Below are 174,114 nucleotides of genomic sequence, written 5' to 3'. Positions count from 1 at the left end.
TTCGAGAAAACCATCGCTTCCTCTGAAGCCTGGATCTACATCGCAAATATCCGCTTCCTAACGAGAAGGATTGCAAGAGCCTGATATCGTTACGTTCATTATGATTCAGGCTCTAAATTTTGAATATGGACATCGTATTCGTAAATGTGAGACATGATTATTTTAAAAAATTACAGTAAAGAGAAACGATGCGCCTATATCGCCTTGATCCGTTCACCGGAAGCAAACAGTATCTAGCTATGCAAAATGGCTATTATGTGCTTAGTGATCCCAAAAACGGCAACCAAAAGCATCATGCAAAAAATAAGGTTCTAGTTCGCGACGAACAAAAAATGATCGATTTGATCCTGCTCGGCCATTCAACTCGCTTGGACGAGCTCAAGCTAATGATCCGGATGAAAAGTTTGTAATACGCTTCCAAGAGCCGGATATTAAATCTCTGCTAGTAATATTTAAACTCATTAAAGCGAAATACGGCTTAGGACTCGACCCATTAATTTGCGGGATAGAGATAAGCGTCGATTTCTATGCCAAAACACTGGGAGAGTATGAACGCGCAAAGATGGTGCGCGTATTGGCCAATCATATTCTGTTTAAGCGGGACGTAATAACCGATCACCGTGATAGACCGAGATCAGTGTGGGGGACCGGTCGAGGCCACTATCAACGGTTATTAGCCGGAAATCCAAACTTCAGTGAAGGCGCAAACAGACGGTTGCTGATTGAGACAGAATGGGATCATGCGCCCTATTCAGATGCTACAATTAATATCGGCGACATAAAAGCCGACGTCCGCTGGCGTATTATGGATAAAACGATAGATACGCAAAACCGAGATACCGGGACATTCAAGGCACTGGCTGAGAAAGACAAACGTGCACGCGTAGAAGTCACACTTACCGGAGATGCATTATCGGAAATATGCCCCATGTATTTTCAGGAACTTACTGAATTGAACTTCACGCGCCTTCAAGCACGATACTTTGATTTTGTTCTTCCAACAGTATCCGGAAAAGTGGTTCATAAAACAAGGTGGCGACAAGCAGTTGCAGTCGCTAGAGACAGGCAGAGGATAGCTAAGTTTCGAAAGACAGGTGGCATCGGGTTAAAGGCAATGGACGATGCTGTAACGGAAACGCAAAAAATCATTCGAAAGCAATCTTTGCCGGATATGCATAATAGAGGTTTGAAGTTACCGGCGAAGAAGAGAATAGCTATGGGAGTAAGTCAGACGTTTGTGGCCTATGAAGACCTGAATGAACGCGTGCTGACAGCTTTGAGGAGTTTGGGCGAGCGCGTGCGTAAGGGATTTCTGAAATAGGCAGCGCGAACTTTTTTGAGGCGTCTCTTCTAGATGCTGCTCTGCCTACGTTTTGTAATAGTTCTCAACATAGGCAATCCGCTTATAATAGACATGTTATATAAGTTATTAGGCTGAAAATCAGCGGATTTCTCGAAATCCAAGCATTGCAGTGGCTATAGACATGCGAAAACCAGCTCGTTGATCAAAAATGACTCAGAAAAACTTGCAAAAAGTATTTGGGTGAAAAGCGAAACGGTTTCGCATTTAAGATAATTCTGTCGGCGTGCTGGTTCTGATCTAGGTCTGATTTGTTTCGTTGCTTCACGAATGTGAATGTCAGAAGAAACTCGCCAAAACCAAAAATACGCTCAGATCTGTCATCTTGACGGAAAGTTAGCGGAAACAATTCTCGTAGGAATCTTAGGAAGATCGAACACTCGGTAGATGCAAAATATTGCGCTCGAAAGCCTTAAATCGCTTATTAGCCGGTCATTTCTTGTCACAATGTAATGCAACCACAGTTAGGATAGGCGGTTACACTTCCGGATCACGGCGGCACCAGAACGCATCCCCTTGAATAGAAGAGGGTTTTTCTAGGACTTCACTGTTCCCGACACGCTGGCGTTGCTGTCCGGTAGGTTCGTCTACCCTAGGCGATCAACCAAGTCGGTTGCCCGCAAATGGCTGTAACGCTGCAACATGCGCAATTCTTTATGACCGCTTATGGTAGCTGCTTCGATCACGTTCAACCCCTTCTCTAAAAGCCGTGAGATTGCCTCGTGACGCAGATCGTGAAACCGGAAGTCAGTCATGCCAGCGCGTTCACGCAAATGCTCCCACGCCTGTCCTACGGCTGATTTCGTAAGCGGAAAAACACGTTGATCGATGGTGTTTGTCTTAAGTTCCATGAGTGTCCGTAATGCAAGCTGCGATAACGGAATATCTCTGCTTTCACCGTTCTTCGACATTTCAAGATATGCGATCCGGCGGTTGAAATCGATATCTGTCCATTGTAGCGAAAGGATTTCACCTTGGCGCATAGCGGTTTCAAGTGCGATAATTACCAAAGAGCGCATATAAGGGTTACGAGCGCTGTCGGCAGCGTCGAATAGCTTTTGCTCTTCACCGTCTTCTAAACGGCGTTCTCTTCCTCGTGATGGTGAGGGGCGCCGTATCATCCGGCAAGGGTTTTGAATCAGATGCACACCCCATTCTTTCCGACCAATATCGATAGCATGAGCTAAGGTGTTCAATTCCTTGAGAACGGTAGACGGCATGACAACCTTCAATCGCTCGTCACGATACATAGCAAGATCACTGGGACTAAGCATAGAAAGGGTTCGATAAGCAATTTCGTGCTTCATAAGCACGCGCACTCGGTAGACTTCAGTCTGAGCACTTCGCTTCTGCAGCGTAATTTCTGTCACGTAACGCTCAAGCAACTCCCGGAGCGTCATCTTCTCTGCGAGGCGCGTATCGATGAAGCCGCCACCTCGATCAAGTTCTGTTTCGAGATTACGCGCCCACTTTTCAGCATCAGCCTTTGTGTCAAAGCTCTTTGCACGCGGCTTAATACCCTTGCGGCGAACCTGTGCCTGCCAGCGGCCTCGTAATTTGCGAATTGTAGCCATAGAAACTCCATTCGGTATTTCTAAGGTCTGTAGGATGCCCCTATAAGGGTGCCAAGGATAATCCCTAGCGATAGTCTTGACGGCTTTGTCTGGCATTGCATCATTGTAAGCAGCTGAAAACGAGGGAGCTATGAATAGTGGCGGGGTTGTGCCGATTGACCCGCTTTACGTCTGGAAAATAAAGCCGGACATCGAGGAAATAAGGGATTTGGTGATGCCTTCGTCCGTATTTCTAGGGCAGCTCTTTCTCAGGCATCGGGCGCTCAGACATGCCTGCAACGCGTTAAATGGAAAGATGGCGGGAATGCGCCGCATCACTCATAGTGACGCGAGAGAACTACATGCTACGACTTTAACCACTTGATATAAAATAGATATTTATGGGGTAAAGTTCCACTTCGGGGCTCTTCGGAGGGCAGCACTCTATCCAGCTGAGCTACGGGTGCATCACCGGGAGGCATTAAAGCCTCAATTACGGCGTTTCTAGCTGAACCACGGCCCAGCTTCAATGCTCTATTTGGACAAGATACAGCTATTTAGCAAAATAACCGTGAAAATTCCTAAATTACTCTAAGAGGAAAATAGAACCAGAGAGAAGATTGTTCCATTCCCGCTCAACGCGGGAATGAAACCATATCCCCATAGAGTTCGCGAAGCTTTGCTTTAACGGCTGGAGAGTTCCGGTATATTTCAATAAACTTTTTGAGGCGGACATCATCACGCAGTTCAGGGCGTGTCACAAACTGAAATGCATAAATTGGTTCATTCTCAAAAATCAATCCTGATGACGCCTCCAAACCTGCAAGCTTTGCAAATGTCGGATAAGTTGCGGCAGCATCGACATCATCCAGCGACCGTGCAATTTGCGGACCATCCAGCAACACAATTTTCAGTGGCTTTTTCCATGTCACAACATCTTCAAGGCTGGCACGTTGATCTGTGCCAGGCTTAAGTTCAAGAAAACCTGCCTGCTGTAATAACAGCAAAGAACGCCCGGTATTAATGACATCTCCCGAAAACGCGATTCTAGCGTTATCTGGCAGTTCATCAAGTTTGGCATATTTTTTTGAGTAAAGACCAAAAGGCGTACTGAAAGCAGGCGCTACCGGTACGAGACCATTGCCGGTATTGGCATTTGTGTAGTTCAAGTAAGGAATATGCTGGAAAAGATTGGCGTCGACAGTCTTGTCAGCGACTGCTGTGTTGGGTGTATTCCAGTCACTGAACTCGACCAGTTCGACATCAAGCCCCTGTTCTTTCGCTTCCTTAGCTGCCACTTCCGCAGCCTGATTGGATATGCTTGTAGCCAAGGCAATGCGCAGCACTGGTTTGTCATCAGCACGCACTGACAGGGGGGGCATTGAAAGAGAGATAAGCGCTAAAGCTGTCAAAGCAAGAAAGCGGCGGCGGTGAAATAGATTCAAACCTTTAGAGCTGAATGTTTTTGGTGAGATTTTCATAAAACACCTAAAAAGATGACACATTGAGTCCAGTATATAGATTGATGCTGAATTTAAGAAGCCAAATCTATAGCTTATGGGCAATCATCGGAAAGTTGATCACGATCAATGAACTTAATGTCAACGGCTTCTAATTTTCTTCAAAATGTCATCGGACAGTACGAAGCTAAATAGGCGGCTGCCAATGGCTATTAAGAAGTTTCCCGCTTGAAAGCAGAAAAGGATAAATCATGTCAAATACAGCTAAGGTTGCCTTGGTGACGGGTGCAGCACAGGGCATTGGTCGTGGTATTGCATTACGCCTTGCAAAGGATGGTTTTGATATCGCACTGGTTGATCTGAAAGCAGACAAGCTTGAAGCCGTGAAAAAGGAAGTCGAAACGCTTGGCCGCAAGGCATCAACTTTTTCCGCCGATATCAGCAAGCGCGATGATGTTTATGCTGCAATTGATCACGCTGAAAAAGAGCTTGGCGGTTTTGATGTAATCGTCAACAATGCCGGCATTGCGCAGGTTCAGCCTATTTCTGATGTCAAGCCGGAAGAAGTTGATCGCATCCTGAAGATCAATGTTGAAGGTGTATTGTGGGGCATTCAGGCCGCAGCAGCCAAATTTAAAGCTCGCGAACACAAAGGCAAGATCATCAATGCTTCCTCCATTGCCGGCCATGATGGTTTTGCAATGCTTGGTGTTTATTCGGCAACGAAATTTGCCGTACGGGCACTCACACAGGCCGCAGCCAAGGAATATGCAAGCGCAGGTATTACAGTCAATGCCTACTGCCCTGGCATTGTCGGTACCGATATGTGGGTCGAGATTGATGAGCGCTTCTCAGAAATCACTGGCGCACCGAAGGGTGAGACCTATAAGAAATATGTTGAAGGTATTGCGCTTGGTCGTGCTCAGACACCTGACGATGTTGCCTCGCTGGTATCCTTCCTTGCCAGCCCGGATTCAGATTACATCACCGGACAGGCTATCCTGACCGATGGCGGCATTGTTTACCGCTAAGCATAGCGCAAAATAAAGGCGGGAAATTCCCGCCTTTATCTTATCCAACATGCAAACCCGGCGCTTCCTGTCCAGTGCTTTCAACATATTCGGTATAACCGCCACCATATTGCTGAATGCCATCCGGTGTGAGTTCGAGCACACGATTGGACAGTGCCGACAAAAAGCGCCGGTCATGCGATACAAAAAGCATTGTGCCCTCATAGGCTGACAGCGCCTTGATCAGCATTTCCTTGGTATCAAGATCCAAATGGTTCGTCGGCTCATCAAGCACAAGGAAATTTGGCGGATCAAACAGCATGGCCGCCATAACCAGACGAGCTTTTTCCCCACCCGAAAGCACGCGGCATTTCTTTTCAATATCGTCACCTGAAAAGCCAAAACAACCGGAAAGTGCACGCAAAGGCGACTGCCCGGCCTTTGGAAAACGCTGCTCCAGCCATTCAAGAATTGTGCTGTCGCCATCAAGTATATCCATGGCATGCTGTGCGAAATAGCCGAGCTTTGCGCTGGCGCCAAGATTGACAATACCCTGATCGGGCTCAGTCGTTCCGGTAACGAGCTTAAGAAGCGTTGACTTGCCAGCACCATTGACGCCCAAGATGCACCAACGCTCACGCCGGCGGACCATAAAGTCCAATCCATTGTAAATCGTGCGGCTGCCATAAGACTTGTTCACCCCCTTTAGGCTGACCACATCTTCGCCTGATCGTGGCGCAGGCAGAAAATCAAAGGCGACTGTCTGGCGGCGGCGCGGAGGCTCAACGCGATCAATCTTTTCAAGCTTTTTCACGCGGCTCTGCACCTGTGATGCGTGCGATGCGCGTGCTTTAAAGCGTTCAATAAACTTGATTTCCTTGGCAAGCATTGCCTGCTGGCGTTCAAACTGCGCCTGCTGCTGCTTTTCATTAAGCGCCCGCTGGCCCTCATAAAATGCATAATCGCCGGAATAGCTTGTGAGCGAGCCGCCGTCGATTTCGATGATTTTAGTCACGATGCGGTTCATGAACTCGCGGTCGTGCGAGGTCATCAGCAAGGCACCGTCATAGTTTTTAAGAAAGGATTCCAGCCAGATCAGGCTTTCGAGATCAAGATGGTTGCTTGGTTCGTCGAGAAGCATAACGTCAGGACGCATCAGAAGAATACGGGCAAGCGCCACGCGCATTTTCCATCCGCCGGACAATTTGCCGACATCACCATCCATCATTTCCTGACTGAAACTAAGACCTGCAAGCACTTCACGCGCACGACCGTCCAGACCATAGCCATCAAGCTCTTCGTAACGCGCCTGCACTTCACCATAGCGTTCGATAATGGCGTCCATCTCATCAAGACGATCAGGGTCGCACATGGCGCTTTCGAGTTCGCGCAGTTCGGCTGCAACAATACTGACCGGCCCTGCCCCGTCCATGACTTCGGCAACTGCCGAGCGTCCACCCATTTCACCAACATTCTGGTTGAAATAGCCGATCGTCACGCCTTTTTCGACATTGACCTGTCCTTCATCGGGCAATTCTTCGCCAGTAATCATGCGAAAAAGCATGGTTTTACCCGCACCGTTTGGTCCGACAAGGCCGATCTTCTCGCCGCGATTCAATGCGGCAGAAGATTCGATAAAAAGAATGCGATGGCTGTTAGACTTGCTGATATTATCAATGCGGATCATATGTGGAAGGCCTTGTGAAAACGTGGCCTCCCTATGGCATGGCTTGTCCGCGCTGTCACGGACACAATGTTAATTGCGTCCATTATGGAATATGATGCAGCCATTCTCTGGTTGCGAATTTTTCTTCAACGAGCTGTTCAGCAGCTGCAAATTCTTCAGGCGTAATCGCTCCGCTTACACCGCCATTGAGCGACACGAACATGTCCTTCATGCGGTCAATGACTTCACGGCGCGGCAATCCTGTCTGGCTGCGAACAGGATCAACACGCTTGGCAGCACTGGCTGTCCCCTTATCTGAAAGCTTTTCGCGGCCAATGCGCAGCACCTTGAGCATCTTTTCCGCATCCATATCATAAGCCATTGTGACATGATGCAGGACAGTTCCGCCTGAATAACGCTTTTGTGCCGCGCCACCAATCTTGCCTTTTGAGCTGGAAATATCATTGAGCGGTTTATAAAAGGCATCAATGCCCAATGAATTGAGCGACTTCAGCACCCATTCATCGAGAAATGCATAAGAGTCGGCAAAGCTCATATCGCGAACCAGCTCACCCGGTGCATAAAGCGAATAGGTGATAGAATTTCCCGGCTCTACAAACATGGCGCCGCCGCCCGTAACACGGCGTACTGTCTCGACACCCATTTCTTTTGTCGCTTCCATGTCCACTTCATTACGCAGCGACTGAAAAGCACCAATGATAATTGACGGGCGTTCCCATTCCCAGAAACGTAAGGTGGGCGCACGGCGTCCGGCAGCAACTTCGCGCGCCAGAACTTCATCAAGAGCCAGATGCATTGTGGGCGCCAGCGGCGGAATATCAATGATCTGCCATTCATAGTCACGCCATGTCCGCGCAACGCCAAGCGCACGACGAACTGCAATTGCAACCGCTTCCGGGCTGAAACCGATCATAAACGCATCCGGGCGCAATCCTTTACGCACCGCATCAGCTATTTCTTCGGCTGAGGCGGTTGCAGGCAAACCATTCAAAGCATTGCGAATATCATCAAGGGCTTCTGCGGGTTCCAGAAAAAAGTCGCCTGCGACCTGAACTTCACTGAGTTTGTTATCCTGAACGTCCAGATCGATAACAACCAGCTTTCCACCGTGGACCTTGTATTCACCATGCATATTCAAAAGACCTTGCTAAGGGGAGATTTTCAGGCGTAATTATTTTCGATCGATCAGCCTTCAGAGTGCGGCCAATCGTGCCTCTGCTGTTTTATCAAAGGCCTTTTGCATACCAGAGTCGCGATCATAAACATCACTGTAAAAACGCATATTGCCGTTGCTGTCAGGCCATGCTGTGAAATAAGCGATATAGACCGGAACCGGTTCGGCAACCTTGATACCGCGCTCATTCTTGCCAAAATACCTGCTCAACTCTTCAACAGGTTTTCCAAGAACTGCGGCAGCCATATCACGCGGACGCTCAAGCCGAATGCAACCATGGCTGAGCGCACGCATATCACGGCTGAAATATGATTTTGCCGGCGTGTCATGCATATAAATATCATGCGCGTTCGGGAATAAAATCTTCAATTCACCCAATGCATTATCGAGACTTGGTTTCTGTCGGATACCGACATGCGCCTTGCCTGCGGCAACGGCATTCCAGTTCACAGCACTTGCTGAAACCTTCTTGCCTCCGACATAGACCTCATAGCCATTGCGGTCGAGATAGCTGCTATCTCGCATGACTTTTGGCAGCATTTCATTGAGTATGATCGAACGTGGCACGCCCCATGATGGATTGAAAACAACTGTCTGGACTTTGTTATAGAAAAAATAGGTCTGATGTTTTGGCGAACCGATGACCACATTCATAGCCAGTTTTTCTTTACCATCCTCAAAATATTGAGCACGATAAGATGGCTGATTGACCATCACATAACGCGAACCGAAATCATGCGGCAGCCAGCGCAAGCGCTCCATCGAATAAAGAATGCGATCCCGCTTCACTGAATTCTGCTCACCCTGAAGGGCTGCAATCGTATTTCTGCCGATGATGCCATCAGGCGTGCTACCTGATAATTTTTGATAATCCTTGATAGCGGCCACAAGTTCGGGATCATAAATGCTTGCATCTGCATGTGCCTGCAACACATCGCGATGCTGTTCCATATAGGATGCGGGTGCATGGCGTGTGATGAGAGCTACGACCCTGGCAAGCTGATCACTGGTATCACCGGGACGAATAGCCTTATCGAGCGAGATGCGGATTGGTTCTCTGGACGGTACTTGTGTGTTTGCCAGTTCACGCTTTAACGTGGCATAAGCCTCGTTATTCGGCTGGAATCCTTTAAGATAATCGACCGGATCATTTTTTGCAGCAAGCGTCTCAAGAACGGCTTTCGGATCAACACGGTTGCGTGGCAAATCGTAAAATCCGCTCAGCCTGTCGGCAACAATACGCCCTTCTCCTGCGTCAATGGCATAACGCAAAGCACGCGCAGACATACGAATTTCAAACTCAGCCAGTTTTTGCAGATGTTCAGCAAGCTGCGCCTCGTCATAATGATCACCGGGAATAGTAACCGCATATTCTAACGGGTTGAGACCATCTTCATCGGATTGTGCAAAAAAAGCCGCAAGATTTCGGGCTTTATCAAGCGCCTTTTTATCAGCTGACCAGATAAAGCTGCGTTTTTGCGAGTAAAAACTGACAATCGCTTCTGCGATCTGTTTCTCGGCCTGAACATTCGTGGTTTTTAAATAATCAGCGGCTGCATCAAAAGCCAGTTCACCCTGCGATATCTTATCAGATATCTTCATCAAACCTACCGGCGACATGCCGGATGTGAGTGGATCGACCGATGAAGGCTCAACGGCAGCCGTCACCTGCATATCCAGACCACCAAAATCAATTTTGATCAAAGCATCTGGCTTATAATTATATATTTGCGGTCCCTTGACTATCACACGCTGTGTTGGCGGCGTAGCGGCACGAGGCACCGAGGCGGGTTTTGCGGCACGCGGTGCAGGATTGGCCTTTAGAGGCGGTTGAACTGGCTGCGCCTGTTGCTGACGACGCTGCTGAAACAATTCCAGCAAAGAATTTGCGGCTTGCGCGTGAGCTGGCAAAAAAAGTGTCGAAGCGGTCAATGCAAGCGCCAGAGCGCTGCGGACATAAGGCCCGCTTTTGCGATGATCATTCATGTCACGATACAACTGTCTGGAGAACTGCATTCTAACCGCCAATTCAGTGCGACCGCCATTGAGCAAAGCCGCGTCAATCTTTGCCCATAGAATTGATGAATCTCGTATAGAATCGTTTAACGTTAATGCATCTTCCTGTTTTTTAGTGCCTGACTCTATCATTTTTTATTGAAAAACGTTTTTGCAGATAGAGTGGTGCCTTTGCTTACTCTCATATTGCGCAAAGTGCCGCAGTGGATTCCATCTCGCATCGCGCTAAAAGCCCGACAGTTTATATGCTGGCAAGCAAGCGAGGTACCAAAATGGCAGAAGCAAGCGCCGCCGATCTTTTTCCAATGGGCGAAGACAAGACCCCTTATCGCAAACTGACCTCCGATTATGTTTCAGTTGAAACATTCAAAGGGCAGGAAATTTTGAGTGTCGACACCGAAGGTTTGCGCATTCTGTCGGAAGCTGCTTTTGCTGACATCAACCACCTGTTGCGCCCCGGCCATCTGCAACAGCTTGCAAACATTATGAAAGACCCGGAATCAACCGATAATGATCGTTTCGTGGCCTATGACCTCCTGAAAAACGCCAATATCGCCGCAGGCGGCGTGCTGCCAATGTGTCAGGATACCGGCACGGCTATCATCATGGGAAAAAAGGGCCGGAGGGTCTGGACCGAAGGCGGCGATGCAGACGCACTGGGCGCTGGCGTTCTTGATGCCTATAACAAGAAGAACCTGCGTTATTCTCAGCTTGCTCCGCTGTCGATGTTCGATGAGAGAAACACCAAAAACAATTTGCCGGCACAGATCGATATCTATGCAGAAGGCGAAGACGCCTATAAATTTCTGTTTGTTGCCAAGGGTGGCGGCTCTGCCAACAAGACATTCCTGTTTCAGGGAACGCCTTCGCTGCTCACCCATGACCGGCTGATTGAATTTCTCAAAGACAAGATTCTCAGCCTTGGCACTGCTGCCTGCCCGCCTTATCATCTGGCAATCGTTATTGGCGGCACATCTGCTGAAATGAACCTGAAAACCGTGAAGCTCGCTTCCACGCGCTATCTTGATGAACTTCCTACTGAAGGTTCAGAAACGGGTCATGCTTTCCGTGATCTTGAAATGGAAGCTGAAATTCACAAGCTGACGCAATCGCTTGGGGTTGGTGCACAGTTTGGTGGCAAATATTTCTGCCACGACGTGCGTGTTATCCGCCTGCCGCGTCACGGTGCATCTTTGCCAATCGGTCTTGGCGTATCCTGTTCGGCAGATCGCCAAGCGAAAGGAAAAATCACCAAAGACGGTATTTTTCTTGAGCAGCTTGAAACCAACCCGGCACAATATATGCCGGAGATCGATGAAGAAAAACTCTCATCGCATGTGGTTAAAATCGACCTCAATCAGCCAATGGCAGATATTTTGAAGGAATTATCGAGACATCCCGTCAAAACGCAGCTTTCGCTGACAGGCTCGATCATCGTTGCACGCGATCTGGCCCATGCAAAAATCCGTGAACGTCTGGAAAATGGCGAATCCATGCCGGATTATTTCAAAAATCATCCGGTTTACTATGCAGGCCCGGCCAAAACACCGACCGGCTATGCATCCGGTTCATTTGGTCCAACGACCGCGGGACGTATGGATTCTTATGTCGATCAATTCCAGTCATTTGGTGGATCCATGATAATGCTGGCTAAGGGCAATCGCTCGCGGCAGGTACGCGAAGCCTGCGGCAGGCATGGCGGCTTTTATCTCGGCTCCATTGGCGGCCCCGCCGCGCGTCTTGCGCAGGATTGCATCAAAAAGGTTGAGGTTGTCGAATATCCAGAACTCGGCATGGAAGCCATCTGGCGTATTGAAGTGGTCGATTTTCCGGCCTTTATTGTCATTGACGATAAGGGTAACGACTTCTTCAAGGAACTCAATCTGGGTTGAATAAAGGCGGGAAACCGCCTTTTTCTTTATGCTGGTTTCTTTATGCCGGGTCGCGTTTCAAAGCTTTTTGATCAAGCTCATCCAGATAGGTCTGCCAGAGTGTTTCTTTCTCTGTGCCAAGCTTATGGAGATAAGTCCACGAAAACAGACCTGTATCATGCATATCGTCAAAGGTGATGCGAACGGCATAATTACCCACCGGGTCCATACGCATGATTTCAACATTGCGTTTGCCGCCTACAGTCACACGCTGTTCCGGCGAATGTCCCTGTACTTCTGCAGAGGGTGATAATACACGCAATAATTCTGCTGGCAGCTCAAAACGCGCACTATCTTCAAAAGCGACCGTCAAAAGCTTGCGATCCTTTGAGACGCGCAGTTCGGTAGGCCAGAAATCACTCATCACTCTTCTCCGTCGCTTCAACAGCATATATTTCTCATTAAACATACCGCCTGCTAACGTCTATTTTAATTCGTCCTGCTCCTGCTCGCTTTTTGTTGAAGCTGGTATAAACGGCGTCGAACTGGACAAAGTGGCAGCGTAAAACTATCTCTTGATATAGAGAGCGAGCAAATATCGCGACAAATGGAAACAATGGCACATATTACACAACGTCTTCAAACACTGCCTGATGTTTCACCGAACGGACAGATGATCGATCCATTCGGGCGTGCTGTCACCTATTTGCGTGTGTCTGTCACAGATCGTTGCGATTTCCGCTGCACTTATTGCATGGCAGAGCATATGACTTTCCTGCCTAAAAAAGATTTGCTTACTCTCGAAGAACTCGACCGCATTTGCAGTGCCTTTATTGAAAAGGGTGTCAGAAAATTGCGCCTGACTGGTGGCGAGCCTCTTATGCGTAAAAACATAATGCACCTCATTCGTGGTCTTTCCCGACATTTGCAAAGTGGCGCACTCGATGAGCTGACACTTACCACCAACGGCTCACAGCTCACACGCTATGCGGATGAACTGGCTGATTGCGGTGTGAAACGCATCAATGTTTCCATCGATACACTCGATCCTGACAAATTTCGTATGATCACCCGCTGGGGCGATGTTAATCGGGTTCTGGAAGGGATCAGCGCTGCACAAAAGGCTGGTATCCGCGTCAAGATCAATGCAGTGGCGCTTAAAGATTTCAATGAGTTTGAAATTCCAGAGCTGATCCGCTGGGCACATGGCCGCGATATGGATATGACGCTGATTGAAACAATGCCTATGGGAGAAATTGAATTTGATCGTACAGATCAATATCTCCCGCTCTCACGGCTCCGTGCTGCTCTCAGCCAGCAATTCACGCTCTCTGATATTCCATATCGTACCGGTGGCCCTGCCCGCTATGTAACAATTGCTGAAACCGGAGGACGACTCGGCTTCATCACTCCGCTTACGCATAATTTTTGCGAGAGCTGCAATCGTGTACGCCTCACCTGCACAGGTATGCTTTATATGTGTCTTGGCCAGAATGATGAGGCAGATCTGCGGGCGCCAGTGCGTGCAAGCGAAAGCGATGATATACTCAATAATGCAATTGATGAAGCCATATCACGCAAGCCCAAAGGCCATGATTTCATCATTGACCGTGACCACAATCGGCCAGCCGTTGCCCGCCATATGAGCCTCACAGGTGGATAAAGAATTTAGATGGATCGGTAACAAGTATCAATTGGACTGAATCCAAACGATGAGCTAGCGATATATAACCTTAATCGAGATTTTATATCGTGCCGCAAACAGCGAATTTCCGTGCCAGTATTTTTATGCTCCTCGCAATGGGAACCTTTACCATTGGCGACACCATTACAAAATACCTTCTCGAGCAGATGAACAGCGGACAATATATGTTCATTCGCGGAATATTTGCGACAATCGTCATTGGCTTGCTGGCATGGCGCAACGGCGCCTTGCGCAATCTATCGATGGATAGAATGACGCTGCTACGTGTTTTGGGCGAAGTATTGGCAACGATCACTTATATTTATTCGCTCGGCCATCTTTCGCAAGCATTCTGTTCCGCAGTTTTTCAGGCTACACCGCTTGTCGTGACATTGGGCGCTGTGCTTTTTCTAAATGAAAAAGTTGGCTGGCGACGCTGGCTTTGTATCTCGGTGGGGCTGATCGGTGTTATAATTATCATTCGTCCCGGTGCTGACAGTTCAACCAGTTTTGCCGCTGTTGGTGTGCTTCTTTCCAGTGTCTGCTTTGCAGCCCTACGCGATATTGCAACACGTCGCGTGCCTGCGCATGTCTCGACACTCTACCTCTCGACCCTGACAGCCGGGGCAATCACTCTGACAGGCGGCGCACTGACTGTTCCCATGGGCGGCTGGCAACCCGTTGGAATTGAGCCAATAGTTTTCATGGCCTTAGCGGCAGGGCTTCTGCTCGTTGGTTATCATTTTATCATTCTGGCTATGCGGGAAGGCGAAATCTCGTTTGTGTCACCATTTCGCTATTCAAGCCTGCTCTGGGCTATATTGCTAAGCACGATTGTTTTCAGTGAAGCACCCGATTCCTATACAATCGCCGGATCGGTTCTCGTGGTTGGTAGCGGTATTTACATGGTCTATCGCGAAAACAGCCGTAAAAAGCGCAATAGGAACAGGCAGGAAGCCTTATAATGCCAAACATAAAGCGCATAGCCGGAGTAATCATAGCCGGAGGGAAATCCAGCCGAATGCAGGCGGATGGTATTGCGGGTGACAAGTTTCTGCAATTGCTTGGCGCTCAAACAGTTCTGGAACAGGTCGCCGCACGAATTTCACCACAAGTCGATCATCTGTTTATCAATACAAATACAGATCATCACAATTTGCCTGACCTTAGCGTATCAGTCATTGCCGATACCCATTGCAACCATGGTGGGCCGCTTGTCGGTCTCAAAACGGCATTTGAATATGCGCGAGATTTTCCGTTTGTGCTTAGCGTTACCGCTGACTGCCCCTTTATTCCGCAAGACCTTATGTCCCGGCTCTATGAGCGCCAGCAGAAGACCAATGCACCTATTGTCATTGCAAGTTCCAATGGTCAGCTTCACCCGATTTTTGGCCTTTGGAAGACAGATTTGTTGCAACCATTGAATACATGGCTGGAGCACACTGATAAAGCCAGCGTGCTGGCCTTCGCGCGAAGCATTGGATTTGAGGTGGTTGATTTTCCATTTCAACCATTGCCAAAAACAACCGGAATCTATGATCCATTTTTCAACATCAACAAGGCCGAAGACCTTATAAACGCAAGAAAGCTTCATGAGGCGCTGCAATGACAAAGGAAAAAATGGGGACACAGAAAATATTTGGCATCACGGGCTGGAAAAACTCAGGCAAAACCACCCTGACTGAAAAACTTGTGCAGGAGCTCACAAAGCGCGGCTACAAAATATCAACCGTAAAACACGCGCACCATAACTTCGACATCGATCATGTTGGTACAGATTCATGGCGTCATAGAAATGCCGGAGCCTCGGAAGTCGCAATCGTCTCATCAGCCCGATATGCGATCATGCATGAAAATATGGGAGAAGAAGAGCCACCGCTTGAGAAAATTGTCAGCATGCTTGCTCCCTGTGATCTTGTTCTTGTTGAAGGATACAAGAGCGAATCTCACTACAAAATCGAGTTGAGGCGAACAGATGGACATGAAGGTCCGGCGCTCGCGCAAAGTGATCCCTCTATCGTTGCCATTGCCAGCGATTATATCAAAGGAGATGAAAAATTACCCGTATTTGATCTGGATGGAATCGCAGCTATTACAGACTTTGTAGAGCAATTGATGGATCTGTGAGGAATTCACTTATAATCCCCTTTTAAGCCGTGAAAAAACAGGATTAAGTGCCATAAATCGCAAAAAAACCTTTTAAACACCGACTTCAGATGAATAATTAAATTACGTTGAGCGTCTTGCAATCCAACCGGAAATGGTGGGATTATCAGCTGTCGGGTAAGATGGTTGGGCATATCGGAGAAAAAATATTGCGCGTTGTTATGTCCTGTATCTATTGGTAACAAATAAAGGATAACAGACGAGTTTTGTTCAACACATTTTATCGAGCCAGCATCCCAAATCGGCTGAACCAAAAAACAATCAGGGAACCAGCCAAAACAAAACGAGAGGATCAGGAATGCGCGTTATTCAGCGTATCACAGCAGTAACAACCGTTGCAGTTCTTGCAATGACATTCGGCAGCATGACCACAAATATTGCCAATGCTCAGGAACCACTGAAGCTCAAAATAGGCACGGAAGGTGCTTACCCTCCTTTCAACTTCATCAAGCCCGATGGCACACTATCCGGTTTTGACGTTGATATCGCCAAGGCACTTTGCGATGAAATGAAGGCCGAATGTGAATTCGTTACCCAGGAATGGGACGGCGCAATCCCTGCCCTTCAGTCAGGCAAGTTCGATGCGTTCATCGCCTCCATGTCGATCACGGACGAACGCAAGAAGCAGGTTGACTTCTCAAACAAGTATTACAACACACCTCCCGGCATTGCAGCGCCTAAAGACACCGATATCAAGGGTGTAACCAAAGAAGACCTCGCAGGCAAAACAATTGGCGTACAGGGGTCGACAACGCATTCCAATTATTCAGAAAAAACCTTTACCGACAGCACAGTCAAGGCTTATCCGACAGCGGAAGAATATCGCCTTGATCTTGCGAACGGACGACTTGATGCAGTGAATGACGATAGCGTGACCCTGGCTGAGTGGCTCAACTCGCCGGATGGTGCATGTTGTAAAATGGTCGGCACCTTCCCGCCTGTCATTGAAATTCATGGCCCAGGCGCTGGCGTTGCCTTCAAGAAAGGACGCCCTGAACTGATCGAAAAGTTCAATGAGGCGATCAAGGCAATTCGTACAAATGGAAAATATAAAGAAATCAATGATAAATACTTTGATTTCGACGCCTACGGCGCAGAAAACTAATATAATTTAACTTTTATGCGCCGGTTTACTTCCAGGTAAGCCGGCGCGACTATTTGGGCTGTGCGAATTTTTCAAGACCTGTAAAAGATGCACCAGCGACTTTAAAACAGGCATCAAACAGATCCAAAGAAAGAGATCAGGCGCATGGAACATTACGCCACCTTATTAAGCTTTGGTCCGCAAGGATGGGGACGCAGTATCGCCTGGGGACTTCTTGTCACCATTTCTCTTGCTCTTGCAACGTTACCACTAGGATTAATTCTGGGTTTTCTGGTTGCGCTCGGGAAGCAGTCGGCTGAACCTTCGATGCGCCTTGCCAGTAATATTTATACGACAATTTTTCGCGGGCTGCCTGAGCTTCTGACACTATTTCTTGTCTATTTTGGCGCCTCATTGCTGCTTCAAAATGCACTCACATTTTTTGAAATCAGTGCCAAGATCGAAATTAATGCTTTTGTCGCCGGTATGATTGCACTGGGCTTTGTTTTTTCATCCTATTCCAGTGAAGTATTTCTTTCGGCTTTCCGTGCAATCCCTCAAGGACAGTATGAAGGCGGTTATGCGGTCGGCCTTTCATATTGGCAGACAATGCGAAAAGTCATCCTGCCGCAGCTTATCAAGATTGCCTTGCCGGGCCTCGCCAATCTTTGGCTTGTATTGCTCAAAGACACATCTCTTGTCTCTGTCATCACACTCTCGGATATTTTGCGCCAGACCTCGATTGCAGCCCGGGTAACAAAGGAACCTTTCCTTTTCTTTGGCGTCGCCTGTCTACTTTATCTGTTTCTTGCAATCATTTCATCATATTTCATCAACCGTATCGGTCGTTGGGCAGATGCTGGCAGCAATGCGTCGCGAGGAGCCTGATCATGAGTGAAACCTTCTCAGATGTTATTGCTCCGCCGCCTTTAGAACGAAAGTGGACACGCGTTAGAATTGCAGGTCATATTATCGTTGCCATATGGGCGCTGCTCTTTGCGGGCCTTGCGATTTATCTCTACAACACATGGCGCATCGACCTGTTTGAGACCTACGGACCGCGTTATTGGTCCGGTCTTCTCGTCACATTACAACTGGTTGCTATTTCCATCATCATTGGCGCGATTTTATCACTGCCAATCACTGCCGCACGCATGTCAAAAAACCGCTTGTTGCGCAGCCTGGCATTCGGTTACGTCTATTTCTTTCGTGGCACTCCGCTTCTCGCACAAACCTTCCTGATCTATTATGGTTTTGGAACTTTCCGTCCCTTTCTTGAATCTATCGGGCTATGGATATTTTTCCGCGATGCGTGGAATTGTGCAATTCTCGCCTTCTCACTCAACACAGCCGCTTATCAGGCGGAAATCCTGCGTGGTGCTATTCAAAGTGTTGCGCCCGGACAATGGGAAGGCGCTGCAGCCCTTGGTATTTCAAAGCGTGTGACCTTCTGGAAAGTTATTCTGCCACAAGCGCTGATTGTTGCGCTTCGGCCTTACGGCAATGAAATCATTCTGATGATCAAGGGATCGGCAATCGTTGCAATCATCACGGTTCTTGATCTTATGGGTGAAACACGTCGTGCCTATTCACGCACATTCGACTTCCAGACTTACATATGGGCAGCCGTTATTTATCTGCTCATTGTCGAATGCCTGCGGCATATATGGGATTTTCTGGAAAGACGGCTAACAAAACATCTGGTCCGATAAACTCAGCTATAAAAGAATAATATTCGCCCCCGGCAGCCTTGCAGCAACCGGAGGCGATCTGCTTTATATGCATGCCTGATCTAAAGCGTCATGAACGCAATTCCACGGCTTCTATGCATTCAAGAATTCCCCGGAGGTATCAGATAATGACAGCAAATAAAGTGGCCTTTCTCGGCCTCGGCGTGATGGGCTATCCAATGGCTGGCCATTTGAAAGTAAAAGGTGGCTATGATGTCACCGTCTTCAATCGCACAGCTGCGAAAGCTATCAAATGGACTGAACAGTTCGGTGGCAATCATGCAACCAGTCCCGCTGAAGCTGCGCGTGATGCTGATTTTATCTTCTGCTGTGTGGGCAATGATGATGATCTGCGACAAGTGACAACGGGAGCAGATGGTGCTTTCTCAACTATGAAGAAAGATGCCATATTCATTGATAATACGACTGCTTCAGCCGAAGTCGCGCGTGAACTTGATGCGGAAGCGAAAACACGTGGTTTTCATTTCATCGATGCTCCGGTATCTGGCGGTCAGGCCGGAGCTGAAAACGGCGTCCTCACCGTCATGGTAGGCGCATCGCAAGACGTGTTCGAACGCGCCCAACCAATTATTGAAGCTTACGCTCGCTCGGTTGGCCTGATGGGACCCGTTGGCTCTGGTCAACTTGCTAAAATGGTTAATCAGATTTGTATTGCCGGCCTCGTTCAGGGGCTTGCCGAGGGGATTCATTTTGGCAAAAAAGCCGGTCTTGATATCGAAAAACTGATTGGCGTGATTTCCAAAGGTGCCGCAGGTTCATGGCAGATGGAAAATCGCTACAGTACGATGAACCAAGGCAAATATGATTTTGGTTTCGCGGTTGACTGGATGCGCAAGGATCTGGGTATCTGCCTTCAGGAAGCAAATCATAATGGTGCATCACTTCCTGTGACCGCACTGGTAGATCAATTTTACAAAGAAATTCAAAAGATTGGTGGTGGCCGCTGGGACACCTCATCTTTGCTGGCGCGTCTTGAGCAGTAGCCTATTTTTTAAATGAAAGAAGCCCGGACTTTTTTCGGCGCGCATATTGTCCGAAAACCGTTTCACACTTTTCGGGATGCGCTATGTCCGGGCTTTTATTATGATCCATTGATCAGAATTTTACTTTGGCAGTCAGTGACAGAGCGCCGACAAAATCATTGCCAAATTCGCCTCTGGAACCGGCTCCATTGGGAGTACCATCATTATTTTTAGTATCATCTAGCACGCCTGATGTAAGCCAGCCTGCTGCACCAGCAAGACGAACTTCAAAATTATCGGTTGCCTTATAATTCGTACCCAGACCGAACAGCCAAATATCTGTCTGCGAGGTAAGACCAGTGGTTGTACCACGATCCCATGTCACAGTAGCCGCTGCTGACCATTGGTCATTGAACTGATGTCCAACACCGCCGCTGACAGTCCATCCATCTTTATAATAAAGATTGAGACCAGTGACGCGGACACCTTGCGGAACAACCTGATTGGCTTTTGCAAGAAAGTTAACGTCTGTCACGACCGACCAATCGGTCCATTTAATCGAACCAAATGCAAGCCAGCCTGGAGCGATACCGGACTGTAGCTTCAATTCGACGGATTGCGGCGTAGTCACATCGCCTTCGACAGAAATGGGTATACTGCTATTCGTCAGTGGATTGAGGGCCAGATTATCAATTGTACCGTCAAGGGTATATTTTACCTCTGACTGATAAACGACACTGGCGCGGATGGCATATTCAGGAATTTCATAAGCAGCACCCAGGCGCCAGCCCACAGAGCTGTCTTCAACATTCAACGAAGCAACGCGCCAGTTGCCTCCGAAAGGCTGACCAAAAGGAGGAATTGCCTTGGTCTGTTCACCCTTCAATTCCTGATAGCTCACGCCACCAAGGATACGGAAAAACCCTTTTTCGCCAGCAGCAAATCGATAGGAACAGTTCAGACCATAATCATGTGATGAAATTTTCTGCTCGATCGCTGTAAACATGCGAACGGTATCAAGGCCTACATCCGTCTCAATGCCCCAAGGCTGACGATATTGCGCAGCACAGGCCAAGTCATCTGTCAGATCAAATTTGGCAGAAAATTTTGGAACCCAGTAGCTCTTCGCTTCTTCTACATCCGTGGCGTATGCTCGACCAGTAAATGGATTTAATCCTTGGGTAGCAGCGCCAATCGCTGAACCCCGGATATTCTTCAACTTACGCTGCGGAGCAACAAAAGTACCTGTGGTATCAACCACATTGCCCTTTTCAAACAGAATATCAAAATCCTGCGAACTGCGCTCCAGACCACCAGCATATGCGCCAACCGCGCTGCCAAACAAAACTGTGGTGATACCGATCACTTTCAGGCTGCGAACCTTCATAAAATGTCCTCCCAAACAAAATGTAGTGAACCCGATATTTTTACGTTGACGCAAACGTAAATCAGGAACCTTTCAACCTGCAAGATGCTTAAATTTATAAATATCTGCCTATCCAAAACCATAATGAGCGAAAACCACAAAAAGATAGGTGCAATTTCTAAAACCACTAAATTTTGAAGCTGACTTCACAGGATTAAAGCCATTTTTCGCCATTTTTTTGCCTGTTTAAAGCCTTGTTGCCAAAGGGCAACATTATTAAAAAACAATCGAAACTGCGGTTCGATCTGTTTTCTTGCTGCATAAAATGCTTTTTCAATGACTTTAATGAATAAAGTATCCGCCAGTAAAAACCGGCGGATGCTGATGATTCGTATTGAACAAAGACTGCCTGAAATTATCCAGCTTCGCGAATACGCGCTTCTGCTGTAGCAACCCGTAAAGCTGCCTCTTTCAACTCAGCCAGTCGTTCGCGATCCGCCTGAACAACCTCTTCCTTTGCATTTGCTACGAATTTTTCATTCGAAAGCTTCTTTTCGATTTTTTCGATTTCAGCAGCGATCTTGCCTGCTTCCTTGGCCATACGAGCAGCTTCGGCCTTGAGGTCAATCAAACTGCCCAGAGGCAGGCAGATTGTGGCCTCGCCATGCACCAGCTGTGCCGAGCCTTTAGGTGCTTCCTGCGCAAAAGAAATGGTCTCAACACGTGCCAGACGCTTGATTGCAGCATCGTGACGCGCAAAGCGGTCCAATGTTGCAGCATTTGCTTCAAGAACCACAATCGGAGCCACGGCACCGGCGGGAACATTCATTTCCGAACGCACCGAACGAATGCCCATTACGAGATCGACCAGCCAGTTGATATCGGTCGCAGATTCTTCATCTTCAAACGACAATTCCGGCCATTCTGCCAAGGCAAGAACCGTATCGCGTTTTGCACCCTCACCTGCGGTCAAGGTCCAGAGTTCTTCGGTCATGAACGGCATGAAGGGATGCAGAACCTTATAAATCTCATCCAGACAATAAGCAGCAGTTGCCTGTGCCTCTGCCTTTGCCACTTCGTCATCGCCCATAAAGATCGGCTTGAGAAGTTCAAGATACCAGTCACAAAACTGGTTCCAGACAAAACGATAGGCAGCACTTGCCGCTTCATTGAAACGGTAATTCGCAATACCATCCGTCACAGCACGGGTCGCCTTGGTCAGCTCTGTCAAAATCCAGCGATTAACAGCAAGCTTCGCGTCGTCAGGCTTGAATTGTGGATTGAGCTTTACGCCATTCATCTGGGCAAAGCGCGTTGCATTCCATAGCTTGGTTCCGAAGTTGCGATAGCCAGCAATACGCGCCGGATCGAGCTTCACATCACGCCCCTGAGCGGCCATGATCGCCAGAGTAAAGCGCAAGGCATCGGCGCCATATTCATCCATCAGTTCAAGCGGGTCGATAACATTGCCTTTGGATTTCGACATTTTCGCACCATGCTTGTCGCGCACGAGTGCGTGGAGATAGACCGTATGAAACGGAATCTCTTCCATAAAATGCATGCCCATCATCATCATGCGGGCAACCCAGAAGAACAGGATATCAAAACCCGTTACCAGAACACTGGTTGGATAATAGGTTGCAAGTTCCGGTGTTTTGTCAGGCCAGCCAAGAGTCGAGAAAGGCCACAGGCCCGACGAGAACCATGTATCGAGAACATCGCTATCGCGTTCCAGAACAACCTCTTTGCCATAATGTGCAAGAGCAGCAGCTTTGGCTTCTTCTTCACTTTTTTCAACAAACCAGTGCCCATCCGGTCCGTACCATGCCGGAATCTGATGCCCCCACCAAAGCTGACGCGAAACGCACCATGGCTGGATGTTTTCCATCCAGTCGAAATATGTCTTTTCCCAGTTTTTGGGCACGATCTGCGTGCGGCCATCGCGAACCGCGGCCATAGCCGGCTTTGCAAGTTCGCTGGCATTCACATACCATTGATCGGTCAGATATGGTTCAATCGGTACGCCACCGCGATCACCATGCGGAACTGCATGGGTATGATCCTCGATTTTTTCCAGATAGCCCTGTTCTTCAAGCTTTTCGATAAGGCGCTTGCGTGCTGCAAAACGATCAAGGCCTTCAAACTCATTGATAAGCGCATTCAGTTCGGGCGTAACTTCCAGACCTTCCAGAAAATCAACATTATCTTTTAATGTGATTGCCGCGGAAGGTGTGAGAATGTTGATCACCCGAAGGTCGGTGCGCTTTCCAACTTCAAAGTCATTAAAGTCATGGGCAGGTGTGATCTTGACTGCGCCTGAACCGGCTTCAGGGTCTGCATAATCATCGGCAACAATCGGGATACGCCGGCCAACGAGCGGCAGCACAACATTGTTCCCTATAGAAGCATGGTAACGCTCATCCTTTGGATTGACCGCAACGCCTGTATCGCCCAGCATCGTTTCAGGGCGTGTTGTTGCAACAACAATAAAACTATGCGGGTTCTCGGGATCAAACGGGATATTTTCCAGCGGATAACGCAGATGCCACAGATGACCCTTGATCTCACGGGATTCGACCTCGATGTCGGAAATCGCAGTGAGCAACTTCGGATCCCAATTGACCAGACGCTTGTCACGATAAATCAAACCCTGCTTGTAAAGCGAGACAAACACCTCGCGAACCGCACGTGAGAGACCTTCGTCCATCGTGAAACGTTCACGCGACCAGTCGCATGATGCGCCTAGACGACGAAGCTGATTGGAGATCAGGCCGCCTGATTCCGATTTCCACTGCCAGATACGTTCAATGAATTTTTCGCGCCCCATAGCGTGGCGGTTTGGCTCCTTGCGTTCGGCAAGCTGGCGCTCGACAACCATCTGCGTTGCAATACCCGCATGGTCCATTCCCGGCTGCCATAAAACATTCTTGCCACGCATCCGCTCAAAACGGACCATGATGTCCTGAATTGTATTGTTGAGCGCGTGCCCCATATGCAGCGATCCCGTCACATTTGGCGGCGGGATGACAATGGCAAATGGATCTGCGCCAGGCTTTGCACCTGCGCCCGCTTTAAATGCGCCAGCCTCTTCCCAGCGTTCAGCGATTTTTGGCTCAACAGCCGCGGCGTCATAAGTCTTTTCAAGCATGGAACTATCCGGTCTGAATACGGAATGAATTGATTGAGCGCTGAATAGCAACTAACAACCAACAAATCATCCTAAAAGTGAAAACCCGCCTGCGAGACAGACGGGTTATATGGTCCAATCTGGCGCGGTTTATCAGCGTTCGCCACGCACCACACGTTCGATTTCTTCGCGAACAAGCCGTTCGACGAGAGGCGGTAAATTAGTATCAAGCCAGTTTTGCAACATCGGGCGAAGAATATCAGAAGCAATCTCATCGAAAGATCGGCGCGGTTCCGAATGAACAGCGTGATTCAAATCCTGAAATGCTGCAGAGACCTTACGCTCTGTATCCTCAGACAAAATATGTTCTGTGCTATCGGGTTTCAAGTTGACAGGCTCGCTCTTCGAAATGCCCGGAGTTTCTGTTTTCAAATTAGAAGCCTGCTCAGTTTGCGCGATATTCAAATCACTGGCAATCTGCGTTTCTGGTTCCGGTACTGGAACTGGAGCACTGGGCATTTCAGAAACAGGCTGAGAAGCTTCGATGAAATTATCATCATTTTGAGCATTCAGAACGAAAAAATCATCATCATCTGCGTCTGTATCTTCGCCTGTAACAGGTGAAGCCAAAGCCTCTTCAGCAATAGGTCCACGCAGAACCGGTTCTTGCGTAAACACAACAGGCTTCAAAGAGGGCCCCTTCCCCCCCTTGTTTCCGACATTCGTAATAGGCAACGGTGTCCGAAATCTGGCCACATCGTCGCGTGCAGTAAAAGCCGACGATTCTGGCATTGGATGGCGTGAAACATCGCTGTCTTCGATAATTCGGCGAATGGAAGCAAGAATTTCTTCCATTGACGGTTCGCGTGCTGCGCTGGATGGTTGTGCCATAGCTGTTGTCCGTCTTTCCCTTATTGCCAAGAGGCAGAGAATCATTGGCTCAAGGGTATCGAACATGCAGCGCTTTGAGAATCCCTGCACAGACAAGTGCATTCCAAACTCACAGCTTTATCACTTTATTAAGAAATAACAGCATTGGCCGAATCAAAAAACGGCGCCAATGGCGCCGTTTTCAAATATTCATGTCAATAAATTAGGACCATCCGGAAATCAGCGACCATCCGGCGTGCGCAGGCCAAACCACTTATCCTTGACGGCATTATAATGTTCTTCAGGCTTATACTGGGCCACCTGCAAATTCATATCCTGTGCAGTCATGCGTCCACTTGCATTAAGCAATGCATAGCTGGCAACCACCGAGTCATGTTCAGCCTGAACAAGAGCAATTTGCACTGCCACAAGTTCATTCTGTGCGTTCAACACATCAAGCGTCGTACGCTGGCCAACCTTACGTTCTTCAATAACCCCATCCAAAGCCAATTGGGCTGCAGCAATAGCATCACGGTTTGCTTTAACGGAAGCACGTGCAGCTTCAAGCTGTGACCATGCTGAGCTGATAGCCTGACGAACTTTGTCCTGAACAATATCAACTTCAATACGTGCCTGACCCAATTGTTCCTTGGCCTGACGTATCTGCGCCGATGTGCGCCCACCCGTATAAATCGGAATGCTCACACCAACTCCAACCGAAGTAGTGTTACCATCACCAATATTAGTGCCTGCATAAGTATCAAGATGGCTTGCACTAGCAGTCAAGCCGACAGTTGGCAGCAATGCACCTTCCTTGGCCTTGACGTTAAAGCCCTGTGCATTGACTGCATATTGCGTTGCAAGGATACCTGGATGAATTTGAGTAGCATTCGCATAAGCAGCATCAGGTGAACGCGGAAGATTTTTTGCAGAAGGAGCGGGAGACAGACGATCAGGCTGAGCACCGATCACCTGCATATAAGTGGCCTCTGCCGACTTAACATCAGCACGCGCCGCATTAAGCTGTGCAACAGCCGTAGAGCGCTGCGATTCTGACTGTGCAACGTCTGTGCGTGTACCTTCACCAACATCGAGGCGAGCACGCGAAGCACGAACCTGCTCATTCATGGCAGCAAGATTTTTTTCACGCAGTGCTGCAATCTGGCGTAGCTGATAAACATTCATATAGGCCTGGACAGCCTCAAGAAGTGTATTCTGCTCTGTGTTGCGAAGATTTTCGCGCTGCGCAAATACTGTAGTTTCTGCCGCCGCAACATTATTCCTCGTCTGAAAACCATCAAACAGCATCTGGTTCAACTCGATGCCATATGTGCCTGTCGTACGATAATCGGATCCTGGCGATTTACTGCGGCTAGTCCTATAACTGCCTGTAACCTGCGGACGGTAATTCGATTTCGCAATCGCAACATTTTCGTCCTGAATCCGCACCCCTGCACGGGTCGAATTAAGATTAGAGTTGTTCTTATAGGCCTTGATGAGCGCACCGTTCAGCGTTTCTGACAAAGCAGCCTGACCCGATAAAACGGTGCCAGACAGGAGTATTGCTGCCGCCATAAGTCCTTTGCACGCTTTGAACACCGTATACCTCATATAAGAACAAACGAATCTACAATCGAACCAATCAGTTCGGAAAAACTTAATAACGTGTAAATTCCGTTATTTCCATCTTTCCGCAGCGGCTTTCACAAACAATTTTCCTGTGGTTGCAGAATTGCCCCACGCGTTTGATCAGAACTCGAACTGCTCGACCTTTTCAAAACCTGGCAATGGCCGAACTGCTGTATTGAAAACACTGCGCCCTGAAGCCGTGCCATTCTCTTTCACGTAAAGCCGCGCAACTCCGGCGTTTCCATGCCCTTCAACGACGACAAGACGCCCACCTTCCTTCAGTTGATTGAAAAGCACTTCCGGTACAAAATCAACTGCACCTTCAATGAAAATTACATCGTAAGGTGCTTCAGAGGGATAACCGGCATTCAGATCGCCTGATACGATCACAACATTGTCATAACCAAGTTCCTGCAAACAAGAGGTTGCTATGGCTGCTAATGCGGAATCACTTTCAAGCCCGATGACAGAACCAGCCAGCTCCGAAAAGATTGCTGACGAATAGCCGGTCGCGCAACCAATATCGAGAACCACATCATTCTTGTTAACTTTTGCAAGCTGTACCAGCTTGGCAAAAGGCGATGGTTCCATGAGGTAACGCGGTTCAGAACCTTCGCCTTCAAGCAGTTGATCTTCATCGATATAGGCGAGCACCTGACGGTTTGCCGGAACAAAAACTTCGCGTGGAACGCTCAGAAAAGCATCAATTACGTTGAGGTCCGTTACGTCCGTCGTACGGATCTGATTGTCGACCATCTTTGTGCGAAGATCTTGATAATCGGCTGACATAGCCATGCCCTACATCCTTCTATATCGCTCGTATGCGATGATTATGCTTCCGGCATCCTGGCAAACAAGAACAATGATTATGCGACAAAACCGTAACAATCGCAGTTCATTGCCGTTTTCAGGCACCATAAACGAGATTTGCCGTTGATGTGACAAAAATCGACGTTCCAGTCAATCAGACACAAGCGTTGCAAACCAAACTGCAACACTTGGTCGCCACTGCCCCGCCATGTAACGCCATGTCATGGCATTTAATTTGGATATAAAAATGCCGGGCGCAATCATTGCCCGGCAATTAAAGCTTTAACAAATTTCTTGCAAGACAAGGGTCGCCCAAAGGCACAACAGCCCGTTCACATTATTGCACGATCGTTGCAGGATAGCCGGCGGCCACAAGAGCCTTGAGGGCATCTTCTTGCGGAACGCCACTTTCAAATCTGACCTGTTTTTTATCTAGATCGATATCGACCGCTGCGGCTTCGTCAATCTTGTGCAGTGCATTCGTCACACTCTGCACACAACCATTGCACTTCATTTTCGGAACTAAGAACGTAACCATCTAACCAACTCCTTGCTTTAACACTCTTGTCAGAGTGCAGCCTCCCATCGTGGTAAGGTCAAGCAGGATTTTCTATTATGGTGCATCGCAGCTTTCCGGTACACTTTTTTCAATATCGAGAGGCGATTTGGTAAGTGATCCGGTCATGATCTCTATTGGCTTATAAGGCGGCGTTTCCTGCATGGCGGGATTGGTAAGCCTCAATGTGTAGCAGCCTGTATAGACCTGCTTTTTGCCATCATTCCCCTCGGATTCAATTGCAATCGGCAAACTCCAATATATCTGACCAGCACCGGGATCCGGGTCTGTCTTGCGCACTGCAACTTTCACGCTCTTTGTACCCTCATATCCCTTGGCAAAGGTCTTGAAATCAGGCTCTCGCCCCTCTTCCGAATAATAGCCATAAGCGCGGGCATATTCCTTGCGATTAATCGCATTGTAATAAGATTCAATCAGCGCCTGCGGGGTCGATCGATCATCACGATAATCGGGAACAATCACACCATCTGCCGCATCTTGCGTCTGTTCAGATGGTTTTGTCTCTTCTGGAGTTACAATCTTCCTGGATGCATCCTGCGCAGCTACGGCAGACATCAAAATCATCGTACTGAATAAACCGGCAATGCCTGCTTGTAACAAAGGCTTCATGCGCTCAATCAACATTCGCATCTCCTCTTCCAGCAATTCTTTTTTGCAGACATCGAAATCCGCACAAATGTTGTCGCTGCGCTCTCGATTTGGTGTCTTGCAGTAATGATGTTACAACACTAACTATAGTAAAAACGTGGCAATTTCGCAGAAAAGCGCATTGCTTTGAGCAAATTGAACCTTGAGCAGACTGAATGATTCTTCAGTCGCTGACCAGCATAACACCGGAAGAGATGAAAATGGGCCGTTTCTCTGTCTTGACGCTTACCGATGCAGCCGCAGCGCGTGTGAGCGAAATCATGGCGTCTCGTGAAGATGCGCTTGGCATTCGCATTGGTGTGAAAAAAGGTGGTTGCGCGGGAATGGAATATACCATTGATCTCGTAACCGAGCCTAAAGCGGGTGATGATTGCGTCGAAAAAGAAGGCGCTAAAGTTTATATAGCGCCTGAAGCAGTTTTATTTCTGCTGGGCACGCAAATGGACTTTGAAGTGACCACATTGCGCACTGGTTTTGTCTTTAACAATCCCAACCAGACATCAGCTTGCGGCTGTGGTGAGTCAGTTGAACTCACACCTGCTTCACCTGAAAGCCTGCGCCAGATGCAGGACGCCGTTTAACCGGATAGCATTTGGCCGTGGATGACGAAAGCTTACGAGAGTTTTTTGCAGGCTTAGGTGCAATAAGCATTCGCCGAATGTTTGGTGGTAAAGGCATCTACCATCAAGGCCTGATTATAGCACTGGTTGTTAATGACGAGCTGCTTCTAAAAGCTGATGCACAAACTATGCCTGCTTTTATCAATGCTGGATCAAGACAATGGTCTTATATCAGCACAAAAAGCGGCAAGACGGTTGCCATGCCCTATTGGAGCGTACCGGAAGATGCATTTGATGATGCCGAAATAATGACAAACTGGGCCAGAATTGCATTTGCAGCCAGTCTTCGCTCAGGCACCAAAATGAAAAAGCCGACCTGATATATTCTGGTCGGCTTTTGTTTTTATGCCGGCACCCCGGTCGGAATGAGCATGAATGCGGGGATATCATTGCCAAAACCGACTGGCACTGGACCATCATCATCATCGCGATCACGGCGACGCTTGTGGTGGTCATGCTGCGGCTTGCCGCGACGCTCATCATTAGCGGTGCGGATCGTATCACGACGCTCTCTGATTTCGTGAATGACTGGCTGCGGTTCATCTGCCTGAATGATCACAGGTGCTTCGACCTTCTGTTTATCTCTTGGTTTGCCCTTGGCGTCTCTGGTCTTGCCACGGGTATTTTTTCCCTTGCGTGACGTATCTTCAGTTTCCTCAACAACTGGCAAGGTTGAAAGATCACCGTCATGCCATTCAATCTTTTCACCAATCATGGATTCAATCGCAGTCAGATATTTCGTGTCTGCAGTTGTCACCAGTGTGAATGCTTTCCCAGAACGGCCTGCGCGACCAGTACGGCCAATGCGGTGCACATAATCTTCCGAATGGATCGGAATATCATAATTGAAAACATGGCTGACGTCAGGAATATCCAGACCGCGAGCAGCAACATCAGAAGCGACGAGAAGCTGCAATTTGCCTTCCTTGAAGTTCGAAAGCATCATCATGCGTGCACGCTGATCCATATCACCATGCAAAGCGCCTGCGTTAAACTCATGACGGGTCAGCGAGCGGAAAAGCTCCGAAACATCTTTTTTGCGATTGCAGAAGATAATCGCATTCTTGATTGCATCACCTTCCGAGCGAATAAGATCGCGCAGAGCTGCACGCTTGTCCCAATCCTTACGGCCTGATTTGACCAGACGTTGAGTAACGGTCTTTGCAGTGGAAGACGCCTTAGCTACTTCGATGCGGGTTGGCGAATGCAGAAACTGCTCCGTCAGTTTGGTGATTTCCGGTGGCATGGTAGCTGAGAAAAACAGCGTCTGACGCGTGAATGGAATCAGTTTGCAGATACGCTCAATATCAGGAATGAAGCCCATATCAAGCATGCGATCAGCTTCATCGATAACCAGAATTTCAACGCCAGTCAGCAGCAGCTTTCCACGCTCAAAATGATCAAGAAGACGGCCTGGTGTCGCGATCAGAACATCGGCGCCGCGCTCAAGCTTTCGCTCCTGTTCATCAAACGAAACTCCGCCGATCAGCAAGGCCACATTGAGACGCTGATTGACGCCATATTTTACAAAATTTTCTTCAACCTGAGCTGCAAGCTCGCGTGTTGGTTCAAGGATCAGGGTGCGCGGCATACGTGCACGCGCACGCCCCTTTTCCAGAAGATGCAACATCGGCAAAACGAAAGATGCAGTCTTACCCGTGCCTGTCTGGGCGATACCAAGTACGTCCTTGCGCTCCAACGCAGGAGGAATAGCGCCTGCCTGGATAGGTGTTGGTGCTGTGTAACCCGCAGCTTCAACGGCGGCGAGCACTTTCGGAGAAAGACCGAGTTCGGCAAATGTTGTCAATGGAGGCGCAGCTCTCTGTTGGGAAATGAATTCCACCCTTCCTGTCATTGCAGCCGCGTCATTATCCGGCGCAGGAACCAAGGCAGAAAAGGCGTCTGCAACGCAAAAAAGCGTTTTCTTGCAGCATCGCCTACGTCTATGAGGAGAAAAAGTCAACTAAAATACCATTACAGGATATAAAAATGCCTATTTATTTGTATTTTATTGTCTTTCAATCGCCCATTACAAAAGGTTTTACTAAAACTAAAACCAACTAATGTCTGAATTGTTCTGTCAAAATCCTTTCATCCCATGAATGATTTTGATCAAACAGGATCGCAACCTGACTGTCGGCCGCTTCCCTCACTGTCACCGAGAGAACAGATTTTACTTCATTATTGTCTGCAACTGCGTTTACAGGGCGCTTTTCTGTTTCAAGCAAGTCCATACGAACGGTGACATGTTTAGGCAAAAGCGCCCCACCCCAGCGCCTTGGGCGGAACGGGCTGACGGGCGTCAAAGCAAGCAAAGGCGCCTCCAGGGGCAAAATAGGGCCTTGGGCGGAGAGATTATAAGCTGTCGACCCGGCAGGCGTCGCAACCATCAAACCATCACACACCAATTCTTCAAGCCGTATTTTTCCATCAATAGTGATGCGAACTTTTACTGCTTGATAGGATTGCCTGAAAAGCGAAACTTCGTTGATCGCAAGAGCAGTAAACGGCGACATATGCTCTGTTTGAGCGACCATCTCCAAAGGACGGATAACCTCCTTCTGCGCAGCACGAATTCTCACTGGTAAATCATCAAGGCTAAATTCATTCATTAGAAAACCAACGGATCCCCGGTTCATTCCATAAACCGGCACACCGCTATTCATGAAATCCCGCAGTGCCTGCAGCATCGTTCCATCGCCGCCCAGCGCAACGACGACATCTGCATCTTCAGCTGCCACATGGCCATAACGCTTCACCAGCTCTTTCTGAGCCGTAAGTGATTCCTCTGTTCCAGAGGAAAGGAAGTGGATCGCCAAGGAGTTATCACTCATATTATACTATTCCAATGCGCCAGCCAGTGCAGTTTCCACAGGCAAAGTGGCCGCCTTATGCCAAACTTGGCTATCATTGCCGTTGAATGTGAATTTTCGCTTTACAAGGCATGAAAATATGCTAATTCCACGCTTGTGATGCCCTTATAGCTCAGTTGGTAGAGCACCTGATTTGTAATCAGGGGGTCGGGAGTTCGAGTCTCTCTGGGGGCACCACTATTTTAATCTGATATTTATCAGAAAAAATTTTCTAAACATCATCAGAACTATTAGAAAATTTTGATATTCTAATAATATTCAAGATTTACATCTGTCTCTTCCATAACTGTTGTTTTCATAATTATTATACATTAGAATTGTACAATAATTCAGATGGGATTTTCTGGCGCTTTTAAACATGTCACAACGACGAATTTGTATTTCTGTTGTTACACGCAACAGACCCAAAATGCTCTGCAGCTTATTTTCGTCGCTTGCGTCGATTACAAGACCAGCTACTGCTGTTGTTTCCTTCCTTGTTGTTGAGAATAATTCATCTCCAACATTGGAGAAAACAATCGATGACTTTCAAAAGCAGATGCCGAATGATGCTATCGACTATATCATAGAAGGTGTTCTTGGCATATCGGCAGCACGTAATCGTGCGCTTAATCACGCAATTGAACATGGCTTTGATTATCTTGTCTATGTCGATGATGACGAGTTCGTAGAACCCGATTGGCTTGTTAATCTATTGGCTGAACGCGATCGTCTTGATCTGGATATTGTTGGTTCACCGGTCAGACCAAAGCCATTTGATGAAAACCTGACAACCCTGCAAAAGCTCGTATGGTCAGGTATTGAGCGCAGTGGTTATAAATCAGAAAAAAAATGTCGGCGTAAATGCGAAACTGGTCGTGGAGATTCCATTAAGGTTCATACTGGCAGCTGGATGGGGCGTCTCGACTTTTTCCGCAATACGGGCTTGCGGTTTGATTCCCATTTTGGACTGACGGGTGGGGAAGACTGGAATCTTTGGGCGAAAGCAAAATCGCTTGGCGCCAAAACTGGATGGGCTTGTGATGCTATTGTTTATGAAACCGTGCCCCCGTCACGCCTCACGCTAAGCTATCATTATCGCCGCAACCGTGATCACAACATTACAGAATTTGGTGCCCGTTATCGGGAAAATCCAGGCAAAACTCTAAAAAAGCTTCCCGTAAAAATCGCAGGCCGTGCACTTAAATTTATCGGCACCATTCTTTCAATTCCATTCCGTGGTGGGCAGGGTCTGGTTTCCTCTGCGACGGCACTGGGCGGACTGGTAGGGCTTTTACAAGGATGCCTTGGTAAAGGCTCACTGCATTACGCAGACACAACCGGTTATTGATAGAATATCCTTCTAAAAGGATGATATTTAACGAGGCAACACCAATAAATCCTATTAAAAAACCCCACAATGTGGGGTTTTTTAGGTTTAATACCAGCCGACAGCGACCTGTGCTTCTTCCGACATCCGGTCAGCAGACCACGGCGGATCAAATGTCATCGTCACTTCAACCATCGAAACGCCTTCAACAGCACCAACCGCATTTTCAACCCAGCCCGGCATTTCACCTGCAACGGGGCAACCTGGCGCAGTCAGTGTCATTTCAATTTTAACAGTGCGGTCATCTTCAATATCGATCTTGTAAATCAAACCAAGCTCGTAAATATCCGCCGGGATTTCAGGGTCATAGACCGTTTTCAGTGCGCTGATAATATCGTCTGTCAGACGCAACAACTCTTCCTGAGGAATAGCAGAGGCAGAAAAAGGTGACTTCCCTTCCGCAGATGCAGCTGCATCATTGGTGGTGGTTTCAACCTGATCCTGGGTTTTCTGTTCGATCTCGCTCATCCGAAAAACTTCCTAGCCTTTTCCAAGGCTTCTGCCAGCGCGTCGATTTCTTCACGGGTATTATACATCCCAAACGATGCACGGCATGTAGAGGTGACGCCAAAACGTTTCAAGAGTGGCTGTGCGCAATGTGTGCCTGCACGCACTGCGACCCCTGCCCGGTCAATAACCGTTGAAACATCATGCGCGTGGATGCCTTCAAGCGCAAAAGAAATAATCGCCCCCTTATCGGGTGCATTGCCGTAAATGCGAAGTGAATTGATCTTGCCAAGTTGCTCATGCGCATAGTCGCGCAGGTCCTCCTCATGGGCAAGAATCGCATGACGTCCAATTTTTTCCATATACTCAAGAGCGGCCCCAAGCCCGATCGCCTGAACAATTGGCGGAGTACCGGCTTCAAAGCGGTGCGGAGGATGATTATAAGTGACGCCTTCTTCACTCACATCCTCGATCATTTCGCCGCCGCCATGAAACGGACGCATTTTTTCGAGCATTTCTGCACGACCGTAAAGAACTCCGATACCTGAAGGCCCATAGGTTTTGTGCCCGGTAAAGACATACCAGTCGCAACCCAGATCCTGCACATCGACTGGCAGATGAACAGCACCCTGACTACCATCAACCAATACCGGAATCCCACGTTCATGGGCCAGTTCGACGATCTTTTTGATCGGTGTCACGGTCCCAAGGGCATTGGACATATGGGTAATGGCCACAAGTCTGGTGCGCTCGGTCAAGCGCTTTTCAAATTCCTCAATATGGAACACACCTTCGTCATCGACCGGTGTGAAGACGAGCTTCGCGCCCTGTCGTTCGCGTATAAAATGCCATGGAACGATATTGGAATGGTGCTCCAGAATCGATACGACTATCTCATCGCCCTCGCCGATATTTGGCATGCCATAGCCATAGGCGACCGTGTTGATCGCTTCGGTCGCATTTTTTGTGAAGACAATTTCGTCTACAGAACCGGCATTGAGAAAGCGACGGACTGTTTCGCGCGATTTTTCATAAGCATCCGTTGCAGCATTGGAAAGAAAATGCAGACCACGATGCACATTCGCATATTCATTTGTATATGCATGCGTAATTGCATCAATAACGCTTTGCGGTTTTTGCGCAGACGCACCATTATCCAGATAAACAAGCGGCTTGCCATGAACCTGACGTGACAGGATGGGGAAATCATTGCGGATCGCTCTAACATCATAGTGCGCTGTAAGCGTATTCTTCTGATCCATGATCGTTCCTTCTACCGTTGAGGCAGAAAAACGGAGTAAATATTACTCCGTCTTGTTTGCTCAAGCGTGAGCTGAAAGCCAGTTTGAGAGCACGTCTTCAAGTGCCTCGACCAATGCTTCATTTTCGAGCTCTTCAATGATCTCGGCTATGAAAGCCTTGATCAGCAGTCCACGGGCTTCGTTTTCAGGAATACCGCGTGCCATCAGATAGAAAAGATAGTCTTTGGAAAGCTCTGTAACCGTTGCACCGTGACCGCAAGCCACGTCATCAGCAAAGATTTCCAACTCAGGCTTTGCATCAAACTCACCGTCGTCAGACAGCAGCAATGTGTTGCAAGCCATGCGTGCGTCAGTTTTCTGAGCGATCTGCGCTACACGGATCATGCCCTGAAAAACGCCGCGTGCGCGGTCTTTGACCACATTGCGGATGATCTGGGTCGAGCGCGTATTCTCAACCTGATGCGCCACAGTCATCGTAATGTCTGTGTGGGAATCATCTGCCAACAGATTGAGGCCACGCAGTTCAAAATCGGAATCTTCACCCGTTACGTTCAGATGAACTTCCTGACGCACCAGCTTGCCACCGGCATTGACGATGTAAAGTGTGAGCTTTGAGCCAGCGCCAATCGTTGCATTGAACTGCGCAAGCTGTGTTGAATGCGCAAAATCACGCAGGATAACCCAGATAACATCGGCACCATCCCCCACACTCACATGGCTGACAGAGGTCGAAAAAGCATCGCCCTCATCGCCACCAGTCTGACGCTCGATGATCGTTGCCTTGGAATTTGATCCAATTTCAACCGGAAAGCGCATATGGCTCTGCCCGGACTTCTGGATGTTCTGAATTTCAAGCGGTGCAGCAAGTTCGATATTATCAGCAACCGAAACAGCCCAGCCATCGCTAACATAGGCAGCGTTGATTTGCCCAATTGTATCGTCAAAGCCACGCATATTAAGCTGTGAAACAAGCGATCCTGAAGCCAGTGCATCATGCACGCTCGTCAGCGTCACGCCTTCCGGGGCCTTGGCTGCAAGTGCCGCACCATTGCTGGCAGCCAGAATAGTCGAACCTGCAAGCAGTGGGACAAGTGCCTTGCTTCCGGCTGCCGGATTGAAATCCGGTACAGTTTTCAGCAACGTGCGGAAATCCGTATAATGCCAGCTTTCAATACGGCGCGAAGGAAGACCATGAGTTTTCAACTCTTCCAGCGCATTGTCGCGTGCAACCACAACATCGCCATTGCCCGGCAATTCACCCATGCGGGTTGCGAAGCTGTCGATCAACACACTCTCAGCAGGTGTCCGTGGCTTTGCATTCGGAGAGGTCTGGATATTCATAATCCCCTCCTCAAGCTACTTCGCCGATGATGTCAGCATAGCCATTTTCTTCAAGGTGATTTGCGAGTGTTTTATCACCCGATTTGATGACCTGTCCCTTATAAAGAACATGCACACTGTCAGGCACAATATAATCAAGCAAACGCTGATAGTGGGTGATCACAATGACAGCGCGGTCCGGTGAACGCAGCGCATTCACACCATCTGAAACGATCTTCAGCGCATCAATATCAAGGCCGGAATCTGTTTCGTCGAGAACGCAAAGACTTGGTTCAAGAAGCTGCATCTGAAGAATTTCTGCACGCTTTTTCTCGCCGCCCGAAAAGCCGACATTCAGCGGACGCTTAAGCATAGCCATATCGATGTTGAGGCCACCGGCAACGTCTTTAACGCGCTTTATAAATTCAGGAATCTTCAGTTCTGCTTCGCCACGCGCCTTGCGCTGGCTGTTCATTGCAACCTTTAAAAATTCCATCGTGGCAACGCCGGGAATTTCCATCGGATACTGGAACGCAAGAAAGATGCCCTTTGCAGCACGCTCGGCAGGATCCAGTTCAAGGATCGACTCGCCATTGTAAAGAATATCACCTTCGGTCACTTCGTAATCGTCGCGACCTGCAAGAATATAGGACAGGGTCGACTTGCCGGAGCCGTTCGGCCCCATAATGGCAGCAACTTCGCCCTTGTTTACGGTCAGATTAAGACCACGGATAATCTCGGTATCCGTGTCAGCGATCTTTGCATGAAGGTTCTTGATCTCAAGCATGGGTATAAACCTTGTTCTTGTACCAGGAAAAGGCTGGTCAGAAAAATTGGAGAAAGGCAGTCACAAGCGCGTCGGATTATCCGACGCTGCCTTCAAGCGAAATGCCGATGAGCTTCTGTGCCTCGACAGCAAATTCCATTGGCAGTTCCTGAATGACTTCCTTCACAAAACCATTGACGATGAGCGCGATTGCCTCTTCTTCCGGTATGCCGCGCTGCATGACGTAAAACAGCTGATCTTCCGAAATCTTGGAAGTGGTTGCCTCATGTTCAAACTGCGCTGTGGCATTCTTTGCCTCGATATAGGGCACAGTATGCGCACCGCAATCATTGCCGATCAAAAGACTGTCGCATTGGGTGAAGTTACGGGCATTCTCGGCCTTGCGATGGGCCGAAACCTGTCCGCGGTAGGTATTGCTGGAATTTCCTGCCGAAATACCCTTGGAAATGATACGGCTCGATGTGTTCTTGCCAAGATGGATCATCTTGGTACCACTATCGATCTGCTGATAACCATTGGATACGGCAATCGAATAGAACTCGCCGCGCGAATTGTCACCACGCAAAATGCATGATGGATATTTCCACGTTACCGCCGAGCCGGTTTCAACCTGCGTCCACGAAATCTTGGAATTATCGCCACGGCAATCGCCACGCTTGGTCACGAAATTATAGATACCGCCCTTGCCGCTGCTGTCGCCCGGATACCAGTTCTGCACGGTCGAATATTTGATCTCGGCATTATCGAGCGCAATCAGTTCAACAACTGCTGCATGAAGCTGGTTTTCATCGCGTTGCGGTGCAGTGCAGCCTTCAAGATAAGAGACGTAAGCGCCCTCTTCAGCAATGATCAGCGTGCGTTCAAACTGGCCCGTATTTTTTTCATTGATACGGAAATAGGTTGAAAGCTCCATCGGGCAGCGAACGCCCTTCGGCACATAGACAAATGAACCATCTGTGAAGACAGCACAGTTGAGTGTCGCATAATAATTGTCCGAAACAGGAACAACGGAAGCGAGATATTTCTGAACCAGTTCAGGATGCTCGCGAATGGCTTCCGAGATCGAGCAGAAGATCACGCCAGCCTTGGCAAGCTCTTCCTTAAAGGTTGTAACAACGGACACACTGTCAAAAACTGCATCAACGGCCACACGGCCCGATGCATAGACATTATCCGATGGGTTTTCATCAATCTCGCTTGGATCGCCCTGCTTGCGCACACCAGCAAGAATTTCCTGCTCGCGCAAAGGAATACCAAGCTTTTCATAAGTGCGAAGCAGTTCCGGGTCGACTTCATCCAGCGATTTAGGACCGGTCTGATTTTTCGGCGCTGCATAATAATATGCATCCTGAAAATCGATCTTTGGATAATCGACACGTGCCCATGCAGGCTCTTCCATGGTGAGCCAGCGTTCATAGGCTTTCAGACGCCACTCCAGCATCCATTCCGGCTCGTCTTTCTTGGCGGAAATGAAGCGAATGATGTCTTCATTAAGCCCCTTCGGGGCCTTTTCGGATTCGATGGTTGTCTCAAACCCGTATTTATACTGGTCCACGTCCAAACCGCGAACCTGATCAATGGTCTCCTGCACTGCAGGCATTGGCGTTCTCCATCCTCGTCGAATTCAAGGTCCGACAGTTGCAAACGTCAGGGCAATGATAGTTGCTATCCTCGCCACAATATAGTGTGCGTGAAGCTTCTTTAAAACCCTTCTAAACTTAATTTCAAGCCCGGCTTTAAATTTGCCCGTAAAATTCAAGATTATTTTACTCAGTTACCACTGTTTGCGTGTCTAACCAGCCTTTGAGCGCACATGACGGGCGACAATCTTGCGCAAAACATCAAGAAACTGATCGACAGATTCTATTGAAACATCCGGTTCCAGCGAAACGCGGATCGCACCGGGACCATCTTCATGCCCCATGGCCGCCAATACATGACTTGGTCCGACCTTACCCGAGGAACAGGCAGATCCTGCCGAGAGAGCTATTCCACCAAGATCGAATGCGATCTGAACGGTTTCAGCCTTCTGGCCTTTGAGCGAGAAAAAGGTGGTGTTCGGAAGCCGCGCCACAGCCTTGCCATGGATTGTCGCATCAGGGGCGATTTCCAGCAGCCCTGCTTCCAGCCGGTCACGCGCTTGCACAGACCAGCCATTGCCGTTCAGTCGTTGGGCTGCAATATCTGCCGCCTTGCCAAAACCCGCAATGAGCGGCAGCGCCTCTGTACCTGCGCGATGTCCCTTTTCCTGACCGCCCCCCCGGACCAGCGCCTTAGGCATCATGAGATCAGAAATCGCGATCACGGCCCCAACGCCCTTTGGTCCGCCAATCTTGTGCGATGAGATTATTAAATAATCTCCGCAATTATCTGTAATATCTAATTTAATACGACCTGCGGCCTGTACTGCATCAACAACGAAAACACCGCCCGAAGCTTTGACAATTGCAGCAATCTCACGGATTGGCTGGATCACACCGGTCTCATTATTGGCAGCCTGCACTGCGACAAGCGGAAGCCCTGCACTTTTATCATGATCGATAAGGGCTTGTTTCAAAGCATCAAGCCGCAGGACACCATTTTCATCGACAGGAAGGATGGTGATATTTTCCAGCGCAAATTGCCCGCCAGCCAGCATACAGGGATGCTCGGTCGCGCTCACATAAAGATGGGACAGACGCACCGGAGAGCGCCCCATCATATAGACTGGTGTCAAAAGCGTGGATGCTGCTTCGGTCGCGCCTGATGTGAAAAAGACGTGATCGGCTTTGGCATTCACAAGCGCTGCCACACTGCGGCGGGCTGATTCGACCAATCCACGTGCCGCTCGCCCCTCACTGTGAACTGATGACGGGTTGCCGGTCATGCCTAATGCCTCGATGACCGCATTGCGTGCTTCATCGAGCAATGGCGCACTGGCATTATAATCCAGATAGAGCCTCTTGCCGGTTCCGTTCACCGATACTATCTCCTAAGCGAAGCCTTTAAATGGCGATAAGCGCAATTTTCTTGAATTTTCAATCAGGAAAAGCCTATTAAGCCAGATAAGGCACTGAACATCGGTTCAGTCTAACGAAATTTCAATTCGGTTCTAGAAGCGGCGCACAGCCACGTCAAGTTCATCACGTCAAGTTCGCCACCCGTGAACCGACCTTCCGATTACCAGCGGAGTAAACATGCCAGAAGTCATTTTCAACGGTCCAGCCGGTCGCCTCGAAGGACGCTACCAGCCTTCACGGGAAAAGAACGCGCCGATTGCACTTATCCTGCATCCGCATCCGCAATTTGGTGGAACGATGAACAACAAGATCGTCTATGATCTTTTCTACATGTTTCAGCAACGTGGTTTTACAACGCTTCGCTTCAACTTCCGTGGCATTGGTCGCAGTCAGGGTGAGTTTGATCATGGCGCGGGTGAATTATCAGATGCCGCAAGCGCACTCGACTGGGTGCAGGCGCTTCATCCTGATTCCAAGAATTGCTGGGTTGCCGGTTATTCCTTCGGCTCGTGGATTGGCATGCAGCTTCTGATGCGCCGCCCGGAAATCGAAGGCTTTATTTCGGTTGCCCCGCAGCCCAACACCTATGATTTTGCATTTCTCGCGCCATGCCCTTCATCCGGTCTGATCATTCATGGCGATCAGGACAAGGTTGCACCTCCGAAAGACGTTCAGGTGCTTGTGGACAAACTCAAGACGCAGAAGGGCATCACAATTACCCAGAACACGATGCCCGGTGCGAACCATTTCTTCACCGGCATGGGTGATCAGCTGATCGATGAATGTTCCGAATATCTGGAACGCCGTCTTGCCGGTGAACTGGTTGAAATCCGCCAGAAACGTCTGCGTTAAACGGCTTGAAAAATTGATATTACGAAAGCCCGGTGATCATCTTCATCGGGCTTTATTTTTACGGCAGCACAAGAACTCCGCCCGATACTGGCCGATCGCAACCTGTTGTAGTGGGATATGTCAGGGGTAAACCACGCATGGAACGGACTGCCAGATAGGCCCATGCCTCCGCTTCCATTGCATCACCATCAATATCGAGCTTGTCCGCATCAACAACAGATGCACCTTCGCGCCCTGCAAGCACACCCAGTTCACTTATAATTGCTGCATTCTTACGACCGCCACCGCTGACAATATAGGTTCGTGGCTTTGAAGGCAGATGTGAAGCCGAACGCAAAATAGAGGCAGCACTGACATAAGCCAATGTACGGGCACCATTGGCCAGATTTGCCTCGCCTTTGGCAGGTACAACAAAATCACCCCGATCCAATGACCGGCGTTGATTTCCTTTAAAAAATTCATGACCAAGATAGCGAGCCGCAAGAGCTTCATCCACCCTGCCATTCATAGCCGTTATACCGCCTTGATCAAAGTTGCCCTGTTCATGCAACTCCATCCACTGATCAATGAGCATATTACCCGGCCCACTGTCATAGGCCACCAATGTGCCGTCATTTCCAACATAAGTAAGGTTGGATATGCCGCCAATATTGACGAAGACTGCAGGCCCCTCAATCCCTGCAGGCAGATTGGCTGCGAGAGCTGCATGATAAGCGGGAATCAAAGGAGCGCCCTCACCGCCATGACGCATATCTTCAGCCCGCATATCATAGACCACAGGAATGCCTGTCTCTCTGGCCAGTAATGCTCCGTCACCGATCTGGACTGTCAATCCCTCGAACGGACGGTGCAACACGGTTTGACCGTGAAACCCGATCACATCAATCTCTTCAGGTTTCAAGCAGTGCTGAAAGAGAAAATCCTGTAGGACAATCGCATGGAATAGGGTCTGGTCATGCTCAAGTTGTTTGAGAATGCCGGGACGCGCATGACGATCACTGATAGTTCGCGCATCAACAAGTGCAGCTTTCAACCGCGCACGAAATCCATCGGAATAAGCAACCGCACTGGACGGTCCACGTTCGACCAAATTCTCGCCATCGGTGATAACAAGAGCAATATCGATGCCATCCATTGAAGTACCGCTCATCAACCCAATTGCGCGTTTCAAATCGGCCATACCGGACTTTCCTTGTTATTTCCGCCTGAATGATGCTAAAGGCAAATTATCATAAGGCGGTAAGCACTTACTTACCGTCATCTTCATTCTCGCCTAATCAGTCAGGAAAAGGGCATGTCCGGTTTTAAATCCGATTTTCTTCACACGCTTTCCGAGCGCGGCTTCATTCATCAGATGTCTGATGAAAGTGGCCTTGATGAATTGTTGGTCAAAGAAACCGTGACAGCTTATATTGGCTTTGATCCGACAGCGCCAAGCCTGCATGCTGGCGGCCTGATTCAGATTATGATGCTGCACTGGCTGCAACAAACCGGCCATCGTGCCATGGCTCTTATGGGCGGCGGTACAGGCATGGTTGGCGATCCGTCCTTCAAGGATGAAGCACGCAAGCTGATGACCGAAGATACAATCGCCGATAATATTGCCGGTATCAAACGTGTCTTTGCAAACTACCTGACTTTCGGTGATGGTCCGAAAGATGCGCTGATGGTCAATAATGCCGACTGGTTACGCGATATTAATTATCTCGAATTTCTGCGCGATGTCGGCCGCCATTTCTCGGTCAACCGCATGTTGTCGTTTGATTCGGTAAAGATGCGCCTTGATCGTGAACAGTCGCTGTCATTCCTCGAATTCAACTATATGATCCTTCAGGCTTATGACTTTGTTGAACTCAACAAACGTTATGGCGTGCGCCTTCAGATGGGCGGATCGGATCAGTGGGGCAATATTATCAACGGTATCGATCTTGGCCACCGTATGGGAACCCCACAGCTTTATGCCCTCACCTCGCCTTTGTTGACCACATCTTCAGGCCAGAAGATGGGCAAATCGCTGGGTGGCGCTATCTGGCTTAACTCCGATATGCTCAGCGCCTATGACTTCTGGCAGTATTGGCGTAATACGGAAGACGCAGATGTGGAACGCTTCCTGAAGCTGTACACAACCTTGCCTATGGATGAGATTGCAAAGCTTGCAGAGCTTGGCGGTTCAGAAATCAACGAAGCAAAAAAGATTCTCGCTTCCGAAATCACCGCTATCCTGCATGGCCGTGAAGCAGCCGAAGAAGCCGCGGAAACAGCGCGCAAGACCTTTGAAGAAGGTGAATTATCACAAAACCTTCCAACTGTCGGTGTGCATAAAGCAACGCTTAATGACGGCATTGGCGTTCTGGCACTTATGGTTCTTGCAGAACTCTGCACCACCAATGGTGAAGCGCGTCGTCACATTGAAGGCGGCGCAGTGCGCATCAATGATGAAGTTGTTAGCGACCCACGTCTGAGCATCAATGCAACAGCTCTTAACGAGCAAGGCGTTATCAAGGTTTCGCTTGGCAAGAAGAAACATGTGCTGATCCGTCCAGCCTGACGGCATGAAATAACAGCAAAAAGCCCGGCTAGGCCGGGCTTTTTATTATCCATTAAAATTCAAAGATCGAACGGAAAATACCGGGCGCAATAATTGAAATCGGATTAACGATCACTTGTGGCGCCTTGGCTGTGCCTTCAAGCTTGAACGTAATACCAAGAAGACCGCGATCCCGGCCATTTCCCAAAAGCGCACCAAAGATCGGCACTTCACCAAAAATACGGTTCACACCATAAGCTGGCATGAATGTACCAGTCATGGACATATTCCCCTGCGGATCATAAAGCGTTCCCTGAAACGTCGTTCCTACCGATGGACCGCGCACCACCCCTTTGGAAAGCTTCATATATCCTTCGCCCTTGTCAATCAGGGCAAAGCCGCGTTCAATATCTACCCGTGATACATCAATGTCGCGCTTGACAGCCTGATTGAGACTATTGCCCCCGCTTGCAGGAGAGCTTGATACAATTTTTGCCAGTCGAGGTTCATTAATAATCGAAAAATTCCGGGCATCAATCTGTCCGCGCAAAGGCCCATTGCCCTGGCCAGCCAGACCAACGGTAATTTTGCCGCCACGCATCTTGTCATAAAAGTCGAAAAAACGAAGAACCGCACCTGCATCATTGGATTGCAACGATACGGAACGCGCATCACCCTGATCATTATTCGTGGCAACAAATGCCTGCCCCGAAGAAGTGACTGCATTGACTGAAATGCCGGAAATCTTGCTGCCGGCATTTTCATATGAAACAGCCATATTGCGTAACTTCTCGCCATTAAAACCGCTAACTTCGTCAATCTGTGCGCTTACAACAACCCGGGAATGCTGACCGCCAGGACTATTTTGTTTTTTACTGGTATCCAAAGCCTGTTTAATAATAGAACGCGCATCGAACTGAGACCCGCGCACTGACACACGATATCCACCCGTGGCTTTGCTTACCTTTAAGCTCATCTTGTCCGAACGCGTAAGGTGCAAGTCACTGAAGTCTGCTGACTGAACTTCGCCGCCTGCAATCGAAAGATTACCTCTGGCTCCGAACGTATCACCCGTCAGAACCAGATTATTTATGTCGACCTTGCCTTCTTCACCCGTTTTAACCACTTCAAATGTAGCTTTCGCCGGTATCCCGCTCCCTTTACGCCATCCAAGCCAGGGCAGATCAATCTGCGCTTTTCCAAAGTCCACCGTGGCACGACGCTTGTTATTTTCTTCCATTCCCAGATCAATAGAGATTGGCCCGGAAAACAAATCCTTCAATCCAGGAAGCACCCTGTTGCGCACGTTATCATCCAGATCAAGCCTGATCTTTTGATCTCGTTTCGCAGGGCCGGCACGATTAACTGGCTCGGTCATTGAAATTTTTGCCGGAATATCGTCGAGCTTTGCATCAGCGCTTATGATTGCGGCAGTCTGATCAACCTTGATATTACCATTCGCGCCACTGACTTTTGAGCCACCAACAGGTTTCGATATAGCTAAATCATTGAAAGCAATATCCGCATTCCATGTAAGCGTGCCCGCAGGCGCACCTTTGGTTACTGCAAAACCGACTTTCACACGGGCCTTGACATCACCTGTGACGTCCTCCGGTGTGAAAGGAACATTTTTTAAAATATTGATAGGCTTCTTACCGGCAATCTCGGCAATTGCAGGTGCGGCACCAGTCACCAGCAGATCAAGCTCTGCTATCACCGGGCGCTGTGGCCCCCAGGGAATAACAAGAGTACCTTCAGAAACAGAGGCTTGCCGGTTATCAGGTGTGTAGGCAATCCCTTTCGCCAGCTTGATGGTTGTATGTGCACCACGCACGGAAATGTTGCCGGCAACATCACGAACGGGAGGCAAATCGCCGATCACATCAAACCGGGTGTCAGAAACATTGAAATCAGCCTTAACTTCCTCGCTGGTCAGCGGCGGCGGTAAACCCGGTCCATTAAAGCGCCCTCCAGCCAGGGAAATATCAATATGGCTATCCTTCAATGTTCCTCCGAACAGGTTTTTCAAAACCCATTCGCGTGCTCCGTCAGCTACATCGATCGGCCAAAGATGTTTTGCATCCGCAACCGCCATTTCAGGAATGCGCAACATGAAAATCATCTCTGGTGAGCCGTTGCCAAAGCCCATGCTGCCCTGACCATACAGCTCACCCGTGCCGGTCTGAATATCAAGATTAGAAAACTGAAGGCGCTGCTGATCCGCCAGATAACGCCCGGCAATTTTAACACCGAAGGATACTGCCGGATCACTGGATTCCAGCGGTCTGCTGGTGGCAGAGCTTGTCAGCACTTCAAAACGATAGGCAGGGTTGCCCGGTTCGCTTGCCGGATCAGGTCCAAAGGCACCGTTAAATTCAGCCCTTAGCCCGCCTAAACCTATGCGTGATGGTTTTACTTCAATTTTGCCGCTGCCAACCTCATGCTCAAGTCGAAGCAATGCTTCACCGCGTATATCTGCGACACGGCCAAGCTCCATATTTACGTCTTTGACTGAAAGCTCGGCGGAAATGCGTTCCGGACTGTCGCCAGTTGCAGCCTGACCGGACAAGGTGAGGTTTGCAATTGCGTTGAGATCAAAATGAGCAGGATTAACCCGGTTGCCTTCTATAAGCTGTGAAACCTCTTCCGGTGAACCCAGATTGACCGGCAGGTTGCCAATCTGGATTCTAAAAGCATCAAGGTCATTTTCAGAACCTTTACGATCAATATTACCATTGATTGTAATAGCCTTATTCTGCCAGACAACATTGCCTTCAACTGAAATTTTTCCTGCATTTTCAATCAGGCGCAGTTTTTTAATGTCGATGCTTTGCTGTATATCACCGGTATGGAAGCGGATGATTGTGTTTTGAAAACCGATTGCCCGTGTATTCTGGTTGTGAAGCAATTCAAGGTTGCGGCGCATGGTCGAGAAAAGCTCTGCGGACAGCGCATCAAAATCCACATAGCCCTTATTATCATAGGGCAGGAACTTCCAGAAGCCCGCCCCCTCCTGCTCCGGCAGATCAAAAAAAGCACCATCAACCTCCAGTTCAGAAACCCGGAGACTGCCTGTCAATAACGGCAATGGCGCCAGTCCAAGACGCACAGATTCAATATTTTTAATACTGATACCGTAATCCGGATCAGAAATTGAAACGTCTCGCGCTTCCAATGCAACCAGAGAGTTCTGATCAAGCGAGAGACCAACACTGCCTATCGCAGCGGATGCGCCATGACCGAGTACATTAGCCAGACCTTTTTGTGTCTCATCACGCAGCAAATCACTATTCACACCACTGCGTAAAAGAACGAATCCTGCACCCCCGACCAGAACAAGTACAATCAACAGCGACAGGGAAGCATATGAACACCACTTTAAAAATGAACGCCGCGGGCGAACGCAAGCAATCGAAATACCCTCTTCGCCTTGCGTTGCAAGACGTTCGATTCGTTTTAACTCCCGCCTGCTGAAGCGGATTTTTCGCGGTTTATCTGTCAATATTCCTGCCGAACAATTAATTTCCGTAAATGCCTGCCCACACAAATCACCTTACAAAAACTCTGTATATTCCCGCTTTTATTGCACATCTGTATTTCATTCAAACGGCTGATTAACATCATCGATCTGTCATCGACAATAAGGACACAATCAAGCTATACAGGTTATAAAAGCCGTTGCCGAATGCAATATCTTGAAATCTAACAGGCAATTTGCTCGTTTATCCATAAAAGAAAGGCGTAGATATGGCTCGTCCCCAGCTTGGAGAATTGGCACCTGATTTCACCCTGCCCTCTGACAGCGGTACGATTACTCTGTCATCGCTTAAGGGAAATCCGGTCGTTATCTATTTCTACCCAAAAGATGATACTTCAGGCTGCACCAAAGAAGCCATTGCATTCTCGCAGTTAAAACTTGAATTTGACAAGCTTGGAGCGCGTATTATTGGCCTTTCGCCTGATAGCGCTGAAAAACATGCAAAGTTTCGCAAGAAACATGAACTGACTGTCGAACTGGCTGCCGATGAAGATCGCACGGCACTTGAAGCCTATGGCGTGTGGGTTGAAAAAAGCATGTATGGCCGCAAATATATGGGCGTTGAACGCACGACTTTTCTGATCGATGCTGAAGGCCGCATTGCGCATATATGGGAAAAAGTGAAGGTTCCCGGCCATGCTGAAGCCGTTCTGGAAGCAACCCGCGCCCTTTGACAAAAAGGTAGGAAAAGCGAGTGTGGCGGATTTGAAATTTACTCAATCGATACTTACAACGCTTTGTTTTGTTACTATCATCACAGGTATTGGCGCCATTATTCACATCACTGGCAATGATATGATTGATGCTCCCACATACCGGATCAATCCAGATCGCAACCTTGCATCCGTAACAACAACTTCAATGCTCATGCAGCCCTTGCCGGAAATGCCATCGGAATCCCCGCCCGGAATTTCCATTGAACTTGGAGTCTTCATCCCATGGGATTTATCAAAGTCTCAAGGCATCGACCCTATTATTACCGGCCCGCGCAGCTAGATATCCCAGCAGCCATACAACAAAAAGCCCGGCTCCAAGCCGGGCTTTTGTTTTCAGCAGACATTCCGAAAAACCGGGGTCCACTTTCTGGGATGCGCTATATCTGTTTGTTCTTACGCGCATCTGCGTCCAAAAACCGGGGTCCACTTTTTGGGATGCGCTATGATTAGAGCGGATTTCGATCTGATTGAATTAGATCGACGCTCTAACTCCTTTTACTTGAAGCATAATCTTATCGATCCTCGTTTCACTCCGGTCGGATTATGCTCTAATCAATATCATCGATTAATTCAGCGCCACCGTTAATACGATGCGCAAGGGCCGCTTCCATGAAAGGCGTTACTGCACCATCGAGCACTTCCTGAGGATTGGTGCTTTCGACGCCAGTGCGCAAGTCCTTGATCAGCTGATAAGGCTGCAAGACATAGGAGCGTATCTGATGTCCCCATCCAATATCGGTCTTGCTGGCATTGGCAGCATCACTTGCTTCCTCACGCTTTTTCAGCTCTTCCTCGTAAAGACGAGCACGCAGCATGGACCATGCTTTTTCACGGTTCTTGTGCTGTGAACGCTCAGCCTGACACTGAACAACAATACCGGATGCAATATGCGTAATACGGACTGCCGAGTCAGTCGTATTCACGTGCTGACCGCCTGCACCTGACGCACGATACGTATCGATGCGAACATCCGCTTCCGTTACCTGCACATCAATATTGTCATCAATGACCGGGTAAACCCAGATACTGGCAAAGGATGTGTGACGACGCGCATTGGAATCATAGGGCGAAATACGGACCAGTCGATGAACACCTGATTCCGTCTTTGCCATACCATAGGAATTATGGCCCTTGATAAGAATCGATGCAGACTTGATGCCAGCTTCTTCGCCGTAATGAACTTCCATTATTTCGACTTTGCGACCACTGCGTTCTGCCCAACGTGTATACATACGCAAAAGCATCGACGCCCAGTCCTGACTTTCCGTACCGCCAGCGCCTGCATGAACTTCCAGATAGGTATCATTGGCATCCGCTTCGCCAGAAAGCAGCATGTCGATCTGACGACGGTCTACATCCGCCTTCAGCTCACGGATCGTATTTTCCGCATCCTCGATGATCGACTTATCGTCCTCTTCCTCGCCCATGGCGATGAGTTCGATACTGTCGTTCAACGACTGCTTAAGCATATTGATGCCATTGATGCTGTCTTCCAGATGCTGGCGCTCACGCATCAGCTTCTGTGCTTCCTGAGCATCATTCCAAAAATTCGGTTCTTCAGATCTTTGATTCAGATAACCAAGACGTTTAATTGCCTGATCCCAGTCAAAGATGCCTCCTCAGCAGGCTTATGGCCTGCTGGATTTCGTCAACCAGCGTCTCGATTTCCGCGCGCATGGGCAAATCGTTCCTTCATTAAATCTGCAATATATGGAGAAATCCTAGCTCCGAGAGCTGAACTCACACTTCATACCGAACAGGCATAAAGCTGTTCAAGCGCCGCGGACCATAATTAGCACGCGGCGCAGTGTAAAGAGGGAGGATCAGTAAAGTCCGCCTGAACCCGAATTGATTGCACGGGTTGCCTGAGGCGATTGCGGCTGAACGGGCGCCCCTTCACGGAACTGATCCATACCAATAACCGAATAGACGTCCGACGGACCTGTCCCCGGCTTGAATGCTTCCATGATCAGGTTCGGATCACCCTTGTTTGTGCGCATACCGGTTTTGCGATTGATCGCAATCAGAGTCATCCCTTCCGGCACACGGAAATCAACCTTGGGCTTGCCAGCCAAGGCTTCCCCAACAAATTCTTTGAATACGGGTGCTGCCAGACCACCACCCGTCGAACCACGTCCCAGAGGGGTTGGCGTATCATAGCCCATGAAAACACCAACAACGAGATCCGGCGTGAAACCTACAAACCAAGCATCTTTTTCGTCATTTGTCGTTCCAGTTTTGCCGGCCAGTGGACGATCAAGACTTTTGAGCAATTGTGCAGTACCGCGCTGAACAACACCTTCCATCATCGAGGTTATCTGGTAAGCCGTCATAGGGTCCAGAACCTGATCACGATTGTCGATCAGTGTCGGCTCTTCCTGACCCGACCATTGCTGGGCATTACAGCCTTCACATTGACGTCCATCATGCTTGAAAACAGTCTTGCCATAGCGATCCTGAATGCGGTCAATCATCGAGGGTGTAATACTCTGGCCGCCATTGGCGATAACCGAATATGCTGTCACCATACGCAGAACAGTCGTTTCACCGGCTCCGAGTGACATGGAGAGAACCGGCAGCATCTTGTCATAGATACCAAAACGTTCTGCATATTCAGCAACGGTCCTCATCCCCATGTCCTGTGCAAGACGAACGGTCATCACATTACGCGATTGCTCAATGCCATAGCGAAGTGTTGAAGGACCGGAGAATTTACCCGAATAGTTTTTAGGCGCCCATATACCAAGTGAACCGCCCTGATTGACTTCAAGAGGTCCATCAAGAACAACCGAAGCTGGCGTATAGCCATTATCAAGCGCTGCCGCATAAACAAATGGCTTGAAGGAAGAGCCGGGCTGACGGTAGGCCTGAGTTGCGCGGTTGAATTCGGACTGGCCATAGGAAAAGCCTCCGACCATTGCCAGAACACGGCCTGTATGCGGATCCATGGCAACGAGTGCACCCTGAAGCTTCGGCGGCTGCTGCAAGCGGAAGCGCGATTCACCATCACCAGCTTTTGACACATAGACTATATCGCCGGTTTTAAGGACACCTTCCGGTGATTTGGCACTGCTGCGCTTCCCATCAATATTGGTAACACGCATTGCCCATTTCATATCATCAGCAGCGATGAAAGCGCGTGTACGATCCTTGCCGCGCTTGCCCGAACCATCAATAGCAGGCTGCAAACCGATATCCGCACCAGCCGCAGAAACATTAAGGACAACAGCCAATTGCCATTCCGGCACATCCTCAAATGATTGCAGATCGCCAAAGGCGGTTGCCCAATCACTCCCAAGCTCGACATGTTTTAATGGACCGCGCCAGCCGCGTGCTTCATCAAAGCGCAACAGGGCAGTTTGCAATGCCTTGCGCGCTTCAACCTGCATGGTCGGATTAAGCGTCGTGCGAACGGAAAGACCGCCTTCATAAAGCGCATCAACACCATATTTCTGAATAATCTGACGGCGGACTTCCTCACTGAAATATTCAGATGCAAACAAATAATGGGTTGCAGTACGGGTTTTAACACCAAGTGGCTCTTTCTTGGCTTCATCCGCTTCCTGCGTTGTGATGTAACCATTCTCAGCCATACGATCGATAACCCAGTTGCGGCGTTCAATCGCGCGTTCAGGGTAACGGAACGGGTGATAATTGTTCGGGCCTTTAGGCAAAGCGGCAAGATAGGCCGCATCGGCAATGCTCAATTCACCCACTGATTTATCAAAATATGTCAGGGCAGCGCTGGCAATGCCATAAGATCCCAGACCAAAGAAAATCTCATTGAGATAAAGTTCAAGAATGCGATCCTTGGAATAAGCCTGCTCGATACGCATGGCAAGAATCGCTTCCTTGATCTTGCGATCATAGGTCTGGTTTGAGCTTAGAAGAAAGTTTTTAGCAACCTGCTGGGTAATGGTCGATGCACCGACAGGACGACGCCCCGACCCCATGTTTTTCACATTGGTCAGAACAGCGCGTGCCAAGCCGCCAAAATCAAGGCCGTGATGCTCGTAGAAGGTTTTGTCTTCGGCAGAAATAAAAGCCGCCTTCACACGGTTTGGTACAGCCTGGATTGGCAAATACATACGGCGCTCACGCGCATATTCCGACATCAGACTGCCGTCTGATGCATGAACGCGCGTCATGACAGGAGGCTCATATTTGGCGAGCACTTCGTAGTCAGGCAATTCCTTGGTTACGCTTCCGATATAGATAGCCGCGCCACCAGCCACCAAAAGCGCCAGAACCGTTCCAATACCAAAGAAATATCCGATAAGCCTTACCATAAATCCGGAATCCTGCCTTCAGACCATCCCTCAAATCAGGGAGTAATTAAACCAATGCCCGTCGCTTGGCGCTGCATTATCAATAGCTGGTTAGTGACTACCAAATACGTCAAAGGCAAGGTCGTTTCCACGATTTTACCAAATTAGCACAATACAAATATGGAGCAGTCACAAAAAAGCGTAAACTGTTGCAACCATGCATCTTATATGTGGTGGCAAATATCAAGCCCCACGAAACATTACATTTTTCTAACCTTTTGACAAAATATCAGGGTGCTTCTGCATTTCAAACGCTTTTACCGCCTGAGCTATACGGTCTGCGAGTTTACGTCGCCATTGCGGATTGCTGATCAGCTTTTCATCTTCCGCATTCGACAAATATCCGATCTCTATCAATACAGATGGCACATCGGGCGCACGTAAAACCTGAAACCCTGCAAATCGATGTGGATTATTGATCAGATTAACTTCACCCTGCAATGAGCTGATGACCTTTTCCGCAAAACTGAGGGAAAATGTGTGGGTTTCACGGCGTGTAAGGTCCAGAAGAATGTCAGTAACCTCAGGCAAGGCTTCAGGAACAGCGCCGCCTAAACTGTCTGACATATTTTCCCGCTCAGCCATGGCCCGGGCGACAGAGTCCGATGCCTTGTCAGAAATGGTATAAACAGTAGCGCCGCGAATATCGCCCTGATTGATCGTGTCTGCATGAATGGAAATAAACAGATCAGCAGCATGTTGCCGGGCCAGACGCACACGTTCCGACAGGCGCAGAAATGTGTCATCATTGCGCGTCATCAAAACACGGATATTGTTTTCTTTTGCCAGACGATCGCGCAACTCCCTGCCAAAAGCGAGCGTCAAATCCTTTTCTTTAATACCGCTGAGGCTTTCCGCACCGCTGTCGATGCCGCCATGCCCGGGATCAATCATCACAACAAACGGATGTGCGGCATCCTTATCTGATGAAAGCGATGCCGCTTTCACTGCATTCTTATCTGCTGTTGACCCTGTAACATCATGGATTGCTGCGAGATTTTGTTCAAATTGCCGGTCCGATATAGCGACAATATCCGCAACAAGCCTGTAACCGGATATGGTCTCGTTCTTTATGACCTGAACATTTTCGACATTAAACGGTCCGCGTAATGTCAAAATGAGCCTTGAACGGTTTTTGCCAACCAGACCATAGCGCACGCGGGACACAATCCCCCTCGCCGAAAGGCTGGTTTCGTCAAAACCAAAACGGGTTTCGGGAAGATCGAAAACCAGACGATAAGGATTGGCCAAAAGAAGTGTCGAAACTTTTGGCTTTTGATCAAACATGACAACAACCCGCATACGCAGATCGTCACCGGCCATTCGATAAGTCAGAGCTGAAAGCGGCGCCTCCCCGGCAGCCTTTGCCAGACCGATATGCATAAAGACTGCACACAAGACCACCAGCAGCGCGAACATATTGCCTGCGTTCGTTTTAAAGCGGGTAATGTTTTGCAGTCTCATAAAATGCATAGGTGCTCGCGATCCGAATACAATAAATCAATCGAAGACCAGAAATTAAGCGAAGATCGGCCGTTCAGTCCAAAACTTATGATTGCGTGCATTTGATGAATCAAACCATATTGCATCATAGTTAACAAAGGCTTTGAGATCAGTTTTACGCAACCTCCATGGCCCTTTTATAATTTCTATACCCATCTTTCGGCCAAATTACGATAATTGTGTCAACTGATATTCATACTTGTCATAACTCGAACGACACCATAAAAGCTAAGATAGGTTATGGAGTAGCTGTCAGAATCGTTTGCCGGTTTTTAAAACGGAGCGCGAGGAAAGCCAGCGAAAACAGTGGCGTAAAAAAATCGTCACCCATTAACCCGCACAGAATTCAACGGAATACGGCTCCCCTGCCGCCTCCGTTTTCAATCGGCCGACGGCGCATGGATACGCACTGTCGCCAGTGCTCTTAAAAGAGCAAAGAGGTCGGCCCGGCTTTTTCGGGCCATATATGAGGTCGTTTCGAACGGAACAGCTATGGGTCAAGCAAGACTGACCATTGCAAGCCTGAAGACCGTGATCGCCAATTGGCCATCGCGCGCAGACACAGCAGCCTTTGTTCCGCCGAACCCATTATCATCCGGCAGATGCTCCCCAGCCAGGACGACAGCCTTCAGGGTTTCGTCCGGCGCACGCGGCTTGCGTCTGAGCGCCGGCAGGAAAGACAATAATGTCAAACAAAATGCTTATCGATGCCTCCCACCCGGAGGAGACACGCGTTATCGTAACGCGCGGGAACAAGATTGAAGAATTCGATTTCGAATCGGAGCACAAGAAGCAGTTAAAGGGAAATATTTATCTTGCACGCGTGACGCGCGTTGAGCCATCCCTTCAGGCTGCATTCGTGGAATATGGCGGCAATCGTCATGGCTTCCTCGCATTCTCTGAAATCCACCCGGACTATTATCAGATCCCTGTTGCTGATCGCCTTGCCCTGCTTGAAGCAGAAGCAAAAGCTGCACGCGCAGAAGACGATGACGAAGATGAACCGAAGGTGAGAAACAACGACCGGTCGCGTCGTCATCGCCGTCGTGGACGTCGGGATGGTCAAAACGGTGAACAGAGCGCAAATATTGCTGCAAACGGAGTGCCGGCAGCAGAACCGGTCGGCCCGGCATTTGTAAATTATGTGGCCGGTACGCCCGCTATTGCCTTGATGAAGCAGAGCGGAGACGTCGTATCAGAAGCTATCGAAGCCAATGATAGTGATGATGACGACGATAACGATGTCGAAAACGAAGAAGACATGGTTGAATCCGTTGGTTCGGAAGATGCCATGGAGGAGCTTCCTTCGCATAGCCGGACCAATCGACGTCAGTATAATATTCAGGAAGTCATCAAGCGCCGCCAGATCATTCTGGTGCAGGTGGTGAAAGAAGAGCGCGGCAATAAGGGTGCAGCGCTGACAACCTATCTGTCGCTTGCTGGACGTTATTCCGTTCTGATGCCCAATACTGCCCGTGGTGGTGGTATTTCACGCAAGATCACCAATCCGCAGGATCGCAAGCGTCTCAAGGAAATCGTCAAGGAACTCGAAGTGCCGCAGGGCATGGGCGTGATTCTGCGTACTGCTGGCGCCAACCGTACCAAGGCGGAAGTAAAGCGCGACTATGAATATTTGATGCGCATGTGGGAAAATGTCCGGACACTGACATTGCAATCCACAGCCCCTTCTCTCGTTTATGAGGAAGGCAGCCTGATCAAACGTTCGATCCGTGATCTTTATAATAAAGACATCACCGAAATTCTCGTTGCGGGTGAAACCGGCTATCGCGAAGCTAAAGACTTCATGCGCATGCTCATGCCGAGCCATGCCAAGGTTGTTCAGCCCTATCGCGAACAGACCCCTGTTTTCACACGCTATGGTCTGGAAGCACAGCTTGACCGCATGCTGCTGCCGCAGGTGACGCTGAAATCCGGTGGATATCTCATCATTAACCAGACCGAAGCACTGGTAGCAATTGATGTGAATTCGGGACGCTCGACCCGTGAACATTCAATCGAAGACACAGCGCTTCAGACCAATCTGGAGGCGGCCGAAGAAGTTGCACGGCAATTGCGCCTGCGCGACCTTGCCGGGCTGATTGTCGTTGATTTCATCGACATGGAAGAAAAGCGCAATAACCGCGCCGTCGAAAAGAAGATGAAGGACTGCCTGAAAGACGACCGTGCGCGTATTCAGGTTGGCCGTATTTCCCATTTCGGTCTTCTGGAAATGTCGCGCCAGCGCATTCGTGCTTCTGTTCTCGAAAGCACAATGCAGGTTTGCCAGCATTGTGGCGGAACGGGGCATGTCCGTTCCGACTCTTCAATGGCACTGCACATTATTCGCGGTATCGAAGATTATCTGCTGCGCCATTCGGGTTATGACATTATCGTGCGTGCACCCGTTGCATCTGCGCTCTATGTGTTGAACCACAAGCGTCAGGTTCTTGCTGATTTTGAAGGCCGCTTTGGTGTGGAAATCAGCATTGATGCCGACGACAGTGTCGGGCATCAGAATTTTGTCATCGACAAGGGAGCACCTTCGACGCGTCCGGTGACAATCCATCCAGCCGCGCCTATCGTTTATGAAGATGATCTGAATGATCCGGACATCCCGCTTGATGACGATGAGACGGAAGAAGAAATCAAGTCTGAAGCATCGGCTCGCGATGAAAATGGTGAAGAAGGTGATCGTAACAAGCGCCGCAAGCGTCGTCGTCGTCGCGGTGGCCGTGATCGCGATCAGGATGAGCAGTCTGCACAGACGGATTTAAGCTCAGAAACATCTGGCGAAGATGAGGAGGAGGATACAAACCTCCAGAGCAGCAATTCACAAAGCGAAGATGATCGCCGTAAGAAGCGTCGCCGTGGTCGCCGTGGTGGACGAAAGAATCGCCGCGAGGATGATCTTCAAACTCAGAAATTACCTGACCCTGAATTTGTCGGTTATACACCTGTCATCCCGGCACCTGTTGAAACCGCGATTGTAGCCCCTGTTGAAGCCATTATCAGCGATGTTGCCACAGCTGAAACAGCAACAGTTGAGGCAGCAAATGCCCCTGAAGCCGATGCAGCTGTTGCTGAAATTGTCGAAAAGCCTGCAAAGCCTGTGCGTAAACCACGCGGTCGCAAAGCTGCAAAAAGCGAAGAAGCTACAACTGACGATGTTGTTGCAGCCGATCCGTCAGAGGAACCGGCTAAGCCTGCACGCAAGCCGCGCGGTCGCAAGAAGGTCGTTGAAGAGGAAGCATCTTCTGAAGCCGCTGCACCTGTAGAAGACGCCGAAGTGGTAAAGCCGAAACGCCGGACCCGCAAAGCTCCTGCCAAGCCGGAAGTGAAAGAAGCTGCGATTGCCGAGCCAAGCGTAGAGCAAGCTGCTGAACCGGAAAAGCCAGTCGAGGTGCAAAAGGCAGCAGAACCTGAAAAAATTATTGAGCCGGTGGTGACATCGAGTGAAAAAGAAGAGCAGAAGCCAAAGCGTGGCGGCTGGTGGCAGAAAAAGGGCTTTTTCTAAGCTTTAACCCTCGCATTCAACATAAAAAACCGGCGGAAACGCCGGTTTTTTGTTTTGTCATTTTTTGTTCAGGCTTTTTGTTGTGGCAACCATAATTCCAGACGGCGAACTGCTTCCTCAATTTCCTCCACACTGCCTGCATAGGAAAAACGCATCGTGCGATGCCCGTCAACCGGATCAAAATCACGTCCCGGCGTGGCTGCTATATTGGTTTCTTCGATCATGCGGCGTGCGAATTCCATACTGTCATTGGTAAAGCGTGAAACATCGCAATAGGCATAAAATGCACCATCCATTGGTGCAGCAAGGCTTAATCCCATTGCCGGCAAGTGATCGAGCAGGATTTTCCGGTTCTGACGATAGCGATCCTTGACGCGCTCCAGTTCTGCAGTTGCATTGAATGCTTCAATTGCTGCACGCTGCGAAAGTTCGGGGGCAGAAATATAAAGGCTCTGGCCAAGGCATTCGATTGCCCGCACATCAGCGTCCGGCAAAACCATCCAGCCAATGCGCCAGCCGGTCATGCAATAATATTTTGAAAACGAATTGATGATCGTGACATCATTGGAAATCTGCAATGCAGTGACGTCTTCCTCTTCATAGGAAAGTCGATGATAGATTTCATCAGAAATCACCCGAATACCTAGATCACGCGCAGTTTCAATGATCGCCTGCAAGTCCGGTTTGTCAATCACGGCACCTGTAGGATTGGCAGGGCTTGCAAAAAGCACCCCTTTCAATGGCTTTTCGGCATGGGCGGCAGCAAGTGCCTGAGCTGTTAAAGCTCCTGATGCTCCACCTTCATTGGCAATTTCCACCACTTCCAGACCAAGAGCCGTCAGAATATTGCGATAAGCGGGATAACCCGGACGGGTAATGGCAACGCGGTCCCCCGGATCGAAATAGACCAGAAATGCCAGATTGAAGGCAGCCGATGAGCCAGTCGTGACCGCAATACGCTCAGGCGAAACCGATACGCCATAACTCTGCGCATAATGTGCAGCAATCGCTTCACGCAGATCAATAAGGCCAAGTGCATCCGTGTAGCCGATGCGACCATCTTTCAAAGCACGTTCCGCAGCCAGCCGCACTGCATGAGGTGCCGGGTCGGCCGGCTGTCCGACAGCCATCGAAATAATCGGATGACCCGCAGCCCGACGACGATTGGCCTGCGCCAGAACATCCATGGCGTGAAATGGTTCGACCGCGCTACGGTTTGAAAGAGTATTCAACTCAGCCTCCAAAATGCAAGGAATGCAATATATACTCCTCGCCCTATAATCGCCGGATTGGTAAAGCAACAGCATCTTTAGGTAAAAACAGCAGTGAAGTTTAAGATAAAGCCTTTAAACTGGAACACATCCCGAAAAGTGGGACCGGTTTTCGGAACAAGATTCGCAGCAAGGCGCCTAGGATGGGGAGAAAAATGGCAAGCATGACTGCAGGTTTTTCAGCCAGAGCATTTTCATTTCATAATATAATGCGCCGTTCAGTCGCCGCATTTGCCGCACTTGCTGTCGCCGTTACAGGCGTATTGCCTACACAGGCACAGGCACAGTCACGTGGCGGCGGCGTTCCTATTGTGCGAGACGCAGAAATCGAGGCGCTGGTTTCTGATTATGCAGCCCCCATCCTTAAAGCAGCCAAATTGGGCAGTCGCGGCGTTCGCGTCATCCTTGTCAATTCCCAAAGCTTCAATGCTTTTGTCGATGGACGCCGTATCTTCATCAATACCGGTGCAATCATGCAATCGGAAACACCCAATGAAATCATTGGTGTTATCGCCCATGAAGCCGGGCATCTGGCAGGAGGACATCAGGATCGCTTGCGCGAGCAGCTGGGCCGTGCCCGAACTATGGCTGTTATTGGCATGTTGCTTGGTGTTGGTGTTGGAGTGGCAGGTGCAGCAACAGGCAGCGGCAGTGCTGCGGGTGCCGGCGGTGGCATTGCCATGGGAAGTAACGAAATGGCGATGCGCAACCTGTTGAGCTATCAGCGTACGGAAGAAATCACGGCTGATCGTCTTGCTGTGAATTATCTCAATGCAACAGGCCAATCGACCAAGGGAATGCTCGATACCTTCCAGCGCTTTGCCACTGCGCTATCGCTTTCAGGTACACAAATTGATCAATATCGCATCAGCCACCCATTGCCGCGCGAACGCATCGCCAATCTTCAGGAACTTGCGAAAAAAAGCCCCAATTATAATAAGACGGATTCAGCCGCGTTACAGCTGCGGCACGATATGGCACGCGCCAAAATAGCGGCCTATTCCAACAATATGGGTGCATTGCAACGCATGTTTCGCTCCAATCCCGGCGGTTTACCCGCCCGTTACGGTAATGCAATCAGCACTTATCTGAACGGTTCGGCCAAATCCGCAATCCCCAAATTCCAAGCACTGATTAAAGAACAGCCCAAGAACCCGTATTTCCATGAAATGATGGGAGAAGTGCTGATCAAGGCAAATGATACACAAGGCGCTGCAAAATCTTTCCAGCGGGCCGTTGCATTGGACACGCGCAAGTCTCCATTGCTGCGGATGAGCTATGGCCGCGCTCTTATGCTTACCGGCACAAAGGCCAATATGCCTAATGCAATCAAAGAGTTAAAAGCAGGTATTGCAGCGGATCCTGAATTCCCCGGAGGATATGGCTATCTTGCGCAGGCTTATGGCCAGTCTGGCGACATAGCCCGGGCTGATCTTGCCACAGCCGATATGAACTACTATTCCGGTAAACTACAACAGGCTCAGATATTTGCTATACGCGCTCAAAAGCAGATGAAACGAGGCACTCCCGACTGGCTTCGGGCGCAGGACATCATCAATGCCAAGGCCAAAAAATAACAGCCAGCAACATCCTCTCAAGAGGTTCCGGCAGATTTTCAGAACGAATGAAAGTGATTGATATGAAAAATGTGGTTATAGGCACGCTTGCAGGCGGCGTTATTGGTGCTGCTGCAGTTGCTGCGGGCTATTATGCTGGCAATGCCAACCAGCCAGCACCGGCAGCAGCTGTCGAAACGGCCGCAAGCCCGGCAATGTCCCAACAGGATGTTGAGACTATTGTCCGCAACTATCTGCTGCAAAACCCTGAAATCATGATCGACGTGCAGACAGCACTTGAAACGAAACAGGCGGAAGCCGCTCAGGAGGAAGTAAAAAAAGTTCTGGCTTCAAGTCAGAACCAGCTCTTCAATCCTGCCTATGATTCTGTATTCGGCAATCCTGATGGCGATGTCACCGTTTATGAGTTTTTTGATTATAATTGCGGATATTGCAAACGCGCCCTTCCTGATATGCAGACAATCCTCAAACACGATCCGAATGTTCGTTTCGTGTTGAAGGAGCTTCCGATCCTCGGACCGGATTCCATGAGGGCTCATATTGTCGCGCAGGCTTTCAAAGCTCTGATGCCGGAGAAATACGCTGCCTATCATGAAGCTCTTTTAGGTGCATCAAGCCGTGCTACGGAAGATTCGGCAATTGCTGATGCGGTCAAGCTCGGAGCCGATGAAGCAAAGCTTCGCGAAAAAATGAAGGATCCGGCAATCACCAATGCCTTTCAGGAAACCTATCAGCTCGCTCAAAAGCTCAATATTACCGGAACACCTTCCTACATCATTGGAAATGATCTTGTTCCGGGAGCAATCGGGGCCGAAGGGCTGATTGAAAGAATCGCCACCGCCCGTTCTGCTGACAAGAGCTAAAGGCAGTGAGATTGCGCCCTGTTGAAATTTTCAGATGGCGCAATCATACAATCCGATCCTGTAAACGTCTATTTTACTGCAAATTGCATTCATTCCACAAAGAATAGCGGAAAAAAGGCTGTGGTTGAACATTCCTATTCATTTAGAGGGTTTCGGCTTGCATCCAAGCCCTCTATATGAAATGCGAAGTGTAATCGAAATTTCGTAACAGGCCCGTAATCAATCACGGAAGAACATGGTCAAAACGGTTTTTGTTCTGAACGGCCCAAATCTCAATCTTCTTGGGAAACGTGAGCCGGGAATTTATGGTGTGGCAACGCTCGATGACATCGAAGCGGACTGCAAACGCTTGGCTGAACAACTGGGCCTTAGCGTCGATTTTCGCCAGACAAATTACGAAGGTGACCTGGTTAGCTGGATTCAGGAAGCAGGCGACAAAAACGCTTATGTCCTGATCAATCCCGCAGCTTACAGTCATACATCAGTTGCTATTCACGATGCTATTCGTTCGGCCAGGGTAACGGCCGTGGAAGTGCATCTGTCGAACATACATGCGCGTGAGGCGTTCCGGCATCACTCCTATGTCTCCGCAGTCGCCAAAGGCGTTATCTGCGGCTTTGGCGCGGAAGGATACCTGCTCGGCCTGCGCGCACTCGCGGCAATTGCCAAAGAAGAAGAAAACAACGGGCAAGCGTAAAGGGGCCTGATATGTCCAGCAAAAATTCCGTCATCGACAAAGAAACAATCCGCGATCTGGCGGATATCCTCAATGAAACCGACCTGACCGACATTGAAGTCGAGCATGGTGATCTGCGTATCCGTGTTTCGCGCAAGGTAACTGTGCAGGCAGCGGCCACTGTATTGCCAGCCGCTGCTGCTCCGGCTGCAGCTGCGGCACCTGCGGCTGTTGCGGCAGAGCCAACCAAGGCAGAACTGAGCAAAAATGCTGTTCCTTCGCCAATGGTCGGCACTGCCTATCTGGCTCCGGCTCCCGGTGCGCGCAACTTCATCGAGGTTGGTACACAGGTCAAGGAAGGCCAGACGCTTCTGATTATCGAAGCCATGAAGACCATGAACCAGATCGCCGCTCCCCGCGCCGGTACGGTCAAGGCTATATTGGTCGAAGATGCGCAGCCCGTCGAATTCGGCGAGCCGCTTGTCGTCATCGAATAAGACGACCATCTGGTCATTAGAGCGTGTCGCACCTGATGCTATCCATAACGTTCGCTCTATTTCTTTGTTTTTAAGCATGTCTTTATCCCAAAACCGGTTCTCACTTTTGGGAGACATGCTTTAGAATTTCGGCTTATTCAATGAACGGGCAGCAAAGCGCAATGTTTCAAAAGATACTCATAGCCAATCGTGGCGAAATCGCTCTTCGTGTGCTCAGGGCTTGTAAAGAACTGGGCATCAAGACGGTCGCCGTGCACTCCACGGCAGATGCTGATGCAATGCATGTCCGTCTTGCGGACGAAAGTGTATGCATTGGACCACCTCCATCACGCGACAGCTATCTGAATATTCATCAAATCGTTGCTGCATGCGAAATCACCGGCGCGGATGCGATCCATCCGGGTTATGGCTTTCTGTCGGAAAATGCCAAGTTTGCTGAAATTCTTGAAGCACACAGCATTACCTTCATCGGACCGACCTCTTCGCATATCCGCACCATGGGCGACAAGATCGAAGCCAAGCGCACGGCAAAGCGCCTTGGCATTCCAGTTGTCCCGGGTTCTGATGGTGGCGTGACCGACGAAGGTGAAGCCAAGCGCATCGCAAAGGAAATCGGCTATCCGGTCATCATCAAGGCATCTGCCGGTGGTGGTGGCCGCGGTATGAAGGTTGCAAAGACCGAAGAAGATTTGGCGGTCGCCCTTGCAACAGCTCGTACTGAAGCAGGTGCTGCCTTTGGTGATGATGCAGTCTATATCGAGAAGTATCTCGAAAAGCCACGTCATATCGAAGTGCAGGTCATGGGCGATGGTGCAGGCAATGCGATCCATCTTGGTGAACGCGATTGTTCATTGCAGCGCCGTCACCAGAAGGTCTGGGAAGAAGCCAATTCACCTGCTCTGAACGCTGAAGCGCGTGACAAGATCGGTATGATCTGTGCCAATGCTGTTGCCGATATGGGCTATCGCGGTGCAGGAACGATCGAGTTTTTGTATGAAAACGGCGAATTTTATTTCATCGAAATGAACACCCGTCTTCAGGTCGAGCATCCGGTAACAGAAGCTATCACCGGCATCGACCTTGTTCATGAGCAGATCCGTGTCGCAGCAGGCCTCGGCCTTTCGGTCAAACAGGATGATGTACGCTTCTCTGGCCATGCTATTGAATGCCGCATCAATGCTGAAGATCCGCGCAGTTTCATGCCTTCACCGGGGTTGATTACCCATTATCATACGCCGGGCGGCCTTGGTATTCGTGTGGATTCAGGCGTTTATTCCGGCTATCGCATTCCGCCTTATTATGACAGCCTGATCGGTAAGCTGATTGTTCATGGCCGCAACCGCGTTGAATGCATGATGCGTCTGCGGCGTGCGCTTGATGAATTCGTGGTCGATGGCGTCAAGACGACCCTGCCCCTGTTTCAGGACCTTATTTCCAATCAGGATATTGCCAATGGCGATTATGATATCCATTGGCTGGAAAAATATCTGGCAGAACAGTCTGCAACACAGGATGCATAAATAAAGTGACCGCAGGAGCCTCCCCGGACGACTATTCAATCGACCCGGAATTGCTCCTGCGGGCCTATGCCACCGGGGTTTTCCCGATGGCCGAAGAAGCGGACGATCCCGAGATTTTCTGGGTTCGTCCTGAAAAACGCGGCATCATCCCGCTTGAAGACTTCCACGTCCCCAAAAGCCTTCAAAAAATCATCCGGCAAGCACGTTTCGAAATCAGGCTGGACAGCGATTTCGAGGGCGTTATCAATGGCTGCGCAAGTGGCACCGGTGAACGTGCACGGACATGGATCAATGCACCCATCCGCGAAGCCTATGGTAAACTCTTTGCAGCCGGTCATTGTCATACAGTTGAAGCATGGCATGACGGCCAGCTCGCAGGTGGGCTTTATGGTGTGACGCTCGGGCGGGCTTTTTTTGGCGAAAGCATGTTTACGCGCAAGCGTGACGCATCAAAAGTCTGCCTTGCTTTTCTGGTGGAGCACCTCAAAAAGCAAGGATTTGTGCTACTGGATACGCAATTTACGACAACGCATCTGGAACGCTTTGGTGCGATAGAAGTCAATCGCAAAGAGTATGAAGCCCTTCTTAATGAAGCACTTCAGGGCGTGGCCATTTTCTAAAACGAAAATTATTTGCGCTGATCAGGTGCCGGAACATTGGAGTCCTGCTTGCAATCCTTAAGCCATACGTCATAGATCGGATGCTCTACAGCATTGAGACCCGGACTGTCGGCAAACATCCAGCCGGTAAAGATACGACGAATTTTACGATCAAGCGTAATCTCATCGACTTCGACAAAACTGTCTGTGCGCGGTGCTTCATTTTCAGTGCGCGAATAGCAAACCTTTGGTGTCACCTGTAATGCACCAAATTGTACGGTCTCATTGATATAAACATCGAAAGTCGTGATGCGACCAGTGATCTTGTCCAGACCTGAAAACTCGGCGACCGGATTGGAGATACGTTCGGCATAAGCTGTATTAAAGCTTGAAATGCCAGTTACAACAGCAATCAACGCTACCTTTGCAGTCTGCCAGGACCAGTTTTTTCCATTAACAGCCGTGCCGGGAGAATGCTTCGTCAAAACGGATATCCGTATCAATCTGGTTAAATAAAGTGCTGCAACAATTTCTAACCGTCAATTGTGACGATTCGTGGCCCGGTCGCAAGCGGCAATGCATGGCAGCCTCTATGTAATCCAACGATCCTCAAGGCTTTTGCGCCAATATCGCAAAATAAAAAGACCGGCAGGAATGTTCAAGCCGGTCTTCACATAAAATCAGTTACCCGGTGTCCAGGCATCATATTCGCCCGTTACACGCGGACGTTCAGCCGGTGTAGTACCTGGAATAGCGATCGAGCCTTTTGGACGATATGCAAGCGGTGAACCGGTCAGATTCTGCAAATGCGGCTTCTGCCAGTCACGCGGCTTATAGTCTTCCTTGCTTGGCGGCGTATCAACACGATGATGCATCCAGCCATGCCAGCCCGCAGGGATAGCACTTGCTTCCGCATAGCCATTGAAAATGACCCAGCGACGTGTGCGCCCTTCAGAGTCCTTGCCACCCTGATAGTAAACATTGCCGAACTCATCTTCTCCAACCCGTTCACCCTTGCGCCAGGTATGAAAGCGGGTGCCAAGCGTCTGGCCATTCCACCATGTGAAGACTTGTGTAAGAAATTTCTTCATGACCTATCCAGATCCACTATTGCCACAGGCAGAATAACTGCCGGGTTTTAAACGCTTATGACCCGATCCAAAGACCAAGGCAAGGGGCAAGTTGCCGCTGCCACAACAGAATGAATTGATCAGGGTCAGGACCCTACATGGACCAACCTTCAAGAGACTTTTCCATAATCAATACAGGTTCCTTGCACTCAGGATCACCCCAGTCTTCGCTACGGCCCACTTGCGCATAACCCTTGCGTTCATAAAAACGAACTGACTTTGCATTGCGCTCGATGACTTCAAGCCGCATCGTGTTCACACTCGGAAAAGCCATTTCAATTTCAGCAAGCAACATCGTTCCAATGCCCTGTACTTGCACTTCGGGCCGTACATAAAGCTGATGCAGCGAAGCCTTGCCCTCACCGGTCTGGCTCGCAAAAGCCATACCATCTATGCCGCCCTCGCCGTTATCTGCGAGGATAAATTCAGAATAAGGCTTTTTCAAATTGGCTTTGAGTGCTGCAACCGAATGCCATTGCGCGGTGACAGCATTCACCATCTCGCGACCAAGAATATCATCGAAAGTCGCATGCCAGGTTGAAACCAGTAGTTCATGCACGGCTTTCAGATCAGCTTCACTGGCACTGCGAACCCACATTATTCTTCAATCCCGAGCTTGGATTTCACCAGATCATTAACCGCCTGCGGATTGGCTTTGCCGCCCGTTGCCTTCATGACCTGACCAACAAACCAGCCGGCCATGCTTGGCTTGGCCTTGGCCTGTTCAGCCTTGTCGGGGTTGGCTGCGATAATATCATCAACGGCCTTTTCAATCGCACCGGTATCCGTGACCTGCTTCATGCCGCGATCTTCGACAATCTGCTTCGGTTCGCCACCTTCGTTCCAGACGATCTCAAACAGTTCCTTGGCGATTTTGCCGGAAATTGTGCCATCCTTGATTAGATCAATGATTGCACCAAGCTGGGCTGGCGAAACAGGCGATTCCTCAATGTCCTTGCCGGCTTTATTCAGCGCCCCCAGAAGATCATTGATGACCCAGTTTGCAGCCAGCTTGCCATCACGGCCATCACAAACGGCTTCGTAATAATCGGCAATCGCCTTTTCGCTAACAAGAATAGACGCATCGTAAACCGAAATACCAAGCTTTTCGACCAGACGATCTTTCTTGACATCCGGCAGTTCCGGCAGGCCTGCGGCCAGTGCATCAACAAATGCCTGATCGAATTCAAGTGGCAAAAGGTCCGGGTCCGGGAAATAGCGATAATCATGCGCTTCTTCCTTGGAGCGCATCGAGCGGGTTTCACCCTTGACCGGATCAAACAGACGGGTTTCCTGATCGATAGAACCACCATCTTCCAGAATAGCGATCTGGCGACGCGCTTCATATTCAATCGCCTGACCGACAAAACGGATCGAGTTGACGTTCTTGATTTCGCAGCGCGTCCCAAACTCGCCGCCCGGACGACGAACCGAGACATTCACGTCGGCACGCATTGAACCTTCGTCCATATTGCCATCACAGGTCCCGAGGTAGCGGACAATCGTGCGCAGCTTGGTCAGGTAAGCACGTGCTTCATCAGATGAACGCAAGTCTGGCTTGGAGACGATTTCCATCAGCGCCACGCCAGAACGGTTCAAATCGACATAGGACATCGTCGGATGCTGATCGTGGATCGACTTGCCAGCATCCTGTTCCAAATGCAGACGCTCAATGCCAATCTCGACATCTTCAAACTGGCCTTTATTGTCAGGGCCGACCGAGATCATGATCTTGCCTTCGCCAATAATCGGCTGCTTGAACTGCGAAATCTGATAGCCCTGCGGAAGATCTGGATAGAAATAATTCTTCCGATCAAAAACCGACTTCAAATTAACCTGCGCATTCAGACCAATGCCCGTGCGAACGGCCTGTTTCACGCATTCCATATTGATAACAGGCAACATGCCCGGCATGGCGGCATCAACCAAAGACACATTCGCGTTTGGTTCGGCACCAAATGATGTGGAAGCGCCGGAGAAGAGCTTCGATTCGGATGTGACCTGTGCGTGGACTTCCATACCAATGACAACTTCCCAGTCGCCAGTGGCGCCAGAGATGAAGCGTTTCGGTTCTGGTGTGCGCGTATCAATAAGGGTCATGCTGGCTCGCAAATATTCGGATTGAGCTTAAAACTGATTGACTACTGGCTAGAGCAAAGCCCCTTGGGATGCAAGCTTTTCAGCCGGTCAATTACAGGTCATGAAACAGAAAAGGCCGCGCAATGCGCGGCCTTTGCCAGATTGGTTGAAAAGAGAGAATTAAGCCTCGTCAGACTTTTCTTCTGCCTTTTTCTTAGGAGCGGCCTTTTTCTTTGCAGCAGCCTTCTTGGCTGGCTTTGCTTCCAGACCGTCTTCGTCTTCTGCGCTCAGCTCTTCCTTCGAGACCTTCTTGTCGGTCACGTTGATGTTTGCGAGCAGATGGTCAACGACCTTTTCTTCAAAGATCGGTGCGCGAAGGTTAGCAACCGCATCCGGTGTCTTGCGCAGGAATTCGTAGATTTCCTTTTCCTGACCCGGGTAGCGACGTACCTGATCGTAAACTGCACGCTGCAACTCTTCTTCAGTTACTTCTACACCAGCCTTCTCACCAATTTCGGAGAGAACCAGACCGAGACGAACGCGGCGTTCAGCAAGCTTGCGATATTCTTCGCGAGCAGCTTCTTCCGTGGTCTCTTCATCTTCAAAAGTGCGACCAGCCTGCTGCAGGTCAAAATTGATCTGCTGCCAGATATTGTTGAATTCGGCTTCAACCAGCTTTTCAGGGGTTTCGAAAGCGTAATCGCCATCGAGTGCATCAAGAATCTGACGCTTTACCTTCTGACGGGTGATCTGGCCATACTGACTTTCGATCTGCTCTCGAACAACCTGACGCAGACGCTCAAGCGACTCAATGCCAAGCTTCTTTGCGGTTTCATCATCGAGAACGAGTTCGCCAGCCTTTTCCACGCCCTTGACGGTGATGTCAAAGGTAGCTTCCTTGCCAGCAAGATGAGCTGCACCATATTCAGCAGGGAAAGTTACGTTGATAACCTTCTCGTCACCAGCCTTGAGGCCAATGAGCTGTTCTTCAAAACCGGGAATAAACTGACCCGAACCAAGAACGAGCTGCGCATCAGTGTCTGCGCCGCCTTCAAATGGTTCACCGTCGATCTTGCCAAGATAATCGATTGTGACGCGATCTTCGTTTTCGGCCTTACCCTTTTTGGCTTCATAGGTACGGGTTGAAGAAGCAACGCGCTTGACCTGTTCGTCAACTTCTTCGTCCGAAATGTCGACAACTTCACGGGTGACTGCGATCTTGGAGAAGTCCTTGACTTCGATAACCGGCAGAACTTCATAGCTCAGCGAGAAAACGAAATCAGCCTTGCCATCAAGAACTTTTTCCGCTTCTTTTTCGTCTTCGGACATCGAAACGACTGGCTGGGTTGCCGATTTTTCATTGCGCTCAGCAAGGATTGAGCGTGACGAATCATTGAGGATTTCGTTCACAATCTCAGCCATGAAGGACTTGCCGTAGGTTTTGCGCAGATGCGCAGTTGGCACCTTGCCTGGACGGAAGCCGTTGATCTTGGCGCGACCACGCGCTGTTTCGAGGCGCTCAGAGAGCTTAGCTTCGAGATCTCCGGCAGGAACCACGACTTTAATCTCGCGCTTCAGCCCTTCATTGAGCGTTTCGGTAACCTGCATGTTCAAACCTTCACTTCTTGTCATTGTCCCGCCGTTACCGGCGCTTATGCCTCGTCGCGGGAGAGAAATTCTTTTGCCTTAAGGCAGTTGGTGCGGATAGAGAGCAGCCGCACCTAACCCCTCGCCTTGATTTTGTTACACAATATCCACCCAAGAGGCAGTCATGTATCCCATTTTGTGTCACCATGCGTGACGCAATCATGCGCAGCAAAATCACACGTTGGGGCACCTACTACAATCACAGCGAACAAAAGACAAGATCGTAATGAAATGCAGCGTTTTCAACCCCTAAATTTTATATCAATCAAACAACTATTTTATCCGATTAAGTAAGTATTCTTCGAATGCAGCCCCCATTAAAATCCTAGATTGACTCTTTTTCAAAATGAGAACATTATAGGAACATTACCCTAGCAAACGGAATATGTTCCTTAGTGTCTATGCACTCGGGACAGGTTTCGTGCGCTCTATTTTCTGGAGTTAGGAATGCGTCTGCCTGAGACGATTGAACGGCTTTATCTCGACTTTGACGGCTTCTTCGCGTCGGTCGAGCAGCAGTGCGACAAACGTCTGCGCGGTCGGCCAATTGGTGTTGTTCCTTTTGAAGGCACCAATCGGACCGCCGTGATCGCCTGCTCAAAAGAAGCAAAAGCAATGGGCGTCAAGAATGTGATGTCGATCAAGGACGCATTACGGGTCTGTCCTGATCTTGTGCTCGTACCGCAGAAGCCAGACCTTTACCGGCGTGCTCACAACGCCCTGCTCTGCGAAATCGAAACTGTCATTGCAATTGATACAGCCAAAAGCATTGATGAGCTGACATGCGTGCTGGATGACAGCGGCAAGCGTGATCCTGAATTGCTGGCAGCAAAGATCAAATCTGCCATTGCTGAAAACATCGGCCCATACATCACCAGCTCAATCGGTTTTGCCGCCAACCGTCAGCTGGCAAAGATCGCATGTAAAGCAGGAAAAGACGAAAGCAAACGATACGGGCATTATGGCAACGGTCTTGCAATCTGGTGGCCGTCAATCATGCCAGATCCGCTATTGCGTGTTGAATTGGAAGATATCCCCGGCATAGGCAAAGGTATGGCCAAGCGTCTCTACCGCAATGGCATATTTACAACCACGCAGCTTTACGCAATCCAACCCAAACACATGCGAAAGATATGGAAGAGCGTCAACGGTGAGCGACTTTGGTACGCCTTGCATGGCTATGACATTCAGGCACCGGTTCAACAGCGCGGCATGTTCGGCCATGGACGCGTGCTGCCGCCTGAAGCGCGTTCAATAGACGGCGCTTATGAAATATCACGGCTGTTACTAACAAAAGCCGCAAGACGGTTACGCCGTGAGAATTATTATGCATCAGGCTTGTGGCTATGGCTGTCGGTGCGTGATGGCTCATGGTTTGGCAAACATCATCTGCCAGTCGTCAATGACGATCAGGCCATTCTTGCAGCGCTTCGGATGCTCTGGGATCGCGTAAAGCTCGATCACCCAGGAGGCGTAACGATCTTTCGGGTTAGCGTCACCCTGTATGATCTGTCACCAGCCGATGAGAGGCAGGTTGATCTGCTCGATAATGACGATGAGCTGCGGCAGAAATGGGAACGCGCAAACGAAGCGGTTGATAAGCTTAACTCTAAATACTCCAGCACGATTGTCAGTATGGGAGAATGGAAGCCACCAGCAGGCGGTCATGTCGGTGGAAAGATCAGCTATGTCCGCATTCCATCGGCTGAGGACTTCTGGTGATGGGCAACTGGAAGACCAAGATCAAGGTTGGTGATCTTGGTGACGATCAAAGATTGGAGATGATCTGTAAAAAGTGCAGACGCCTTACCTATATAAATAAGCAGTTAATCTGCCAGTCAGTGGATCGATCACAGCAATATCTGGATGAGATCGAGGCGAAGGCACGATGCAAAGCACGTGGCTGCAACGGTAAAATGCGTATGGCAATGGAACGATTGAAAGAGCTAAGCGGATTTGTAGGAGGACTGGCTTGATAGAGCAGCCTGCAACCATATTGCAGTCATTGATTGATGGTAAGCAGATTAAATCAGTCACCCTGAATTTACCAATCCGGCGTGATCGATGTTTCCGTGATGGCTATATGAGAATTAATCGCAAGGTGGTGTGCGGTTATATTGTGCGGGCTTACGCATATGGATGGATACAGGACGCATTAATCGTCACGGACATGCCTGAAATTGAATTACAGAATATCCTTGATGATCTGTTTGTGACCGAAAGAAATCTTTTCTTCACCCCGTAAAAACCGCCCACATCTTCTTCCCGAAGGTGGCAAGCAGCCGACTGAATGAAGCGGCTGCGAAAAATATGAGCATGACTGCACCAACACCATGCACTCGCCAGCGGTTGAAGTCTGCCACATTCATTCCTTACGTTTAAACCGCCTTGTAACGATTTCAAACAGCTCGTCACTGATCCACATGCCGCAGACGCCAACGACAAATGCAGCGGCGTGAAGCCCAATATTTGATCCATCATCCGGTGACAGTGGGAAATTCACAGCTCTGAGATAATGCACAATCGGCCCGGTTAGATAACCAGCCACCAGAGCGCCGCAAATGGGATGCGCGTTTGTTTGGAGTTACCCTGACATGATTTTGTAAGTTTCTATTTGACAAAAGTAGATTAACATTTCAGATGCTCTAAATTCGAAAGGCGTGAATTCCAAATGATCAGGTTTATACTAATAGCCGCTTCTGGCCTTGTTGTTGCATGCTTTTACAATGTTATAGCAACACCATTTGTTGGCGGATTAGCCGCGGAGTTTGGTATTCGCCCAACTAAATGGGTTTCACCAACTGCTCATTTCCTGAGAGAAACTATTGACTCGCAAGAATTTCGGTTAGGTATATCTGGTGCCGCTGGAGCATTATTTTATTCCATAATGAAGACGGTATTTAAACGCTAAGGCGATCAAAGCGATTTCAATCCGCCTCCCACGACGAAAGCCACAAACGCCGCTACCAGTCCACCGATAATCATCCAATTGATGCGTGAAAGTGAAGATTGGATACCTTTGACAGAATTTTCTAATCCTGAAAATCGCGTGTCAATACGGGCTTCCATGGCTACCCATCTCTCGTCATTACGGGCGCTCTCAATTTCTCGCTGACGTTGCCAAGCCTCAAGACTGGCCAAGCGTTGATTATTGGTCTGTGTTGCTTGTTCCAGCCCGACTACGCGAGCACGAAGATCATTTTCTTCTGGCATATCGTTTCTCACTTCCAGCAACCCCGCTGTTTTCCATATGCATTATGCCCGGCAATGCCCTGCCCGGCTTTCAGATCATTGCCAGCCAGATAAACGGCAGTGTCAGGTTTAAGGCTGATTTGCCTCCATCCCGCGCAGTTGGTCGCATTGCTCGCGCATCCCGCCAAGCTGCTTGCACAAAGCAACAGCATCCATGTTGATAACTTCCTCATCTATATCCGCCCTCTTTTGGATTGCCTTTGCTGTTGCTTCAGCTGCGGCCAATGCTGAGCGCTGGCGCTCTTTCATCGTGCCGTAGGTATATCCAGCACCCAGACACAAAAATGCCGCCAGAACAGCGGCGGCGGCGAATTTCAGCCAATTGGGAATAAGCGACCAGATTACATTCATATCGCATCCACCAGCTTCTCAAGCTTGGCTTTGACCTGTGGCATGGAATAGATCGCCCAGACTGCGAGAGCGAACACAACGACCACGGAAGCCATCTGCACACGCCAATCAAGCAAACCAAGAGCAGGAAGTGCGGCCGCAGTCAGCCATGTCCAAAAGCGCGTTGTTTTAGCGACTGGCTTTTCAATAATAGGCTCTGGCAGAATTTCATTAGGCTTGGCTTCGATGATCGTATCAACGCCATAGCCTTCGGCCAGAAGAGCCTTGTCATACTCACGCGCATAGCCAGCAATCAAATCGGCCTTGTCTGTACCGTTGACGATTCTACGAGCGCCTTTGAAATCCGACTTCTGCAAGGTGATGTAATCGGACAGCTTCTTGCCGGTGAACCAACCTTCAGCCATTCCAGCAATGATAATTGGCGCCGCATATTCTGGCTTCAACAACAGCTCAGGCTTTGACACGAAATCAACGCCCAGAACCTTACCAGCTTTTTCGTAATTCACCTTCCAAGTGATTTGCACATAGCCGCGCCCGATATACGGCCAGTATTTCTTTGACCGCAGATATTTCTCACCGCCCATCTCATTGATAGGCTTCATCGTATGCGCCGTCTCATGGTACGCTGTGGCCAGCACATACGCCATTTGATTGCGCAATAGTCCACGTTCTCGACCTGCCTCAATCAAGAGGCGGGTATCGCCAAGGTGCATATTCATGGTGGGTTTTCCTTTTAGGTAAAAGAAAGCCGCCTCAGTGGGCGGATATGGTAGATTGATGATCTTAGGTCAGATCAGAGTGACGGGGATAATGTCGAGATTGGTGTAACTTGTGTTCTTTTGGGAGATGCACAGGGCTTAGTTTTATATTTCTTGACAATCTGCACGTAAAAAAACGTACGTTGGACTGATTGGGAAAAACTCTTTGGAAGTCTTCTCAAAAGTTTTCATATCAAGCAACTTTAGCTGATAATTATCTTTTGTTATCCCAGCTCTATAAACTACCGGATGCGATGCAGAAACAATGGAGGCAAACTCATGTACGCGCTCATCCCAAAACTCGGTGAATATTGCCCTAGGTGGACAATTTTTGAGAGACTGCAACGCACCATTTACAACGTCAATTTCTGCGCCTTCAACATCGAGTTTCCAGATATCAAAGGGACCGCTCGCCAAACTATCGATTGTAATCGTAGGAGTAGTTAAAAACTTAATATCATCTCCAAAGATGTGCGAGAACTTTGCGATCACAGAACTATCATATGTTGAGCCTTGGTTGTGAGTTTTCGAGACGGCTATATCAACGAATCCATCTGAGCATTTGCTTAGAGCAGCTTCAGTAACCGATATTCTGATATCATCTATTCCTCTTATTCGTTCAGCCAACCATGGCAAAGCCTCCACACATTCAACAAAAGATGCGCCAAAATGCAGGAAGTGAAGCGCCGTTAGTCCGATATTGGCGCCACCATCAAGTATCCGATCTCCTTTCCTTACAAACTTTGCCATGAGCAAGTTATCAATATCGTATTGGGGATACCGTAGAGGGGTACTTAAACATGCAGCGTATCGACGCTCGTGAAGGTTACTTAAATCCAACGTGATCTTATTGCCGTCGATTTTCAAAGTCACTTTACCATCGTCACGAAGAATATCATCAAGATCGGTGCAAAAACCAATTTCATTTTTCTTTTCAGGCGAGATAAGAAAACGAGATACCAGTTTATGAAAAATTGTCACAATTTCTTCCTTGCTTCCAACACACGCTCTAATTGTTAGATAATTCGTTAAATTGATACTACAATTATCGACAATACCTTATTGGTTTCCAAAACAATATAAGGGGAAATGTAACTTTGCTAAACGAACAGTCACAGATCATCGTTGAATTGCCCACCGACTGGCTATTAAACCCCATCGATGGCATACGCCATAGGATTTTCCTTACCAATGTTATGGGGGCACTTTCAAAGTTACACCCTTCAATTGTCGTAAAGGATGTGCCTTGGGGTACTGACTTCGTTGAAAGAACACCTCCGAAAAGTGGCGCACTTTTTTCCTTTCACTCTGTCGGTGAAGTTCATGGGGTTTGGCGCTTAAAAGAAGCTGCTATACCACCCTTGTACGCTGTAGATCGAACTGGACACTCCGGCTGGTCTGAGATTGCTAACGACAAAAAGCTGCAAGAGAAAGCGTATTCTTATGACCTAGAAAAAGCAAAAATAGTTTTAAAATCTTACAAAGAACGATTCCAGTCGGACAAACTAAGCAAATATCCGCAAGCTAGCTTATTCGATCAAGAAATTAACGACTATGTATTCATTCCTCTCCAGGTACAATCCGATCCCGTCGCTAAGTTTGCCGATATAGATGCGTTAACTATTCTCAAGACGGCATCAATGCTTTCGCTCAAAACGGGTATACACGTCGTCGTAAAAAGGCACCCGTACTGCGATAGTGACGCGATAGCAGAATTCATCGAAAGCGCCACAACGACAAACCCCTTTTTTCATACCAGCCATTCTAATATACATGATCTCATAGAACATTGTTCATCGGTTATTACTGTAAATTCGGGAGTTGGTCTCGAAGCGCTTATTCATGGAAAACCGGTTTATGCTTGCGGACTTTCCGAATGGTCTCCCGCCAGCCATCGCATAAAAGACGCTGAAGAACTTCAGCTGGCATTTAACAAAAATCAACCTGAGGTGGATATTAGGTCCACTGCCTACCTAGGATATCTTCTTTCCGAATACTGGATCGACGGTTCAGATTTTCTAGCGGTTTCGAAGAAAATGAAACGCTGCTTAAACGAATCCAAGATCAACAAAACTAAGAAAGTATCCATCGATCCTACCAAGCTAGAAGTGTGCGGCAAAATCGGAGAGTTGGAGCGCCAGTTAGCAATGCTGACAACCGACCTTAAGTACTTCAAAGATGAGAATGAGAAATTTAAAAAAACGAGCTAACACATCGAAAGTACACTCAAAAAACTCTAGAAGAATTATCTGCCGCACAGGAACTCAATGAGTCTCAATCATTACAAATTAGTGAGACCCAAAATAAGCTAGACATCTTGAAATCAGAAAACATCCGATACAAAAAACTTATCGAAAAAATAAGAGACAAGCCTCTTATCAGTGCATTTAAGCTTCTCGCAAATAAACTGAGAAATTAATCCCTCAGTTTATTTATTCAAACTATTTACGTGAAAGCATTCTTTGGCGATAATCATCTTTTAGATCTTCGCGTATCAACGAAAGAGCCCAGCGATGGGTGGCCGATTCTATCGGAGCCAAGTTATTCAAAAATTCACCATCATATTTTGTCTCGATCACTTTATGAAGATAATCAAAAATCTCGAAGTGTATGTATAAGCGTTCATCATCGAAACTTACATCCTGACCTGGCCTGCCCATTCTATAGAAATAATGTGCATCAGGAATCACCACAACAGACTGTGCCAAGCTCAGTGAAAGATATGCAAATGGCAGATCGTCAAACCTCTTCAATGAAGAATTGAATCTTAAATCATATCTATTCAAAAAGTCACGCCTGTATATACGCCTCCAAATAGAGGGTGAATTGAAAATAAAATCGGGCTTAAAATTCGTCTCATATGGGAATTTTAGAGGTAATCTTATCGGCTCATTGCCGAAAATTGTTTTACTTCCGCCACTTTCGTAAGCTTCTACGTATCCGCACTGTCCAATATCTTTGAAACCAGGAAGTACAGCATTCAATAAATCCTCGAACATATATTGAGAAACCCAGTCGTCACCGTCAACAAAGCCGACATAATACCCGCTAGCTATAGAGAGGCCAGCATTGCGCGCAGACGCACAACCGCCATTTTCTTTATGGATTACTTTAATAGTTTCCGGATAACGGTCAGCCCAGTCATCTGCAATTACGCCTGAGGTGTCTTTAGCGCCGTCATCGACGACAATAATTTCGATCTCCCGCAACGTCTGGCTTGAAAGAGTTTCCAAGCACTTAGGCAGGTAATTCTCAATGCCATACGCAGGAACTATGACCGAGACATATTTTTGAAATCCTTTCACGGACTTGGATAAGCTCAGCTCAGTGGACAGAGATCGAACATAGAATCGATCGGCGATGCAAGATAAATCTCTGTGCAATTGATAAGGCGATCTACAAAGTGAGCCAAATGCACCACAAAGATAACCTATTTTTATTTTAACCGAACCAAGTTCGGTAATAAGGTCATCTGTAAAATAGTATTCATCAGCCCTACAGAAATCGACACCATCCAATCCGAGCTTCTGAAGGGACAGCATTAATTCGTTAACGTTATTAACCGCAACATCTCCATATTGAGGAGCTACATCAATACTGCAATCCCATATAATGATCTGAGCGCCGGGGTAGTTAGCTCTGACAAACTCAACCTCTAAACCGGATCGAGCTCCTAGAAACAGACAAACTGGACGAGGTGAAACTGGAGCAGTGAAGGGACCGTAAAAATTGTTTGAAATTCGTGCCAAATCCGCTTCAACGCATGAAGCTATACCGGAACGGCCTTTCAAACTGCCAGCGACTATTTCCCACAGATACGACATTATCTTCCGACCATCATATTTTTGATTTTTCGAGTAGGTACTTTAACCAACGAGATCATGTCTCGCTTAAAGATTCGGACCGGAACCATTGAAACGTCTTTTATAATCTGTATTTTAGATTTTTGATCGAACACAATGCGCTCTACTGCGGACAATCCGGAAGGATATTTATCTTCCAAATTAACACCGACCAAAGACTTCAAAGCATGAGCATTTTGGGTGGCTGAAAACTCACAGAACTGCGCCTCGGTAATGTTCTCCGAATATCTTTCCTTATAGATCCACCACCAGCTGCTAGGTATTGTCTTAATTGAATCTAAAAATATATCAATAAACTCTGAACGCTTATTCTTCGGACATTCAGTGGCACACCAGTGCACCAATCTAGCAAGCTGCCCACATAAACACGCCCCCCCCTCGGTGGTTAATTCGCTAATATAACCACTGCCTGCAATTTGCTTTACAGAGTATAAGATATCAAAACGCGTTGCGCCTTTTGAGGCAGTAATCTGTCCAGCTCTATCTATACGATAAACTAACAAACATTCGTTGAGTAAGCCAACGCGCGATGCCCTTGCAATAGACGCCGCGTGAGGAGATACATCCTCAAAATGCACCCCTTCTGGGAATTTTTCTACGTTTTGATCAAAGAATTCTTTATTGTAAAGTCTAATTACTGCGCTCGGCTCGACACGGAACAATCGTCCTTCTCGGGTCGCGTTTGTCACTTTGAAATGGCTGCCGCCTAAGATTGAATCAATGATATCATGGTCCCCAAACTTCGAGCTACGCATAGTTAAGTTACTGAAACGTCGAGCTCTAGCAATTATGACGTCCAAACTATTCGATTCCGCCAAGCGCACCATTATTGGATAAGTGTATGAACAGGCATAATCATCGCTATCAAAAAACGTAATGTAACGTCCCCTAGCTATGGAAGCCCCCGCATTCCTAGCCGAGCCAAGCCCACCATTTTCCTTTAGGATATAAGCAACATTGAATTCGTTACTACTAATCCACTTAAGTATTAAATCATGTGATCTATCTGAACTACCATCATTTACTATTATTAGCTCATAATCATCATTAAACGACGAGACAATTGACTGAAGCGTCTCTACTACATAATTCTCCGTATTAAAGACCGGCACCACTACAGAAATTAGTGGTGTATTTTCTGTCAACCTTGATAAAAATACCTTTTGTTTTATCACGCAATTTTCGTCAATTTCTGTCATGCAGCCCTCCATATTCTTATAAGAACCGCGACAATTACACTAGACAAACCAAATGATGCCACGACAATTGAAGCCGAGGCTAAAAAATCAGATCCGTATTTTAATACGTCAAATCTACAAAGTAAGAAGACTAAAAGCCCGAAGACCGTTAGGATCAATCCATTTCTACCACTAATAGTCAACTCAACTGCCTCCAACAACGATAAATGTAATCCTATTATCCGTCGCGCGACCACATTTCAATGTCTGATGCTAATCTCTCCTTCAGCTAGCTTCACTTCAAGGGCTTCAATCCTGAATAACATCGCCTTACACGCCTCCACGAGAACAGCCGCAGCCACACCACCTGTATCAAGTGCAAGAACATCGGTAATGGTCGTGCCATCTGGCAAAGTCTTCTCTTTCTCACTGACCTGTGAGCATCCGGGAACTGCCTCTTCTGCGTCCTGCGCTATAGTTTGTATGCGCACTGGCTTAGCCCCCGAAGCCCCACCAGTGCATAGCCCGGTAATGTTAGGAGACGTACCGGGGCTTCCTTATGGCAGTAAAAAGCCGCCTCAGTGGGCGGATATGGTGGCTTGATGATTTTAGGTCAGATCAGCGTGACGGGGATTATTCAGGCCACTCAAACACCAGCAGTTCAGATAAGAATGCTTCAACCGTAGGCTGATCACGTTCACCGTTCTGCACCTTATCCAGTTCTGCCAGTGCATGCAGCCAGACTGCATCACGCCATGCGACAAAAGCTTGTGCTTCCGTTGCCCATTCTGGGATTGTCGAGTTGACGTAGCTCGCCAAGGTTGCACCGCTGTCGTATTGGCGTTCGCTGGCTTTGGCGTCAATCATCGCCTGAATTTCAAGGCGGAATACATCAACTGGATTAAGGCCGGGATGATCCGCAACCGGCGCACCATCTTCAACTGGAACCGTTTTCATGGGTGGTTTCTCGCCGTAGGCTTCAGGATGAAGAAGCGTTCCCTTCCTCCCCATACGATCCATATCGATCACTTGCTGTGTCGCTTGCATTCTAATCTTCCTTTTCATGTTCAGGGATCAACAATCCAGTGACTGGATCACAATAGGGATGAGACTTGATGAATGGATCGGCTCTTTCTGCCTTGATGAGCCAAGTAACTTCATCATTGCAGTCTGAGTCATCAGCAAAGATCGTGAACTTACCGTCTGTGATACGACCAGCATGAACATGGGTATGACTGTCGAGATTATTTACGCTGACTACGATTGCACGTTGTGTAAGCGCTGCAAACGTTCCCGGCATTTGACCAGCCGCGATATCTAGATCAACTTCTGCCTGTCCGCTGACAAGCCTTACGGTGCCCCAATCTTCAATCCCGGCTTTCGGCGCTTCTGTAGACATGTAGACGAGATATTTATTGTAAGGGTCTTTGGGATGGTCGATTTTGAACGACTTACTACCGGCTGTAAACGCACCGGGGAATATTGCCGCACCATAATGATAAAAGCGAAACTGCGCTGTAGTGCCACCTGATGTCGCCTCAATAATGGTCTGAACGTCACTTCCGACGGTTTCCATGCCAAAAATTCTTGTACCGAGTGCTGGTCCACCAATCCTAGCGTCAATAAAAGGGGAGAAATTAAGTTGTCCTACGCCCGTATTATTTCTGGCATTAGTTAAGAACATAGATGCGTTATTACTTTGTATTGAACCTGTAAAAGTGGCCCCTGACAGACTTGCTTTGCCGTTCAACGCTGTTTGTGTGGCCGCACTAACAGGCAGCCCGGTCTTTTCCTGCAAAGTCCCATCGCCCTGCACATATTGCGCATTCGTACCAGTTTCCAACGCCAGCAATGCCCTGCCAAGTGCGCCAAGGTCAATTTGTTGAGCGTCACCGCTATTGTCCGTCGTGATAACCTTGTTTGCGGCCAGCACTAAAGCCGCAAGCTTCGCAAGACTGCCGTTCGGGTCTTGGATGCCGAGCGTGACAGGATCAACCAGATCAAATGCACCATTGCCAAGGTAACGCAGTATGAACTCTGGATCACCTACGAGCTTTGCAAGGGCAAACAGGTTTCCACCAGACATAAGACGGCGTAGCGCTGCCGTCTGTCCTGTATAGCGCGAATTATCCGACTGGTAGCGAATACGTGTCTGGAATGTCCCTGCCGCTTCAGGAGGGCAAGGTGTGGACAGAACACCACTATTATCGTCTGTGATGCTCTCTATCACCAGCATGCGTCCATCTGGCGAGATAATAAAATCACCCTGCTGAATGCTGCCAAAGGTCAAAAGTGCATCAGTTGCCGTGAAATCAGTTGAGTTGGCGGTAAGCGTCAGCGTGCCGATCTGCCAGTCTGGTAAGAACTTATCGAAATTATCAGCCATTGGACTTCACCCTCCGTTTTACAACCGGCGGCGTTTTAAGCGCGGCAATCTCAGCCTGCGCTTCATTCAATTGATGCTGCACATTCATTGCATCAGACTGTATATCTTTGATTTTCTGGCAGGCACCCTCATACATCTGCATAACCTGATCGCGCTCTTGTGTGATGCGGGTCATTTCTTCTTTATGGATTTTGGACTGCTCTTCAGCCGCCAGCTCCATTTCCTTGATCTTCATCATTAAAAGCACCTTGTCATTCGCATTACGAAGACTTTGCTCTGTTAGAAAATCATTCATTGCTCTCGCTTCATTAGCCATTGCAATTGGGCTGATTTGGACGCGTTGAGGCTGCGCCGGTTGTGTTGCCGTCGTTTCAGTCATTTCTAATTGTCCTGTGAGTTAGCGCTTTGCTACGCCGAGGATATAATACCGGACCCCAAGTGGTCCGGGGAATGAATCGTCGTAGTTCCACCTGTTTGGACCATTCCAAACAATGCCCGTTGCTTGGCTCGGGGAAATATGAATTTTTAAACTGCTCTCACCAAGAACCGAAACAACGGACTGGTTAGAGAGACCGTACGCGCCCGACCCGCTCGGTATCTTATATAAAGCGGCGTAAGACTGACGCAGTACATTAGGGAAAACGCCAACAACCTTCGGGAATACCAGCATCCCTGAACCATTAAAATGAATGGTTTTGGCAACCTCCCCATACATTGCATTTGCTGGACTTTCATTAAACTGATCAGTTGGAATGAATGCCTCAGCCAATATCTGCGTTGCAGGAAAGCGCGTATCCAAAAGGATGTCATTGAAAGCTGGTGACGTATCGCTGGAACCCGGTTTTTTGATCTGGATATCGTTAAAGACCCGCCGCATCACCTGGTTGCCTCCTGAAGATGGAGGCATCAGATCATTACAATAAACCAGGTACCGTATATTGACGGCAATATTGGCACTTTCATTAAAAAATGTAACGCCGTTCGTATCCAACCGATATGTAACCAAGACATTCTGATTGGTATTATGCAACTCCCTATCAAATATCGGAACGACATAATCACGCCCTGCGATGCCAGCAATGATGTCGACAAACATGCTTTCAGTTAGGCTGACACCATATGGTGCGGGGACAAAATAGTTACCACCAGCAGGTATATTACTGATTTCATCTGCCATAATGCAGAATGGCGGATTGCGTGTACTGTCAATAATCCGCTGACGCCCGGATGAATTATCAACCGAGAAACCCGGGCGAGCTATTATAAGCCCGTTACTGTCCAATCGTACCACTTCCTGACCGGCGACAACCGGAGCCGAGGGCTTTGGGATTGGAGATTGATCCGCTGGCAGATCCCAGAATGTATAATAAATATCCGCGCTAGCTGTGTTCCAGTACGAATTATCATGTTCTGGTCTAAGCGCCAAACTGTCAGTAACTCGACCGCACCATCCATAATAGTTGTAAAATGAAGGTATCCGATTGGTTACTGATTGGGTTGCTGGAGGCCGCGACTGCCAACTATCGAAAGGTCCGTCAGACTGATCGGTCATTCTTGCAATGACGGTGCGATACTGCATCCCGATCTGATATTGACTATTAATACTGAAGGATGGGCCAAGAAACCGTCCATCGTGCCTCTTAGCTTTGGCCTCAAAAATGGGAGGTGCATCACCGGGAAACATTCTATCCAGCAGAAAATATGTAACCGTACCACCACCAACAGTATGTTGGGTAATTACGATCTGCTTAGCATTGCTGTTATTGCCTCCTACTGTATAAAAACCATACTCACCATGTAAGAAGGGAAATCTTGTTCCATCGATAGGGAAAACCCCAGGCTCTTTCATATATGAGATATTCTGATTTTCCGAATTAAACAGGTATGCACCAAAATTTGAGCTTGGCACCTGCCTGAAATCATCGGCATTATTACGCATGACTTTAACCACCGGACCTACGCCCGGCTTATGTCCAATCGCCAGATAACTCATGAAATTACCTCACCTGCTCGCAGTAAAGAGCCTGATATCCGCATAGTCACCATGGCCACGAAACCGCAAAGCGCCGTTTCGAGACTGAAATTCATCAAAGAAGCCAGAACCAAAATTGATGACACGCAATGTCAATTCACCATTGACGTAGGCAAGCGGCGCCCCCCTATGACCACTGCTTGAAACGTAAAATTCATCAGCATCAACAATGACACGTGATTTTCCGCCGCCAATGGCCTCAATCGCTAAAGCACCTTGCGTTCTATCGCCGCCCACTTCCGCGATGGCAGCAAAAACTACACGCGAAAGAGAGCCTGACGGTGCAGCTTCAGAATAGATCTGCAAATAACCATTTGCCGAGATATTGCCGACCTGCGTTTGCGTTTGAATGAGGGTTTGTGCGACAGCGTCAAGCTCTGTTGCTGTCGCCTGCGCAAGCTCTTGAACATTGGCGATGTTACCTGCCAACTGCGCATCAAGCTCTTCAAGACGCGTAACCTGCGCTTTACGTTCATTAGCCTCAACCAAAATGAGGCGACGATAGTTCGCGCCTTGAACGCCGATTTCCTCACGAATACCTGCACGTTCAAATTCGCTGTCCGCTTCAAGGTCTAACAACACGGTAGTTAAGCGCGACACCTCATTATCGACGCGCCGGAGATTATCATTCTGATTGCGCCAGAACTCTTGAAGCCCTGTGTTGAAGTTTTCAACACTGAACGGGTAAATATCCAGCGGCCCTAGGAGAATGTCACGCGTGCGCACACGGATCCAGTCGGACCACTCAAACAGGCGATTACCCGCAAAAGTCGCGTAAACTGCCCGAATGTCATAATCGGAATTAGGCAGCAGAATGCCGGGCGCAATCTTGATGCTACCCCGCGCAACATCGTCAGCCCGACCAGAATAGACAACGCCCAGATCAGCGGCGAAACGCACTTCAAAGCGGACAAAATCAATGTCCTCTTTCGTGCCATCCCAACCAAGCCGGATTGCGCAGCGGCGACTATTGCCGTCCGCGTCCTGCGCGACATCAGCCTCAGCAGAGAAATCAACAATCGGCTGCGGCAGCGGGCGCATAGGCCCAACGGCACCGTCGATTGGTGGCTTGTAATCCGTTGAGCTATTCCAGTCATAATCGGTTGGATCGACTTCCGTCAGATCAACCATAATATCAAGATTGGCCCGATCCGCAGCGCCATCAACCCGCATCAGCTTATTGACATATCCGTTGCGTTTTGAAGTCCAGGCAAAGACAACACCGGGAACAGCATAAGCCCAGAATTTAGGCGGCAGCACATGCGTATGACGTCGCGCCCGCTGTCCCTCTTCCAAGGCCGACTTTTGCAGGCGCTGGACTTGCTCAGGATAACAGACAAATGACAGTTCGATTGACGCCATCAGACGACGATTGCCGTGTCGTGCCTCGAGATCAGTACGATAGAGCGGCGGCGCCGTCTTTATCACCCAGCCATCAGCAGGCGACGGATAAGTAACAGAAATGCCGTTGATCGTATCCGCCAACCCAAAGAATGGCGAAAACGATTGTTCATCGGTCGAAAGAATATCGTCATCCGTGAAATGGACTACAGGCGCATCAGGCGCGCCGAGATACATATGGTAGACGCCGCCAATCTCAGCAATGCGACCCTGACAGGTGGTATTGATCGCCTCAATTGCCGCCGATAGCGGTGCATCAATCGTGATTTCTCCGCCCGAACGGTATTGCGGTTCAGAACCAGCAATCTGCCGGCATTTATTAATCGCTGCAATCCAGTTGGCAGTCGGCAATCGTGCCGAGGACATGCCTTGCACGCCATAGAACCATTTTCCATCCAGATAAATACCGCGCAGCAGGTTATAGTTTTGCACGGCTGGAAGATGATCGCCATCGCCGCCCCATGTGCTGGGATCACTCAAACGCTGCGCGCCGACGCCGCCAACACTGCTATCGCGTGTCGGGTCATACATCGGATAACCGTCCACCTCGAATTTGAAGGACGGAATACCCGAAAACATATTTTTGGAAACACGCGCCGTCACAATCACATAGGCGACACCGCGCCCTACACGATTGGAACTCCAAGCGCGATTGCCATTGGAGCAAGTATTGACGAGAAAGCTATCTGCAACCGTCTGCGTACCGTCATAGAACTTAACCCAGAGATTATCGCCATTGTTGCGGTACTCCTTAACCTGCCAGCCCCGCGACATATCGGGCGTAGCCAAATCAAGAGTTACTCTCTCATTGTTCACCCAGACATTAAGCAGCCCTTTGACCGGAAGATCAGAGAGTGCAATTACCTGCGTCAGATAGGCGTTCGGACTATCGCCATCTTTGCCCCACGTGTTAGCCCAAACAAGCGATCCAGCCGTGGCAGTTTTACCGATGATGAATGAGCGCGGCAGATCGCCACCGCCCTGCAATGTACCATTGATTGAAAATGTCGGCTCTTTGGGCTTGCCAGCAATAGCCTGCGCAATCAGGTTTGCGCCAATGCCTACAGCAGTCTTGAGAAGAAATGACCCGATAACGCCAAGGCCACCAATAAATGAACCGATTGCAGCACCTACCGCCGCAATAGCTGAAAAAATAGCCATGTTGTAACCTTGAGATTAAGCTCTGTCAGAGAGACTTAAGGAAATGCGTTTCCGCAGGCTTGTAGCCGCGCCGCTCATAGAGCCGTGACACATCATTGCTTGCAAGTGACGCCATGCCGACTGCTGTGCAAGATTGTTCCCGCGCCCAACGCTCATAAGCATCGAGCATCAGAAGTGCCGAGCGCCCGCGAGCCGATGGATCGATAAACCAGACTGTTTCCTTGGCATACCGGCCAGCGCCAAACGGATGTTCACACCACGCAGCCAAAAGAATGCCTTGCGGCCTATCACCCAGCACAAGCGCGACCGCTTGTGGCGATGCAAGATGCTGATCAAACAGGCTTGCGGCATAAGCCGCCTGAAACGGAAATGTAAAACCCGCAGCGCTATGGCTGGATTTGAGAAGCTGGACACACGCGGCGCGATCCGAAGGCAAAGCGAAGCGTACAACCATCAGAATAACCCCAGAAACTTCTTTTTCTTCTTTTGCGTCGGCACCTTGCCCTTTTCCGATCCCCACCAGATTTCCCATTCGGTTGCCGTGTCGGCATCCTGATAAAAACCATCGGTCGAAAGTCGCAGCCTCTGCGTGGCGTCTGATCGGGTATCAGGATTAGAGCGGGTAAATTCCTGCGTATGGCTGACGCAGGTCATCGTGACCGCGCCTTCCTCATTTTCGCTTGGCGTGCTGATCTCGATACGATCAACGAAACCGATAAATCGGCATTCGGCAGGTGCTACCAACTGGCGTGAATTAGGATCGAACAACCCGCGATAGATCTCGACACGAGCTTGCTGGCAATCGTAATCGCGCACAATGCGCTCAACTTCCTCATGCACCTGCGACATGCGAATGTTGACTTCCTGCACCGCCAGATTTGCAACTAGCGGAATGTCATCAATCGCAACCAGACTGCCAGTGCCATACCATTCACGTGTGACAGGCAAACCGCTATCAGGATGCGTGATCGGGGCAGTTATATTGCCAACGTCAGACCACAACCCCTCAGTCTCAGGTGCATTGGTCTGACGATTGAGCGCAACCAGCCAAAGGAAGTCACGCGCCACCAGCACACGGCCTTGCAAGGCTGCATGGTTTTCAGCGGATATGTTTCTCACAGGAAAACTCCTTGAGCGATTATCTGGTTTTCACTACAAAGATGGTAGGAATTTTAGTTCCTGCGCTCTCTATATTTAGCAGAGGTCAAATGCGTGATTTTCGCAAATACCACACGGGCAACGAGACAGTAGACAACGCTCTCAATCAAATTCATCTACTTACAATGCGCGATTCTGAAGATTGGCGTATTGCCGGGGCATTATTTGATGATTGGTTGATCAGCTTCATATCAGCTGTTGAATTGCTACCAAAGAACCATCCGGTGCGTCTAAAGACCCTTAACGTATATACACGTGGTCAGCACATGGCATGGTCTGAGGACGAGACTGCACATTTTTACAAGAATATCACAGCCAAAATCTGGCCAACTCTTGATCAGATCAAGGACATATCTCCCGATCAAGAAACCAAACCAGATCCCTTGCTTGACGAATGGCGTCTTCGAGCAAAAAATGCCTTTTCTATAAGATCAAAATGGGACTTATGCCAAGAAATAGCAAACAGCAGGTCATCACCATTTCCACTCAAGGATGCAGCAAGAAAAGCATCGGTGCATATCCACCCATATATAAATCGTGTTCGTCTTACTCTCGATCAAGAAAAGTCAATCGAGCAAAAATTTGCTTGGGTGGAATTAAATCTCTAGACTGGCATCATCTACTTTCTATAGCCTGAAACGACACGGTGCCGCGCCCTGTTTGCAACTCAGCCGTTGTTGATATGGATCCGGGCACAATAGTCATACGGCAAGACGGCCGCACGATTGCGACTGAATTGCCGATAACGGTTTCCGGCCAAAAATGCGGCCTGACTTCAATATCCAGACCATCAACGTTACCGATCTGATGCAAATTGCGCGGCCCAAGCTGTAGATAATCGCCGATGGTTGGCGAATAACCCGCAGGCCGGTTGCTCAATCGCAAAGTCTTGCGATCCTCGCCAATAGTACCAAGCGTCAAGTTGGATGCATCACCCACACTGGAACCATTCGGATGAGAAATAGGAAAGCATCTGCTGATCGGACGCCCCAGAAACTCTTGCAACCCGCCTTCAAGAAGTTTTAGGCGTGCACGCCATGCGTCCAGTTCATTGGAAGCCAAAATGACAGAGACATATGCCGCCTGCCAAAGGGGCGATCCCAGATCCTTGACATAGGTCTTTCCACCCGCCGTCCGGCTTTGCTCTTGCCGATAGAGCAAATCAAACTCTGTTGACCAGCCCGGAAAGCTGGCGAGAATGTCATATGGATAGGTGATTGCCATATTATGCCAGCTTTACGTTTTGCTTCTGAGACTTACGAACCGTCTCAATGACGGTCGCGCGCATCTCGCGATTGGTCTTTTCAAGCCCTGCTTGAATACGCTCAACTGCTTTTACGTCGGCCCCCTTCGCATCAATCTGATAGATCGGAGCAAAGTGAACAACAGGGGCGCTATCAGTGGATTGCGGCGATGATGGCAAATCCGAGACCCGAAGATTTACAGGAATCCGCCTGCCGTCTGGCAAAGGAACCGCAGCCTCAGCACCCGCTTCACCAAAGATCGCTGGCTTGTCGCTAATGCCACCATTGGCATAGAGGCCAATACCGCCATTCATAGCAATAGATTTTTGACCGCCAAAGCCAAAGAGACCGGCTACCAAGCCACCAAGGCCGATACCACCGCTGCCGCCACCACCGAACAATCCGCTGAAGAAATCGGCATAAGCGCCTTTACCCGTCAGCGCTGATTTCACAATCTCGATTGCGAGCTTCTTAAAGGCATCGGCGGCATCTTCAGTACCAGCAATCACATTGCCCAGGGCGTCAACCGCATCAGAACCAAGCTGATTAAGACCGTCTATAAAATCCTGCTGCGCTTTATTAGAGCGCTCCTGTGCAGCCTTCTGCGCATCGATGACAGTGATTAGCTCAGTGATACGGTCTTTTTGTTCTTGCGTTGCCCCAGCACCGAGCTTGCGCAATTCATTGGAAAGCTTCTGCTGTTCAGCGGTTTGACCAATGATCGATAGTTCATGCTCAAGGGACAAAATAAGTTCATCAGCTGCTTTCTTCTGCCGCTCCGCCTCTGTAACGGCTGCTTTGCTGGCCTTGCTTTTCTTTTCTGGAGTTTCAATCGGATCAAATGTCAGCTTTCCAGAGGTTGGCTCTGGGGGCTTAACCGCTTCTTTCTTAGTAGCAATCAGCTTTTCAAGGGCTGCGATTTCCTCTTCGATGACCGGAATTCGCCCGCCATCACGTCCACGCGCCACAAAGCCGCGCAAGCCGCCTGCATCCATTGACTCGCGCTCACGGCGCTTTTCTGCAAGCTGCTGTTCAAGCGTGGAGATACTGCGATTTTCAATATTGTTAAACAGGTCGAGAATGTAGCGAACTTCAGACGCGACACTAACAACAGCCTGTTTCAGGTTGTTGCCAACGGTCGTTACGACTGTGTTAAATTCCTGATCAAGATCGGCGGCTTTTTTGACAAGCTCATCTTCGATCACGATTCCAAGGTTATGCGCCTCTTGTATCGCCTGACGGATTCCATCTTCACCCTGCGCAATAAGTTCAACAAACCGCTCGCCAGCGCTACCGCCAAAAAGCTCATCCATGATGCGGATCTGCGCGGCTTTGTTGAGCTGCTTTACACGCCCGATGATTTCAACAAACAGCTCGGACGGTTCTTTAAGCCTTTTTGCAACATCGCTTGCATCAAAGCCTAAGCGATTAAACGCCTCTGACGCGGACCCTTTGCCGGTCACTGCAAACTCATCAGCTCGAAGGCTTAATTCCTTCAAGCCATCGATCATCGCATCAACATCAATTCGATTTTTCTCAGCCACATATCGCATTTCCTGAAATGCTTTGATGGAGACGCCAGCGCGCCGGGCTTCACGATCAATCGAAGCAATATCGCTGATGACCTGCTGCGCGCCGGCCAAACTAATGCCGACACCTAATCCAGCAAGGGATGCTTTCAGGAAATTGAAACTGCGGTCCATTCCAGCGGAGAGACTTGCAAACTCGCGCTGTGTATCTTGCGCCGTGTCTTTGGCATCGCCCCGCACACGACGCATAGCATCGTGAAAGCCACGAGCATTCGCGCCGATAAAGGCCATAATATCGGCGCGTGTACTCATTGAGGCTTACTCCGGATAGATTTTGTAGGGGGATGGGAACGGGCAATTTCACGTGCCCGCTCTGGCGTAATGACATCATCGAATTTTCGACCTGTCCGCCCTTCAATTGCGGCCTGTACTTCAGGCCAAGTTGATCGCCAAAATGAGCGCGGCTCCCACCCAAGCTGGCCGGTAGCGATGCGCTCCATATGTCTTATGCGATCTTTTACACTGAAGGGCTTGGGGCGTTTCCCGGATCAAGGCTATCGAATGCACGATCAAGATCAGCGATAGGGTTCGGTTCACCGCGGTTCTTACGACCTTCAGCAATATGACCAGACAGCGCCTTGGTAATTGCGTCTCGAAATTCTGGTTCGTCTGCGCCGCTCAACTGCTGCATGGCTTGATGGGCGAGCTTACGCGCTTCCTCATCCCCATCGACATGGGTGGTCAAAACGCGGATCGCAGCCATGACCGTTTTCGGATGAAAACCAATGAGACGCTTATAAAGCGTCTGCATATCATCACAGTCAGCCAACTGGCAGAGCTGGGCTAAACGAGCAAACTCCACGACCATGACAATTTTTGTCTTGCCGATCTGGCAGGATGCTTCACCGCGTGCAGGATTGAAAATAGGATCCATATCAAGCCGCCGCCACAAAGCCGATTTCGCCGGTCGCAGCCATTCGGCCTTGTGCCTGCAACTCGCCAGTCTTGTCGCCTGAGAATGTCATCGAAACAAGAAAGTCGGCTTCAAAGGTGCCGACACCCGGCACGACAATCTGATATTGCGTCACGATCTGATTGACGGCATCCCCCGTCATGGCCTTTTGTGCTGCATTGCCGACAAAGGCACCATCAAGCTGCACAGCAATGCTCTGCATGCCATACATCAGCGAGCGCACCAATTTGCTGCCCGGAGCCGCACAGTCGGGCTTGGTGATGTCGATTTCTTCGTTATTGATTTCCAAGGAGCGCGCCTCGGAAACACAGACCGAAACAAACTCCTGATCGGCGTTCATGAACCGCTTAATGACGAGTTCACGCCCCATGTACTGAGCCATGGCAAATACTCCTGAAATTTTGAATAGGATTCAGGCAGCCCGATCAGGGATGCCAGCGAAGGTGCGGTAACTCACCTCGAAGATGACGCGCCCCGAACCGAGGCTCTGCGCTGTTTGCGGGTCGATGAACATCTCAGATGCCGTTGGCAGAATATCGATCACCAACCCACCCAGATGTGAAGGCGGTAACGCAGTTTCAACGAGCGCTGCCAGATCATCAAACTCGCGTTGCGGGTTAGATCGCCCTTTAAAGTGAATGATCACATTGACCATCAGACGACGATTAATGCGTGTCAGTTCCTGACCCGTTATATCGTCATAAATGATGCCATCGGGTGTCGAGGTTTCGCCAGTATGAATGACCGTGAAAAATGGCATATCCTCTTCAACAACGGCATTGGAGCGCATGAGGGAGACTTTGCCAGCCTTACCCGCAACGACAGGGGTGAGATCGGCCTTGATCTTTTCTAGGATCTGATAGCGCAGGTGCATGATCAGTAATTCCGTAAAAAGAAGCGCTTCATAGCGCGACCGTCATCAACATGACTGGCAATTTCAAACACGTCACCGATGTTCTTGTCGTCATCGCTGGCAAGGATTTTAACCGTGTCGCCCTGCCGCACCGCGTCAATGCCATCGCCTTCAAGGGCGAGCGTATAGCGAATGCCTTCCGCAGCAACCCCTTCAAGGTCAAGAAGATCGGTGTCGCGAACCCGGCGAAAAATGCCTCGCATTGGTTCGCGTGCATCATCACCAATCGTCAGCTCGATATCGACGTTGCCGAGGGAGGCGACAAACGCGCCTCCCATACCGGCAAATACAGCGGGCCGAGACATCAGCCCTGCGCGTCCTGATACGCGTTTTCAGCTGCATTGAGTGCCGCTTCCGCTGCCTCAAAAGCTTTCAGCTCTTCGTCGCCCGCAGTTTCGCTTTCCAATGCAGCTTTCGCAGCATCAAAGGTCTGCTGCGCCTGCTCGACTGCTTTGGCGAGCAGATCGATTTCGGAAGGCTTTTGCAAGGAAGACTGCGCACGGGCAGGTTTGACGGCCTCGTTTACAGCTTCAACGACGCCGAAGAGCTGCGCAATGCGGTTGGCTTCATCTTCTGGCAATGGCACTGGCGTGCCGGGAGCAATATCTTTGCCCCCAACAACGAGTGTTGCACCATAAGCCTGTGTAATGGTTTTCTTAGCCATGGGACTAATTCTCCGTTTGAGCCGGTTCGATTAACGAACCATGGCGAAGAGGGAAGCATTCGCGTCACCGGGAACCGGCAGTGGAGCGGCTTGTGTCATCAGCATGGTTGCCGACGGATCATCCTGTATCCACATTTTGGCAAAGCGCGAGAGTGGAGACAGGCGTGCACCAACGTCCTGAATCGCACCGTGCGCCATGAAGCCCTGCAACTGCGAAGGAGAAATCACGCCAACACCAAAGCTTGGCCACACTTCAATGTCGTTCCCGGCATCATCCTGAAACAGCTGCGTGTACTGCCAATAATTAAACTGACCGACCGAGCCGAGATAGACCGCAACCATGTCTTCGCTACCAGCTGCGATAGGACCAAGCTGCATGATGCCATCAGCCTGACGACGATTATCAAGGAGCTGGCGCATTTCTTCATCGGTCTGAAGCAATTCAGCGGCTTCCGCACCAAGAATGATTTCTGTTGCAGCGCCACCCGAGGCTTTCGCCACGCGCGTGCCCCAATCACGAATGGACGTGCGGACTTTAACGCCATTTTCGCCCCAACGGTTTGCACCAGTCAGAGCAACGGTCAATTCTGCCTTGCGAGCATAATCAATGACCTGCGTTTCATAATCTTCACCGCTCACATTGATCTTGCCGAGCTTCAGGGCTTCCGCTGCCATGATCTCTTCGCGACGGGTGATTTCATCATCCTGATCAAAGAGCGTATCGGTAACAGTCTGGAGGTAGCGATCCTCGGCGCTCATTTCGCCGCCGATACGCTCACCCGGACGGCGGCGGAAACCTTCGCCTGGGCGAATGGTGTTTTTGGGCTTCACATAAGCCGGTTTGAACGTTGTGGTCTGACGGCCACGAATGGCGCGCTCACGGCCCGGAACCAGTGGCGAAACAAACGGCGCGACGTTGCGACGGCGCTTGAGCTTATCGAATGCGATTTCTTCCGAATCCGACTGAAAGCCGTTCGGAAAGAATGTATCGCGGATCCATGCGGTTGGACGGTCGCGGGATTCGATAACCGCAGTCAGCGCAACCGTGCTGAAAAGATAGTCTTCCATTCCGGAAATTCCTTGAAGTTAGCGTTTAATAAGGCACGTGGTGAATGGCTGCGGTTAAGCGAGCTTGTGGGTGAAAAGCGGTGCCGATGCGTCGCGGAAAGCTTTCTCAACGCTATCGACAGTGTGACCCGCACCCAGAATGAGTTTGGAGCTATCAAAACCACCAGATGCATAAATGCGGGTCTGGACGGCACCAGCAGAGGTATCGACATCGACGGCGAGAACTGCTGACGGGACTTCAGAACCATCGCTTGCAGCAGAAGCCGATAATATGAATGTGCCAGCAGCATCACCCAAGACGGCACCGCGTTTCAAAACCTGACCAGCACCAATTGTGACCGTGCGCACAGCAACCGGATAATCGCCAACGAGCAGATCGCCCGGCGTATAATTTTGGGTCTGCATTTGCAGCTCTCCCCTGTATATGTGTGAAAGGTAGCTCGGGCTAAGGCTTTATGCCTTGCGCGCAGCCGCCCGGTTCTTGGCAAATGCCACAAGCTTCGCATCGGCAGTCTTTGGCTGGGCTGCACCGCCGCCACTGCCAAGGGCTGGAACGCGGCCATTCATGCGCGAGGACAAGGAAGCCTTTGCAGATGCAGCCGGGCCAGATGCCTTCAGCGTGGCAATCGCATTCTTAGCACTCATATTGGTGCTGAATGCGAGATGAGCAGCGAGCGAAGTATTGCCGTCCGCTTGCTCACAGCTCAAAATAGCAGACATGCGCTTGCGTTCAGCACGGCGACCACGTGCAAACTCGCCTTCGTCTTTATCTTCGTCCGCAACCGGCTCGTCTTCGTCGGCTTCGGGCTTTGGCTCATCCTCAGCCTCTTCGGGCTTAGGATCGTCCTCGGCCTCTTCCGGACGTTCATCGTCCTCAAGTTCCTCTGGCTTATCTTCTTCAAGACGTGATTTCAGGGAGCGACCAGTGACGGCAGCCCGGATAGCGCGTGAAAGCGACATCGGCTCAATTCCTTATTTGATTGTAGGAGTGGATCAGGCGTTGCGCTTACGCGCCTATCGCTGCCAGAAAAGCGTTGAAGGCATCCTTGGGCCGAGCAACCGCATCGACAATGCCAAGATCAACGGCTTTCTGGCCTCGAAACGTATCCGCCTCGGTTGCGAGAGCGGCATCAAGAGAAATGCGACCGCTGCGATATCTTGCAACGGTTTCAGCAAACAGCACGCGCATGGATTCAAGATCCTCAATTGCGGTACTGTATTCTTCATCGGACATGGCTTCGAACATGCCGGGGCGCGCTTTGCGCTCACCAGCTCGTAGGATCGTAACACTAAGCCCCTGTTTTTTCGCCCATTCGGATGCATCAACATGCATCGAGATCACACCGATAGAACCGGCGTAACCCGTGGAAGGGATAACAATCTGACGACAAGCGGAGGCGATCAGATAAGCTGCGGAACATGCATGATCAGTCAAAATGGCAATTGTCGGCTTTTTCTGAGACAGGAGATACAAATCCTCTGCGCAGTTGAAACAACCGTCCACCTCGCCACCGAAGCTATCGATTTCAAACACAGCGCCTTTTATGTCATCGCGCTCAAGACAATCTGCAATCTGAATGTTCAGACCTTCATAAGAGGTGACTCCAGAGGATTTACCAACCCAAGCACCCTTATTGACGAGAGAGCCTTCCGCCTCGATGACGGCGACTGAGCCGACCGTTTTCGGACCGTTATATGTTTTCTCACCAGTCCAGCCATCGCGCAATTCACGCATATCCTGTGTGAGTACACCCATCTCTGGCGACGCCCGCACATTCACCTCGTTTCCGAGAACACGCGGACCAAACGCCCGCGCTATGATGTTGGCTTTGCCCTCATGCAACATAAGCGGCGTATTGAAGAGACGCGCCGCAACTTCCGGCATTGCATATGGCATCATTTGTTTTCTTCCTCATCACCTTCACCCGGCTTAGTCGGCTCATTGACGAAACGCGACACCACACCGGCACTTGCAGCTTCGCCCGGCGTGACACCATGCTTGCGAGCAAATCGAAGTTCACGGGCACGCTGGATTGTATCTTCCTTCCAGTCGCGACCCTGTTCGGCTGATTCCGATTCCTGAGTTGTTAGGCCTGTTGCAAGTCGGATGGCTGCGGCTTTGGCTTCCTTCTCAGGATCAACCCAACCACGACCACTGCCGATCCATGCAGCACGAACCCAACCAGCAGGATTGGCTTCAAATGAAACAGCTCTCGCTGGCAGACGGATGCGCCCCTGGTCAAACACCTCTTCCAGCCATGCCCAATAGATCGGCTGCATGAAGGAATGGGCAAAACTCGATTTCTCAGATGAAAGCCCGCGCCAGATTTCCAGCAACGCTGCACGCGCACTGGAATAATTAACCTTCGACCAGTCCATCGTGAGCTGCTCGTATGTCAGCCCCACACACGAGGCGACGTTGCGAAGGCCAGCATTCACAAACACTTCAAAAGCAGCATTCGGATGCTCGGATTTTGTGAATACGACATCCTCACCGGGATTAAGGAAGTTGATCTGCGCACCCTTAAGCCGGATCGGATCAGCCGCATAAGCTGCTGCCTGCGCAGCACCCAGCGAATTGATAGACTTTCCGATATCGGAAGCACCCAGCGAATCCGCCAGCTGGTCCATATCGAACGGCGTTTTGATGAATGCTGCCATAACCGCGTTGAGCGATGCTGCCTGCAATTCATAATCATTGTAATCCGACACCTGTTTCAGCTGCTGCAAAATTGGTGCCCAACGTGACGCACCACGGGTCATGCCAGCGCGGGTTGCCTCATATGAATGTACGGCAAGTGGTCGCCCAAATTCGTCTTCACGTTCAATGTGATCCCAAATGAAGGTGTCGCGCATTCGCCCAAACACATCACCCGCGTGCGCCTTACGAACATGATAGCCAATCGGTGCACCATACTCGTCGAGTTCAACACCGTCGCGCAGCGTCTCGGTATCCATCTGGCCCATCGGATTAGAAAGGCGGGCAGGATCAATCACGTGCACGCATGTGCCATAGCCATTACCGCCCATGCGATAGGGCAATACCGCGAAGGCTTCGCCATCCGTAAAGCGGTGACGCGCAGCAAGTCCAAGGATGCCGGAAACTGATTTTGTGCGTTCCGCATCGAACCAGTTGCGCGGATCAGTAGCCACATCAGACCAGAGCGCCTCGATCTGGTCACCGATCTCATCTGCCTCATCTTCTGTGAGATTGAGCGTTCGGGCATTTGGCTTCGATGACAAGCGCCAGCCTGAACCGACCACATTGTCAACGAGACGCGTAACGCCAGCCGAAGCCCAGCCACTATTACGAACCGCATCATTAATGCGATCAACAACAACATCACGGTTAAGGCCGAGGGCTGAATGACCGGAATATGTGCCGGGCCTCCATGCTGCCATGGATGCATGTTCGTTACTTGCTGCACTATAGGCAGCACTCATAGAATAACGTCTGCGGGCTGCGGTACGAACGGCTGCGGGCAATGGGTTGCCGTAGCCGTCCAGAATAACTGTTTCGCTCATCCGAACACCACCCTTCGCGCACGTGTGCGTGCAGGTGCAATACCCAGCTGTGCCTCAAGTTCTCTGATGTACCCGCGCAGCTTTCCTTCATCGGCAGTTGTATAGGTGACGCTTTCACCCTGATAGCTCAACTGCACGGTGGCAGTTCCTGTCAGCAACCGATGCAACGCGTTCTGTGCCTCGGTGAGACGCTGCTGAATAATCTCACGACTGGCCATGACTTCTCCTGTCAGCCTCGGCGTGAGGCTCGTGCTCGCGCTCTGGCAATTGCTGCCGCTACGAGCGGGTTGTTTTCCTGAGTTTCAGGCTTTGATGTAGACGGTGCTAGTGGCGCTGGCTGAAACATCATTTCTTCAAGATCAAGCTGCGCAGGTGGAGGCTCACTGGCAAGGCGTTCAGCCAGCGCATCCCATTCTTCCTCGGTCCAATAATTGATGCCGAGGCGGAGCGCAGCAGCCTGCGCCTGATTAATCATATCGAGCGCTTCATTGCGTACGCCTGACGGCAATTCCCATTCATAATAAGGATGACCAGCACGGCTTTTTCGCTGCACACGCCGCTCAGATGTTGCCTGCTGAAAGAAGTCATCGCCCAGACCCTTAGCAAACTCGAAATAGCCGGTCTGTTCGGGATCTTCCTTTTTGTAAGACCGATAAAGCGAAGCCTTCATCACCGATGCATTGAAGTTAAAGAAACGGCGTTGATACCGAAGCGGCTTGCCGCGCTTGTCCTTTTCCTTCTTTACCTGTGCGAGCATTGGAGCCGCTTCACGATTATCACCGCGCACCATGATGACATCAGTAATCGGGTGCTTTCGTGCCCATTCCCAGACATCCTCAGTATAGGCGTTGCCGTCGATAGCAGTCAGATCAGCGCGGCGTTTATTGCCCCATGAATCGGGCCATTCGCGCTGGATCAGTTTCGAGAGCGCATATTGCACCTGCGGCTCTGAGATGTGCCCCGAATGCGCAACATAGCCCGGCAATGACCGGCCTGCCGTGTCATCAAAAATCCCGCGATCAATGACGACGCGATATCGGTTTTTGCCATGCCCCAGAAGCAGCCACTCAACGCGGTCGCCCTGAACATCGATGCCAATAGTCAGAATCAAAGCACGCGGTGGAATAACACCACGAATGACGCTGCCCATCTCTGAACGGTCTCGCAGTAACTCCCAGCCAATCGCCTCGCCATCCGTTTCAAATGGCTGGCCAAGCCAATCATTAAAGAACACCTGTTCGGCGCCGGATTTCTTGCCTTTGTCATCAGGTCCGCCGCGCTGCACATTGAGATATGCGCGTGCAAGTGCCTCCCAGCTTTCAAGCGGCGAGTAAGCCACCCAGATATGAAACGAGCGATGATAACGCGCCCGCTCCGGATATTTGGCCACCCACTTGGCACCATTGGCTGGATCGACCATCCAAGCGCGATGATGCTCGCGGATTTCGCCACCACATTTCGGGCAGAAGAAACCAGCCTTTTCTGGATGCTCGACATTGATATGATCGCGCATGTTCTCCCATTCGAGAGCATGCAGATGCGAACAATGCGGACATGGAACATGGTAGCGTTCTTGCGTACCCTGTTCAAAGTTACTCGATATCCGACAGCCTGGAGCAATCAGCGGCGTTGAGATTTTGAGAATCTTTGCAGAGATAAAAGCCTTCGACCGGCTTTCGGCCTGACTTTCTGGATCGCCTGCCTCATTGTTCTGCCACTTAGACAGATCGTCTTGTACCTGCTTACGCGGCGATATCATTGAAAGGCCAGACGGCGAATTTGCACCTGCTGCCTGAATTGCCCCGCGTCCGTCTGCGCGTTCCTTGTAATGGATGGAGTTACTGCCATCCCGGCTTTTTTCCGGAAAGAGTGCTGCAAGTGAAGTCGTTTCGCGCAACAGCGGCATCAGCTTTTGCTTGGACCAACGTGACGCGTTTTCCTCAGTCGGATGCACATACAAAAAATCGCACGGATCCATGTCCATGGTGCCAAGCGTGAAGATATTCGCCAGCACCGTTCCGCCGACCTGCGCTGACTTTGAAATCGTCACCATACGGCAAGCGTCTTCAGGTGAGAGTGCACGAAGTATCTCCGAGAAGAACGGAAACAGCGCTTCGTTATACGGTCCCGGAAACTGCGTAATACGATCAGAAAAGACGATGTTGCCTTTTGCCCATTTGAGATAATCAACAGGCGGCGGCGGTTCCGTTTGCTGCATCAGCACCTGATAGGTCAGCTGGCGCGGATTGCAGAGAAGTGTCATTCCTCATCCTCATCCGTTTCAGCGACCTCATCAGACACATGGGCCGGTTCATTCTCAGCAGACTCGCGAAAGCCTTGGGCTGCGCGAGCGCGCACATCACGAAATGACCTCTGCAAATGATGCAATATATCGCGTTGCGGCACCTCAAACTGACCAGCAAGATATGTTGCCATATCGGCTAACCCGCCCTCCATCACCCGATAGGCCATCGCAACGGCACGTGTGATCTCGGCTTTCGCTTCGTCTGCATAAATGAACCGGCCCTCTGCAAGTGCTTCCTCGCGGCGTGCCCGCGCGGTTTGCATTTTCGCCTGCTCAAGTTTTTCGAGTGCAATCTGGTCCGCAACCGCATCTGTGCGAGGAAGCGTGACTGGTGGCGCACTTGAAAAATCAAGCTCCTGTTTCGGTTCTCCTGAAGGCGCAGTGCGTGTTGCGATCCCATTCAGACCAAGCCGCTGCGCAACGTCCAGCCGACCAGTAAGATGGCGGCGCGCCTTATCAACGATGATGCGTGCGCTGCGCCCTGTGCCATCCAAGGCATCCGGTCCGATCTGGCCCGAAGCAATGTACTGAGACACACGGCCCGGCGTGACATTGATCAATCGGGCAAACTCGCCCTTCGTCATCGTGGGCAACGATTGCGTTGCTGTCATTTAAAGGCCTCAAAATATCTTGCAGGATCGATAAACGAGGCCGTCACAGGGTGTCAGGAAATATCCAACCCGAAGCGTTTGTTTATCTCAGCCTTTACATATGCCTGTATGTAGCTGCCGAGCGCTCCAACCGTGCCAATGCCCGCACTTTTGGCACCCTTCTTGATGAGTTGCCAATGCTTCGGTTCTCGAATGGAACCAAGCAACTCATGGCCGTTGAACGTAAGACGCTGAATGCTGAATGAAACTAGAATATTTATCGGGTTTTCGGCATCGGGAATTTCAGAAAGCCACGCTTTGATTAACCCTGCCTCTTCAGCGAGGATGACGTGGTAAGTGATTTCCTTTGGCGTCCATCCTTCCAATGATACTTCGACCAAATCAGACCATGGGTCTACGGCATTTTCTTCGACGTAAATCAGAAGATCGCGCAGCAAATCTATTTCAAACTTCATGTCATCCCCCGGGTTCAGAACCACGGGGGTAACACGTCGTCGCCCCTGCATACGAGTCCGATATGTCAGCGTAAGAGCCATTGTTTCACCATCCAGTACGAATGCAATCGCAGGACCAACTACTGTTGAATGCCGGATTTTAGTGAGTGACTTTAGTTGTTTAGCCTTGAGTTTAGGCTTTGTTTTCCGGCTCAGACTGACCCGATGCAGCCGTGCGAAATACCCGCAGTCAGACCCGGCGAGGAAGGACCCGAAACATTTTGAGGCTCAGATTGATTTCGGATCGGTCATCGTTTCATCCGCTTGCCGATCTCTTCCGCCATGAACTGACCGAACCGCTTTTCGGCCACGCCCTTCACGACACCAAAGAAATCGATACGTTTCTCGTAAGGCCGCATTCGAACGAACAAGAATATTGCCTTAATACTGTTATCACGTGGATCGCGTTGCCAAATTCCGGGGTGGAGGTGCGAATTGCGATCAGCAACAAAGAAACGAGCGAAGCGATAGTTCCGGTTGCGTTTCGTTGAAGCCTCACTACGCTTTCGGTTATACCCCTCGGTTCTCGGCGTAACTCTGAGGTCCGCAAGGATGCGGACAATCAAAGCCACCCGCACATTGCCGTATTGATCAAGAGGTGTTTCTCTTCCAGGGACCGCATATTCACCAGACTTGAGATAACCCGCTGATTGAAGCTGACGCTCAAAGGATTTCAAGTTTCGCTGACCGCCAAAAAATTGCGGTGTCAGGAAGTTTGCCGGTGGCGTAGCGTTTTTTGCTGCCCATGATCGACCGGAAATCATAACTGTAGCTGATAGCCGATCCTTGTTTGCTCGCTCATAGATAACACCTCGTTTTGCAAAAGGAGTAACCCGATCGAGCCTCAGTTCCATCTCTTCCTGCACTTGTAGCCGACCGACCGCAGCAACACGATTGAGTGCAGCAACAGCAGCATTCGGCATGACATCTCGCTCAAGAGAAGTCACCATTTCATCAAAGCTGCTCGTTTCCAAGTTCAGAAAGGCGGCAGACGAACCACCAAGGCCAGCTGAAACGTCAAGCTTCATAATACTCTGCCCTATGGATATGGAAAGAGCGCCACATCGGGCGCTCAGTGTGATTGTTAATTTTTAGACATAGCTCACGCTCTGGCCCTGAATCTATGTCTCGTGATTGAGACTGTCAGGGCGGGGTCCGACCGGCGTACCAACCTCAGAACTTTCGTTCCCGCTGTCTAGGCGTTCTCAGAGGCTCACTACAGGATCATCGGATTATCCGTGGAGAGAATACGCTCACAGAGGCGCAAGGATTGCAAGAGGCATTATTGCAGGAGTTGAACCGCCCAAAAAGTTGATATCCACCACTGCATTGCCTTTTCCCGTAGCACCACCTGATACAACCTCGCCTGTCGATCCGGCAAAGATACCTTCTCTAATTAACACCTTCATCCCTCGCCGGAACACCTGTTGTGGCACTTCATAATCGTAATGACCTTCATCCGCCTTCTGTTTGAAAATGCTAATCTTTTCATTCTCAATAAGGTACGGTGAATCATTGCCACCAAGCATGCCTAGAACATGCTCGAATCCCAAAAGAGCAGCCAGTGATTCATTGCAAATGACGCAGCGTGTGAGGATGTAACCAATGAACACAGGTTCTTTTTTGGGCGCAATAACACGGTGCCTCTTCCTTATTTCTTTCCCCATTTTCATGGGGACAAGTGTTTCAATCCCGACCGTATCGAGTGCGTCACGCACATCAATTTCCTTTCCAGTCATCACACGAAGCACCAACCACGGCGAATCATCACCTGCCCGAACAGCAGCTTTTGCAATCAAGTTTCGACGGCGCTTACGTTCAATGATCGACTTATCCAGCTTCGCATAGCAACGTGTCAGGTCGATCTGATCTGCCTGATTGAGCTGACGTTGATCAATTACCATCATGTTCACCCAATCCCCTCAAAGCTGTCTCGAAACCGTTTAATCCTTCTGGGCCACCAACTGGGAAGTAGACCCACTCAGCACTGCCCAGATTGGGCAACCAAGGCCATCCACGCTGTTTGTGAAACCCTTCCCATACGGCCCAATCATCGCTACCGATGCGGAGCTGCACCAGCAAATCTTTGATTGCCAGCAACCGCGAAGGAACAAGAGCACCCCGACGATTTGCAGCTTTTTCAAACAGTTCATTCACTTCGGGAAACCCATGACGAGCCTGCTTCTCAAGAAGAAGTTCTTCTTCAGTGAAACGACCGCTTTCGGCCACACTGCGCTCAATATCGTTGAGTGAGACGGTGCGAGAAGGACCGGCAAGCAGCAGTTCGTAAACCCTTGCACCCCAGATCTTACCCAGTGGTGCGGCAGGCGCAGATTGTGAATCTGTCGATTGTGCGGTCGCAGCTTTGACTGGAAGCTTTTCCCAGCGCTTTTCACGCAGATAAATCTGATAGGAGCAATTTCCTTTGCGACCTGTTGCCTTACTGACTTCGATGTAACGCCCGGCCTCTTCACCAGCCGCTTTACGCTCATCTGCCGAAAGTGCATTCCAAGCACGGCGGGCATCACGCTCACTGTCTACAACCGCTGTAGGCCAAGCATGGAAAGCTTTCTTGAAGGCTCGCTCGATGGCCTTACGGTTTTCCTTCCCATCCTGCTCGCTCTCGCGCTCTCTCTCCAATGATGGTTTATATGATGGTTCTATTACGGTTTGGGTGACACCGTGACACCCCTCTATGTCGCCATTGTCACCCGTCTCCGCTTCCTTTGACACGGGTGACACCGTGACACCCGTGTCACCATGACACCCGTCCCCCGCCTTTTTTGGTGCCGCAAAGCGTTCAAGCACCCGCATATCGAAGTCATAACGAGTGGCCTGTCCAGGACGTCCGCCACCTTCAGCGACGACTATCAATAAGCCATCGTCTACAAACTCTCGTAAAAGACGCTGCACGGTACGTTCTGATAATTCCGTTTCAGTCGCCAGACGGCCCACGGTTGGCCAGATGCCGCGCCCCTCATCGTCCGCAAAATCTGCCAGACGAATTGCCAATATTTTCCTGTTTGGCGAGCCAAGTTGCGCCTTAAACAGCCGTGACATAACAGCAATGCTCATCGCCCCGCCCTCTTCCATGCTTCGAAAGCAGCGCGGAAATCCTGCCAGCGTTCAGCGGCAGCACTGCTTTCGTTCAGTTCTTTTCTGGATGTAATATTGAGGATCGAGCGCAGCCGTTGCGCCGCTCGATCCGATGTTAAGGGCCGCTCAAAGCCGTGCTGTTCTTCGAGAAACGCCCTGAAAACAGCATCATCGCATTTCATTGCGGCCTCTGCCGCGAAATCACGGGGCTTGCGCTGGCGGCTCTGTCGTGAGGCATCCCGTTGTGGCGTGGACTGCCGTACAGCTTTGATCGCACGATCAACCAGCTTAAGCATAAATGCCGCCATTCGCGGCGCACCAACAACCATCTCAATTTCATCAGGCGTTGCGCCGGGATGAAAGGTTGCGATCCTGTTGAGTTCGCCGTCGCGCGTCCTCGCTTCGACAAATGATACATCACCTTCGCAGCAAAGCTGCCAGTCATCGCCGTTCAGTGCTGCCAGTTTTTCACGGATGCGACGAAGTTCGATACCTTCCGAACTCATAAGGCACCTCGCCACTCTATGATGTCGATAGCGCAATTGAGTGCCAGTTGACGCTCTGCGAGTGCACCTTTCGAGCGCTCCCAGCCCGGTAGCATGACCATTGTGTCAGCTTCCAGACAGATGAAATTGCAATAAGATGCAAACGCCTTCCGAATAGGAAAATCATTCGGATCGCCATCATACGGGAACTCTGCCGGATTATAGACGCGATGACCCGACTGCCGAAGCTGCGCCGCAACCCGATAGAATGTCGGATAATTAAATTCCGGCAAACCGGTCATCGGACCTGAGAGGTAAATGTTACGCTTTCGGATTAACTTCATCCTGCGGCCTCCATAAATTCGGCAGCAGGCAATCTACCCCACTGGTCAGCCATAGCATCGGCAATGCCGGAGAAAAATCGGCTTCTCTCACGCCACCTGTCAGGTCCAGGAGGCATGCGATGTACACGTGCCGTCCTGCCCTCAACAATGTTTGTCGGCGTTAATGGCGGGAGATTACGCAGCCAGAAGCATGTGCGCTTGGTCTCACCATGTCCGAACTGCCATGGCTGGACGGTTTGCGAAGGTGGCTCATAATGGCGAATAAGCGCCTTGGCGTGTTTGTGCATGACCGGGTTTTCAATACACACGCGATGGATAGGCGCATTCCAGAACGTCGAAAACAGATCGGCAGCTTCCACAAGCTCACGCTGCATTTGCTCGACGGTCTTGCCGTCAGGCGGACCGAACAGCCATCGCACACCTGAATTACAAAGCCTTGTGCATGGTGGATGTGCGACAATCAGCAAATCCCAACCGTCATGCAGATAATCGCGAGCGTCACCAATGATATGCCGATTTGTGCGATCTTCCGCTGGAAGCAGGTCGCACGACCATGCGTCATGCCCATGAGCGAGAAAGGCATTTCTGACAGTTCCAGAAAATTCACATGCAATGAAAACGCGAAGAGGCTTCATTCCGCAGCCTTCCCCGCAGCTTCAAAGCCCCAGGCATCCCAACCCGGTCGCGGATCACGGCAAAACAACTCCAATTTCGGTAAATCAGGATAGATCCGCTCAATTTGTTCCGCGAAAAATGCAGGCTTGGCAGAATGCTTGCCCTTGCGCTCGCGGTGAACAGTTTCAGGCTGGGTGCCGGGCAATGGCGCCGCAACATCGCCGCGCCGCCCAATCAACAGCAGTTCGTGCCGGTCGCGGCCCCAATATCCTGTTCCTGCAACTTCCTTGTCCCAGATCCAGTGATGAACATAGGTAAAACCACAGGCATCCAGAACGCGCAACCCATCTAACAGCATCGGATTGGTGGCCCATGCGAAACAAACCGCAGGATTTGTGCCGCCAATCAGACCCGACATAAGCTCTATGATCTTGTCGGTAGGCATGGTCGGATAATGATTTTCAGCGCTCTTTTCGCGCCCCGTCACTTCCGAATGAACGCCAAACTGCCAAGGCGCATCAAAATAATAGACCGGATAGACACGGCCAAGTTCAGCCGGAGCCGTTGCAGCACCACGATCCGCAATCATCGCCATAGTTGTGAGGCGGACAGAGTGTTTCACCTTCTGTTGCTGTGCGCGGATCTGCTTGCTTTCGGCTGATATGCGCTTTTCATCTGCCAGCGCACCTTCGACAAAGGCGATTTGCGCCAGATCATTCGGCAATTTTTTAAGCCGATCAAGCGTGGTGCCATTATCCAGCCGCGTGCCGCGCAGCAGCCGAATCGCGGCTTCGCAAATCTTTTCGCCGCGCTCAGCATCGCGCCGGATTGAGCGTTCAGGTTTTCCGGTCAATTCCGCAGTTGCAGCTATAAAACTCTTGCGCTCAGCCCGGTCGATCAAGTGGCCAAGTTGACCGCTTGATTTCCTGTCGCCGCCATGTGCGGTTTCAGGGTATTTGAGCAAATAAAGCTCCTTGCGCCGGAAGGTGAATACGGCGCGATCTGCCGCGGACAATTCCGAACGGGCAAGATTTTCATCAATCTCCCATAGTTCGGCATCCAGCTTGCTTTCATCACGGATGAAGCCAGGCACTTCCTCCCAGCCCAGCAGCCGGGCCGCTTCCAGACGGTGCGCACCTGCCGTCAGTGCGTAAGGCAAATCGCCCTCGCCACCAACCCGAACCGTAATCGGTGTACGCATGCCAAGTTCGGAAAATGAATGTTTCAGGGATTCAACCTTCAGCGCATCGACCTCTCGCAAGCGGTCCCGCACATCAATATCGGTAATCCTGATCTGAACAGGAGCATCCATGTCAGCGCCCTTCCGCAAGATAAATGACAATGAAAAATGGAGAGGCCGCTGCAAGCGTGACGACAACGGCGATGACAACCGAAACAAGGTATTCATGCTTGATGAGAAACCTGATCATGACCGCACCTGTCGGCAGACTTGCCGCCCATCCGGGCCAAGGCGCGGTGTCAAGCCACCGTAGCGGCCTTCCAAATACTCGCACCCGGTCAACGCATCCCGGCGAACGGACATGCCAGATCGGTATGATCCGTCAGAATCATCATCACCAATGCCAAGATACGGAAACAGAATGGCGCGATCCGCTGCCTGCATGCCGATATCAAAAACAACGATAAGGCCGAACGCTGCAATAAGGCTCTTGAAAAACTGGCTCATTGGCGCACCGCCTGCAAGGTCTGCAAACCTTGCGCCGCTCGCCGTTCATCAACCATTTTCAGGACTTGCGGCCAGCGCAGACGCTTCCAGCGTCCACCTTCCAGCATTTTGCATTGCCCATCATGCAGATGAAGACGAATGCCGAACTGTCCGAGATAGTCCTGTGCATAATAGAACGAGCACCGCACTTGCGGCTCGAAACGGCGTGGACCACCGTGCTCTAAAATCCATTTTTCAACCAGATTGCTTTCCGTCTGCATGGCAAACCTCACGACATGCCAAGAGCATCCATGTAGAGTTCAAGCATGGCTTGCTCTTCCTGACGCTCATGGTCTTCTTTTTTGCGAAGGCGGATGATGGTGCGGACGGTCTTGCTGTCGAAGCCGGAACCTTTCAATTCGGCATAGACTTCCTTGATATCGTCCCCGACAGTTTTCTTTTCTTCCTCAAGCCGCTCGATACGCTCAATGAAGGCGCGGAGCTGGCCGACCGCGATAATATTTGCAGCCTTTTCCTCAGCCTTCTCGACCTTGGATTTTTTCGCGCCGCGTATATGTCCGGAAAGACCTTCCGCCATGGTATGCAATTGGCTGATCGGGATTTCCGGTGAAACAGGCCCATCACCAACCTGCATGCTAACCGTTGGCTCATCGGGCTTTGCCTTGCCCTTCTTTTTTATGGCGCGTGGCGCATATGGGTCATATGCCTCCTCAACATTAGCCATGGCGTCCTACCTTTCGCGGACGCGAACCAGCCTCGACTGTCAGCCGGGCGAGAATGTCTGCATGTTGAGGGAAACGCGCCAAAACCCTGCGCGAACGGTCATTGTTGTAGCGGTTGACAGGATGGCGCCAACACATCACCCATCGGTCATTTGACCATTTCAGATATTTGAAAATCTGCGCGGATATCATTTTGACACCCCATGCAGCTCGGAAGCCTCACGTGCTTCAGCACCTGCAAGGCGACCATCAATTTTAGCGTGTACTTTTGCAATCTGACGGGAAAGCTTGCGCAATTGCTGCGATTCCGAAGGTGTAATCACCCCATCAGCCTTAGCGCGAACGGTTTCGACCATCATATTGCCAGCCAGCTCCACCAGGTCAGCATTTAAAGAGGAAAGACAGGATTGAGCCGAACTCTGGCTGACCGAACCGTCAACTTCATAGCCAAGAAATTCGACCATGATGCCGGTGACGATAGGTCGACCAACATATCCCTCAAGCGCCATGACAATCGGTGTTGGCATGGTGTCACGATCAACACCACCATACCAACGCCCGACCTGACTTTTTGAAATCGAGAATTTTTCAACAACACGGCGGCTTCCGCCATAAGCGTCGATCAGATCCGTCTGGGCCGCAAAAATCCGCATGCGCCAGCGTTCTGTAAATTCGCGTGGTTCTGTTTCGCTCATGCTGCTTCCCCTATCGAAAAACAAAAAGCCTTCCCGCGCCGGGAAAACCCGACGTTGTTTCCCGTGGCGGGAAGGTCAAAAATTTGAGAGTTTCAGGCCGTCAAAACGGCATCAGGAAATGAAAGTCATGGATCACAACCTCGCCAGATCATCGCGCCACCTCCCCGGAAACAGATGCTGGGGCGCAACAAGCGGCAGATTGCTGCCCCCCAGCCTCACCCGATGGGAGGACTTCGGGCGAATTGGAATTGTCAACAGATGCACATGGCCGTCCGAAAGATTGGTTGTTTTTTGCGCAAAGAATCTCACGTTCACGCTTGATGAAGTGCCGTATCTTTTCTGCTGTCTCAGGCCAAATGCGGCCGCCAGAGCGCAAACGCTCCATCAGTCGGCCATTATTTATAGCCAACACTCCAAATCTGTGATCGCCGATTTTTCTTTCAGCAAGAAAAGCGTCAATTTCATCAAGAAGATTTGTGCTCATATCGCAGCGATACACGCAATTGCGTGCACTTGCAATACACGCAACTACGTTCACACGTTTTTTCGTGCACGTGGTATGAAATGATCATGCATGAAAACTGGAAAAAACGCTTAATTGAAGCAATTGAAGCCGACAGCAGATCCGACCGAGCAATCAGCAAGGCGGCTGGTCTGGGCGTTAACTTTGTCAATGAACTCAAGAACACAGACAAAGACCCCAGCGTGAACAAGGTTTTACGCTTGGCCAAAGAGTTGAATTTAAGTGTGGCGCAAGTTTTTCTAGGATTTGAACTGTCTAGCGATGATGAGTATCTCCTGTCTGTTCTGAGAGTGATCCCGAATGAGCAGAAAAAAGCTTTATTGACAGCTCTTCAGGCAGCGCCCCGACAAAATCCTTGAGTATCCTCATTCGGACGCGACTATTAAGCATTACCCACTCCGCTAGAATTTTCGCATCCAAATCCACCATAATACCCTCCGCAAGCCCTTTACCCTATTAACGTGCACGATTGGCGGGAACAAAACAAGAATATACGGTCCTTACAAGCAATTTTCATAAGAGATTATTAACCGCCCTGTTTATATTGCGCTTAAATACGTTAACCCAATTGACCTTTATTTAGAATCAGTGGGCAACATAAAAATACACGCAATTGCGTTTAATCTCTTTACATGCACGCAATTGCGTGTATTTTCTACTCGCCCCCGCTGAAACCGGCTGCGCTGGATCGGGTATGAATAGAAAGCGCAGTCGGTTCTCCCCGGGGTTAAGCGGAGAGACCAATGTCAAACATCATTTTCATGGCAAGGCTGACCGACCCCGGTGATTTTGCTGCTATTCGTCGAGCAGAAAGCTTGCTGCAAGCCCACGGCTTTTCAGTTGGAACATGCCAGCGCGGATCACCACGCGGTATTCTGTTTGGTGATTACTGTATCGAAAAATGGCGCAACCTAAATGAAACTGACCGTGCATCACTGCATGGCATTCTGGATGGCGACCGCGCCAGTGATGCACAGATTGAAATCTGGGATCCGGCACCATTGGAAGCAGTTGCGGCTTTAGCTAACGCTCTGGAAGGCCAACCTTTCACGGTAATGATCAAACGCCCTCCTGTAATATCGGAGGTAAAACGCTATGCGTAATCAGATCGACTCTAATGGTTTCAACCTACCGTCTGCCTATAAGTCACATGATAACAGTCTCAACCATAAGATTGTTATTGCTGCACTTTTTGCAAGTGTCAGTGTTGCCGCCATCGTTGGCGCACAGATCGTGGGGCTGTTATGACAACCTTGCGCAAAATCATTACGACCGTAGGCCGTAACGGCATTAAGCCGGACACCTATTACACGCTCAAAAGCGGACGGCCTGTCGAGACTGACTAATGGCCAGACCCCGCAAAAAACCTCCAATGACAGCAGAGCGCGTGGAAAACGCGCTCGATATCCTCGCAAACATCATGGCCGGTGCACGGAATGGTGAAGCGGCCCTTGGTGCCCCTCTTTGGCAAAGGCTGGAAAGCGAGCTGGATGGACTGCGGGATGTAGATGACATCGTCACCAAAGCGCTCAACCGCGTCAAATCACGGGCGCAAGCAGCTTAAACAAGCAAGTTAGGCGATTGCATTTCGGAAACTTATAAGACGACTGCCTATTATTCCAAATTTACAACTTAAAAAGACAACCGGTGAATTACGAGAAGTGTTTTACAATTGAGAAGAATTGATTGCTAATTTTCGTAAATCGGTTTACGTTTTCATGAAATCGATTGACTTGGAAGCCTATTATGACGATATCTAACACTGAACTTTTGCAGCTTTTTGATGCAGCTTTGTCTGCTGACTACACTAGAGTAAGGCGCATTGGTTCGAATATATCCCGAACACTAGCTGCCGATGATCCTGAGGCTGCATCTGCTTTGAAATCGTTGATTCGTCGCAAAGGCATACCATTACAGGCGTCCGGTTACACAGAATCTCTTCCAGTTGATTCAAAATCCCGATCACCACTAGTAGAAGAACAGCCGTGGCCGACAACACCGTTGTTTATTGAACAAGAAAATGGTGCTGTTTTTAGAGATTTCATAGAAGATGCCAGTAATGCAGAATTGTTGACTTCAAAAGGAATATCAACTCGACTTTCTTTGCTGTTATCGGGACCTCCCGGAACAGGAAAAAGCTTATTAGCCGGGCATGTCGCAGCTCAATTAAATAAGCCACTATATGTTGTTCGCCTAGATTCTGTTGTCTCATCATTTTTAGGTGATACCGCAAAGAACCTTCGCAGTGTTTTTGATTTCATTCCAAACAGAAACGCTGTTTTATTTCTTGATGAGATGGATGCCGTTGCGAAAGTGCGAGATGATAAAAACGAACTTGGAGAACTGAAGCGGGTTGTCAATACATTAATACAAGGGCTTGATTCTTTGGATGATAGATCGATTATTATTGGCGCAACTAACCATGCGCAACTACTTGATGCCGCTATCTGGCGAAGATTTCCATATAAGATTGAATTGGCATCACCAAGTTTAGATGTAAGAATAGACCTTTGGAAAAACTTTCTTCAAATAGATGATTCTGAAAATTCCAATTCGATTCTATTAGCAAAAATTTCAAAGGGTCTTACTGGAGCAGAAATTGAAGATATATCCCTTTCCGCTCGAAGACATGCCTTATTAGACAATCGTCCAGTAGACTTCTCTGCTGTAGCTTGGGCATCATTATGTTTAACAGAGGGCAAAAGTGTAATGCCAGAACGAAATGGTCTGAACACTGAAACCAAAAAGAAACTTGCTCTTTATCTTTTACAACATGCCCACGTAAGCGGCGCCGATGTTGCACGTTTCCTTGGTATTACACGACAGGCAGTTTCTGCATATCTGAAGGATGAGCGTTATGGCAACTGAACCGCGCAACAAAAATCCACTCTTAAATCCAGTTCTTACACTTAAGAAAGTGGCCGTCCCCGAGGAGCCGTTTGTATCGGGTAGCGGTGAAGACGCAGTTAAAAAAGAACGCCTTGCTGATCAACGTGTGAAATTAAGTAATGATTGCCAAAAAATTGCGAAGGAAGCTGAAAGCATTAGTCTGCATGGAGACAAACTACACCTATCAGTAGAAATGTTTCGGGATTCACTTGCACCCTCTTGGACACCACTAAAATTATTTGATGAGAAGCTCGGTTGTAATTTTGTATCTCCAATAGATAAAGGCTATTTGGTCGAAATAAATGCCGACAAGTTGAAAAAGCTTGGCAAGTATATTGAGACAGCTGCCACACGTGAAGCTAGAGTTTGCATATCGCGCATTAAATCTATTTCTAGGTTTGATGAAGACTCTGTTTTGCGAGGCAGATCTATTGACGCCCTGTGGGATAGCGCGGACGGCTCCGAAGAAGGAAAAGGCTTCGTTTTATGGTTTATTCCATTTCGTGATCAAAAATCACGGGACTCGGTTGTAAATACTCTGCAGAAGATTGAAGAAATTGGTTGGATAAAACAGACTTATTCAGCCATTACTAACTCTACAGATATGTCAGATTCAGAAAATTATTTAGTACCAGTAATTAACCGCACACAGTCAAACATCAATCGCGCAATTCGTAGGTATAAAAATGACGGCGTCGCGAGAACATACGCCATAATACCTAACAAGCAAGCACTAGTCCAACTAATAGCTTCTGGATCAACTTTTAGAGTAGATCCAGTTCCACGGATTGAAGTGACTGCACCGAGTATCGGTGCCCACCCATCTCCACCATCACCATCGTCAGGGTCACAACCGATCGTGGCTGTAGTGGACGGCGGATTAACAGCGAAATCCTACAAACCTATGGAAGCATGGGCAGCTCCTGTTCTATTTTCTGGAGCCGCAGCCGACACAGTTCATGGAAATCGAGTATCATCTCTTGTCGTGCATGGTCACGCTTGGAACAATCAACTTCATTTACCCCAAATAGACTGTAGATTAGGAACAGTTACAGCTGTGGCTAAGGCTGGAGGAAACGGCGCAACTAATCCTGAGATGCTTATAAACTATTTAAGGAAGGTGGCCCAAAATTATCCTGACGCGAAGGTTTGGAACCTTTCATTCAATCAAATATCACCCGAACCTGATTTGTCTTCAGTTAGTTTTCTTGGCCATGAGCTTTCTCTACTAGCTCGCGAGTTCGACCTTATTTTTGTCATTTCAATCGGCAATCGCCGAATTGATAACCCCACTCATCAGCTTTGCCCACCAGCTGATTCTGAGGCGGCAATTGTTGTAGGTGGTCGCCAATATGATAGCGATGGTAAGCCAGCAGGCCCATGTAACGTGTCATTACTGGGGCCAGGTCCAGACGGCATGCTAAAACCAGACCTTAGTTGGTTTTCTACATTAAATATGATCGGAGGTGGTCAGCCTCAATGCGGTAGCAGCTATGCTGCACCACTCGTGTCTTCTTTGGCCGCTCACACATATGCCAATCTAAAAAATCCATCTCCCGATTTGGTGAAAGCACTCCTAATTGATAAGGCGGAATCTGAAAGGCACGATAGAGCAATTGGATGGGGAACACCTTACTCAGGGACACTACCGTGGACTTGCGCACCCGGCACCGTCACACTGGCGTGGACCGCTAATTTAACTCCCGGTTTTGTCTACTTCTGGAATGATATTCCGATACCGCCTGAGCTAATAAAGGATGGTAAATTATTTGGAAAGTCGCGGCTCACCGTCGTTTTAAAACCTAAAGTATCCGATTCTGGTGGGTCAAATTATTTCGCAACCCGTATCCAAGCTGCTCTTCAGTATTTTGATGCAAATGGAAAAAGCTCCAATCTTCTTGGAAGCATGAAGGAAAATACTACAGAAGAGAATGAAGCCAGATCAGAACTAGCAAAATGGCACCCAGTGCGGCGGCATATGAAAGATTTCTCAAAAAGAAATGGCCTAGGTTTTTCGGGTAACAGCTTGAAACTTCGAGCACAAATATTTTCGCGTGACCGTTACCAGTTTGACGTCAGCGGAACACAGCGTGAGTTGGGCGAACAAACAGCCGCATTTGTTCTCACCTTCGAAGGGGGGCCGAAAGACGACTCAATTTATAACTCCATGACACAACAACTTAGTACATTTGTAGAAAGCGCTGTTCTAAACAGTGAAATTCAGTTGAATTAATTTCTTTACAACGATGAAAGTGAAACAAAACGGCGCCGCTATTTTTTTACCATGTAATCTATAGCGGCGTCGCAAGCCTGTAGACTTTTAGATATTAATACAGACCCTTTTAGATATTCGGCATGCGCTGTAAATATTATTAATACTGAACACCAGCAAGACTTAAACAATCATCGGACTAAACGGCAGCGCAATTTTCTTCAACTCATCACGACGCCATTCGAGCGAGCCGCCCGTGCCATAGCGCGGGCGTTCTATTGTGTGCCCCATAAGTATCCGGCGCAGTTCGTCATCTATGTTCGCTTCTTTCATGCGATCCTCAAAGGAATGCCGGAATGAATAGATTTTATGGTTTGGCGTCGGAAACAGGCTGTTTTCTTTAAAATATTTATTCAAGGTTGCGGACAGGTCATTCTCGCGGTTCCTGTAGCGCGGGAAACCTTCTTTGTGTTTCTGGAACACAGCCAGAGCCACGCCCACCAGTGGCACGATACGCTCCGACGACGAGGTTTTAATCTCACGCGGATCATCAGGATCATCACGTGGCTCAATAGCGATGTGAGGCACTTTATGCGACAGGCGGATCGAGGACGGCGACAGGTTTGCCAGCTCACTTGGCCGCGCACCAGTTTCGATGAGCGCCAGCACAATGCCCCTCGCCTCATCATTGAGGGTTTCGAGGTTGCCAGGCTTCATAATTGTACTAATCAGCCATTCACGCGGGAACGGCGGCCGAGAACGCTTTTTCTTGTTCGAGAAGTTGAGACGTGCAAACGGGTTTTGCTTCCCCTCCTCACCGATGTAATTGAAATACGCATCATACAGCACACGCATGTTACCGATGTCGCGATTGCCCGAAGATGCAGAGTGCGTAATCTTGCCATCCTTTGGGGCTATCCGCTCCAACCAGTGGCGATAAAGCTTCATGGCATCATCACGCGTGATGTCAGTCATAGCCTTGTCGCTGACAATCTGGATGAAGTTATTCACCGCTCGCAGCTTCACCTTCTTCCACTGCGCTTTTTGAACGGCACTTTTATTGACCAGTTCATCAGGAACAATCTCATCACAATAAATTTCGAATGCCTTGCTGACTGTCACAGGAGGAACCGGGATCATGCCAGCGACACCCTGCGCCAGTTCCTGTGGCATTCTTTGTGTGGCAACCATTTCCAGCCGCGTCACGATCTCTTCCAGCGAAGAATTTGCGGCCATGGTGTGCGAGGATCTATATGTGAGACCAAGCGCCTCTATTCGACGCATAGAAGCCTCATAGCGTGCACGGGCAGGATCGCGCGGCTCATCCATGATCATTGATGCCCAGAGGATATTATCAGCCTCTTCCATCAAATCGCGCTTGGAACGGGCAAGAGCCAGATCATCAGTCTTAAGGGAAATGCGAATCGTTGGTGCGCGTTCATCAACATGAGCGATATTTCCCGGAACGCGACGACGATAATAATAATTGCCAGCCCGCTCGAACAGGAACCGATCCGGGTCCTTTTTGTTCGTAAATCGCCCCATAAACGCACCTCAAAACAGCGTGAAAAACCCACCATGTAGCGCGATATGTATCACAATTTTGAGCAAACTTGTAAATCGCCAATTTGTTAATTGTCGATTTATCATTTGATTACAATGCTTTAGCTGATTTTTTCTTCAAGAATAATGGTGCGGATAGAGGGACTCGAACCCCCACGGTCTCCCGCCAGAACCTAAATCTGGTGCGTCTACCAATTTCGCCATATCCGCCTCTGAACCGAAGCGCATTCCACCGAACGCACTAATTTCGCTCCAGATATTTGAACCGCCTCTCGAAAGCGCGCGTCTCTATATCATTCAATTTTCCCGGTTCAAAGGAAAAAAGCCGTTTTACCAGCATTGATTTGCCAGCTCTTTAAAGTCAAAGCGCTTTCGTGCTTTCTGCCCCTATATAGCGATCTTATCGCCTTAGCCAAGCCTTTTTCGCAGAAAACCGCATTAATAGAGCGGCTCCTGATAAAGTTGCTTACCTTTATTGCGCAAAGCCTTGATAACGGCAGTACCGGCATCATCAATGGCAACCACAGCTGTGATTTCAAGATCACGCTGACCATCTTCGATTGCACGCCCTTCCCCCTCAGGCACATAATAGCGTTCAATACCATAACGTATATTGATCGTCGCACCGGGATAATCGGTGATCGCATAAGGCGACTCTCCGCGAATCTGCACTTCATCCCCCGAAAGATCATCAAAGGGGACAAAAGATGCACGCGAAATATGCCAGATACCATTAGCTCCAGGCTTCAACGCAACATAAACAACACGCGATTGATCAATTGGAGTACCTTTAATAATGTTGCGATCAATCGATGTGATGTCATAGCCAAGAACCACATAATCTCCCCGCATCAAATCACGCGGATCGACAGGACGGGTCTGAAGCACAACTTCATGACCAGAGCGCAGCACGGATGCACGTTTTTCTATGCTTGCATAAAGAATGCCTGTCTGAAGCAATGCAGCGGCAACGGCGCCTGCGTAGAGCCATTTACTCTTAAACAGGCTCATGGCCGCACCTCCATTTCGCGCTTTCTCCCGAACCGGCGTTCCATACGCCGTACAAAGGCTGCGAGAAGAAGCACCAAGACACCTGCCGTCAGGAAGAAACCGGACGTGCCGATCATTGATCCAACTGTCGAGAAAGCCAGATAAAGCACTTCAAAAGAAAAAGCTGCATAGGCTATCGAACGCAGACTGCCATTATCACGGCCACATATGGCCAATGCTGCAATGGAAAGAGCCAGAACGAGGATGCCATAGATAACATCCTGCGTAAGCGCCTCATTAAAGATCGGCGAAACAATCTGATCAACCTGAAGAATACCAAGCGCCAGCAATGCAAGCAGCAATCCATAAGACGCCAGCGGATGTGCAAAGCGTGTCAGTTTCTGAAGGGCGTCATGTGCGAATGCATCTGCAAGCATAAACAAGATGCCGACAACCAGCATCATACCAAGAATCACGCGGCTCTCATTTTCTGCATAAAGCAATGTTGCCCAGCCCAATACAAACAGGCACAGAATATGCGCTGCATGGCGTGATTGCGTGAAGCGAGCAGCAGCAGCGCCAGCAAGAACCAGCAATGGTCCAATCCAGCGATAGCTCACTTCACCATAATTGTGATCGAAGGCGTAGGTCGATAAATAAAAGCAAGCAACGGCCGCACCAAAAGCCGTGAGCACCGATGAGCGCAGCAAAAAAGCAGCGGCCAGAACACCGGTTGCCCACACAAGTGCCGCAAAATGCGTATCGCCCGACATATGATACATTTGCCCGACAAGCGCGATGCCTGCACCAAACGAGGATGCAGCAACGATATAAAGCGCCTGCGGCAAAATTTTATCTCCATGCAACTGCCGCCATGCACCGCCCACATAACAAGCCCAGATCAACACAAAGATCAGGCCAATGCGTAAAATGCGGGGCATATCCTGCCAATTCGCGGCTACCAACATAATGACCGCAGCCCCCAGCAAAAGCCCGCCAAGTGTTGCGAGAACCGTGCCGAGACTGAACCGGGGGCCACGTTTTTCAAGGTCGGCATTGAGCCGCGATGCAGTATCTGCATCGATGAGGCCTTCTTGCTGCCAATGCGCGATCAGGCGCTCTACTGAAACTGAAAACGACAAAACAACTCCCGGAGAATCTATCCGTTGACGCCGTGGATGACTAAGTGGCTGAGAACATATAGGAAACTCACCAGCCGGCAAACAAATACCTTTAGGCACTTTACGGCAATTTTGTGCCCTGCCAGTCTAATCGATTTAGAACGTCGTGCCAAACCCGCAAGGCAGCTATGCAAACTTGGGCCTGCAAGTAGTGAAAACAATGAGTTATATGATGGGCAACAAAACGAGATGAATTGAATGACAGTTCCTCAACGATGAAGGAATAAAACGATGAACCTGCTTCGCTCTTATAATAACTGGCGCCGTTACCGCGACACTGTCAATGAGCTTAACCAGCTTTCGACGCGCGAACTCAACGACCTTGGCATTTCCCGCGCAGACATCCCATATGTAGCGCGTCAGTCCAAAGGACGTTAAGTCTAACGAACGCTGACAGAATTCAATTTACCGGACCTGAATCCTCCTCCCATCAGGTCCGGCCTGTCGCAAAGCACTCCTCCTCCCAAGCTTTGCGGCGCCAGGGCCGGGACTCTCCTCCTCCCAATTCCGGCCTGACAATAATGGCATCCATCGCACCTCCTCCCGCGATGGATGCCATTTGTTTTTGCGCTTCCCGTTTCGCTGTGCTTTCTCCCATTGAAGGCGACCTGCAAAGGCGATATGGAATTTGCCATGTCAAAAGATACAAATATCTCCCCCGTACATATCGTGGGCGGCGGTCTCGCTGGCTCAGAAGCTGCCTGGCAAATTGCACAGGCCGGCGTGCCTGTTGTTTTGCACGAGATGCGTCCCATGCGCGGCACAGATGCGCATAAGACAGAGCAGCTCGCAGAGCTTGTTTGCTCCAACTCTTTCCGCTCAGACGATGCTGAAACCAATGCTGTCGGTGTGCTTCATGCCGAAATGCGCCTTGCAGGCTCGCTGATCATGGCCTGTGCGGATGCGCATCAGGTTCCTGCCGGCGGCGCCCTGGCCGTTGATCGCGAAGGATTCTCGCAAGCAGTAACCGCAAAACTTGCAGCCCATCCGCTGATCACCATCGAACGCGAAGAAGTCACAGGCCTGCCGCCAGAAGAATGGGGCACAACGATTGTTGCAACCGGTCCGCTGACTGCACCGTCACTCGCACAAGCCATTCAGACACAAACGGGTGCAGATGCACTCGCTTTTTTCGATGCGATCGCACCAATCATTCATTTTGATTCGATCAATATGGATATCTGCTGGTTTCAGTCGCGTTACGACAAGATTGGTCCCGGCGGCACCGGTAAAGACTATATCAACTGCCCCATGGATAAGGAGCAGTATGAGGCTTTTGTCGCTGCACTGATTGAAGGTGACACCACCGATTTCAAGGAATGGGAAGGCACACCCTATTTCGATGGTTGCCTGCCAATCGAAGTTATGGCTGCACGCGGCCCGGAAACCTTGCGCCATGGCCCAATGAAGCCCATGGGTCTCACCAATGAACATAATCCGACGGTGAAAGCCTATGCAGTTGTGCAGCTTCGTCAGGATAATGCACTTGGCACGCTCTATAATATGGTCGGCTTCCAGACCAAGCTCAAATACGGCTCGCAGACTGGCATTTTCAAGATGATCCCCGGCCTTGAGAATGCTGAATTTGCGCGTCTTGGTGGCTTGCACCGCAATACCTATCTCAATTCGCCGGTGCTGCTTGATAATGTGCTGCGTCTCAAATCACGCGAAAACTTGCGATTTTCGGGGCAGATCACCGGCTGCGAAGGCTATGTCGAATCATCGGCCATTGGTCTGCTGGCCGGGCGCTTCACCGCGGCGGAAAAGCTCGGAAAAACACCTGTTGCGCCTCCACAAACAACTGCTTTTGGTGCGCTTCTCGGCCACATTACGGGCGGCCATATTGTTGCGGATGATGACGAGCCGGGCAAACGCTCATTCCAGCCTATGAATGTGAATTTTGGCCTGTTCCCACCAATTGAAGTGCCAAAGACCGAAGGCAAACGGCTTCGCGGCAAAGAAAAAACCATTGCGAAAAAACGTGCCTTGTCTGCACGCGCACTGGCTGATTTTCAAGAATGGCTGAGCAATAAGGCTTAACTTAAAAAAAACATTAAAAACAAATAGATAAGGTAGTTTTCTTCTTCAGAAAGCTACCTTTCTCTTTTAAAAACCGGCTTTCAACATCAACCATTGTTTACGGATGGCTGAAAGATCAGCCACCTGATCAGCAGCGTTGCTGCCAAGGCGCTCAATCGCTTTGAGATAGGCTGGAACAAGCGTCATCGGCAAAAATGCCGGGCCGAGACTTTTAGGCAGGGCTTTCTTCGATTTGTCGAAAATTGCAAGATGCTCACGTGCCAGCGCAATCATCACGCTGACGACGCGCTCATGGGCAGATTTGTCGTCATTGCCAAGCAATGTCTCGCGGGTCACGCCAACTGCCTGCAACATATCCGCAGGCACATAAATCTGCCCGCGACCGCGATGAATTGGCATAAGGCGCAACAGGCCTGTGACTGCTTGTGCGACACCGGCATGGCCGATCGTTTCTGTATGGGCCTGTGCTGCATCACGATCAAGAATAAGAGCCGCAAGCTGGATCAGCGCAGAGGCTGTTTCGCCGCAATAGCCTTCCAGATCATTCCGGCTTGGCATCGGATCATCATAAAGATCGAAAATGCGTGCTTCGCAGTAATTGTCGAAAGCCAAATGCGGCAAATCATATTTGCTAATCGCATCCATCAGTGCTGCTGCGACCGGATGCGCTTGAGCACTTCCCCTAGCCTCACCATTGATGAGATCGCGCCACCATTGCAGACGCACTTCTCCGGGCAGCGGCTCATGAACCAGGTCGCGAATCCGGGCAACCTCTGCGTTGAATGCATAAAGTGCAGCAAGCGCACCACGTTTCTCTTCCGGGGCATAGAGCACGGAAAAATAGCGATCCCGGTCAGCCTCTCGCAGAAGCGCCAGGCAATGTGCTTCATTCTGGTTCATAAAATCAGTCTACCGCAATCAGTGCTGCTGCCACGGCACGATCTTCCGCAAGCAGCACATTATAGGTGCGAACGGCCGCACCGGTGCTCATCGGGTCGGACGAAATACGATGTTCACGCAATATTGCACGAACATCTTCCGGTATGCGGCGCAGGTCCATGCCTGTTCCAACCAGCAGGATTTCTATGTCACTCGCCTGTTCGAGAATTGCTCCCAGATCACGGGGCGACAGAACCGGCGGCGTCTGCGGATCCCATCCATGAATGCCCGACGGCAAGCAAAGTATAGATCCCTTATGCGACATTTCGGCAAAACGAAAACCGCCATTTCCATAAGCATCAATGGGTGCGCGACCGGGAAAATGAGCTTCGCGAATTTCTATACCTTTAGCCATGTCAGAGCATTTCCAATTTAGATTGAGCAATGAGAAATGCTCTATCTTTTCATTTTACGCGCATCTTATTCCGAAAACCGCTTCACACTTTTCGGGATGCGCTTTTTATTTTACGCGCATCTTATTCCGAAAACCGTTTCACACTTTTCGGGATGCGCTCTAATTATCCAGATTGAGCGACTGCGCCAGATCATCCCCCATTGCATCGTCACCATCAGCAGCACGCGGCTTAAGGCCAAACTGTACAAGCAAGGGTGCTGCGATAAAGATCGATGAATAGGTTGCCACGATGATGCCTACGCTCAATGCCAGTGCAAACATGCGAATATCCGCACCACCAAACATATAGAGCGGAATATGCGCAATAAAAGTCACAAAAGCCGTTGGCAATGTACGTGACAATGTCTGATTGATGGAGGCGTCAATAATCGCAGGCAGCGGCGCACTGCTGTAACGGCGCAGATTTTCACGCACCCGGTCATAAATAACGATCGTATCATTGAGCGAATAGCCGATAATCGTCAGGACTGCCGCCACACTCCACAGATTGAACTCCATACGGAAGACGATAAACACGCCCGCCAGAATGATAACGTCATGGAGCGTTGAAAGAACTGCGCCAAGCGCCAATTGCCAGCGGAATCTTATCCAGACATAAACAAAAATACCGGCCAGCGACAGAAACAGTGCCAGAAGTCCTGCCTGTGAAAGCTGCTCGGAAACGGTCGGGCCAACAACCTCGACACGCTGGAAGGAATAGTCCTGCTCGAACTCACCGCGCAACTTGACGGCAACTGTCTGCTCGGCCTCGTCGCCGACTTCCTGACTGCCAATGATGACCAGTGCAGAGCGGGGCGACTTGGCAGGCAACACACGCGCACTGTCAATATTCAGCTCACTCATGCGCTCTTCGATATCAGGCAGATTAGCGTCACCGCTTCGTGCCTGTAATTCGACCATCGAGCCGCCTCGGAAATCGATACCGTAGTTGAAACCGATATTGACAAAGAGAGCCACAACAATCGCACATGCGAGTACAGAAATGGCAAGCGTTACAAACTGAAGACGCATAAACGGAATATGCGTGACCGTGGGAACCAGCTTGATACGGCGCTTGGGGATTTCCTTGGGCTTTTCAGTCCGCACCCATTGGGCAATCAGCAAGCGCGTGAAGGTGAGTGTCGTAAATAATGTTGTCAGAATACCAATGGTAACGGTAAGCGCAAAACCATGAACCGGGCCAGAGCCCATCAGAAACAGCACAAGCGCTGCAATCATGGTGGTGAGATTGGCGTCAACAATGGTTGAAAGAGCACGATAGAAGCCGGATTCCATAGCCTGAACAACGGAATAACCTTTGCGGCGATCTTCGCGGACGCGCTCATAAATCAGAATATTGGCGTCAACTGCCATGCCAATAATCAGCACGATCCCCGCAACACTTGCGAGTGATATCGATGCGCCTATCAAAGATATGATCGCCACCAGAATGACCATATTGACGACAAGCGCCACCATGGCAATCACACCAAGAATGCCATAGGACAGGATCATAAACAGGCCGACAAGCAACATTGTAAGCAATGCTGCGGAAACGGCAGCGCTTGCATAATCGTCGCCCAGTGCGGATGCTATCGTGCGTTCTTCAAGAACGGTTACGGCCTTAGGCAAAGCACCAGAGCGCAAAACAACAGCCATATTATTGGCAGACTGCAAATCGAAAGCGCCGGAAATCTGCAACTCATCAGTATCCAGCGGCTCGTCTACAACGGGCGCAGATACAACCTGATTATCAACGACAATGGCAAATGTCTTGTCTGTTACCTGAGCAGTGGCAGCCGCGAGTGCGCTACGCGCTTTCTCATCCAGCGTCAGCGTAATAACGGGTTCATTGTCGTCTTCGGCAAGCGTAGCTTTTGCATCAACAACGCCGGCACCCGTAAAAATCGGCTGTTTTTTGACAAGATAACCGACTGGCGGATCGTCAGAAGAATAAATAACAGAACTATCAGTCGGCGAAGCTCCGCCGCGAATGACATCATCGGGCGACAGGCTATCATCAACTTCAAGAAATGAAAGCTCACCGCGAATGCTGAGAATATCTTTCAGAAGTTGAGCATCATAAAGACCCGGAACTTCGATGCGAATGCGATTGCGGCCTTCTTCTTCAACAATCGGGCTGCCATAGCCCAGTTCTTCAAGGCGCTGCCGCATAATGTCTTTGGTGCGATCCACATCACCCCGGCCAGGATTTTGCACCTGAATCACAAGGCGGGAACCACCGGAAAGATCAAGCCCAAGCGCCACCTGCTTGGACGGCAAAAAGCCGGGCAGATTGGCCAGGGTTTCACGAGAGAAAAAATTAGGCGATGCAATGATGAAGCTGGCAATAATTACCAACCAGATCAGAGCCGATTTCCAACGTGAAAAATAAAGCATCGAGAAGCAATTCCGTTTCGGCTGGAAGAACTTGAACCGGATGCTTAATGCGTCCGGTCCTTGTGAATGCAAGCGCGTTACGCAAGCTTCACGATAATGAGCAAGCCCCGGTTATGAAATTCTTACCGGGGCCGTCTCAATTCAAAAATTACTTGTTCTTGTTGTCTGCGACAGGTTCGCCCTTGAGGCGTACTTCTGAAAGAGCGCTGCGCAGAACGCGAATTTTAACACCTTCAGCGATTTCAACGTCGAGTTCACCATCTTCATGGACCTTCTGGACCTTGCCGATGATACCACCGCCGGTTACAATCGTATCACCACGACGAACGGCTGCCAGCATTTCCTGACGCTTTTTCATCTGCGTACGCTGTGGGCGGATGATCAGGAAATACATGATCACAAAAATCAGGACAAATGGAAGAATGCTCATGAGCATATCTGACCCACCGGCGCCACCGGGAACTTGTGCATAGGCTGGTGTTACGAACATTAGGTACTCCTCTGGAAGTCTTAAAGACAAATTCTTAATGGCATTACAATGGTTAGTGCGCCAATTGCAACCGACGATGACCTTACAGAACCAAGCGCACACACTTTTCCTGCCGGCTGTGGCATGTTAAGCCCTCACCCACATCATCTGAGGGCATGAAATGACGACCGATAATATACTCAGCCAGAAACTTGATCGCCTGATCGCAGCGATTGAACGTATTGCACCACCCCAACCTGCAGTCCCCGACTTCCAGGCAGCCGACTGTTTTGTATGGGCACCTGAACGGCTGACACTTGATCCGGTCAAGCATGTCAATCGCGTCGATATCGCGCTTATTCGCGGCGTCGATCTGGTGCGCGACCAGCTTGTCGATAATACACGTCGCTTTGCCAAGGGCTATCCGGCCAATAATGTTCTGCTGTGGGGCGCACGCGGGATGGGCAAATCATCGCTCGTCAAGGCAGCGCAGGCCAGCGTCAACACGGAACTGGCGGATCAGCTGCCGCTGAAACTCGTTGAAATCCATCGCGAAGACATCGACAGCCTCCCTGCCCTCATGAATCTCATCAAGGAAGCGCCCTATCGCTTCATTCTGTTCTGCGATGATTTATCATTCGATCATGACGACACGTCTTACAAGTCGCTGAAAGCTGCGCTTGAAGGCGGCGTTGAAGGTCGCCCTGACAATGTCATATTTTATGCAACATCCAATCGCCGTCATCTCATGCCGCGTGATATGATTGACAATGAGCGCTCCACAGCGGTCAATCCGTCGGAAGCGATTGAAGAAAAAGTTTCACTGTCTGATCGTTTTGGCCTGTGGCTCGGTTTCCACAAATGCAGTCAGGACGATTATCTTGCGATGGTTGACGGCTATGCCGCATATTACAAGCTCGATTATGATCCACAGACAATGCATGCAGAAGCACTGACATGGTCGACCACGCGCGGCAACCGCTCTGGTCGTGTGGCATGGCAATATATTCAGGATCTCGCCGGTCGTCTTGGCAAGACGATGTAACACCATATAAAACGGTGGCAATATAAAAAGGCGGGTTCAAGACCCGCCTTTTTAATTTAGAGCGTATTTCGATCATGCTTCCAGATATTTGGAAGGATTAACCGGGGACGAATTCTTACGCACTTCAAAATGCAGTTTTGGCGACTTCGCATTGCCGCTCATGCCCGATTTTGCAATATCTTCGCCGCGACGGACTTTCTGACCGCGCTGCACAAGGATCTGGCTGTTGTGCCCGTAAACAGTAACAAGCCCGTTATCGTGGCGGATCAAGACCGTCTGACCAAACTCTTTCAAGCCATCACCGGCATAGATAACAACACCGTTTTCTGCAGCTTTAACGGCTGTGCCTTCCGGTACCATAATGTCGATACCGTCATTGACGGAAGTGCCGTCACGCTGACCAAAGCTTGCGAGAATACGACCGCGAACCGGCCAGCGCATTTGCGAAATACCGGTAGACGATGGAGCGACAGACTTATCTTTTTCAGCATCCTCGATCACCTTATTGCTCGCCTGAGGCGGTGTATAAGGCTTGACATTTGAAGCTTCATTCGGCGCAACCGAAGCCGTTTGAACAGGTGCGGAAGTGGCTGGCTTGACTGGCTGCGGCGCAGCGGCTGCAACCTGTGTCACAGCAGAAGATGCCGCAGGAATGACCAGATTTTGCCCGACACGGATGGCACCATTTGTCAGGCCATTCGCCTGTTTCAACCGGTCAACCGGTACATTGTGCTTCTGTGCAATCGAAAAAAGCGAATCGCCCGATTTAACCGTATAGCCTCCGCCCGTCACAGCATTCTTTGCAGCAGCAACAGGGGCACCAACCTGATTGGCAGCAGGAATCGGCACTCCATTTGCTGTTGCAGGCAATTGACCGAGAACATTGGATTTTGCATTTTGAGCTGCATTGCTCGCAACTCCAGCGGCACTCGCCACCTGCGTTCCGGCATTGTTAACATGGTTTGCTGCCATGTCACGTGCCTGATTCACCTGTGTCTGCGCCTGTGTTGCAGCGGCTGCAGAGGAAACCGGCGGAAGACTGTTGCGCTGAACCGTTCCACTGGAAACCGGAGGAGCGGAAGCCAGCGGCGCAGATGCATAAACACGACTGGCCGGCTGCTGCTGCACAACACGCTGATTAGGTGTGGAGCCTGTAAAAATACCATCCGTAAAGCGCATTGTATCTGCGCTGCACCCTGCCCCAAAACCGGCAATCAGAACGATCGCTGCATTCCGCAGGAGACGTTCGGACGTATACTGCAATATTGGAAAACGCATGTTCAACTCGCCCAACTCTGATACTCACTTGGACACATTAAAACGCGTTAATGTTACTCGCTGGTTAAAAATAGAGATTTGTTATAAAAAATATTCACCAATTAGACACCATATGTGCACAAAAACACCGTCCTATAAGACACCGGTTCAGGTATCAGCTCATATAAAAATCAGATTTAATACAAATAAATCAATGCACTATCCCTTCACAGGACGGAGGACGTGCCCTCAATAAATGGCTGATAGCGGACAGGCATAATGCTTTCCTGTTCAAAGCGACTGCCGACTTTTGCAATGCGCGTAACAGTCTGCAAGCCATCGCCCGGCCCAACCGGCGCCACCAATACGCCATGCGTTGCCAGAAGATCGACGAAATGACGTGGAATATCCTCACAGGCCAACCAGATCACAATACGATCAAAAGGACCGCCCGGCATTCCATGGCGACCATCGGCATGTTTCACCATGATGTTTTCGCGCTTGAGCGCCACAAACTGCTGCAAGGCGCGATCGCAAAGCTTGCGATAACGTTCAACCGTTGTCACACGGCCCGAAAGCATCGACATAATCGCAGCCGTAAAGCCAGATCCCGTACCTATCTCCAGAACACGGTGCCCCGGCTCCAGATCAAGGGCCGCAATGACCCGCGCCTGATCGTCAATGCCTTCAATATATTCACCGCAATCAAGCGGCACTGTGCGCTGGCTAAAAGCCAGATGCGACCACGCAGAGCCAATAAAGCTCTGACGCGGCGTTGCTTCAATTGCTCCAAAAAGGCGAGCATCATTGATGCCATGCGCTCTCATGCGCATGACGAAGGACATAAATCCTTCTCTGTCCGAAAGCTGCGGGCGTTCAGACAAAGTCTGTTTCATACTTCAACCCCAAGTGCTTTACCCAGATGCGCACGAACTTTCTGTGCAGTCAGATCAAGCTGAAGTGGCGTGACCGAAATAAAATCACCCTTGATTGCGGCAACATCGCTATCTGCGGCCACTTCTGTTTTCATGCGGCCAAACTGAAGCCAGAAATAAGGAAAACCACGTCCGTCACGTCGTTCATCGAGACGCGCATCATGGCTAAGCTTGCCCTGTGCTGTAACGCGGGTTCCCTTGACTTCATCCGGTGCACAATTCGGGAAGTTCACGTTAAGCAGCACACCTTCCGGCCAGCCTGCTTCAATCAATGTCCTGATCAATTCAGGTGCATGCGTTTCGGCCGTTTCCCATGGCAGGATCCGACGTCCATCATCATAATCATATTCCTGCGAAAGTGCGATTGCCTTCACACCAAGCAGCGTACCTTCCATAGCGCCAGCGACCGTGCCCGAATAGGTCACGTCGTCAGCCATATTAGCGCCGGAATTAACGCCCGACAAAATAAGATCAGGTGCTTCCGGCAGCACATGGCGCACGCCCATGATCACGCAATCGGTCGGCGTTCCGCGCAAAGCAAAATGACGCTCATCGATTTTACGCAGACGAAGCGGCTCTGAGAGGGTGAGCGAATGCGCAAGGCCGCTCTGATCTGTTTCAGGAGCAACCACCCAGACATCATCCGAGAGTTGACGCGCGATACGCTCCAGAACTGCGAGGCCTTCAGCGTGGATACCATCATCGTTCGTCAGCAAAATTCGCACGTCATCACTCCTTCATTCGGATCACAAGATTAACTACGCGGTTTTCTCAATGCGCGTAAGGCCGCCCATGTATGGCTGTAATGCTTCAGGAATATGAATGCTGCCATCTTCCTGTTGATAATTTTCCATCACAGCGATCAGGGCACGTCCAACAGCAACCCCGGAACCGTTGAGCGTATGCACAAAGCGCGTTGTTTTTTCGCCTTCAGGACGATAACGCGCATTCATGCGACGCCCCTGAAAATCACCGCAGACCGAGCAGCTCGAAATTTCGCGATAAGCATTCTGGCCCGGCATCCAGACTTCAATATCGTAGGTCTTCTGTGCGCCAAACCCCATATCGCCTGTGCAAAGAACAACGGTACGGAATGGCAGACCGAGGCGCTTTAACACTTCTTCAGCACAGGCAGTCATACGCTCATGCTCTGCAACCGAGCTATCCGCATCGGTAATCGACACCATTTCAACTTTTAAAAACTGGTGCTGGCGCAGCATACCGCGGGTATCACGGCCGGCAGAACCTGCTTCCGAGCGGAAACATGGCGTCAATGCGGTGTAGCGCTGTGGCAGGGTTTTCACATCAACGATTTCATCCGCAACCAGATTGGTCAGCGGCACTTCGGCAGTCGGAATCAGCCAGCGACCATCGGTGGTGCGGAACAAATCTTCGGTGAATTTCGGCAGCTGTCCGGTGCCATAAACAGCTTCATCACGCACCATCAGCGGTGGCATGACCTCCATATAGCCATGCTCATTGGTGTGCAGATCAAGCATGAACTGACCAAGCGCGCGTTCAAGACGCGCAAGCGGGCCTTTGAGAACCGTGAAACGCGAACCTGCAATTTTTGCAGCGCGTTCAAAATCCATAAACCCAAGCGCTTCGCCCAGTTCATAATGTTCTTTTGGTTCAAATGAAAAATTACGTTGATTACCAATGCGACGGATTTCGACATTATCTGCCTCATCCGTGCCAAGGGGAACATCATCCGCTGGAACGTTCGGAAGCGTAGAAAGCGCGTCATTGAGTTCTTTGATCAGGCGACGTTCGGTTTCCTCAGCTTCTGCAAGGAATGTCTTCAGCTCGCCAACTTCTGCTTTCAGCTTGTCAGCCGTTGCAGCGTCCTTTTCGGCCATGGCTTTGCCAATTTCTTTGGAAGCCGCATTGCGACGTTCCTGAGCGACCTGAACCTTGCCAACATGTTCGCGGCGCTTTTCATCCAGCGCAATCAGTTGGGACGAGAGCGGCCCTGCTCCGCGCTTGGCAAGCGCTTTATCGAGAGCTTCAGGGTTTTCACGAATCCATTTGATATCAAGCATGGGAAAAGCCGTTTCAAGTAATTTACAACAAGAGAGGCTGCGCTCATGCAGCCTCTGTTTAACATAGGTCCGGATCAGGAAGTCGAAGCGCTGTCTTCGGCGTCAGCCTCATTTTTCGCTTCGTTTCTCTGCTTCTCAATCATCCGGGCCAGTATGATAGAAATCTCGTAGAGAAGGATCGTCGGTATGGCAAGACCGATCTGGCTCGCAGGGTCCGGCGGTGTCAGAACAGCTGCCACCACAAAGGCGATAACAATTGCATATTTGCGCTTGTCTTTAAGGCCTTGTGAGGTCAGCAAACCGGCCCGCGTCAGAAGACTTGTGACAACCGGCAACTGAAAAACCAGACCAAAGGCAAAGATGAGCGTCATGATCAGGCTCAGATATTCAGAAACCTTTGGCAGAAGCGAAATCTGCACTTCACCGTTTCCACCCGACTGCTGCATGGCAAGGAAGAACCACATCACCATCGGCGTGAAAAAGAAATAGACGAGTGCTCCACCAATCAGGAACAAAATCGGTGAAGCAATCAGAAAAGGCAAAAATGCCATGCGTTCATGTTTGTAGAGTCCGGGCGCCACAAACTTGTAGATCTGAGCCGCGATGACAGGAAATGCCAACACAAGACCGCCAAACATGGCGACTTTCACCTGGGTGAAGAAAAACTCCTGTGGCGCAGTATAAATCAATTCAGCTTTTGAACGATCCATTCCCGCCCAGTCGATAGCCCATTGATAGGGCACAACAAGCAGATTGAAGAGCTGCTTTGCGAAAGCAAAACAGACAACAAAAGCGATAAAGAATGCTACAATCGCCCAGATCAGACGACGACGCAATTCGATCAGGTGTTCGAGCAGAGGAGCTGCGCTCTGTTCAATTTCGTCCTCGTCCCGGTTCACGCTTTGCTTCCTGTCTTTTCACTCGTCTTCCGAGTCGTCTTTTTCACTGGAGCGGCAAGTTTTTCTGATGCAAGTTTAACCGCAGCCGGTTTTTTAGCTGCCGGTTTTGTGGCTAATGGCTTCGTGGTTGGTGGTTCTGTGTCCAATGGCGCCCTGGTTGTCTTTTGAGCAACCGGCTTTTTCACCGCTTTCGGAGCAGCCTTCTTGCGCGGCGTTTTTGGTTTAACATCGCGCTGTTCGGCAGGCGCCTCAACAGGAAGTGTTGTACCATCCGGCTCAACGGGGGTTGACACTTCTGCAAATTTTGACGTTTCCGCCGGAGACATTGAAGTCGTAGACTGAAGGCTCGAGCGGATATCTTCACCCGCACTGCGAATCGGGTCAAAAACCTGCGTCAATTTAGAACGCGGATCGAGCTTGCGCGCTTCATCGACAATATTCTTCACATCCTCAAGTTCGGCTTCTTTCAAAGCTTCATTGAACTGATTGCGAAACTCATTGGCAGTGCTGCGCATACGCGCTGTTGCTTTACCGAAAGCTCTGAGCATCTTCGGCAAATCCTTAGGCCCAACCACCACGATCATCACAATCGCGATGACCAGCAGTTCAGACCAACCGATATCCAACATGTTGATACTCCGCGCCCGGATGCGCGCCCCGTCTCTCGGTGGAAAACTGCAATTCAGATCACATCAGGATTTTGTCGTCTTCTTGACATCCTTGACGGCATCGTCAGCACGCGCATCAATTGTTCGTGCGCTGTTATCGGCATCCGCCTTGGCATCTTCCTTGGCTGCGTCTTCGTCAGACATGCCCTGCTTGAAGTTCTTGATGCCCTTGGCAACATCACCCATCAATTCAGGAATTTTGCCACGACCAAACAGAAGCAGCACAACCGCGAGAACGATCAGCCAGTGCCAGATAGAAAAGCTACCCATTTTATTCCTCTCAATGCCGTGAAGCACGGCCTAATCCTGCATTGCTGACTACGATTTAAGCGCTTTCAACAAATCTTTCAAACAGAACTGTGTCCGTGAACGAAGATAAACCAAACAATTTGTCATAACTTGCCCCAAATCAATCGCCGCGCGGTGCAAGCAATCCCAAATCTTCAAGATCGATATCTTCCAACGGCTCTTCATCAGCGGTTAATTCATCGGGATCGACATTGGGAGCCGGAACCGAAAAACCGGATGGAATACGTGCTGATAACAAACCGGCACCACGCAACTCTTCCAGACCCGGTAAATCGCGTATTTCCGGCAGGCCGAAATGGTCAAGAAATGCATCGGTAGTGCCATAGGTCACTGGACGTCCGGGTGTGCGACGACGACCGCGCAACTTGATCCAGCCCGTTTCCATCAACACATCAAGCGTCCCTTTTGATGTTTCCACGCCGCGAATATCTTCAAGCTCTGCGCGTGTCACGGGCTGATGATAGGCAATAATCGCCAAAACTTCCATTGCTGCACGCGACAATTTGCGTTGCTGAACCCTCTCATGGCTCAAAAGAAAACCAAGATCAGGAGCAGTGCGAAATGCCCATGCAGTGCCAAGCTGAACAAGATTGACGCCCCTGCCCTGATAGATTCTTTGCAGATGATCGAGCACCGCCGGCAAATCAACATGAGCCGGAAGACGCTCTGACAAGGTGCGCTCCGTAACCGGCTCCGCAGAAGCAAAGATAATCGCTTCGGCAATCCGGCCAAACTCGGCAAGCGTCATAGACTGTTCTGGATTTCCCGCATCATCGTCATGATCATCCATTACAATTTCTGTCTCAGACATCTTCGTCCTCATCCAGTTCATACAATCCAGCCTGAGCACGCATATAGATAGGCTCAAAAGGCGCATTCTGCCGCACTTCAAGCTTGCCTTCACGCACAAGTTCCAGACTTGCAGCAAAGGAACTGGCCAAAGCCGATGCCCGTTCTTGCGGCGAGAGTGTATAATTGATCAGAAAATGATCCAGTGTGATCCAGTCATCACTCATGCCCATCAATCTTACAAGTGAGCGCCGTGCTTCTTTCAAAGACCAGACAGCACGTTTTTCGATCTGAACATGCGTAACACTCTGGCGCTGACGCTGCGATGCATAAGCAACCAGCAATTCATACAATGTCGCTGAAAACTGGTTTGAACGATCTACGGCAACCAGTTCCGGCATACCGCGAGCGAAAAAATCACGCCCCAGGCGATTACGGTTGGCCAGCTTGGCTGCGGCATCACGCATAGCTTCAAGGCGTTTCAGGCGAAATTGCAGCGTGGCAATCAGCTCTTCACCTGTTGCTTCATCATCCCCTTTTTGTTTGGGAATCAGTAGCTTGGACTTAAGATAAGCAAGCCAGGCTGCCATGACGAGATAATCAGCGGCAAGTTCCAGTTTCAGCGCCTGCGCCTGTTCTACAAAGCCCAGATATTGTTCTGCAAGCGCCAGAACCGAGATACGGGACAGGTCAACACGCTGATTACGGGCCAGATGCAACAGCAAATCCAGCGGACCTTCAAAGCCCTGCACATCGATCAGCAGTGAAGATTCACTGTTTTCGCGTTCGGGGTCATTTTGCCACAAAGCATCCATCGGCACGTTTGCGCCGTCTTTGCTCATTGTGTCGGTTTCAGATCCTGTCACCCGTTTATCCTGCCGTTCTGTCGGCCAATCGACATTCACACTGGCCTTTCAAGAACATCTTACCTTAAGAATCACCTGTTAAGCTATCGCTTCAAAGATTTGTCCAAATTCTTCACGCAGTTCGTCTTCATCTGACAAATCAGGTTCACCTGCATAGACTTCAGCCAGTTCTGCACGCCTGAGTGATTTACCCTCAAGCAGCGGAACCCGTGCCGCGACTTTTTTGAGTTCATCCATTACGCCCGCACAGTAAAGAACAATATCGCAACCCGCATTGGTAATATTTTCAGCAATATCGCCCAGATCGCCGGAAAGCGCCTTCATCGAAATATCGTCGCTGATTATCAAACCATCAAACTGGATGACATCACGGATAACCGTATTGATGACAGTGGGGGAAAGCGTTGAAGGGTGGTCTGGATCAAGGCAATCAAAAATCACATGCGCTGTCATAGCCATTGGCAGATCATTCAAAGCCTTGAATGGCACAAAATCATGCGTAACCAGTTCACTTAATGGAGCATTTACACGCGCCAGCTCCTTGTGCGTATCGCTGAATGCACGACCATGTCCGGGCATATGTTTAATAACCGGCAATACACCACCGGCAAGCAGACCTTCGGCGGCAGCACGCCCCATTTCCACAACGTCCTGCGGCTTTTTGGAATAAGCGCGTGTACCAATCACATCATGCGCACCTTCAACCGGTACATCAAGGACAGGCAGACAATCGGCATTAATGCCAAGCTTAAGCAGATCAAAGGCTTGCAGCCGAGCATGCAGCCATGCAGCATGAAGACCAAGCTCCTTATCGCGGTTATAGATGGCGCCAATTTCAGCCGCAGCCGGATAATTGGGAACCAATGGCGGACGAAGACGCTGCACGCGCCCACCCTCCTGATCAATAAATACCGGCATTTGAGGACGATCCGCCATATCGCGTAATTGTTCGGTCAGATCAGCCACCTGTTCAAGGCTTTCGATGTTACGCGCAAAGAGAATAAAGCCCCAAGGCTTTTCATCACGGAAGAAGGCTATCTCATCACGGGTCAGTTTCGTACCGGCCACACCTGCAATCCATGCCTTGCATTCGCTCATGCGATATTCCTTCGATCCGTTCGTTCGCAAATCAGTGATTATGATTTATCTGAAAAATAACCCGCTTGGTAGTCATACGAAAAAAGGGCGACCAAAGCCGCCCTTTTTAAATTGATCCATCAGTGCACAATTTACTGCGTCACAAAACAGCTGCCACCAGCGCTCTTGAAACGTCCGCAGAGTGCATTTGCTTCTTCTTTCGTGCCGGCCTGAACCCGAACCCGGTAATAAGTACCCTTATTTGGAATATCTGCACGCTTGATATCCACAGCACGGCCACCAATCACGCTGCCATAACGCTGCGCCATATTGGCATATGACTTCTGGGCCAGTTCAGCAGAAGGCTGTGAAGCAATCTGGATGAAATAGCCACCGGCTGCGGCTGATGCGACCTGAGATGCAGATGCCTGAGCTGGTAACTGTGTACGCTGCGGCACATTACCAACAATTGTGGTCGGCTGCTGAGCAGGACGCGAAGGCACAACAGGCGCACGAACAGAAACGGCAGGAGCCTGCGTTGCAGGTTGATTATTGGCAACAGCCTGCCGGGGTTCATTGCCCGCAGCAATCGCTGCAATCTCATCCGTTTCAGCTGGGGGAGCAATCGGTTCATCGTTGTTCGTCGCAGAGACAGGCGCAACCTGCTGTGGTGTCGTTTGAACAGGCGGCTGCGACTGAACGATCGAACCATCTGGACGCACAATCATGGTTTCCACTTCGCGCGGCTGGATCAATGGCGTATTTTGACCGGAATCTGATGAAGCAGCATGATTGGTCTCAGCGCTGTCATTCATACCCGCATCATCATCCCGCGCTCCAATATCCACAGGCTCCTCACCCGCAGAAATAAGCGACTTCTGTTCAGGATTATTAGGCAAAGTGCCTGTAACCCGTTCATAAACGGCCTTGTCCTGATTAGGAACCACCGCACCACCCGGATTTTCAGGCTGCACCTTGATTGGCTGGTTTTCTGCACGAATCACAACCGGTTCACCCGAGCCACTATCACCAAGGAAGTGATAGCCTATACCACCAATGAGAACAGCCAGACCCGCAACGCTTGCAAGAATCAGACCGCGACGGCCACGCACAGGCCGATTGCGATAGGCTTCGGCAGCAAGACCAAGATCATCTTCCGGCTGCATGGCCGCACGTGTGCCAAACTCGCCGCCCTCCATGGTCTGTGCGCCCTGTGCAGCCCAATGATTGTAATAATCATCGTTGCTGCCAGCCGTGTTTTGCGGCGTGACAGATGCAACAGCCGGGTTAGCACGACCATAGGCAACAGTTGCAGCGGCGGCGCCAAGACCAAGTGCTGCACCTGCCGCTACACCACCATTGGGCAGATAAGATGATGCACTTTCACGGAAAATATCCTCAAAAGCCTTATCGGCTTCACTCTGAACCTCATGCTGCGGGTTCGATTCTTCAATATCCATGGTGCTGAAGACTTCAGCAAACTCAGCTTCCAGATCGTTGAGCGATGTGCCTGCATCTTCATCACCATAATTTACCTCAGGCAAATCAAGTGAATGGGTTTGCTCGACTTTACTATCGGCAACGCTCAGCGTTTCAATTTCAGGCGCAGGTGCTGCGAAAGCCGACCGCTGGTCTGCATAATTTGCAAAAGACGGGGCAGCGGAATCCTGTCCTTCATCATTGTAGGTCGCATGAGCATAAACCGGCTCGCTTTGTTGCTCAGCCTCCCCCTCGGAAGACAAATCAAAATCATCCTCCGTAAAGAAATCTTCTTCGTTAAAGTCAGTCGAAGCATCGGCTGCCACAAAAGAAGGTGTATCCCCGGAAGGTTCAAATCCGAAATCATCTTCGGTGAGCGAAATTTCATTCAGATCTGACAAATCATCATCAGCGGATTCCGCAGCCGAAATGGCAAAATTATCTGCATTCGCAGCCCAAAAATCACTCTCTGGCTCAGGATTTTGCGTTTCGTAAGCCGATCCAGTCTCATGAGCTGCGTCAGAAGACAGAACCGCTGTGGTTGATGCTCCTGCCGCAAAGTTACTCAGCGTATAATGCGGATATGCCTCCGGCTGTGCCTGAGGCGACGTTTCAGATGCATAGCTTTCAGATGCATAACTTTCTGGCGCATAGCTTGCGGCAGCTTCAACAGGCATATCGGCCTGCAAATCTTGTAGCGAGAAATCGTCAAATGACGGCTCGGAATAGGTCGCATTATCCGCGACATGGTCATTAAAATGCAGCGTATCATGCTCAGATTGCTGCGTTTCTTCGCGATAATCCGGCTGATATGTTGGTTCTGGTTCAAATTCAGGCTGCGGCTCCTCGCCAAACAGCAAGTTTTCCAGCTCATCCTCAAGAGAAAGCTGATGTGCTCTCTCATGATGTGCAACAGCATCGTTTGTCAGATGCTCAACAGGCCTGCTGGCAGCGTATGCATCCGGGTGAGCCTCTTCATAAACCGTACGCGCCCGGGAATAATCATCATAGTCAAACTGCGCGACGGGCTCCAGGCGATCGGCCTCGACAAATTCAAAGGACTGCTCAGGCGCTGCGGGCTGTTGCTCACTTAAGTGAAGATCAAATTCCTCTTCGAGAGCGGATAGCAGATGGTCCTCATGCAGTACGGACTCTTCATCCTGATATGAAGCTGGTGAAAAAGAGGCCGCATGTTGCTGCGGTTGCGCTTCATCGCCAAAATCACCCAGCAATTCACGCTCAAGATCGAACGAAAGATCGCTTTCGCCCGAATCAAAATCTGGTTCAGCTCGATAGCCGTCCCCGCGGTCACTTTGGGCAATATTGGTATCAGCAGACGCGCCGAAGTCCATAATCCTTGATAATTCCATCAGCGGATCATCTTCGTGCAGCGGATGCTCGCCGTAATTACGGGAATTAGCACTGCTGTCCGTCATGATTTGTTCCTAACTCAAGCCCAGACGCCACAAGACATCTTGATACATCACATTTTAGCGAGGCAATGTGGGCAAAAGTTGACGGAAGTTACCTACGCTACATGAAAGCCCGACGACTCAACACTTCGCCGACCTTCCATCTTTGACTTGTCTTCACCCGCTCAACTCTGATGTTGAACTTACGAGTAACCAATTCGTCTTAGCGCATTTCCGTTGGAGCATCCGCACCGATAATCGTCAAACCAGAAGTCAGAACATCGGAAACGACCTGCACCAGCCCGAGCCTTGCTAGCGACAATTCTGTATCGTTAACCTTAATAAAACGTAAGTCCGGGTTTTCTGTACCCTTATTCCATTGCGAATGAAGGCTGCTGGCAAGATCATAAAGGTAAAAAGCAAGGCGATGCGGTTCCTGATGGGTCGCCGCAGCTTCAATCAGACGCGGATATTCGGCAAGCTTGCGGATAAGCGCAATTTCACTTTCATCCGTGAGCTTGTGAAGATGTGCACCAAGCGAAACGCGATCCAGATCGCTCAGGCCAAGCTGATCAACTGCCTGACGAAAGACCGAATGGCAACGCGCCGACGCATATTGCACATAGAATACCGGATTATCCTTCGACTGCTCCGTTACTTTTGCAAAATCAAAATCGAGCGGCGCATCATTCTTCCGGTAAAGCATCATGAACCGCACCGGATCACGACCAACTTCATCAACCACATCGCGCAGCGTGATAAATTCGCCAGAACGCTTCGACATGCGCACAGGCTCACCATCACGAAACAGTTTGACCAACTGGCAAAGCAACACTGTCAGCTTGGCCTTGCCATCGGAGACAGCACGCGCAACGGCTTCAAGGCGCTTGACATAGCCGCCATGATCCGCACCCAGCACATAGATCATCTCATTGAAACCGCGGTCATATTTATCTTTGAAATATGCAACATCGGCCGCAAAATAAGTGAAAGTACCGTCAGACTTCATCAATGGACGATCAATATCGTCACCAACTTCAGTCGAGCGGAACAAGGTCTGTTCACGGTCTTCCCACTCTTCCGGCAGTTGCCCCTTTGGCGGTGGCAGCTTGCCCTTATAGACGTGGCCCTTGAGCGTCAGATCATTGATCGCGGCACGAATGGCCCGCGCATGATCTGCATGCAGGGTACGTTCAGAATAAAACACATCATGATGAACATTGAGCGCCTCAAGATCCGCGCGAATCATTGCCATCATCGCATTGATGGTGCGTTCCTTGACGAGGACCAGCGCTTCCTCTTCCGGCATTTCCAGAAGCTTTCTGCCAAACTCTTTCGCAAGCGCCTCTCCCACCGGAACCAGATAATCACCCGGATAAAGGCCAGCAGGGATTTCACCGATATTTTCACCAAGCGCTTCGCGATAACGCAACATCGCGGAATTGGCCAAAACATCAATCTGTGCGCCTGCATCATTGATGTAATATTCCTTGATGACATCGAAGCCTGCAAATTTCAGCAGGTTTGCCAGTACGTCACCAACAACAGCGCCCCGGCAATGACCGACATGCATCGGCCCTGTCGGATTTGCAGAAACATATTCTACATTGACCTTTGTGCCGTTACCAAGCTTTGAGCGACCAAAATCGGTCCCTGCATTGAGCATTCCCTGCAATTCACGCTGCCAATATGCATCCTTCAGACGCAAATTGATGAAACCCGGACCAGCAACGTCAACACTTGCGACATCTTCATCAGCCTTCAAGGCATCAGCAATCGCACTTGCCAGTTCTCGCGGGTTTTGCCCCACCGCTTTGGAAAGCACCATCGCCGCATTGGTCGCAATATCACCATGCGAAGGATCGCGTGGCGGCTCCACACTGAGGCGCGACAAATCCAGTTCGCCGCCGTCTTTCGTTTTCAGATCAATATCTTGCAACGTTTTTTTGATACGCGCGTCGAAATCTGCAAAGATATTCATGGTTCGTCCTGTCAGGCTTCCGTCCGGCATGCGTCTTTAATGCCAGCGTTGGCTCATCATAAAATTAGCAATGATGCCGATGCATTCAGCCCTAGCACCCGCTCTCTAACGCTCCGATTAAGCTAAATCGGGTGTGTGGTCAAACAATCGTCGGTGTTCGCGCACTGCATAATTGTCAGTCATCCCTGCCAGATAGTCGGCAACGCGGCGTGCACGCCCTGATTCATCAAGCATTTCCCAACCCGCCTGCCACTCGGAAGGCATGACAGAAGGCTTTTCAAATGAAATATCAAAAAGATCCTGAACAATTTTATCGGCAGCATGTCTGCGTATCACGACGCTTTCATGAAAATAAAGGTTCTTGAACAAAAAGCTTTTCAAGGCTTTTTCCTCATCACGCATCGTGTCCGAAAAGCCAACAAGTGCACGAGGCTGCGCATGAACCTCTTCAAGGCTTGCCGGTTTGGCGGCCTCTATATGCCGTTGCGATTGCGCAATCACGTCTTCCACCATGATCGTGATCTGACGGCGTACAAGCTCATGCCCAGTGCGCACGGCATCAAGGCCCGGATAGCGTGATCTGACAATATCGAGCAGTCTTTTCGTCAGAGGCACTTCATCAAGTCCCTCAAGCGTCAACAGGCCGGAACGAAGGCCGTCATCAATATCATGGGCATTATAGGCAATATCATCGGCGATGGCCGCACATTGGGCTTCAAGACTGGCAAAGCGCGACAGTTCAAGATCATAACGCGTGTTAAAATCGAGGATCGGTTGTGGAACCGGCTCGTCGGTATGGGTCGCAAAAGGCCCCACCAGCGGACCATTGTGTTTGACAAGTCCTTCCAGCGTCTCCCATGACAGGTTCAGCCCGTCAAAATCCGCATAACGATGCTCAAGCTTTGTCACGATGCGCAAAGACTGCGCATTATGATCAAAACCGCCATAGGATTTCATACGTTCATTAAGCGCATCTTCGCCGGTATGTCCGAACGGCGTATGGCCAAAATCATGGACAAGGGCGACGGCTTCCGCGAGATCTTCATCCAGACGCAAGGCACGCGCAAGCGCACGGGCAATCTGTGCAACTTCAATCGTATGAGTCAGACGGGTACGGTAATGATCACCTTCATGGGCAATAAAAACCTGCGTTTTATGTTTGAGACGGCGAAAGGCCGTTGAATGAATGATTCGATCACGATCACGCTGAAAAGGAGTTCGCGTCAGACTTTCCGGTTCGGATACCAGCCGTCCACGGCTTAAGGCCGGGTTAGAGGCATAAGGTGCACGTTCTCGATAGCCAAAGCCGATGCCTTCAAGTGACCCGTTTTTCTGGTCGGACATTGCGATGCAGTCCTCACTGTAATATGATTACTTAAATCATGAGTGGAGATTGACTTCCGCTCACTGCGTTCATAGCTATCAGTTAAACATGATGGCAAGTATGCGCAGGACGTGAATTGTGTAATTCCACTTCGTTCTACGCATTTAAAGATTGAACGAGACAGATAGCGGAACAAGGCAGATGACAGATATTCGCGTTTCTGAATCCGCAGCCAGGCGGATTGCAAAAATTATCAGTTCGGAGCCGGACAAAACCGCATTGCGCGTTTCTGTTGAAGGTGGTGGTTGTTCCGGCTTTTCATATAAATATGATCTCGTTGATGATCAGTCCGATGATGATATTGTTATTGAAAAGCTCGGCGCCAAAGTGCTGATCGATTCCATTTCCGTGCCTTATATGGATGGTTCGGAAATTGATTTCGTTGACGATCTGATGGGCCAGTCGTTCCAGATACGCAATCCCAATGCAACAGCGTCATGCGGTTGCGGAACAAGCTTCGCAATCTGAGCGAAGTGCAATTGCAAAGAAAAACCGGCTATTTGATATAGCCGGTTTTGTTTTATCAGACTTTTACCGATGACACGGTCGCATCAATATGATCGACCAGCGCATCCGGCAAGCCTAGCCGCCCGGCCAGCATATCAAGATATCCGCGTTCTGCACGGCTATCGGGATCAATGGTCAGACGCGAAGCCGTATAGAGTTCGACCTTCTGCTCTTCAGTCTGCGCAGCCGACACCAGTGCATCGATATCGATCGGGTCAGCCAGCTCTTTTTCCAAAAACGCTTCCGCCTCACTGTCAAGACCTGAAATCTGAAGCTTTTCCATGATCAGGGCACGTTCGCTCGCATCAATATGGCCACCCGCCTTGGCGGCAGCAATCATCGCCTGAATAAGGGTCAGCGCAAAACTGTTGCTCATTGCAGATGCTTGCGGATGAAATGGTGAATCCGCAGGTGGAGCGGGGAGCAGTTCAGGCTCTGCTGCTGGCTGCGGAGCGGTTTGCGGCTGCTGACCGGATTTATAGTTCTTGTAAGCAAGATAACCCAGACCAGCGATTGCAGCTATGCCGCCTGCGGTCGCAACATTACCAGCAAGTTTACGTCCGGTTTTGGTGCCCAAAATTGCCGCAGCAATAGCGCCTGTAGCCAAAGGGTTCCTTTTTGCGAGTTCAGTGGCCTGCCCTGCCTTATCACGAACACTTCCTGACATGCCCGGTATCTGTGATCCCAGAAACTGATCAAGAAGCTTTTTGGCGTCGAACATACAAATCTCCTGTTTGGCTACTATTTTATGGAGATAGGAACGCAAAAGCGGCAATACAAATGGCTGAACAAGCAATTATGCAAATAGCTGCAAATTCTGTGGTGGAGAGTGGCCAGCGCTTGCCCTCGCCGCATCTTCCGCCTAATCATTTCATCATGAAAATCGCGACATGGAATATAAACGGCGTCAAGGCGCGTATCGAGAACCTCCAGCACTGGCTGAAGGAATCCTCGCCTGACATTGCCTGCCTTCAGGAAATCAAGTCAGTGGACGATCTGTTCCCGCGGCTTGAGATTGAAGCGCTCGGCTATCACGTCGAGACGCACGGGCAAAAAGGCTTTAACGGCGTTGCCATTCTTTCCAAGAAATCGCCTGATGAGGTCAATCGCGGGCTTCCCGGCGATGACAGTGACGAACAGGCCCGTTTTATGGAAGCCGTCTTTTCGACCGATAAAGGCGTTCTGCGCGTTGTTTCGCTGTATCTTCCAAACGGCAATCCGATCGATACGGAAAAATTTCCCTATAAGCTCTCGTGGATGCAGCGCCTTGAAGCCTGGGCAAAGAACAGGCTTGAACTGGAAGAACCACTTGTTCTTGCTGGCGACTATAATGTTATTCCTGAGCCATATGACGCAAAAAACCCGCAGCAATGGCTAGGTGATGCTCTGTTTCAGCCGCAATCACGTCAGGCATTTCGCCGTCTGGAAAATCTGGGCTTTACCGAAGCGCTCAGAGCTGCAACGGATAATGAAGACATATATACATTCTGGGATTATCAAGCAGGTGCATGGCAGAAAAACAATGGCATCCGCATCGATCATCTGATGCTGTCACCGGAAGCCGCCAACCACTTTGTTTCAACCGACATCGAAAAACATGTCAGGGGGTGGGAAAAGCCGTCAGATCACGTGCCGGTAACGCTCACATTATCCGTCTGATAGTCAGGCTGGCTTAAATTATCAGTAATCGCCCTTGAGCGTATAATTGCTGGAAAGCGCAATGGCGTTGCGGCGATCTGCTTCTCCGGCAATCGAAAAAGCCTGTTCCTGCATATCGCGTATCCATGAGCAATCATCTGTCGGACAGCGCTCAAAGGCAGCGGTCAGCAAGGCCAGTCCACGCACAGTCTTTCCGGCCTGAAACAGCATATTGCCAAGCATCGCCTGAGCGCTGGCATTGCCCTTTTTGGCAGAAAGCTGGAACCAGCGTGCTGCCTGCATTGGATTAGGCTCTCCACCTTCCCCGTCCAGAAGCATCTTGCCAAGTTCATATTGTGCATCGGGATCACCAAAATTCGATGCAGCCTGCACATAGAGATTACGCGCAAATTTCGGATTGGCATTAACCGGAGAATCCGGAATCCCGCGCTTCACATAACCGGCCAGCGCAACCAGCGCATCGGCTACATAAGGCTCATTCTCTGAACCCGGCTCAGCACCATCACGAACGATCTTTTCAAAAATCTGATAGGCTTCATAGTCATTCTCTGCCACGCCGTCGCCTTCAGCATACATGCGAGCAAGCTTCCACTTCGCCCCCTGATGACCACGATCCGCCGCATAACGCAGTGCTTTAATCGCTTCATCTTTATGGCCGCTCTTATAGGCAGAGAAACCAAACTTGAACACTTCAAACGGACTGCGCGATTTCTCGGAGTCGTCGTTAAGATCAAAGGCCTGAGCGCTGTTACAAACAAGGGCCAAGCCAAGTGCCGCAGCGACAAGGGGATATGAAAAACAGCGAAAACGCATCACAACGCGGGTCTTTCATAATGATTGGAAGTTGATGACATAAGTGACAGATTACAATGAGTTTTCGTCAACACTGCGACCCGATTTTGACCGAAAAAAGCTCGTGTCGTATCAGAATGGAAAAAGAAGGACCGGACGGGCTTTTTGCCTTCCAGAAACGAATCGTCGTGAAACAATGCGTCTTTCTTCATTTTTTCCTATCCTGAGGAAACCAAAGCTTCCTGATACGGTTATCAGCTTTCGCCTTTCCCTAGCGGTGACGCCTCTTTGTGGCGGGAAATGGGCAGAAAGCCTCTGTTGTCTTTCTAGCCTAAAGCAATGATTAAAACTGTTGCTGAATCAACACAAAACCTCCTGTTATTGATCCCAATTAATTATGACAACCCTGCCGTTCCCATAGAGGGAATTTTGAAAAACTCGGAACCGGGTTAAGATGCAGCTCAGGGTCGGGAGCATCCTCAATGAGAAACAGGCGGCGTTATTACAGACGGCAATATCAACCGAAAAAGCGAAAGAAAAGTGGAGCTTTTCGCAGTATCCTATTAACTTTGCTCATCTTTTTTGCGCTTGTCACAATCATTGTCTTTTTGCCGGATAATCGCCAAACAACAGAATCACTGACTGGCAGCGTTTATGTGATTGATGGTGATACGGTCGTCATCAACAAGGTGCATATCCGTCTGCTCGGAATAGATGCACCCGAAATGGCTCAGAATTGTCAGATTGCAGGTCGCGATTATCTTTGCGGCAGAGAAGCGCGAAATGCACTGCGCAATAGAATCAATGGCCAGCCGATTCGGTGCGAGACATCTGACATAGATAAATATGGCCGCGATCTTGCACGCTGCTATCTCGGTGAAACGAATCTCAACCGATGGATGGTGGAACAAGGCTGGGCCGTCTCCTATTGGGATTATCGCAGTGAAGAAGCACAGGCGCGTCATGACAAGCGCGGTATATGGACTGGCACATTTCAGGCACCCTATCAGTGGCGGAAAGATCAGCAACGTTCGAATACGAAGCCTGAAACTCATTCTATCGCAGAACCACCCGATGTAATCAGCGATATATTCCAATATATAAAGGATCGTATCGCCTCGTTTTTTCAAACAATCTGATCCGGAGCTTTACTGGAAGACATGGAAAATCTGGACGAGCTCAGACAGTCGATCCGTGCGTGCCGTATTTGCCGTGATACGCCGCAATATCTGCCGCCTTTGCCGCATGAACCCAATCCGGTCTGTATCATTTCAAATACGGCACGCATTGCGATCTGTGGGCAGGCGCCCGGCATTCGCGTGCATAACAGTTCCCTGCCCTTTAACGATCCTTCAGGTGATCGCCTGCGACAATGGCTTGGCACCTCGCGCGAAGAGTTTTACGACCCATCGCTCTTTGCAATTGTTCCGATGGGCTTTTGCTTTCCCGGCTATGACAAGCATGGCGGCGACCTTCCACCACGGCGCGAATGCAGAACTACGTGGCACGACCGCGTTTTTGAACAAATGCCGCAACTCGAACTCATTCTTGTTGTCGGGCACTATGCGCTTGCCTACCACTTACCACAGTGGCGCAAGACAAGCCTTACCCAGACAGTTCAGAACTGGCGCAGCTTCATGGAAACACCGGATATTGAAGGGCGCATCATATTGCCTCTTCCACACCCGTCATGGCGCAACAGCGGTTGGTTGAAACGAAACCCGTGGTTTGATGCAGAGGTAGTGCCTGTTCTCCATCAAAAAATACGTGAACTTATAGCCCCCGGAAAATAATTTTTATATTCACCATTTTCAGAAGAATATTTTTCCTGTAATTTTGTATCAAAGCAAACGATAAGGTAATAAGTTTCACTCAGCCACAAGCTACGAGAAACGGTTTCTAATATCGGGATATAAAAAGCATGGACAGGCTAGATAGAAAAATACTGCGTTTATTGCAGGAAGACGCAACTTTGGCAGTCGCTGACGTCGCCAAAAAAGTTGGCTTGTCCACCACCCCTTGCTGGCGCCGCATACAGAAACTTGAGGAAGACGGCGTTATCAAACGCCGGGTTGCCATTCTTGATCCTGTGCGCATCAATACACGGGTTACGGTCTTCGTCTCGGTTCGTACCAGTTCGCATAGCAATGAATGGCTCAAACGCTTTTCGGAAGTGGTTCAGGAATTCCCGGAAGTTATCGAATTTTATCGCATGAGCGGTGATGTCGATTATCTGCTGCGGGTGGCTGTTCCAGACATCGCTGCTTATGACGCATTTTATAAGCGCCTGATCACCAAGATCGAAATTCGCGACGTATCGTCTTCCTTCGCCATGGAGCAGATCAAATATACAACCGAGCTTCCTCTCGACTATATGCTGCTCGATAAAGAAAACAATTAATTACGCATTGCTATAAAAAAGCCCGGACTTTTTTCAGCGCGCATCCCGAAAACCGTTTCACACTTTTCGGGATGCGCTATGTGTCCGGGCTTTTTTATGTTCATTTTGTGGAACTTGTGACGCCAGCTTGTTCAAATGTTGCCATTCCGCTATGGCAAAGCGCTGCCGCCTTGACAATACCGGCAGCCAAAGCTGCACCTGTTCCCTCGCCAAGGCGCATTCCGAGATCAAGAAGTGGCTTCTTGCTCATCTTTTCCAAAAGCAATCTGTGACCCGGTTCTGCTGATACATGACCGAAAATGCAATGATCAAGCGCCGTCGGATTTGCAGCAAAAAGCACCGCGGCTGCGGCACTTGCAACAAAACCATCAACGATAACCGGGATTTTTTCCATACGTGCCGCAAGGATTGCACCAGCCATGGCCGCCAATTCGCGTCCGCCAAGACGACGAAGCACTTCCAAAGGATCTTTGAGGTGATCCTGATGCAATGTTACCGCCGCACGAACGGCTGCAAGCTTGCGCTGCAACAATTCACCTGTTGAACCTGTACCGGGGCCAACCCAGTCCTCAGCCGCACCACCAAAAAGCGCCAGAGCGATAGCGGCTGCAATCGTCGTATTACCGATTCCCATTTCGCCGATGCAAAGCAAATCGGTGCCACCCGCGATGCCTTCCATGCCAAAGGCCATGGTTGCAGCGCATGTTCGTTCGTCCATCGCCGCTTCTTCGGTGATGTCCCCTGTCGGGTGTTCCAGCGCAAGATCGAACACCTTAAGACCAAGATCATGGGCAATGCAAAGCTGATTGATAGCTGCACCACCGGCTGCAAAATTCTCAACCATCTGCGCAGTAACGCTTGATGGAAACGGGGTAATATTTTTGGCAGTCACGCCATGATTGCCTGCAAAAACAGCGACCAGCGGGCGATTGATCTGTGGCACAGATTTACCAGTCCATGCTGCAAGCCAGGCAACAATCTCTTCAAGCTGTCCAAGCGAACCGGCAGGCTTGGTCAGTGTCACTTCCCGTGCACGCACAGCCGCTTGCGCACCAAGATCAGGTCCCGGCAGATTGCGGATGAGTTCACGAAAATCGTCAAAAGGAAGGCCACTGGCGCTCATATCGTCTGGTCCAATCAATCAATGGAGGATGCAAAACTATTTTGCCCGTCCTATAAGGAGTTAAGCAAATTTTCAAATCACCTCTTTGCGCCAGACTGTTCTGGACGCAAATATTCTTTCTGATGATATGTCGTTCTTAAAGCGGAGCAAGCACTTGCAGCAAAACAGCTTCATAAGAGACACGATCCGCTCTTTGGGCTTTCTCAGCCGTTTGCCACTGCCAGCCCCATGGCTTGAAAGCTCCAGCGATTCGCTCAAGGCAAGTGTGCGGGCTTTTCCACTAGCCGGTGCCGTGCTGGGACTGCTCGCAGGTATTGCGCTGCTGATATCTGACTATCTTAACCTGCCACCACTTGTTTCCGGCTTTATCGCCGTGGGCGTTTTGGCTGCCATGACCGGCGGTCTTCATGAAGACGGTCTGGGCGATACAGCAGATGGTTTTTTTGGCGCATCAACACGAGAACGCCGCCTTGCCATCATGAAGGATTCACGCATTGGCACATTTGCCGCGCTCATACTCATTATCTGGACAGGCATAAAGGCTTCTCTACTGGCTGCAATCATCGATCAAGCCGGCGCCTGCTATGCAGCGCTTGCGCTTATTGGTGCAGAAGCTGCAAGCCGGGCTGCAATGCTGCCCCTATGGTACGGGCTGCCATCGGCGCGCGCCGGTGGTCTTGCGGATGGTCTTGGACAACCTCGCTGGGAAACCGTTGTCTGTGCCTGCACAACAGGTCTGTTCGTGCTTCTGGTATCGGTTGTCCCATCAGCCGGTTTTGCTGGCTGGATCAAGGTGGTCATCATCAGCAGCCTTGTTATTTTTGGATTTGCAAAACTCTGCCTTGTGAAAATCGGCGGACAAACCGGTGATACGCTGGGGGCGGCACAGCAGATATATTCTCTTGCCGTCCTGCTTGGTCTTGTCATGTCACTTTGATGAAACCACATTGATACTATGAATGAGGCCGCAATTGAATCTCCTTGCATTCTCGTATGCGTAATAGACAACCATACGGGATTTTGTCTGGGCTGTGCCCGGACACTGCATGAAATCGCTGAATGGTCTGTCATGGGCAACGACGAACGACGTAGAGTCATGGCGCATTTACCAAAACGTCATGAAAGACTGAAAAAGAGAGAAGACTGATGGGGCGTTTGTTCTGGATCGTTATTGCCGCTATCGCAATCGTCATTTTATTGCTGATGGCAAATAATGACAGCGGCACAACGCTTGGGCTTGCCAATGATGCCTTTGGTCAGGCAGCCTATATGGGCATATGGGGTATCGTATTGGCCGCGGGCATTCTCGGTTCTGGCATAAAACTCAGCGATTTTGCACGCAGTATGGCCGTCTGGGCTGTCATCATACTGGGCCTCGTGGCAGCCTATCAGTATCGCTATGAATTGCAGGACGTAGGAAGCCGCATCACAGCCGGTCTTATTCCCGGAAGCCCTCTTTCAGGCCGTGCCGCTGATGGTTCATTGACTGTTACACTGGCAAAATCTGCCAATGGTCATTTTGAAGTCAATGGCCGCGTTAATGGTGCACGGGTGCATTTCATGGTTGATACGGGGGCATCGTCAGTCGTGCTTTCCAAAGAAGATGCCGAGCGTGCTGGCATAGATACATCTATGCTTGCTTATAATGTGCCGATCAACACCGCCAATGGCAGGGCAACGGCTGCGAGCATCAATATTTCAACCTTGCAAATCGGCGACATCGAACGGCACAATATTCGTGCAATGGTCACTCAGGAAGGTCTGATGACAGGCAGTCTGCTCGGCATGAATTTCCTGCAAACTCTGGGTGGTTTCAGCGTTCGCGGTGATCAGCTGATTATGATGGATTAGCAGCCGTTTCAGCAGTTTCAGCGCTGGCTTCCATGACAGACGCATAGGCCTGACGCACCACATCACTGTTTGCACCGGGATTCGATACATCTGTTGACAGGATCTGGCGCCAGCGGCGTGCACCGGGCTGCCCCATGAACAGGCCAACCATATGCCGGCTGATATGCGAAACTCTACCGCCAGCGGCGATGTGTTTGTCGATATATTCGCACATTAACTCAATAATTTCAGACATATCGACCTGCTTTTGCCCCTCACCATAGAGCATGCGATCAACATGGCCAAGAATTGCCGGATTGTGATAGGCAGCGCGGCCCAGCATGACACCATCGACATTGTTTAGATGCAAAGCGGCTTCTTCCAAGGTTGCTATGCCGCCATTAATACCGATGAATGTATCCGGAAAACGCTGCTTCAAGCGATAAACACGATCATAATCAAGCGGTGGAATATCACGGTTTTCCTTAGGCGAAAGGCCATTCAGCCAAGCTTTGCGGGCATGAACCCAGAGCGCATCGGCCCCCGCTTCCAATACCTGATCTGCAATCGCGTCAAGTGCTGCCTCCTGATCCTGATCATCAACACCAATACGACATTTAACCGTAACAGGAACGGAAACGACTTCTTTCATTGCGCCAACACAGCGTGCCACCACATCCGGGGTCAGCATCAGACAGGCGCCAAATGTACCCGACTGCACCCGGTCAGACGGACAGCCAACATTCAGATTGATTTCGTCATAGCCAAAACCTTCTGCAATCCGTGCAGCTTCCTGTAACTTAACCGGATCAGATCCCCCAAGCTGCAAAGCAACCGGATGTTCAGCCACATCAAACCCCATAAGCCGCTCACGAGGCCCATGGATCGCAGCATCGGCCACAACCATCTCAGTGTATAGCAAAGCTCGACTTGAAAACAGACGATGAAAATAACGGCAATGTCTGTCTGACCAGTCGAGCATAGGCGCGACGGCAAAACGCGGCTTATTGAAATTCAATGAGTTCGTTTTTTTTCCGTAACTTAGCGTCATTTCTTGCATGCTCATTTCATCTTATTCCAGCCTCTTTACGCCTGTTTTAACGTAGAGTACAACGCGGTTGTTGTAGTTTTGGAGGATGTTGTACCGGTAGGAACCATAATCAAACGACTATGATTAAACAGATCAATCGCGTATCTAGCACAAATCCTCCTGAAAAGTGATGGATATCTGTCAATGGCACTTTAACCAGCCGCTCAACCTGTGCCTCAAACTTTGTAAGTTCAGCTTTAAGAATACATTCGGCCTCTTTGTCGCTAATCGTCATTCCCGGCGCGGTCTCTGATCACCAGCCGCACTGGCATAACCGTAGCCTATGATCAAAATCCCGGCCACACCTCGATAAGCCATACTGCGCAAGCCCGCCGCGTTGGTACATCGTGTCATGTAATTTTCTTTTCATCTGTTGTTTCAGTATCTTGAACTGAGATTTTGACTTACTAAATCGGAGCCGTCATCCCAATGTAATACGTTCGATCAAATGGAGGTTTCGATGAGCGACCGTTTGTTTGACAGTCCTGTTTTTATAAAGAACGGCCCTTTCATTGCCCGTGAGATAGCAAGCATCGGAGACGCCATAGATTTTCTCTATGAATGGCCTGAATACGACCGTGACATAATTTACGAAACCGCTTGGAAAGCGTGCTGCGATAGCCACGATGGAATCAAACCAATGAAAGCGGCAGAAAACGCCATTCGAGGTTTTGCTAAAAAGCGTGGAATACTCGAAGAACCACAATGCGCAATGCCTTGGATTACAGGGGCAAAGTCTAGTAGCGGTCTAATTCAAGCATGAGGACGCATCATGATTTGGTTTTTAATAATTGAAGGGGCTATTCTTGCTACACTTTCCTATGTGATGGCTTTGATCAGCTGGAAAGAGATCAAATATTACATGAACAACAGTCGTAAATTATAACGCCCAGAATAATGAAACCCCGGTATCATCCCCGGGGTTTTTATTTGCCGTTTTGATATGGCTATATCATCCGTAGCAATTTCATCAGTCTTCTTTGACAAAGCCTGAAACACAATTTTATCTTTTGCATTTCATTTTGGTAAAAGAAAACCGTCTCAGTGCGCGGATGGGCCACATCCGCCGGGCATCAAAGTCACTTGGGATCTGCTGTGTCAGCTGTTCAACCGGAGGAACAACTCTGGTCCTCGCTTCTCTCCCTGCATATCTCGGCATATCAGGTCATTTCAAATGCCATTCCCATCAGATTAATGGGGCCGTCCTCCTAAGTACAGACTGCGGCAAGATGCTACCCCTGAAATGGCTTAGTTTCTCGCTAATTTGTCTTGATTTCATCTTTAGGGGGTGATTACCAAAGCTTATCTTACTATATAGGGTATAACCTCTCCCTACGCGGGCCGGGATTTGAACCGGCATCCTGAAAGGAACTGAAATGACCGGAATCAACGATTTCATCGACAATGAAGTGAAAACCAATGACGTTGTGCTCTTCATGAAGGGTACACCCGGCTTCCCACAATGTGGATTCTCCGGTCAGGTTGTACAGATTCTCGACTATATCGGCGTCGATTATAAGGGGGTAAACGTTCTTGCTTCCGACGAAATCCGCCAAGGTATCAAGGATTATTCCAACTGGCCGACCATTCCCCAGCTCTATGTAAAGGGTGAATTTGTTGGTGGTTGCGACATTGTCCGCGAAATGTTCCAGTCAAACGAGCTTCAAACATTTTTTACCGAAAAAGGTATTGCAACCAAGGCCGCTTGAGGATTAATTACTCTTAATACGGCTTTTAAAGTTCACCTTTTCTAAAAAGGCGCCGTTTTATGGCGCCTTTTTATATTGTCGGATAGCTGGCATATAATTAGCCATTTGATCTGTCTGGCTTGTCATTTCAAAACTCCGCTCATGCATCGCCTGCATCTTCGCCGGTGTCTTGCTACATCAAGGGATTCCTTAATGCCGCTCGATATTCATAAGAGTTCGTCCGATCAACAGACGTCTATGCGTCCGCGTGGCGAATTCATTGTGCTTATTGCCGCGATCATGGCTATCAATGCGCTGGCTGTTGACATCATGTTGCCCGGCCTGCCTCAAATTGGTGCAAGCCTTGGAATTCTTTCCGAAAACCACGTGCAATATGTAATTACCGCTTATCTGCTTGGTTTTGGGGTTTCACAGCTGTTTTACGGCCCATTAAGTGACCGCTTTGGCCGACGCGCGCCTTTGTTTGCCGGTTTGACAATCTATATTCTTGCAGCGATTGGCGCAGCATTTGTGACGGATTTCACAACTCTCATCATATTGCGCGTGTTACAGGGAGTGGGTGCTGCATCGACACGTGTTATCGCAGTCTCTGTCGTACGGGATCGCTTTTCTGGCCGCCAGATGGCTGAAGTCATGTCGCTGGTCATGATGATATTCATGATCATGCCTATCATTGCACCAGCAACCGGCCAGCTGATCATGCTGTTTGGTGAATGGCACCTTATCTTCCTGTCGATGGCAGTCATGGCGGCAATTGTAAGTATATGGGCCTATATACGGCTCCCGGAAACATTGCCTGTCGACCATCGTCGTCCACTGACACGAAAAAGCATTACAAGCAGTTTCGGTATTGTTTTATCCAACCGTATCGCACTTTTTTATATGCTTGGGACATCGTTCATCCTTGGCGCATTGTTTGGCTATATCAACTCGGCACAGCAGATTTTTGTCGATATTTATAAACTCGATAAAATGTTCCCGCTGGCATTTGCAGCAGTTGCCATGACGCTGGCACTTGCATCATTTCTCAATTCACGCCTAGTCGGTCGTTATGGGATGCGTCGCATTTCGCAGACGATGTTAATTGTCTTCGTGAGTTTCAGCCTGCTTTGGGTTGTTCTTTCGCTGACCTTCAACGGTCCCTTGCCCTTCTGGCTGCTCATGGTGCTCTATATGACCATCATGTTTTCGTTCAGCCTGATAACGTCAAACTTCAACGCATTGTCGATGGAGCCGCTTGGCGAAGTCGCAGGCACGGCTTCATCGGTTCTGGGCTTTACACAAACCGTTATCGGTGCCGCATTGGGCGCAGCAATTGGTCAGGCATTTGACGGCACAACCACGCCTGTCGCTGCGGGTTATTGCGTGCTTGGATTGATTTCCTTCATCTGTGTGATCATAGCCGAGCGCGGAAAACTGTTTAAACCGCACCACAAACAAGTCTGAATATAAAGCCCGCTAAAAGCGGGCTTTTTTCTATTCTGCAAAGAGTGCTTGCTGGATTTCTTTCCAGCTTTCCTTATCAGGTGCAATCAACAGCCCACCCCCTGTGTGCGAAGGCAGATAATCGCTTTCATCCCAACGAGCGAGATAACCACCCGCTTCCTGATGAATGAGTGCACCAGGCAGATGATCCCATGGCATCAATTTATTATAACAAGCAAAATGTGCGCCGCCGGTGGCGATGATGCGATATTCGTGTGCCGCACAGCGATAGCCAATCTGCGACAGAAATTTCGTGTGATTGCGGGCAAGGCGCGAGCGGATCGGCTCTTGCGTATATTGCCATGACACGGAACCTGTCATTTGAGAAATTTGCGCAGGCGCTGCAACTTTCACAAGGCTTGTCGTACCATTCGCATAGCGAATATGTGCGCCGCCGCCCCTGGAAGCGAGTATCCAGTCCTTACCGACCGGATCATAGATAATGCCGGCAACCGTTTCGCCTTTGGAAACCACCGCCAGCATGACCCCGAAAAGCGGAACACCAGACGCAAAGTTGAATGTTCCATCCACCGGATCAATGGTGAATGCGAGTTCTGCATCACCAAGCCCATTAAGCAATGTTTCATTATCGGAACAGGCTTCTTCGCCAACGATCAGAGCATCGGGAAAGCGCTCTTTAAGACGCGCAGTGATGAAGTGTTCTGCATGCACATCCGCTTCAGTAACGAGATCAGCCGCAGAGGTTTTCTGGCGAATATCCCCCTGCCCCAATTGCCGAAAACGCGGCATAATCTCGGCATTTGCAGCATCGGCCAGAAGCTCAGCCAGCCAATCGATCTGCTTGTCATCAAACTGCACTTTCACTCTCCACATCAGAACTGGTCATCAGGCCAGCAAAATCAAACAATTTGCGATCCAGCAGATGGCTTGGCCTTACATTGGTCATAGCGCGGATCATCGTATCCTTGCGACCCGGCATGCGCTTTTCTATATCAGCAAGCATTGTCTTCATTGCATTGCGCTGCAAACCTTCCTGACTGCCGCACAGGTTGCAAGGAATGATCGGAAACTGCATTGCAGCCGCAAATTTTTCCATATCTTCTTCCGCCGCATAAGCCAGCGGTCGGAAAAGCATGAGATCCCCTTCATCATTAAGCAATTTTGGTGGCATCGCAGCAAGGCGACCACCATGAAACAGATTCATGAAGAAGGTCTCGAGAATATCTTCACGATGGTGGCCAAGAACGATTGCCGAACACCCCTCTTCACGCGCAATCCGATAAAGATTGCCGCGGCGTAACCGCGAACAAAGCGAGCAATAAGTGCTGTTTTCAGGAAGCTTCTCCGTGACGATCGAATAGGTATCCTGATATTCAATTCGATGATCAATCCCGTAGCGGCTCAGGAAATCAGGCAGAATATGCTTTGGGAAGTTCGGCTGCCCCTGATCGAGATTGACCGCCAGCATTTCAACCGGCAGCAAACCGCGCCATTTAAGGTCCAGCAGAAGCGCCAGAAGACCATATGAATCCTTACCGCCTGAAAGACATATCATCCAGCGCTCACCGGGCTTTACCATGGCGAAATCTTCTATCGCCTGACGGGTCAAGCGCAGCAACCGCTTGCGTAACTTGTTGAATTCGACCGAGGCCGGCACATCGCGGAAAAGCGGATGGCAACCACTTGCATCCGAATCTTCCGCAATATTTTGTTCGAAAGCGTTCATGGTGCTTCCTGCGAATAAGAAGAGAAATATCTACATACAAAAAAGCCGCCCCCAGGGAAACCAAGGAGCGACCTTTATTTTTAGTACTGAAGCTAAATGCTCAGAATTAACGCGAATAGAACTCGACGACGAGGTTTGGTTCCATCTGAACGGCGTATGGTACGTCCGAAAGGGTTGGAACACGTCCGAAAGTCGCAACCATCTTGTTGTGATCGACTTCGATATAATCAGGAACATCACGTTCTGCGAGCGCAACAGCTTCGAGAACAATCACAAGCTGCTTCGACTTTTCGCGAACTTCAACAACGTCACCAACCTTGAGGCGGTATGACTGAATGTTAACGCGACGACCATTTACATTAACATGGCCGTGGTTGATGAACTGGCGTGCTGCGAAGATCGTTGGAACAAACTTTGCACGATACACAACAGCGTCCAGGCGCGATTCGAGCAAGCCGATGAGGTTTTCACCAGTATCGCCCTTGCGACGAGCTGCTTCATCATAGGTCTTGCGGAACTGCTTTTCCGAAATATCGCCGTAGAAACCCTTGAGCTTCTGCTTTGCGCGGAGCTGTACACCGAAGTCGGACAGCTTGCCCTTACGGCGCTGACCGTGCTGGCCCGGGCCATATTCACGGCGGTTTACAGGGGATTTCGGACGGCCCCAGATATTTTCGCCAAGGCGGCGATCAATTTTATACTTAGCGGATTCGCGCTTGCTCATCGCATTTCCTTTAAAAAGTGGATGCGCCTTACGGCGCAGACAGGAAACGCGCCCTCCTCTGCCCCCGATTTCAGGGACTGACAGAATGAAGCGCGCAGCTGCGATCTTCATCCACGGGACACGTCAAATGAAACGCCGGTCCATTCAAGCACCAGCGATGGCGGCTTTTAGTCATTGGATGGTCATCTTGTCAAGGCTGAAGCCTGTTTTTAGCCTATTTGCAGACGATATACACTCAAGGCGAAATGTAACGCTCTTCATAATAATCGTCTTCATTTATGACAGCACATCAGCTTATCAGATATCCGCAAGAAACATGCCTCTGAAAATCCTGTCTTGCCCGAATCTATCAATGAGATAATCTGGGAGATAATCTGGTAACGGATGGGGGCGCGCAAAACATAATATGAGTTTCTTATAATATTCCTATTTTCGATTTTACATGCCGCAAGTAGCACGGTATTTTTTCAAAGGAAGCAATCTATGAAATTAACCCAGCTTATATTCTCTGCAATTGTCACACTTGGAATAGCTGGAACAGCTTATGCCGATGCCATTCCGAAACGCTCAAAAGATTTCACTGGAAATTATCAAACACTTGTCAAAGACCAGAAAGCTTCACCGCAGGTCGCTAATTGCATTGCAAGCGCCTATGATTATGTGAAGAAAAGTAAAAAATATGACCGCCTTGGCTTTACCAGGGAAGATATTGCGGCCGCCAAAACAAACAAGAAATCATCAAAATTCAGTTCCAAAGATGCAAGCAAGGTTTCTGCAGTAATTTCCGTTTCCGGAGAAGCCCGCAGCAAAAACAGTGGCACTCAATGGGATGCTGTTACCTTGCGTTGCGGCATCACTGACGGAAAGCTTAAAGCAATTGAACTGGTTTCCCACAAAGCCACTCAATAAGCTGTTGGCTCCCATACCAAAACAAAATGTAAGAGCGTTTTCGAATTAAGTAGAAACGCTCTTACTGTGTGGTTACAGCTTTTCCAAGCCAGACTTTGTGGTGCTTGATCCCCGGCATCACGGCGCGGCAGATTACGAGACCAGCTCAACCTCCACCACACCGGGAATCGTCTTCATAGCGCTTGCGATCTGTGGACTGACCCGATAGCGATGTGGAAGCTCAATCTCCACTTCGCGCTGCCCTTCTTCCTTAATTACAATAAGACTGACCTGACCGTCTCCGCGTGTGTTGAAATGCGGTGCGATGTGTTTCACCGCCTCAGCGGAACGCAGATAAAGCCTGAGCGCTTTCTGCATTCGACAGGCTTCATCTTCGAGAGACTGCACGGTCTGAATTCTAAGCCCAATGCCCTCAGGTCGATTTTCGGCTGAAACAGTGATCACCACCGATTTACCGCTTTCGAGCAAGTCACGATATTGCGCAAGTCCTTCCGAAAAGAGCACAGCTTCAAACTGCCCGCTGGCGTCTGAGAGTTGAACTATACCCATTTTATTACCGGTGCGGGTCTTGCGCTCCTGACGAGTCGTAACGGTTCCTGCAAGACGACCAGCATTCGCCCCTCGCTTCACCGCAGCCGAAAAATCGGCCCAGCTTTGAACACGCATCCTGTCCAGAACCTCACGATATTCATCAAGTGGATGGGCAGAAAGATAAAAGCCTACAGCCTGAAACTCACGATGAAGTTTTTCCGACGGCAACCAGGGCGCTGCCTGTGGCAAAATCAGTGTCTCTTTGGGCGCACCAGAAAGACCGAAAATATCCGACTGACCACTGGCTGCATTCTCCTGAGTGCGCTGCGCAAAGCCCATGAGGCGATCCATGCCAGCGCTCATTGCAGCGCGATCACGCCCAAAACAATCAAATGCGCCTGCATTAATCAGGCTTTCTGTCACCCGTCGATTGACGATTTTAGGATCAACCCGCTCAAAAAAGTCCTCAAGACTTTCAAACGGTTTTTCGGCGCGAACATTGACAATATGATCAACGGCCGCTTCACCCACACCCTTGATGGCTGCAAGAGAATAGAAAATCTTCTTCTCGCCAACTTCAAACGGACGGAAAGATGTCATGACAGACGGTGTGACCACTTCGATTCCCAACCGATTGGCATCACGGCGGAAATCATTGAGCTTGTCAGCATTTGACATATCATATGTCATGGAAGCGGCAAGAAATTCGACCGGATAATGCGCCTTCATATAGGCGGTCTGATAAGACACAATCGCATAGGCCGCAGCGTGCGACTTGTTAAAGCCGTAGTCAGCAAACTTGGCCAGCAGGTCGAAGATCATATTTGCCTGAGCCTTGTCAACGCCGCCCGCAATCGCACCTTCAACGAAACGGACACGCTGCTTGTCCATTTCCTCTCGAATTTTCTTGCCCATTGCGCGACGAAGAAGATCTGCTTCACCGAGCGAATAGCCGGAAAGCACCTGCGCGATCTGCATCACCTGTTCCTGATAAACGATAACGCCCTGCGTTTCCTTGATCAGCTCATCAATCTTCGGGTGAATGGAAGCGATCTCTTCCTCACCATTCTTACGCGCATTATAGGTCGGGATATTCTCCATGGGACCCGGACGATAAAGCGCCACAAGCGCAATAATGTCTTCAATCCGGTCGGGGCGCATCCCCAGCAGCGCTTTACGCATTCCTGCGCTTTCCACCTGAAACACACCGACCGTTTCACCGCGGGAAAGCATTTCATAAGTTAATTCATCATCAAGCGGCAAATGTGACAAATCAATCTTGATGCCTTTGCGTGCAACGAGTTTCACGGCGGTATCAAGCACTGTCAGCGTTTTGAGGCCAAGGAAGTCAAACTTGACCAGCCCTGCCTGCTCAACCCATTTCATATTGAACTGGGTAACGGGCATATCAGAACGGGGATCGCGATACATCGGCACCAGTTCAGACAAGGGACGATCGCCAATCACGATACCGGCAGCGTGGGTCGAAGCATGGCGGTACAGGCCTTCGAGCTTGAGCGCCATATCAAGCAAACGACCAACGACCGGTTCCTTCTCGCGCTCTTCATTAATCTTTGGTTCGGTCTCTATGGCCTGCGCAAGCGATACAGGGTTGGCCGGATTTTGCGGTACAAGTTTGCAAAGGCGATCAACCTGTCCATAGGGCATTTCAAGGACACGTCCGACATCGCGTAAAACAGCGCGTGCCTGAAGCGTTCCGAAAGTGATGATCTGGGCAACCTGATCACGTCCATACTTGCCCTGAACATAACGAATGACTTCTTCACGACGATCCTGACAGAAATCAATATCGAAGTCAGGCATCGAAACACGGTCAGGGTTGAGGAAGCGCTCGAACAGCAGAGAAAAGCGCAGAGGATCAACATCCGTAATCGTCAATGCATAAGCGACAAGAGAACCCGCGCCGGAACCACGACCCGGTCCAACAGGAATTCCTTGCTGTTTGGCCCATTTGATAAAGTCCGCAACAATCAGAAAGTAGCCGGGGAACTTCATGCGGGTGATGATGCCAATCTCATAATCGAGACGTTCGGTATATTGCTGTTCGGTATAGCCCTCAGCAAGACCGGCTGTTTCAAGACGCATCTTCAGGCCTTCAAGCGCCTGACGTGCCAATTCATCAGCCTCGGCCTGAATTGCAGCTTCCGGGTCTTCAGACTCGCCTGTGAACCGAGGCAAAATCGGCGCACGTGTCTGTGTAAACCAGCTACAACGTTCAGCAATTTCTATTGTATTTTCAAGTGCTTCAGGCAAATCTGCAAACAGGTCAGCCATTTCCGAACGGCTTTTCAAATAATGATCAGGCGTCAAGCGACGACGATCATCATTGGAAATAATTTGCCCTTCAGCGATAGCCAGAAGCGCGTCATGCGCTTCAAAATCCTCTGCTTTGAGAAAGAAAGCTTCATTGGTCGCAACAAGTGGCAGTTCCATTGCATAAGCAAGTTCAACAGTCCTGGCCTCAAGCGAACGATCATAACCAGCATGACGCTGTAACTCGACATAGAGCCGATTGCCAAATGCTTCTTTGAGAAGTGCCAGCCTGCTTTCGGCGCGGTCGGCACGGTCGGCAGCAAAAGCACGCCCGATCGGGCCAAGCGGACCACCGGAGAGAACAATCACATCCTCTGACAAAGCGGATAACCAGCTTGCATCAACATGCACCGGATCGCCCGAAGGCGTATCCATAAATGCACGACTGACGAGCCTTACAATATTTGCATAGCCTTGCTCGGTTGATGCAAGAAAAACCATAGGCGCCAGATCGAGAACAAGCCTGCGGTTTGCGCTGCGGCTGTTATCGTTATGATCGCCAAAAGCAACATCCAGCTGACAGCCAATGATTGGCTGCAAACCATCTTTTGACGCCTTTTGTGCAAATTCGAGAGCACCGAAAAGATTGTTGCTATCAGTTATGGCAATAGCCGGGGCGTCATCAGCAATCGCCTGTTTGATAATCTTGCCGACAGGCAAGGCCCCTTCGAGTAAAGAGTAAGCTGAATGCACCCGCAGATGAACGAAACGAGGTGACGATCTGCCCTCGCCCGCGCTTATGCTTGCTGTATCACTCATACTTTTCCCCGATCTTTGCCAAACTGACCAGAATGCAACATGATCATATCCAAATCATGTTTTCAGCATCAACCAAGTGCAATCGATATCTTGAGATTTGCACATGGCAATGGGCGACTCTTATCGCCCATCAGAGCAGTTTCGAGGAATACGGCCGCCATGTCCAGAGCCAGCACCGTTCCTATCATCAGGGTTCACAGAAGAACCCCTTATGCGCTTTCAGATGGCACTCACCCATATAGCAAAAGTGGCAACGAACAGGCTGACGGAGACGAAAGATAAAACGTCGTAGACGAGATCGGTCATGTGGATAACTCCTCTTTGTTCACGTATGTTTATTATTTGTTCCATTTATGTTCTAAAGTCAACACCATTTTTGCAGCGCTGATTCATTTAAGGTTTATGAAATATAAACAGCAAACACCGGTAGCATAACCACCGGCGTTTCATAAACAACAGATCAGGAAAACTTTTCGGCTTAGCAGAGAGCTGATAAACAGCGCCTCCTTACACGACCATCAGAGGTCTACGACCTTGCCGTCTTTCAAGGTTACACGGCGATCCATACGGCGTGCCAGATCATGGTTATGGGTGGCAATCATCGCGGCCAGCCCAGACTGACGCACCAGCGCTTCAAGAGCGCCAAACACATAAGATGATGTAGTCGGGTCGAGGTTGCCGGTTGGTTCATCAGCCAGCAAAACCAGTGGCGCATTGGCAACCGCACGTGCAATTGCCACACGCTGTTGCTCACCGCCCGATAGCTCGGACGGGCGGTGCGATGCACGCTTGCCGATTTTCATATAATCAAGCAATTGCTGTGCACGAACCGTTGCCGCCTTTTGCGGCAGACCACGGATCATCTGCGGCATCATCACATTTTCCAAAGCGGTAAACTCCGGCAGCAAATGATGGAACTGATAAACAAAGCCGACATCATTGCGGCGAACAGCCGTGCGCTCATCTTCCGACAATGTTGCGCATGAGCGACCATCCAGAATGACGTCGCCGGCATCAGGACGCTCCAGCAAACCGGCCGTATGAAGCAGCGTCGATTTACCGGCACCCGATGGAGCGACAAGCGCCACCATCTCACCGCGATGCAGCGTAAAACTGGCATCCTTTAAAATGACAAGTTCGCGATCCGCTTCCTTATAGGCACGGCTGACATTTTCCAGACGCAGAATAACTTCAGCCGCCATTATTCATACCTCAGGGCTTCGACCGGATCGAGCTTTGCTGCACGCCAAGCCGGAAAAATGGTAGCGATAAATGAAAGAACCAAAGCCATGGCGATAACGGACAATGTTTCACCGACATCCATTTTCGCCGGTAATGTGCTCAGGAAATAGAGTTCCGGATTGAACAATGTCGTGCCGGAAAGCCATGAAAAGAACTGTCGAATACGCTCAACATTCAGGCACACAACGATACCGATAATCACGCCGGCAAGCGTACCAGTCACGCCAATCGCTGCACCGGTCATCAGGAATATGCGCATCACGGCGCCGCGCGTCGCCCCCATGGTTCGAAGGATTGCAATGTCGCGCCCTTTATCCTTCACCAGCATGATCAGGCCCGAAATAATATTGAGTGCTGCCACAAGCACGATCAGCGTCAGGATCATGAACATAACATTGCGCTCGACCTGCAAGGCAGAGAAGAATGTCTGGTTACGCTGCCGCCAATCGACCATAGAAACCTGACGCGCCGCCACTTCCTCAACAGGTGCACGCATGGCATCGACCTTGTCAGGATTATCGACAAAGATTTCCAGCGACTGCACCTTATCTTCCTGATTGAAGAAAAGCTGCGCTTCTGAAAGCGGCATCATCACAATAGATGCATCATATTCCGACATGCCAATCTCGAAAATCGCAACAATCGGATAGGCTTTTACGCGCGGATTGACGCCAAAAGGTGTCACATCACCATCCGGCGAAATGACACGCAGGGAATCGCCAATGGAAAGGCCAAGATTTTCGGCCATACGTATGCCAATCGCCACGCCGCCGCTTTGATCGAAGCCCTGCAAGGTGCCTTGCTTGATGTTGTCGGAAACAAGCTTGAGCTTATCGAGATCCTCCTCACGAAGACCGCGAACCAGAGCACCGGTGCCTGCACCGATATTGCCCTGAACCAAAGCCTGTCCTTCAACCACAGGAATTGCGAAGGTGACGCCGGGAATTGCGTCAATGCGTGTGATCAGGCTGGCATAATCATCAAGTGGCCGATCAATCGGCTGCATGATGAGATGGCCATTGATACCAAGAATTCTGTTCAGAAGTTCGGCACGAAAACCGTTCATTACCGCCATGACGATAATGAGTGTGGCAACACCAAGCATGATGCCGGTAAAAGAAAAACCGGCAATGACAGAAATAAATGTTTCACGGCGGCGTGCTCGCAGATAACGCCATGCGATCATCCGCTCATAGGCTGAGAACGGGCCTGAAGAAGGTGTCTTGCCAGAGGCCTTCTGCTTGCCGTCAGATTTTGCTGCCGCCGCGCTGCTCATATTTATGCCGTCAAAAGGTTGATTGCCGCTTCGATAGTGAGGTTCTGACGCTCACCGGTCTTGCGATCCTTGACTTCAACTTCACCAGCCGCGACGCTGCGCGGGCCGACAATTACCTGATAAGGCAGACCAATCAGATCCATTGTCGCGAATTTGGAACCCGGACGGTTATCCGTATCATCAAGCAGTGGATCAAGCCCGGCCTTGATGAAGGCTGCGTAAAGCTGCTCACTCACCCCATCACAGGCTTCATCACCGGGCTTCATATTGACAATGCCAACCCCAAAGGGTGCAATTGCCTTAGGCCAGATAATGCCTGCATCATCATGGAAAGCTTCAATTGCCGCCGCAACCAGCCGTGAAGGACCGATGCCGTAAGAGCCCATGGAAACAAGATGTTCCTTACCATCTGGCCCCTGCACTTTCGCACCCATCGGTTCGGAATATTTGGTGCCAAAATGGAAAATATGACCAACTTCGATACCACGTGCTGAAAGCTGATCATCGGCCTTGACCGCAGACCATTCCGCCTCATCATGCATCTCGTCAGTCGCTGCATAAGGCTTTGTCCAGCGGCTGACGATATCGGTCAATTGCGCATCATTGCGGAAATCCGTGTCTTCACCCGGAACGGCCAGATCAAGATAAGCCTTATCGCAATAGACCTGACTTTCGCCAGTTTCAGCGAGAATGATGAACTCGTGGGAAAGATCGCCTCCAATCGGGCCAGTATCCGCACGCATCGGGATCGCCTGCAAACCGACACGAGCGAAGGTGCGCAGGTAGGAAACGAACATACGATAATAAGCCATTTTCGCGCCCTCATAATCGAGGTCAAACGAATAGGCATCCTTCATGAGAAACTCACGCGAGCGCATGACGCCAAAGCGCGGACGCACTTCATCACGGAACTTCCACTGAATATGATAGAGGTTCAGCGGCAGATCCTTATAGGAACGCACATAAGAGCGGAAAATATCCGTAACCATTTCTTCATTGGTCGGGCCGAAAAGCATTTCACGCTCCTGGCGGTCCTGGATACGGAGCATTTCCTTGCCATAGGCATCGTAACGACCGCTTTCACGCCACAGATCGGCGGACTGGATCGTCGGCATGAGAATTTCGTTCGCGCCTGCGCGGTTTTGTTCTTCACGGATGATGTTGCAGACTTTGTTGAGCACTTTCAAACCAAGCGGGAGCCATGAATAGATACCCGCCGACTGCTGCCGGATCATCCCCGCACGCAGCATCAACCTGTGAGAGACAATTTCTGCCTCTTTTGGGTTTTCCTTCAGAATAGGCAAAAAATACTGCGACAGACGCATCGTGACCACCGATCAAGAGAAAGTACCTGAATATCAACCGAGTGTGTGGAGAATCAGGCAAAAATTAAGCAAATCTACCGGCTTCATAACGGGTTAAACCACGGTTGGAAACCCGCCCTTTTACTGTTAGCTAACCATCTTTTTTATCACCCACAACAATCAATATCACAATGACAGCAAAGAAACTGAAAAAGCGGGATTTGAATTCACATTAAATTTCAATGTTTTATGTAGCACAAATATTGAACAGGCATAAATTACGAAAGAAATATGACATATTGAAAGATTCTTGGTGACAAAAGCTGTGCAGTCCGCTATTTTTTTCATCAATAAGATGGACAATGGAAATAACCATTGTTTAACGCGGTCAAAGTCTTGGGAGGATGGATCCAGGCGCGATATCTCGCTGCCGCCAGTAAAATGGAAACGGGTCGAACGCGTATTTGACTAGCAAGGCGAAAGCCTTGCTTTTTTTTTGGCTTTATCAAAAAGATGAGTTTCCAAACGAATCTTTTCATGCATCTTATTGATAAGATTACATTCTTTTAATTTTTCATATTTTTCACTGAATATGGTTCCTGTGATTAGAATTATAACCAGTCGCGCAGTGATGCATGCCGTAATTCAATATTATAATCATTTAATTTTATTTTGATTCAAATAGTTACATTGAAATGATGAGCTTTAGATTCATGAAAAAAGAGAGACTGCACCCTGAGGGAAACATTAAAAAACACCATGCCTAAATATTAGGCATGGTGTTATGATTTCACAGAATAATAAGAAGTTTTTCTATTTCAGATCAGGAAAGAAATGCGGAATATCATCCAGGCCAAAACCCTGAACCTGTGTCATATAATAATAGATGCCGAATATGACTGACGCGACAATCGTCGTGCGAAAAAAGGCGCGTCCAATGCGCGGTTTTGCCGGTGCACTGGCAACGGTTCCCAATGTCACATCATTTTCTTCCGCTTGAGTGCGCAATCCAACAGGCAAAAGCGCAAATAATGTTACCCACCAGAAGATAAAATACATAGCTATGCCGGAAACGATTGTCATTTCACGCCTCCTCAAGCTCAATCAATGTTCCATTGAAATCCTTGGGATGGAGAAAAAGAACCCGTTTGCCATGAGCACCGATCTTCGGTTCACCATTGCCAAGAACACGCGCACCTTCCGCCTTCAGGTGATCGCGTGCTGCGACAATATCTGCAACCTCATAACACAGATGATGCATCCCGCCGGACGGATTTTTTTCGAGAAAGCTCGCTATAGGAGATCCCTCACCCAATGGCTCCAGCAGCTCGATCTTGGTGTTGCCAACATCGATGAAAACCACCGTGACACCATGTTCCGGCAGAGCCTCTGGCGCTGTGACTTTGGCACCCAGTTGTCCGCTATAGATAGCGGCGGCGGCTTTTATATCAGGGACCGCGATTGCCACATGGTTCAGGCGTTCCAGCATCTATTTCCTCCTCCCGAAAACAGATCTACTTTATCCGGTTGAGAAACACCGTCACTACCGGTTTTTTGCCCCATGCTTCATTTGTCGCAGCGCGAACCGCTCGACGAACTGATTCACGGACCACTTCAAGGTCTTTTCGGCGAGCACGAGGAATGCTGTCGACAGCCTCGATTGCAGCATCAAGCAGAATATCTTCCATCAGATCACCCTGCCTGTCTTCCTCCGGCAAGCCGAAAGCAACAAGATCAGGCTCGTCCATGATCTTGAAATCGCGATCAAGCAGCACCGAAACCGCAACATGGCCAACATAGGCAAGCTTGCGCCGCTCGACCATGCCGATTTCATCTTCGTCACCAATCAGCTTGCCGTCCTTATAGATGCGGCCAATGGGTGCCTCATCGATGATTTCGGCTTTACCGGGTGCCAGACGCAACATGTCACCATCACGCACCTGCGCGATTTCCTCTATGCCTTCCATCGCTCCAAGCGAGCCTTGGGCGACCAGATGGGCTGCTTCACCATGAACAGGCACGAGTATTTTCGGGCGTACCCATGAATACATGCGCTTCAATTCGCTACGACGCGGATGACCGGAAACATGCACGAGTGCGTCATCATCGCTGATGAGTTTGATACCCTGATCGATCAGTTTGTTCTTGATGTCGAGAATGGCCTTCTCATTGCCCGGAATCGGACGAGAGGAGAAAATCACGGTATCACCTGCCGACAAGGCGATGCTGCGCATTTCATCACGCGCAAGTTTTGCAAGGGCAGCACGTGGCTCCCCCTGACTGCCTGTAAGGATCATCACGACATTTTCGCGCGGAATATAACCGTAATCATCTTCGCTCAAAAATTCCGGCAGGCCTTCCATATAGCCAAGCTCGGTTGCCACAGCGATGGTACGCTTCATCGAACGGCCAACCACCAGCACCTGACGTCCCGCATCGCGTGCAGCTTCTGTGATCGAACGGATACGGCCAACATTGGATGAGAAAGTCGTGATTGCCACGCGACCACGCGCTTTTTCGATCAGTTCACGCAGACTTTCGCCCACCTCACGTTCAGAAGGCGATTCACCTTCGCGCATTGCATTGGTTGAATCGCAGACGAGCGCCAGAACGCCCTGATCGCCGATTGCGCGAAACCGCGCTTCATCAATCAGCGGCCCCATCGACGGATCCGAGTCCATCTTCCAGTCGCCGGTATGGACAACTGTGCCAAGTGGTGTGGTAATCGCCAGTGAAACCGGCTCAGGAATCGAGTGTGTTACCGCGATAGCCTCAAGCTTGAACGGGCCAATTTCAAAGCTTTCTCCCGCCTTGAAGATATTCATCGGAATTTCCGGTGCGCCAAATTCAGATTGACGCTTGGCTTCAAGCAGCCCCGCCGTAAATGGTGTTGCATAGACAGGCGCCTTCAGGCGCGGCCAGAGATCGAGCAATGCACCATAATGGTCTTCATGCGCATGGGTAATGACGATACCGCGCAAATTGTGCTTTTCAGCTTCGAGAAAACGAATGTCTGGCAAAATAAGATCGGCGCCGGGATGTTCGGGACCGGCAAAGCTTACGCCCATGTCAATCACGATCCATTCACGATTGTCCTCTGGGCCATAGCCATACATGGCAAGGTTCATGCCGATTTCGCCGACACCACCAAGTGGCAGAAAGACAAATTGCGTCGATGGTGAGCGGGGCATACTGCCTCCCTGTTTTTTAGAGCGCGTCTCGAGCTGACTAAATCAGATCGGCGCTCTAAATGGTTTTTTCAAAGCGCATCTTATCCGAAAACCGTTACACACTTTTCGGGATACGCTCTAGTTTGAATTTATTATGCCTCTGTTGAACCGACTACCGATAGTTTGCAAGCCCGGAACAGCGTGCAAAGAGGCAGATTGTTCACAAATATTCGGTCAGGAACCGGCTTTGACAGAGGCTGCGGTTCCAAAATAGACATCGCCTGCTGTTACCGGCACGCGCGTTCCGTCGTCTTCGCGGATTACAAGATGGCAATCCGAATCGATAGTTTCAAACACGCCTTCGACAATCCGGCCATTCAAGCGCATTGCCACCGGTTGGCCCAAACCATGCGCACGCTTCAGCCAAAGCTCGCGGATTGTGTTGAGACCACGCCCCTGATTCCAGATGCGATGGTAATGACACCACGCATCTGAAAGAGCCAGAAACAGTGTGGCTGCATCCGTATTTGCGCCCAGTTCGTTGATAGAGGTTGCAGCATAAGGCAAGCCCTGTGGTGCAGCGACGACATTGGTGCCCATGCCAACGGCAATGCCAAAGCGTCCCTCTGGAAGCAAGGTTGATTCAAGCAGAATACCGGAAAGTTTAGCGCCATCGACCAAAACGTCATTGGGCCATTTGAGGGAGATATTGACTTTGGCTGCAATGGTTTGCGGCAAAACCGCATCAACAGCATCAGCCAGCGCCAATCCCGCAACAAAGCCTAAAGTAGCAGCAATCTGGGGTTCAAAGTGGTCAACCAGCAGAAGCGTTGCTGCAAGATTGCCTTCAGGTGCGGTCCATGTGCGGCCACGGCGCCCTCGCCCGCTCTCCTGTTTGGGAGAAACGAACCAGAGGCGCCCTGTATCGCCGGCATTCGCCCGCTCAAGCGCCTCTGCATTGGTCGAACCAACGACTGGAAAAAACTCCAGTCGATAATTGTCTGCCAAAGCCGCAGGTGCCAGCGTGAAACGATTGCCATCACCTTCGGCCTTGTTCATTGTCATGCTCAGAAGAACGTCTTCGCTGCAGTTTCAGCCAGACCGCCAAGCCAGCCACCGATCAATCCATAGAACAGGACGAAGGCACCCGAGACAAGCAGTACCAGACGCAATTCGATTGCTGCCGGGACAAAAGTCGTGACCGGCTCATCAAACCACATGACCTTGATCATGCGAAGATAATAGAACGCACCGACAACAGAGGCCACAATGCCGATGATTGCCAGCGGATAAAGACCGACTTCAACCGCAGCAACAAAAGTGTACCACTTACCAAAAAAACCAGCGAGCGGCGGAATACCGGCAAGCGAAAACAGCATGATGGTCATGATTGTTGCCATCACCGGATTGGTGCGTGACAGACCTGCAAGATCATCGATCTTTTCGACATTGCCTTCCTTGGTCCGCATGGACAGGATGAACGCAAAGCTGCCAAGCGTCATGACGAGATAAATCGCCATGTAAAGTGCAACACCGCGAACACCGATCACCGTACCGGCAGCCAAACCAACAAGAGCATAGCCCATGTGACTGATCGACGAATAGGCCATCAGACGCTTGATATTACGCTGGCCAATAGCGGCAAAGGCACCCAGCACCATCGATGCGATTGCAATGAAGGTAATGATCTGCTGCCAGTCATGCGTAACTGGAGCAAAGGCACCTTCAACAACACGGACAATCAGAGCCATTGCAGCCATCTTTGGAGCGGCTGCAAAGAATGCAGTTACCGGCGTTGGCGAACCTTCATAAACGTCCGGCGTCCACATATGGAATGGAACGGCGGAAATCTTGAAGCAGAGACCCGCCAGAATGAACACCAGACCAAACACCAGACCAAGCTGACGCTCGCCACCGGAAATGGCACTGGCAATTTCGGCAAAACCAATATGGCCGGTGTAACCATAGACCAGGCTGATACCATATAGCAGCATGCCCGATGATAGCGCACCGAGAACAAAGTATTTTAGGCCAGCTTCTGTCGAACGAACACTGTCACGATTGAAGGCTGCCAGCACATAAAGGGCGAGCGACTGCAATTCGAGGCCCATATAGAGTGTCAGCATGTTCGATGCCGACACCATGATGAGCATGCCCAGTGTCGAAAGCACGATCAGCACAGGGAATTCGAACTTGTCGAATTTCTCTTCACGCGCAAAGCCAACAGACATGATCAGCGCCACGATGGAGCCGATCAGTGTCAACACCTTCATGAAGCGTGCAAACGCATCGCTGACAAAGGCACCGCCAAAGGCGCTGCCATTATGTGGGAAGATAACGACAAGTGCGAGCGCTGCAATCAGAACTGCAACAGCAAGGCCATTGACGAGGGTTGAGGCGCGCTCTCCGGAGAACACGCCGATCATGAGCAATGCCAGTCCGCTCAGCGCGAGGAGAACCTCGGGAGCTGCGAGAGACAGGGAAGCAATCAGGTCGGTTTGCATCAAGCCTACGCCTTTACTTTACTGCGCCAGCGTAGCGCTAGCGGCATTTGCCAGCGCTGCGTCATAATTAGTAACCAGTGCATGCACGGCGCTTGCGGTCACATCGAAGACCGGAACCGGATACACACCGAAGAAGATGGTAAGCACCACAAGCGGATACAGGATCAGCTTTTCACGCGGGCTGAGGTCGAGAAGCCCCTTGAGGCTTTCCTTGGTCAGCGCACCAAACACCACATTGCGATAGAGCCACAGCGCATAGGCTGCCGACAGGATCACACCTGATGTTGCGAACAGAGCGACCCACGTATTGACGCGGAACACACCGAACAGCGTGAGGAATTCACCAATAAAGCCAGACGTACCCGGAAGGCCGACATTCGCCATCGTCAGGATCAGGAAGGCAACTGCGTATTTCGGCATATTATTGACAAGACCGCCAAAGGCCGAAATCTCACGGGTATGCATGCGATCATAGATCACGCCAACACAGAGGAACAATGCACTGGCAACGATACCATGCGAAAGCATCTGGAAGATTGCACCCTGCACACCCTGCTCATTGGCTGCGAAAATACCCATCGTCACATAGCCCATATGCGCAACCGACGAATAGGCGATCAGCTTCTTGATGTCTTCCTGCACCAGAGCAACAAGCGAGGTATAGACAATAGCAATCACTGAAAGTGCAAAGATGAACGGTGCAAAATCGGCAGATGCCAGCGGGAACATGGGCAGCGAGAAGCGCAGGAAGCCGTAACCGCCGAGCTTGAGAAGAATACCCGCCAGAATGACCGAACCTGCTGTCGGCGCTTCAACGTGCGCATCCGGCAACCAGGTATGAACCGGCCACATTGGCATCTTGACTGCGAAAGAGGCAAAGAAAGCCAGCCACAACCACGTCTGCATACCTGCCGGGAAGTCGTATTTCAGCAGCTCGACGATATTGAGCGTACCGGCCTGCCAGTACATTGCCATGATCGCGATCAGCATCAGTACGGAGCCGAGCAGCGTATAGAGGAAGAACTTGAAGCTTGCATAAACGCGGCGCTTGCCGCCCCATACGCCGATGATAATGAACATCGGAATAAGGCTTGCTTCAAAGAACACATAGAACAGGAACAGATCAAGCGCACAGAACACGCCGATCATGAGCGTTTCCAGAATGAGGAAAGCGATCATATATTCCTTGACGCGCTTGTCGATGGCGAACCAGCTTGCCAGCACGCAGAAAGGCATGAGGAAAGCAGAGAGCACGACAAACAGCATCGAAATGCCGTCAACGCCCATATGGTAGGTGATACCACCACCGAGCCAGTCAAGCTGCTCGACCATCTGGAAGCCCGGATTTGAATTATCAAAACCGGCCCAGACAACAAGTGACAGAATGAAAACGAAAACCGTGGTGAGCAACGCAACATTCTTGATGTTGCGACGCGAGGCTTCGCTGTCATCCTTGATGAGAAGGATCAACAAGGCGCCGACGAGCGGCAGAAATGTGACCGTAGAAAGAATTGGCCAATCGGTCATCAGAAAGAGCTCCCGAGCATCATCCAGGTGACGAGCGCGGCGACGCCGATAAGCATCGCGAATGCGTAATGATAAAGGTAACCCGACTGCATCTTCACAACGCGACCTGTAACATCAAGAACGCGTGCTGCCACACCATTCGGTCCATACCCGTCGATAATCTTGCCATCACCAACCTTCCAGAAGAAACGGCCAAGAGCACGCGCTGGACGAACGAAGATAAGATCGTAAAGTTCGTCGAAGTACCACTTGTTGAGAAGGAACTGGTACAGGCCACGATGACGCTCTGCGAGTGCCTTCGGGATGTGTGGCGCACGGATGTAGAATATCCATGCTGTTACCAGACCGATCAGCATAGCGATGAACGGCGACAACTTAACCCACAGCGGAACATGGTGATAATGTTCAAGGATTTCGTTGCTTGGCAAGGTGAAGAGCGTACCCTTCCAGAATTCAGCATATTCGTGACCGAAGAAGTATTCCTTGAACACGACACCGGAAAGCAAGGCACCGACAGCAAGGATCAGCAATGGCACGAGCATGACCGGAGGTGATTCATGAACGTGATGCATGACTTCAGCAGAAGCACGGGGCTTACCGTAGAAGGTCATGAAAATCAGGCGCCATGAGTAAAAGCTCGTAAACAGAGCCGCAACCACCAGAAGCGTGAAAGCATAACCGGAAGCAAAGCTGTGCGATGCGAAAACCGATTCAATGATGGCATCTTTCGAGAAGAAACCAGCGGTACCGATAACCGTGCCCGGAACGCCCAGACCCGTAATCGCAACAGTACCGATCATCATCATCCAGTAGGTGATCGGGATCAGCTTACGCAGGCCACCCATGCGCCGCATATCCTGCTCGTCAGAAACGGCATGGATAACCGAACCTGCGCAAAGGAACAGAAGCGCCTTGAAGAAAGCGTGCGTGAAGAGGTGGAATACGGCAGCGCCATAAGCACCGACACCCAGAGCCGCAAACATGTAACCAAGCTGCGAACAGGTCGAATAAGCAATCACGCGCTTGATGTCGTTCTGCACAAGCGCAACGGTTGCAGCAAAGAATGCTGTTGTTGCACCTATAATCGTAATGATCAGCAGCGCATTATGCGAAAGTTCAAAAATTGGCGACATACGCGCAACCAGGAACACACCCGCAGTCACCATCGTTGCCGCGTGGATAAGTGCGGAAACAGGTGTCGGGCCTTCCATCGCGTCAGGCAGCCAGGTGTGCAGCAGGAACTGCGCCGACTTACCCATAGCACCCATGAACAAGAGCAGACAGACAACGGTAAGTGCAGTTTCCTTATGCAGTTCATAGCAGAGGAAATTGAGAACGACTGCACCGGTATCGGCAGCGCCATCGGCTGGCAGATAATTTGCTGCGGCTGCAAAGATCGTGTTGTAATCAACCGACTGGAACAGCGCGAACAAACCAAAAATACCAAGCAGGAAGCCAAAGTCACCAACGCGGTTGACAACGAAAGCCTTCATTGCAGCAGCATTTGCCGAAGGTTTCTGAAACCAGAAACCGATCAGAAGGTAAGAAGCGAGACCCACGCCTTCCCAGCCGAAAAACATCTGGATCAGATTATCTGATGTCACCAGCATGAGCATGGCAAAGGTGAAGAGCGACAGATAAGCAAAGAAGCGCGGACGATGCGGATCGTGATGCATGTACCCGATCGAATAGATATGCACCAGTGCCGAGACCGAGTTGACCACGACAAGCATGACGCCGGTCAATGTATCAATACGCAAAGCCCAGTCAAATGACAGAGAACCGGATGTAACCCAATGCAACACAGGGATACGAACCGTCTCGGCATCATGACCGAGCGGGATCTTGAAAAACACAACCCATGACAGGATCGCAACGATCACCATCAGGCCGGAAGTGATGTATTCACTCGCTTTGGCGCCGATCTTATTGCCAAACAAGCCAGCAATGAGAAAGCCGATAAGCGGAAGGAAGACGATCGCGTTATAGAGCATTTGCCCGTCAACCTTTCATAACATTGACGTCTTCCACCGCGATAGAACCGCGATTACGGAAGAAAACAACGAGGATTGCCAGACCGATAGCTGCTTCAGCAGCCGCAACAGTCAGAACGAACAGCGCGAAAACCTGCCCGACCATATCGCCAAGCACAGAAGAAAACGCCACAAAATTGAGATTGACCGAAAGAAGGATCAATTCGACAGACATCAGGATAACAATGACGTTCTTGCGGTTTAAGAAAATACCGAAAACGCCAAGTGTGAACAGGATGGCTGAAACGGTCAGATAATGAGCAATACCGATTTCCATATTCTTATCCTCAGATGCCCTTGCCTGTTTCGACCTGCTTGATCTCGATCGCCGTCTCAGGCGTACGAGCAACCTGATCCGGGATCGACTGGCGCTTGACATTCGGCTTATGCCGCAGCGTCAGGACAATCGCACCAATCATGGCAACAAGAAGAACCAATCCGGCAATCTGGAAGTTGAAAACATAGTCAGTGTAAAGAATATCACCCAGAGCCGCTGTGTTGGTGCGTTCAGCCAGATCAGGGATCGGAACTGCGCCCTGCCCCAGTTTCGGCGTGAATATCGAACCCGCAAAAACGACAATCAGCTCGCCCAGCAGGATAAGTCCGATCAAAGCACCAACCGGCGCATATTGCAGCGCACCACGCTTCAATTCGGAGAAATCAACATCCAGCATCATCACAACGAAGAGGAAGAGAACCGCCACAGCACCGACATAAACGACGAGCAAAATCATGGCGAGGAACTCGGCCCCTGTGAGCAAAAACAGCGCCGCCGCATTGAAGAAAGCGAGGATCAGAAACAGCACTGAATGCACGGGGTTGCGTGCCGCAATCACCATGAACGCACTTGCGATCATGATAAAGGCGAACAGATAGAAGAACGCTGCCGCAATACCTGTCAGCATGGGGATCCCCCAACACCTTTCCGTGGACAAAGCCCTATTGCTCTGCCCGCTTAGTCTTGTTTATCGCGATAAACGCGAAACTTGAATTCAGGCAACAAACAGGATTGCTCCTGTTGTTGCCGCTTTTAAAACCGGATGCCGAAACAAGGTTTCAGCAAGGTCAATCAGCGATATGGCGCATCCATCGCAATGTTACGCGCAATTTCGCGTTCCCAGCGATCACCATTGGCAAGGAGCTTGTCCTTGTCATAGTAAAGCTCTTCGCGGGTTTCAGTCGCAAACTCAAAGTTCGGACCTTCAACAATTGCATCCACCGGACAGGCTTCCTGACAGAAACCGCAATAGATGCACTTCACCATATCAATATCGTAACGAACCGTGCGGCGCGTGCCGTCATTGCGGCGGGGACCCGCTTCAATGGTGATAGCCTGCGCCGGGCAGATCGCTTCGCAAAGCTTGCATGCAATGCAACGTTCTTCGCCGTTGGGATAACGGCGCAATGCATGTTCGCCACGAAAACGGGGCGAGAGAGGACCCTTTTCATGCGGGTAGTTCAATGTCGCCTTGGGCGCAAAGAACTGGCGCATGGAGAGGAAGAAAGCCGCAACGAATTCCTTGAGAAGGAGTGATTTCGCTGCATGTGCGAAAGAAGCCATTTATCTTTCTCCTTACACCAGATCGAAGACTTTGATGACGGTCGCGGTCAGAACAACCATAGCGAGCGAGATCGGCAGAAACACTTTCCAGCCCAGACGCATCAGCTGATCATAACGGTAGCGCGGTACAAAAGCCTTCACCATTGCAAACAGGAAGAAGCAGAAGCAAAGCTTGAGCATGAACCAGATGATGCCCGGAACCCAGTTCAGAAACCATACATCAACCGGAGGCAGCCAGCCGCCAAGGAAGAGTGTGGTCATCAGGGCGCACATCAGGGTGATCGCCACATATTCGCCCAGGAAGAACAGAAGGAACGGCGTGGATGAATATTCGATCATATGACCGGCCACGAGTTCGGATTCAGCTTCAACAAGATCGAATGGC

The 174,114-nt window shown here is 49.9% G+C and carries 170 protein-coding genes and 2 tRNA genes (1 of these 172 only partly in view); 53 read left to right on the top strand and 119 right to left on the bottom strand.

The annotated features are described in order from the left end of the window. Window positions 1-188: 188 nt before the first annotated feature. Window positions 189-410 (top strand): hypothetical protein, encoded by a 222-nt coding sequence (locus FHY56_RS11185; RefSeq protein WP_140905237.1) that lies wholly within the window; start codon window positions 189-191, stop codon window positions 408-410. Between the two features lie 305 nt (window positions 411-715). Continuing rightward, a complete protein-coding gene (locus FHY56_RS11180; RefSeq protein WP_140905236.1) occupies window positions 716-1,321 on the top strand; it encodes a hypothetical protein in 606 nt (201 codons plus the stop codon). Between the two features lie 626 nt (window positions 1,322-1,947). On the opposite strand, the gene FHY56_RS11175 is transcribed toward FHY56_RS11180, so the two are convergent. Continuing rightward, window positions 1,948-2,934, bottom strand: coding sequence for an integrase (locus tag FHY56_RS11175; RefSeq protein ID WP_140905235.1), 987 nt, complete (start codon window positions 2,932-2,934; stop codon window positions 1,948-1,950). 614 nt (window positions 2,935-3,548) lie between these two features. Next, window positions 3,549-4,394, bottom strand: a complete 846-nt coding sequence (locus tag FHY56_RS11170; protein WP_140905234.1) for a MetQ/NlpA family ABC transporter substrate-binding protein — start codon at window positions 4,392-4,394, stop codon at window positions 3,549-3,551. Window positions 4,395-4,624: 230 nt separating this feature from the next. On the opposite strand from FHY56_RS11170, the gene FHY56_RS11165 reads away from it, so the two are divergent. Continuing rightward, window positions 4,625-5,404, top strand: a complete 780-nt coding sequence (locus FHY56_RS11165; RefSeq protein ID WP_140905233.1) for an acetoin reductase — start codon at window positions 4,625-4,627, stop codon at window positions 5,402-5,404. A 40-nt stretch (window positions 5,405-5,444) separates the two neighbouring features. Here FHY56_RS11165 and FHY56_RS11160 read toward each other — a convergent pair whose 3' ends face one another. The 3 genes from FHY56_RS11160 to FHY56_RS11150 form a co-directional block, all read right to left on the bottom strand. Then, window positions 5,445-7,070 (bottom strand): ABC-F family ATP-binding cassette domain-containing protein, encoded by a 1,626-nt coding sequence (locus FHY56_RS11160; RefSeq protein WP_140905232.1) that lies wholly within the window; start codon window positions 7,068-7,070, stop codon window positions 5,445-5,447. An 82-nt stretch (window positions 7,071-7,152) separates the two neighbouring features. Continuing rightward, window positions 7,153-8,202, bottom strand: coding sequence for a lipoate--protein ligase family protein (locus tag FHY56_RS11155; RefSeq protein ID WP_140905258.1), 1,050 nt, complete (start codon window positions 8,200-8,202; stop codon window positions 7,153-7,155). A gap of 60 nt (window positions 8,203-8,262) precedes the next feature. Continuing rightward, window positions 8,263-10,260 carry a L,D-transpeptidase family protein gene (locus FHY56_RS11150; RefSeq protein WP_140905231.1) on the bottom strand — a complete coding sequence of 666 codons (1,998 nt, stop codon included), beginning with the start codon at window positions 10,258-10,260 and terminating at the stop codon, window positions 8,263-8,265. Between the two features lie 245 nt (window positions 10,261-10,505). Here FHY56_RS11150 and FHY56_RS11145 point away from each other — a divergent pair, with 245 nt between their 5' ends. Further along, a complete protein-coding gene (locus tag FHY56_RS11145) occupies window positions 10,506-12,152 on the top strand; it encodes a fumarate hydratase (protein ID WP_328595376.1) in 1,647 nt (548 codons plus the stop codon). A gap of 40 nt (window positions 12,153-12,192) precedes the next feature. Here the strand turns inward: FHY56_RS11145 and FHY56_RS11140 are convergent, their stop codons facing one another. Then, the gene (locus FHY56_RS11140) at window positions 12,193-12,555 is read right to left on the bottom strand and encodes a gamma-butyrobetaine hydroxylase family protein (RefSeq protein ID WP_140905229.1); all 363 of its coding nucleotides are present in this window, start codon (window positions 12,553-12,555) and stop codon (window positions 12,193-12,195) included. A gap of 192 nt (window positions 12,556-12,747) precedes the next feature. Between FHY56_RS11140 and moaA the strand changes: the two genes are divergently transcribed. The 8 genes from moaA (at window position 12,748) to FHY56_RS11100 (ending at window position 19,799) form a co-directional block, all read left to right on the top strand. Continuing rightward, window positions 12,748-13,794 (top strand): GTP 3',8-cyclase MoaA, encoded by a 1,047-nt coding sequence (moaA, locus tag FHY56_RS11135; protein ID WP_140905228.1) that lies wholly within the window; start codon window positions 12,748-12,750, stop codon window positions 13,792-13,794. Window positions 13,795-13,919: 125 nt separating this feature from the next. Then, window positions 13,920-14,780 (top strand): DMT family transporter, encoded by an 861-nt coding sequence (locus tag FHY56_RS11130; protein ID WP_140905257.1) that lies wholly within the window; start codon window positions 13,920-13,922, stop codon window positions 14,778-14,780. After that, entirely contained in the window at window positions 14,780-15,424 is a 645-nt protein-coding gene (mobA, locus tag FHY56_RS11125) for a molybdenum cofactor guanylyltransferase (RefSeq protein WP_140905227.1), read from the top strand. The genes FHY56_RS11130 and mobA overlap by 1 nt, the downstream gene beginning before the upstream one ends. Next, entirely contained in the window at window positions 15,421-15,942 is a 522-nt protein-coding gene (mobB, locus tag FHY56_RS11120; RefSeq protein WP_235889474.1) for a molybdopterin-guanine dinucleotide biosynthesis protein B, read from the top strand. The genes mobA and mobB overlap by 4 nt, the downstream gene beginning before the upstream one ends. Window positions 15,943-16,279: 337 nt before the next feature. After that, a complete protein-coding gene (locus FHY56_RS11115; protein WP_140905226.1) occupies window positions 16,280-17,086 on the top strand; it encodes an ABC transporter substrate-binding protein in 807 nt (268 codons plus the stop codon). A 144-nt stretch (window positions 17,087-17,230) separates the two neighbouring features. Further along, on the top strand, window positions 17,231-17,953 hold the full coding sequence (locus FHY56_RS11110) for an ABC transporter permease (protein ID WP_140905225.1): 723 nt from the start codon (window positions 17,231-17,233) through the stop codon (window positions 17,951-17,953). A 2-nt stretch (window positions 17,954-17,955) separates the two neighbouring features. Further along, window positions 17,956-18,777, top strand: coding sequence for an ABC transporter permease (locus FHY56_RS11105; RefSeq protein WP_140905224.1), 822 nt, complete (start codon window positions 17,956-17,958; stop codon window positions 18,775-18,777). Window positions 18,778-18,890: 113 nt separating this feature from the next. Further along, complete coding sequence (locus FHY56_RS11100; protein ID WP_140905255.1) at window positions 18,891-19,799, top strand: NAD(P)-dependent oxidoreductase; 909 nt, start codon at window positions 18,891-18,893, stop codon at window positions 19,797-19,799. A gap of 112 nt (window positions 19,800-19,911) precedes the next feature. On the opposite strand, the gene FHY56_RS11095 is transcribed toward FHY56_RS11100, so the two are convergent. The 7 genes from FHY56_RS11095 to FHY56_RS11065 form a co-directional block, all read right to left on the bottom strand. Continuing rightward, window positions 19,912-21,165, bottom strand: a complete 1,254-nt coding sequence (locus FHY56_RS11095) for an OmpP1/FadL family transporter (RefSeq protein ID WP_140905223.1) — start codon at window positions 21,163-21,165, stop codon at window positions 19,912-19,914. A 394-nt stretch (window positions 21,166-21,559) separates the two neighbouring features. Then, entirely contained in the window at window positions 21,560-24,292 is a 2,733-nt protein-coding gene (locus FHY56_RS11090; RefSeq protein WP_140905222.1) for a valine--tRNA ligase, read from the bottom strand. A gap of 132 nt (window positions 24,293-24,424) precedes the next feature. Beyond that, window positions 24,425-25,162: a PopZ family protein gene (locus FHY56_RS11085; RefSeq protein WP_140905221.1), complete on the bottom strand. Its 738-nt coding sequence runs from the start codon at window positions 25,160-25,162 to the stop codon at window positions 24,425-24,427. 219 nt (window positions 25,163-25,381) lie between these two features. Further along, entirely contained in the window at window positions 25,382-26,752 is a 1,371-nt protein-coding gene (locus FHY56_RS11080) for a TolC family outer membrane protein (protein ID WP_140905220.1), read from the bottom strand. A 138-nt stretch (window positions 26,753-26,890) separates the two neighbouring features. Beyond that, window positions 26,891-27,559, bottom strand: coding sequence for a protein-L-isoaspartate O-methyltransferase family protein (locus tag FHY56_RS11075; RefSeq protein ID WP_140905254.1), 669 nt, complete (start codon window positions 27,557-27,559; stop codon window positions 26,891-26,893). A 358-nt stretch (window positions 27,560-27,917) separates the two neighbouring features. Further along, window positions 27,918-28,118: a heavy-metal-associated domain-containing protein gene (locus FHY56_RS11070; protein ID WP_140905219.1), complete on the bottom strand. Its 201-nt coding sequence runs from the start codon at window positions 28,116-28,118 to the stop codon at window positions 27,918-27,920. A 75-nt stretch (window positions 28,119-28,193) separates the two neighbouring features. Beyond that, a complete protein-coding gene (locus FHY56_RS11065; RefSeq protein ID WP_235889479.1) occupies window positions 28,194-28,721 on the bottom strand; it encodes a Cif family virulence factor in 528 nt (175 codons plus the stop codon). A gap of 284 nt (window positions 28,722-29,005) precedes the next feature. Between FHY56_RS11065 and sufA the strand changes: the two genes are divergently transcribed. Together sufA and FHY56_RS11055 are read left to right on the top strand one after the other, a co-directional pair. Then, on the top strand, window positions 29,006-29,386 hold the full coding sequence (gene sufA / locus FHY56_RS11060) for a Fe-S cluster assembly scaffold SufA (protein ID WP_140905253.1): 381 nt from the start codon (window positions 29,006-29,008) through the stop codon (window positions 29,384-29,386). A 17-nt stretch (window positions 29,387-29,403) separates the two neighbouring features. Beyond that, on the top strand, window positions 29,404-29,745 hold the full coding sequence (locus FHY56_RS11055; RefSeq protein WP_140905252.1) for a TfoX/Sxy family protein: 342 nt from the start codon (window positions 29,404-29,406) through the stop codon (window positions 29,743-29,745). A 23-nt stretch (window positions 29,746-29,768) separates the two neighbouring features. Here the strand turns inward: FHY56_RS11055 and FHY56_RS11050 are convergent, their stop codons facing one another. Beyond that, complete coding sequence (locus FHY56_RS11050; RefSeq protein WP_140905217.1) at window positions 29,769-31,232, bottom strand: DEAD/DEAH box helicase; 1,464 nt, start codon at window positions 31,230-31,232, stop codon at window positions 29,769-29,771. A gap of 253 nt (window positions 31,233-31,485) precedes the next feature. Continuing rightward, window positions 31,486-32,259, bottom strand: coding sequence for an NAD kinase (locus FHY56_RS11045; RefSeq protein ID WP_140905216.1), 774 nt, complete (start codon window positions 32,257-32,259; stop codon window positions 31,486-31,488). Between the two features lie 140 nt (window positions 32,260-32,399). On the opposite strand from FHY56_RS11045, the gene FHY56_RS11040 reads away from it, so the two are divergent. Together FHY56_RS11040 and FHY56_RS11035 are read left to right on the top strand one after the other, a co-directional pair. After that, window positions 32,400-32,475: transfer RNA gene (locus FHY56_RS11040), tRNA-Thr, on the top strand. Window positions 32,476-32,656: 181 nt separating this feature from the next. Beyond that, window positions 32,657-33,628 carry a glycosyltransferase family 2 protein gene (locus FHY56_RS11035; protein WP_140905215.1) on the top strand — a complete coding sequence of 324 codons (972 nt, stop codon included), beginning with the start codon at window positions 32,657-32,659 and terminating at the stop codon, window positions 33,626-33,628. 87 nt (window positions 33,629-33,715) lie between these two features. Here the strand turns inward: FHY56_RS11035 and FHY56_RS11030 are convergent, their stop codons facing one another. The 6 genes from FHY56_RS11030 to FHY56_RS11005 all read right to left on the bottom strand — a co-directional run bounded on the left by FHY56_RS11030 (window position 33,716) and on the right by FHY56_RS11005 (window position 40,442). Beyond that, the gene (locus tag FHY56_RS11030; RefSeq protein WP_140905214.1) at window positions 33,716-34,135 is read right to left on the bottom strand and encodes an SUF system Fe-S cluster assembly protein; all 420 of its coding nucleotides are present in this window, start codon (window positions 34,133-34,135) and stop codon (window positions 33,716-33,718) included. Next, window positions 34,132-35,376 (bottom strand): cysteine desulfurase, encoded by a 1,245-nt coding sequence (locus tag FHY56_RS11025; RefSeq protein WP_140905213.1) that lies wholly within the window; start codon window positions 35,374-35,376, stop codon window positions 34,132-34,134. The genes FHY56_RS11030 and FHY56_RS11025 overlap by 4 nt, the downstream gene beginning before the upstream one ends. A 60-nt stretch (window positions 35,377-35,436) precedes the next feature. Further along, window positions 35,437-36,717: a Fe-S cluster assembly protein SufD gene (gene sufD / locus FHY56_RS11020; RefSeq protein WP_140905212.1), complete on the bottom strand. Its 1,281-nt coding sequence runs from the start codon at window positions 36,715-36,717 to the stop codon at window positions 35,437-35,439. A 10-nt stretch (window positions 36,718-36,727) separates the two neighbouring features. Continuing rightward, complete coding sequence (gene sufC, locus FHY56_RS11015) at window positions 36,728-37,483, bottom strand: Fe-S cluster assembly ATPase SufC (RefSeq protein ID WP_140905211.1); 756 nt, start codon at window positions 37,481-37,483, stop codon at window positions 36,728-36,730. Between the two features lie 76 nt (window positions 37,484-37,559). Next, window positions 37,560-39,083 (bottom strand): Fe-S cluster assembly protein SufB, encoded by a 1,524-nt coding sequence (sufB, locus tag FHY56_RS11010; RefSeq protein WP_140905210.1) that lies wholly within the window; start codon window positions 39,081-39,083, stop codon window positions 37,560-37,562. 192 nt (window positions 39,084-39,275) lie between these two features. After that, window positions 39,276-40,442 (bottom strand): cysteine desulfurase family protein, encoded by a 1,167-nt coding sequence (locus FHY56_RS11005; RefSeq protein ID WP_140905209.1) that lies wholly within the window; start codon window positions 40,440-40,442, stop codon window positions 39,276-39,278. 217 nt (window positions 40,443-40,659) lie between these two features. On the opposite strand from FHY56_RS11005, the gene FHY56_RS11000 reads away from it, so the two are divergent. After that, window positions 40,660-41,334 carry an alpha/beta hydrolase gene (locus FHY56_RS11000; protein ID WP_140905208.1) on the top strand — a complete coding sequence of 225 codons (675 nt, stop codon included), beginning with the start codon at window positions 40,660-40,662 and terminating at the stop codon, window positions 41,332-41,334. A gap of 58 nt (window positions 41,335-41,392) precedes the next feature. On the opposite strand, the gene FHY56_RS10995 is transcribed toward FHY56_RS11000, so the two are convergent. Then, window positions 41,393-42,514 (bottom strand): anhydro-N-acetylmuramic acid kinase, encoded by a 1,122-nt coding sequence (locus tag FHY56_RS10995; protein WP_140905207.1) that lies wholly within the window; start codon window positions 42,512-42,514, stop codon window positions 41,393-41,395. Between the two features lie 114 nt (window positions 42,515-42,628). On the opposite strand from FHY56_RS10995, the gene tyrS reads away from it, so the two are divergent. After that, complete coding sequence (tyrS, locus tag FHY56_RS10990) at window positions 42,629-43,882, top strand: tyrosine--tRNA ligase (protein WP_140905206.1); 1,254 nt, start codon at window positions 42,629-42,631, stop codon at window positions 43,880-43,882. Between the two features lie 52 nt (window positions 43,883-43,934). Here tyrS and FHY56_RS10985 read toward each other — a convergent pair whose 3' ends face one another. Further along, entirely contained in the window at window positions 43,935-47,363 is a 3,429-nt protein-coding gene (locus tag FHY56_RS10985) for a DUF3971 domain-containing protein (RefSeq protein ID WP_140905205.1), read from the bottom strand. Between the two features lie 245 nt (window positions 47,364-47,608). On the opposite strand from FHY56_RS10985, the gene FHY56_RS10980 reads away from it, so the two are divergent. Together FHY56_RS10980 and FHY56_RS10975 are read left to right on the top strand one after the other, a co-directional pair. Next, on the top strand, window positions 47,609-48,073 hold the full coding sequence (locus FHY56_RS10980) for a peroxiredoxin (RefSeq protein ID WP_140905204.1): 465 nt from the start codon (window positions 47,609-47,611) through the stop codon (window positions 48,071-48,073). Beyond that, entirely contained in the window at window positions 48,036-48,395 is a 360-nt protein-coding gene (locus tag FHY56_RS10975) for a hypothetical protein (RefSeq protein WP_140905203.1), read from the top strand. Before FHY56_RS10980 ends, FHY56_RS10975 begins: the two co-directional genes overlap by 38 nt. A 268-nt stretch (window positions 48,396-48,663) precedes the next feature. Here FHY56_RS10975 and prfB read toward each other — a convergent pair. The 4 genes from prfB to FHY56_RS10955 all read right to left on the bottom strand — a co-directional run bounded on the left by prfB (window position 48,664) and on the right by FHY56_RS10955 (window position 54,629). Then, window positions 48,664-49,792 (bottom strand): peptide chain release factor 2 gene (gene prfB / locus FHY56_RS10970; protein ID WP_140905202.1). Its coding sequence is split into 2 segments (ribosomal slippage): window positions 48,664-49,722 and window positions 49,724-49,792, totalling 1,128 coding nucleotides; the frame shifts between segments, so codons are not numbered across the junction. A gap of 146 nt (window positions 49,793-49,938) precedes the next feature. Further along, window positions 49,939-52,404 carry a penicillin-binding protein 1A gene (locus FHY56_RS10965; RefSeq protein ID WP_140905201.1) on the bottom strand — a complete coding sequence of 822 codons (2,466 nt, stop codon included), beginning with the start codon at window positions 52,402-52,404 and terminating at the stop codon, window positions 49,939-49,941. Between the two features lie 249 nt (window positions 52,405-52,653). After that, window positions 52,654-53,826 (bottom strand): N-acetylmuramoyl-L-alanine amidase, encoded by a 1,173-nt coding sequence (locus FHY56_RS10960; RefSeq protein WP_328595375.1) that lies wholly within the window; start codon window positions 53,824-53,826, stop codon window positions 52,654-52,656. 617 nt (window positions 53,827-54,443) lie between these two features. Beyond that, window positions 54,444-54,629, bottom strand: a complete 186-nt coding sequence (locus tag FHY56_RS10955) for a hypothetical protein (protein ID WP_140905250.1) — start codon at window positions 54,627-54,629, stop codon at window positions 54,444-54,446. 2 nt (window positions 54,630-54,631) lie between these two features. Here FHY56_RS10955 and FHY56_RS10950 point away from each other — a divergent pair, with 2 nt between their 5' ends. Beyond that, window positions 54,632-57,460 carry an Rne/Rng family ribonuclease gene (locus FHY56_RS10950; protein WP_140905200.1) on the top strand — a complete coding sequence of 943 codons (2,829 nt, stop codon included), beginning with the start codon at window positions 54,632-54,634 and terminating at the stop codon, window positions 57,458-57,460. A 68-nt stretch (window positions 57,461-57,528) separates the two neighbouring features. On the opposite strand, the gene FHY56_RS10945 is transcribed toward FHY56_RS10950, so the two are convergent. Beyond that, entirely contained in the window at window positions 57,529-58,692 is a 1,164-nt protein-coding gene (locus tag FHY56_RS10945; protein ID WP_140905199.1) for a pyridoxal phosphate-dependent aminotransferase, read from the bottom strand. 194 nt (window positions 58,693-58,886) lie between these two features. Between FHY56_RS10945 and FHY56_RS10940 the strand changes: the two genes are divergently transcribed. From FHY56_RS10940 to aat, 6 genes are all read left to right on the top strand, one after another. Then, entirely contained in the window at window positions 58,887-60,308 is a 1,422-nt protein-coding gene (locus tag FHY56_RS10940; protein WP_140905198.1) for a M48 family metalloprotease, read from the top strand. Window positions 60,309-60,370: 62 nt separating this feature from the next. After that, a complete protein-coding gene (locus tag FHY56_RS10935; RefSeq protein ID WP_140905249.1) occupies window positions 60,371-61,171 on the top strand; it encodes a DsbA family protein in 801 nt (266 codons plus the stop codon). Between the two features lie 235 nt (window positions 61,172-61,406). Further along, entirely contained in the window at window positions 61,407-61,868 is a 462-nt protein-coding gene (gene aroQ, locus FHY56_RS10930; protein WP_140905197.1) for a type II 3-dehydroquinate dehydratase, read from the top strand. Window positions 61,869-61,879: 11 nt separating this feature from the next. Further along, on the top strand, window positions 61,880-62,344 hold the full coding sequence (gene accB / locus FHY56_RS10925; protein WP_140905196.1) for an acetyl-CoA carboxylase biotin carboxyl carrier protein: 465 nt from the start codon (window positions 61,880-61,882) through the stop codon (window positions 62,342-62,344). 161 nt (window positions 62,345-62,505) lie between these two features. Further along, window positions 62,506-63,864, top strand: coding sequence for an acetyl-CoA carboxylase biotin carboxylase subunit (gene accC, locus FHY56_RS10920; protein ID WP_140905195.1), 1,359 nt, complete (start codon window positions 62,506-62,508; stop codon window positions 63,862-63,864). Window positions 63,865-63,914: 50 nt separating this feature from the next. Beyond that, window positions 63,915-64,484, top strand: a complete 570-nt coding sequence (gene aat / locus FHY56_RS10915; protein ID WP_140905248.1) for a leucyl/phenylalanyl-tRNA--protein transferase — start codon at window positions 63,915-63,917, stop codon at window positions 64,482-64,484. A gap of 8 nt (window positions 64,485-64,492) precedes the next feature. On the opposite strand, the gene FHY56_RS10910 is transcribed toward aat, so the two are convergent. From FHY56_RS10910 to tig, 5 genes are all read right to left on the bottom strand, one after another. Beyond that, window positions 64,493-64,963 (bottom strand): DUF2155 domain-containing protein, encoded by a 471-nt coding sequence (locus FHY56_RS10910; RefSeq protein ID WP_140905247.1) that lies wholly within the window; start codon window positions 64,961-64,963, stop codon window positions 64,493-64,495. 180 nt (window positions 64,964-65,143) lie between these two features. Next, window positions 65,144-65,554 (bottom strand): NADH:ubiquinone oxidoreductase subunit NDUFA12, encoded by a 411-nt coding sequence (locus tag FHY56_RS10905; protein WP_140905194.1) that lies wholly within the window; start codon window positions 65,552-65,554, stop codon window positions 65,144-65,146. A gap of 133 nt (window positions 65,555-65,687) precedes the next feature. Further along, complete coding sequence (locus FHY56_RS10900) at window positions 65,688-66,191, bottom strand: GNAT family N-acetyltransferase (RefSeq protein WP_140905193.1); 504 nt, start codon at window positions 66,189-66,191, stop codon at window positions 65,688-65,690. Next, window positions 66,191-67,693, bottom strand: coding sequence for an Asp-tRNA(Asn)/Glu-tRNA(Gln) amidotransferase subunit GatB (gatB, locus tag FHY56_RS10895; RefSeq protein ID WP_140905192.1), 1,503 nt, complete (start codon window positions 67,691-67,693; stop codon window positions 66,191-66,193). Before gatB ends, FHY56_RS10900 begins: the two co-directional genes overlap by 1 nt. Window positions 67,694-67,852: 159 nt before the next feature. After that, window positions 67,853-69,280 carry a trigger factor gene (gene tig, locus FHY56_RS10890; protein ID WP_268898917.1) on the bottom strand — a complete coding sequence of 476 codons (1,428 nt, stop codon included), beginning with the start codon at window positions 69,278-69,280 and terminating at the stop codon, window positions 67,853-67,855. Window positions 69,281-69,766: 486 nt separating this feature from the next. On the opposite strand from tig, the gene FHY56_RS10885 reads away from it, so the two are divergent. From FHY56_RS10885 to FHY56_RS10875, 3 genes are read left to right on the top strand one after another with little or no spacing between them, the layout of a single operon-like run. Continuing rightward, complete coding sequence (locus FHY56_RS10885) at window positions 69,767-71,041, top strand: Y-family DNA polymerase (RefSeq protein ID WP_140905190.1); 1,275 nt, start codon at window positions 69,767-69,769, stop codon at window positions 71,039-71,041. Next, complete coding sequence (locus FHY56_RS10880) at window positions 71,041-71,295, top strand: hypothetical protein (protein WP_140905189.1); 255 nt, start codon at window positions 71,041-71,043, stop codon at window positions 71,293-71,295. The genes FHY56_RS10885 and FHY56_RS10880 overlap by 1 nt, the downstream gene beginning before the upstream one ends. Then, the gene (locus FHY56_RS10875; protein WP_140905188.1) at window positions 71,292-71,564 is read left to right on the top strand and encodes a hypothetical protein; all 273 of its coding nucleotides are present in this window, start codon (window positions 71,292-71,294) and stop codon (window positions 71,562-71,564) included. The genes FHY56_RS10880 and FHY56_RS10875 overlap by 4 nt, the downstream gene beginning before the upstream one ends. Window positions 71,565-71,684: 120 nt before the next feature. Here FHY56_RS10875 and FHY56_RS10870 read toward each other — a convergent pair whose 3' ends face one another. The 5 genes from FHY56_RS10870 to FHY56_RS10850 all read right to left on the bottom strand — a co-directional run bounded on the left by FHY56_RS10870 (window position 71,685) and on the right by FHY56_RS10850 (window position 74,661). Further along, window positions 71,685-71,867: a hypothetical protein gene (locus tag FHY56_RS10870; protein ID WP_140905187.1), complete on the bottom strand. Its 183-nt coding sequence runs from the start codon at window positions 71,865-71,867 to the stop codon at window positions 71,685-71,687. Between the two features lie 368 nt (window positions 71,868-72,235). Further along, window positions 72,236-72,532 carry a hypothetical protein gene (locus FHY56_RS10865; protein WP_140905186.1) on the bottom strand — a complete coding sequence of 99 codons (297 nt, stop codon included), beginning with the start codon at window positions 72,530-72,532 and terminating at the stop codon, window positions 72,236-72,238. 108 nt (window positions 72,533-72,640) lie between these two features. After that, on the bottom strand, window positions 72,641-72,922 hold the full coding sequence (locus FHY56_RS10860; protein ID WP_140905185.1) for a hypothetical protein: 282 nt from the start codon (window positions 72,920-72,922) through the stop codon (window positions 72,641-72,643). After that, window positions 72,919-73,641 carry a glycoside hydrolase family 19 protein gene (locus FHY56_RS10855; protein WP_140905184.1) on the bottom strand — a complete coding sequence of 241 codons (723 nt, stop codon included), beginning with the start codon at window positions 73,639-73,641 and terminating at the stop codon, window positions 72,919-72,921. The genes FHY56_RS10860 and FHY56_RS10855 overlap by 4 nt, the downstream gene beginning before the upstream one ends. Before the next feature lie 144 nt (window positions 73,642-73,785). After that, the gene (locus FHY56_RS10850) at window positions 73,786-74,661 is read right to left on the bottom strand and encodes an FkbM family methyltransferase (protein WP_140905183.1); all 876 of its coding nucleotides are present in this window, start codon (window positions 74,659-74,661) and stop codon (window positions 73,786-73,788) included. Between the two features lie 116 nt (window positions 74,662-74,777). Between FHY56_RS10850 and FHY56_RS10845 the strand changes: the two genes are divergently transcribed. Next, complete coding sequence (locus FHY56_RS10845; protein WP_140905182.1) at window positions 74,778-75,890, top strand: capsular polysaccharide export protein, LipB/KpsS family; 1,113 nt, start codon at window positions 74,778-74,780, stop codon at window positions 75,888-75,890. Between the two features lie 231 nt (window positions 75,891-76,121). Here the strand turns inward: FHY56_RS10845 and FHY56_RS10840 are convergent, their stop codons facing one another. From FHY56_RS10840 to FHY56_RS10795, 10 genes are all read right to left on the bottom strand, one after another. Continuing rightward, a complete protein-coding gene (locus FHY56_RS10840; protein ID WP_140905181.1) occupies window positions 76,122-77,504 on the bottom strand; it encodes a glycosyltransferase in 1,383 nt (460 codons plus the stop codon). Continuing rightward, window positions 77,504-78,742, bottom strand: coding sequence for a glycosyltransferase family 2 protein (locus tag FHY56_RS10835; protein WP_158447755.1), 1,239 nt, complete (start codon window positions 78,740-78,742; stop codon window positions 77,504-77,506). The genes FHY56_RS10840 and FHY56_RS10835 overlap by 1 nt, the downstream gene beginning before the upstream one ends. 239 nt (window positions 78,743-78,981) lie before the next feature. Further along, window positions 78,982-79,212 (bottom strand): hypothetical protein, encoded by a 231-nt coding sequence (locus tag FHY56_RS10830; protein WP_140905179.1) that lies wholly within the window; start codon window positions 79,210-79,212, stop codon window positions 78,982-78,984. A gap of 142 nt (window positions 79,213-79,354) precedes the next feature. Further along, complete coding sequence (locus tag FHY56_RS10825) at window positions 79,355-79,768, bottom strand: hypothetical protein (protein ID WP_140905178.1); 414 nt, start codon at window positions 79,766-79,768, stop codon at window positions 79,355-79,357. Between the two features lies 1 nt (window position 79,769). Next, window positions 79,770-81,107 carry a hypothetical protein gene (locus FHY56_RS10820; protein ID WP_140905177.1) on the bottom strand — a complete coding sequence of 446 codons (1,338 nt, stop codon included), beginning with the start codon at window positions 81,105-81,107 and terminating at the stop codon, window positions 79,770-79,772. After that, entirely contained in the window at window positions 81,100-81,486 is a 387-nt protein-coding gene (locus FHY56_RS10815) for a hypothetical protein (protein WP_140905176.1), read from the bottom strand. Before FHY56_RS10815 ends, FHY56_RS10820 begins: the two co-directional genes overlap by 8 nt. An 18-nt stretch (window positions 81,487-81,504) precedes the next feature. Continuing rightward, entirely contained in the window at window positions 81,505-83,100 is a 1,596-nt protein-coding gene (locus FHY56_RS10810) for a hypothetical protein (protein ID WP_140905175.1), read from the bottom strand. A gap of 9 nt (window positions 83,101-83,109) precedes the next feature. Continuing rightward, complete coding sequence (locus FHY56_RS10805) at window positions 83,110-85,701, bottom strand: phage tail protein (protein ID WP_140905174.1); 2,592 nt, start codon at window positions 85,699-85,701, stop codon at window positions 83,110-83,112. Window positions 85,702-85,726: 25 nt separating this feature from the next. Next, window positions 85,727-86,155 (bottom strand): GNAT family N-acetyltransferase, encoded by a 429-nt coding sequence (locus FHY56_RS10800; RefSeq protein ID WP_140905173.1) that lies wholly within the window; start codon window positions 86,153-86,155, stop codon window positions 85,727-85,729. Continuing rightward, window positions 86,155-86,820, bottom strand: coding sequence for a hypothetical protein (locus tag FHY56_RS10795; protein ID WP_140905172.1), 666 nt, complete (start codon window positions 86,818-86,820; stop codon window positions 86,155-86,157). Before FHY56_RS10795 ends, FHY56_RS10800 begins: the two co-directional genes overlap by 1 nt. An 11-nt stretch (window positions 86,821-86,831) precedes the next feature. On the opposite strand from FHY56_RS10795, the gene FHY56_RS10790 reads away from it, so the two are divergent. Further along, window positions 86,832-87,467: a hypothetical protein gene (locus FHY56_RS10790; protein ID WP_140905171.1), complete on the top strand. Its 636-nt coding sequence runs from the start codon at window positions 86,832-86,834 to the stop codon at window positions 87,465-87,467. Between the two features lie 7 nt (window positions 87,468-87,474). On the opposite strand, the gene FHY56_RS10785 is transcribed toward FHY56_RS10790, so the two are convergent. From FHY56_RS10785 to FHY56_RS10650, 27 genes are all read right to left on the bottom strand, one after another. Next, window positions 87,475-88,083: a hypothetical protein gene (locus FHY56_RS10785; RefSeq protein WP_140905170.1), complete on the bottom strand. Its 609-nt coding sequence runs from the start codon at window positions 88,081-88,083 to the stop codon at window positions 87,475-87,477. A 1-nt stretch (window position 88,084) separates the two neighbouring features. Then, on the bottom strand, window positions 88,085-89,944 hold the full coding sequence (locus tag FHY56_RS10780; protein ID WP_140905169.1) for a hypothetical protein: 1,860 nt from the start codon (window positions 89,942-89,944) through the stop codon (window positions 88,085-88,087). Between the two features lie 205 nt (window positions 89,945-90,149). After that, the gene (locus tag FHY56_RS10770) at window positions 90,150-90,566 is read right to left on the bottom strand and encodes a hypothetical protein (RefSeq protein ID WP_140905167.1); all 417 of its coding nucleotides are present in this window, start codon (window positions 90,564-90,566) and stop codon (window positions 90,150-90,152) included. 1 nt (window position 90,567) lies between these two features. After that, window positions 90,568-90,987 (bottom strand): phage tail tube protein, encoded by a 420-nt coding sequence (locus tag FHY56_RS10765; protein WP_235889472.1) that lies wholly within the window; start codon window positions 90,985-90,987, stop codon window positions 90,568-90,570. Window positions 90,988-91,017: 30 nt separating this feature from the next. Next, window positions 91,018-91,479, bottom strand: a complete 462-nt coding sequence (locus FHY56_RS10760) for a hypothetical protein (protein ID WP_140905166.1) — start codon at window positions 91,477-91,479, stop codon at window positions 91,018-91,020. Between the two features lie 2 nt (window positions 91,480-91,481). Continuing rightward, on the bottom strand, window positions 91,482-91,823 hold the full coding sequence (locus FHY56_RS10755) for a hypothetical protein (RefSeq protein ID WP_140905165.1): 342 nt from the start codon (window positions 91,821-91,823) through the stop codon (window positions 91,482-91,484). Continuing rightward, entirely contained in the window at window positions 91,823-92,182 is a 360-nt protein-coding gene (locus tag FHY56_RS10750) for a hypothetical protein (RefSeq protein ID WP_140905164.1), read from the bottom strand. Before FHY56_RS10750 ends, FHY56_RS10755 begins: the two co-directional genes overlap by 1 nt. Before the next feature lie 30 nt (window positions 92,183-92,212). After that, complete coding sequence (locus tag FHY56_RS10745; RefSeq protein ID WP_140905163.1) at window positions 92,213-93,250, bottom strand: major capsid protein; 1,038 nt, start codon at window positions 93,248-93,250, stop codon at window positions 92,213-92,215. A gap of 54 nt (window positions 93,251-93,304) precedes the next feature. Then, window positions 93,305-93,655: a head decoration protein gene (locus FHY56_RS10740; RefSeq protein WP_140905162.1), complete on the bottom strand. Its 351-nt coding sequence runs from the start codon at window positions 93,653-93,655 to the stop codon at window positions 93,305-93,307. Between the two features lie 48 nt (window positions 93,656-93,703). Further along, window positions 93,704-94,210, bottom strand: a complete 507-nt coding sequence (locus FHY56_RS10735; RefSeq protein WP_140905161.1) for a hypothetical protein — start codon at window positions 94,208-94,210, stop codon at window positions 93,704-93,706. A gap of 46 nt (window positions 94,211-94,256) precedes the next feature. After that, window positions 94,257-95,150 (bottom strand): S49 family peptidase, encoded by an 894-nt coding sequence (locus tag FHY56_RS10730; RefSeq protein ID WP_140905160.1) that lies wholly within the window; start codon window positions 95,148-95,150, stop codon window positions 94,257-94,259. Further along, window positions 95,147-96,775, bottom strand: a complete 1,629-nt coding sequence (locus tag FHY56_RS10725; protein WP_235889471.1) for a phage portal protein — start codon at window positions 96,773-96,775, stop codon at window positions 95,147-95,149. Before FHY56_RS10725 ends, FHY56_RS10730 begins: the two co-directional genes overlap by 4 nt. Then, a complete protein-coding gene (locus FHY56_RS10720) occupies window positions 96,772-96,993 on the bottom strand; it encodes a phage head-tail joining protein (protein WP_140905159.1) in 222 nt (73 codons plus the stop codon). The genes FHY56_RS10725 and FHY56_RS10720 overlap by 4 nt, the downstream gene beginning before the upstream one ends. Window positions 96,994-97,004: 11 nt before the next feature. Beyond that, window positions 97,005-99,038, bottom strand: coding sequence for a phage terminase large subunit family protein (locus tag FHY56_RS10715; protein ID WP_140905158.1), 2,034 nt, complete (start codon window positions 99,036-99,038; stop codon window positions 97,005-97,007). Then, window positions 99,035-99,691 (bottom strand): hypothetical protein, encoded by a 657-nt coding sequence (locus FHY56_RS10710; protein ID WP_140905157.1) that lies wholly within the window; start codon window positions 99,689-99,691, stop codon window positions 99,035-99,037. Before FHY56_RS10710 ends, FHY56_RS10715 begins: the two co-directional genes overlap by 4 nt. Before the next feature lie 53 nt (window positions 99,692-99,744). Further along, window positions 99,745-100,146: a DUF2513 domain-containing protein gene (locus FHY56_RS10705; protein ID WP_158447754.1), complete on the bottom strand. Its 402-nt coding sequence runs from the start codon at window positions 100,144-100,146 to the stop codon at window positions 99,745-99,747. A gap of 287 nt (window positions 100,147-100,433) precedes the next feature. Further along, window positions 100,434-101,213 carry a hypothetical protein gene (locus tag FHY56_RS10700; protein ID WP_140905155.1) on the bottom strand — a complete coding sequence of 260 codons (780 nt, stop codon included), beginning with the start codon at window positions 101,211-101,213 and terminating at the stop codon, window positions 100,434-100,436. A gap of 225 nt (window positions 101,214-101,438) precedes the next feature. Then, window positions 101,439-102,092, bottom strand: coding sequence for a transcription termination/antitermination protein NusG (nusG, locus tag FHY56_RS10695; protein WP_140905154.1), 654 nt, complete (start codon window positions 102,090-102,092; stop codon window positions 101,439-101,441). Further along, window positions 102,079-103,260, bottom strand: a complete 1,182-nt coding sequence (locus tag FHY56_RS10690) for a helix-turn-helix domain-containing protein (RefSeq protein WP_158447753.1) — start codon at window positions 103,258-103,260, stop codon at window positions 102,079-102,081. Before FHY56_RS10690 ends, nusG begins: the two co-directional genes overlap by 14 nt. After that, window positions 103,257-103,787, bottom strand: coding sequence for a hypothetical protein (locus tag FHY56_RS10685; RefSeq protein ID WP_140905152.1), 531 nt, complete (start codon window positions 103,785-103,787; stop codon window positions 103,257-103,259). The genes FHY56_RS10690 and FHY56_RS10685 overlap by 4 nt, the downstream gene beginning before the upstream one ends. Further along, window positions 103,784-104,110, bottom strand: coding sequence for a DUF4406 domain-containing protein (locus FHY56_RS10680; protein ID WP_140905151.1), 327 nt, complete (start codon window positions 104,108-104,110; stop codon window positions 103,784-103,786). The genes FHY56_RS10685 and FHY56_RS10680 overlap by 4 nt, the downstream gene beginning before the upstream one ends. Continuing rightward, on the bottom strand, window positions 104,107-104,745 hold the full coding sequence (locus FHY56_RS10675; protein ID WP_140905150.1) for a hypothetical protein: 639 nt from the start codon (window positions 104,743-104,745) through the stop codon (window positions 104,107-104,109). Before FHY56_RS10675 ends, FHY56_RS10680 begins: the two co-directional genes overlap by 4 nt. Then, entirely contained in the window at window positions 104,742-106,037 is a 1,296-nt protein-coding gene (locus tag FHY56_RS10670) for an MT-A70 family methyltransferase (protein WP_140905149.1), read from the bottom strand. The genes FHY56_RS10675 and FHY56_RS10670 overlap by 4 nt, the downstream gene beginning before the upstream one ends. 114 nt (window positions 106,038-106,151) lie before the next feature. Then, window positions 106,152-106,412, bottom strand: coding sequence for a hypothetical protein (locus FHY56_RS10665; RefSeq protein ID WP_140905148.1), 261 nt, complete (start codon window positions 106,410-106,412; stop codon window positions 106,152-106,154). Beyond that, a complete protein-coding gene (locus tag FHY56_RS10660) occupies window positions 106,409-106,672 on the bottom strand; it encodes a hypothetical protein (RefSeq protein WP_140905147.1) in 264 nt (87 codons plus the stop codon). Before FHY56_RS10660 ends, FHY56_RS10665 begins: the two co-directional genes overlap by 4 nt. A gap of 8 nt (window positions 106,673-106,680) precedes the next feature. Beyond that, window positions 106,681-106,965, bottom strand: coding sequence for a DUF2312 domain-containing protein (locus FHY56_RS10655; protein ID WP_376889660.1), 285 nt, complete (start codon window positions 106,963-106,965; stop codon window positions 106,681-106,683). Between the two features lie 357 nt (window positions 106,966-107,322). Next, on the bottom strand, window positions 107,323-107,829 hold the full coding sequence (locus FHY56_RS10650; protein ID WP_140905146.1) for a hypothetical protein: 507 nt from the start codon (window positions 107,827-107,829) through the stop codon (window positions 107,323-107,325). 570 nt (window positions 107,830-108,399) lie between these two features. Between FHY56_RS10650 and FHY56_RS10645 the strand changes: the two genes are divergently transcribed. From FHY56_RS10645 to FHY56_RS10625, 6 genes are all read left to right on the top strand, one after another. Continuing rightward, window positions 108,400-108,711: a hypothetical protein gene (locus FHY56_RS10645; RefSeq protein ID WP_140905145.1), complete on the top strand. Its 312-nt coding sequence runs from the start codon at window positions 108,400-108,402 to the stop codon at window positions 108,709-108,711. Between the two features lie 384 nt (window positions 108,712-109,095). Further along, entirely contained in the window at window positions 109,096-109,455 is a 360-nt protein-coding gene (locus tag FHY56_RS10640; RefSeq protein WP_140905144.1) for a hypothetical protein, read from the top strand. Then, entirely contained in the window at window positions 109,448-109,600 is a 153-nt protein-coding gene (locus FHY56_RS17800; protein WP_158447752.1) for a hypothetical protein, read from the top strand. The genes FHY56_RS10640 and FHY56_RS17800 overlap by 8 nt, the downstream gene beginning before the upstream one ends. 97 nt (window positions 109,601-109,697) lie before the next feature. Further along, window positions 109,698-109,916, top strand: coding sequence for a hypothetical protein (locus FHY56_RS10635; protein WP_140905143.1), 219 nt, complete (start codon window positions 109,698-109,700; stop codon window positions 109,914-109,916). A gap of 182 nt (window positions 109,917-110,098) precedes the next feature. Further along, entirely contained in the window at window positions 110,099-111,220 is a 1,122-nt protein-coding gene (locus FHY56_RS10630; RefSeq protein ID WP_140905142.1) for an AAA family ATPase, read from the top strand. Beyond that, window positions 111,210-113,474 carry a S8 family peptidase gene (locus tag FHY56_RS10625; protein ID WP_158447751.1) on the top strand — a complete coding sequence of 755 codons (2,265 nt, stop codon included), beginning with the start codon at window positions 111,210-111,212 and terminating at the stop codon, window positions 113,472-113,474. Before FHY56_RS10630 ends, FHY56_RS10625 begins: the two co-directional genes overlap by 11 nt. Before the next feature lie 162 nt (window positions 113,475-113,636). On the opposite strand, the gene FHY56_RS10620 is transcribed toward FHY56_RS10625, so the two are convergent. The 4 genes from FHY56_RS10620 to FHY56_RS10605 all read right to left on the bottom strand — a co-directional run bounded on the left by FHY56_RS10620 (window position 113,637) and on the right by FHY56_RS10605 (window position 117,148). Then, complete coding sequence (locus FHY56_RS10620) at window positions 113,637-114,998, bottom strand: DUF6538 domain-containing protein (protein ID WP_140905140.1); 1,362 nt, start codon at window positions 114,996-114,998, stop codon at window positions 113,637-113,639. A 145-nt stretch (window positions 114,999-115,143) separates the two neighbouring features. Next, window positions 115,144-115,226 (bottom strand) — tRNA-Leu (locus FHY56_RS10615). A gap of 228 nt (window positions 115,227-115,454) precedes the next feature. Next, on the bottom strand, window positions 115,455-116,027 hold the full coding sequence (locus FHY56_RS10610) for a GDYXXLXY domain-containing protein (protein WP_140905139.1): 573 nt from the start codon (window positions 116,025-116,027) through the stop codon (window positions 115,455-115,457). Beyond that, a complete protein-coding gene (locus tag FHY56_RS10605; RefSeq protein ID WP_140905138.1) occupies window positions 116,024-117,148 on the bottom strand; it encodes a DUF2157 domain-containing protein in 1,125 nt (374 codons plus the stop codon). The genes FHY56_RS10610 and FHY56_RS10605 overlap by 4 nt, the downstream gene beginning before the upstream one ends. Before the next feature lie 270 nt (window positions 117,149-117,418). Here FHY56_RS10605 and FHY56_RS10600 point away from each other — a divergent pair, with 270 nt between their 5' ends. Beyond that, window positions 117,419-117,565, top strand: coding sequence for a DUF1127 domain-containing protein (locus FHY56_RS10600; RefSeq protein WP_140905137.1), 147 nt, complete (start codon window positions 117,419-117,421; stop codon window positions 117,563-117,565). Between the two features lie 255 nt (window positions 117,566-117,820). Then, window positions 117,821-119,227 carry a methylenetetrahydrofolate--tRNA-(uracil(54)-C(5))-methyltransferase (FADH(2)-oxidizing) TrmFO gene (trmFO, locus tag FHY56_RS10590; RefSeq protein ID WP_140905136.1) on the top strand — a complete coding sequence of 469 codons (1,407 nt, stop codon included), beginning with the start codon at window positions 117,821-117,823 and terminating at the stop codon, window positions 119,225-119,227. Window positions 119,228-119,293: 66 nt separating this feature from the next. Here trmFO and FHY56_RS10585 read toward each other — a convergent pair whose 3' ends face one another. The 4 genes from FHY56_RS10585 to yajC all read right to left on the bottom strand — a co-directional run bounded on the left by FHY56_RS10585 (window position 119,294) and on the right by yajC (window position 123,450). Further along, window positions 119,294-120,127 carry a phytoene/squalene synthase family protein gene (locus tag FHY56_RS10585; RefSeq protein WP_140905135.1) on the bottom strand — a complete coding sequence of 278 codons (834 nt, stop codon included), beginning with the start codon at window positions 120,125-120,127 and terminating at the stop codon, window positions 119,294-119,296. Window positions 120,128-120,131: 4 nt separating this feature from the next. Further along, a complete protein-coding gene (locus FHY56_RS10580; RefSeq protein ID WP_140905134.1) occupies window positions 120,132-120,521 on the bottom strand; it encodes an Mth938-like domain-containing protein in 390 nt (129 codons plus the stop codon). 159 nt (window positions 120,522-120,680) lie between these two features. Next, window positions 120,681-123,002 carry a protein translocase subunit SecDF gene (secDF, locus tag FHY56_RS10575; protein WP_268898915.1) on the bottom strand — a complete coding sequence of 774 codons (2,322 nt, stop codon included), beginning with the start codon at window positions 123,000-123,002 and terminating at the stop codon, window positions 120,681-120,683. A 106-nt stretch (window positions 123,003-123,108) separates the two neighbouring features. Beyond that, entirely contained in the window at window positions 123,109-123,450 is a 342-nt protein-coding gene (yajC, locus tag FHY56_RS10570; RefSeq protein ID WP_140905132.1) for a preprotein translocase subunit YajC, read from the bottom strand. A gap of 160 nt (window positions 123,451-123,610) precedes the next feature. Here yajC and FHY56_RS10565 point away from each other — a divergent pair, with 160 nt between their 5' ends. After that, a complete protein-coding gene (locus FHY56_RS10565) occupies window positions 123,611-124,474 on the top strand; it encodes an ATP-binding protein (protein WP_140905131.1) in 864 nt (287 codons plus the stop codon). Between the two features lie 72 nt (window positions 124,475-124,546). Here the strand turns inward: FHY56_RS10565 and dipM are convergent, their stop codons facing one another. The 13 genes from dipM to FHY56_RS10500 all read right to left on the bottom strand — a co-directional run bounded on the left by dipM (window position 124,547) and on the right by FHY56_RS10500 (window position 139,532). After that, window positions 124,547-125,767: a cell division endopeptidase DipM gene (dipM, locus tag FHY56_RS10560; protein ID WP_140905130.1), complete on the bottom strand. Its 1,221-nt coding sequence runs from the start codon at window positions 125,765-125,767 to the stop codon at window positions 124,547-124,549. A 191-nt stretch (window positions 125,768-125,958) separates the two neighbouring features. After that, a complete protein-coding gene (locus tag FHY56_RS10555; RefSeq protein WP_140905129.1) occupies window positions 125,959-126,627 on the bottom strand; it encodes a protein-L-isoaspartate(D-aspartate) O-methyltransferase in 669 nt (222 codons plus the stop codon). Beyond that, window positions 126,624-127,391, bottom strand: coding sequence for a 5'/3'-nucleotidase SurE (surE, locus tag FHY56_RS10550; protein ID WP_140905128.1), 768 nt, complete (start codon window positions 127,389-127,391; stop codon window positions 126,624-126,626). Before surE ends, FHY56_RS10555 begins: the two co-directional genes overlap by 4 nt. A 33-nt stretch (window positions 127,392-127,424) precedes the next feature. Then, window positions 127,425-128,708 carry a serine--tRNA ligase gene (gene serS, locus FHY56_RS10545; RefSeq protein WP_140905127.1) on the bottom strand — a complete coding sequence of 428 codons (1,284 nt, stop codon included), beginning with the start codon at window positions 128,706-128,708 and terminating at the stop codon, window positions 127,425-127,427. Window positions 128,709-128,782: 74 nt separating this feature from the next. After that, window positions 128,783-129,607 carry a twin-arginine translocase subunit TatC gene (tatC, locus tag FHY56_RS10540; protein WP_140905126.1) on the bottom strand — a complete coding sequence of 275 codons (825 nt, stop codon included), beginning with the start codon at window positions 129,605-129,607 and terminating at the stop codon, window positions 128,783-128,785. Beyond that, a complete protein-coding gene (tatB, locus tag FHY56_RS10535) occupies window positions 129,604-130,236 on the bottom strand; it encodes a Sec-independent protein translocase protein TatB (RefSeq protein WP_140905125.1) in 633 nt (210 codons plus the stop codon). Before tatB ends, tatC begins: the two co-directional genes overlap by 4 nt. Window positions 130,237-130,299: 63 nt before the next feature. Beyond that, window positions 130,300-130,545: a twin-arginine translocase TatA/TatE family subunit gene (locus tag FHY56_RS10530; RefSeq protein WP_140905124.1), complete on the bottom strand. Its 246-nt coding sequence runs from the start codon at window positions 130,543-130,545 to the stop codon at window positions 130,300-130,302. 139 nt (window positions 130,546-130,684) lie between these two features. After that, a complete protein-coding gene (gene scpB / locus FHY56_RS10525; RefSeq protein ID WP_235889478.1) occupies window positions 130,685-131,374 on the bottom strand; it encodes an SMC-Scp complex subunit ScpB in 690 nt (229 codons plus the stop codon). 13 nt (window positions 131,375-131,387) lie between these two features. After that, window positions 131,388-132,215: a segregation and condensation protein A gene (locus FHY56_RS10520; RefSeq protein ID WP_140905243.1), complete on the bottom strand. Its 828-nt coding sequence runs from the start codon at window positions 132,213-132,215 to the stop codon at window positions 131,388-131,390. Between the two features lie 102 nt (window positions 132,216-132,317). Then, window positions 132,318-133,337, bottom strand: coding sequence for a beta-N-acetylhexosaminidase (gene nagZ / locus FHY56_RS10515; protein WP_140905123.1), 1,020 nt, complete (start codon window positions 133,335-133,337; stop codon window positions 132,318-132,320). Window positions 133,338-133,468: 131 nt separating this feature from the next. After that, window positions 133,469-136,231, bottom strand: a complete 2,763-nt coding sequence (locus tag FHY56_RS10510; protein ID WP_140905122.1) for an SPOR domain-containing protein — start codon at window positions 136,229-136,231, stop codon at window positions 133,469-133,471. Window positions 136,232-136,430: 199 nt separating this feature from the next. Further along, window positions 136,431-138,188: an arginine--tRNA ligase gene (gene argS, locus FHY56_RS10505; protein ID WP_140905121.1), complete on the bottom strand. Its 1,758-nt coding sequence runs from the start codon at window positions 138,186-138,188 to the stop codon at window positions 136,431-136,433. 117 nt (window positions 138,189-138,305) lie between these two features. After that, entirely contained in the window at window positions 138,306-139,532 is a 1,227-nt protein-coding gene (locus FHY56_RS10500; protein ID WP_140905120.1) for a deoxyguanosinetriphosphate triphosphohydrolase, read from the bottom strand. 181 nt (window positions 139,533-139,713) lie between these two features. Here FHY56_RS10500 and erpA point away from each other — a divergent pair, with 181 nt between their 5' ends. Further along, entirely contained in the window at window positions 139,714-140,040 is a 327-nt protein-coding gene (gene erpA / locus FHY56_RS10495; RefSeq protein ID WP_140905119.1) for an iron-sulfur cluster insertion protein ErpA, read from the top strand. 55 nt (window positions 140,041-140,095) lie between these two features. Here the strand turns inward: erpA and FHY56_RS10490 are convergent, their stop codons facing one another. Next, entirely contained in the window at window positions 140,096-140,800 is a 705-nt protein-coding gene (locus FHY56_RS10490) for a tellurite resistance TerB family protein (protein WP_140905118.1), read from the bottom strand. Between the two features lie 155 nt (window positions 140,801-140,955). Here FHY56_RS10490 and xth point away from each other — a divergent pair, with 155 nt between their 5' ends. Continuing rightward, window positions 140,956-141,738 carry an exodeoxyribonuclease III gene (gene xth, locus FHY56_RS10485; RefSeq protein WP_140905241.1) on the top strand — a complete coding sequence of 261 codons (783 nt, stop codon included), beginning with the start codon at window positions 140,956-140,958 and terminating at the stop codon, window positions 141,736-141,738. Between the two features lie 21 nt (window positions 141,739-141,759). On the opposite strand, the gene FHY56_RS10480 is transcribed toward xth, so the two are convergent. Next, a complete protein-coding gene (locus FHY56_RS10480; protein WP_140905117.1) occupies window positions 141,760-142,551 on the bottom strand; it encodes a tetratricopeptide repeat protein in 792 nt (263 codons plus the stop codon). Between the two features lie 548 nt (window positions 142,552-143,099). On the opposite strand from FHY56_RS10480, the gene FHY56_RS10475 reads away from it, so the two are divergent. The 3 genes from FHY56_RS10475 (at window position 143,100) to FHY56_RS10465 (ending at window position 144,931) form a co-directional block, all read left to right on the top strand. Beyond that, the gene (locus FHY56_RS10475; RefSeq protein WP_235889470.1) at window positions 143,100-143,669 is read left to right on the top strand and encodes a thermonuclease family protein; all 570 of its coding nucleotides are present in this window, start codon (window positions 143,100-143,102) and stop codon (window positions 143,667-143,669) included. 12 nt (window positions 143,670-143,681) lie between these two features. Then, window positions 143,682-144,323 carry a uracil-DNA glycosylase family protein gene (locus FHY56_RS10470; RefSeq protein WP_140905115.1) on the top strand — a complete coding sequence of 214 codons (642 nt, stop codon included), beginning with the start codon at window positions 143,682-143,684 and terminating at the stop codon, window positions 144,321-144,323. A gap of 128 nt (window positions 144,324-144,451) precedes the next feature. Continuing rightward, entirely contained in the window at window positions 144,452-144,931 is a 480-nt protein-coding gene (locus FHY56_RS10465) for an Lrp/AsnC family transcriptional regulator (protein ID WP_140905114.1), read from the top strand. Window positions 144,932-145,031: 100 nt separating this feature from the next. On the opposite strand, the gene cobT is transcribed toward FHY56_RS10465, so the two are convergent. After that, window positions 145,032-146,054 (bottom strand): nicotinate-nucleotide--dimethylbenzimidazole phosphoribosyltransferase, encoded by a 1,023-nt coding sequence (gene cobT / locus FHY56_RS10460; protein ID WP_140905113.1) that lies wholly within the window; start codon window positions 146,052-146,054, stop codon window positions 145,032-145,034. Window positions 146,055-146,208: 154 nt separating this feature from the next. Here cobT and FHY56_RS10455 point away from each other — a divergent pair, with 154 nt between their 5' ends. Genes FHY56_RS10455 through FHY56_RS10445 form a run of 3 tightly spaced genes read left to right on the top strand, consistent with a single transcriptional unit; the run spans window position 146,209 to window position 147,905 of the window. Then, window positions 146,209-146,991, top strand: coding sequence for an adenosylcobinamide-GDP ribazoletransferase (locus FHY56_RS10455; RefSeq protein WP_140905112.1), 783 nt, complete (start codon window positions 146,209-146,211; stop codon window positions 146,989-146,991). Between the two features lie 18 nt (window positions 146,992-147,009). Further along, entirely contained in the window at window positions 147,010-147,201 is a 192-nt protein-coding gene (locus FHY56_RS10450) for a DUF1289 domain-containing protein (protein ID WP_140905111.1), read from the top strand. Beyond that, window positions 147,201-147,905: a TIGR02281 family clan AA aspartic protease gene (locus FHY56_RS10445; protein ID WP_140905110.1), complete on the top strand. Its 705-nt coding sequence runs from the start codon at window positions 147,201-147,203 to the stop codon at window positions 147,903-147,905. Before FHY56_RS10450 ends, FHY56_RS10445 begins: the two co-directional genes overlap by 1 nt. Here FHY56_RS10445 and dusA read toward each other — a convergent pair. Together dusA and FHY56_RS18360 are read right to left on the bottom strand one after the other, a co-directional pair. Beyond that, a complete protein-coding gene (dusA, locus tag FHY56_RS10440; protein ID WP_140905240.1) occupies window positions 147,892-148,935 on the bottom strand; it encodes a tRNA dihydrouridine(20/20a) synthase DusA in 1,044 nt (347 codons plus the stop codon). The genes FHY56_RS10445 and dusA overlap by 14 nt on opposite strands. A 109-nt stretch (window positions 148,936-149,044) precedes the next feature. Beyond that, window positions 149,045-149,209 carry a glycoside hydrolase family protein gene (locus FHY56_RS18360; RefSeq protein ID WP_376889374.1) on the bottom strand — a complete coding sequence of 55 codons (165 nt, stop codon included), beginning with the start codon at window positions 149,207-149,209 and terminating at the stop codon, window positions 149,045-149,047. Between the two features lie 225 nt (window positions 149,210-149,434). Here FHY56_RS18360 and FHY56_RS10435 point away from each other — a divergent pair, with 225 nt between their 5' ends. From FHY56_RS10435 to FHY56_RS10425, 3 genes are all read left to right on the top strand, one after another. Beyond that, window positions 149,435-149,737 (top strand): DUF982 domain-containing protein, encoded by a 303-nt coding sequence (locus FHY56_RS10435; RefSeq protein WP_140905109.1) that lies wholly within the window; start codon window positions 149,435-149,437, stop codon window positions 149,735-149,737. 613 nt (window positions 149,738-150,350) lie between these two features. Beyond that, window positions 150,351-150,683, top strand: a complete 333-nt coding sequence (gene grxD / locus FHY56_RS10430) for a Grx4 family monothiol glutaredoxin (protein ID WP_140905108.1) — start codon at window positions 150,351-150,353, stop codon at window positions 150,681-150,683. A 192-nt stretch (window positions 150,684-150,875) separates the two neighbouring features. Beyond that, on the top strand, window positions 150,876-152,129 hold the full coding sequence (locus FHY56_RS10425; protein WP_140905107.1) for a multidrug effflux MFS transporter: 1,254 nt from the start codon (window positions 150,876-150,878) through the stop codon (window positions 152,127-152,129). 30 nt (window positions 152,130-152,159) lie between these two features. Here the strand turns inward: FHY56_RS10425 and FHY56_RS10420 are convergent, their stop codons facing one another. From FHY56_RS10420 to rpsD, 3 genes are all read right to left on the bottom strand, one after another. Continuing rightward, window positions 152,160-152,987 carry an inositol monophosphatase family protein gene (locus FHY56_RS10420; protein ID WP_140905106.1) on the bottom strand — a complete coding sequence of 276 codons (828 nt, stop codon included), beginning with the start codon at window positions 152,985-152,987 and terminating at the stop codon, window positions 152,160-152,162. Next, window positions 152,977-153,855 (bottom strand): tRNA 2-thiocytidine(32) synthetase TtcA, encoded by an 879-nt coding sequence (gene ttcA / locus FHY56_RS10415; protein WP_140905105.1) that lies wholly within the window; start codon window positions 153,853-153,855, stop codon window positions 152,977-152,979. The genes FHY56_RS10420 and ttcA overlap by 11 nt, the downstream gene beginning before the upstream one ends. A 106-nt stretch (window positions 153,856-153,961) precedes the next feature. Further along, the gene (rpsD, locus tag FHY56_RS10410; RefSeq protein WP_140905104.1) at window positions 153,962-154,579 is read right to left on the bottom strand and encodes a 30S ribosomal protein S4; all 618 of its coding nucleotides are present in this window, start codon (window positions 154,577-154,579) and stop codon (window positions 153,962-153,964) included. A 483-nt stretch (window positions 154,580-155,062) separates the two neighbouring features. Between rpsD and bspC the strand changes: the two genes are divergently transcribed. After that, entirely contained in the window at window positions 155,063-155,488 is a 426-nt protein-coding gene (gene bspC / locus FHY56_RS10405; protein ID WP_140905103.1) for a type IV secretion system effector BspC, read from the top strand. A 132-nt stretch (window positions 155,489-155,620) separates the two neighbouring features. Here bspC and dnaE read toward each other — a convergent pair whose 3' ends face one another. The 15 genes from dnaE to nuoH all read right to left on the bottom strand — a co-directional run. Then, complete coding sequence (gene dnaE / locus FHY56_RS10400; protein WP_140905102.1) at window positions 155,621-159,112, bottom strand: DNA polymerase III subunit alpha; 3,492 nt, start codon at window positions 159,110-159,112, stop codon at window positions 155,621-155,623. A gap of 518 nt (window positions 159,113-159,630) precedes the next feature. Further along, window positions 159,631-160,314: an ABC transporter ATP-binding protein gene (locus FHY56_RS10395; protein ID WP_140905101.1), complete on the bottom strand. Its 684-nt coding sequence runs from the start codon at window positions 160,312-160,314 to the stop codon at window positions 159,631-159,633. After that, window positions 160,314-161,630: a lipoprotein-releasing ABC transporter permease subunit gene (locus FHY56_RS10390; RefSeq protein WP_140905100.1), complete on the bottom strand. Its 1,317-nt coding sequence runs from the start codon at window positions 161,628-161,630 to the stop codon at window positions 160,314-160,316. The genes FHY56_RS10395 and FHY56_RS10390 overlap by 1 nt, the downstream gene beginning before the upstream one ends. Window positions 161,631-161,632: 2 nt before the next feature. After that, window positions 161,633-162,955: a proline--tRNA ligase gene (proS, locus tag FHY56_RS10385; protein WP_140905099.1), complete on the bottom strand. Its 1,323-nt coding sequence runs from the start codon at window positions 162,953-162,955 to the stop codon at window positions 161,633-161,635. A gap of 792 nt (window positions 162,956-163,747) precedes the next feature. Then, the gene (locus tag FHY56_RS10380) at window positions 163,748-164,017 is read right to left on the bottom strand and encodes a DUF1467 family protein (protein ID WP_140905098.1); all 270 of its coding nucleotides are present in this window, start codon (window positions 164,015-164,017) and stop codon (window positions 163,748-163,750) included. A gap of 1 nt (window position 164,018) precedes the next feature. Next, complete coding sequence (mce, locus tag FHY56_RS10375) at window positions 164,019-164,423, bottom strand: methylmalonyl-CoA epimerase (RefSeq protein ID WP_140905097.1); 405 nt, start codon at window positions 164,421-164,423, stop codon at window positions 164,019-164,021. A 25-nt stretch (window positions 164,424-164,448) separates the two neighbouring features. Next, window positions 164,449-166,125 (bottom strand): ribonuclease J, encoded by a 1,677-nt coding sequence (locus tag FHY56_RS10370; protein WP_140905096.1) that lies wholly within the window; start codon window positions 166,123-166,125, stop codon window positions 164,449-164,451. A 213-nt stretch (window positions 166,126-166,338) separates the two neighbouring features. Further along, window positions 166,339-167,163 carry a biotin--[acetyl-CoA-carboxylase] ligase gene (locus tag FHY56_RS10365; RefSeq protein WP_140905095.1) on the bottom strand — a complete coding sequence of 275 codons (825 nt, stop codon included), beginning with the start codon at window positions 167,161-167,163 and terminating at the stop codon, window positions 166,339-166,341. A gap of 8 nt (window positions 167,164-167,171) precedes the next feature. Further along, the gene (gene nuoN / locus FHY56_RS10360; RefSeq protein ID WP_140905094.1) at window positions 167,172-168,608 is read right to left on the bottom strand and encodes an NADH-quinone oxidoreductase subunit NuoN; all 1,437 of its coding nucleotides are present in this window, start codon (window positions 168,606-168,608) and stop codon (window positions 167,172-167,174) included. A gap of 18 nt (window positions 168,609-168,626) precedes the next feature. Continuing rightward, entirely contained in the window at window positions 168,627-170,135 is a 1,509-nt protein-coding gene (locus FHY56_RS10355) for an NADH-quinone oxidoreductase subunit M (RefSeq protein WP_140905093.1), read from the bottom strand. Continuing rightward, a complete protein-coding gene (nuoL, locus tag FHY56_RS10350; RefSeq protein ID WP_140905092.1) occupies window positions 170,135-172,129 on the bottom strand; it encodes an NADH-quinone oxidoreductase subunit L in 1,995 nt (664 codons plus the stop codon). Before nuoL ends, FHY56_RS10355 begins: the two co-directional genes overlap by 1 nt. A 7-nt stretch (window positions 172,130-172,136) precedes the next feature. Further along, complete coding sequence (gene nuoK / locus FHY56_RS10345; RefSeq protein WP_140905091.1) at window positions 172,137-172,445, bottom strand: NADH-quinone oxidoreductase subunit NuoK; 309 nt, start codon at window positions 172,443-172,445, stop codon at window positions 172,137-172,139. A gap of 10 nt (window positions 172,446-172,455) precedes the next feature. Next, a complete protein-coding gene (locus FHY56_RS10340; RefSeq protein ID WP_140905090.1) occupies window positions 172,456-173,073 on the bottom strand; it encodes an NADH-quinone oxidoreductase subunit J in 618 nt (205 codons plus the stop codon). Between the two features lie 164 nt (window positions 173,074-173,237). Then, the gene (nuoI, locus tag FHY56_RS10335) at window positions 173,238-173,729 is read right to left on the bottom strand and encodes an NADH-quinone oxidoreductase subunit NuoI (protein WP_140905089.1); all 492 of its coding nucleotides are present in this window, start codon (window positions 173,727-173,729) and stop codon (window positions 173,238-173,240) included. Between the two features lie 12 nt (window positions 173,730-173,741). After that, window positions 173,742-174,114, bottom strand: the final stretch of a protein-coding gene (gene nuoH / locus FHY56_RS10330; protein ID WP_140905088.1) for an NADH-quinone oxidoreductase subunit NuoH. 671 nt of this gene lie beyond the right edge of the window; 373 of the gene's 1,044 nt are visible here — the last part of the coding sequence; its start codon lies off the right edge, out of view; the stop codon is at window positions 173,742-173,744.

Source organism: Brucella gallinifaecis, from assembly GCF_006476605.1.
Classification (GTDB): domain Bacteria; phylum Pseudomonadota; class Alphaproteobacteria; order Rhizobiales; family Rhizobiaceae; genus Brucella; species Brucella gallinifaecis.
This window is presented reverse-complemented; position numbering and strand designations above follow the sequence as displayed.

What these genes read in the sequence shown, in the direction of transcription:
- tig (WP_268898917.1), bottom strand. Translation starts at nt 69,280, where the DNA reads ATGCAGGTTACCGAAACGCTCAATGAAGGGCTGAAGCGCGAGATTAAA.
- FHY56_RS10950 (WP_140905200.1), top strand. Translation starts at nt 54,632, where the DNA reads ATGTCAAACAAAATGCTTATCGATGCCTCCCACCCGGAGGAGACACGC.
- FHY56_RS10380 (WP_140905098.1), bottom strand. Translation starts at nt 164,017, where the DNA reads ATGACAATCGTTTCCGGCATAGCTATGTATTTTATCTTCTGGTGGGTA.
- bspC (WP_140905103.1), top strand. Translation starts at nt 155,063, where the DNA reads ATGAAATTAACCCAGCTTATATTCTCTGCAATTGTCACACTTGGAATA.
- FHY56_RS17800 (WP_158447752.1), top strand. Translation starts at nt 109,448, where the DNA reads ATGCGTAATCAGATCGACTCTAATGGTTTCAACCTACCGTCTGCCTAT.
- FHY56_RS10975 (WP_140905203.1), top strand. Translation starts at nt 48,036, where the DNA reads ATGCTGAAGCCGTTCTGGAAGCAACCCGCGCCCTTTGACAAAAAGGTA.
- FHY56_RS11085 (WP_140905221.1), bottom strand. Translation starts at nt 25,162, where the DNA reads ATGGCACAACCATCCAGCGCAGCACGCGAACCGTCAATGGAAGAAATT.
- FHY56_RS11110 (WP_140905225.1), top strand. Translation starts at nt 17,231, where the DNA reads ATGGAACATTACGCCACCTTATTAAGCTTTGGTCCGCAAGGATGGGGA.
- nuoI (WP_140905089.1), bottom strand. Translation starts at nt 173,729, where the DNA reads ATGGCTTCTTTCGCACATGCAGCGAAATCACTCCTTCTCAAGGAATTC.
- FHY56_RS10705 (WP_158447754.1), bottom strand. Translation starts at nt 100,146, where the DNA reads ATGAAGTTTGAAATAGATTTGCTGCGCGATCTTCTGATTTACGTCGAA.
- accB (WP_140905196.1), top strand. Translation starts at nt 61,880, where the DNA reads ATGTCCAGCAAAAATTCCGTCATCGACAAAGAAACAATCCGCGATCTG.
- nuoK (WP_140905091.1), bottom strand. Translation starts at nt 172,445, where the DNA reads ATGGAAATCGGTATTGCTCATTATCTGACCGTTTCAGCCATCCTGTTC.
- mce (WP_140905097.1), bottom strand. Translation starts at nt 164,423, where the DNA reads ATGCTGGAACGCCTGAACCATGTGGCAATCGCGGTCCCTGATATAAAA.
- FHY56_RS10880 (WP_140905189.1), top strand. Translation starts at nt 71,041, where the DNA reads ATGGGCAACTGGAAGACCAAGATCAAGGTTGGTGATCTTGGTGACGAT.
- FHY56_RS11145 (WP_328595376.1), top strand. Translation starts at nt 10,506, where the DNA reads ATGCTGGCAAGCAAGCGAGGTACCAAAATGGCAGAAGCAAGCGCCGCC.
- FHY56_RS10765 (WP_235889472.1), bottom strand. Translation starts at nt 90,987, where the DNA reads ATGGCTCAGTACATGGGGCGTGAACTCGTCATTAAGCGGTTCATGAAC.
- gatB (WP_140905192.1), bottom strand. Translation starts at nt 67,693, where the DNA reads ATGACCCTTATTGATACGCGCACACCAGAACCGAAACGCTTCATCTCT.
- scpB (WP_235889478.1), bottom strand. Translation starts at nt 131,374, where the DNA reads ATGGATGATCATGACGATGATGCGGGAAATCCAGAACAGTCTATGACG.
- FHY56_RS10885 (WP_140905190.1), top strand. Translation starts at nt 69,767, where the DNA reads ATGCGTCTGCCTGAGACGATTGAACGGCTTTATCTCGACTTTGACGGC.
- tyrS (WP_140905206.1), top strand. Translation starts at nt 42,629, where the DNA reads ATGTCCGGTTTTAAATCCGATTTTCTTCACACGCTTTCCGAGCGCGGC.
- FHY56_RS10435 (WP_140905109.1), top strand. Translation starts at nt 149,435, where the DNA reads ATGAGCGACCGTTTGTTTGACAGTCCTGTTTTTATAAAGAACGGCCCT.
- FHY56_RS11095 (WP_140905223.1), bottom strand. Translation starts at nt 21,165, where the DNA reads ATGAAGGTTCGCAGCCTGAAAGTGATCGGTATCACCACAGTTTTGTTT.
- FHY56_RS10520 (WP_140905243.1), bottom strand. Translation starts at nt 132,215, where the DNA reads ATGAGCAAAGACGGCGCAAACGTGCCGATGGATGCTTTGTGGCAAAAT.
- mobA (WP_140905227.1), top strand. Translation starts at nt 14,780, where the DNA reads ATGCCAAACATAAAGCGCATAGCCGGAGTAATCATAGCCGGAGGGAAA.
- xth (WP_140905241.1), top strand. Translation starts at nt 140,956, where the DNA reads ATGAAAATCGCGACATGGAATATAAACGGCGTCAAGGCGCGTATCGAG.
- sufB (WP_140905210.1), bottom strand. Translation starts at nt 39,083, where the DNA reads ATGCCTGCAGTGCAGGAGACCATTGATCAGGTTCGCGGTTTGGACGTG.
- FHY56_RS10425 (WP_140905107.1), top strand. Translation starts at nt 150,876, where the DNA reads ATGCCGCTCGATATTCATAAGAGTTCGTCCGATCAACAGACGTCTATG.
- proS (WP_140905099.1), bottom strand. Translation starts at nt 162,955, where the DNA reads ATGCGTCTGTCGCAGTATTTTTTGCCTATTCTGAAGGAAAACCCAAAA.
- FHY56_RS11185 (WP_140905237.1), top strand. Translation starts at nt 189, where the DNA reads ATGCGCCTATATCGCCTTGATCCGTTCACCGGAAGCAAACAGTATCTA.
- FHY56_RS10365 (WP_140905095.1), bottom strand. Translation starts at nt 167,163, where the DNA reads ATGAACAAGGCCGAAGGTGATGGCAATCGTTTCACGCTGGCACCTGCG.
- FHY56_RS10355 (WP_140905093.1), bottom strand. Translation starts at nt 170,135, where the DNA reads ATGACCGATTGGCCAATTCTTTCTACGGTCACATTTCTGCCGCTCGTC.
- FHY56_RS10445 (WP_140905110.1), top strand. Translation starts at nt 147,201, where the DNA reads ATGGGGCGTTTGTTCTGGATCGTTATTGCCGCTATCGCAATCGTCATT.
- serS (WP_140905127.1), bottom strand. Translation starts at nt 128,708, where the DNA reads ATGCTTGATATCAAATGGATTCGTGAAAACCCTGAAGCTCTCGATAAA.
- ttcA (WP_140905105.1), bottom strand. Translation starts at nt 153,855, where the DNA reads ATGAACGCTTTCGAACAAAATATTGCGGAAGATTCGGATGCAAGTGGT.
- FHY56_RS10935 (WP_140905249.1), top strand. Translation starts at nt 60,371, where the DNA reads ATGAAAAATGTGGTTATAGGCACGCTTGCAGGCGGCGTTATTGGTGCT.
- FHY56_RS10685 (WP_140905152.1), bottom strand. Translation starts at nt 103,787, where the DNA reads ATGAGTTCGGAAGGTATCGAACTTCGTCGCATCCGTGAAAAACTGGCA.
- rpsD (WP_140905104.1), bottom strand. Translation starts at nt 154,579, where the DNA reads ATGAGCAAGCGCGAATCCGCTAAGTATAAAATTGATCGCCGCCTTGGC.
- FHY56_RS11035 (WP_140905215.1), top strand. Translation starts at nt 32,657, where the DNA reads ATGTCACAACGACGAATTTGTATTTCTGTTGTTACACGCAACAGACCC.
- FHY56_RS10730 (WP_140905160.1), bottom strand. Translation starts at nt 95,150, where the DNA reads ATGATGCCATATGCAATGCCGGAAGTTGCGGCGCGTCTCTTCAATACG.
- FHY56_RS10960 (WP_328595375.1), bottom strand. Translation starts at nt 53,826, where the DNA reads ATGCATATCGGTCTGGCAAAGGCTGCCGGGGAGGCGCCGCTTTCAGCT.
- FHY56_RS11080 (WP_140905220.1), bottom strand. Translation starts at nt 26,752, where the DNA reads ATGAGGTATACGGTGTTCAAAGCGTGCAAAGGACTTATGGCGGCAGCA.
- FHY56_RS10735 (WP_140905161.1), bottom strand. Translation starts at nt 94,210, where the DNA reads ATGTCGCTTTCACGCGCTATCCGGGCTGCCGTCACTGGTCGCTCCCTG.
- FHY56_RS10840 (WP_140905181.1), bottom strand. Translation starts at nt 77,504, where the DNA reads ATGTCGTATCTGTGGGAAATAGTCGCTGGCAGTTTGAAAGGCCGTTCC.
- FHY56_RS10860 (WP_140905185.1), bottom strand. Translation starts at nt 72,922, where the DNA reads ATGAATGTAATCTGGTCGCTTATTCCCAATTGGCTGAAATTCGCCGCC.
- nuoL (WP_140905092.1), bottom strand. Translation starts at nt 172,129, where the DNA reads ATGCTCTATAACGCGATCGTCTTCCTTCCGCTTATCGGCTTTCTCATT.
- yajC (WP_140905132.1), bottom strand. Translation starts at nt 123,450, where the DNA reads ATGTTCGTAACACCAGCCTATGCACAAGTTCCCGGTGGCGCCGGTGGG.
- FHY56_RS10395 (WP_140905101.1), bottom strand. Translation starts at nt 160,314, where the DNA reads ATGGCGGCTGAAGTTATTCTGCGTCTGGAAAATGTCAGCCGTGCCTAT.
- FHY56_RS10450 (WP_140905111.1), top strand. Translation starts at nt 147,010, where the DNA reads ATGAATGAGGCCGCAATTGAATCTCCTTGCATTCTCGTATGCGTAATA.
- FHY56_RS10770 (WP_140905167.1), bottom strand. Translation starts at nt 90,566, where the DNA reads ATGGATCCTATTTTCAATCCTGCACGCGGTGAAGCATCCTGCCAGATC.
- FHY56_RS11105 (WP_140905224.1), top strand. Translation starts at nt 17,956, where the DNA reads ATGAGTGAAACCTTCTCAGATGTTATTGCTCCGCCGCCTTTAGAACGA.
- sufA (WP_140905253.1), top strand. Translation starts at nt 29,006, where the DNA reads ATGGGCCGTTTCTCTGTCTTGACGCTTACCGATGCAGCCGCAGCGCGT.
- FHY56_RS10635 (WP_140905143.1), top strand. Translation starts at nt 109,698, where the DNA reads ATGGCCAGACCCCGCAAAAAACCTCCAATGACAGCAGAGCGCGTGGAA.
- FHY56_RS11115 (WP_140905226.1), top strand. Translation starts at nt 16,280, where the DNA reads ATGCGCGTTATTCAGCGTATCACAGCAGTAACAACCGTTGCAGTTCTT.
- FHY56_RS10980 (WP_140905204.1), top strand. Translation starts at nt 47,609, where the DNA reads ATGGCTCGTCCCCAGCTTGGAGAATTGGCACCTGATTTCACCCTGCCC.
- FHY56_RS10565 (WP_140905131.1), top strand. Translation starts at nt 123,611, where the DNA reads ATGACGACCGATAATATACTCAGCCAGAAACTTGATCGCCTGATCGCA.
- FHY56_RS10580 (WP_140905134.1), bottom strand. Translation starts at nt 120,521, where the DNA reads ATGGCTAAAGGTATAGAAATTCGCGAAGCTCATTTTCCCGGTCGCGCA.
- FHY56_RS11090 (WP_140905222.1), bottom strand. Translation starts at nt 24,292, where the DNA reads ATGCTTGAAAAGACTTATGACGCCGCGGCTGTTGAGCCAAAAATCGCT.
- grxD (WP_140905108.1), top strand. Translation starts at nt 150,351, where the DNA reads ATGACCGGAATCAACGATTTCATCGACAATGAAGTGAAAACCAATGAC.
- FHY56_RS10390 (WP_140905100.1), bottom strand. Translation starts at nt 161,630, where the DNA reads ATGAGCAGCGCGGCGGCAGCAAAATCTGACGGCAAGCAGAAGGCCTCT.
- FHY56_RS10620 (WP_140905140.1), bottom strand. Translation starts at nt 114,998, where the DNA reads ATGGGGCGATTTACGAACAAAAAGGACCCGGATCGGTTCCTGTTCGAG.
- FHY56_RS10800 (WP_140905173.1), bottom strand. Translation starts at nt 86,155, where the DNA reads ATGGTTGTACGCTTCGCTTTGCCTTCGGATCGCGCCGCGTGTGTCCAG.
- FHY56_RS11130 (WP_140905257.1), top strand. Translation starts at nt 13,920, where the DNA reads ATGCTCCTCGCAATGGGAACCTTTACCATTGGCGACACCATTACAAAA.
- FHY56_RS10940 (WP_140905198.1), top strand. Translation starts at nt 58,887, where the DNA reads ATGGCAAGCATGACTGCAGGTTTTTCAGCCAGAGCATTTTCATTTCAT.
- FHY56_RS11165 (WP_140905233.1), top strand. Translation starts at nt 4,625, where the DNA reads ATGTCAAATACAGCTAAGGTTGCCTTGGTGACGGGTGCAGCACAGGGC.
- FHY56_RS10675 (WP_140905150.1), bottom strand. Translation starts at nt 104,745, where the DNA reads ATGAAGCCTCTTCGCGTTTTCATTGCATGTGAATTTTCTGGAACTGTC.
- aroQ (WP_140905197.1), top strand. Translation starts at nt 61,407, where the DNA reads ATGGTCAAAACGGTTTTTGTTCTGAACGGCCCAAATCTCAATCTTCTT.
- dnaE (WP_140905102.1), bottom strand. Translation starts at nt 159,112, where the DNA reads ATGAGTGATACAGCAAGCATAAGCGCGGGCGAGGGCAGATCGTCACCT.
- FHY56_RS10995 (WP_140905207.1), bottom strand. Translation starts at nt 42,514, where the DNA reads ATGGCCGATTTGAAACGCGCAATTGGGTTGATGAGCGGTACTTCAATG.
- FHY56_RS10630 (WP_140905142.1), top strand. Translation starts at nt 110,099, where the DNA reads ATGACGATATCTAACACTGAACTTTTGCAGCTTTTTGATGCAGCTTTG.
- FHY56_RS11070 (WP_140905219.1), bottom strand. Translation starts at nt 28,118, where the DNA reads ATGGTTACGTTCTTAGTTCCGAAAATGAAGTGCAATGGTTGTGTGCAG.
- FHY56_RS10820 (WP_140905177.1), bottom strand. Translation starts at nt 81,107, where the DNA reads ATGGCTGATAATTTCGATAAGTTCTTACCAGACTGGCAGATCGGCACG.
- FHY56_RS10785 (WP_140905170.1), bottom strand. Translation starts at nt 88,083, where the DNA reads ATGGCAATCACCTATCCATATGACATTCTCGCCAGCTTTCCGGGCTGG.
- FHY56_RS10690 (WP_158447753.1), bottom strand. Translation starts at nt 103,260, where the DNA reads ATGAGCATTGCTGTTATGTCACGGCTGTTTAAGGCGCAACTTGGCTCG.
- FHY56_RS11025 (WP_140905213.1), bottom strand. Translation starts at nt 35,376, where the DNA reads ATGGATCAGAAGAATACGCTTACAGCGCACTATGATGTTAGAGCGATC.
- trmFO (WP_140905136.1), top strand. Translation starts at nt 117,821, where the DNA reads ATGTCAAAAGATACAAATATCTCCCCCGTACATATCGTGGGCGGCGGT.
- FHY56_RS11150 (WP_140905231.1), bottom strand. Translation starts at nt 10,260, where the DNA reads ATGCAGTTCTCCAGACAGTTGTATCGTGACATGAATGATCATCGCAAA.
- FHY56_RS10665 (WP_140905148.1), bottom strand. Translation starts at nt 106,412, where the DNA reads ATGAGCCAGTTTTTCAAGAGCCTTATTGCAGCGTTCGGCCTTATCGTT.
- FHY56_RS11155 (WP_140905258.1), bottom strand. Translation starts at nt 8,202, where the DNA reads ATGCATGGTGAATACAAGGTCCACGGTGGAAAGCTGGTTGTTATCGAT.
- FHY56_RS10905 (WP_140905194.1), bottom strand. Translation starts at nt 65,554, where the DNA reads ATGAAGAAATTTCTTACACAAGTCTTCACATGGTGGAATGGCCAGACG.
- FHY56_RS10500 (WP_140905120.1), bottom strand. Translation starts at nt 139,532, where the DNA reads ATGTCCGACCAGAAAAACGGGTCACTTGAAGGCATCGGCTTTGGCTAT.
- FHY56_RS11100 (WP_140905255.1), top strand. Translation starts at nt 18,891, where the DNA reads ATGCATTCAAGAATTCCCCGGAGGTATCAGATAATGACAGCAAATAAA.
- FHY56_RS10660 (WP_140905147.1), bottom strand. Translation starts at nt 106,672, where the DNA reads ATGCAGACGGAAAGCAATCTGGTTGAAAAATGGATTTTAGAGCACGGT.
- moaA (WP_140905228.1), top strand. Translation starts at nt 12,748, where the DNA reads ATGGCACATATTACACAACGTCTTCAAACACTGCCTGATGTTTCACCG.
- FHY56_RS11000 (WP_140905208.1), top strand. Translation starts at nt 40,660, where the DNA reads ATGCCAGAAGTCATTTTCAACGGTCCAGCCGGTCGCCTCGAAGGACGC.
- nuoN (WP_140905094.1), bottom strand. Translation starts at nt 168,608, where the DNA reads ATGCAAACCGACCTGATTGCTTCCCTGTCTCTCGCAGCTCCCGAGGTT.
- nagZ (WP_140905123.1), bottom strand. Translation starts at nt 133,337, where the DNA reads ATGAGCGAATGCAAGGCATGGATTGCAGGTGTGGCCGGTACGAAACTG.
- accC (WP_140905195.1), top strand. Translation starts at nt 62,506, where the DNA reads ATGTTTCAAAAGATACTCATAGCCAATCGTGGCGAAATCGCTCTTCGT.
- FHY56_RS10680 (WP_140905151.1), bottom strand. Translation starts at nt 104,110, where the DNA reads ATGAAGTTAATCCGAAAGCGTAACATTTACCTCTCAGGTCCGATGACC.
- erpA (WP_140905119.1), top strand. Translation starts at nt 139,714, where the DNA reads ATGACAGATATTCGCGTTTCTGAATCCGCAGCCAGGCGGATTGCAAAA.
- FHY56_RS10865 (WP_140905186.1), bottom strand. Translation starts at nt 72,532, where the DNA reads ATGCCAGAAGAAAATGATCTTCGTGCTCGCGTAGTCGGGCTGGAACAA.
- FHY56_RS10340 (WP_140905090.1), bottom strand. Translation starts at nt 173,073, where the DNA reads ATGCTGACAGGTATTGCGGCAGCGTTCTTCTATCTGTTCGCCTTTATC.
- FHY56_RS10815 (WP_140905176.1), bottom strand. Translation starts at nt 81,486, where the DNA reads ATGACTGAAACGACGGCAACACAACCGGCGCAGCCTCAACGCGTCCAA.
- FHY56_RS11170 (WP_140905234.1), bottom strand. Translation starts at nt 4,394, where the DNA reads ATGAAAATCTCACCAAAAACATTCAGCTCTAAAGGTTTGAATCTATTT.
- FHY56_RS10480 (WP_140905117.1), bottom strand. Translation starts at nt 142,551, where the DNA reads ATGCGTTTTCGCTGTTTTTCATATCCCCTTGTCGCTGCGGCACTTGGC.
- FHY56_RS10760 (WP_140905166.1), bottom strand. Translation starts at nt 91,479, where the DNA reads ATGCACCTGCGCTATCAGATCCTAGAAAAGATCAAGGCCGATCTCACC.
- FHY56_RS10465 (WP_140905114.1), top strand. Translation starts at nt 144,452, where the DNA reads ATGGACAGGCTAGATAGAAAAATACTGCGTTTATTGCAGGAAGACGCA.
- FHY56_RS10370 (WP_140905096.1), bottom strand. Translation starts at nt 166,125, where the DNA reads ATGCCCCGCTCACCATCGACGCAATTTGTCTTTCTGCCACTTGGTGGT.
- FHY56_RS10640 (WP_140905144.1), top strand. Translation starts at nt 109,096, where the DNA reads ATGTCAAACATCATTTTCATGGCAAGGCTGACCGACCCCGGTGATTTT.
- FHY56_RS10670 (WP_140905149.1), bottom strand. Translation starts at nt 106,037, where the DNA reads ATGGATGCTCCTGTTCAGATCAGGATTACCGATATTGATGTGCGGGAC.
- FHY56_RS10600 (WP_140905137.1), top strand. Translation starts at nt 117,419, where the DNA reads ATGAACCTGCTTCGCTCTTATAATAACTGGCGCCGTTACCGCGACACT.
- FHY56_RS10745 (WP_140905163.1), bottom strand. Translation starts at nt 93,250, where the DNA reads ATGGAAGACTATCTTTTCAGCACGGTTGCGCTGACTGCGGTTATCGAA.
- nusG (WP_140905154.1), bottom strand. Translation starts at nt 102,092, where the DNA reads ATGATGGTAATTGATCAACGTCAGCTCAATCAGGCAGATCAGATCGAC.
- FHY56_RS10530 (WP_140905124.1), bottom strand. Translation starts at nt 130,545, where the DNA reads ATGGGTAGCTTTTCTATCTGGCACTGGCTGATCGTTCTCGCGGTTGTG.
- FHY56_RS10965 (WP_140905201.1), bottom strand. Translation starts at nt 52,404, where the DNA reads ATGGTAAGGCTTATCGGATATTTCTTTGGTATTGGAACGGTTCTGGCG.
- FHY56_RS10835 (WP_158447755.1), bottom strand. Translation starts at nt 78,742, where the DNA reads ATGACAGAAATTGACGAAAATTGCGTGATAAAACAAAAGGTATTTTTA.
- sufC (WP_140905211.1), bottom strand. Translation starts at nt 37,483, where the DNA reads ATGCTTGAGATCAAGAACCTTCATGCAAAGATCGCTGACACGGATACC.
- FHY56_RS10755 (WP_140905165.1), bottom strand. Translation starts at nt 91,823, where the DNA reads ATGTCTCGGCCCGCTGTATTTGCCGGTATGGGAGGCGCGTTTGTCGCC.
- FHY56_RS10825 (WP_140905178.1), bottom strand. Translation starts at nt 79,768, where the DNA reads ATGCAAGCGACACAGCAAGTGATCGATATGGATCGTATGGGGAGGAAG.
- FHY56_RS10700 (WP_140905155.1), bottom strand. Translation starts at nt 101,213, where the DNA reads ATGAAGCTTGACGTTTCAGCTGGCCTTGGTGGTTCGTCTGCCGCCTTT.
- FHY56_RS11140 (WP_140905229.1), bottom strand. Translation starts at nt 12,555, where the DNA reads ATGAGTGATTTCTGGCCTACCGAACTGCGCGTCTCAAAGGATCGCAAG.
- FHY56_RS10900 (WP_140905193.1), bottom strand. Translation starts at nt 66,191, where the DNA reads ATGTGGGTTCGCAGTGCCAGTGAAGCTGATCTGAAAGCCGTGCATGAA.
- FHY56_RS10510 (WP_140905122.1), bottom strand. Translation starts at nt 136,231, where the DNA reads ATGACGGACAGCAGTGCTAATTCCCGTAATTACGGCGAGCATCCGCTG.
- FHY56_RS10490 (WP_140905118.1), bottom strand. Translation starts at nt 140,800, where the DNA reads ATGTTCGACGCCAAAAAGCTTCTTGATCAGTTTCTGGGATCACAGATA.
- sufD (WP_140905212.1), bottom strand. Translation starts at nt 36,717, where the DNA reads ATGAATATCCAGACCTCTCCGAATGCAAAGCCACGGACACCTGCTGAG.
- mobB (WP_235889474.1), top strand. Translation starts at nt 15,421, where the DNA reads ATGACAAAGGAAAAAATGGGGACACAGAAAATATTTGGCATCACGGGC.
- FHY56_RS10710 (WP_140905157.1), bottom strand. Translation starts at nt 99,691, where the DNA reads ATGACAGCAACGCAATCGTTGCCCACGATGACGAAGGGCGAGTTTGCC.
- FHY56_RS10725 (WP_235889471.1), bottom strand. Translation starts at nt 96,775, where the DNA reads ATGAGCGAAACAGTTATTCTGGACGGCTACGGCAACCCATTGCCCGCA.
- FHY56_RS11075 (WP_140905254.1), bottom strand. Translation starts at nt 27,559, where the DNA reads ATGTCAGCCGATTATCAAGATCTTCGCACAAAGATGGTCGACAATCAG.
- FHY56_RS10715 (WP_140905158.1), bottom strand. Translation starts at nt 99,038, where the DNA reads ATGACACTTCTCTGCAATCCGCGCCAGCTGACCTATCAGGTGCTGATG.
- FHY56_RS10555 (WP_140905129.1), bottom strand. Translation starts at nt 126,627, where the DNA reads ATGAAACAGACTTTGTCTGAACGCCCGCAGCTTTCGGACAGAGAAGGA.
- FHY56_RS10855 (WP_140905184.1), bottom strand. Translation starts at nt 73,641, where the DNA reads ATGAATATGCACCTTGGCGATACCCGCCTCTTGATTGAGGCAGGTCGA.
- FHY56_RS10740 (WP_140905162.1), bottom strand. Translation starts at nt 93,655, where the DNA reads ATGCAGACCCAAAATTATACGCCGGGCGATCTGCTCGTTGGCGATTAT.
- FHY56_RS10610 (WP_140905139.1), bottom strand. Translation starts at nt 116,027, where the DNA reads ATGAGCCTGTTTAAGAGTAAATGGCTCTACGCAGGCGCCGTTGCCGCT.
- FHY56_RS10585 (WP_140905135.1), bottom strand. Translation starts at nt 120,127, where the DNA reads ATGAACCAGAATGAAGCACATTGCCTGGCGCTTCTGCGAGAGGCTGAC.
- dusA (WP_140905240.1), bottom strand. Translation starts at nt 148,935, where the DNA reads ATGACGCTAAGTTACGGAAAAAAAACGAACTCATTGAATTTCAATAAG.
- FHY56_RS10810 (WP_140905175.1), bottom strand. Translation starts at nt 83,100, where the DNA reads ATGAGTTATCTGGCGATTGGACATAAGCCGGGCGTAGGTCCGGTGGTT.
- cobT (WP_140905113.1), bottom strand. Translation starts at nt 146,054, where the DNA reads ATGAGCGCCAGTGGCCTTCCTTTTGACGATTTTCGTGAACTCATCCGC.
- FHY56_RS10780 (WP_140905169.1), bottom strand. Translation starts at nt 89,944, where the DNA reads ATGAGTACACGCGCCGATATTATGGCCTTTATCGGCGCGAATGCTCGT.
- argS (WP_140905121.1), bottom strand. Translation starts at nt 138,188, where the DNA reads ATGAATATCTTTGCAGATTTCGACGCGCGTATCAAAAAAACGTTGCAA.
- FHY56_RS11065 (WP_235889479.1), bottom strand. Translation starts at nt 28,721, where the DNA reads ATGATTTTGATGTCTGCCGTAGCTGCGCAGGATGCATCCAGGAAGATT.
- FHY56_RS10750 (WP_140905164.1), bottom strand. Translation starts at nt 92,182, where the DNA reads ATGGCTAAGAAAACCATTACACAGGCTTATGGTGCAACACTCGTTGTT.
- FHY56_RS11175 (WP_140905235.1), bottom strand. Translation starts at nt 2,934, where the DNA reads ATGGCTACAATTCGCAAATTACGAGGCCGCTGGCAGGCACAGGTTCGC.
- FHY56_RS18360 (WP_376889374.1), bottom strand. Translation starts at nt 149,209, where the DNA reads ATGACGATTAGCGACAAAGAGGCCGAATGTATTCTTAAAGCTGAACTT.
- FHY56_RS10720 (WP_140905159.1), bottom strand. Translation starts at nt 96,993, where the DNA reads ATGGCCAGTCGTGAGATTATTCAGCAGCGTCTCACCGAGGCACAGAAC.
- FHY56_RS10650 (WP_140905146.1), bottom strand. Translation starts at nt 107,829, where the DNA reads ATGAGCGAAACAGAACCACGCGAATTTACAGAACGCTGGCGCATGCGG.
- FHY56_RS11045 (WP_140905216.1), bottom strand. Translation starts at nt 32,259, where the DNA reads ATGAGTGATAACTCCTTGGCGATCCACTTCCTTTCCTCTGGAACAGAG.
- FHY56_RS10625 (WP_158447751.1), top strand. Translation starts at nt 111,210, where the DNA reads ATGGCAACTGAACCGCGCAACAAAAATCCACTCTTAAATCCAGTTCTT.
- FHY56_RS11160 (WP_140905232.1), bottom strand. Translation starts at nt 7,070, where the DNA reads ATGATCCGCATTGATAATATCAGCAAGTCTAACAGCCATCGCATTCTT.
- tatB (WP_140905125.1), bottom strand. Translation starts at nt 130,236, where the DNA reads ATGTTGGATATCGGTTGGTCTGAACTGCTGGTCATCGCGATTGTGATG.
- FHY56_RS10645 (WP_140905145.1), top strand. Translation starts at nt 108,400, where the DNA reads ATGCATGAAAACTGGAAAAAACGCTTAATTGAAGCAATTGAAGCCGAC.
- FHY56_RS10805 (WP_140905174.1), bottom strand. Translation starts at nt 85,701, where the DNA reads ATGGCTATTTTTTCAGCTATTGCGGCGGTAGGTGCTGCAATCGGTTCA.
- FHY56_RS11030 (WP_140905214.1), bottom strand. Translation starts at nt 34,135, where the DNA reads ATGAGCGAGATCGAACAGAAAACCCAGGATCAGGTTGAAACCACCACC.